The 230,686-nt window shown below is 57.0% G+C and carries 206 protein-coding genes, 4 tRNA genes and 2 pseudogenes (1 of these 212 only partly in view); 81 read left to right on the top strand and 131 right to left on the bottom strand.

Going from position 1 to position 230,686, the window contains the following annotated elements; genetic code table 11:
• From ACFPM8_RS14925 to ACFPM8_RS14910, 4 genes are all read right to left on the bottom strand, one after another.
• Positions 1–475, bottom strand: the 5' portion of a protein-coding gene (locus ACFPM8_RS14925) for a citrate synthase family protein (RefSeq protein ID WP_378998369.1). The gene continues 335 nt to the left of window position 1, outside the view; 475 of the gene's 810 nt are visible here — the first part of the coding sequence; the start codon lies at positions 473–475; its stop codon lies off the left edge, out of view.
• On the bottom strand, positions 472–1,236 hold the full coding sequence (locus ACFPM8_RS14920; RefSeq protein ID WP_378998368.1) for an SDR family oxidoreductase: 765 nt from the start codon (positions 1,234–1,236) through the stop codon (positions 472–474). The genes ACFPM8_RS14925 and ACFPM8_RS14920 overlap by 4 nt, the downstream gene beginning before the upstream one ends.
• 9 nt (positions 1,237–1,245) lie before the next feature.
• Positions 1,246–3,105: a thiamine pyrophosphate-binding protein gene (locus ACFPM8_RS14915; protein ID WP_378998367.1), complete on the bottom strand. Its 1,860-nt coding sequence runs from the start codon at positions 3,103–3,105 to the stop codon at positions 1,246–1,248.
• A 279-nt stretch (positions 3,106–3,384) separates the two neighbouring features.
• On the bottom strand, positions 3,385–4,278 hold the full coding sequence (locus ACFPM8_RS14910; RefSeq protein WP_378998365.1) for a LysR family transcriptional regulator: 894 nt from the start codon (positions 4,276–4,278) through the stop codon (positions 3,385–3,387).
• 86 nt (positions 4,279–4,364) lie between these two features.
• On the opposite strand from ACFPM8_RS14910, the gene ACFPM8_RS14905 reads away from it, so the two are divergent.
• Positions 4,365–5,141, top strand: a complete 777-nt coding sequence (locus ACFPM8_RS14905; protein ID WP_378998363.1) for an NAD(P)H-dependent oxidoreductase — start codon at positions 4,365–4,367, stop codon at positions 5,139–5,141.
• A 158-nt stretch (positions 5,142–5,299) separates the two neighbouring features.
• On the opposite strand, the gene ACFPM8_RS14900 is transcribed toward ACFPM8_RS14905, so the two are convergent.
• Positions 5,300–5,527 (bottom strand): hypothetical protein, encoded by a 228-nt coding sequence (locus ACFPM8_RS14900; RefSeq protein ID WP_378998361.1) that lies wholly within the window; start codon positions 5,525–5,527, stop codon positions 5,300–5,302.
• Between the two features lie 375 nt (positions 5,528–5,902).
• Between ACFPM8_RS14900 and ACFPM8_RS14895 the strand changes: the two genes are divergently transcribed.
• Positions 5,903–6,430, top strand: coding sequence for a sensor histidine kinase (locus ACFPM8_RS14895; protein ID WP_378998359.1), 528 nt, complete (start codon positions 5,903–5,905; stop codon positions 6,428–6,430).
• 458 nt (positions 6,431–6,888) lie between these two features.
• Positions 6,889–9,006 (top strand): hypothetical protein, encoded by a 2,118-nt coding sequence (locus ACFPM8_RS14890; RefSeq protein ID WP_378998358.1) that lies wholly within the window; start codon positions 6,889–6,891, stop codon positions 9,004–9,006.
• Between the two features lie 270 nt (positions 9,007–9,276).
• Here ACFPM8_RS14890 and guaA read toward each other — a convergent pair whose 3' ends face one another.
• Both guaA and guaB read right to left on the bottom strand, forming a co-directional pair.
• Entirely contained in the window at positions 9,277–10,857 is a 1,581-nt protein-coding gene (gene guaA, locus ACFPM8_RS14885) for a glutamine-hydrolyzing GMP synthase (RefSeq protein ID WP_378998356.1), read from the bottom strand.
• Positions 10,858–10,982: 125 nt separating this feature from the next.
• Positions 10,983–12,443, bottom strand: a complete 1,461-nt coding sequence (guaB, locus tag ACFPM8_RS14880) for an IMP dehydrogenase (RefSeq protein WP_378998354.1) — start codon at positions 12,441–12,443, stop codon at positions 10,983–10,985.
• 177 nt (positions 12,444–12,620) lie between these two features.
• On the opposite strand from guaB, the gene ACFPM8_RS14875 reads away from it, so the two are divergent.
• From ACFPM8_RS14875 to ACFPM8_RS14820, 12 genes are all read left to right on the top strand, one after another.
• Complete coding sequence (locus ACFPM8_RS14875) at positions 12,621–13,142, top strand: DUF4124 domain-containing protein (RefSeq protein WP_378998352.1); 522 nt, start codon at positions 12,621–12,623, stop codon at positions 13,140–13,142.
• 552 nt (positions 13,143–13,694) lie between these two features.
• The gene (locus tag ACFPM8_RS14870; RefSeq protein ID WP_378998351.1) at positions 13,695–14,933 is read left to right on the top strand and encodes an argininosuccinate synthase; all 1,239 of its coding nucleotides are present in this window, start codon (positions 13,695–13,697) and stop codon (positions 14,931–14,933) included.
• A gap of 60 nt (positions 14,934–14,993) precedes the next feature.
• On the top strand, positions 14,994–15,947 hold the full coding sequence (locus tag ACFPM8_RS14865) for an ornithine carbamoyltransferase (protein ID WP_378998349.1): 954 nt from the start codon (positions 14,994–14,996) through the stop codon (positions 15,945–15,947).
• Positions 15,948–15,970: 23 nt separating this feature from the next.
• Complete coding sequence (locus ACFPM8_RS14860) at positions 15,971–16,921, top strand: fatty acid desaturase family protein (RefSeq protein ID WP_378998347.1); 951 nt, start codon at positions 15,971–15,973, stop codon at positions 16,919–16,921.
• Positions 16,922–16,934: 13 nt separating this feature from the next.
• Positions 16,935–17,510, top strand: coding sequence for an ATP-grasp domain-containing protein (locus ACFPM8_RS14855; protein ID WP_378998345.1), 576 nt, complete (start codon positions 16,935–16,937; stop codon positions 17,508–17,510).
• A gap of 31 nt (positions 17,511–17,541) precedes the next feature.
• Positions 17,542–18,834 carry an MFS transporter gene (locus ACFPM8_RS14850; protein WP_378998344.1) on the top strand — a complete coding sequence of 431 codons (1,293 nt, stop codon included), beginning with the start codon at positions 17,542–17,544 and terminating at the stop codon, positions 18,832–18,834.
• Positions 18,831–20,018, top strand: coding sequence for an ATP-grasp domain-containing protein (locus ACFPM8_RS14845; RefSeq protein ID WP_378998342.1), 1,188 nt, complete (start codon positions 18,831–18,833; stop codon positions 20,016–20,018). The genes ACFPM8_RS14850 and ACFPM8_RS14845 overlap by 4 nt, the downstream gene beginning before the upstream one ends.
• A gap of 10 nt (positions 20,019–20,028) precedes the next feature.
• The gene (gene argH / locus ACFPM8_RS14840; RefSeq protein WP_378998341.1) at positions 20,029–21,423 is read left to right on the top strand and encodes an argininosuccinate lyase; all 1,395 of its coding nucleotides are present in this window, start codon (positions 20,029–20,031) and stop codon (positions 21,421–21,423) included.
• Complete coding sequence (locus ACFPM8_RS14835; protein ID WP_378998339.1) at positions 21,420–22,271, top strand: phytanoyl-CoA dioxygenase family protein; 852 nt, start codon at positions 21,420–21,422, stop codon at positions 22,269–22,271. Before argH (ACFPM8_RS14840) ends, ACFPM8_RS14835 begins: the two co-directional genes overlap by 4 nt.
• A gap of 182 nt (positions 22,272–22,453) precedes the next feature.
• Positions 22,454–23,635, top strand: a complete 1,182-nt coding sequence (locus ACFPM8_RS14830) for an ATP-grasp domain-containing protein (RefSeq protein WP_378998337.1) — start codon at positions 22,454–22,456, stop codon at positions 23,633–23,635.
• 43 nt (positions 23,636–23,678) lie between these two features.
• Positions 23,679–25,064, top strand: coding sequence for an argininosuccinate lyase (argH, locus tag ACFPM8_RS14825; RefSeq protein WP_378998335.1), 1,386 nt, complete (start codon positions 23,679–23,681; stop codon positions 25,062–25,064).
• A gap of 35 nt (positions 25,065–25,099) precedes the next feature.
• The gene (locus ACFPM8_RS14820; protein WP_378998333.1) at positions 25,100–26,029 is read left to right on the top strand and encodes a LysO family transporter; all 930 of its coding nucleotides are present in this window, start codon (positions 25,100–25,102) and stop codon (positions 26,027–26,029) included.
• Positions 26,030–26,106: 77 nt separating this feature from the next.
• On the opposite strand, the gene ACFPM8_RS14815 is transcribed toward ACFPM8_RS14820, so the two are convergent.
• Together ACFPM8_RS14815 and ACFPM8_RS14810 are read right to left on the bottom strand one after the other, a co-directional pair.
• The gene (locus ACFPM8_RS14815; protein ID WP_378998331.1) at positions 26,107–26,463 is read right to left on the bottom strand and encodes an RnfH family protein; all 357 of its coding nucleotides are present in this window, start codon (positions 26,461–26,463) and stop codon (positions 26,107–26,109) included.
• Positions 26,438–26,878, bottom strand: coding sequence for a type II toxin-antitoxin system RatA family toxin (locus ACFPM8_RS14810; RefSeq protein WP_378998330.1), 441 nt, complete (start codon positions 26,876–26,878; stop codon positions 26,438–26,440). Before ACFPM8_RS14810 ends, ACFPM8_RS14815 begins: the two co-directional genes overlap by 26 nt.
• A 67-nt stretch (positions 26,879–26,945) precedes the next feature.
• Between ACFPM8_RS14810 and smpB the strand changes: the two genes are divergently transcribed.
• A complete protein-coding gene (smpB, locus tag ACFPM8_RS14805; protein WP_378998328.1) occupies positions 26,946–27,395 on the top strand; it encodes an SsrA-binding protein SmpB in 450 nt (149 codons plus the stop codon).
• A 104-nt stretch (positions 27,396–27,499) separates the two neighbouring features.
• Here the strand turns inward: smpB and ACFPM8_RS14800 are convergent, their stop codons facing one another.
• The 3 genes from ACFPM8_RS14800 to ppsA form a co-directional block, all read right to left on the bottom strand.
• Positions 27,500–28,420, bottom strand: a complete 921-nt coding sequence (locus ACFPM8_RS14800) for an SPFH domain-containing protein (protein WP_378998326.1) — start codon at positions 28,418–28,420, stop codon at positions 27,500–27,502.
• Positions 28,421–28,468: 48 nt separating this feature from the next.
• The gene (locus ACFPM8_RS14795) at positions 28,469–28,930 is read right to left on the bottom strand and encodes an NfeD family protein (protein ID WP_378998324.1); all 462 of its coding nucleotides are present in this window, start codon (positions 28,928–28,930) and stop codon (positions 28,469–28,471) included.
• Positions 28,931–29,035: 105 nt separating this feature from the next.
• A complete protein-coding gene (ppsA, locus tag ACFPM8_RS14790; protein ID WP_378998683.1) occupies positions 29,036–31,393 on the bottom strand; it encodes a phosphoenolpyruvate synthase in 2,358 nt (785 codons plus the stop codon).
• A gap of 244 nt (positions 31,394–31,637) precedes the next feature.
• On the opposite strand from ppsA, the gene ppsR reads away from it, so the two are divergent.
• The gene (ppsR, locus tag ACFPM8_RS14785) at positions 31,638–32,486 is read left to right on the top strand and encodes a posphoenolpyruvate synthetase regulatory kinase/phosphorylase PpsR (protein ID WP_378998322.1); all 849 of its coding nucleotides are present in this window, start codon (positions 31,638–31,640) and stop codon (positions 32,484–32,486) included.
• Positions 32,487–32,500: 14 nt separating this feature from the next.
• Here ppsR and ACFPM8_RS14780 read toward each other — a convergent pair whose 3' ends face one another.
• The 17 genes from ACFPM8_RS14780 to rpsB form a co-directional block, all read right to left on the bottom strand.
• Positions 32,501–33,286, bottom strand: coding sequence for a TrmH family RNA methyltransferase (locus tag ACFPM8_RS14780; RefSeq protein ID WP_378998320.1), 786 nt, complete (start codon positions 33,284–33,286; stop codon positions 32,501–32,503).
• Positions 33,287–33,291: 5 nt separating this feature from the next.
• Positions 33,292–33,921, bottom strand: coding sequence for a ribonuclease HII (gene rnhB / locus ACFPM8_RS14775; protein ID WP_378998318.1), 630 nt, complete (start codon positions 33,919–33,921; stop codon positions 33,292–33,294).
• Between the two features lie 71 nt (positions 33,922–33,992).
• Positions 33,993–35,120, bottom strand: coding sequence for a lipid-A-disaccharide synthase (lpxB, locus tag ACFPM8_RS14770; protein WP_378998682.1), 1,128 nt, complete (start codon positions 35,118–35,120; stop codon positions 33,993–33,995).
• A 34-nt stretch (positions 35,121–35,154) separates the two neighbouring features.
• Positions 35,155–35,943, bottom strand: a complete 789-nt coding sequence (gene lpxA, locus ACFPM8_RS14765; protein WP_378998317.1) for an acyl-ACP--UDP-N-acetylglucosamine O-acyltransferase — start codon at positions 35,941–35,943, stop codon at positions 35,155–35,157.
• A 4-nt stretch (positions 35,944–35,947) separates the two neighbouring features.
• Complete coding sequence (gene fabZ, locus ACFPM8_RS14760; protein ID WP_378998316.1) at positions 35,948–36,457, bottom strand: 3-hydroxyacyl-ACP dehydratase FabZ; 510 nt, start codon at positions 36,455–36,457, stop codon at positions 35,948–35,950.
• Positions 36,450–37,505, bottom strand: a complete 1,056-nt coding sequence (lpxD, locus tag ACFPM8_RS14755) for a UDP-3-O-(3-hydroxymyristoyl)glucosamine N-acyltransferase (RefSeq protein ID WP_378998315.1) — start codon at positions 37,503–37,505, stop codon at positions 36,450–36,452. The genes fabZ and lpxD overlap by 8 nt, the downstream gene beginning before the upstream one ends.
• A 22-nt stretch (positions 37,506–37,527) precedes the next feature.
• Positions 37,528–38,052 carry an OmpH/Skp family outer membrane protein gene (locus tag ACFPM8_RS14750; protein ID WP_378998314.1) on the bottom strand — a complete coding sequence of 175 codons (525 nt, stop codon included), beginning with the start codon at positions 38,050–38,052 and terminating at the stop codon, positions 37,528–37,530.
• Positions 38,053–38,231: 179 nt separating this feature from the next.
• Positions 38,232–40,574: an outer membrane protein assembly factor BamA gene (gene bamA / locus ACFPM8_RS14745; protein ID WP_378998313.1), complete on the bottom strand. Its 2,343-nt coding sequence runs from the start codon at positions 40,572–40,574 to the stop codon at positions 38,232–38,234.
• Between the two features lie 60 nt (positions 40,575–40,634).
• Positions 40,635–42,002, bottom strand: coding sequence for an RIP metalloprotease RseP (rseP, locus tag ACFPM8_RS14740; RefSeq protein ID WP_378998312.1), 1,368 nt, complete (start codon positions 42,000–42,002; stop codon positions 40,635–40,637).
• A 7-nt stretch (positions 42,003–42,009) separates the two neighbouring features.
• A complete protein-coding gene (ispC, locus tag ACFPM8_RS14735) occupies positions 42,010–43,179 on the bottom strand; it encodes a 1-deoxy-D-xylulose-5-phosphate reductoisomerase (protein ID WP_378998311.1) in 1,170 nt (389 codons plus the stop codon).
• An 8-nt stretch (positions 43,180–43,187) separates the two neighbouring features.
• On the bottom strand, positions 43,188–44,015 hold the full coding sequence (locus tag ACFPM8_RS14730) for a phosphatidate cytidylyltransferase (RefSeq protein ID WP_378998310.1): 828 nt from the start codon (positions 44,013–44,015) through the stop codon (positions 43,188–43,190).
• On the bottom strand, positions 44,015–44,797 hold the full coding sequence (uppS, locus tag ACFPM8_RS14725) for a polyprenyl diphosphate synthase (protein ID WP_378998309.1): 783 nt from the start codon (positions 44,795–44,797) through the stop codon (positions 44,015–44,017). Before uppS ends, ACFPM8_RS14730 begins: the two co-directional genes overlap by 1 nt.
• Positions 44,798–44,996: 199 nt before the next feature.
• Positions 44,997–45,557, bottom strand: a complete 561-nt coding sequence (gene frr / locus ACFPM8_RS14720) for a ribosome recycling factor (RefSeq protein ID WP_378998308.1) — start codon at positions 45,555–45,557, stop codon at positions 44,997–44,999.
• Between the two features lie 72 nt (positions 45,558–45,629).
• The gene (gene pyrH, locus ACFPM8_RS14715) at positions 45,630–46,346 is read right to left on the bottom strand and encodes a UMP kinase (RefSeq protein ID WP_378998307.1); all 717 of its coding nucleotides are present in this window, start codon (positions 46,344–46,346) and stop codon (positions 45,630–45,632) included.
• Between the two features lie 218 nt (positions 46,347–46,564).
• A complete protein-coding gene (gene tsf / locus ACFPM8_RS14710) occupies positions 46,565–47,446 on the bottom strand; it encodes a translation elongation factor Ts (RefSeq protein ID WP_378998306.1) in 882 nt (293 codons plus the stop codon).
• A gap of 1 nt (position 47,447) precedes the next feature.
• A complete protein-coding gene (locus ACFPM8_RS14705) occupies positions 47,448–47,606 on the bottom strand; it encodes a hypothetical protein (protein ID WP_378998305.1) in 159 nt (52 codons plus the stop codon).
• Positions 47,607–47,625: 19 nt separating this feature from the next.
• Positions 47,626–48,381 carry a 30S ribosomal protein S2 gene (rpsB, locus tag ACFPM8_RS14700; RefSeq protein ID WP_378998304.1) on the bottom strand — a complete coding sequence of 252 codons (756 nt, stop codon included), beginning with the start codon at positions 48,379–48,381 and terminating at the stop codon, positions 47,626–47,628.
• A 303-nt stretch (positions 48,382–48,684) separates the two neighbouring features.
• Between rpsB and map the strand changes: the two genes are divergently transcribed.
• The 3 genes from map to ACFPM8_RS14685 are packed head-to-tail and all read left to right on the top strand — an operon-like array spanning position 48,685 to position 52,863.
• Complete coding sequence (gene map / locus ACFPM8_RS14695; RefSeq protein ID WP_378998303.1) at positions 48,685–49,524, top strand: type I methionyl aminopeptidase; 840 nt, start codon at positions 48,685–48,687, stop codon at positions 49,522–49,524.
• Between the two features lie 2 nt (positions 49,525–49,526).
• Entirely contained in the window at positions 49,527–52,079 is a 2,553-nt protein-coding gene (locus tag ACFPM8_RS14690) for a [protein-PII] uridylyltransferase (protein WP_378998302.1), read from the top strand.
• Positions 52,080–52,116: 37 nt separating this feature from the next.
• On the top strand, positions 52,117–52,863 hold the full coding sequence (locus ACFPM8_RS14685) for a pseudouridine synthase (protein WP_378998301.1): 747 nt from the start codon (positions 52,117–52,119) through the stop codon (positions 52,861–52,863).
• A gap of 162 nt (positions 52,864–53,025) precedes the next feature.
• Here the strand turns inward: ACFPM8_RS14685 and ACFPM8_RS14680 are convergent, their stop codons facing one another.
• Together ACFPM8_RS14680 and ACFPM8_RS14675 are read right to left on the bottom strand one after the other, a co-directional pair.
• Positions 53,026–53,496 (bottom strand): cyanophycin metabolism-associated DUF1854 family protein, encoded by a 471-nt coding sequence (locus ACFPM8_RS14680; protein WP_378998300.1) that lies wholly within the window; start codon positions 53,494–53,496, stop codon positions 53,026–53,028.
• Between the two features lie 29 nt (positions 53,497–53,525).
• Entirely contained in the window at positions 53,526–55,832 is a 2,307-nt protein-coding gene (locus tag ACFPM8_RS14675; RefSeq protein ID WP_378998299.1) for a cyanophycin metabolism-associated ABC transporter, read from the bottom strand.
• A 252-nt stretch (positions 55,833–56,084) separates the two neighbouring features.
• Here ACFPM8_RS14675 and ACFPM8_RS14670 point away from each other — a divergent pair, with 252 nt between their 5' ends.
• Positions 56,085–58,241: a cyanophycin synthetase gene (locus ACFPM8_RS14670; RefSeq protein WP_378998298.1), complete on the top strand. Its 2,157-nt coding sequence runs from the start codon at positions 56,085–56,087 to the stop codon at positions 58,239–58,241.
• 109 nt (positions 58,242–58,350) lie between these two features.
• Complete coding sequence (cphA, locus tag ACFPM8_RS14665; protein WP_378998297.1) at positions 58,351–60,918, top strand: cyanophycin synthetase; 2,568 nt, start codon at positions 58,351–58,353, stop codon at positions 60,916–60,918.
• A gap of 136 nt (positions 60,919–61,054) precedes the next feature.
• Here cphA and def read toward each other — a convergent pair whose 3' ends face one another.
• From def to smc, 5 genes are all read right to left on the bottom strand, one after another.
• Positions 61,055–61,591, bottom strand: a complete 537-nt coding sequence (gene def, locus ACFPM8_RS14660) for a peptide deformylase (protein WP_378998296.1) — start codon at positions 61,589–61,591, stop codon at positions 61,055–61,057.
• Positions 61,592–61,598: 7 nt separating this feature from the next.
• Entirely contained in the window at positions 61,599–62,474 is an 876-nt protein-coding gene (gene galU / locus ACFPM8_RS14655; RefSeq protein WP_378998295.1) for a UTP--glucose-1-phosphate uridylyltransferase GalU, read from the bottom strand.
• Positions 62,467–64,542, bottom strand: a complete 2,076-nt coding sequence (ligA, locus tag ACFPM8_RS14650; protein ID WP_378998294.1) for an NAD-dependent DNA ligase LigA — start codon at positions 64,540–64,542, stop codon at positions 62,467–62,469. Before ligA ends, galU begins: the two co-directional genes overlap by 8 nt.
• Before the next feature lie 2 nt (positions 64,543–64,544).
• Positions 64,545–65,690 (bottom strand): cell division protein ZipA C-terminal FtsZ-binding domain-containing protein, encoded by a 1,146-nt coding sequence (locus ACFPM8_RS14645; protein WP_378998293.1) that lies wholly within the window; start codon positions 65,688–65,690, stop codon positions 64,545–64,547.
• 255 nt (positions 65,691–65,945) lie between these two features.
• Positions 65,946–69,476, bottom strand: a complete 3,531-nt coding sequence (gene smc, locus ACFPM8_RS14640; protein ID WP_378998292.1) for a chromosome segregation protein SMC — start codon at positions 69,474–69,476, stop codon at positions 65,946–65,948.
• Between the two features lie 265 nt (positions 69,477–69,741).
• Between smc and dapC the strand changes: the two genes are divergently transcribed.
• The 3 genes from dapC to ACFPM8_RS14625 all read left to right on the top strand — a co-directional run bounded on the left by dapC (position 69,742) and on the right by ACFPM8_RS14625 (position 73,212).
• The gene (gene dapC / locus ACFPM8_RS14635) at positions 69,742–70,944 is read left to right on the top strand and encodes a succinyldiaminopimelate transaminase (protein WP_378998680.1); all 1,203 of its coding nucleotides are present in this window, start codon (positions 69,742–69,744) and stop codon (positions 70,942–70,944) included.
• A 100-nt stretch (positions 70,945–71,044) separates the two neighbouring features.
• Positions 71,045–71,872 (top strand): 2,3,4,5-tetrahydropyridine-2,6-dicarboxylate N-succinyltransferase, encoded by an 828-nt coding sequence (dapD, locus tag ACFPM8_RS14630; protein WP_378998291.1) that lies wholly within the window; start codon positions 71,045–71,047, stop codon positions 71,870–71,872.
• Positions 71,873–72,066: 194 nt separating this feature from the next.
• Positions 72,067–73,212 (top strand): PilT/PilU family type 4a pilus ATPase, encoded by a 1,146-nt coding sequence (locus ACFPM8_RS14625; protein WP_378998290.1) that lies wholly within the window; start codon positions 72,067–72,069, stop codon positions 73,210–73,212.
• A 107-nt stretch (positions 73,213–73,319) separates the two neighbouring features.
• On the opposite strand, the gene ACFPM8_RS14620 is transcribed toward ACFPM8_RS14625, so the two are convergent.
• Genes ACFPM8_RS14620 through ACFPM8_RS14605 form a run of 4 tightly spaced genes read right to left on the bottom strand, consistent with a single transcriptional unit; the run spans position 73,320 to position 76,210 of the window.
• Positions 73,320–74,291 carry a PLP-dependent cysteine synthase family protein gene (locus ACFPM8_RS14620; protein ID WP_378998289.1) on the bottom strand — a complete coding sequence of 324 codons (972 nt, stop codon included), beginning with the start codon at positions 74,289–74,291 and terminating at the stop codon, positions 73,320–73,322.
• On the bottom strand, positions 74,288–75,460 hold the full coding sequence (moeB, locus tag ACFPM8_RS14615) for a molybdopterin-synthase adenylyltransferase MoeB (protein ID WP_378998288.1): 1,173 nt from the start codon (positions 75,458–75,460) through the stop codon (positions 74,288–74,290). The genes ACFPM8_RS14620 and moeB overlap by 4 nt, the downstream gene beginning before the upstream one ends.
• Positions 75,432–75,743, bottom strand: a complete 312-nt coding sequence (locus tag ACFPM8_RS14610) for a MoaD/ThiS family protein (RefSeq protein WP_378998287.1) — start codon at positions 75,741–75,743, stop codon at positions 75,432–75,434. The genes moeB and ACFPM8_RS14610 overlap by 29 nt, the downstream gene beginning before the upstream one ends.
• Complete coding sequence (locus ACFPM8_RS14605; protein WP_378998286.1) at positions 75,740–76,210, bottom strand: M67 family metallopeptidase; 471 nt, start codon at positions 76,208–76,210, stop codon at positions 75,740–75,742. Before ACFPM8_RS14605 ends, ACFPM8_RS14610 begins: the two co-directional genes overlap by 4 nt.
• A 180-nt stretch (positions 76,211–76,390) precedes the next feature.
• On the opposite strand from ACFPM8_RS14605, the gene ACFPM8_RS14600 reads away from it, so the two are divergent.
• The 7 genes from ACFPM8_RS14600 (at position 76,391) to ACFPM8_RS14570 (ending at position 83,734) form a co-directional block, all read left to right on the top strand.
• On the top strand, positions 76,391–76,744 hold the full coding sequence (locus ACFPM8_RS14600) for an ArsC family reductase (RefSeq protein ID WP_378998285.1): 354 nt from the start codon (positions 76,391–76,393) through the stop codon (positions 76,742–76,744).
• A 17-nt stretch (positions 76,745–76,761) separates the two neighbouring features.
• Complete coding sequence (gene dapE / locus ACFPM8_RS14595) at positions 76,762–77,889, top strand: succinyl-diaminopimelate desuccinylase (protein WP_378998284.1); 1,128 nt, start codon at positions 76,762–76,764, stop codon at positions 77,887–77,889.
• 160 nt (positions 77,890–78,049) lie between these two features.
• Positions 78,050–78,934: a 50S ribosomal protein L3 N(5)-glutamine methyltransferase gene (gene prmB / locus ACFPM8_RS14590; protein ID WP_378998283.1), complete on the top strand. Its 885-nt coding sequence runs from the start codon at positions 78,050–78,052 to the stop codon at positions 78,932–78,934.
• A 211-nt stretch (positions 78,935–79,145) separates the two neighbouring features.
• Positions 79,146–81,152, top strand: coding sequence for an ATP-binding cassette domain-containing protein (locus ACFPM8_RS14585; RefSeq protein ID WP_378998282.1), 2,007 nt, complete (start codon positions 79,146–79,148; stop codon positions 81,150–81,152).
• Positions 81,110–82,036 (top strand): Rossmann-like and DUF2520 domain-containing protein, encoded by a 927-nt coding sequence (locus tag ACFPM8_RS14580; protein ID WP_378998281.1) that lies wholly within the window; start codon positions 81,110–81,112, stop codon positions 82,034–82,036. The genes ACFPM8_RS14585 and ACFPM8_RS14580 overlap by 43 nt, the downstream gene beginning before the upstream one ends.
• A 150-nt stretch (positions 82,037–82,186) precedes the next feature.
• Positions 82,187–82,993: a transporter substrate-binding domain-containing protein gene (locus ACFPM8_RS14575; protein ID WP_378998280.1), complete on the top strand. Its 807-nt coding sequence runs from the start codon at positions 82,187–82,189 to the stop codon at positions 82,991–82,993.
• Positions 82,994–83,077: 84 nt separating this feature from the next.
• Positions 83,078–83,734, top strand: a complete 657-nt coding sequence (locus ACFPM8_RS14570; protein WP_378998279.1) for an amino acid ABC transporter permease — start codon at positions 83,078–83,080, stop codon at positions 83,732–83,734.
• A 226-nt stretch (positions 83,735–83,960) separates the two neighbouring features.
• Here ACFPM8_RS14570 and ACFPM8_RS14565 read toward each other — a convergent pair whose 3' ends face one another.
• Entirely contained in the window at positions 83,961–84,200 is a 240-nt protein-coding gene (locus ACFPM8_RS14565) for a hypothetical protein (protein WP_378998278.1), read from the bottom strand.
• 172 nt (positions 84,201–84,372) lie between these two features.
• Here ACFPM8_RS14565 and ACFPM8_RS14560 point away from each other — a divergent pair, with 172 nt between their 5' ends.
• The 3 genes from ACFPM8_RS14560 (at position 84,373) to ACFPM8_RS14550 (ending at position 87,797) form a co-directional block, all read left to right on the top strand.
• Positions 84,373–85,203 (top strand): ferritin-like domain-containing protein, encoded by an 831-nt coding sequence (locus ACFPM8_RS14560; RefSeq protein WP_378998277.1) that lies wholly within the window; start codon positions 84,373–84,375, stop codon positions 85,201–85,203.
• A 172-nt stretch (positions 85,204–85,375) separates the two neighbouring features.
• Positions 85,376–86,248 (top strand): pirin family protein, encoded by an 873-nt coding sequence (locus ACFPM8_RS14555; RefSeq protein WP_378998276.1) that lies wholly within the window; start codon positions 85,376–85,378, stop codon positions 86,246–86,248.
• Positions 86,249–86,369: 121 nt separating this feature from the next.
• Complete coding sequence (locus tag ACFPM8_RS14550; protein WP_378998275.1) at positions 86,370–87,797, top strand: catalase; 1,428 nt, start codon at positions 86,370–86,372, stop codon at positions 87,795–87,797.
• Positions 87,798–88,032: 235 nt separating this feature from the next.
• Here the strand turns inward: ACFPM8_RS14550 and ACFPM8_RS14545 are convergent.
• From ACFPM8_RS14545 to lepA, 14 genes are all read right to left on the bottom strand, one after another.
• Positions 88,033–88,108: transfer RNA gene (locus tag ACFPM8_RS14545), tRNA-Gly, on the bottom strand.
• 11 nt (positions 88,109–88,119) lie between these two features.
• Positions 88,120–88,193 (bottom strand) — tRNA-Cys (locus ACFPM8_RS14540).
• A 122-nt stretch (positions 88,194–88,315) separates the two neighbouring features.
• Positions 88,316–88,391, bottom strand: a tRNA-Gly gene (locus tag ACFPM8_RS14535).
• Positions 88,392–88,502: 111 nt separating this feature from the next.
• A complete protein-coding gene (pgsA, locus tag ACFPM8_RS14530) occupies positions 88,503–89,096 on the bottom strand; it encodes a CDP-diacylglycerol--glycerol-3-phosphate 3-phosphatidyltransferase (protein ID WP_378998274.1) in 594 nt (197 codons plus the stop codon).
• Between the two features lie 100 nt (positions 89,097–89,196).
• Positions 89,197–91,068, bottom strand: a complete 1,872-nt coding sequence (gene uvrC / locus ACFPM8_RS14525) for an excinuclease ABC subunit UvrC (protein ID WP_378998273.1) — start codon at positions 91,066–91,068, stop codon at positions 89,197–89,199.
• Positions 91,069–91,105: 37 nt separating this feature from the next.
• On the bottom strand, positions 91,106–92,179 hold the full coding sequence (gene nagZ / locus ACFPM8_RS14520; protein ID WP_378998272.1) for a beta-N-acetylhexosaminidase: 1,074 nt from the start codon (positions 92,177–92,179) through the stop codon (positions 91,106–91,108).
• Entirely contained in the window at positions 92,176–92,568 is a 393-nt protein-coding gene (gene acpS / locus ACFPM8_RS14515; RefSeq protein WP_378998271.1) for a holo-ACP synthase, read from the bottom strand. Before acpS ends, nagZ begins: the two co-directional genes overlap by 4 nt.
• A gap of 25 nt (positions 92,569–92,593) precedes the next feature.
• Positions 92,594–93,355 carry a pyridoxine 5'-phosphate synthase gene (pdxJ, locus tag ACFPM8_RS14510; RefSeq protein WP_378998270.1) on the bottom strand — a complete coding sequence of 254 codons (762 nt, stop codon included), beginning with the start codon at positions 93,353–93,355 and terminating at the stop codon, positions 92,594–92,596.
• A gap of 119 nt (positions 93,356–93,474) precedes the next feature.
• Complete coding sequence (gene recO / locus ACFPM8_RS14505) at positions 93,475–94,326, bottom strand: DNA repair protein RecO (protein ID WP_378998269.1); 852 nt, start codon at positions 94,324–94,326, stop codon at positions 93,475–93,477.
• A 9-nt stretch (positions 94,327–94,335) separates the two neighbouring features.
• The gene (gene era, locus ACFPM8_RS14500; RefSeq protein WP_378998268.1) at positions 94,336–95,256 is read right to left on the bottom strand and encodes a GTPase Era; all 921 of its coding nucleotides are present in this window, start codon (positions 95,254–95,256) and stop codon (positions 94,336–94,338) included.
• On the bottom strand, positions 95,253–96,263 hold the full coding sequence (gene rnc, locus ACFPM8_RS14495) for a ribonuclease III (protein WP_378998267.1): 1,011 nt from the start codon (positions 96,261–96,263) through the stop codon (positions 95,253–95,255). The genes era and rnc overlap by 4 nt, the downstream gene beginning before the upstream one ends.
• Before the next feature lie 128 nt (positions 96,264–96,391).
• Positions 96,392–96,748 (bottom strand): DUF4845 domain-containing protein, encoded by a 357-nt coding sequence (locus ACFPM8_RS14490; RefSeq protein ID WP_378998266.1) that lies wholly within the window; start codon positions 96,746–96,748, stop codon positions 96,392–96,394.
• A 29-nt stretch (positions 96,749–96,777) separates the two neighbouring features.
• Entirely contained in the window at positions 96,778–97,695 is a 918-nt protein-coding gene (lepB, locus tag ACFPM8_RS14485; protein WP_378998265.1) for a signal peptidase I, read from the bottom strand.
• Complete coding sequence (gene lepA / locus ACFPM8_RS14480) at positions 97,692–99,485, bottom strand: translation elongation factor 4 (protein ID WP_378998264.1); 1,794 nt, start codon at positions 99,483–99,485, stop codon at positions 97,692–97,694. Before lepA ends, lepB begins: the two co-directional genes overlap by 4 nt.
• Between lepA and ACFPM8_RS14475 the strand changes: the two genes are divergently transcribed.
• Positions 99,475–99,732 carry a hypothetical protein gene (locus tag ACFPM8_RS14475; protein WP_378998263.1) on the top strand — a complete coding sequence of 86 codons (258 nt, stop codon included), beginning with the start codon at positions 99,475–99,477 and terminating at the stop codon, positions 99,730–99,732. The genes lepA and ACFPM8_RS14475 overlap by 11 nt on opposite strands.
• Positions 99,733–99,767: 35 nt before the next feature.
• On the opposite strand, the gene ACFPM8_RS14470 is transcribed toward ACFPM8_RS14475, so the two are convergent.
• From ACFPM8_RS14470 to ACFPM8_RS14405, 14 genes are all read right to left on the bottom strand, one after another.
• Positions 99,768–100,040: a glutaredoxin family protein gene (locus ACFPM8_RS14470; RefSeq protein WP_378998262.1), complete on the bottom strand. Its 273-nt coding sequence runs from the start codon at positions 100,038–100,040 to the stop codon at positions 99,768–99,770.
• Between the two features lie 116 nt (positions 100,041–100,156).
• Positions 100,157–101,641, bottom strand: coding sequence for a DegQ family serine endoprotease (locus ACFPM8_RS14465; protein ID WP_378998678.1), 1,485 nt, complete (start codon positions 101,639–101,641; stop codon positions 100,157–100,159).
• A 12-nt stretch (positions 101,642–101,653) separates the two neighbouring features.
• Positions 101,654–102,619, bottom strand: coding sequence for a MucB/RseB C-terminal domain-containing protein (locus ACFPM8_RS14460; RefSeq protein WP_378998261.1), 966 nt, complete (start codon positions 102,617–102,619; stop codon positions 101,654–101,656).
• Positions 102,620–102,674: 55 nt separating this feature from the next.
• Positions 102,675–103,292: a sigma-E factor negative regulatory protein gene (locus tag ACFPM8_RS14455; RefSeq protein ID WP_378998260.1), complete on the bottom strand. Its 618-nt coding sequence runs from the start codon at positions 103,290–103,292 to the stop codon at positions 102,675–102,677.
• Between the two features lie 58 nt (positions 103,293–103,350).
• Positions 103,351–103,953, bottom strand: coding sequence for an RNA polymerase sigma factor RpoE (rpoE, locus tag ACFPM8_RS14450; RefSeq protein ID WP_378998259.1), 603 nt, complete (start codon positions 103,951–103,953; stop codon positions 103,351–103,353).
• 81 nt (positions 103,954–104,034) lie between these two features.
• Complete coding sequence (locus ACFPM8_RS14445) at positions 104,035–104,535, bottom strand: YgfX family protein (protein WP_378998258.1); 501 nt, start codon at positions 104,533–104,535, stop codon at positions 104,035–104,037.
• A gap of 66 nt (positions 104,536–104,601) precedes the next feature.
• Entirely contained in the window at positions 104,602–105,843 is a 1,242-nt protein-coding gene (gene fabF, locus ACFPM8_RS14440; protein ID WP_378998257.1) for a beta-ketoacyl-ACP synthase II, read from the bottom strand.
• A gap of 30 nt (positions 105,844–105,873) precedes the next feature.
• A complete protein-coding gene (gene acpP / locus ACFPM8_RS14435) occupies positions 105,874–106,116 on the bottom strand; it encodes an acyl carrier protein (RefSeq protein WP_011871492.1) in 243 nt (80 codons plus the stop codon).
• Positions 106,117–106,321: 205 nt separating this feature from the next.
• Positions 106,322–107,092: a 3-oxoacyl-ACP reductase FabG gene (gene fabG / locus ACFPM8_RS14430; RefSeq protein ID WP_378998256.1), complete on the bottom strand. Its 771-nt coding sequence runs from the start codon at positions 107,090–107,092 to the stop codon at positions 106,322–106,324.
• A complete protein-coding gene (gene fabD, locus ACFPM8_RS14425) occupies positions 107,089–108,021 on the bottom strand; it encodes an ACP S-malonyltransferase (protein ID WP_378998255.1) in 933 nt (310 codons plus the stop codon). The genes fabG and fabD overlap by 4 nt, the downstream gene beginning before the upstream one ends.
• 86 nt (positions 108,022–108,107) lie before the next feature.
• On the bottom strand, positions 108,108–109,094 hold the full coding sequence (locus ACFPM8_RS14420) for a beta-ketoacyl-ACP synthase III (RefSeq protein ID WP_378998254.1): 987 nt from the start codon (positions 109,092–109,094) through the stop codon (positions 108,108–108,110).
• Complete coding sequence (gene plsX, locus ACFPM8_RS14415) at positions 109,091–110,206, bottom strand: phosphate acyltransferase PlsX (protein ID WP_378998253.1); 1,116 nt, start codon at positions 110,204–110,206, stop codon at positions 109,091–109,093. Before plsX ends, ACFPM8_RS14420 begins: the two co-directional genes overlap by 4 nt.
• Positions 110,207–110,356: 150 nt before the next feature.
• On the bottom strand, positions 110,357–110,539 hold the full coding sequence (rpmF, locus tag ACFPM8_RS14410; protein ID WP_083439269.1) for a 50S ribosomal protein L32: 183 nt from the start codon (positions 110,537–110,539) through the stop codon (positions 110,357–110,359).
• A gap of 210 nt (positions 110,540–110,749) precedes the next feature.
• Positions 110,750–111,244 carry a YceD family protein gene (locus ACFPM8_RS14405; protein ID WP_378998676.1) on the bottom strand — a complete coding sequence of 165 codons (495 nt, stop codon included), beginning with the start codon at positions 111,242–111,244 and terminating at the stop codon, positions 110,750–110,752.
• A 105-nt stretch (positions 111,245–111,349) separates the two neighbouring features.
• On the opposite strand from ACFPM8_RS14405, the gene ACFPM8_RS14400 reads away from it, so the two are divergent.
• Together ACFPM8_RS14400 and ACFPM8_RS14395 are read left to right on the top strand one after the other, a co-directional pair.
• Positions 111,350–111,991, top strand: a complete 642-nt coding sequence (locus ACFPM8_RS14400) for a Maf-like protein (RefSeq protein WP_378998675.1) — start codon at positions 111,350–111,352, stop codon at positions 111,989–111,991.
• Positions 111,992–112,000: 9 nt separating this feature from the next.
• On the top strand, positions 112,001–112,750 hold the full coding sequence (locus tag ACFPM8_RS14395) for an SAM-dependent methyltransferase (RefSeq protein WP_378998252.1): 750 nt from the start codon (positions 112,001–112,003) through the stop codon (positions 112,748–112,750).
• 353 nt (positions 112,751–113,103) lie between these two features.
• Here the strand turns inward: ACFPM8_RS14395 and ACFPM8_RS14390 are convergent, their stop codons facing one another.
• The 4 genes from ACFPM8_RS14390 to ACFPM8_RS14375 all read right to left on the bottom strand — a co-directional run bounded on the left by ACFPM8_RS14390 (position 113,104) and on the right by ACFPM8_RS14375 (position 116,436).
• A complete protein-coding gene (locus ACFPM8_RS14390) occupies positions 113,104–114,087 on the bottom strand; it encodes a S49 family peptidase (protein ID WP_378998251.1) in 984 nt (327 codons plus the stop codon).
• 52 nt (positions 114,088–114,139) lie between these two features.
• Positions 114,140–114,511, bottom strand: a complete 372-nt coding sequence (locus ACFPM8_RS14385; RefSeq protein WP_378998250.1) for a Rieske (2Fe-2S) protein — start codon at positions 114,509–114,511, stop codon at positions 114,140–114,142.
• An 11-nt stretch (positions 114,512–114,522) separates the two neighbouring features.
• Positions 114,523–115,182 carry an HAD-IIIA family hydrolase gene (locus ACFPM8_RS14380; RefSeq protein WP_378998249.1) on the bottom strand — a complete coding sequence of 220 codons (660 nt, stop codon included), beginning with the start codon at positions 115,180–115,182 and terminating at the stop codon, positions 114,523–114,525.
• A gap of 177 nt (positions 115,183–115,359) precedes the next feature.
• Positions 115,360–116,436, bottom strand: coding sequence for an RluA family pseudouridine synthase (locus tag ACFPM8_RS14375; protein ID WP_378998248.1), 1,077 nt, complete (start codon positions 116,434–116,436; stop codon positions 115,360–115,362).
• Between the two features lie 602 nt (positions 116,437–117,038).
• Between ACFPM8_RS14375 and ACFPM8_RS14370 the strand changes: the two genes are divergently transcribed.
• The 9 genes from ACFPM8_RS14370 to ACFPM8_RS14330 all read left to right on the top strand — a co-directional run bounded on the left by ACFPM8_RS14370 (position 117,039) and on the right by ACFPM8_RS14330 (position 130,086).
• Complete coding sequence (locus ACFPM8_RS14370; protein WP_378998247.1) at positions 117,039–120,167, top strand: Rne/Rng family ribonuclease; 3,129 nt, start codon at positions 117,039–117,041, stop codon at positions 120,165–120,167.
• 229 nt (positions 120,168–120,396) lie between these two features.
• Positions 120,397–121,509, top strand: coding sequence for a GTP 3',8-cyclase MoaA (moaA, locus tag ACFPM8_RS14365; RefSeq protein WP_378998246.1), 1,113 nt, complete (start codon positions 120,397–120,399; stop codon positions 121,507–121,509).
• 49 nt (positions 121,510–121,558) lie between these two features.
• A complete protein-coding gene (mobA, locus tag ACFPM8_RS14360; protein ID WP_378998245.1) occupies positions 121,559–122,161 on the top strand; it encodes a molybdenum cofactor guanylyltransferase MobA in 603 nt (200 codons plus the stop codon).
• A gap of 12 nt (positions 122,162–122,173) precedes the next feature.
• A complete protein-coding gene (gene moeA / locus ACFPM8_RS14355) occupies positions 122,174–123,487 on the top strand; it encodes a molybdopterin molybdotransferase MoeA (RefSeq protein ID WP_378998244.1) in 1,314 nt (437 codons plus the stop codon).
• Between the two features lie 211 nt (positions 123,488–123,698).
• Positions 123,699–125,942 (top strand): TonB-dependent hemoglobin/transferrin/lactoferrin family receptor, encoded by a 2,244-nt coding sequence (locus ACFPM8_RS14350; RefSeq protein ID WP_378998243.1) that lies wholly within the window; start codon positions 123,699–123,701, stop codon positions 125,940–125,942.
• Positions 125,943–125,953: 11 nt separating this feature from the next.
• On the top strand, positions 125,954–127,054 hold the full coding sequence (locus ACFPM8_RS14345) for a hemin-degrading factor (protein ID WP_378998242.1): 1,101 nt from the start codon (positions 125,954–125,956) through the stop codon (positions 127,052–127,054).
• Entirely contained in the window at positions 127,051–127,983 is a 933-nt protein-coding gene (locus ACFPM8_RS14340; RefSeq protein ID WP_378998241.1) for a heme/hemin ABC transporter substrate-binding protein, read from the top strand. The genes ACFPM8_RS14345 and ACFPM8_RS14340 overlap by 4 nt, the downstream gene beginning before the upstream one ends.
• Before the next feature lie 30 nt (positions 127,984–128,013).
• Positions 128,014–129,084 (top strand): FecCD family ABC transporter permease, encoded by a 1,071-nt coding sequence (locus tag ACFPM8_RS14335; protein WP_417629165.1) that lies wholly within the window; start codon positions 128,014–128,016, stop codon positions 129,082–129,084.
• A 165-nt stretch (positions 129,085–129,249) separates the two neighbouring features.
• Positions 129,250–130,086, top strand: coding sequence for an ATP-binding cassette domain-containing protein (locus tag ACFPM8_RS14330; protein WP_378998239.1), 837 nt, complete (start codon positions 129,250–129,252; stop codon positions 130,084–130,086).
• A gap of 7 nt (positions 130,087–130,093) precedes the next feature.
• Here ACFPM8_RS14330 and ACFPM8_RS14325 read toward each other — a convergent pair whose 3' ends face one another.
• From ACFPM8_RS14325 to ACFPM8_RS14310, 4 genes are all read right to left on the bottom strand, one after another.
• Positions 130,094–131,560, bottom strand: coding sequence for a DNA recombination protein RmuC (locus tag ACFPM8_RS14325; protein WP_378998238.1), 1,467 nt, complete (start codon positions 131,558–131,560; stop codon positions 130,094–130,096).
• 15 nt (positions 131,561–131,575) lie between these two features.
• The gene (locus ACFPM8_RS14320; RefSeq protein WP_378998237.1) at positions 131,576–132,019 is read right to left on the bottom strand and encodes a group II truncated hemoglobin; all 444 of its coding nucleotides are present in this window, start codon (positions 132,017–132,019) and stop codon (positions 131,576–131,578) included.
• A gap of 417 nt (positions 132,020–132,436) precedes the next feature.
• Positions 132,437–133,078 carry a type VI secretion system amidase effector protein Tae4 gene (locus tag ACFPM8_RS14315; RefSeq protein ID WP_378998236.1) on the bottom strand — a complete coding sequence of 214 codons (642 nt, stop codon included), beginning with the start codon at positions 133,076–133,078 and terminating at the stop codon, positions 132,437–132,439.
• A gap of 2 nt (positions 133,079–133,080) precedes the next feature.
• Positions 133,081–133,662 carry a PAAR domain-containing protein gene (locus tag ACFPM8_RS14310; RefSeq protein ID WP_378998235.1) on the bottom strand — a complete coding sequence of 194 codons (582 nt, stop codon included), beginning with the start codon at positions 133,660–133,662 and terminating at the stop codon, positions 133,081–133,083.
• A 464-nt stretch (positions 133,663–134,126) separates the two neighbouring features.
• Here ACFPM8_RS14310 and ACFPM8_RS14305 point away from each other — a divergent pair, with 464 nt between their 5' ends.
• Positions 134,127–134,489 (top strand): hypothetical protein, encoded by a 363-nt coding sequence (locus ACFPM8_RS14305; protein WP_378998234.1) that lies wholly within the window; start codon positions 134,127–134,129, stop codon positions 134,487–134,489.
• A gap of 294 nt (positions 134,490–134,783) precedes the next feature.
• On the opposite strand, the pseudogene ACFPM8_RS14300 reads toward ACFPM8_RS14305, so the two are convergent.
• The 10 genes and pseudogenes from ACFPM8_RS14300 to ACFPM8_RS14255 form a co-directional block, all read right to left on the bottom strand.
• Positions 134,784–134,968: pseudogene (locus ACFPM8_RS14300) on the bottom strand (hypothetical protein); the annotation flags it as partial.
• A gap of 162 nt (positions 134,969–135,130) precedes the next feature.
• Complete coding sequence (locus ACFPM8_RS14295) at positions 135,131–138,754, bottom strand: RCC1 domain-containing protein (RefSeq protein ID WP_378998233.1); 3,624 nt, start codon at positions 138,752–138,754, stop codon at positions 135,131–135,133.
• Positions 138,755–139,070: 316 nt separating this feature from the next.
• Positions 139,071–141,551 (bottom strand): ABC transporter permease, encoded by a 2,481-nt coding sequence (locus tag ACFPM8_RS14290; protein ID WP_378998232.1) that lies wholly within the window; start codon positions 141,549–141,551, stop codon positions 139,071–139,073.
• A gap of 20 nt (positions 141,552–141,571) precedes the next feature.
• Positions 141,572–142,156 (bottom strand): DUF4126 domain-containing protein, encoded by a 585-nt coding sequence (locus ACFPM8_RS14285; RefSeq protein WP_378998231.1) that lies wholly within the window; start codon positions 142,154–142,156, stop codon positions 141,572–141,574.
• Between the two features lie 189 nt (positions 142,157–142,345).
• Positions 142,346–143,437: a chorismate synthase gene (gene aroC, locus ACFPM8_RS14280; protein WP_378998230.1), complete on the bottom strand. Its 1,092-nt coding sequence runs from the start codon at positions 143,435–143,437 to the stop codon at positions 142,346–142,348.
• A 75-nt stretch (positions 143,438–143,512) separates the two neighbouring features.
• Positions 143,513–144,034 carry a GDYXXLXY domain-containing protein gene (locus tag ACFPM8_RS14275; RefSeq protein ID WP_378998229.1) on the bottom strand — a complete coding sequence of 174 codons (522 nt, stop codon included), beginning with the start codon at positions 144,032–144,034 and terminating at the stop codon, positions 143,513–143,515.
• Positions 144,031–145,089 carry a DUF4401 domain-containing protein gene (locus ACFPM8_RS14270; protein ID WP_378998228.1) on the bottom strand — a complete coding sequence of 353 codons (1,059 nt, stop codon included), beginning with the start codon at positions 145,087–145,089 and terminating at the stop codon, positions 144,031–144,033. The genes ACFPM8_RS14275 and ACFPM8_RS14270 overlap by 4 nt, the downstream gene beginning before the upstream one ends.
• Entirely contained in the window at positions 145,086–146,093 is a 1,008-nt protein-coding gene (locus ACFPM8_RS14265) for a DUF2157 domain-containing protein (RefSeq protein ID WP_378998227.1), read from the bottom strand. The genes ACFPM8_RS14270 and ACFPM8_RS14265 overlap by 4 nt, the downstream gene beginning before the upstream one ends.
• A 14-nt stretch (positions 146,094–146,107) precedes the next feature.
• Positions 146,108–147,994 carry an MFS transporter gene (locus ACFPM8_RS14260; protein WP_378998226.1) on the bottom strand — a complete coding sequence of 629 codons (1,887 nt, stop codon included), beginning with the start codon at positions 147,992–147,994 and terminating at the stop codon, positions 146,108–146,110.
• A gap of 181 nt (positions 147,995–148,175) precedes the next feature.
• Positions 148,176–148,622: a CBS domain-containing protein gene (locus tag ACFPM8_RS14255; RefSeq protein WP_378998225.1), complete on the bottom strand. Its 447-nt coding sequence runs from the start codon at positions 148,620–148,622 to the stop codon at positions 148,176–148,178.
• Positions 148,623–148,873: 251 nt separating this feature from the next.
• Between ACFPM8_RS14255 and ACFPM8_RS14250 the strand changes: the two genes are divergently transcribed.
• From ACFPM8_RS14250 to ACFPM8_RS14240, 3 genes are all read left to right on the top strand, one after another.
• Entirely contained in the window at positions 148,874–150,196 is a 1,323-nt protein-coding gene (locus ACFPM8_RS14250; RefSeq protein WP_378998224.1) for an O-acetylhomoserine aminocarboxypropyltransferase, read from the top strand.
• A gap of 1 nt (position 150,197) precedes the next feature.
• Positions 150,198–151,034, top strand: a complete 837-nt coding sequence (locus tag ACFPM8_RS14245; protein ID WP_378998223.1) for an alpha/beta fold hydrolase — start codon at positions 150,198–150,200, stop codon at positions 151,032–151,034.
• A 73-nt stretch (positions 151,035–151,107) separates the two neighbouring features.
• Complete coding sequence (locus ACFPM8_RS14240) at positions 151,108–151,425, top strand: Mpo1-like protein (RefSeq protein ID WP_378998222.1); 318 nt, start codon at positions 151,108–151,110, stop codon at positions 151,423–151,425.
• On the opposite strand, the gene ACFPM8_RS14235 is transcribed toward ACFPM8_RS14240, so the two are convergent.
• Entirely contained in the window at positions 151,422–152,708 is a 1,287-nt protein-coding gene (locus ACFPM8_RS14235; protein ID WP_378998221.1) for a YihY family inner membrane protein, read from the bottom strand. The genes ACFPM8_RS14240 and ACFPM8_RS14235 overlap by 4 nt on opposite strands.
• A gap of 94 nt (positions 152,709–152,802) precedes the next feature.
• Between ACFPM8_RS14235 and wrbA the strand changes: the two genes are divergently transcribed.
• The 4 genes from wrbA (at position 152,803) to ACFPM8_RS14215 (ending at position 156,016) form a co-directional block, all read left to right on the top strand.
• Entirely contained in the window at positions 152,803–153,459 is a 657-nt protein-coding gene (gene wrbA, locus ACFPM8_RS14230) for an NAD(P)H:quinone oxidoreductase (RefSeq protein WP_378998220.1), read from the top strand.
• Entirely contained in the window at positions 153,456–153,899 is a 444-nt protein-coding gene (locus tag ACFPM8_RS14225) for a DUF2069 domain-containing protein (RefSeq protein WP_378998219.1), read from the top strand. The genes wrbA and ACFPM8_RS14225 overlap by 4 nt, the downstream gene beginning before the upstream one ends.
• A 21-nt stretch (positions 153,900–153,920) precedes the next feature.
• Positions 153,921–155,333: an FAD-binding oxidoreductase gene (locus ACFPM8_RS14220; RefSeq protein WP_378998218.1), complete on the top strand. Its 1,413-nt coding sequence runs from the start codon at positions 153,921–153,923 to the stop codon at positions 155,331–155,333.
• Between the two features lie 419 nt (positions 155,334–155,752).
• On the top strand, positions 155,753–156,016 hold the full coding sequence (locus ACFPM8_RS14215) for a hypothetical protein (RefSeq protein ID WP_378998217.1): 264 nt from the start codon (positions 155,753–155,755) through the stop codon (positions 156,014–156,016).
• A 487-nt stretch (positions 156,017–156,503) separates the two neighbouring features.
• Here the strand turns inward: ACFPM8_RS14215 and ACFPM8_RS14210 are convergent, their stop codons facing one another.
• The 23 genes and pseudogenes from ACFPM8_RS14210 to ACFPM8_RS14100 form a co-directional block, all read right to left on the bottom strand.
• Positions 156,504–156,989: a hypothetical protein gene (locus tag ACFPM8_RS14210; RefSeq protein WP_378998216.1), complete on the bottom strand. Its 486-nt coding sequence runs from the start codon at positions 156,987–156,989 to the stop codon at positions 156,504–156,506.
• On the bottom strand, positions 156,989–157,774 hold the full coding sequence (locus ACFPM8_RS14205) for an SMI1/KNR4 family protein (protein ID WP_378998215.1): 786 nt from the start codon (positions 157,772–157,774) through the stop codon (positions 156,989–156,991). The genes ACFPM8_RS14210 and ACFPM8_RS14205 overlap by 1 nt, the downstream gene beginning before the upstream one ends.
• A 333-nt stretch (positions 157,775–158,107) precedes the next feature.
• Positions 158,108–158,551, bottom strand: coding sequence for a hypothetical protein (locus ACFPM8_RS14200; protein WP_378998214.1), 444 nt, complete (start codon positions 158,549–158,551; stop codon positions 158,108–158,110).
• A gap of 357 nt (positions 158,552–158,908) precedes the next feature.
• Positions 158,909–160,018 (bottom strand): acyl-CoA desaturase, encoded by a 1,110-nt coding sequence (locus tag ACFPM8_RS14195; protein ID WP_378998213.1) that lies wholly within the window; start codon positions 160,016–160,018, stop codon positions 158,909–158,911.
• 14 nt (positions 160,019–160,032) lie between these two features.
• On the bottom strand, positions 160,033–161,151 hold the full coding sequence (locus ACFPM8_RS14190; protein ID WP_378998212.1) for a sterol desaturase family protein: 1,119 nt from the start codon (positions 161,149–161,151) through the stop codon (positions 160,033–160,035).
• Positions 161,148–161,777, bottom strand: a complete 630-nt coding sequence (locus ACFPM8_RS14185) for a phosphatase PAP2 family protein (protein WP_378998211.1) — start codon at positions 161,775–161,777, stop codon at positions 161,148–161,150. The genes ACFPM8_RS14190 and ACFPM8_RS14185 overlap by 4 nt, the downstream gene beginning before the upstream one ends.
• A complete protein-coding gene (locus tag ACFPM8_RS14180) occupies positions 161,770–163,077 on the bottom strand; it encodes a F390 synthetase-related protein (RefSeq protein ID WP_378998210.1) in 1,308 nt (435 codons plus the stop codon). Before ACFPM8_RS14180 ends, ACFPM8_RS14185 begins: the two co-directional genes overlap by 8 nt.
• Positions 163,074–163,901, bottom strand: a complete 828-nt coding sequence (locus ACFPM8_RS14175) for an MBL fold metallo-hydrolase (protein ID WP_378998209.1) — start codon at positions 163,899–163,901, stop codon at positions 163,074–163,076. The genes ACFPM8_RS14180 and ACFPM8_RS14175 overlap by 4 nt, the downstream gene beginning before the upstream one ends.
• A complete protein-coding gene (locus tag ACFPM8_RS14170; protein ID WP_378998208.1) occupies positions 163,894–164,910 on the bottom strand; it encodes an NAD-dependent epimerase/dehydratase family protein in 1,017 nt (338 codons plus the stop codon). The genes ACFPM8_RS14175 and ACFPM8_RS14170 overlap by 8 nt, the downstream gene beginning before the upstream one ends.
• Entirely contained in the window at positions 164,907–165,887 is a 981-nt protein-coding gene (locus tag ACFPM8_RS14165) for a 3-oxoacyl-[acyl-carrier-protein] synthase III C-terminal domain-containing protein (RefSeq protein WP_378998207.1), read from the bottom strand. Before ACFPM8_RS14165 ends, ACFPM8_RS14170 begins: the two co-directional genes overlap by 4 nt.
• 341 nt (positions 165,888–166,228) lie before the next feature.
• Positions 166,229–166,759 (bottom strand): hypothetical protein, encoded by a 531-nt coding sequence (locus ACFPM8_RS14160; protein ID WP_378998206.1) that lies wholly within the window; start codon positions 166,757–166,759, stop codon positions 166,229–166,231.
• Between the two features lie 56 nt (positions 166,760–166,815).
• On the bottom strand, positions 166,816–167,229 hold the full coding sequence (locus ACFPM8_RS14155; protein WP_378998205.1) for a DUF4279 domain-containing protein: 414 nt from the start codon (positions 167,227–167,229) through the stop codon (positions 166,816–166,818).
• Between the two features lie 16 nt (positions 167,230–167,245).
• Positions 167,246–167,602, bottom strand: coding sequence for a hypothetical protein (locus ACFPM8_RS14150; protein ID WP_378998204.1), 357 nt, complete (start codon positions 167,600–167,602; stop codon positions 167,246–167,248).
• 933 nt (positions 167,603–168,535) lie between these two features.
• A pseudogene (locus ACFPM8_RS21510) lies at positions 168,536–168,817 on the bottom strand (RHS repeat-associated core domain-containing protein); the annotation flags it as partial.
• Positions 168,818–168,843: 26 nt separating this feature from the next.
• Positions 168,844–169,239 (bottom strand): hypothetical protein, encoded by a 396-nt coding sequence (locus ACFPM8_RS14140; RefSeq protein ID WP_378998202.1) that lies wholly within the window; start codon positions 169,237–169,239, stop codon positions 168,844–168,846.
• Between the two features lie 77 nt (positions 169,240–169,316).
• Positions 169,317–169,586, bottom strand: coding sequence for a hypothetical protein (locus ACFPM8_RS14135; protein ID WP_378998201.1), 270 nt, complete (start codon positions 169,584–169,586; stop codon positions 169,317–169,319).
• A 313-nt stretch (positions 169,587–169,899) separates the two neighbouring features.
• The gene (locus ACFPM8_RS14130; protein ID WP_378998200.1) at positions 169,900–170,199 is read right to left on the bottom strand and encodes a hypothetical protein; all 300 of its coding nucleotides are present in this window, start codon (positions 170,197–170,199) and stop codon (positions 169,900–169,902) included.
• An 83-nt stretch (positions 170,200–170,282) separates the two neighbouring features.
• Positions 170,283–172,712 carry an RHS repeat-associated core domain-containing protein gene (locus ACFPM8_RS14125; protein ID WP_378998199.1) on the bottom strand — a complete coding sequence of 810 codons (2,430 nt, stop codon included), beginning with the start codon at positions 172,710–172,712 and terminating at the stop codon, positions 170,283–170,285.
• The gene (locus ACFPM8_RS14120; protein WP_378998673.1) at positions 172,709–174,934 is read right to left on the bottom strand and encodes a DUF6531 domain-containing protein; all 2,226 of its coding nucleotides are present in this window, start codon (positions 174,932–174,934) and stop codon (positions 172,709–172,711) included. The genes ACFPM8_RS14125 and ACFPM8_RS14120 overlap by 4 nt, the downstream gene beginning before the upstream one ends.
• 571 nt (positions 174,935–175,505) lie before the next feature.
• Entirely contained in the window at positions 175,506–175,760 is a 255-nt protein-coding gene (locus ACFPM8_RS14115; RefSeq protein ID WP_378998198.1) for a SymE family type I addiction module toxin, read from the bottom strand.
• 360 nt (positions 175,761–176,120) lie between these two features.
• Positions 176,121–177,581: a metalloprotease TldD gene (tldD, locus tag ACFPM8_RS14110; RefSeq protein WP_378998197.1), complete on the bottom strand. Its 1,461-nt coding sequence runs from the start codon at positions 177,579–177,581 to the stop codon at positions 176,121–176,123.
• 66 nt (positions 177,582–177,647) lie between these two features.
• Positions 177,648–178,481, bottom strand: coding sequence for a carbon-nitrogen hydrolase family protein (locus ACFPM8_RS14105; RefSeq protein ID WP_378998196.1), 834 nt, complete (start codon positions 178,479–178,481; stop codon positions 177,648–177,650).
• Positions 178,482–178,525: 44 nt separating this feature from the next.
• Entirely contained in the window at positions 178,526–182,713 is a 4,188-nt protein-coding gene (locus tag ACFPM8_RS14100) for a YhdP family protein (RefSeq protein WP_378998195.1), read from the bottom strand.
• Between the two features lie 216 nt (positions 182,714–182,929).
• Between ACFPM8_RS14100 and glnE the strand changes: the two genes are divergently transcribed.
• Together glnE and ACFPM8_RS14090 are read left to right on the top strand one after the other, a co-directional pair.
• Entirely contained in the window at positions 182,930–185,692 is a 2,763-nt protein-coding gene (gene glnE, locus ACFPM8_RS14095; protein WP_378998194.1) for a bifunctional [glutamate--ammonia ligase]-adenylyl-L-tyrosine phosphorylase/[glutamate--ammonia-ligase] adenylyltransferase, read from the top strand.
• A gap of 309 nt (positions 185,693–186,001) precedes the next feature.
• Entirely contained in the window at positions 186,002–187,162 is a 1,161-nt protein-coding gene (locus ACFPM8_RS14090; protein ID WP_378998193.1) for a Fic family protein, read from the top strand.
• Between the two features lie 54 nt (positions 187,163–187,216).
• Here ACFPM8_RS14090 and ACFPM8_RS14085 read toward each other — a convergent pair whose 3' ends face one another.
• The 5 genes from ACFPM8_RS14085 to tkt form a co-directional block, all read right to left on the bottom strand.
• Entirely contained in the window at positions 187,217–187,945 is a 729-nt protein-coding gene (locus ACFPM8_RS14085; protein ID WP_378998192.1) for a class I SAM-dependent methyltransferase, read from the bottom strand.
• 123 nt (positions 187,946–188,068) lie between these two features.
• On the bottom strand, positions 188,069–188,881 hold the full coding sequence (locus tag ACFPM8_RS14080; RefSeq protein ID WP_378998672.1) for a glycine betaine ABC transporter substrate-binding protein: 813 nt from the start codon (positions 188,879–188,881) through the stop codon (positions 188,069–188,071).
• A 212-nt stretch (positions 188,882–189,093) separates the two neighbouring features.
• Positions 189,094–190,104, bottom strand: coding sequence for a type I glyceraldehyde-3-phosphate dehydrogenase (gap, locus tag ACFPM8_RS14075; RefSeq protein ID WP_378998191.1), 1,011 nt, complete (start codon positions 190,102–190,104; stop codon positions 189,094–189,096).
• A 27-nt stretch (positions 190,105–190,131) separates the two neighbouring features.
• Entirely contained in the window at positions 190,132–190,680 is a 549-nt protein-coding gene (locus tag ACFPM8_RS14070; RefSeq protein WP_378998190.1) for a GNAT family N-acetyltransferase, read from the bottom strand.
• Complete coding sequence (gene tkt / locus ACFPM8_RS14065; RefSeq protein ID WP_378998189.1) at positions 190,677–192,671, bottom strand: transketolase; 1,995 nt, start codon at positions 192,669–192,671, stop codon at positions 190,677–190,679. The genes ACFPM8_RS14070 and tkt overlap by 4 nt, the downstream gene beginning before the upstream one ends.
• A 391-nt stretch (positions 192,672–193,062) precedes the next feature.
• Between tkt and speE the strand changes: the two genes are divergently transcribed.
• From speE to ACFPM8_RS14035, 6 genes are all read left to right on the top strand, one after another.
• Complete coding sequence (speE, locus tag ACFPM8_RS14060) at positions 193,063–194,322, top strand: polyamine aminopropyltransferase (RefSeq protein WP_378998188.1); 1,260 nt, start codon at positions 193,063–193,065, stop codon at positions 194,320–194,322.
• 13 nt (positions 194,323–194,335) lie between these two features.
• A complete protein-coding gene (locus ACFPM8_RS14055; protein ID WP_378998187.1) occupies positions 194,336–194,731 on the top strand; it encodes a hypothetical protein in 396 nt (131 codons plus the stop codon).
• Positions 194,732–194,733: 2 nt separating this feature from the next.
• Complete coding sequence (locus ACFPM8_RS14050; protein WP_378998186.1) at positions 194,734–195,879, top strand: glutathionylspermidine synthase family protein; 1,146 nt, start codon at positions 194,734–194,736, stop codon at positions 195,877–195,879.
• A 177-nt stretch (positions 195,880–196,056) separates the two neighbouring features.
• Positions 196,057–196,464 (top strand): DUF350 domain-containing protein, encoded by a 408-nt coding sequence (locus ACFPM8_RS14045; RefSeq protein WP_378998185.1) that lies wholly within the window; start codon positions 196,057–196,059, stop codon positions 196,462–196,464.
• A 20-nt stretch (positions 196,465–196,484) separates the two neighbouring features.
• Positions 196,485–197,210 (top strand): 16S rRNA (uracil(1498)-N(3))-methyltransferase, encoded by a 726-nt coding sequence (locus tag ACFPM8_RS14040; protein ID WP_378998184.1) that lies wholly within the window; start codon positions 196,485–196,487, stop codon positions 197,208–197,210.
• 309 nt (positions 197,211–197,519) lie between these two features.
• On the top strand, positions 197,520–197,975 hold the full coding sequence (locus tag ACFPM8_RS14035; protein ID WP_378998183.1) for a YidB family protein: 456 nt from the start codon (positions 197,520–197,522) through the stop codon (positions 197,973–197,975).
• Between the two features lie 84 nt (positions 197,976–198,059).
• Here ACFPM8_RS14035 and ACFPM8_RS14030 read toward each other — a convergent pair whose 3' ends face one another.
• On the bottom strand, positions 198,060–198,944 hold the full coding sequence (locus ACFPM8_RS14030; protein WP_378998182.1) for a rhodanese-like domain-containing protein: 885 nt from the start codon (positions 198,942–198,944) through the stop codon (positions 198,060–198,062).
• Between the two features lie 285 nt (positions 198,945–199,229).
• Between ACFPM8_RS14030 and ACFPM8_RS14025 the strand changes: the two genes are divergently transcribed.
• The 6 genes from ACFPM8_RS14025 to ACFPM8_RS14000 all read left to right on the top strand — a co-directional run bounded on the left by ACFPM8_RS14025 (position 199,230) and on the right by ACFPM8_RS14000 (position 206,740).
• Complete coding sequence (locus ACFPM8_RS14025) at positions 199,230–200,207, top strand: bifunctional riboflavin kinase/FAD synthetase (protein WP_378998181.1); 978 nt, start codon at positions 199,230–199,232, stop codon at positions 200,205–200,207.
• A 104-nt stretch (positions 200,208–200,311) separates the two neighbouring features.
• A complete protein-coding gene (gene ileS, locus ACFPM8_RS14020) occupies positions 200,312–203,206 on the top strand; it encodes an isoleucine--tRNA ligase (protein WP_378998180.1) in 2,895 nt (964 codons plus the stop codon).
• Positions 203,207–203,312: 106 nt separating this feature from the next.
• Positions 203,313–203,855 carry a signal peptidase II gene (gene lspA / locus ACFPM8_RS14015; protein ID WP_378998179.1) on the top strand — a complete coding sequence of 181 codons (543 nt, stop codon included), beginning with the start codon at positions 203,313–203,315 and terminating at the stop codon, positions 203,853–203,855.
• A gap of 33 nt (positions 203,856–203,888) precedes the next feature.
• Positions 203,889–205,115 carry a bifunctional phosphopantothenoylcysteine decarboxylase/phosphopantothenate--cysteine ligase CoaBC gene (coaBC, locus tag ACFPM8_RS14010; RefSeq protein ID WP_378998178.1) on the top strand — a complete coding sequence of 409 codons (1,227 nt, stop codon included), beginning with the start codon at positions 203,889–203,891 and terminating at the stop codon, positions 205,113–205,115.
• A 60-nt stretch (positions 205,116–205,175) separates the two neighbouring features.
• Positions 205,176–205,625 carry a dUTP diphosphatase gene (gene dut, locus ACFPM8_RS14005; protein ID WP_378998177.1) on the top strand — a complete coding sequence of 150 codons (450 nt, stop codon included), beginning with the start codon at positions 205,176–205,178 and terminating at the stop codon, positions 205,623–205,625.
• Positions 205,626–205,636: 11 nt separating this feature from the next.
• Positions 205,637–206,740: a M48 family metalloprotease gene (locus tag ACFPM8_RS14000; protein ID WP_378998176.1), complete on the top strand. Its 1,104-nt coding sequence runs from the start codon at positions 205,637–205,639 to the stop codon at positions 206,738–206,740.
• Positions 206,741–206,908: 168 nt separating this feature from the next.
• On the opposite strand, the gene clpA is transcribed toward ACFPM8_RS14000, so the two are convergent.
• Positions 206,909–209,209 (bottom strand): ATP-dependent Clp protease ATP-binding subunit ClpA, encoded by a 2,301-nt coding sequence (clpA, locus tag ACFPM8_RS13995; RefSeq protein ID WP_378998175.1) that lies wholly within the window; start codon positions 209,207–209,209, stop codon positions 206,909–206,911.
• The gene (gene clpS, locus ACFPM8_RS13990; protein WP_378998174.1) at positions 209,206–209,514 is read right to left on the bottom strand and encodes an ATP-dependent Clp protease adapter ClpS; all 309 of its coding nucleotides are present in this window, start codon (positions 209,512–209,514) and stop codon (positions 209,206–209,208) included. The genes clpA and clpS overlap by 4 nt, the downstream gene beginning before the upstream one ends.
• Positions 209,515–209,840: 326 nt before the next feature.
• Between clpS and cspE the strand changes: the two genes are divergently transcribed.
• Positions 209,841–210,044 carry a transcription antiterminator/RNA stability regulator CspE gene (gene cspE / locus ACFPM8_RS13985; RefSeq protein ID WP_009665919.1) on the top strand — a complete coding sequence of 68 codons (204 nt, stop codon included), beginning with the start codon at positions 209,841–209,843 and terminating at the stop codon, positions 210,042–210,044.
• 158 nt (positions 210,045–210,202) lie between these two features.
• On the opposite strand, the gene icd is transcribed toward cspE, so the two are convergent.
• Positions 210,203–211,456, bottom strand: a complete 1,254-nt coding sequence (gene icd, locus ACFPM8_RS13980; RefSeq protein ID WP_378998173.1) for an NADP-dependent isocitrate dehydrogenase — start codon at positions 211,454–211,456, stop codon at positions 210,203–210,205.
• A 142-nt stretch (positions 211,457–211,598) separates the two neighbouring features.
• On the opposite strand from icd, the gene ACFPM8_RS13975 reads away from it, so the two are divergent.
• The 3 genes from ACFPM8_RS13975 (at position 211,599) to ACFPM8_RS13965 (ending at position 213,203) form a co-directional block, all read left to right on the top strand.
• Positions 211,599–212,171: a pseudouridine synthase gene (locus tag ACFPM8_RS13975; protein WP_378998670.1), complete on the top strand. Its 573-nt coding sequence runs from the start codon at positions 211,599–211,601 to the stop codon at positions 212,169–212,171.
• 183 nt (positions 212,172–212,354) lie between these two features.
• A complete protein-coding gene (locus ACFPM8_RS13970; protein WP_378998172.1) occupies positions 212,355–212,573 on the top strand; it encodes a hypothetical protein in 219 nt (72 codons plus the stop codon).
• Between the two features lie 165 nt (positions 212,574–212,738).
• Positions 212,739–213,203, top strand: coding sequence for a DUF192 domain-containing protein (locus ACFPM8_RS13965; RefSeq protein ID WP_378998171.1), 465 nt, complete (start codon positions 212,739–212,741; stop codon positions 213,201–213,203).
• A 155-nt stretch (positions 213,204–213,358) separates the two neighbouring features.
• Here ACFPM8_RS13965 and rpsT read toward each other — a convergent pair whose 3' ends face one another.
• Positions 213,359–213,622, bottom strand: coding sequence for a 30S ribosomal protein S20 (gene rpsT / locus ACFPM8_RS13960; RefSeq protein WP_378998170.1), 264 nt, complete (start codon positions 213,620–213,622; stop codon positions 213,359–213,361).
• 306 nt (positions 213,623–213,928) lie between these two features.
• On the opposite strand from rpsT, the gene murJ reads away from it, so the two are divergent.
• Positions 213,929–215,479 carry a murein biosynthesis integral membrane protein MurJ gene (gene murJ, locus ACFPM8_RS13955; protein ID WP_378998169.1) on the top strand — a complete coding sequence of 517 codons (1,551 nt, stop codon included), beginning with the start codon at positions 213,929–213,931 and terminating at the stop codon, positions 215,477–215,479.
• Between the two features lie 34 nt (positions 215,480–215,513).
• On the top strand, positions 215,514–216,362 hold the full coding sequence (locus tag ACFPM8_RS13950; RefSeq protein WP_378998168.1) for a SirB1 family protein: 849 nt from the start codon (positions 215,514–215,516) through the stop codon (positions 216,360–216,362).
• A 48-nt stretch (positions 216,363–216,410) separates the two neighbouring features.
• On the opposite strand, the gene ACFPM8_RS13945 is transcribed toward ACFPM8_RS13950, so the two are convergent.
• The gene (locus ACFPM8_RS13945) at positions 216,411–218,318 is read right to left on the bottom strand and encodes an ATP-binding cassette domain-containing protein (protein ID WP_378998167.1); all 1,908 of its coding nucleotides are present in this window, start codon (positions 218,316–218,318) and stop codon (positions 216,411–216,413) included.
• Positions 218,319–218,549: 231 nt separating this feature from the next.
• Here ACFPM8_RS13945 and ACFPM8_RS13940 point away from each other — a divergent pair, with 231 nt between their 5' ends.
• Positions 218,550–218,834, top strand: coding sequence for a hypothetical protein (locus ACFPM8_RS13940; RefSeq protein ID WP_378998166.1), 285 nt, complete (start codon positions 218,550–218,552; stop codon positions 218,832–218,834).
• Positions 218,835–218,929: 95 nt separating this feature from the next.
• On the opposite strand, the gene ACFPM8_RS13935 is transcribed toward ACFPM8_RS13940, so the two are convergent.
• From ACFPM8_RS13935 to ACFPM8_RS13925, 3 genes are all read right to left on the bottom strand, one after another.
• Positions 218,930–219,175, bottom strand: coding sequence for a hypothetical protein (locus ACFPM8_RS13935; protein ID WP_378998165.1), 246 nt, complete (start codon positions 219,173–219,175; stop codon positions 218,930–218,932).
• An 80-nt stretch (positions 219,176–219,255) separates the two neighbouring features.
• A complete protein-coding gene (locus ACFPM8_RS13930; protein WP_378998164.1) occupies positions 219,256–220,095 on the bottom strand; it encodes a hypothetical protein in 840 nt (279 codons plus the stop codon).
• Between the two features lie 138 nt (positions 220,096–220,233).
• The gene (locus ACFPM8_RS13925) at positions 220,234–220,668 is read right to left on the bottom strand and encodes a winged helix-turn-helix transcriptional regulator (protein ID WP_378998163.1); all 435 of its coding nucleotides are present in this window, start codon (positions 220,666–220,668) and stop codon (positions 220,234–220,236) included.
• Positions 220,669–220,755: 87 nt separating this feature from the next.
• On the opposite strand from ACFPM8_RS13925, the gene ACFPM8_RS13920 reads away from it, so the two are divergent.
• Together ACFPM8_RS13920 and ACFPM8_RS13915 are read left to right on the top strand one after the other, a co-directional pair.
• On the top strand, positions 220,756–221,253 hold the full coding sequence (locus ACFPM8_RS13920) for a nuclear transport factor 2 family protein (RefSeq protein WP_378998162.1): 498 nt from the start codon (positions 220,756–220,758) through the stop codon (positions 221,251–221,253).
• A gap of 267 nt (positions 221,254–221,520) precedes the next feature.
• A tRNA-Arg gene (locus ACFPM8_RS13915) sits at positions 221,521–221,595 on the top strand.
• Positions 221,596–221,616: 21 nt separating this feature from the next.
• On the opposite strand, the gene ACFPM8_RS13910 is transcribed toward ACFPM8_RS13915, so the two are convergent.
• From ACFPM8_RS13910 to ACFPM8_RS13895, 4 genes are all read right to left on the bottom strand, one after another.
• The gene (locus tag ACFPM8_RS13910) at positions 221,617–223,062 is read right to left on the bottom strand and encodes a sensor domain-containing diguanylate cyclase (protein WP_378998161.1); all 1,446 of its coding nucleotides are present in this window, start codon (positions 223,060–223,062) and stop codon (positions 221,617–221,619) included.
• A 193-nt stretch (positions 223,063–223,255) separates the two neighbouring features.
• On the bottom strand, positions 223,256–223,636 hold the full coding sequence (locus ACFPM8_RS13905; RefSeq protein ID WP_378998160.1) for an SPW repeat protein: 381 nt from the start codon (positions 223,634–223,636) through the stop codon (positions 223,256–223,258).
• A gap of 87 nt (positions 223,637–223,723) precedes the next feature.
• The gene (locus ACFPM8_RS13900; protein WP_378998159.1) at positions 223,724–223,924 is read right to left on the bottom strand and encodes a DUF3460 family protein; all 201 of its coding nucleotides are present in this window, start codon (positions 223,922–223,924) and stop codon (positions 223,724–223,726) included.
• 100 nt (positions 223,925–224,024) lie between these two features.
• Positions 224,025–225,179 (bottom strand): D-alanyl-D-alanine carboxypeptidase family protein, encoded by a 1,155-nt coding sequence (locus ACFPM8_RS13895; protein WP_378998158.1) that lies wholly within the window; start codon positions 225,177–225,179, stop codon positions 224,025–224,027.
• 335 nt (positions 225,180–225,514) lie between these two features.
• Between ACFPM8_RS13895 and ACFPM8_RS13890 the strand changes: the two genes are divergently transcribed.
• The gene (locus tag ACFPM8_RS13890; protein ID WP_378998157.1) at positions 225,515–226,039 is read left to right on the top strand and encodes a hypothetical protein; all 525 of its coding nucleotides are present in this window, start codon (positions 225,515–225,517) and stop codon (positions 226,037–226,039) included.
• Positions 226,040–226,502: 463 nt separating this feature from the next.
• A complete protein-coding gene (locus ACFPM8_RS13885) occupies positions 226,503–226,757 on the top strand; it encodes a DUF3562 domain-containing protein (protein WP_378998156.1) in 255 nt (84 codons plus the stop codon).
• A gap of 69 nt (positions 226,758–226,826) precedes the next feature.
• Here the strand turns inward: ACFPM8_RS13885 and ACFPM8_RS13880 are convergent, their stop codons facing one another.
• On the bottom strand, positions 226,827–228,143 hold the full coding sequence (locus ACFPM8_RS13880) for a hypothetical protein (RefSeq protein ID WP_378998155.1): 1,317 nt from the start codon (positions 228,141–228,143) through the stop codon (positions 226,827–226,829).
• A gap of 269 nt (positions 228,144–228,412) precedes the next feature.
• On the opposite strand from ACFPM8_RS13880, the gene ACFPM8_RS13875 reads away from it, so the two are divergent.
• Entirely contained in the window at positions 228,413–229,786 is a 1,374-nt protein-coding gene (locus ACFPM8_RS13875) for a hypothetical protein (protein WP_378998154.1), read from the top strand.
• Between the two features lie 133 nt (positions 229,787–229,919).
• Here the strand turns inward: ACFPM8_RS13875 and ACFPM8_RS13870 are convergent, their stop codons facing one another.
• The gene (locus ACFPM8_RS13870) at positions 229,920–230,372 is read right to left on the bottom strand and encodes a DUF2846 domain-containing protein (protein WP_378998153.1); all 453 of its coding nucleotides are present in this window, start codon (positions 230,370–230,372) and stop codon (positions 229,920–229,922) included.
• Positions 230,373–230,686: the final 314 nt, after the last annotated feature.

Raw genomic sequence — 230,686 nt, 5'->3', positions numbered from 1 at the left:
CCGGCGGGTGTTCCGGCTCCGGCCACACCTGGGTGCGGGTCGGCGGGATCGGATGCGCCAGGCGGGAACACCAGAGGTCGAGGTCGCGTCCCCGCTCGGCCCAGGCTTCGAGCGCCAGGAACACTTCCCTGCCGCCGCCGTAGGAACCGGCGCCGGCGGCCAGCGCGGCCATCAGGGCCGAGGCGGCAGTTGAGCCGCCGACCCCGGCCGCCATCGCCGCATGCACAGCGGGATCGCGCGGACCAGGATTGGCCAGCGCCAGCGCCAGCATCTCCAATGCGGCGCTGGCGTTGGGCGACGGCCGCTCGCCTTTGAACAGCAGATAGAGATAGTCGATATAGCGCGCCTTGCCGAGCAAGTCGCCGTAGACATCGTAGCCGCGGCAATAGCAGGCCGCGGCGGCGTAGGGGTTGTCGGGTTCCGCCTCCTCGCGCCAGATGCTGCTATGAATCACTTGGCTGAAGTTGTCGCTCATGGCAGGCACACCAGGCTGATGCCGCCGTCGACCACGATTTCTTCGCCGACCACATAGGCCGAGTCGTCCGAGGCCAGGAACAGCGCGACTTTGGCCACCTCGTCCGCGGTGCCGAAACGCTTGATCGGCGATCTGCCGGCGATTTCTTGTTGGATCGCCTGGATCGTTTCCTTGGGCAGCCCCAGACGGTTAAAGCCGGGCGTGTCGATCGGGCCGGGGCAGATTGCGTTGACCCGGATGCCGCGCGGGATCAGTTCCAGGCTCAGCGACTGCACCAGCGAACGCAGGGCGGCCTTGGCGGCGCCGTAGACGCTGAAATGCGGCGTCCCGGTGCGATTGGTGATGGAGGTGGTGACGATGATGGAAGCACTGCGGCCGACGCTGAGCAAGGGCAATGCTTGCTGGATCGTGAAATACGCCCCTTTGACATGCACCCCGATGATCTCGTCGAACTGGGCTTCGGATACCGAATCGATCGGACTCGGCTTGGCGTCGCCGGCGTTGACGAACAGTACGTCGAGCTGGGTAAAGTGTTTTTTGACCTGTTCCAGCATGGATTCGATGTCGGCCAGGCTGCCGGCATTGCTGCGGATCGCCAGGGTCTCGGTGCCCAGCTCCCCCAATGCTCGAGCCAGGCTATCCGGGTCGCGTCCGGTGATGGCCAGATGGGCGCCTCGGTCGCGGAACAGTTTTGCGGTCGCCAGGCCGATGCCGCTGGAACCGCCGGTGATGAGTACGGTTTTGCCTTTGAGTTTATCCATAGCCATTCCTTATAGTTCTGCCGCCAACACGCGCATGCGCACGTTCATCGGCGGCACTTCGTCGCGGTCGATCAGGACGTCCAGCAGGGTCGGGCCCGGGTGCGCGCAGATGGCCCCGATATCCAGTTGGGCCAGGTCTTGCGGGGCGCGGATGGTATGGGCGGCGGCGCCCATGGCGCGCGCCATGGCGGCGAAATCGGTGGGCGGCAGGTCGCAGCCGATCTGTTCGGCGCCCGCCAGCCGCTGGCCGTGCTTGACCATGCCCAGCGCCTGGTCGTTCAGGATGACGAAGATGACGGTCAGTTTTTCGGCGACCGCGACCGAGATTTCCTGACCGTTCATCAGGAAGCTGCCATCACCGGTAATGCACACCACCGGAACCTTCGGATTGGCGGCCGCGGTACCGACCGCGCCGCCGATGGCCCATCCCATCGGCGCAAAATTCATCGTCACCCGCAGCCAGCCGCCATCGGTCTTGCGTCGTCCTGGCGCGCGTGCGCTGCCCCCTCCCCCTAGCCGCCGTTCGCCGATCCGGCGATCCAGGCTGGGCTGCAAATAATGGACCGCCCAGGCGGTGCTGTTGCCGGTGTCGGCCAGGAACCGGGTGGTCGGAGGAAACAGCCGACCCAACTCGCGCATCAGCCGTTGCGGCAGTATCGGCGTGGCGTTGCTCTCGTATTTGTCGGGAGCGCCCAGCAAGGTGTGCGGCTCCCAGCCGGCGCCATGCTGCTTGCGCACCGAGCGCAGCTGTTCGTACTCGTAATTGCCCCCTTGTTTGGCCTCATGGATATGATTGACCAGCCGGTTGAAGATCGACAGGATGCGGCCCCGCATGTGAAAACGCGCCATCGGCGTGAGCGCCAGGTGCTCCTCCGAATCGTCGATATGCACCAAGCGCGTATTGAGCAGGCTGTCGCTCCAGCCGCCGCTGTTCCATTCGCCCATGCCGGTGCCGATGGCAATGATCATGTCCACCGACTTGTCGCGCAGGGCAGCGTCGGCCGCAGCATGGCCGGCGAAGCCGAATACGCCGCGCAACAGCGGGTGGCGCGGACTCACCAGGCCCTTGCCGTCCGGCGTGGTGACTACGGTTGCGCCGACCAGTTCGGCGAACTGGAGAATCGAACCGATCGCTTCGCCGCAACCCATGCCGATCAACAAAACCAGGTTCCTGGCTCTGGCCAGCATCAGCAGCAGTGTCGCCAGCGCTTCATCGTCGACCGGGGACGCTGGCTGGATCAGGGCTTGCAAGTCATAGGAAGGGGCTGGGTGGGCGCAGGGGCTGCGGAACACATCCACCGGCAAACTCAGGTGCACCGGTCCCATCGGCGCCCGGGTGGCGCACTGCAATGCGGTGATGAGCTTGTTTTCAAATTGCTGCGGGTGCGACACCAGCGAGTTGTAGCGGGTGCAGTGCTGCAGCATGCCCAGGGTATTGATGCCGGTACAGGCGGATTCCTGCAGCGCATGCTTGCCGAAATTAGGCAGGGCCGGCTGCGCCGTGATGACCAGCAGCGGAATATTGTTGTCGTAAGCGCAGGCGACGCCGGTGACGAGGTTGGTGGCGCCGGGGCCGGAGGTGGAGCAGCAGACGCCGATCTTGCCGGTTTCCCGGGCGTAGCCGTCGGCCATGAAGGCAGCGCCCGCTTCGTGCCGCGCCAGGATGTGACGGACTCCACCCCTGCGTCCGCTTCTGGCAAGCGCATTGAACAGCGGCTCGATGGCGCCGCCGGGAATGCCGAACACATATTCGATTTCCATCTGCTCCAGATAGGCCACCAGCAGATCGGCGATTCGCATCGGCTGCTCCGGGATCAGCTCGGCATCCTTGTTCGGCACATCGTCGACCTGCGAATTATCGGCACTCATGTCGGAATCTCTCTCTTGGTGGCGGGAAGATTGCGGTGAGACGTCGGCGCGCATCAGGCGCCACCACAAGGCGCCGATTTAGAGGCCGATTATTGCTGACTTGCAATTTATTGTAGTCGCCGCTGAATCATTTACCAAGGTCAATAATTGCGTGCGCAGGTGAATGCATCCGACAGCCAATCCGGATCTGGGGCGGCGCGCTTGTGCCGCAACGCCGGAGTCGGATTTTGCTTGACGGGATGTCAAGATTTTTTGTGGTTTTTCGCCAACGCGCACGGATCACACAGAATTTGCGATGTACTCACGCAGCCATTGATGCGCGGGATCGCGATGCGAGCGCTCATGCCAGAGCATGGCCATCTCGTAGCCCGGCACCTCAACAGGCGGCTCGACCACCTGCAGCGCACCGCGGTCGCGCACCAGGCGCGAAGGCAGCATCGCCACCAGGTCGGTGCTGGCCAGGACCGACTTTACCAACAGGAAGTGCGGAACGGAAAGCACAACCCGGCGCGTCAAGCCTGCCTCAGCGAGCGCTTCATCCGTGACGCCGCGAAACCCGCCGCCGTCCGGCGACACGATCACGTGCTCAAGTTTGCAAAATTGCGCAAGCGTTGGCCGCCGTTTCAGGCGCGGATGACCCACCCGGCCTGCCAGCACATACCGTTCCGTAAAGAGCGTGCGGCGCCGCAGGCTCGGCGGCGCCCCCTCGCTGGTGTGAAAGGCAAGATCAATCTCCCCCTGCTCCGCTTGCTTGGCAATGCGTGACGGCACCGCTTCAAGGACCGCCAGCCGGGTACCCGGCGCCGCCGAGCGCAAGCCGGCCAAAGTCGGCAACAGGATCGCCGACCCGCTGTAGTCGGCAGCCGCAACCCGCCAGGTATGGCTGGCCTCGGCGGGATCAAAAGGGCTGGCAGGCGATACCGCGCGCTCAAGTGCATCAAGCGCCTGCCGCAACGGTTCGCGCAACGCATCGGCCCTCGCGGTGGGCTGCATGCCTCGCGGCCCGGGTAGCAACAGCGGGTCGCCAAAGACATCCCGCAGCTTGGCGAGATGCACGCTTACCGATGGTTGAGAGAAGTTCAGACGCTCTGCGGCGCGAGTCACATTGTGCTCGGAAAGCAAGACATCCAGTGTGACCAGCAGGTTGAGATCCAGTCGTCGAAGATTATTCATAGTAATACCTGGGATATTGGAAATTCATTTCCAATATACCTGACACAGACCTAAGCTGCCTTCTCCTTACCGTTGAAAGCGCAATCATGAATATTCTTCTCGTCTATGCCCACCCCGAACCAAAATCCCTGAACGGCTCGCTTAAGAACTTCTCGGTCAAACGTCTTGAGGATGCCGGACACGTAGTCCGGGTTTCGGACTTGTATGCAATGAAGTGGAAAGCATCACTCGACGCAGACGACAGCATGGATCGGCGGTCCGATATGCGCTTCGATCCAGCTCTGGATTCCAAGCGTGCGTTCGAGACTGGCCGGCAGAGCGAAGACATCGCACTGGAACAGGACAAGCTAAGGTGGGCGGATGCAGTCATCCTGCAGTTTCCTCTGTGGTGGTTCTCGATGCCGGCGATCCTGAAAGGCTGGGTAGAACGCGTCTATGCGTATGGCTTCGCGTACGGCGTCGGGGAACACTCCGATGCGCGTTGGGGCGACCGCTATGGGGAAGGCACGATGGCGGGGAAGAGAGCGATGCTGATCGTCACCGCGGGCGGATGGGAGTCTCATTACAGCCCGCGAGGTATCAATGGCCCAATGGATGATGTTTTGTTCCCGATCCAGCACGGGATACTGTATTACCCCGGCTTCGACGTCTTGCCGCCGTTCGTGATCTATCGGACCAGCCGAATTGACGAAGCAGGATTTTCAAGAATTCGCGACGCGCTCGGCCAGCGCCTCGACGATCTCTGGAACACTACGCCGATACCGTTTCGCCCGCAAAATGGCGGCGCGTACGACATTCCGCAACTCACGTTGCGGCCCGAGGTTGCGCCGGATCAGGTAGGGTTCGCTGCTCACACCGGATAGAGACTGCGTCGTCACGCATGCCTGCATTCGCTTGCCGGGTGCAAGCCGCCGCGCCAAAAACAAAAAAGCCCGCATTCATGCGAGCTTTTGCGCTTTTCTTAGCGTGGACTAACGATTGTCGGACTCCCGCGATTGATGTTATCGGGCCGCTATACGTATTAGTGACCGAATCCGTAACCTACGCAAAACAAAATGAAACCAAGTGCAATACCGACCCCAGAGGCAATCTTCACGACTTTTTCGAGTGCTTGGGTGGCCAGTGCGCCCCCATAGCTTTCAAACACCTCAATGCCGGCTTGATTACGCCGGTGGAACGATCGTTTGCCAACCCAATACTGTCCATACGAGCCCAACAAAAACATTATGATCCCGATTGCTTTTATCATTTTCCATTTTCCTCATCCCGGGTTCCCGCCCGGATCTGGTGTGTAAGTACATGCTCAACATAGTTAAAGTTGCAATGCAACGTCATTCCGCATCTCCTTGCATTTCAATCAACCCGTTTCGGCGGTTTATTTCCATGGAGCATTGCGGAGTCGGTATCGTAGCGGAAGGTAAATTTATCTGCAAATTTTTGGCGAAGCACAACGTCGGTGGACTGTGCTGGCAAACCGTGATGCGTCACATTTCCAAATCTGCTTTGGTCCGCTCCTGCTGTTCAAAACAAACGCGGTCAGCCACTTATTTCCAGGCATCCGTTTGCTCAACGCCACACCGATCAGCAACTGAGCGACACCTTGATCAAAGGTCGGCCTTTCCGCATGTACCAACATCAGGTCGGGAGCCGGATCTTGCGCATAGGAGCGCCTATCATCAACCACAGTTGGATACTGCAGCGCATGGGCGTCGACTTGGCTGTCAATGTGTTGATCGCGCTGCCGCTGGTGTTACTGCCGCTCTGGCTGGCGGTGCGGCGCGATATCGAATTATCGCTGGAAGCACCGGACACCCTGCTCCATGCGCTGGACCGGCACGCCTTCCTATCCATCCTGCACAATCTGCCGCACAATGCGGTGCGCTACATTCCGGAAGGCGGACAAGTGCTGGTGGAACTTCAGCGTTCAGTTGCCGCAAACGGCCTGCTGACGCTGGCCGTGACTGACAACGGCCCCGGCATCCCGGACGCGGAACAGGTGCTGGTATTCGAACGCTTCTACCGATGCGTCGGACAGGATGTACCGGGATCGGCCATTGTCCAGCAAGCAGCAGCGCGTCTGCGCGGCACCGTCAAACTGGTCACGCCGCCGCAATCGGGGGGCTGCCGCTTCGTCATCGAGATTCCGGCATGAGCGTCGCCGTTGCTTAAGAATTTTTCTTATAAAAAAGCCCTGTAAAAACAGGGCTCACGAACGTTTATATTTGAGAGAGGAAAGCTCTCAAAGCAAGCTCACTCCCACTCAATTATCAATAACACTCAGGAATACTGTGCTGCCTTGATTTTAGAGGAAATCATTTCATCCAATACCATGAAAAATACCATTTCCAATAAATCGAGTGACTGATGTTGCTAATTGGCACCACTAAATGGGAGCCGGGCATCATACAGTTCGCTGACCATCTCTCACGCCGAGATCCCGAAAATTACGGTAATCCACAAAGATACTGTAGCGCCTGGGTACAGCTCAAAATAGCTGCTGTGCATGCGATTGCCTATTTCTTATGGAACCTGACGCGAGACCAAAACACCTATGAATGCCTCCGGAAATTTTCCGATCGAATTCTAAAACAACGCCTCTCGGGAGTCTGTATGACAACAATTAGTTCTCGCCCTGTAATTCCCCCATATCTATCTGAGATTTATTCCACTGCGACGCGTTCGGCAAGTATTCCTACATTGCAGACCGAGGCGTCGCCCGCGGAACCAACACGTGCCAGCCAGCCGCCAAAACAAACACCAGCTCAAAAAACACTAAACAAAGAAGCAGAGCGCCTCGAAAAATTAAAAGGCAAGCGGAATTCTTTGCAATTTCAGAATTTTGAGAAATTCACGGATGCGTTCACTGGTTCCAAAAGGCCTATAGTTCATTTCCCTCCCAGTGCAAGGGGAGATATGAACGCCTATAAATATACCGCCTTCCTTGACAATAAAGATCGCCCTCTCGCGATATTTCAATATTTTGACAACCCAAATCCGGAAAGCGAACAAGAAGCATTCAATCGCAATCTTTTTGCTATACAAGAACATCTATCTTCGCTAGGAGATAGATTCAAAGAAGGCCATGATTATATTTTCGGCACCCAAGTAGTTGTAAATCACTTTAAAGACTTGGCAAAGTCGGAAAACTTGGCAGGCGAGCAGAGAGTAAAGCATTACCAGCAGTACGACAACATCATGCAGAATCCTGAGGTACGTACAAAAGTACACGCCATGTTTAAGAACATGATTGCATCGGACACTAATATAAGAGAATACCTTGTGAAAAAAGAAGTTCTCTCCAACGACGTTGCTTCGGAAAATCAGATACCAGAATCTAAGCTTGCGAATAAATTACCCTCCGACGGTGTTGCTTCGGAAAATCAGATACCAGAATCTAAGCTCATCCTTATCAATATAAACAAGCGAGCATCTCAGGACGCATGGAACCCTCGAGAGTATCGTCACACAACACCGGACGATGCTCACATGCAAAGCTTAATAGGCGGCATTTATGACGCACAAACGGCGATCGGGGGGAAGAAGAATGAGCTTGAGATCAGCTTTGTGGGCAGTACATTTAATGAACAGGCGCAACAACATTGGCGAGAATACGGTCAAGAAAACGGTGTTAAGGTGCACTTCTTTAACGATATGCAACAAGAAGGGCTTGACCGCAACCAGCAAAGAGCGGCCTTATTCGCGCTGACTGACCGATATAAAAGCACAACCTATTTAGGTCATCAGTCTGGGGTTAATGAGGATGCCCAGATACTTCAGAGAACGAACGTATACAGTCTAAGTGAATATTTAGATCGAGGTCAGGTAGGAATTAGTCGTGTCGAAGCAAGACCACAGTTAGATGATGTGAGAACGAGCGGGGTGGACATGGCTGCGGGTGCAAATAGTAGGGGAAATTTCTACAGCCTACGCAATTCAGAGTTTCTGACAACAGAAGGTATTCTAGCAGCCGTTCAAATTAAGCTTAACGAAAAATCGAACGCACACCGACCACTGGATGCTCTATGGACAGAGCTGACGGAAAAATACACTACCGACACTGGAAGAAATTCATCGGAAATGGCGACTGTCGAGGCCACCAATAAGTTATTCGAAATGATTCTAGAGGATGCCGGAAAAAGGAGCGTCAAAACAATTCCGACTGAAATTAGCGAAGAAGAAAAGACTCGTCTAGAGTACACCGGAAAATGGAATGACAAAACAATGTTGACTGATATTAGTCAAAAAGAATTGAATAGTCTAAATAAAACCAGAGAAAAGAAATTCGAAACAATGTCGGCTGATATTAGCGAAGAAGAATTTAATCGTCGAAAGGAAGCCGAATTAATGAAATTCAAAATAATTCCGGCTCATAATAGCGAAGACGAATTGAATCGTCTAAAGAGTGACGGAAAAAAGAAAGTCGAAATAATTGCGGCTGAAATTAGCGAAGATATGGATAATTATAAAAGCGCGATTGGTGTGATTGTACAGCGCAAGAAAACGAATGAATCGGGTCTGAGCCCGGCGGCCAAGCAGTACTTTACTGACACAATGAAGGAAGAGCTAACTCGTCATGACAGCACGGACCCTGTAACACGGCATTATGACAAGCTTAGATCGCACAATGACGGGATGCGGCCCTACACGCTCGCAAATAAAGAAAAAGAAAATAGAGAGCCTACGGGTAAGAATGACGACTACTTGAAGTCGCTTTTTCCGACGAAATGAGCCGCCCTGGGGAGGTGCTCGATGACAATACATAGCGTTATAAGTCATTAGCCGAGCCCTTCACGGTGCGCGTGTAACGGCATCAGTGGCAGCGAGTACGTTGTCAAGCCCCCAGCGAGACCGCTCCCGTGTGACTGCTCCAGTTGCAAGGGTTCAGTCCAATACATCGGCCTGCCAATCAATGCGGAGCAAAAAAGCAAAAAAGCCCGCATTTACGCGGGCTTTCAGGCATTTTCTACTTTTGAGTACTAGCGAGTGCTAGACATCGGATCATTCCCACTCAATCGTCGCCGGCGGCTTGCCCGAGATGTCGTACACCACCCGGTTGATGCCACGTACTTCGTTGATGATGCGGTTCGATACCTGGCCCAGCAATTCATGCGGTAGATGGGCCCAGTGGGCGGTCATGAAGTCCTGGGTCTGGACCGCACGCAAGGCAACCACGTATTCGTAGGTACGGCCATCGCCCATCACGCCGACCGACTTGACCGGCAAGAACACGGCAAACGCCTGGCTGGTCTTGTCGTACCAGGACTGGCCCTGCTCGTCTTTGGTGTTGCGCAATTCTTCGATGAAAATGGCATCGGCGCGACGCAGCAGGTCGGCGAATTCTTTTTTGACTTCGCCCAGAATCCGCACGCCCAAACCCGGTCCCGGGAACGGATGGCGATACACCATCGCATGCGGCAGGCCGAGTGCGACGCCAAGCTTGCGCACCTCGTCCTTGAACAATTCGCGCAGCGGTTCCAGCAGCTTCAGGTTCAGCGTTTCCGGCAGGCCGCCGACATTGTGGTGGCTCTTGATCGTGTGCGCAGCCTTCTTGCCCTTGCCGGCACTTTCGATGACATCGGGATAAATCGTCCCTTGCGCCAGCCACTTGGCGTTCTTCAGTTTGTCCGACTCGGCATGGAATACTTCGACGAATTCGCGGCCGATAATCTTGCGTTTGGCTTCCGGGTCGGTGACGCCGGCCAGATGTCCCATGAACTGTTGGGTGGCATCGACGTGGATCACTTTGACGCCGAGGTTGTTGGCGAACATCTCCATCACCATCTTGCCCTCGTCCAGCCGCAGCAAGCCGTGATCGACAAACACGCAGGTCAGCTGGTCGCCGATCGCGCGGTGAATCAGTGCCGCCGCGACGCTGCTGTCGACGCCGCCGGACAAGCCCAGAATCACTTCATCGCTGCCGACTTGCTGGCGGATAGCCTCCACCGCTTCGGCGATGTAATCGGGCATGTTCCAGTCCTGCTTGCAGCCGCAGATCTCGGTCACGAAACGGGTCAGGATGGCCTGGCCCTGCACCGTGTGCGTGACTTCCGGGTGGAATTGGAACGCGTAAAATTTGCGCTCTTCGTCGGCCATGCCGGCGATCGGACAGTTCGGCGTGGATGCCATCAGCTTGAAGCCGGGCGGCATGTCGTTGACCTTGTCGCCGTGACTCATCCAGACCTTCAGCATCCCGTGTCCTTCCGGGGTCGTGAAATCGCTGATGTCCTTCAGCAGTGCGGTATGACCGCGAGCGCGCACTTCGGCGTAGCCGAACTCGCGCACGTGGCCCATCTCGACCTTGCCGCCCAATTGCTCGGCCATGGTTTGCATGCCATAGCAGATGCCGAATACCGGCACGCCGATTTCGAACACCGCTTGCGGCGCGCGCGGCGTATCGCCTTCGGTCACGCTGTTCGGACCGCCTGACAGGATGATCCCGGCGGCGCCGTAATTGCGGATGAATTCGTCGGACACATCGTAGGGATAGACTTCAGAAAACACGCCGGCTTCGCGCACGCGCCGTGCGATCAGTTGCGTAACCTGGGAACCGAAATCGAGAATGAGAATTTTTGAGTGCATGATGAGCGCCTGGGTGGCTTACTTAATTAGAATCTTTAAACTGCACGCGCCACCGACGGCATGACCGCGGGTGGCGCGCAACAGGGATTGAACATTTGCTTGGAACCTGATCCAAATCGCCTTGATCAATCGGTCCGATAGTTCGGCGCTTCTTTGGTAATCTGCACATCATGGACGTGCGATTCGCGCATACCGGCTGAGGTAATTTCAACGAACTCGGCTTTTTCCCGCAATTCGTCGATGGTGGCGCAACCGCAGTAGCCCATCGAAGACCGCACGCCGCCGACCAGCTGATACAGGATCGTCAATACGCTGCCCTTGTAAGGCACCCGGCCTTCAATCCCTTCCGGCACGAACTTGTCAGCCTTGTTGGCCGAATCCTGGAAGTAACGATCGGCCGAACCATCCGACATCGCGCCCAGGCTGCCCATGCCGCGATACGACTTGTAGCTGCGGCCCTGGAACAGGATCACTTCGCCCGGCGCTTCTTCGGTGCCGGCAAACATGCTGCCCATCATGACAGTCGAAGCACCGGCCGCCAGCGCTTTGGCGATGTCGCCGGAAAAGCGAATGCCGCCGTCGGCGATGCACGGGATGCCAGTGCCCTTCAGCGCTTGCGCAACGTTGGAAATGGCGGAAATCTGCGGCACGCCGACACCGGCAACGATACGCGTGGTGCAGATCGAGCCAGGACCGATCCCGACCTTGACGCCATCCGCGCCATGATCGGCCAATGCCTTGGCAGCCGCTGCGGTAGCGATATTGCCGCCGATGACTTCGACTTGCGGGAAATTCTGCTTGACCCATTTGACCCGGTCCAGCACGCCCTTGGAATGGCCGTGTGCGGTATCGACCACGATGACGTCGACCCCGGCTTTGACCAGCAACTCGATACGCTCTTCGTTATCCGCGCCGACCCCGACCGCCGCACCGACGCGCAACTTGCCTTGCTCATCCTTGGAAGCCAGCGGGTGTGAAGTCGATTTCTGGATATCCTTGACGGTAATCAGGCCGCGCAGCTCGAACGCATCGTTGACCACCATCACGCGTTCCAGGCGATGCTTGTTCATCAAGCGTTTGGCTTCGGACAGATCGGCGCCGTCCTTGACGTACACCAGCTTGTCGCGCGGCGTCATCTTGGCGCTGACTTCGGCGTCCAGCTCTTCTTCAAAACGCAAATCGCGGTTGGTGATAATACCGACCAGGCGATTGCCCTCGACCACCGGGAAACCGCTGATGCCGTGCTGTTCTGCCAACGCAATCACTTCGCGGATCCGCATGGTCGGCGGAATCGTGATCGGATCGCGCAATACGCCGGATTCGAAGCGCTTGACCTTGGCCACTTCGCGCGCTTGTTCCTGGGCGGTCAGATTCTTGTGAATAATGCCAATGCCGCCCTCTTGCGCCATTGCAATGGCCAGCCTCGCCTCGGTCACGGTATCCATCGCCGCCGACAGCAGAGGTATGTTGATCGCGATATTGCGCGTCAACCGTGTTTTGAGGGAAGTGTCTTTGGGGAGAATGTCCGAGTAAGCTGGAACCAACAGCACGTCATCGAACGTGAGTGCTTTTTGAAGGAGACGCATAGTTTTTCCTATAGGCGCAAAAGCGAATTATACAGAAATCCGAGGCAGTCGCCTAACGCAGCCAAATATTTCTCGAAAGCACTACCGATTGATTGACACGCACTGCAAAACATGGCGAAATCTCCGCTCTGTGAACCTGCCCTGTTTTTACCTTCTATTTAGCACCCAAGGAGCTCAATGAACGCCATTCGTCTGAAACAAATTTTCTCCGCCAGTGCGGCATGTGTCCTGTTGAGCCTGGCGACTTCCGCCTTGGCGCAATATGTATGGCTGGATGAGAAGGGAGTCAAACAATTTTCAGACATGCCGCCGCCGTCCTCGGTACCGAACAAACGCATACTCAAAATGCCGGGCAACGCGATGCCGCCACAAAGTGCGGCCCCCGCCGACGCGGATGCCAACGCTGACGGCGACAAAAAACCGGAAGTAAAAGCACCGCCGACCATTGCCGAGCAAAATGCCGCGTTCCAGAAACGCAAGGCAGACCAAGCCGAGAAAGACAAAAAAGCAGCGGAAGAAGCCAAGCGCGCATCGGACAAGGCCACAAATTGCGCCCATGCCCGGGAAAATCAACGCACCCTGAATTCAGGCACCCGTATCGCCCAGACTGACGCCAATGGTCAGCGATCATTCATGAATGACAACCAGCGAGCTCAGCAAGCGGCAGAAAACCAACGTACTTTGAACGAGTGTCAATGAGGCTGCAGAGCTGAACGCAATCTTTGGCAACCGACTCTGAGAAGTAAAAAAGCCTCCGGCAAAACCGGAGGCTTTTTTTATTGCGGCTTCACAGACGCCGATGATCCATGAGCCACCTACAGGTGGTCATATCCCTCAATTTCAGCCACCCATAGCATTGGTATTCAAGGTCCTGATTACCAATGCAAAGCTGAGCTGCCCCTTCCTCCTGAACGACCGTCGAAACAAATTATCCTTTTGCCGACAACACGTCGCAGCCAAAGTTAGTTTGCATGCTAACGAAGTGACGTGTACTTGAAATCACTCTCAGCCATTTGATATCTCCAACCACATTCGGCTCAATGGATCGACGGGCTGATCACGGCCCTACTCGCAAAAAACAGACTTTTCTAAATTGAAAATAAGAATTGTCATATTCCTTCCATCCTTGGCAGAGCTGACAATTGCTCCCGGGCTTTCGATGAGTGCTGACCCGTATCGCTAACTCCTTTCGTCAATCGAGTCCAGCCCCATAAATTCATTGTCCAAATCACATAAAGAAAGCTAAAAAACATGTTGAAGCAAAAATCAGGAATCAAGAAAATTGTGCTTGCGTTTTCCGGCGGACTGGACACTTCCATAATTCTACGGTGGCTGCAAAATGAGTACGATTGCGAGGTCATTACGTTCACCGCTGATCTGGGTCAAGGTGATGAACTTGAGGTGGCGCGCGCCAAGGCTCTTGCATTAGGTGTAAAGCCTGAGAACATTTTCGTTGAAGATCTACGAGAGGAATTTGTGCGCGACTACGTAATGCCAGCGTTTCGTGCCAACGCGGTCTACGAGGGCTACTACCTTATGGGCACACCAATTGCACGTCCGCTCGTAGCCAAGCGACAGATCGAAATCGCCCGCCTGCTGGGTGCTGACGCAGTCGCACACGGCGCGACAGGTAAAGGCAACGACCAACTGCGTTTCGAGTTGAGCTACTACGCTCTGTCCCCGGATATCCGTGTGGTCGCGCCTTGGCGCGAATGGGATATGCAGAGCCGTACCGATCTTCTGGACTACGCCGATAGGCATGGCATTCCTGTGTTCAAGGATAACCGCGGCGAGCCTCCGTACTCGGCCGACGCCAATCTGCTGCACATCTCCGCCGAGGGTAAGGTGCTAGAAGACCCTTGGGTCACGCCAGAAGAGGATGTATTCACGCGCAGCGTCTCGCCTGAGAACGCGCCTGACCGCCCGACCATCACCGAGATCAATTTCGAGCGTGGCAACCCGGTCGCAGTAGACGGTGTGCATCTGTCGCCGTCCGCAACTCTCGCCTTACTCAACAAGCTCGGCGGTGACAACGGCATCGGTCGGCTCGACATCGTTGACACTCGCTACGTCGGCATGAAAAGTCGTGGTGTTTTCGAAACCCCAGGCGGCACGATTTGGCAAGTGGCTCACCGCGCGCTGGAATCGATAACCCTAGATCGCGGCGAATCACATCTGAAGGACGAACTAATGCCGCGTTATGCCGAGCTCATTTACAACGGCTACTGGTTCGCGCCGGAGCGCGAGATGCTGCAAGCGCTGATCGACAAGAGCCAGGAGCGTGTGACCGGGACGGTTCGACTGAAGCTCTATAAAGGCAATGTCATCGTGGAAGGTCGCAAGAGCCCGTACAGCCTGTATTCGCAGCGTCACGTCACTTTTGAGAAAGACCAAGTCTACGACCAGAGCGACGCGACAGGCTTTATCAAACTCAATGCCCTTCGTTTGCGATTGCTGGCCCAGGCACGCAGCGTGCAGCAAGCCGGCTGACTTCCTTCAAACCTTTCCCGAGCGTCGCGTCGCCGTCGCCCAGGAGTTTCTTTACGCAAAATGAAACGAATCTCTCAGATTAATGCCATCACTGACCTCGACAGCACATCTGTGATGTCGATCATCGACGATGCTGACGCCCTTGAGCAACACATCTTAACGAAGGGATCGGTTGCCCCCTTCCTGCGTGGCAAATGCCTCGCGATGGTCTTCGACGAGACTTCTCTTCGTACGCGCAGTGCGTTTGAGCGCGCTATGTTCGACCTCGGCGGGCACGCGATCCATTTCAGCGGCAAGGAAGCCAGAGTCGGTCGCAACGCAGAGAAGACTGAACACTTAGAAGACTTCGTAAACGTCATCGGCCGCTTCAACGATGCTCTGCTCACGCGCATCTACGACCACGCCCTTCAAGCGCGTATCGCCGCGATCTGTCCGGTACCGTTCATCAACGGCATGTGCGATCAGCATCACCCGACGCAGGCGCTGTGCGACTTCCTGACGATCCGCCGACGCCTCCATGAATTGAAAGGCCTAAAAGTGGCTTTCATTGGCGACGGCACTAATGTCGCCACCTCGCTTGCGCAGACCGCAGCGCTAGTTGGCGCGCGCTTCGTCATCGCTACACCGGCGAATTGGGCGCCGCCGTCGGCACTGGTCGATGACTTAGAGGGCTACACATGGACAGCCGATCCGCACGAAGCGGCGAAGGATGCCGACGTGATCATCGGAGACGTCTGGATACCAATGAACAAGGCGCATGAAGCCGAGCAACGTCGTACGACGCTGTTGCCGTACAGCATTACCTGCGAGTTGATGGCGCTAGCGCGGCCGCACGCCTTTTTCATGCACAACCTCCCGGCCAACCGTGGTGACGAAGTCACGCCCGAAGTTATCGACGGTCCGCAGTCCGCGATCTATGAGGAAGCAGTAGCGCGGCTGCACATTGCGCGCGCGCTGCTGTTGCACCTGCTGCATTCCAATCCTAGAGCATGCATCGAATCGCTGAAATCCTGACTCCACTAGATCAAGGAAAAACAATGCCAAATCAGCATCTAACTCAATCTGTGATTTCCGGCCAAGTAGGGGCAGCGCAGGCGACCAGGCCAGCGAAGCTTGAGCCAGAATGGATGGAGATCTCATCCGCTTTCTTTGCATGGCGCACGGCGCTGTGGCTCACATTGATGGTGCTCGGCGCATGGCTCTCGTTGCACACCGGCGCAACCGCCACCGTGTGCGGCATCCTCGTGCTGGGCGTCGCCATGGCGCACGGCGTGGAGCTGTCACACCAGGCTCTGCACTACACAGGCTTTCGTTCGCCGCGACTTAACGAATTCTTTGGCGTCGCGATGGGCCTACCAATGCTCGTATCCTTCTACGAATACCGCATCAACCATCTGAAGCATCACGCACTGCTGGGCACGCCTATGAACCGTGAGTTCTTCGACTACGGCTCCGAGACCTGGACACCCAAGGGATTAGCGCTACGCTTTCTGATGCTGCATCACTACAAGAGCTTCTGCACGGGACTCGTGAAGGCGCTGCTCGGCCGATCGATAGACGGTTTGCATGTCCGCTACCAGGGGCAGGTGCGGTTGTTCTACGTCATTGCCGCAGTGGCACTTGCAACGCTCACCGCCGCATGCTGGGTTACAGCTAAACTCGATCCCTTGCTGATCTGGTTGACTGCACTGTTCATCGTCGCCTCACCGTTACATGCGTTCATCGAGATGCCCGAGCACTACAGTTGTAACGCGAACTCGACCGACGCGTTTGAAAACACGCGTACGATCAAGTCGAACTGGTTCATGACTTGGCTCACCAATAGCAACAACTTCCACGTGGAACACCATCTCTGGTCTAACGTGCCAATTCAGAAAATCCACAAACTCCACGAACGGTGCCGTGACAGGTCGCAGCACCTCAATACCGGCTATTGGCAATTCTACATATCAGCACTACGCGATGCTCGACGCAACGTCAACACATAATCAAGGAACCGGGATGAACGCACTTTTTTGTGCTGGAATCAAAAGGCACGACTCCCCAGCCGAACTTTATATAGAGCAAACGCCCCTCATCACTAATTATGTTGTGAAGGCGCTCACCGAAATGGACGTGGACAACACCCCAACGCATACCGAGATCATCCTCACTGCAGCGGCCCCTCGAATCATCAAGACTCACGTGTGCGACGGCGGTGATTTGTTTCCGACGTTGGTCCAGAAGCTCACAGGCATCGACCTCTATGCGCTGAGCGCATGGATCCAGATGGACCACGCATTAACCGACGCACAAGACGTCGTTGTCCAAGCGATAACCAAGGACTGCTGCGGCATCCGGTACATCATGCCACCTATGGCCGGTAAGCTGATCGAGACGTTGCTTCGCCGGCGGCTGTCGATGGCGGACCAGGAGCCTACGCAGTCTCCAATCCCAGCGAACGCACACGGGCTGAACGACATTTTCTCGCGCACGGCTTACGTGCGCACGGCGTTTGTCTCCCGGCAGGAATTGATGTCAACACTGGATCGCGCCACAGACCACATTCAGTACTACCACGAAGAAAGTATGTCATGAGCAATCGCCATGACCTCGCTGAGGCTAGAGTATGAGTCCCCCCATCGGGCAGCAGGCGGCAGATTTCCTTAAAGCCGAGTTCGCGATGAATTGCGGCCGTGGCCTCCTATTCGTTGCATTCACCGTACAGCTATTTCGCAGTAGCGGGGACATCTGGTACAACATGATCTACGTCACAAGCGACGCTCTCTTCGCCTTTGTCGTGCCACTCGTCACGGGTTCGTGGGTGGATAGGCACGGGCCGGCGCAACTCGTATCACGAGCTACAGCGGCGACCAGCGCAATACTAGTCATGCTGGCGTTGACTCTGACCATTCATGGCCCGCATGCAGACATAATGCTGCTTGCAAGCGTGCTCATCGGCGTGCTGAACTCAGCCATCCGCATTGGCGTGTTTGTGTTGGTGCCGACACTGGTGCACGCTAGTAGCCTTATCAACATGAACGGGCGGCATCAGCTCGCCTCACAAGGGGGCCTCTTGCTCGGTGTGCTGGTCGCCGGCGCCGTGATGGATCGGGTGGGCCTCGTCCACTGCCTGTTCGCGATCGCCGCGGGCACAGCCGTAGCCGGGTGGTTCTATGCGCGCGCAAGTACAGGACTTGTCGCCACCTCTGCCAAACCAACCTATAGCGGCAATCTGTTCCGTGGCTTCGCACGCATGCTGGGCACGGTCATGCGTTCGCCGGAGATAATTTGGGTCATCGTGCTCGGCGCGGCGGATCTGGTCGTGGTGGCTCTGTTCAACCTTTCACTTCCGCTGCTGGTGGAGCGACATCTGGACGGTAGAGCCATGATCTTGTCGACGGTGGACGTGATGTTTACGCTCGGCTCAATCACTCTAGGCTGGCTGGTGGCGCGACACAACCTGGAGATACCTCAGTTGCACCGCGTGCTGTTGTTGATGCCCATCGTTGCCATCGCCACCATGTTGCAACTGATCTTCTTCGAGGCATACGCCTACTTCCTACTGGTCTACGTGCTGGGCTTCGCCACCGCCTCGCATACGGTTTACTTCACGACCACGGTGCAGGCGTTAGTGGCTCCGGAGTTGCGCGGGCGGTTTGCGGCGATCCGGCGCATGACTTCCGCAACACTGGTCGGTACGTGTACCTACACCTTCACTGCAGCCTACGCGGGCATGGGTCTGCCCAGCGCGGTGACCATGGCGACACTCATATGCGTTGCGCTAGCGCTTTGCTGTCTTGCGTGGGTGCTGTTGCGACGCGAGGCCGCGAAGAATACACATGCCGATCTGGCTCGCGAGTTCACCAAAATTTGCGACCCATCCACGTCTTTTTCTACCTCCATGGAGTCATCAAGATGAATAAGAGACTGATTATCGTCGGTGGTGGTCCCGGTCTATGTGATCGTGCCAAACTTTTCGGTGCCGAGTTGACACTTGTAGACCTACCGGGGATTTTTGATCCCGTTCTGCTGCCTTTCGCCAAGCGCACTATCGTGTCCGACTATGAAAGTGACGCCGGCCTGATCCCAATGCTGCAGGCCCTGCACGGGATTGAGCCCTTTGACGGCGTAATCTCAATGACAGAGTTGGCGCTGCTTCCAGCTGCGCGCATTTCGCGTGCACTTGACTTGGGCGGTGTGAGTGTTGAAGCCGTTGAACGCACGCGCGACAAAGTGCTGATGCGGGGATGGCTAGCCGAAAAGAACTTCCCAAGCGCGCCAGCCGCGTCGGCCACGTCGTCGATAGGCATTGCCGCCTTTGCCGAGAGGCACGGATTCCCCGTCATTGCAAAGCCGCGCTACGGGCAGGGCAGCCAACGCATCCTACGTTTCGACAACAAAGCCCAGATCATTGCAGCAAACATTGAGAACGAAGATCTTGTCGTCGAAGCATACCTCGATGGTCGCGAGTTCTCGGTGGAAAGCTTTAGCTTCGGCCGCCGCCACGTAGTCTATGCGGTGACTAGCAAGCTGACCAACAGCGACGATCTGCTCAATCCCTACGTCGAAATCGGACACGTCGTGCCTGCGGACATCTCCGAACGAGAGCACGAGACCATTGTTCAATACGTCCAGGGTTTCCTCGACGTGATGGAGATCACTGACGTCTGTACGCATACTGAGCTGCGGTTAACGAGCAATGGTCCTGTTGTCATCGAAACGCACACCCGCGTTGGCGGCGACTCGATCCCTTCGCTAGTGCGCAATGCCACCGGCGCTGACATGCTCGACTTCGCAGTGCAATGGCCGCTTGGACAAATCGACGACGAACCGCCAATGCCGCGTTCGCTTGGAGCTGCCGCGATCCGCTTCTTCACTCCGCCAGCTGGCACGGTCCAGACAATTTGTGGTGTAGAGCGCTGGCGCGGCCATGCTGGCGTTATCAAGCTGCACTTGCCGCTGAAGCCCGGTGACAAGGTGAGCGCACCCAAGGATTCGTTCAATCGTGTGGGCTATGTAGTGTGCGTCGGCACTGACCCAGTGGCCGCGATGCAGACATGCAAGGATGTCGTATCCGGAATCTTTATCGAAATCGTAGCGTAGGTACAAAGCCATGGACGCAACAACAAAACGGGTACTTGACACCGTCAATTCGTCGGTAGACTTCGACTACCGCCTCGCGCAGGCCGATGTTGCTTGCACCTCAGCCCACGTCGCCATGCTGGCGCGACAAGGTATTCTGAGCGGTGAGGACAGCGAGGTGTTGCTAGCCGGACTGAAGCAAATTGGTGTCGACATCGACGAAGGCAGCTTTATATGTAAGCCGGAGCTTGAGGACATTCACATGAACGTGGAAGCCGAACTCGAGCGTCACGTGGGTATGATGGCCGGTAAGATCGGTGCAGCCCGTGGACGCAATGACCTCGCGGTCACTGCGCTTCGCATGTGGATTCGCGATAAGTGCGATGAAGTACTCGGCAAGCTGTTCGAATTGATCGCTGCCTTCGTCGAACAGGCCGAGCAACATGCTCGAACAGTGATGCCAGGCATGACCCACCTGCAGGCTGCGCAGCCAGTAAGCTTCGGCCATTTGTGTCTTGCCTATGCGGAGATGTTCTTCCGTGATGCACGCCGCTTCGGGCAAGTGCGCGAGTGGCTCAACGAATCGCCGCTGGGCGCCTGTGCATTAGCAGGCACCAGCTTTAACATCGATCGCGAATTTACGGCTGTACAACTCGGCTTCGCGCAACCCACGGCCAATTCCATTGATAGCGTGGCCGACCGCGACTTCGTGCTCGACTTCCTCGGCGCCTGCGCAACCGCGTCTATCCATGCATCTCGCTTTGCCGAAGACGTGGTGATCTGGATCACGCCACAGTTCGGGTTTCTGTCGCTACCGGACTTCTTGGCGGGACGTTCAGCCATCATGCCGCACAAGCGCAACCCAGATGCACTGGAACTTGTGCGCGCCAAAAGTGGGCGAATCGTCGGCAACCTGAACACAGTGCAGATCGTACTCAAGGGGCTCACCATGTCGTACTGTCGGGACATGCAAGAAGACAAGGAAGCGACCTTCGATTCGGCCGATGCGATCTGCCTTTCGCTTGACGTGCTCAGGCTCGTTGTCGAGCACCTGACAGTACACGAGGACGCAATGCGCACCGCCGCGAACACGGGCTTCACCACTTCAACCGACTTCGCGGACTGGCTCACGCGCGAGAAACACATTCCCTTCCGGCAAGCACACCACATGATGTCCAGTCTGGTGGATCTAGCGCAAAAAAGCGGCTGCACGTTGGCAGAACTGCCACCGGCAACTCGAGCACAGGTTGATGAGCGCCTCGGCGCGCCGGATTGGCCACAATTCAGCGCCGATGAATCAATATCGTCGCGCACTAGCCACGGAGGTACCGCGCCGAGTCGCATCTTACAGGCGGCGCAGCACATGACCAGACGCGTCAGTGACCTCCAGCACGTTCATAACTCAGGTAAGGGGCAACATAGATGAAGAGCAGCAACATCACAACACAACAAATTCTCATAGCGGAGAACGAGTACTGGAGCAAGGGTTATACGGTGCTCAAAGGGATATTTTCGCCCGAGGACGTTGCCTCGTGGCGTAAGGAGTGTCAACGGCTGTGGACGCTGCCCGGTCTGCTGGACGACTTGAATCTGCGCAGCGAATTCCGTCGCAATACCTCTGGCACCTGCATCGTCGACCGGCTCGATCCGGTGGTCGATATCTCGCCGATGCTTCTCGACGCAGTGCTCGATGCTCGCCTTCTGGACCCGCTAGAGAAGATCCTGCGAGGTCCGCTATCGCTGCTCAAATGCAAGCTCATCCGCAAGTCACCCAATACCGGCGGATATGCACAGCACCAAGATTTTCTGTATTGGCGCTGGTTAGACATGTCGGCAGATTCTCTTTGCTCAGTGGGCATTACGCTGTACCCGAGCAATGAGGAATCAGGTGGCATTGAGTTCTTCCCTGGCTACCACAAAGCACTTCTGCCCAGCGCGGACGGCAATCCCAATGCCGACTTCAACATCGAGCAGATCGATGTGAGCACCGGCGAAACGCCCGAACTGGAGCCAGGCGACGCACTGATCTTCCACGCTCTCACTCCGCACCGCAGTGGACCGAATCTTTCATCACACCCACGTACATTGCTTCTGCCGTCGTACGCCGTTACGCAGCAAGTGGACCTATATGCCAAGTACTACATGCGCGAAGTGGCACGTCGCTGCAACGAGTTCGTAGGTTTCGAGAACTATGAGATGGCGCTCAAAGCTGTGTCAGACCGGCACGTTGCACGATTGGGGCCTCGGAAGCAATGGAACCTAAAACCCCGTTAAGGATATGCGTCGTTATGGCTACTCAATCGTCCCAGTTCACCTCACCGCAGCAGGTTTATGCGACTGACTTGACAGTGATTCGATACTCGTTCAGTTCCTAATTTCCTATTTCTTAACCTGGCTTGCTGTTCCATTGCACCCTAGCCCCCCAACTCTAATCATAGAAACTCGCCGAAAATCCCATGAAAGAAATTCTCGTGTTGCATCCCGTTGCCGAATACACGCTGCGCCGCATGCTGGACATGTGTGATCGTCGTGGGTGGAAACTTTCCATCATCACCATCGAATCGTCAACCGTCGGCGGCGATGGTAAGCGACTGCACCGCTGGCTACGCGTGCGCGAGCTCAGCGATGACCCCGCTGACCTGCTGCGTAGTGTAAAGGGCATGGACATCGACGCCGTGGTGCCAGGCAACGAATTCGCGGTCATCGCTGCCGACATACTGGCGAAGGAACTAGGCCTCCCCGGGAACGACCCGCAAGCCATCCAGGCGTCGCGCAACAAGCGACTGATGCGTAATGCCTTCGAGGCCGCATATGTGCCTCAGCCCAAGGTGATTGGAACGCTATCTTCGATCGAGGAAGCTCGGGTGTTCGATTGGAGCCGCGTACGGTTCCCGGTCATCGTCAAACCGATAAACATGGCGATGAGTCTCTTTGTGAGGCTGTGCCATACGCCCGACGAAGTCTTGGAGAATTTGGAACGGATGTTCTTGTTCAAAAAATCCAAATTAACCAACTATGCATTCACACTCCAGGCCATCGTTGAGGAATTTGCCGACGGTCAAGAATACAGCTTGGAATGTATCGTCGAAGGTGGCGAGGTTATCGCGATGTACCCTACGCGTAAGTTCGTCCCTCCGTTTCCTTCGTGTTTCGAGATAGGCCATGTGAATGCTGAGATATTCGACAGCGCACAGCGCGAGCGGCTGTTGGATGTGGCGCAGCGTGTGGCGTTGAGTTGGAAGCTCGTTGCCGGTGTGATGCATGTGGAACTCAAAATCGGTGTTTCTGGGATCAAGGTTATTGAGGCTGGTTGCCGCATCGCGGGAGACCACATTTCCGAACTGGTGGAGGGGCGCTATGGTGTTTCATTTGAAGAAGTACTGCTGTGTCAACGCGCTGGCCTAGGTGTACGCAATCTTGTAACTACGCCGGTAAGCGGCGACTATTACGGTATCAAATTTCTTTTTCCGCAGACCCGGCTGCTGCACCCAATCAGCGATCTGCGTGAGGTTCAGTACCATTTCTCTCTCGATCAGAACGTAAGTGGCGACGCATGGTCCGTCAATCAACGGCTTGGCTATTGCATGTGCGCGAGCTCTGACTATTCACGCCTCTGCGAGTTCGTGGGCTCGGCGTGAACCACAGTGATTTCTTTCATTTACACACACTACCAAGAAAATTATGGCAACTGACAAATGCATGCTCATCCGTGGTCGATTTGCAACCAAACTTACTGACGTCATGGAAGCTATCAATGCGTCCATCGATTTCGACCAGCAGATGGCGATGCAGGACATTGACGGCTCGTTGGCTCACAGCGAGATGTTGAGTGACCAAGGCATCATCACTAAGGAAGATCATCAACTCATCGCGTCCGGCCTGTCGAACATCCGGCAGGAAATCAGCGAGGGCAAGTTCAAATTTTCGAGAAGTCTTGAAGACATCCACATGAACGTCGAGTCAAGGCTGCACGACCTGATCGGCATGGTCGCCGGCCGCCTGCACACGGCGCGCAGCCGTAACGATCAGGTCGCCACCGACTTTCGCCTGTGGGTGCGCGACGCTCACGACCGCGCCGACGAATTGCTCGGCGAGTTGCTGCACACGCTGCTTGACCGGGCCGAGGAACATGCGAACACTGTGATGCCCGGCTTCACGCACATGCAAAGCGCGCAACCGATCACATTCGGCCACCACCTGATGGCCTACGTCGAGATGTTCGGTCGCGATCTGTCGCGTGTGCGTGACTCTCGTCGTCGCATGAACGAGTCGCCGTTGGGTGCCGCCGCGCTGGCGGGAACGTCCTTTATGATCGACCGCGATAAAACGGCGAGGGCTCTGCGCTTCGATCGCCCTATGCGCAATTCGCTCGACAGTGTGTCCGACCGCGACTTCGCGGTGGAATACCTCTCGTTCGCGTCGCTGTCTATGGTGCACTTGTCCCGTTTATCAGAAGAGATAGTGTTGTGGATGTCGCCATTGTTCGATTTCATCAAACTGTCCGATGAGTGGACTACCGGTTCGTCGATCATGCCGCAAAAGCGCAACCCCGACGCAGCCGAGCTGATCCGCGGCAAGGTCGGCCGCGTCAACGGCTCGCTCGCTGGCCTGCTGACAATGATGAAGGGCTTGCCTCTGGCCTTCTCCAAGGACATGCAAGAAGACAAGGAGCAGACCTTCGACGCCGCCAGCACATTGGAAATCTGCCTGCAGGCCATGATCGGCATGGTAAGTGACATGCAGCCCGTGAAGGAGCGCATGCGCACTGCTGCTGGCCTAGGCCACGCTACGGCCACCGATCTCGCCGACTGGCTCACCCGCTTCATTGGAATCCCCTTCCGTGAAGCGCACCACATCACCGGTCGGCTCGTACGCGAAGCCGACCACCGTGGCGTCAGCCTAGAAGAAATCCCGCTCGACGCGATGCAGGCCGTCGACGGTCGTATCACCGCCGATGTATACATCGTGCTCGGGGTAGACAACTCAGTAAACTCGCGGGTGAGCTTCGGTGGCACTGCACCGGCCAATGTGCTAAAGCAAGTTGCGGGCTGGAGAAATCGTCTTTGAAGCTGACTTTTCCCTCATGAAGCAAAATATTTAACATGCAAGCCATATTCCACTCCATTTTCCCAATACTAATTGCGCTAGTCATAGGCTACGGTGCTGGAAGGCTACTGCCGCAAGAAATCTCAACGCTGATCGGAAAATTAATAAACCCATTTGTGTGGCTACTGCTTTTCGCCATTGGATATGACTTTGGCAATATTCTAGGAGAACCCTCGGCTGCATGGAAAACGTTTTATATTGCTATTTCTTTCGCATTTCTAACGACAATCATTCCGTGGTACATGATTTTCTTCTTTGTTAAATCAAAGGAACATACTGACGGCAATACTGGAAAGAGGAATGAGGCGCTCAAATACATATGGAGTTCGTTAATTGCATGCAGCATCGCATTAACGATGGTTTTATGCGGAATCTTTGTCTCAAAGTTAGAGCTAGCCATTGGCATGAGCATGAGCATGGGGTGGCTGCCATCAACCGATATTCTGCTCTACACATTGATTTTCATAGTTGGTGTGGATTGTGTTGGCGTAAAACTTGATCCGACATGGATTTCCGCCAAGATTCTTGCCATACCTGTTCTTGTCATTATCGGTTCTCTGGCAGGTGGCTGTATCGCTTATTTTATTACAGGAGAAAATATTCGAACATCCTTGGCTCTATCCAGTGGTTTTGGATGGTTCACCCTCTCTGGGGTCCTAGTATCGAGCAAATTAGGCGAGTCTTATGGTGCGATTGCGCTCTTGATTGACCTATTTCGTGAGCTGATTGCAATTCTTCTGTTATATACAACAGGTGCTCATTTTTCTCAGGCCTGTATTGGCGCTAGCGGAGCCACTGCTCTGGATTCAACACTCCCCATCATCAAACAGACATGCAGCCCTTCCAGCATTCCAATAGCGCTAACAAGTGGACTCATTCTGACTTTGTTCGCGCCTTTTTTAATTTCGTTTTTCTTGTCAAAGTAATTGCCAAGCAATGAGCCGTCTGTCGGGGCGGAAATCAAATTTTTGGACAAAGCCAGGTCCTCAAAGACACATATATTTTATTTTTTCCCGCTAAGATTCTTTGCTTCCGTATCAGCTACTTTCTTTGCACGCTTGCGCCGCGACTCCATCGGATCGGCTATCAGTGGCCGGTAAATTTCGATCCGATCCTGATCGCGCAGCACGGTGTCCAGCGTTTTCAATTTGCCGAAAATTCCGACGCGCCAGCAGCTCAGGTCAATCTCGCGAATTTCTTCCAGCAAACCGCTGCGTTTGATGGCGTCATGCAGCAACGTCCCCGGCGGCACCGTCAAATCTTTGACAATCTGGATCGTCGGCGTCGCGTAGCAGACCTGTATCCGCAGGTCTTGGCTGGTGTCGGCGGTCATCTCAGTCATGGCTGCCATACACCGCATCGGCGCGCTTACAGAATGAATCGACAAAACTGTTGGCGATCATGCTGAACACCGGCCCGATCAACTTCTCCAGAATTTTGCTAGAAAATTCATAGTGCAAATCGAATTCGATCTTGCAGGCATCGGCCCGCAATGCCTTGAAATGCCAGTTGCCATCGAGATGTTTAAACGGTCCTTCGAGTAGACGCATCTGCATCGAGCTCGATGGCGTGTTGGAATTTTCGGTAGTAAACGATTGTTTTATGCCGTGATAGTGTATGTTGAGCGTCGCAATCAATTTCCCCTCAGCGCGCTCGCGGACATCGACGCCGCCGCACCACGGCAAGAATTGCGGGTAGTCTTCGACCCGATCAACCAGCGCAAACATCTGTTCAGCGCTATACCCCAAGAGAACCGTTTTATGCACTACTGCCATTGAATATCAACCGTTTGATAGAATCACAGCTTGAAATTTTAACCGACCTGCACGACTTCCCACCAACATGAGCATTATTGATAATAAAAAAGCCTTTCACGATTATTTCATCGAAGAGCGTTTCGAAGCGGGTATGGAACTTCATGGCTGGGAAGTAAAGGCGATCCGCGCCGGACGCGCTCAGCTAAAAGAAGCTTACGTCATCGTGCGCAACGGTGAAGTGTTCCTGTTCGGCGCGCATATCAGCGCCCTCCTCAGCGCCTCCAGCCACGTTCATCCGGAAGCGGTACGCACACGCAAGCTGTTGTTGCATGCCGAGGAAATCAAGAAATTGATAGGCAAGGTCGAGCGCGCCGGATATACGCTGGTGCCGATCAACCTGCATTACTTACGCGGCCGGATCAAATGCGAAATCGGTCTGGCCAAGGGTAAGAAACAGCATGACAAACGCGCCACCGAGCGGCAACGTGACGGCGAGCGCGAAGTTCAGGCAGCGATGAAACAGCACAGGCGTTAAATAGCCCTTCTTCCGAAAAAAAGCGGCGGCCTTGGCGAAATCTGATTTTCGCCAAAGCCGCCGTTTTGTATTCACTACCGCAAGCAGTATTTTTGCTAATCAGTTCATTGAGGCTTGGCTTGCGATTTGACTACTTGCATCGCAGTGGCAATCAGTCCGCTCATATCGCCCAGATTGGCAGGCACGATGATCGAGTTATTGGTTTTCGCGAGTTGACTGAAGGCGGCCACGTATTGTTCGGCCACTTTCAGATTCACCGCATCCGAACCGCCCGGCTGCTGGATGGCGGCAGCGGTTTTACGAATCGCTTCGGCACTCGCTTCGGCAATCGACAGAATCGCTGCGGCCTGACCTTGGGCGCGATTGATGGAAGCCTGCTTTTCTCCCTCGGACTTGGCAATCGACGCTTCGCGCTCACCGGTGGCGATATTGATCTGCTCCTGCTTGCGGCCTTCCGATGCGGCGATCAAAGCGCGCTTCTCGCGTTCTGCCGTGATTTGCGCCTGCATCGCATGCAGGATTTCCTTCGGCGGGGTCAGATCCTTGATTTCATAACGCAAGACTTTGACGCCCCAGTTGGCAGCCGACTCGTCGATCGCGCTGACGATGGTGGTGTTGATGTGATCGCGCTCTTCAAAAGTTTTATCGAGTTCCATCTTGCCGATTACTGAACGCAACGTGGTTTGCGCCAATTGCGTGATCGCGGCGATGTAGTTGGAGGAACCATACGAGGCGCGCATCGGATCGGTAATCTGGAAATACAAAATGCCGTCAACTTGCAACTGTGTGTTGTCGCGAGTGATACATACTTGCGGCGGTACGTCGAGCGGGATTTCTTTCAGGATGTGCTTGTAAGCGATGCGATCGATAAAGGGCACCACAATGTTCAAACCCGGACCCAACGTTGCATGATATTTCCCCAGTCGCTCGACCACCCAGGCATGCTGCTGCGGCACGACCTTGATCGTTTTGACGACGAATACGATCGCAATGATCAACAGGATTAACGAGACGCTTCCGAACATGATTTATTTCCTTTATTGGTAGTTTGAACGTCTATCTGAATCGATTTCTTACTTATTAATTTTTCCTGGGCTGTTCGCAACTATCAGCCGGCTTCCTCGTATTTCCTGAATGAAGAATACGCCGGCCTGCGCGATCGCATCTTGTACCAGTTCGACATCCCACATCGCACCGCGGTACTTCACGCGTGCCGTGTATTTAGCCCTCTCGCCGCTTTCCCGATGCCACTCATCGACTGTGATGGACTGACCGATATCCAGATTGATGTTGGGGTCGCGTTCGGCCTTGACCTTTTTCTGCCGGCCAAACTTGCTGTGCCTGAGGATGTAAATCGCGACCACGGCGACTACGGCGGCAACAATCAATTGCCACTCCAGCTGGAAGCCGATCAGCGCGGCGAGCCCTGCGGCAGCCAAGCCGACTGCCAGCATCAATAAATAAAAGGTACCGGTAAATAACTCGGCCACGATCAGTACACCTGCCGCCACCATCCACGTTACCCATTGGGCCATGTGCCCTCTCCCTGAAGTTTATTGTCGGAGTAGTCTAACGCACAAATAAAAAAAAACGCGAGCACTCGGCTCGCGTTTTTACTACGGTACAAATTTAAATATCATTTACTGCACGGCAGCCAGCTTCTGCCACGTATCAATCACCGAATCCGGATTCAAGGAAATCGATTCGATCCCTTGTTTCATCAGCCATTCGGCAAAATCAGGATGGTCGGATGGGCCTTGGCCGCAAATACCAACGTACTTGCCCTTGGCGATACAGGTCGCAATCACTTTGCTGAGTAGCGCCAGGATCGCCGGATCACGTTCGTCGAAATCAGCCGCCAGCAATTCCATGCCGGAGTCCCGATCCAGACCCAAGGTCAGCTGGGTCAGGTCGTTGGAGCCGATAGAGAAGCCGTCGAAGTGTTCCAGGAATTGCTCGGCCAGGATCGCATTCGATGGCACTTCGCACATCATGATCACGCGCAGACCGTTCTCGCCGCGCACCAGGCCATTTTTGCCCAGCAGGCCGATCACCTTCTCGGCTTGTCCCAAGGTCCGGACGAACGGCACCATGATCTCGACATTGGTCAAGCCCATGTCGTTGCGTACACGCTTCATGGCTTGGCACTCCATTTCGAATGCTTCAGCAAAGTCGGCTGCCAGGTAACGCGCGGCGCCGCGGAAACCGAGCATTGGATTTTCTTCGTCCGGCTCGTAACGCGAACCGCCGATCAGCTTCTTGTACTCGTTCGACTTGAAGTCGGACAGGCGCACGATGACTTTTTTCGGCCAGAATGCTGCCGCAATCGTGGCAATCCCTTCTGCCAGCTTGTCGACGTAAAAAGCCCTTGGCGATGCGTGTCCGCGCGCCACCGATTCAACCGCCTTCTTCAGGTCGGGATCGATGTGCGGGTATTCCAGAATCGCACGCGGGTGGACGCCGATATTGTTGTTGATGATGAATTCCAGGCGAGCCAGGCCGACACCGCCGTTTGGAATCGACTGGAAATCGAAAGCCAGTTGCGGGTTACCGACGTTCATCATGATTTTCAACGGCAATTTTGCCAATTCGCCGCGCGCCACTTCGGTCACTTCAGTTTCTAGCAGACCGTCGTAAATCTTGCCTTCGTCGCCTTCGGCGCAGGACACCGTCACCAGCGTGCCGTCTTTCAGCATTTCGGTGGCATCGCCGCAACCGACCACCGCCGGCACGCCCAATTCACGCGCGATGATCGCAGCGTGGCAGGTACGGCCGCCACGGTTGGTGACAATCGCCGAGGCGCGCTTCATCACCGGTTCCCAGTTAGGATCGGTCATGTCGGCTACCAGCACGTCGCCCGGCTGGACCCGTTCCATTTCGGATGCATCATGAATCACGCGGACTGGGCCGGCGCCGATTTTCTGGCCGATTGCGCGGCCGGAGGCCAGCACATTGCCTATGCCCTTGAGCTTGAAGCGTTGCTGCGCATCGGTCGCCTTTTCCTGCGATTTAACGGTTTCCGGACGCGCTTGCAAAATGTAGAGCTTGCCGTCGCGCCCGTCTTTGCCCCATTCGATATCCATCGGGCGCTGATAGTGGTTCTCGATGATGGCCGCGTATTTGGCGAGTTCGACGATTTCCGCATCGTCGAGCGAATAGCGATTGCGCAGTTCGATCGGGACGTCGACGGTTTTGACCGAACGGCCGGCTTTGGCTTCGCCGGTGAATTCCATCTTGATCAGCTTGGAGCCGATGTTGCGACGGATAATCGGCAGCTTGCCTTGTTCCAGCATTGGTTTGTGAACGTAGAATTCGTCCGGATTGACCGCGCCCTGCACCACCGTTTCGCCCAGGCCGTAGCTGGACGTAATGAAGACGACATCCTTGAAGCCGGACTCGGTATCCAGTGTAAACATGACGCCGGCAGCGCCGAGATCGGAGCGCACCATGCGCTGGACGCCGGCCGACAACGCCACTTCGGCGTGAGTAAAGCCCTTATGCACGCGATAGGAAATCGCGCGGTCGTTATACAAGGATGCGAACACGTGTTTCATTGCTTCCAGCACGTTGTCGATGCCGACCACGTTGAGGAAGGTCTCTTGCTGACCGGCAAACGATGCATCCGGCAAGTCTTCGGCAGTCGCCGATGAGCGCACCGCAAACGACATTTCGCTGGAAGAATCGGCCACCAGGCGTTCGTAGAAATCCTTAATTTCCTGTTCCAGACGCGGCTGGAATGGGGTTTCCACAATCCATTGACGAATTTCAGCGCCGGCTTGCGCAAGCGCCCTGACGTCTTCAACATTTAATGTTGCAAGCCGATCGGCAATCCGATCCGCCAGCGGCAATCCGCCGTTTGCACTATGCGACAGGAAATCACGGAACGCCTGCGCAGTGGTGGCAAAGCCACCCGGTACGCGAACCCCGGCGCCGGCCAATTGGCTGATCATTTCACCCAGCGATGCGTTTTTTCCGCCGACGGAATCGACATCCGTCATCCGCAGATTTTCAAAGGAGCTAACGTAAGCCGCCCCCTCGGGAGCACCCATCTGTATTGCATTGGACATAACAACCTCTAGTTTGATGATAAGAAATCTTCACAATTGCCTTCACCGCCCTTGGCTTTTTGTTATTCTTCGTCGGGTGGTTTGAAATAATCAGTTGGCGGCCATTTTACAGGCAGCGTCAGTTTTTTTCCTTACAAGCCCCTATTTTTTAACGGCTTTACTCTTTAATAACACTATGGTTCATACCGCCTCCACCCCGCTGATTGCAGCCAACCGTACCGTTTTCTTTGTCTCCGATGGCACCGGCATTACCGCTGAAACCTTCGGCCACTCGGTACTGACCCAGTTCGACCTGCGCTTCAAACAGGTGCGTCTGCCGTTCATCGATACGCTGGACAAAGCCTACGAGGCGACCCGCAAGATCAACGAGGCTTATGCAGCGGATGGGAAATTGCCGATCGTCTTTTCGACGCTGGTGAAGGCTGATCTGTCGCAAGTCATCCAGCACGCCAAAGCGATGCACATGGATTTGATCCAGACTTTTGTCGAGCCGCTGGAAAACGAACTCGGCGTCAAGTCGACGCACACCATCGGCCGCAGTCACAACACCGCCAATACTGACGAATACAAGAATCGGATCGAGGCGATCAATTTTTCGCTGGCGCATGACGACGGTCAATCGCACAAGAATCTGGCCGATGCCGAAGTGATCCTGGTCGGGGTGTCGCGCTCGGGCAAGACGCCGACCAGTCTTTATCTGGCCATGCAATTCGGGGTCAAGGCGGCCAACTATCCGCTGATTCCCGAGGATTTCGAACGGGATAAATTACCCAGCGGCCTCATGCCGTTCAAGCAAAAGATTTTCGGCCTCACGATCGCACCGGACCGGCTATCGGAAATCCGCAATGAACGTCGCCCGGGCAGCAAATATGCTGCGCTGGCAAATTGCCGCTATGAAGTCAACGAAGCAGAAAAAATAATGCGGCGCGAAGGGATACGCTGGATGTCGTCGACCACCAAGTCGATTGAAGAAATTGCGGCGACCATTTTGCAAGAGATCAAGCCGGACATCCGCGCCTTTTAAGTGAGCGAACTTGCTTACTTTTGCGTTTGCCGCACCTGCTCAAAAAAACATATTGCCGCTGCTGCGGCAACGTTCAATGATTCCATCGGCCCCAGGTGCGGGATCACCACATGCTGGCTCGCCAACTGCAACAGGTCCTCGGCAAGTCCCTGCCCTTCATGTCCGAACAGCCAGGCGACCGGTCCTGTCAGATCCGCCTGAAACACACTTTGCGTAGCGTATGAGCTGGTGGCCAGTACCGGTATCCGTGCATGAGCGACGACGGCAGCCAAATCGACGCCTTCAAAAATCTCCAGTAAAAAATGGGCGCCCATGCCGGCCCGCAAAACTTTGGGCGACCAGGCGAATGCGGTCCCGCCCGAACAATAGACCTGCTTGATTCCGGCAGCGGCGGCGCTACGGAGAATCGAACCGAGGTTGCCGGGATCCTGCAAGTTGTCCAGCAATACCGCGGATTGGGTCAGCGCCGACGGCACTACCGATTTCGGCGTGTCGATGACGAACAGCAGGCCGACGCCGTGCTCAACCTGGCTCAACACGTGGTAGTGCGGATCCGGCAATACCACGCACTTCACCGCACCGGCCTCGCATTGTGCGAGCAATGACGCCACCTCGGCATTGAGCAACGCTGTTTCGCTGACCACGCAGAGTGCCGGCAAGCCGACATGCTGCAAATACGACTGCGCCAGATGAACCCCATCCAGCAAGGTGCGCCCGGCCTTGCGCCGTGCCTGCGAGCTGGTGGCCAACAGCTTCAGCTCCTTATACATCGGATTGGCGGATGATGTGATGGATTTCATAGTGTTCAGGAGCTCGATGAGTCGAGATTGGCGGCGAGCAAAGCGCGCACCGGCGCATAGGATTTCCGATGCACCGGCGACACGCCGTGCAAACGCAGTCGCTCCATATGCAGCGCAGTCGGATATCCCTTGTGTTGATCGAACGCATACTGAGGATACTGTGCGTGCAACACCTGCAACGCCGCATCGCGTGCCGTTTTAGCCAGAATCGACGCTGCCGAAATCGCCTGCACCTTGTCATCGCCCTTGATGATGGCTTCGGCGCGAATATTGAGCACCGGACAACGATTGCCGTCAATCAGCGCCAAGGTCGGCAACTTCGACAAACCCTCTACCGCGCGCCGCATCGCCAGCATGGTTGCCTGCAGGATATTGAGCTTGTCGATTTCCGCTTCGGAACATTGGGCGATGGACCAGGCTAATGCGTTACTTTTGATCTGCTCTGCCAGGATTTCGCGGCGCTCTGCGCTGAGTTTTTTGGAATCACGCAAACCGGTGATCGGCCGTTCAGGATCGAGCATCACGGCGGCGGCAAATACCGGCCCAGCCAATGGACCGCGACCGGCCTCGTCAACGCCGCAAATAATTTCGTCGGCATAGGTGAATAGAGACAGGTCGGGATCGGAGTTTTTCACAATGGTTGAGCAGTGATAAATGTAAGAAATGTCGCAATACGCGAAGACGCATTGCCGGTATGCCAGGCAGTTTATTGGCGTCCGATGATCTGCAATACGGCCTGCGCGCTTTCATTGGCGGTATCGCGCAGCAACGCATGATGCATCTCGGTGAAACGCTGGCGCAGCATGGCTTGATGGGCGCTATCGTTCAGTTGCCTCCACAGCGCATCTGCCAGCGCTTGCGGTGTCGCTGCATGCTGCAACAATTCCGGCACGAGAAATTCGCGCGCCAGGATATTGGGTAATCCAATCCATGGCTGGTAGCTCATGTGCCGCAAAATTTCCCAGCTGGCGCGCATCATTTTGTAGGCGATCACCATCGGCTTCTTATACAAGGCGACTTCCAGCGATGCGGTTCCGGATGCCACCAGCACCGCATCGGCTGCCGCCATCGCGGTGTGCGACTGACCGTCGAGCAACTGGATAGGCAAGTCCTGCAGACCGGCCTGGCTGAGCAATTCGCTAAACAGCCGGCGCTGCCTGTCGCCCGCCATCGGAGCGACGAAACGCATGTTTGGATCGCGTTGCGCCAGCAATTTCGCAGCGCCGACAAAACTGGCCGTGTTGTACTTCAGTTCGGACATGCGGCTGCCGGGCATGATCGCTACCACCGTGCCGCTGGCAGGCAAATCTAGCGCTGTGCGTGCAGCTGCCATGTCCGGCACCATCGGAATCACTTGCGCCAGCGGATGGCCAACGTAAGTGACTGGAATCCCGGCCTTGCGATAGATCTCTTCCTCGAACGGAAAGATGACCAGCATATGCGAAGCAGCGCGCGCAATCTTCTTGATCCGCGAGCCGCGCCAGGCCCAGATCGACGGGCCGATAAAATGTACTGTCGGAATACCGGCCTGGCGCAATTGCGCTTCCAGTCCGAAATTGAAATCGGGCGCGTCGACGCCGATAAAGACGTTCGGTTTTTCGGCTAGCAAGCGGTCCCGCAACGCGACCTGGATGCCTTTGATCTCGCGATAATGCGCGAGCACTTCGAACAGGCCGTTGACCGACAATTTTTCCATCGGCCAGTCGCTGACAAAACCATATTCAGCCATTTTCGCGCCGCCGATGCCGTACATACTGGCATCGGGCAAATGCGGACGCAAGCCGGACAGCAGACGACTTGCCAGCAAATCGCCGGAAGTCTCGCCTGCCACCATCGCAATCGACACATTTGAACTTGGCGCCGCCATATCAGCGGATGATGCCACGGCTTGACGACGCGATAAATTCGCGCATCAAACGCAGGTATTCGGCGGACTCGGGTGCCTTGCTTTCTTCCGCTGCCAGCGCGGCCTTGGCTTCTTCCAGCGGCAAGCCGGAACGATAAATCATTTTGTAGGCGCGTTTGATCGCCATGATCTGCGCGCTGCTGAATCCGCGTCGCTTGAGGCCTTCGCTATTAATGCCGGCAGGCACCGCACGATTGCCGGCAGCGGTCACGAACGGCGGGACGTCCTGGCTGACGGCCGCGGTAAATGCCGTCATCGCATGCGCGCCGATGTGACAGAACTGATGCACGGTGGTGAAACCGCCGAGGAATACCCAGTCACCCAGATGAACGTGGCCGGCAAGCGTCGCATTGTTGGCAAGAATAATGTTGTTTCCGATTTGGCAGTCGTGCGCCACATGGACATAGGCCATGATCCAGTTGTCGTTGCCGAGGCGGGTAGCGCCGGCATCCTGGACGGTGCCCAGGTTGAGAGTGACAAATTCGCGAATCGTGTTGCGATCGCCAATTTCCAGCCTGGTTGGCTCGCCCGCATATTTTTTATCTTGCGGCGCGGCGCCGATCGAGCCGAACTGGAAAAAAGTATTGTCGCGGCCAATGCTGGTATGACCTTCGATCACCACATGCGGGCCAATCTTGGTACCGGCCCCGATCGACACATGCGGTCCGATAACCGAGTAAGCGCCAACCTCGACCGAACTATCAAGCGCTGCCTTGGGATCGATAACGGCAGTAGGATGAATACGCGTCATTGCTTCACGCCGACGGGCTGGCGTCGCTAGTGGCCGCCGCTTTACCGGCAGCAGGGTCGACCGCAGTACGCATGGTGCACATGAATTCGGCTTCTACCGCCATTTCGCCGTCAACGCTGGCGACTGCCTTGTATTTCCAGATGCCGCGTACCACGCGCACAATCTCGACTTCGAGTTTGATCTGATCGCCTGGTTCGACCGGACGCCGGAAACGGGCCTTGTCGATGCCGAGAAAATACACGACGGTATTTTCATCCGGCTTGCGGCCCTCGGTCAAAAACGACAGCAGAGCGGCGGTTTGCGCCAGCGCTTCAATCGTCAGGACGCCTGGCATCACCGGCTTGTTAGGGAAATGACCGTTGAAGAATTCTTCATTGATCGTGACGTTCTTGATCGCAGTGATCGACTTGCCGCTCTCCCAGTTCAGGACACGATCAACCAGCAACAGCGGGTAACGATGCGGCAGGTATTCCTTGATCTGATTGATGTTGAGGCCGTTGTTTTGACTATTCATTGTTTTTTTCGCTAAGCTGTTTGACGGATTTTTCCAGTGCCCGGATTTTCTCACGCATGGTGTTCAAATTGCGCACCAGCGCCGCAGATTTTTCCCACTCGCCATGCTTGGCAATCGGATAAAAACCGGTGTACTGACCGGGCTCCAGGATCGAGCGCAGTGCCAGCGTCCCGGCTGACACATGCACGTGATCGACGATGGTGATGTGACCATGAATCATGGCGGCGCCGCCGATCGAACAATATTTGCCAATCTTGGCGCTGCCGGCAATCCCGGCGCAAGCGGCAATCGCGGTGTGCGCGCCGATATGGCAATTGTGGGCAATCTGAATTTGATTATCCAGCTTGACGCCGTCTTCAATCACGGTATCGGCCAGTGCGCCGCGGTCGATCGTGGTGTTGGCGCCGATTTCAACGTCGTCGCCGATCAGCACCCGCCCGGTTTGCGGGATCTTGATCCAGGCGCCGCCTTCGTTTGCGAATCCGAAGCCATCGGCGCCGATCACCACACCGGAATGCACAATAGCGCGCTGGCCGATTTCACAAGCATCGTAAATACTGACGTTGGCATATAAGTGACTTGCGGCGCCGATTTTTGCAGCACGGCCAATGACGCAGCCGGCGTCAATAATCACACCCTCACCGATAACAGCCCCCGCTCCGACCACAACGTGGGGGCCGATATGCGCTGTCGGCGCTACATCCGCAGCCGGGTCGATACTGGCCGTCGGGTGAATGCCGGGAATTACCGGGATCGCATTTCTTGCAGCAAAAAACTGCGCCGCACGCGCGAAATACGCATACGGATTAGGTGTAACAATGCGCGCGCCGAGATAGTTGGCGCTGACTACGGCATCATCCGCGGCCGACAGAATAATCGCTGCCGCCCGCGTTTGCGCCGCCTGGGACCGAAACTTGGGATTGGAGAGGAAGGTAATCTGCGATGCCGCAGCATCACTCAATGGGGCGATGCCGGATACCTGAATATCCGCATCGCCGATCAATTGGCCGCCCAAGCTTTCGACCAATTCTTTCAGCCGAGTGCTCATCGTGGCCCTAATAGAATTATGTTTATTTATTAAGAATCTTCAACACTTTATCGGTGATATCAATGCGAGGGCTGACATAGACGCCGCCTTCCTGGAAAACGATATCGTATTTTTCCGCTTCTGCAATCTGTTTGATTGCCTTGGTCGAACGCTCCAGAACAATCGACAACTCTTCGTTACGACGCTGGTTCAGGTCTTCACGGAACTCACGCTGCTTGCGTTGAAAATCCTTATCCAGATCGGTCAACTCGCGCTGCCGTTTCAGGCGTTCCGATTCTGGAATTACCGCGGAATCCTTGTCCAGCTTGTCGGCCATGCCCTTCAGGCGCGCCGCCTGATCCTGGAGATCCTTGTCGCGCTTGGAAAATTCGGCTTCGATTTTAACTTGCGCAGCTTTTGCCGGCGCTGCTTCACGCAAAATGCGTTCGCTGCTAACAAAAGCAATCTTGGATGATTCCTGTGCATGCGCCGAGGTAACCGACATCAGGCAGATTGCCAGCAGACCTGTCGACTGCAGTGACGTTAATGATTTAATTAGCGATTTCAAGACCATTCTCCACAATCCAAATTATGCAACTTGTGCATTATGCCACTCTAGTTGCCGTGTGCGATTAAGACCCCGTTCAAGCTCTTGGGGCATTCACCAGCAACGCTCATGCGCGGTGGCGGTATCGGTGCGATTCTTTATCTCACCGACGCATGCCCACTGCGCTTCTTGAACAATTATTAGAAACCAGTACCCAATTGGAACTGGAAGCCCTGCACTTTATCGGTCGTCTTTGCATTCAAAGGCTTACCATAGCTCAATTTCAGCGGACCGATCGGCGAAATCCAGCTCAAGCCGAGACCGGTAGAATAACGCAACTCGCTCAACTGCATAGGCGCCTTGTCGGCGTACACCTGACCGCCGTCCAGGAAAGTAAACCAGCGCAGGCTACGATCGTTACCGGAGCCAGGGAACGGGAATTGCAATTCCAGGTTACCGAAGATACGCGAAGCACCACCCAACGAGTCGCCGTACTGGTCGACCTTGCTACCCAGTGTGGAACCTTCAAAGCCACGCACGGTACCGATACCGCCAGCATAGTAATTTTTGAATACCGGATAAGGCTTGCCGCCAATACCGCGGCCGTAATCGAGCTCACCATTCAATGCCAGCGTCACAGCATTACCGAACAGCGGCTGGAAATACTGATGTTGATAGCTGGCGCGGTAATAACGCAAGGTACCGACTGCGGAAATCTCAAGATTGGCACGCTGATAGCGTCCTTTGGTAGGGACCAATGCGCTGTCGCGACTGTCCCGCTGCCAAGCCGCCGTCAACGGGAAGCTGGTGGTGGTTGCCTTACCTGCTCCGGTACTGTCGCCGTTACCGAAATCCTTGACATATTGCTGGTACAGATTAGGGCTGAGCGCGTCGGTCGTTACGGCGGTATTTTCGACGCCGATACCAAAGAACACCGTATCCAGTTCCGAGAACGGCACACCGAACTTGATGTCGCCGCCAATGGTTCTCACCTTATAGTCGCCAGTGGTGTACGCAGATGGGCGAACCGTGCGCAGGTACAGGTCATAGGTACGGCTAACACCGTCATCGGTAAAGTAAGGATTGGTCTGAGATAGCGCGATGGTCCGATAACGACTGCTGGTATTGACATCGAGACCGATGGTGTTACCGCTGCCGAACGCATTTTGTTGTTGAATCGAACCAGTCAAGCTCAATTTATCCGTTTGAGAAAATCCGGCGCCGATCATGATATTGCCGGTCGGCTTCTCAACCACAGCCATGTTGATATCGACCTGATCGGAGGTGTTCGGGACTTCCGGCGTTTCTATCGTGACTTCCTTGAAGTAGCCGAGACGATCGACCCGATCGCGTGACAGCTTGATCTTGGAACCGTCGTACCAAGAGTCTTCAAACTGGCGGAATTCACGGCGCACCACTTCATCGCGCGTTTTTGTGTTGCCGGCCACATTGATATGCCGTACATATACACGTTTGCCGGGGTCGACCATGATCGTGAACGCCACTTCCTTCTTCTCACGATTCAATTCCGGGTTCGCATTCACATTGGCAAACGCGTAACCGAAATTACCCAGGCGCTCCGACATTTTCTTGGTGCTTTCATTCAATTTCTGGCCATTGAACACATCGCCTTTTTTGAATTGCAGCAGGGATTTCAATTCTTCTTCGCGGCCGAACATCTCGCCATCGAGCTTGATATCCGAAACAGTATATTTTTCACCTTCATTGATATTGATGGTGATGTAAATATCCTTCTTGTCCGGGGTAATCGACACTTGCGTGGACTCGACCTGCATTTCGATATAACCGCGATTCAGATAATACGAACGCAGATTTTCAATATCGCCCGACAGCTTCTCTTTCGAATACTGATCCGCCTTGGTGTACCAGGTGAACCAGCCTGGCGAACGCAAGTTCAGCTGATCGCGTATGGTGCCGTCTGAAAACGCCTTGTTGCCGACAATCCGGATTTCCTTGATGCGCGAAACTTCGCCTTCGTCCACCGCAAAGGTGACGTTGACGCGATTGCGTTCGATTGGCGTAACGGTGGTGGTCACCTTCATGCCGTACAGACCGCGCGACAGGTATTGTTTCTTCAATTCCTGCTCGGCACGATCCACCTGCGCCTTGTCGAAAATGCGCGATTCGCCAACGCCAATTTCCTTCAAAGCCTTGGTCAGTTGGTCTTTATCAAATTCCTTGATGCCTGAGAAATCGACGCTGGCGATTGACGGCCGCTCTTCAACCAGAATGACCAGCACATCGCCTTCGGACTCGACCCGGACATCCTTGAAGAAGCCGGTCGCATACAGCGCCTTGATCGCCGCAGTGCCTTTTTCATCGGTGAACGTTTCGCCTACACGCACTGGCAGATAGCTGAAAATGGTCCCAGCCTCGGTCCGTTGAATACCTTCAATGCGAATATCCTTGACCACAAACGGTTGCACCGCCAGCGCCTGACCAGAACACAGGGCAAAGGCGGCGGCAGCGATCAAACGACGGGGAAGAATCGACAAAGGGAAGTGCTCAAAATGTAATTTCATTAGCGATCGTTTTTTATCAATGTTCTTGTGCACTACGATTGTTGGACAAGAAAGCAGAACTCAAAATATGAGCCGAACGATGTCGTTGAATATGGCGACCATCATCAACGTCATCAAAATACCGATACCTGCGCGCTGAGCAATTGCTCCAATCCGTTCTGGAATAGGGCGACCGGTCAAAACTTCCAGCGAATAATACAGCAAAAGACCACCATCTAAAACCGGAATGGGGAGCAAATTCATGACGCCCAAACTGATACTGATAAACGCAATAAAGCTGAGATAACTGACGGCGCCGATGCGTGCCGTCTGACCGGCGTAGTCGGCAATGGTGATCGGGCCGGTGATATTTTTCCAGGAAACCTCGCCGATCAACATTTTCCCCAGCATCTTCAGGGTCAGTACGCTGCTATCCCAGGTCCTTTCCGCACCTTTGACAAGAGCGGTCAATGGCGGGCTGGCGGCGACAATCATTTCGGGCGCAAGCGGCACTTCAACTTTGATCAGACCGATCTGTTCGCCATTAACTTTCTGCAATTCCGGCACGACATCCAGCTTGAAGCTGTCCCCGCCTCGCACGCCGGCAATATGCAAAGTCTTGCCCGGCGATGCCCTGACTCGCTCGACCAATGCCAGACCATCGGCAATCGGCGCATCGTTAATCGCAGTAATCAAATCGCCTTCATGCAAGCCGGCTTTCATCGCCGGGCCATCGGCCATGACCTTGCCCAGCACTGCCTTCGGACGTGCCAGCGCAATTCCCAATTTATCCAGAAAATCGCCTTCCAGATCCTTGGTGGTCAAGCTGTCGACCGGCAAATTGATGGAGTCCAGCAGGTTGCCGCCGGAAGGTCCGGGATTCGGTCGTTGAACATCAAGCTTGACGGTGGCCTTTTCTATCGCCGCCTGTACCAGCTTCCAGCGCAGCTCCGACCAGATTTGTATCGGCTCGCCGTTGACGGCGGTAATCAACTCGCCGCCACGCAAGCCGGCCCGATAGGCGACCGACTGTTCCGCCACCGCGCGCAATTTTGGCAGCGGCTCCAGCACGCCGTGCATGTACAAACCGGCAAACAGCAGAATCGCAAGAATAAAGTTGGCTAAGGGACCAGCGGCAACAATCGCCATCCGGCGCCACACTGATTGCCGAGTAAATTCGCGCTTCAGATCCTGTGCAGACATGGTGCTCACATCTTGCTCGCGAGCGTCCAGCATTTTCACGTAGCCGCCCAGAGGCAGAATGGAAATGGCCCATTCGGTTTGGTCCGGACCGAAGCGGCGGGAAAAAATGATCTTGCCCATGCCGACGGAAAAGCGCAGCACTTTGACGCCGCACAAACGTGCGATCCAGTAATGACCAAGCTCGTGAATGATGACGAGAGAGCCCAGCGCGACGACAAATGCCAGTATGGTTTGGAGGAAGGCCATCGAAGATTCAGGAAATCAGGGAGTGAACCACTTGGCGGGCCAGCAAATCCTGCTCAAGCAGTGAGTTGATATCGGTTACCGCATGCAGTGGCAATTTGTCCATGGTACGCGCTATCAGTTGATCGATCATGCGAAATCCGATTTTTCCGTCAAGGAAAGCCTGGACCGCGATTTCATTGGCTGCGTTCAATATTGCTGCGGCCGAACCGCCTGCTTCCAGCGCATCATACGCGAGTTTCAAACAGGGGAAACGGACCAGATCGGGACGCGTAAAGTGCAATTGTCCTATGACGGTCAAATCAAGTGCACTGACGCCCGAAGCTATCCGTTCAGGATACGCCAGCGCATGTGCAATCGGGGTGCGCATATCCGGATTTCCCAGCTGTGCCAGGACCGAACCGTCGACATAGGACACCATCGAGTGAATCACGCTTTGCGGGTGTATCACCACCTCGATCTGGCTGGCGGAAGCGCCGAACAGCCAATGCGCTTCGATCACTTCCAGGCCCTTGTTCATCATGGTTGCCGAATCGACCGAAATCTTGCGTCCCATGACCCAGTTCGGATGCGCTACCGCTTCCGCCGGGGTAACGGCATCAAGCGTTTCCACCGCGCGGTGCAAGAATGGACCGCCGGATGCGGTCAGTAAGATTTTTTCCACCCCGACAGCCGCCGGTATGCGTTGATAAGCGTGCGGCAAGCACTGGAAAATCGCATTGTGCTCGCTATCTATCGGCAATAAAACGGCCCCGCTGGCGCGCACCGCATCCATGAACAGCTGGCCGGACATGACCAGCGCTTCTTTGTTTGCCAGCAGAATTTTTTTGCCTGCCTGCGCCGCCACCAAGGTCGGCGCCAAACCGGCAGCGCCAACGATCGCAGCCATCACAACATCGCATTCCGCGGCACCGGCAACGGCACACAATGCCGCTTCGCCATGAGCTACTTCGGTGCGCAAACCTTTGGCGCGTAATAACTTGCTTAGCTGAGCAGCCGCCTCTGCGGTGCCGACGACGGCAACCTGCGGCTGAAATTGTTGGCACTGTTCGGCCAGCTGTTCAACCCGACTATGTGCGGTCAATGCGTAAACCGAATAGCGCTCGGGATGGCGTGCCAACACATCCAGCGTAGAAGTACCAATCGAACCGGTGGAGCCGAGAATAGTGATATTTTGCATGCCCGACCCTAGAACCATAAACTCAACAATGCCGCCAACGGCAATACCGGAATCAAGGCATCAACCCGATCCAGCACACCGCCATGGCCAGGCAACAGATTGCTGCTGTCCTTGAATCCAGCCCGGCGCTTGAGTTGCGATTCAAACAAATCTCCAACCACGCTGGCAGCGACCAGCACCGTCATCACGCCCAACCACCCAGGCCAGCTCCAGGCAGCCAGCAGCCGCGCCGGAAAAGTATCCGCCAGCGTCGGCACCACGCTGAGCAGCGCGCCGAGTATCAATACAAGGCACCAGCCACCGACCGCGCCTTCCCACGATTTGCCAGGGGAAATAGACGGCGCCAGCTTGTGTCGGCCAAAGGCTTTACCGGAAAAATAAGCGCCGATATCTGCCGCCCAGACTATCGTCATGACCGAGAGCAGGTACAGCGGTGAATGCGCAAACAATACGACAATCGCCAGGAAGCAACCAAGAATGGCGGTTGCATAAGTCGCTGCGACCAGCCGATTGCGGACACTGGCGAGTGCCGGCAGCCCAAGCGCCAACGATGGCACAAAACGTACGCACCAGATCGCTACACACAGCGCAAATAACAGGCCGATGTTGGGTCCGCCGCCGTCGCGATACAAAATCGAGGCAAACAAGAAAAGTGCTGCCAGCCCCCAGATCAGCGCACTTTTATTGGCGCTACCAAACAGTCTGGCGCACTCCCAGATCGCGGCAGCAAAAAAGAGCGCCGACACAACGGCAAATGCGGGGAAGTAATTGAAATATAGAATTGGCAGCAATACTGCCAGCAGCAGCAACGCAGTGATGACACGCGTTCTCAACATCAGGAAACCTTTTTCTTGTCGTCCAACTGTGCACTGGTGCGCCCGAAACGCCGCTCTCGCTGCTGATATGAAGCGATCGCCTGGTCCAGTTCGGCCGCGCCGAAATCGGGCCAGTAGGTATCGGTAAAGTAGAGTTCGCTATACGCCAGTTGCCATAGCAGGAAATTTGAAATCCGCTGCTCGCCGCCGGTGCGAATAAACAGGTCCGGTTCCGGCGCATACGCCATTGCCAGATGCTGCGACAATTCGTCTTCGGAAAAGGCACCGGCATCGCCGACTGGATCAGCGACCGCGTCAGCACGCGCTGCCAGCATCTTCTGGACCGCCTGCATCACATCCCAGCGGCCGCCATAATTGGCGCAAATGGTGACTGTTAATGCTGTGTTGCCTGCGGTTTTACGTTCCGCATTGGCGATCAATTGCTGCAGCTTGGCGTCGAAACGACTGAGGTCGCCGACCACTTTCAGGCGAATGCCATTGGCGTGCATCTTGCCGACTTCGCGTTCCAGCGCAGTCATGAACAGCCGCATCAGCAGCGATACTTCGTCGGCCGGGCGGCGCCAGTTTTCGGAGCTGAAAGCGAATAGCGTCAGATATTCGACGCCGCGCGCGACACATGCTTCGATAACGTCGCGCACCGCCTCCACACCCTTGCCATGACCGGCGACACGCGGCAGAAAGCGGCGGGTCGCCCAGCGGCCGTTGCCATCCATGATGATGGCAACGTGCCGGGGCACAGACGAACTGTGCGGTATCGATTGCGTGGAACTTGAATGGGTCATAAATAATAGATAAGAACAGATGATGAAGACCTAGTGTACTGAGTTGTTAATTCGTTGAAGAATTAAATATATCGAAATCGTCACGAGACAAGGAACAAAGCACAGCAAGGCTGGAGCCTTGCGCGCATTTGTGACGCTGTATCGGGGCGATTCTCGACATATTTCTTCAATGAATTAGTCACTCAGAACACCAAGGTCTTTACACCGTCATGATCTCTTTTTCTTTATCAACCACTTGCTTGTCGACCTCAGCTACAGCTTTGTCGGTCAGTTTCTGAATCTCATCCTGAGCACGACGCTCGTCGTCTTCGGAGCACTCTTTATCCTTGACCAATTTTTTCAAACCTTCGTTGGCGTCGCGACGAATATTGCGAATGGCAATTTTTGCATCTTCGGCTTCGCCCTTGACCAGCTTGACCATTTCTTTGCGGCGCTCTTCCGTCAACGGCGGCGTCGGCACCCGGATCATTTCGCCTTGCGTCGATGGATTCAGACCCAGATCGGATTCGCGAATCGCCTTTTCCACTACGGCGATCATTTTCTTTTCAAACGGTTGAACACCGATGGTACGCGCATCGATCAGCGTCACATTGGCAACCTGGCTCAGGTTGGTCGGGCTACCGTAGTATTCCACCATGATGTGATCGAGAATCCCGGTATGCGCACGGCCGGTACGCACTTTTGCCAGGTCGGCGCGCAGCGTCTCAAGCGACTTCTGCATTCTTTGATCGGTATTTTTTTTGACATCAGCAACGCTCATGCTGCTCTCCTCTTCAAAACAATTTATATCTATCTAATTAAGAAACCGGGTTACTAACCTGGTTGCCTAACGTTATACGTGCACCAGGGTGCCTTCGTCCTCACCCAGGATCACCCGCTTTAGGGCGCCGGGTTTAACAATCGAGAACACCTTGATCGGCAATTTTTGATCGCGGCACAACGCAAAAGCGGTGGCATCCATCACTTGCAGGTGCTTGCTGATCGCCTCATCAAAAGTGATGGTCGAGTAACGCGTTGCCAGCGGGTCCTTGTTAGGATCGGCGCTATAGACGCCGTCGACCTTGGTCGCCTTGAGCACGATTTGGGCACCGATTTCCGAGCCGCGCAACGCCGCAGCGGTATCCGTGGTGAAAAACGGATTGCCGGTACCTGCGGCAAAAATCACGATCTTGCCCTCTTCCAGGTATTGCAGCGCCTTCGGCCGCACATAGGGCTCGACTACCTGCTCAATGCTGATAGCCGACATCACACGGGCAATAATGCCGACCTGCCGCATCGCGTCGGCCAGCGCCAGCGAATTCATCACCGTCGCCAGCATGCCCATATAGTCGGCAGTGGCGCGATCCATTCCTTGGGCGCCGGGCGCGACGCCGCGGAAAATATTGCCGCCGCCGATCACGATCGCCAATTCCACGCCTAATTTGGCGACTTCGGCAACGTCCGCAACCATCCGCTCAATCGTCGCACGGTTGATGCCATAGGCATCGTCACCCATCAAGGCCTCACCGGAGAGTTTCAGGAGAACACGCTTATATACTGGTTTTGTCATGGTCTGGGTCCCTTGTGGCTTTCCGATTGATTCACACTAATCTTGTCTTTGCTTACCTGCTGGACTGCAGCGCCATTGTCCGGCTAAACCGCATTGAAATCCACTGTCAGGTTGTATTGCTGAACTGCCGGGCGCAAATTCCCCGTTAGTCTTTGACTGCAACGAAAAATTCCGTGCAGCCAAAAAAACGGGCCTTGCGGCCCGCTTTCTAGTCTTGCTTACGCCTGCTTGGCCGCAGCAACTGTCGCTGCAACCTCTGCTGCGAAGTCATCTACCTTCTTCTCGATCCCTTCGCCGACCACAAACATGGTGAACGCTTTGACGCTAGTGTTAGTAGCCTTCAACATTTGTTCAACTGTTTGCTTGTCGTTTTTGACAAAAGTCTGATTCAGCAACGAAACTTCCTTCAGGAATTTTTGTACCGAACCTTCAATCATCTTGGCCGCGATATCGGCAGGCTTGCCCGATTCAGCCGCCTTCAATGTCGCTACCGAGCGCTCTTTTTCGATCAGGTCGGCCGGCACTTGCTCCGATGACAACGACACTGGCTTCATCGCAGCGATGTGCATTGCCACGTCTTTGCCGACTTGCTCGTCGGCGCCGTCAAATTCAACCATCACGCCGATACGTGTGCCGTGCAGGTAAGAAACCAGCTTGGCAGGTGTATCAAAGCGTTGGAAACGGCGGATCGACATGTTTTCGCCGATACGGCCGATCAAAGCGGCACGTGTTGCTTCAACGGTGCTGTCGCCGAGCGGCAGGGCCGACAAAGCAGCCACATCCGCTGGATTGTTTTCTACAACCAACTTGGCGCAGGCATTAGCCAGAGCCAGGAAGTCGTCGTTCTTGGTGACGAAGTCAGTTTCGCAATTGACTTCGACCAGTGCGCCGACGCCGCCAGCGATATACGCGGCAACCACGCCTTCCGCAGTCACGCGGGAAGCTGCCTTGGAAGCCTTGCCACCCAGCTTGACGCGCAGAATCTCTTCTGCTTTGTCCATATCGCCGCCTGCTTCGGTCAACGCTTTTTTGCACTCCATCATCGGCGCATCAGTCTTCGCGCGCAGTTCGCCTACCAATGCTGCTGTAATTGCCGCCATACTATTCTCCTAGCTTAATCGGTGCTGCCTTGCCGAAACCTCCACAATTTGTAGCAAGTTCGACAATCGACTTCTCGACACCGTCAATCAAAATATATTCGGTAAAACCATGTGATACAAAAAAAGGGGCAACCGCGGCCCCCTTTTTATTCTGAAGCATCCAACCTCAGGCTCAGGGCTTAAGCCTGTTCGTTGTTCACTTCAACGAATTCGTCGCCAGCCGCGCCCTTGATCGACTCAACCACGTCGTTCACTGCATTCGCACGGCCTTCCAGAATCGCATCGGCCACGCCGCGAGCGTACAGAGCGATCGCTTTCGACGAGTCATCGTTACCAGGGATAACGTAAGTCACGCCGTCTGGCGAGTGGTTGGTATCAACCACGCCGATGACCGGGATGCCGAGCTTGGCAGCTTCGGTGATCGCACCCTTGTGGTAGCCGACGTCGATCACGAAAATCGCGTCAGGAATACCGCCCATGTCCTTGATGCCGCCGATAGCTTTTTGCAGCTTGATCAGTTCGCGCTGGAACATCAGGGCTTCTTTTTTGCTCAGCTTCTCAACCGAACCGTCTTCGATCGAAGCTTCCATTTCCTTCAGGCGCTTGATCGAAGTCTTGATGGTCTTGAAATTGGTCAGCATGCCGCCCAACCAGCGTTGGTCAACGAATGGCGAACCGGAACGTGCCGCTTCAGCAGCAACGATTTCGCGCGCTTGACGCTTGGTGCCGACAAACAGGATTTGACCGCGATTGGACGACAATTGGCGAATGTACTTCATCGCCTCTTGATACATGCCAAGGGTCTTTTCCAGATTGACGATATGAATTTTGTTGCGGTGACCGAAGATGAACGGTGCCATCTTTGGGTTCCAGAAACGAGTTTGGTGACCGAAATGGACACCGGCTTCCAGCATTTCACGCATTGTTACGGACATAATTTTCTCCAGGGTTAGGTCTGGAACCAGCTCAGTCACCAGGCTTGCGCATGCAATAGGCACACAACAAGAACGGCACCCTTTTCGAGCGGATTCGCGCTTTATAAACAACAATTACTTCGGACTTGCCTGAATGTCGATTCAAGCAACCCGAAATTATACTCTGAAACCCGCAAATGCTTCAAGCACCTCGGAGCCCGTCTTTATGCGAAACTCGTTTGGCTCGTCTATAATCTTGCTTTGACTGCATTTCCATCGAATTCAGGCCGTTTTGCGCCTTTTACAACCGAATTTCCCCACCTTATGACATCTATTTCCATTAAAACTGCCGAAGATATCGCCGGCATGCGCATAGCCGGCAGGCTGGCCGCTGAAGTGCTCGACTTTATCACTCCTCACGTGAAAGCCGGCATTACCACAGGTGAGCTGGATCGGCTGTGCCATGAATACATGGTTAATGTGCAAGGCACGATTCCGGCCCCGCTGAATTATTGCCCGCCCGGCTACACGCCCTACCCCAAAGCCATTTGCACCTCGGTCAATGACGTCATCTGCCACGGCATTCCAGGCGACAAGGTGCTCAAGAACGGCGACGTGGTCAACCTCGACATCACCGTGATCAAGGACGGCTACCACGGCGATACCAGCCGCATGTTTTATGTCGGCGAACCGTCGATCATGGCCAAACGCCTTGGCGATATCACCTACGAATGCATGTGGCTGGGGATTTCCAAAATCAAACCCGGCGCGCACCTGGGCGACATCGGCTACGTGATTCAGCAACATGCTGAAAAAGCCGGGTACAGCGTGGTGCGCGAATTTTGCGGCCACGGCATCGGCAAAGTGTTCCACGAAGAGCCGCAGGTATTGCATTACGGCCGCCCCGGCACGCTGGAGAAACTGGAAGCCGGCATGATTTTCACGGTCGAACCGATGATCAACGCCGGCCGCCGCGACATCAAGGAGATGCCTGACGGCTGGACCATCAAGACCAAGGATCGCAGCCTGTCCGCGCAATGGGAGCACACCGTGCTGGTGACCGAAACCGGTTACGAAGTGCTGACCGTCTCCAAAGACATGCCGCCGCCGCCGGCTTTCATTGTGCAAGCTACAACACCGCCGGCCGCCAACCCCGCTGCCTAAGCATGACGACTCTTGCCGCGATCCTCAAAAAACAGCTTAGAAGCGAGCGGCAAACCTTCATCTCTGCGTTTCTCGCCGACGGCAAACCCGGGCAGCTGCTCACCGATCTGCGGCGCAGTGTCGATACCGCGCTGACGCAAGCCTGGAAAATGCTGGAGTTGCCGCCGACTGCCGCGCTGGTGGCGGTTGGCGGCTACGGACGGGGGGAGCTGTTTCCCTACTCCGACGTCGACGTCCTGATCCTGCTGGATGCTGCGCCCGATGCGAAACTGCAGGGCAAGCTGGAGCAACTGGTACAGCTGTTCTGGGATATCGGCCTTGAAATCGGTCACAGCATTCGCACCATCGACGAATGCCTGACCGAATCGGCGGCTGACATCACGGTGCAGACCAGTCTGCTGGAAGCGCGGCTGGTGACCGGCAACTCGACCTTGTTCAATCAACTGCAAGAGCGCTGCAGCGCGGCAATGGATGCCTGCGCCTTTTTCCAGGAAAAAATCCTGGAAATGCGCCAGCGCCACGTCAAGTTTGAAGACACCCCATACAGCCTCGAACCGAATTGCAAGGAAAGCCCCGGCGGCCTGCGCGATTTGCAAGTGATCCTGTGGGTAGCGAAAGCAGCCGGCCTCGGCGAATCCTGGCCCAAGCTGGCCAAGCATGGCTTGATCACCGCCGCCGAGGCGCGCCAGCTGGCGCGTCAGGAGCGCGCCTTCAAGGATATTCGGATTCGCCTGCACATCCACACCAACCGGCGTGAAGACCGGCTGGTATTCGATGTCCAGACCCCGATCGCGGAATCGCTCGGCTTTCGCACCACCGAAACCCGCCGCGCCAGCGAATACCTGATGCAGCGCTATTACTGGGCCGCCAAATCGGTCACCCAACTCAATACCATCCTGTTGCAAAACATCGAAGTGCAATTGTTTCCGCAACCCATGGTGCCGCAGCGGATCAACGATCACTTCAACCAGGTCAACCAACTGCTCGACATTGCCAGCGACGACCTGTTTGAAACGACGCCGTCGGCCATGCTGGAGTTGTTCCTGCTGCTGGCTCAACATAGCGAGCTGAAGGACATGACGGCCCGCACCCGACGGGCGTTGTGGCATGCAAGAGTCAAAATCGACAACGACTTTCGCCGCGCCCCGGTCAATCGCTCGCTATTTTTGCAAATCATTCAAGCCCCGCAAGGCATCACCCATGCGCTGCGCGGCATGAATCAAACCAGCATTCTGGGGCGCTACCTGCCGAATTTCCGCCGCATTATCGGCCAGATGCAGCACGACCTGTTTCACGTGTACACCGTCGATCAGCACATCCTGATGGTGGTGCGCAATGTGCGTCGCTTCACGATGAGCGAACACGCACACGAGTATCCGTTTTGCAGCCAGCTGATTGCCAACTTCCCCCGCTCGTGGCTGCTGTATGTCGCAGCCTTGTTCCATGATATCGCCAAAGGCCGTGGCGGCGACCACTCCAAGTTGGGCATGGCCGATGCCGAGCAGTTCTGCCGGCAACACGGCTTGTCGGCGCAAGATACCGAGCTGGTCGTATTCCTGGTCGAACATCACCTGACCATGTCGCTGGTGGCGCAAAAGCAGGATCTATCGGATCCCGACGTGATCCTGAATTTCGCCGACAAGGTCAAGGACGAGCGCCATCTGACCGCGCTCTATTTGCTGACCGTGGCCGACATCCGCGGCACCAGTCCAAAAGTCTGGAACGCCTGGAAAGGAAAACTGCTGGAAGACCTGTACCGGATGACGCTGCGGGTGCTCGGCGGCGAAACGCCGTCAGCCGATCGCGAACTGAAAAATCGCCAGGAGGAAGCGCTGAAAACGCTGCGCCTGTACGGTCTGCCGAACGACGCCCACGAATATCTATGGCGGCAGCTGGATGTCGCCTACTTCCTGCGCCATGACGCCTCCGATATCGCCTGGCAAACGCGCTCTTTCTACAATCAGGCCGACAGTCCGAATCCGATCGTCAAATGCCGTCTGGCGCCCATTGGCGAAGGCTTGCAAGTGGCGGTCTACACCCGGGACGAGACCGATTTGTTTGTACGCATCTGCAGTTATTTCGACAGCAAGAATTTCAGCATCCTGGACGCCAAAATCCACACCACCAGACACGGCTATGCGCTGGACTCGTTCCTGATCAGCGCGCCCTTGTTTGCCAAGCACTATCGCGACATCATCAACCTGATCGAGCACGAGCTGACTTATCTGCTGCAAACCCGCGGCGCTTTGCCGGCACCGTCCAAGGGCCGGCTGTCGCGGCTATCGCGCACCTTCCCGGTGACGCCGACCGTCGATCTGCGGCCCGACGAGCGCGGCCAGTATTACTTGCTGTCGATTACCGCGAACGACCGCACCGGGCTGCTCTATTCGGTCGCCAATGTATTGGCCAAGCACAAGATCAATTTGCACACGGCAAAAATCATGACGCTGGGTGAACGGGCTGAAGACGTGTTCCTGGTCGATGGTGCGGCGCTCAATCATGCGCGCAGTCAGATTCAGCTTGAGACCGACTTGCTGGACGCGCTGCATATCTAATTCTTTCATTCACCTTTAAATTCACTTTTTGTACGCCATGACCGAACCATTACGCCTTTCCAAACGCATGTCAGAACTCGGCCTCTGCTCCCGCCGCGAAGCCGATGAATGGATCGCGCGCGGCTGGGTCCGGGTCGACGGCGTTGTCGTCTCGGAACTCGGCAGCAAAGTGTTCCCGCATCAAAGAGTCAGCGTCGAGCGGCAAGCCGCCGCCGAACAATCCAAGCGCGTCACGATCCTGATCAACAAGCCGGTCGGCTACGTCAGCGGCCAGGCCGAAGATGGCTATCAGCCAGCGATCGCCTTGGTCACCGCGGCCAATCGTTGGGCCGAAGATCACGCACCCCAGCAATTTCATCCGACCCAGTTGCGCAGCCTGGTCGCCGCCGGCCGTCTCGACATCGACTCGGTCGGCCTGCTGGTGCTGACCCAGGACGGCCGCGTCGCCAAGCAATTGATCGGCGAAGACACCAGCGTCGAAAAGGAATACCTGGTGCGCGTCAGCTACAACAAACCCGGCAAACTCCCCGACAGCGATTTGCGCCGTCTCAATCATGGACTGTCGCTGGATGGCAAAGCGCTGAAACCGGCCAAGGTCAGATGGCAAAACGACGACCAGCTCAGCTTCATCCTGCGCGAAGGAAAAAAACGCCAGATTCGCCGCATGTGCGAATTGGTGGGCCTTAAAGTTTTGGGATTGAAACGGGTCCGCATCGGCGGCGTCAAGCTGGGGGATTTGCCGACCGGGCAATGGCGTTATTTGAGCGCGGACGAACAGTTCTGATGCAATACAGGCGTCAGCTGCGATAGCTGACGCTTAAGCCCGTAGGGCGGATGAGCGCAGCGTTATCCGCCGATGGATGAGCCACAGGTGTGTGATGCATCCAGAACGGCGGAAGGCGCTACGCTTTTCCGCCCTACTTGCTAAAAACCTACCGTGCGCAGACTATAAAAATCTATCCAGAATCTTGCGGCTGGCCCGGTCCAGCGCCTGCATATCACGCACCAGAAACTGGACCCCGTGACTATCCGCGATCAGCAAGGTCGACGCCGCGATGCGACGAATGTCTTCTTCGCCTTTGAGCGTGAAAGAGGCTGCACCGCGATCCGTTTCAACATACCAGGTGGTCGGCGTAACAAAGCTGGAAACGCGGCTGATGCGCCGGATTTCCGGCATGAATTCCCGGCTCGCCAACTCCTGCTCCACCATCTCCCGCGTAGCGTCGGGCAAGTCGGTCAGGCGTTTGATCCAGGCCATCTCCTGGCCTTCGCCGTTAACCAAGGCGATACCGTCGTCCGGCGCACCGATCGGAAACGCGCGCACCGGCAACACGCCATCATGCACCTCGCCATTGGCGGCGGTAAATACCAGCCGCCCGAATGGATTGCGACTCAATTGGAAATCATGGTCCGACATGGTTCATTGCCTTTCTGATGCGACCCGCTTCATGCAACATTTTCGTCATTCTCTTCGTCCTCGCCGCCCTCATCCGACAACTGCGGCTCGTTATCGACATTGCGCAATTGCGCCTGATACAGACGGTAGTACGCGCCTTCGCGCAGCATCAATTCGTCGTGATTGCCGACCTCGACTATCTGGCCGCGATCCATCACCACCAGGCGGTCCGCCTTGCGCAAGGTTGACAGCCGGTGCGCGATCGCAATCGTGGTACGGCCCTGGACCAGATTGTCGAGCGCTTTCTGGATTTCTTTTTCGGTCGTGGTATCAACCGACGACGTTGCTTCGTCCATGATCAGGATGCGCGGATCGATCAGCAGCGCCCGCGCAATTGAAATCCGCTGGCGTTCGCCGCCCGACAGCGCCTGACCGCGCTCGCCGACCAGCGAGTCGTAGCCTTGCGGCAGACGCAGAATGAATTCGTGGGCATGTGCAGCGCGCGCGGCGGCGACGATTTCCTCTCGCGTGGCGCCCGGCTTGCCGTAACAGATATTCTCGGCAATCGTGCCGAAAAACAGAAACGGTTCTTGCAACACCAGGCCGATATTGCGCCGGTATTCAGAGATCGGCAGCGAGCGGATATCGACGCCGTCAATCCGGATCGCACCTTCCGAGACATCGTAAAAACGGCAGATCAGGTTGACCAGGGTGCTCTTGCCGGAACCGCTATGCCCCACCAGGCCGATCATTTCACCCGGTGCAATCGACAAGCTGACGCCGCGCATCACGGCGCGATTGCCGTAACGGAAGCCGACATCGTTCAAGGTAATCGCCCCCTTCACCTGCTCCAGATGCACCGGATTGGCTGGCTCGGGAACGCTGGACACATGATCCAGTATCTCGAAGATACGCTTGGCGCCGACCGCGGCTTTTTGCGTCACAGAAACAATCCGGCTCATCGAATCGAGCCGGGTATAGAAGCGGCTGATGTAAGCCAGGAACGCGGCCAGCACGCCAACCGTGATCTGGTTTTTCGATACTTGCCAGATACCAAATATCCACACCACCAGCAATCCCATTTCAGTCAATAAAGTCACCGTCGGCGAAAACAGCGACCAGATTTTATTGACGCGGTCGTTCACCAGCAGATTGTGCTGATTGGCGTCCTTGAAACGGGTCGCTTCGCGCTTCTCCTGAGCGAAAGCTTTCACCACACGAATACCGGGAATCGTATCGGCCAGTACATTGGTCACTTCGGCCCAGATGCGATCGATTTTTTCAAAGCCATGCCGCAGCCTGTCCCGCACCGTGTGAATCATCCAGGCAATGAACGGCAACGGCAGCAAGGTCACCAGCGCCAGCCAGGGATTGATCGAAAACAGGATGGCCGCGGTCATGATGATCATCAGCACGTCGATCGCGAAATCGAGCAAATGCAGCGACAGGAAAACGCAGATGCGGTCGCTCTCGGAGCCGATCCGCGCCATCAGATCGCCGGTACGCTTGCCGCCGAAATATTCTTGCGACAAGCGCAGCAGGTGCTCGTAAGTCGTGGTGCGCAGATTGGCGCCGATCCGTTCGCTGACCAGCGCCAGGATATAGGTGCGGGCCCAGCCAAGGCTCCAGGCGACCAGCGCGGAAGCCAGCAGGCCGGACAGGTAGAGCTTGACCAAGCCGGTGTCGATCGGTTTGCCGTTCTGGTAAGGGATCAGCACGTTATCCATCAACGGCTTCATCAGATAGGGCGGCACCAGCGTGGCCGCCGTGGAAATCAGCATCAGCAAAAAGCCGACGATCAACATCCCCGTATATGGCTTGGCAAAGCGTGCCAGACGGAACAAAGCCCAGGTCGACGACGGCGCGTTCACTTTTTCAGGGCAAATCACGCATTCGTCCTGGCCCGGCGGCAACACTGCCTTGCACTCCGGACAAGCGGCTTGCTCCTGACGGCGCGCGGCTTGGCCCGACAGATGATCCTCCAGCTGCTGCTCGAATTGCTTGATCAGGCGCAAAGCGACGATGTTGAGGCCCAGCGTATAGCGCCAGCAGGCCAGCCGCTGCGTATCGTCATGCAACTCCAGGCTGCCGACGCCGGCGTGATCGTGGTGCCGCAGCACCAGACCCTGGCGATACGGCCAGTCCCGCCAGCTGCTATCGCCGGGCATCTTCGCCATCAGTCGACAATTGGTAACAATCACCAAACCGCGCGTAAAATGAAGCGACGCGTCGAGGTCAAGCTCTAGCGAGGCGATGATTTCTTCTGTCGGCGCAAGGCGCGGCTGTATTTCGGAACGAAGAATATCGGACAAATAATTACTGCTGGTAGAAATGGGGATTAAAGGTTCGCTTTTCATTTGAACGGCATGGTGTGTCCACTGGGGTGTACTGAAGCGGACAGGATGGAATTTTGCGTGCAATCGCTATAATGAAGCACATCGTCTGCCGCAAATATTATATCCTATCGGGCTTTTGCAAAACGTTACCATTCGACACTATATTTTTCACGTTTTGCCCATTATTTGTAAACCAATCCGCGCTTCACGCGTTACAAGTAATTCCAGGGCCCACACTTTCCGGCCTACGCTTTATAGCCTCATTGCTCATTCATGAAAAACATTGAAATTCTCCGAATCATGTCGTTGCGTGGGCCCAATATATGGACATATCGGTCCACACTTGAAGCCTGGATCGACATTGGAGAACTGGAAGATTGCCCCTCCAACACCATTCCCGGCTTTAACGAACGCCTGACCAACTGGCTGCCATCCCTGATCGAGCACCGCTGCAGCTACGGCGAGCGCGGTGGTTTTGTGCAGCGGCTACAGGACGGCACCTGGCCCGGCCACATTCTCGAACACGTCACGCTTGAATTGCAAAACCTGGCCGGAATGCCGGGCGGATTCGGCAAAGCGCGCGAAACATCGGTGCGCGGCGTCTACAAAGTAGCAGTACGGGCACGGCATGAGCAAGTCACCCGCGCCGCCCTGCACGCCGCCCGCGATCTGGTGATGGCGGCGATTGAAGATAAGCCGTTCGACGTCGCCGCCGCCATCGAAACACTGCATGAAATGGTCGATTCGCACTGCCTCGGCCCCAGCACCGCCTGCATCGTCGCCGCAGCGGACGAGCGCCGCATACCGTCGTTCCGTTTAACCGAAGGCAACCTGGTGCAATTGGGCCACGGCATCCGCCAGCGCCGCATCTGGACTGCCGAAACCGACCAAACCAGCGCCATCGCCGAAAGCATCTCGCGCGACAAGGATCTGACCAAAGGCTTGCTGCAAGCTTGCGGCGTGCCGGTGCCGGAAGGACAGCTGGTCGAAAGCGCCGAGGAAGCCTGGGAAGCCGCACAAGATATCGGCCTGCCGGTCGTCATCAAACCAACCGACGCCAACCACGGCCGCGGCGTGTTTATCGACCTGAGCACGCGCACCGAGATCGAAACCGCCTACGCCTTGGCCTTGGCCGAAGGCAGCAGCGTGATCGTCGAACGCTTCATCCCGGGCAACGAACATCGCCTGCTGATCGTCGGCGGAAAACTGGCAGCAGCAGCCCGCGGCGAACCGGTATCGGTGGTCGGCGACGGCCGCTCGACCATCCTGCAACTGGTCGACACGCAACTGAATAGCGATCCGCGCCGCGGCGAACTGGAAGAATGCCCGCTCAACCCGGTTGTCATCGAAAATGAACCGACCACCGAGCTGGAGCTGCAACGCCAGGGCTACACCGCAGCCTCCATTCCAGAGCAAGGCAAACGGGTACTGATCCAACGCAACGGCAATGTCGCCATCGACGTCACCGACCAGGTCCATCCAAGCGTTGCTGCAGCCGCCTCGCTCGCCGCGCGCGTGGTCGGACTGGATATCGCAGGGGTCGACCTGGTGGCCGAGGATATCTCGCGCCCGCTCGACGAACAACGCGGAGCGATTGTCGAAGTCAACGCCGGCCCCGGACTGTTGATGCATCTGAAGCCGGCAGAAGGCGCGCCGCGCCCGGTCGGCAAAGCGATCATCGAACACCTGTTCCCGAACGCAGAAAATGGCCGCATCCCGATTGTCGGCGTCACCGGCACCCGCGGCAAAACCACGGTCGCACGCCTGATCGGCTGGATGCTGCACCTGAGCGGCAAGCACGTTGGCCTGGCGTGCGGCGACGGTCTCTATTTCGCGCAACGCAAAGTCGAAAAGGGAGATCGCGCCAATTGGGCATCCGCCCAGCGCGTGCTGATCAACCGCGCAGTCGAAGCCGCGGTTTTTGAAAACAGCCATAGCGCCATCTTGTCCGAAGGCCTGGTCTACGATCGCTGCCAGGTCGGCGTGGTGACCAATCTCGCAGCCGACGATAGCCTGCCGCAGTATTACATCGAAGATGCCGAGCAAATGAGCAAGGTGACCCGGACCCAGGTGGACGTGGTGCTGCCGACCGGCGTCGCGGTGCTCAACGCAGCCGACCCGCTGGTCGCGCCGCTGGCATCGCTGTGCGACGGCGACGTGATTTTCTTTGGCATCGACCCTGCCCTGCCGGTGATTGCCGAGCATCTGGCGCACGGCCAGCGTGCCGTCTTCATTCGCAAGGATCAGATCGTGCTGGCTAGCGGAAAAAATGAAATTCTCCTGGCCGATAGCGCGACCGTTCCACTCATTTCACGCACTCGTCAGGCATTCCAGATTGAAAATGTATTGGCGGCAGTGGCTGCGGCTTGGGCGCTTGAGATTTCGCTTGATTTGATTCTTGCCGGGGTTGAGACCTTTGAAATGAAGTAGCTCATATTTGATCGGTTGGGGGACAGAGTAATTCGCCACGCTGCGGTGGCTCTTAAACTCTGCCCCGCAATTGGTTTTATTTTGTAAGTTATAAGAAAGAAGCCTGTTGATGGACGTATCACGTATTCGAGTATTGCGCGGCCCCAATCTGTGGAGCCGACACACCTCTATTGAAGCTATTGTGTCCTGCGCCGATACCGAGCTATCGATCGCTACCATGACCGGCTTTGAAGCCCGCTTACGTGAACGTTTTCCGCAAATCGGCTTTTTGGAATCAAACGAGAAAGACGGCGTTGTTTCGATGGCGCATGCGCTTGAAATCGCCGCGCTCGGATTGCAGTCGGAGGCTGGTTGCCCAGTTACCTTCAGCCGTACCGTGCCGACCGTCGAGTCGGGCGTCTATCAAGTCATCGTCGAATATACCGAAGAGGAAGTCGGCAAGCTTGCGTTTGAGCTGGCGCAAGCTCTGTGCCGCGCTGCGGTGACCGATACCCCTTTCGATCTGGCCGGCTCCTTGGCGCGCCTGCAAGAGCTGGATGAAGACATCCGGCTGGGGCCCAGCACCGGTTCCATCGTGCATGCCGCCGTTGTGCGCGGCATTCCGTTCCGCCGCCTGACCGGCGGCAGCATGGTGCAATTCGGCTGGGGTAGCCGGCAACGCCGGATTCAAGCGGCCGAGACCAATCACACCAGCGCGATTGCCGAGTCGATTGCGCAAGACAAGGAACTGACCAAGAAATTGCTGAATGCAGCCGGCGTCCCGGTGCCGCAAGGACGGGTGGTATCGGATGCAGAGGAAGCCTGGGCCGCAGCCCAGGAAATCGGCAGCCCGGTGGTGCTCAAGCCGCGCGACGGCAACCAGGGCAAAGGTGTGGCAGTCAACATCACCGCCCGCGAACAAGTCCTGGCGGCGTTTGAAGTCGCATCCCAAATCTGCTCGGAAGTGATTGTCGAGCGTTATCTGCCCGGTCACGACTACCGCCTGCTGGTGGTTGGCAAGCACCTGGTTGCGGCCGCCCGCCGCGATCCGCCGCAAGTCATCGGCGACGGCTTGCACACCATCCGCCAGCTGGTCGACCAGGTTAACAGCGACCCATTGCGCGGCGAAGGCCACGCGACCTCGCTGACCAAGATACGGTTCGATGCGATCGCTATGGCGACCCTGGCCAAACAGAATTACAACGCCGATTCAATTCCGCAACAAGGCGTGCGCGTGATACTGCGCAACAACGCCAACCTCAGCACCGGCGGCACCGCGACCGATGTCACCGACGATGTCCATCCCGATCTGGCGGCGTGCGCAGTCGCTGCCGCGCAAATGGTCGGGCTCGATATCTGCGGCGTCGACGTGGTTTGCAACAACGTCCATCAGGCGCTGGAAGAACAGGAAGGCGGCGTGGTCGAAGTCAATGCCGCGCCCGGCTTGCGCATGCATATCAGCCCGTCCTACGGCAAGGGCCGCGCGGTTGGCGAAGCGATCATATCGACCATGTTTACCGATGGCGACAATGGCCGCATTCCGCTGGTAGCGGTGGCCGGCACCAACGGCAAGACCACCACCGTGCGCCTGATCGCCCACCTGCTCGGCCGCAAGGGCCTGCGGGTCGGCATGACCAATTCGGATGGCGTCTACATCGAACAGCAGCGCATCGACACTGGCGATTGCAGCGGCCCGCGCAGCGCCCGCAACGTGCTGATGCATCCTGACGTCGATGCTGCCGTGTTTGAAACCGCGCGCGGCGGCATATTGCGCGAAGGACTTGGATTCGACCGCTGCGACGTCGCCGTCGTCACCAATATCGGCATGGGCGACCACCTCGGCCTGAGCTATATCAGCACGGTCGACGACCTGGCCGTGGTCAAGCGCGTCATCGTTGAAAACGTCGCTCCCAGCGGTCATGCGGTGTTGAATGCCGCCGACCCGATGGTCGCCAGCATGGCCAAGTCCAGCCCCGGCTCAGTCACGTTCTTCGCCCACGATCACCATCATCCATTGATGACCACCCACCGCGCCCAGGGTCATCGCGTGGTGTACCAGGACGGCGCAGCGATTGTCGCCGCCCAGGGCAAGCAGGAACATCGGCTGGCGTTGAAGGACATTCCGCTCACCCGCAACGGCACGATCGGCTTCCAGGTTGAGAATGCGATGGCTGCCATCGCCGCTGCCTGGGCCTTGAATCTCGATTGGGATCTGATCCGCGCCGGGCTTGCCGGCTTCGTCAATGACGCCGCCACCGCGCCCGGCCGCTTCAACGTCTTCGACTACCGTGGCGCGACGCTGATTGCCGACTACGGCCACAACCCGGATGCGATCCTGGCGCTGGTGAAGGCGATCGATACCATGCCGGCCAAACGCCGCTCGGTCGTCATCAGCGGCGCCGGCGATCGGCGCGACATCGACATTCGCCATCAGACTGAAATCCTGGGCGACGCTTTCGACGAAGTGATTCTGTATCAGGATCAATGCCAGCGCGGACGCGCCGACGGCGAAGTGCTCGGCCTGCTGCGCCAGGGCCTGAAGAATGCGCGCCGCACCACGGCGACGGAAGAAATCAACGGCGAATTCCTGGCGATCGACACTGCGTTGTCGCATCTGTCGCCGGGGGATTTATGCTTGATTCTGGTGGATCAGGTGGAAGAAGCGCTGGAGCATATTGCGAAGCGATTGGCGGAATAACAGATGTCTATGGGGCATCAGGCTTTAAACCCAGTTTTGCGATCGCTTTTAGGTGTTTGAAACTTCTTTTCTAGTCAGTTGGGGACAGAGTAATTCGTCGCGCTGCGGCGACTCTTAAACTCTGTCCCACAATTAATTAGTCTTCATGCCCCGGATCAAGCTCCGGAAACAACACCTCAGTAAACCCAAACCGCGAAAAATCCTTGATCCGCATCGGATAAAGAATCCCGTGCAGATGATCGCATTCATGCTGCACCACGCGTGCATGAAAACCGTCGACATCGCGGCTGATCCGTTGCCCGCGCGGATCGAAACCTTCGTAATGCAACTTGCTCCAGCGCGGCACCACGCCGCGCAAGCCGGGCACTGACAGGCACCCTTCCCAGCCCTCTTCGACTTCATCCGACAAAGGTTTCAGGGTCGGGTTGATCAACACCGTTTCCGGCACCGGCGGCGCCTCCGGATAACGGACGTTGTCCTTGAAACCGAAAATCACCAGTTGCAGATTGACGCCGATCTGCGGCGCCGCCAGGCCGGCGCCATTGGCCGCATACATGGTGTCGAACATGTCGGCAATCAATGCTTCCAATTCCGGCGTGCCGAAGGCGGCGACCGGCTCAGCCTGCAGCAGCAGACGCGGGTCGCCCATTTTCAGGATTTGACGAACTGTCATGGCAGTGTCATTTCAATTGTTCCAGGTAGCCGGCCAGCCCCTCGCCGGTTTCCGGGTGTTTGAGCCCCATCGCCACCGTTGCTTTCAAATAACCCAGCTTGGAGCCGCAATCGTAGCGCTGACCGGCGTAGCGATAGGCCAGGACTTTTTCAGTTTGCATCAATGCGGCAATACCGTCGGTCAATTGAATTTCGCCGCCGGCGCCTTTGCCCAAACCTTCCAGGCAGGCAAAAATCTTGTTGGTCAATACGTAGCGCCCCACTACCGCAAGGGTGGACGGTGCGACGTCCGGCTGCGGTTTTTCGACGATGCTGTTGACCGCTTCCAGATTGGTTTTATAGGGATTGATGCTGACGATCCCGTATTGCTTGGTGTCGGCGCGCGGCACATCCTGCACCGCCAGCAAACTGCTGCCTTCGGCGGCGAAGATGTCGGTCATTTGCGCCAACACCGGTTTCTGACCGGTATCGACATCCATGAAATCGTCCGCTAGCAAGACCGCGAACGGCTCGTCGCCGACCACCGGCCGCGCGCACAAAACTGCGTGCCCCAGGCCCAGCGGCGCCGATTGGCGGATGAAGATGCAATTGATGTTCTTCGGGATCACGTTCTGGACCAGATCCAGCAATCTGTCCTTGCCGGCGGCTTCCAGTTCGGCCTCCAGCTCGTAAGCTTTGTCGAAATGGTCTTCGATGGCGCGCTTGTTGCGGCCGGTGATGAACACCATGTCGGTGATGCCGGCGGCGACCGCTTCTTCCACCGCGTACTGGATCAGCGGCTTGTCGACGATAGGCAGCATTTCTTTAGGTTGCGCCTTGGTCGCCGGCAAAAAGCGGCTGCCCAGACCAGCAACGGGAAAGACGGCTTTGGTGATTTTATTCATGTTCACTTTCTAATAGATGACGCAGTCCGTTTTCATCCAGAATCGGGATGTTCAACTCTTCCGCTTTGGTCAGCTTGCTGCCGGCTTCGGCACCTGCGACCACATAACTGGTTTTTTTGGACACTGAACCTGCCACTTTACCGCCTGCGGCATCAATCATTGCGGCAGCCTCATCCCGCGTCAGGGTGGGCAGGGTCCCGGTCAGCACGAAGGTCTTTCCCGACAAAAATGTCGACTTGCCGGCTGCCGGCGAATTCTCCGGCCAGTGCACGCCGGCCGCCCGCAACTGCTCAAGCAGTTCCAGGTTGAGCGGGTCGGCAAAGAAGGCCAGCAACGAGCGCGCTACCACCGGTCCGATATCGGCGACCTCCAGCAATTGCTCCTCGCTGGCCTGCAGCAATGCATCCAGCGTACCGAAATGACTTGCCAGTTCCTTGGCGGTGGCTTCACCGACATGCCGAATGCCGAGCGCGTAAATGAAGCGGCCCAAGGTGGTCGATTTGGATTTTTCCAGCGCCGCCACGACGTTTTGCGCCGACTTATCGGCCATCCGGTCCAGTGCCGCCAGCTTCAGCACGCCCAGCTTGTATAAATCGGCTGCGGTGGCAATGATGTGGCGATCGACCAATTGCTCGATCAATTGATCGCCGAGCCCCTCGATATCCATCGCCCGGCGTGACGCAAAATGCTGCAATCCGCCCTTGCGCTGCGCCGCGCATTTGACCCAACCGCCGGAACAGCGGGCAATCGCCTCGTCTTCCAGCTTGACGATGGGCGAGCCGCAAATCGGGCACTCGGTCGGCATCGCGAACGGTTGTGCGGTGGCCGGGCGCTGCTCCGGGACATAGGCCACCACCTCGGGAATCACATCGCCGGCACGCCGCACGATGACCGTGTCGCCGATCTGGATATCCTTGCGGCGCACCTCGTCTTCATTGTGCAAGGTGGCATTGGTGACCGTGACGCCGCCGACAAATACCGGCGCCAGCCGCGCCACCGGCGTGATGGCGCCGGTGCGGCCAACCTGGACTTCGATGCCCAATACCTGGGTGGTGGCCTCTTCCGCCGGGAATTTGTGCGCCAGCGCAAAACGCGGCGCGCGCGACACAAAGCCCAGCGTCTGCTGCTGCACCAGGCGGTTCACCTTGTAGACCACGCCATCGATTTCATACGGCAGTTGCGCACGCTTGCCGCCGATCTCGCGGAAGAATTCCAGCAAGCCGGCAGCGCCTTTGACCGTAGCGCGCTCCTTGCAGACCGGCAGGCCGAGTTGGCTAAACCAGTCCAGCAAGGCCGAGTGCGAAGGCGGCATCTCGGCGCCATCCAGCGCCCCGATGCCGTAGGCGAAAAAGCGCAAGGTACGCTGCGCGGTGATCCGCGAATCCAGCTGCCGCAGACTGCCTGCCGCGGCATTGCGCGGATTGGCGAACTCCTTCAGCTCGGCATCGCGCTGACGCTCGTTGAGCTTGGCAAAATCGGCTTTATACATCAACACTTCGCCGCGCACATCGAGCACCTTGGGTGGCCGCTCGGCATGCAGCCGCAACGGGATCGCGCGCACGGTACGGATGTTGCTGGTCACGTTCTCGCCTGTAGTGCCGTCGCCGCGCGTGGCGGCTTGCACCAGCACCCCGTCCTCGTAGCGCAAGTTGATCGCCAGGCCGTCGAACTTCAACTCGGTGGCGTATTCGATCTCGGTATCGGCATGGGTATCCAGGCCCTCCCGGACGCGGCGGTCGAACTCGACGATATCGCTGTCATCAAAGCCATTGCCAAGCGACAGCATCGGTATCGAATGCCTGACCTGATCGAATTGCGGCAGCGGCGCGGCACCGACCCGCTGGGTTGGCGAGTCCGGCGTATTCAACTCGGGATGGGTTTGCTCCAGCGCCTGCAATTCGCGGAATAAACGATCGTATTCGGCATCTGGAATGGAAGGGTTATCAAGTACGTAATAAGCATGGTTATGGCGATTCAATTCCGCGCTCAACCATGCGGCGCGCACGCGCCAATCGGCAGCATCGGGACCGCTCCCGGTGCTACCGGCATCAAATAAACTGGAAGACATAATTAACTGAACAAACGCAAAGCCCGGGTTGAGCCGGCTGGAATCTCGGCGGCATCCATTTCGCGGTAAAAGGCATCAACCTGACCGGCGATGTCCGCCAATTGCTGGTCCGCCAGCGGTTGATTGCTATCGTCCACCACGATCCCGCCCAAGCGCGCCGCCAGCGAACGGGCGCAAGCCACCATTGCCGCATAGCCGTCGCGCGCCGGCGACACTCGCGGCACATCCAGCAGCAAGGTCAGGCGGCCGGTGGTTTCAGCCATCGCAGTGGCATTGGTGGAGAGCGAAAACAATACGCCGCCCTCGCCGTCCGACATCACCATGCGGCCTTCGGGACGGGCATCGAAACCCTGCCGGCTCAACGCCGCCAGCAGCGTGCTGATGGCCCACGGCGCACCGCTCGACTGAATATTGACGCCCAGTTGGGCATCGTGCTCGATCACGAATTGATGCAGCGCACGCGCGGTCTGCATGACTTCCGGCATGTCCGGCACTTCCGGTTCGGCGCCCAGGTCATCGGCAATCTGGCGCAAGCGCATGACCAGCTCGGAATACTCGATTTCGTTTAGCGGATTGCTGCGGTTGGCCAGTTGTACGCCTGCCAGCAAGGTCGTGTATACGCCGCCATGCGCTACCGGTTGCCACTCGCCATTGGCATCCTGGCCGATAAAACGAATCGGCTTGTTGCCGACGTGACGCAAGGTTTGCAATGCCACCAGCGCCTTGTCGCCGCGCACCGGCGCTTCCAGCGGCAGCGGAATCGCGCAATCGATCAAGGCATCGACCGGCAAGTCTTTCTGCGGTGCGGCGGGCGGCGTTGCGCCATGCTCCGGGGCGTGCTCCGGATTCGGTGCGGCGCTGCCCATTTGCGGCTCCAGTGCTTGCTGTTCCGCGGTTTGCTCGATGTCATCGTGCGGCAAATCGGCGGCCGACAAGGTTTCTTCGTCGGTCGCAAACAACATCGGCTCATGGCGCGCCGGCGGCTCGCCGCTGTCTTTGCCCGGCGTCATCAGCACATCGTCGTGCGAGCCTGAAAAAGCGCGTTCGACGCTTTTCTTGGCCTTGTATTCCTGCCATTTGTTATAAAAAACGACGCTGACGAGAAACGCGCCGCCAATGATAAACAGGCTTGTATAGAGGTCTTTCATGCTGCCGAGGCCTTAATAGCGAATGGTCCCGGCACCGTACGGCCGGGATTCACGCTCAAAAACGATTTAAATTGTGGATTGGTCATGCATCGAATCCAGCGTGCAAAAGTGCACATTATTTTAAAGAAGCAATCTTACTGAAATAATATTGCGGCATAAGCTTTTGCAACAAATTATGACAAAATATTGCTGTACGACCAAAAAATAAGCTTTTTCGTTCCTAAAAAGTTATCCGCCCGGTCAAACGCCGCAACACTACGCCGCCACCGGCTCCGCCGCAAAACTTCTGGCCGCTTCCATATCGACTGCAACGATCCGCGATACGCCCTGCTCCTGCATCGTCACGCCGATCAATTGCTGCGCCATTTCCATCGCGATCTTGTTATGCGAAATGAACAGGAACTGTGTGTGGGCCGACATCCGTTTGACCATATTGCAAAAGCGCTCGGTATTGGCGTCGTCCAGCGGCGCGTCCACTTCGTCCAGCAAGCAGAACGGCGCCGGATTCAACTGGAACATCGAAAACACCAGTGCGGTTGCGGTCAACGCTTTTTCGCCGCCCGACAACAGGTGAATCGTCGCGTTTTTCTTGCCCGGCGGCTGCGCCATCACTTGCACCCCGGAATCGAGAATCTCGTCGCCGGTCATGATCAGTTTGGCCTGACCGCCGCCGAACAAGATAGGGAATAGTTCGGCGAAATGCAGATTGACCTGGTCGAAAGTGTCTTGCAACAGCTCGCGGGTTTCCTTGTCGATCTTGTGAATCGCATCTTGCAGCGTATTGATCGCTTCGGTCAGGTCGGCATTTTGCGCATCCAGGAAATTCTTGCGCTCTGATGCTTGCGCCAGCTCATCGAGCGCCGCCAGATTGACCGCGCCCAGCGCCGCAATCGCGTTGTTGAGGCGGGTCACTTCGCCTTGCAAATAAGATGGCCGCAAGTCGGCAGTCAGCTTCTCGCCCAGCGCAGCCTCGTCGGCTTGCGCATCCAGCAATTGCTGCGCGAACTGTTCCTGGTTCAAGCGCGCGGCCTGTTCTTTCAGTTGCAGTTCCATGATGCGATCGCGCTGCGGCTGCAGGCTGCGCTCGGCTTGCATCCGGGTCTCTTCATGCTGCCGCAGGTTTTGCGAGACTTGATCCAGCTCGTGGCGGCTGTCCGCCAGCGCGCGTTCCTGGCCGGCGCGCTTGTCCAGCAAATCCTGCAAACCGGCTTGCGCCGCCTGATCATCCAGGCTTTCCAACTCCTGATGGCCCTGCTGCATGCTGGCAAACAATTGCAATGCCTGCTCCAGCGCGGTGGCGATGCTGCGCTTCAATTCGTCGATCTTGTTGCGATGCGACTTTTCGGCAAACCCGGCTTCCTGCGCAGCCCGCTCCATCTCGCGCAAGCGCTGACGGCCATCGTTCAGTTGCTGCTCTTTATTCAGATAGTCGGTTTGACCGTCTTCATGCTGTTCCTGCAGATCGGCCAACTCGGCGTCGAGTTGCTCGAACTTGGCTTCCGACTCCATCTTGATTTGTTGCTGCTCGCCTTCCTGCGCCGCAATTTCGGCCAGATCGGAGGAAATCTGCGAACTGCGTTGATTAAAGCGTTCCTGCAGCTCGGACAATTTCATCACGTCGATTTGCAAGCCATGCACTGCCTGGGTCAAGCCATTGTGGCGCTGGCGCAGCTCCTGCAAGCGCTGGGTCGCCTGCGACAATGCCGCTTCGGCGCGCACCGAGCGCGAGCGCGCTTCGTCGGCCAGCATTTGCTGGGCGCGCAACTGCTTGGTGATGTTTTCGATTTCCTGCTGCCGCGCCAGCATGCCGTCCTGCTCCGAATCCGAGGCATAAAAGCGCACGCTGCTGTTGCTGATCACGTGTCCCTGACGGGTGACGAAGCAGGCGCCTAGCGGCAGTTTGCTGCGCTCGGCAAACGCGCTGACAGTGTCGTCGGCAGCGTAGACGTTGTGCAGCCAGTCCTGCATCAGCGCGCGCAAGCCGGGATCATTCAGCTGCAATAAATTAAGGAATGGTTTAAGGCCGGCAGCAGCGCCATTGCCGCTGGCCGGAGCGATAGCGTTCGGGGTAAACAATGCCAGCTTGGCCGGCGGCGCATCGTTGAAGAAGGCCTTGGCCCAATCCAGATTGGACATTTCGAGCGCCGAAGTACGCTCGCGCAATACCGATTCCAGCGCCGTCTCCCAGCCCTGGGCGATATGCAGCTTTTGCCACAGACGCGGCAAGCCGGCCAGTTCATGTTTTTGCAGCCAGGGCTGTACTTTGCCTTCGGACTGCACGCTTTCCTGCAATTGCTTGAGGGCCGTCAGGCGCGCTTCCAGCTGCGCATTGCTGGCGGTTTCGCTGTTGACTTGTTGCTGCGCGCTGCGGCGTTCTTCTTCCAGTCGTGGTTGCTGCTCCTGCACCTCTTCCAGCTGCATGCAGACTTCTTCCAGTCCGGCCTGCTTTTCTTCCAGCTGCATTCTGAGATTGGTCAGATGCGCGTTATCCGGCAGGTTCAGGCCATTCTTTTCTTGCGACAGACGCTCGCGGCGGCCGGTCAATCCATTCAGTATGTTTGAAGCGTTGCGCTGGTGCGTCGATTCCAGTTCGATCTGCTGCTGGATCTGCATGATCTTGGCGCGCGACTCGGTGCTTTTCAATTGCGCTTCGCGCCAGCTTTGTTCCAATGCCGGCAGCCGATCGCTCTGCTGCTGCGACGCCTCCTGCGATTGTTCGACCCGTGCCGCCAATTCTTCCAGATGGATCTCCGCTTCCATCAAATCGTCCTGATGCTGCGTGCCCTGGCGCTGCCATTGATCGCGCTGCGCGGTCAGTGAGTTCAGTTGCGATTGCAGACGGTTGCGCGATTCGATCACAAACTTGATTTGCGCTTCCAGGCTGCCGATTTCCGAGTTAGTCTGGTAAAGATGCCCTTGCGCCTGATGCATGCGGTCGCCGGCCGCGTAATGCGCCTGGCGCATATGTTCGAGTTCGGTTTCGACATGCCGCAGCTTGGCGGTCTGTTCTTCCAGATCGGTTTGCGCTTTTTCGATTTCGCGGAAAAATTTCTCCTGCTCCGCCTGCGCTTCGTTCTTGCGCAACAGCCACAGCAGCTTTTGCTTTTCGTCCTGGTCGGCTTGCATCTCGTGAAACTTCTTGGCGACCGCCGCCTGGCTCTGCAGCTTTTCCAGGTTGCTGTTCAGTTCGCGCAGGATGTCTTCCACCCGCACCAGGTTTTCGCGCGTGTCGTTCAGGCGGTTTTCGGTTTCGCGGCGGCGCTCCTTGTATTTCGATACGCCGGCAGCCTCTTCCAGGAAAATCCGCAACTCTTCGGGACGGGCTTCAATGATCCGCGAAATCATGCCCTGGCCGATGATCGCGTAGGCGCGCGGGCCGAGCCCGGTGCCCAGGAAAATATCCTGGATGTCGCGCCGGCGCACCGCCTGGTTATTGATGTAATAAGTCGACGTACCGTCGCGCGTCAGCGTGCGCTTGACGGCGATTTCGGCGTATTGCCCCCACTGCCCGGCAGCCTTGCCCGCGGAGTTATCGAACACCAGTTCCACCGACGAGCGGCCGGCCGGCTTGCGGAAGCTGGAGCCGTTGAAAATGACGTCCTGCATCGACTCGCCGCGCAACTCGGAAGCCTTGGATTCGCCCAGGACCCAGCGCACGGCGTCGATGATGTTGGACTTGCCGCAACCATTGGGACCCACGACGCCGACCAGCTGGCCAGGCACCTGAAAATTGGTGGGATCGACGAACGACTTGAATCCCGATAATTTAATGGAAGTTAAACGCACGTTATCGTCAGTTTTTTTATCAAAGTCGGCGCCGATACAGCCGCCAAACTTAACTACATGAAAAACGAGAAAAAACCTCGCTGGAGGGCGACATCATAACATTCAGCCCCAGGCTCATACGATCTGAATAGCGACGCTCCGGCAACAGTTCCCGGCACGCATTCCAGCCGGGCCGGCCTTACTTCTGTATATAATGCAAACAGCAAAAATCTTCGCATTCGACCTCACCTCATCTGCTGTTATTCATCTGCCATTAATTACCCACGTGAATCCCTTACTAGACCGGTTGCAACCGTATCCATTTGAAAAACTGCGGGCGTTGTTTTCCGACGTCACGCCGAATCCGGCATACACGCCGATCAGTCTCGGCATCGGCGAGCCCAAACACCCTACTCCAGCCTTTATCCAGCACGCGCTGGCCGACAACCTGAACGGCCTGGCCAGCTACCCCAGCACCATCGGTACGGAGCCGCTACGGGCCGCTATTGCTGGCTGGCTGGAGCGGCGCTACAACTTGCCGCCGCTGAATCCGGCCAGCCAGATCCTGCCGGTCAACGGTTCGCGCGAAGCGCTATTTGCCTTGGCGCAAACGATAGTCGATCCAGCCCAGTCCGATGCGCTGGTGATGTGCCCCAATCCCTTCTATCAAATCTATGAAGGCGCGGCTTACCTGGCGGGCGCCAACCCGTATTTTGTCAACTCGGATCCCGAGCGCAACTTTGCCCCCGCCTACCGCAGCGTGCCGGCGGATATCTGGCCGAGAGTCAAATTGCTGTATGTCTGCTCGCCGGGAAATCCGACCGGTGCAGTGCTGTCGCTGGACGACTGGAAAGAATTGTTCGCGTTATCGGATCGTCATGGTTTCGTGATTGCCGCCGACGAATGTTATTCCGAGATCTACTTCAAGAGCGAAGCGCCGCTGGGAGGGCTGGAGGCGGCCCACAAGCTGGGACGCGATGGCTATCCACGCCTGATCGCCTTTTCCAGCCTGTCGAAGCGCTCCAACGTGCCGGGCATGCGCTCCGGCTTTGTCGCCGGCGACGCCGCCATCCTGAAAAAATTCCTGTTGTACCGCACCTATCACGGCGGCGCCATGAGCCCACCGGTGCAAGCGGCATCAATCGCCGCCTGGAACGATGAGACGCACGTGGTCGAAAACCGCGCAAAATACATCGCCAAATTCGCACAAGTGACGCCGGTGCTGCAGCAGGTGCTGGACGTTGCGTTGCCGGATGCCGGTTTCTATCTGTGGGCCAAGGTGGACAAACTGGCATCGATCTCGGATATCGACTTCGCCAAGCGCCTGTATGCCGAATATAATGTCACCGTATTGCCCGGCAGCTATTTAGCGCGCGATGCGCATGGCAGCAATCCGGGCCAGCAGCGGATACGCATGGCGCTAGTCGCCGAGGTGGATGAATGCCTGGAAGCCGCACATCGAATAGTTGAGTTTTGCCGCGGCCTATAAGAGCCTATTCATCTTTCACCATGACGATGCAGCGCCACTGCCCTGATCGTCATGAATGACGCTTTTGCTTTTTTAATCTTATTTTTTGAATCGACACATCATGACGCAATCTCTGCAAGAATTTATCGACCAGGCCTGGGAACAGCGCGCCGACTTTGCCCCCAAGACCGCACCAGCCGATGTCCGCGAAGCGGTCGCCAAAGTCATCGCCGAACTGAATCAAGGCACCTTGCGCGTAGCGCAAAAAACAGACGGCAACTGGGTCGTCAATCAATGGGTCAAGAAAGCCGTGCTGCTGTCGTTCCGGCTGGAAGACAACCTGCCGATGCCGGCCGGCGACAACATGCAGTTTTACGACAAGGTGCCGACCAAGTTCGCCAATTACACCGCCGAAGATTTCGCCAAAGGCGGCTTCCGCGTGGTGCCACCGGCAGTTGCCCGGCACGGCAGCTTCATCGGCAAGAACGTGGTGCTGATGCCGTCCTACGTCAACATCGGCGCTTACGTCGATGAAGGTTCGATGGTCGACACCTGGGCGACAGTCGGCTCTTGCGCACAAATCGGCAAGAACGTTCACCTGTCCGGCGGCGTCGGCATCGGCGGCGTACTGGAACCGATGCAAGCCAACCCGACCATCATCGAAGACAACTGCTTCATCGGCGCCCGCTCGGAAATCGTCGAAGGCGTCATCGTTGAAGAAAACTCGGTTATTTCGATGGGCGTGTACATCGGCCAGTCGACCAAGATCTATGACCGCGCCACCGGCGAAGTCACCTATGGCCGGGTGCCTGCCGGTTCGGTCGTGGTATCGGGCAGCCTGCCTTCCGCCGACGGCAAATACAGCCTGTATTGCGCCGTGATCGTGAAACGGGTCGACGCCAAAACGCGTGCCAAGACCGGAATCAACGAACTGCTGCGTGAAGCCTAACTGACTATTTGACTATTTGCGGGACAGAGTTTAAGAGTCGCCGAAGCGCGACGAATTACTCTGTCCCCAACTGATCAGATAAGACGTTTCAATCGCAATGAAAAGTATTGCGGAGCAGAGTTTAAAAGACACCGCACCGCGGCGACTTCCCCCTCCTTCAACAAAATGACTCTTCCCGTACTAAGGACTATTTGATGGCAATGGATCGTTTGTTTCACCTGATGCGGGATAAAAAAGCATCCGACATGTTCCTGGCGCCCGGCTCGCCGATTCACCTGAAGATCGGCGGCCGGATGATTCCGGTCAACCAGCAAAACATGGATACCAACACCATCCAGATGCTGCTGCAGGAAGTCGTGCCGAGCGAACGGCTGCAGGAGCTGGATCGCAATAACGAACTGAACATCGGCTTGCCGATTGCCGGCATCGGCAGCTTCCGGCTGTCGGCGTTCCGCCAGCGCGGCAATATCTCTGCCGTGATCCGTTATATCCCGATCGAAATTCCGGCTTTCGAAACGCTCAGGCTGCCGCCGGCATTGATCGAACTGATTGGACGCAAACGCGGCTTGCTGTTGGTGGTCGGCTCCACCGGTTCCGGCAAATCGACCACCATCGCGTCGATGCTGAACCATCGCAACAAGGCCCAGGCCGGCCACATCCTGACGCTGGAAGATCCGATCGAATTCCTGTTCCAGAATCACCGTTCGATCGTCAATCAGCGCGAGATCGGCACCGATACCGACGATCTCGACGGCGCGCTCAAGAACGCGTTGCGGCAAGCTCCGGATTGCATCCTGATCGGCGAAATCCGCGACAAGGCAACCATGTCCGCCGCCCTCGCCTACGCTCAATCCGGTCATCTGGTGGTATCAACGCTGCACGCCAACAATACCTACCGCGCGCTGAATCGCGTGATCAGCTTTTACCCGCTTGAAAATCGTCCGGCGCTGCTGGAAGATCTGGCCTCCACCTTGGCCGCCATCGTCTCGCAGCGGCTGGTGACCACGGTCAACGGCGAGCGCACCCCGGCGGTCGAGATCATGCTCAATACGCGCCACGTTTCCGAACTGATTGAAGAAGACAAAATCAGTCAGATCAAGGAGGCGATGGAGAAAAGCCTGGCCCCCGGATCGCAAACTTTCGAGCAGGCGCTGATGCAGTTGATCGAAGACGGCCTCATCACGCAGGAAGAAGCGCTGGCTCACGCGGATTCGCCAAGCAATTTGTACTGGCTGATCAACAATCACACTCCAGCCTCGAAAAAGGCCCCGGAACCAAAGCTGCCAGAGCCGGAACAAGCTGAAGGCGCCACCTTCACCGAATTCAATCTGGATCTGTAACCGGCACCACGTATTACTTGGGTCCGCATGACCGATGCGGACCCAGGATCTCACCAACCTGCGCACCGCCAATCCCCGCTCCGCAATTCTGCGACCGCTCCATCAATTCAAGTCAAAATTTTGTCTCGCCGCCAGTCAGAATCCGTATTCCACATATCGGTCGAACCATAGCGCTCGCCGGTATCGCTGAGCAGCGTGACGATGCTGCGATATTTTCCGCTGGCAGCAAGCTTCAACGCCACATGGACAAATGCGCCTGAAGATGGGCCGACAAACAGTCCGCACAATGCCAGCCGCCGGCACATCGCGACGGCTTCTTCCAGGCTGACCGCCACGCGCTCGTCGATCAGCGACTGATCGAGCAAGGCGGGCACGATGTCGCCAGGATGGCCGAGCGGCTTCAAGCCCTCGATCCCCGGAAAGGTTTCCGGAATCGCTGCCGCCACATGCAGGTCGGGACGAACTTCGCGCAGCCTGCGTGCGACGCCGGTCAGCGTGCCACCGGTGCCGACGCCGGCGACCAACGCATCGGGCGCTGCGCCGGTGCAGATATGCAATTGCGCCAGGATCTCGACCGCTGTCTGGTGGTAGTGGGCACTCCAGTTGTCGGCATTGCTGTATTGGTCGCAATGCCAATAGCGCGCTGGCTGCTGGACCGCCAGCCGTTGCGCGGTGCGCACGGCGCAATCGTAGCCTTCTATCGGATCGGTGATGATCAGTTCCGCACCATAGGCCTTGATGCGCTGCAGCCGTTCCTGGCTGGCGTTGCCCGGCACCACGATGGTAACCGGGACGCCGAGCGCGGCACCCAACATCGCGTAGGAAATCCCGGCATTGCCTGAAGAAGAATCGAGCAGCCTTTTGCCGCCGGCGAAACGGCCGGCGGCGATCGCCTGCAACAGCATGCGTGCGACCGGCCGGTCCTTGATCGAGCCGCCGGGATTGACGCTCTCCAGTTTTGCGAACAGGCGGGTGGCGGGCGCCACCTGGCGCACCAGTTCAATTTCCACCAGTGGGGTATGGCCGATCCCGGCCAGCAGTCCGTGCGCGTCATGTGCCGCAGGCGCTGCCGCCGTCATGCGGCGACCCCGGCGCAGAATTGTTCGTAATCGACGTATTCGATGGCTTTGGCCGCATCGCCGCAATAGCGGCAAGCCGGATCGCGTTGCAGCTCAAACTCGGTAAAGCTGGCTCTCAGTGCGTCGTATGCGAGCAGGCGTCCCACCAGCGGATCGCCGATTCCGAGCAGCAGCTTGATGGCTTCCACCGCTTCCAATATGCCGATCACGCCGGGCAGCACGCCCAGCACCCCGGCATCGGCACAGGACGGCGCCAGGTCAGGCGGCGGCGGTTCCGGATAGAGGCAGCGGTAGCATGGGCCGCGCCGTCCCGGATGCTTCGGCCAGAACACCGTGACCTGGCCTTCGAAGCGGAATACCGAGCCGTGTACGTTGGGCAATCCAAGCTTGACGCAGGCATCGTTGACCAGGTAGCGGGTAGGAAAATTGTCCGAGCCATCGACGATCAGATCGAAGCCTTTGAAAATCTCTTCGACATTGCTGCTGTCGAGCCGGGTCTCGAAAGTCTGCACTTTTACCGAGGGATTCAGCGCCTCCAGCGACTGCCGCGCGGACGCCACTTTGGGCATGCCGATGCGCGCCTCCGCATGCAGGATCTGGCGCTGCAAATTGCTGCGGTCGACCACGTCATGATCGACGATGCCGAGCGTGCCGACGCCGGCGGCGGCCAGGTAAAGCGCCGCCGGAGAACCCAGTCCGCCGGCGCCGATCAACAACACTTTGCTGTTGATCAGCTTGAGCTGCCCGGCCTCGCCCACTTCCGGCATCATCAGATGGCGCGCGTAGCGTGCGCGTGCACGCTGGTCGAGGCTGGACGGGATTTCGAACGGCAGGCCCTCGTTTTTCCAACGCGCAAAGCCGCCGCGCATCGAATACAGCTGGGTGTAGCCGAGCCGTCGCAAATCCTCGGCCGCGAACAGCGAACGCACGCCGCCGTTGCACATGGTCACCAGCGGCTGCGCGAAATCCGGCACCGCATCTTCAATCCGCAGTTCCAGGTAGCCGCGCCCCAGGCGGTAAGCGCCGGGCGGACTGCCCAGCGCGATTTCATCCGCTTCGCGCACATCGATCAATGCCGCACCTTGGGCCTGCAAGGCCAGCGCCTGGGCCGGCGTCACTTCCTCAATCCCGGCTCTCAGTTCAATCAACCTGCGTTCTTTGGCTAGCATGATTATTTCCTCCGGCGACGGCAGGAATGATGGACAGCACGTCGCCATCGCTCACCGGCGTCTGCAATCCGTTGAGCGCCCGCACGTTCTGGCTGCCCAGGTAGAAATTGACGAATTGGCGCGGCTCGCCATCGGCCGTGAGCAACCGCGGCAGCACGCCGTCGTGCCGCGTGCCCAGTGTCGCCAGCGCTTCACCCACGGTCGCCGCCTCAACCAGCACTTCGTCGGCACCCTGGGTATACGCACGCAAGGGAGTCGGGATGCGGATAGCCACCTGGCTCATGATTGAATCACCTCCTCGTCGAACTTCATGTCCCCGTTCAAACGCCATGAGCGGATGTCCTTCACGCCGTCGCGGGTCACGGCGAGAATCAGGTACGACCATTCCGGCCACGCCGCGGCCTGGTCGATTTCCGAAGGCCGTGCCGGATGGTCCGGATGGGTGTGCCAGATGCCGAGGACTTCCATGCCGTTGGCACGGGCCGCATTGTCCGCAGCCAGGAAATCCTGCGGGTCCAGCAGATAGCGATCGCGGGTCCGCTCGTGGCTCAGATTCTTGGCCTGCGTCACGCGCTTGATGGTGCTGCATGCACTGTTGCGCTCGCCGAGCAGGAGGCCGCAAGTTTCCACCGGATAACCGGCATGCGCCCAACGCTCAAGGCTGGCGCGAAGAAACTCGGATAGTTGCAGCGTGACCATATGAGAAGGGATTGGAAACCGGCTGTCACGGCATTCGGCGGTCTTGATCAATTAATTATAGATATTATTGGACCGACCGAAAGGAACGAAAATCGCGCCTGGACGGCACGGCAATTTCTGCTCCGCAAAGTTTCTTTGGGCAACGCCTGCATGCGCTCTCAAGCGGCTGCTTATACGTGGTTGGCGCCGCGGAAAACGGATAAAATGCCACATTCCATGCGGTTTTCAACTATGACAATTACTCTTTACGGCATCCCCAACTGCGATACGGTCAAGAAAGCCCGCACCTGGCTTGACGATCAGGAAATCGCCTACACTTTTCACAATTTCAAAAAAGACGGCATCACGCAACAATTGATCACCACCTGGCTGGCGGACGTCGCCTGGGATGTGCTGATCAATCGCAAAGGCACCACCTGGCGCGGCCTGTCGGAACAACGCCGCACCAGCATCACCGACGGCGTCAGCGCCACGCCGTTGATGATCGAGCTGCCGTCGATTATCAAGCGGCCGGTATTGTTCACCGGCAAACGCACTTATGTCGGCTTTTCGGATGAGCTCTACCAACAAATTTTCAACCAATGACGATCGAAAAAAACGCCGTGAGCAAAACCCTCGCGCTCACTGAAGAGCTGATTGCGCTGTCATCTGTCACGCCGCAGGACAAAGGCTGCCAGGCGCGCCTGATCGAACTGCTGGCGCCGCTCGGTTTCGACTGCGAAACCATCCAATCCGGCGAAGTCACCAATCTGTGGGCGCGCAAGGGATCGGCGCAGCCGCTGCTGGTTTTTGCCGGCCACACCGACGTGGTCCCGACCGGCCCGCGTGAACAGTGGCAATCCGATCCTTTCCTGCCGAGCCGGCGCGACGGCAAATTGTATGGCCGCGGTGCGGCCGACATGAAGACCTCGATCGCGGCGATGGTAGTTGCGGTCGAAGAATTTACCCAGGCCCATCCGCAACACAAAGGGTCGATCGGCTTCCTGATCACCAGCGACGAAGAAGGTCCGGCAACCGACGGCACGGTGGTCGTCTGCCGGCAATTGAAAGCGCGCGGCGAGCAACTCGATTACTGCATCGTCGGCGAGCCGACCTCCAGCGGCGAACTGGGCGACATGATCAAGAATGGCCGTCGCGGCACCATGTCCGGCAAGCTGACGGTGAAAGGCATTCAGGGTCATATCGCCTATCCGCATCTGGCCAAAAACCCGATTCATCTGGCGGCGCCGGCATTGGCCGACTTGGTCGCGGAAAAATGGGACGAAGGCAACGAATACTATCTGCCGACCTCCTGGCAAATGTCGAATATCCACGGCGGCACCGGCGCTTCCAATGTGATCCCGGGAGAGCTGGTGATCGACTTCAATTTCCGCTTTTCAACCGCCAGCACGGTCGAAGGCTTGCAGCAAAGAGTGCACGCGATCCTGGATAGCCACGGCTTTGAATACACGCTGGCATGGACGGTCGGCGGCCTGCCGTTCCTGACGCCGCGCGGCGATCTCAGCAATGCCCTGGCGAACGCGATCAAGGCGGAAACCGGCCTCGACACCGAGCTGTCGACCACCGGCGGCACGTCCGACGGCCGCTTCATCGCGCAGATTTGCCCGCAAGTGATCGAGTTCGGCCCGCCCAACGGCAGCATCCACAAAATCGATGAACACATCGAGCTGCGCCACATTGATCCGTTGAAAAACATTTATCGGCGCACGATGGAAAATTTACTGTTGTAAAGCGCGTCAAAATGCCGCTTCCTTGAACGGGGTCAGAGTCATTTTCGCGATCAGACAGGCGAAAAAGCTCTGGCCCCGTTTAACTCAAGTTCAGTGGCATTCCGCAAGCAAAATAGTCCAAATAAGCCCCCGATTCACCCCGTACCCTATAATTCGCGCCATGACATCACATCCCTTCTCCACCATTCGCGACCTGTTGCGCTATGCGGTCACCCGCTTCAACACCGCCGAACTGTTCTTTGGCCACGGCAGCAGCAACGCGCTGGACGAAGCCGCCTACCTGATCCTGCACACACTCAAATTGCCGCTGGACAAACTTGAGCCGTTCTTCGACGCCCGTTTGCTGCCGCAGGAAATCGAGGCCGTCATGCATGTGATTGAACAGCGCAGCACCGACCGCATACCGGCTGCCTATATTACGAATGAAGCCTGGCTCGGCGAATACCGCTTTTACGTCGATCAGCGCGTGATCGTGCCGCGCTCGTTCATCGCCGAGCTGATCCCGGATCACTTCTCGCCGTGGGTGCAGGATCCTGCTGCGGTCAGCAACATCCTCGAGTTGTGCACCGGTTCCGGCTGCCTGCCTATCATGCTGGCCGATGCCTTCCCGCAGGCGCACGTGGATACCGCCGACATCTCTGCCGATGCATTGGCGGTGGCGCGTCGCAACGTCGACGACTACGCTTTGCAGGACCGCATCACGCTGATCGAATCGGATCTGTACAGCAAGGTTCCGGAGAAAAAATACGACCTGATCGTGACCAACCCGCCTTACGTCAATAGCGGCTCGATGAGCAAGCTGCCCAAGGAATATCTGTGCGAACCGCAGATTGCCTTGGCTGGCGGCGATGACGGCATGGACCTGGTGCGCAAGATCGTGGCCGGCGCCAAACAGCGCCTGACCAAGAACGGCGTATTGATCGTCGAAATCGGCAACGAACGCGCCTTCGCCGAAGCCGCTTTCCCCGACCTGGAAATGACCTGGGTCTCGACCAGTGCCGGCGACGATATGGTGTTCCTGCTAACCGCCGATCAATTGCCATGAAGCCACCTCTAAAAACCTACTGCGCGACCCAATCTCGGGACTGCGATGCTCGCCCGCTCCGTACGGCTGCAGGTGTTGCAACTTCGTCGTCCCGACCTTGGGCCGCTCGCTACGGTTTTTAGAGGTGGCAACGGCATAGCTTCGCCTTCTCCATACGATGCGATTCAACGCAGATGTATAAATATAAATTTACCGATAGCCTCAATAATTAATGATACGTTTTCAACAGGTCTCACTGGCCCGCGGCATCAAGCCCCTGCTCGACAATGTCGACGTCACCCTCAACCCGGGCGACAAGATCGGCCTGATCGGCGCCAACGGTGCCGGTAAATCCAGCCTGTTCGGCTTGCTGCGCGGCGAACTGCACGCCGACCTGGGCGAGATCGACTTTCCTTCCAAGTGGCGCATGGCTTATGTTGCGCAAGAAACCCCGGCGCTGGATCGGCCGGCGCTGGAATATGCGATCGACGGTGACGTCACGCTGCGCCGCCTGGAAGAAGAACTGGCCTTCCTTGAAAGCGAACCTGAAAGCGCCGCCAACGGCACGCTGATCGGCGAGCTGTACAGCGCGCTGGCCGATGCCGATGCGTACACGGTGCGCTCGCGCGCGGAGCAATTGCTGACCGGCCTCGGTTTCTCGCTTGCGCAAATGCAGCAGCCGGTAGCCAGTTTTTCCGGCGGCTGGCGCATGCGCCTGAATCTGGCGCAAGCCCTGATGTGCCCATCCGACCTGTTGCTGCTCGATGAGCCGACCAACCATCTGGATCTGGACGCCATCATCTGGCTCGAGGACTGGCTGAAGCGCTATCCCGGCACCCTGATCATCATCTCGCATGACCGCGATTTCCTGGATGGCGTGGTGAACGTCATCGTGCATATCGATGAGCGCAAACTGAAGCGCTATTCGGGCAATTACTCTTCGTTCGAACGCCAGCGCGCCGCGCAAATGGAGCTGGCCGCCGGCACGCTCGAAAAGCAAATGCGCCAGCGCGCCCATCTGGAATCGTTCATCAACCGCTTCAAGGCTCAGGCCAGCAAAGCCCGTCAGGCGCAAAGCCGGATGAAGGCGCTGGCCAAGATGGAAGAGCTGGCGCCGTTGCGCGCAGCGGCCGAGTTTTCATTCGAATTCCGGGTGCCGCTGAGCGCGCCAAATCCATTGCTGGTGATGGAAGATGTGAGTGCCGGCTATCGCACCGAGAGCGCGACCAGTCACGAGGTCACCGAGAAGGTGATTGTCGCCGGCATCAATTTCTCGCTGCAAATCGGCCAGCGCATCGGTCTACTGGGCGTCAACGGCGCCGGCAAATCGACCTTCATCAAAACCATCGCCAACGAATTGAATCCGCTGTTCGGCACCACCCAGTTCGGCAAAGGTTTGTCGATCGGTTACTTCGCCCAGCATCAAGTCGAAATGCTGCGGCACGACGAATCGCCGCTGTGGCATATGGGGAAAATCGCGCCGACTGTGCGCGAGCAGGAATTGCGCAATTTCCTGGGCAGCTTCAATTTCAACGGGCCTATGGTCACCAGCTCGATCGCACCGTTTTCCGGCGGCGAAAAAGCACGCCTGGCGCTGGCCCTGATTGTCTGGCAGCGCCCCAACCTGCTGCTGCTGGATGAACCGACCAACCATCTGGACTTGGAAACCCGCGAAGCGCTGACCATGGCGCTGGCGCAGTTCGAAGGGACGCTGGTGCTGGTATCGCATGATCGTCATTTGCTGCGCGCCACCACCGACCAATTCATCATCGTCGCCGACGGCAAGGTGCAGCCGTTCGACGGCGATCTGGATGACTACAAGGATTGGCTGTTCAAGACCAAGCTGGCGGCCAAGAATAGTGCAAGCGATGCCGCATTGCCGAAGCCCAGCGCCAAAGCAAAAATCGCCAGCGCGGTAGCCCCGGCCCCGAGCACCGCTGGCGACGGCGCCGATCGCCGCGAACAGAAGCGTCTCGAAGCGGAAGCCCGGCAAAAACTGACAGCGCTGAAGAAGCCGATCGAAGCGCGCATCAAGCGCCTGGATGAGCAAATTGCCAAGCGCACGGCGCAAAAAACGGCGGTCGATAACCGTCTGGCCGAACCGGAAATCTACGACAAGGACAAGAAAAAGGAATTGGCGACGCTGTTGACCGATCAGGCGTTTTACGCGAAGGAACTGACGCAACTGGAGGCGGAATGGCTGGAACAGCAGGAAGCACTGGAACAGCTCGGCAACTAGGCACCGGCCTGGCTGATGACGGCGGGGCCGCCGGCAATGGCCCTAAAACCCTGAGCATCATCGGCTGCGGCAAGGTCGGCAAAACACTGGGAAGACTGTGGCATGCGCAGCAGACTTTTCAGTTGCTGGACGTGCTGAACCGCTCGGTCGCCAGCGCGCAGCAAGCCTGCAACTTCATCGGCGCCGGTGCCGCGGCCGCCAGTTACGACGAGCTGCGCAACGCCGACATTTACCTGATTGCGGCCGGCGACGACCAGATTGCCGCCTGCTGCGAAGCGCTCGCCGCCAGCGGCAAACTCAACAGCGATAGCATCGTGTTTCACTGCAGCGGTGCATTGTCGTCGCACGACTTGGCAGCGGCCGGATTACAAGGGGCCGCACTAGCCAGCATCCACCCGATCCGCAGCTTCGCCGACCCGCAGCAGGTGGCGCTGCACTTCGCCGGCACTTGGTGCGGCAGCGAAGGCGATGCTGCCGCGCTTGCCGTCCTGACGCCGGCCTTTAATGCCATCGGTGCACAGGCGGTCAACATCAAACGCGACAGCAAAGTTTTGTATCACGCGGCAGCGGTGTTTGCCTCCAATTACCTGGTCACGCTGATCGATGTCGCCAGCCAGGCTTACGTGGAAGCCGGCCTGCCTCCGGAGATCGCATTGAAACTGATCGAACCCCTGCTGCTTGAAAGCGCTGCCAATGCTTTCAAGCTCGGCCCGGCAGCCGCGTTGACCGGTCCCATCGCGCGCGGCGACATGGCCACCGTGAGGCGCCAATATCAAGCAGTTCAGCAATGGGATCCGCAAGCGGCCGCACTGTACCGCCAGTTTGAATTGCTGACGCTGGAACTGGCGGCGCGCAAGAACGGCGGCACGTCGCCAACTGCGTAGATTCACTGCTATGCTTGCGCTGCTGCTTGGCGTCACAAGCGCGATAAACGACTATCAATCCACAAAACCGTTACTTCACATTTGCCGGACATAACGTTTAACATAGTCGCTGCAACGCCCTTCTAAAAACTCTCACCGAAGGATAAAAAAATGGCCTCAATAACCCTGTCCAAACTGAGCAAAATCGCAGCTGCCGTGCTGATCTCCAGCCTCACCATCCACTCCTTCGCAGCGGATCTGCTGGATACCGTCAAAGCACGCGGCACCTTGAAAGTGGCGATGGAAGGCACCTATCCTCCGTTCAATTTCAAAGATCCGAAAACCAGCCAACTGACCGGATTTGAAGTCGATGTCGCCAAACTGATTGCGGCCAAACTGGGAGTTACGCCGGAATTCACCACCACTGAATGGAGCGGTATTCTGGCCGGACTCAGCGCTGGCAAGTACGATGTGATCCTGAATCAGGTCGGCATTACCGAAGACCGTAAAAAGGTCTTCGATTTTTCACAGCCGTACACGCTCTCCAGCGCACGGCTGATCGTCAGAAAGGATGAGAAGCGCAATTTCACCAGCCTGGAATCGTTGAAAGGCTTCAAACTCGGCCTTGGCCAAGGCACCAACTTCGAACAAAAGGCCAAGGCGGTTCCCGGTATCGACGTCAAGACTTATCCGGGCGCCCAGGAATATCTGGCTGACCTGGCCAGCGGCCGCATCGACGCTGCACTGAACGACAGTCTGCTGGTAGGATACCTGTTGAAAAATTCCACACTGCCGCTGAAAGCCGGAGCTGCGTTCGGCGACGTCGACAAGATCGGCATCCCGTTCCAGAAAGGCAATCCGAAATTTGAGGCAGCGCTGAATAAGGCACTCGACGAGATTTTGAAAGACGGCAGCTTCAAGCAGGTATCGTTCAAGTGGTTTGGCATGGATGTCAGTAAGGCACCGGCCGCGCGTTAAGGCCGCTTTGCATAGCGCTCACGGTACAATTGCCCACCCCGCCATCCCCGCTCACTGCGGGGATGTTTTTTTGACAGAGAGAATATGGAAATACTGGAATTGCTACAGCAGGCGGCACCGACCTTGCTCAAAGGTGTCGGCTATACCTTGCTCTTTGCGATTGCCTCGATGCTGGGCGGACTGCTGCTCGGTTTTCCGTTGGCGGTGGCGCGCATCTTGCCGCAGCGCCCGGTCCGCTGGCCGGCCAGCATCTATGTCAGCCTGATGCGCGGCACGCCGCTGCTGGTGCAGATTTTCGTCATTTATTACGGTCTCCCCAGCATCGGCATCAGCTTCTCGCCGCTGACCGCCGGCATCCTGGCATTAAGCCTGAACGCCGGCGCCTATCTATCGGAGAGCCTGCGCGGTGCGATTCTGGGGGTCGACAAGGATCAGTGGGGCGCCAGTTACAGCCTCGGCTTGAATTACTGGCAAACGCTACGCTACATCGTGATTCCGCAGGCCATCCGGATTGCGATACCTTCGATGAGCAATACCCTGATCAGCCTGATCAAAGACACTTCGCTGGTATCCGTCATCACGGTGACCGAACTGATGTTGGCCACCAAGGAAATCATCGCCGTGACTTTCCGCCCATTGCCGCTCTATCTGGCAGCCGCGCTCATCTATTGGTGCCTGAGTCTTTGTTTCGAACGGGTGCAAAGCCGGCTTGAACACAAGCTCGGGCGGGCGCACCACTAACGGGCACCCTAACGTCAACTTCCTGCCGCTTGTCCTGGTGCCGACGGATTATGATCCGGCACCGGCTCCTGCTCCGGAACCGGCGGCGGACCGGGAAACGGTATCGGCCCTTCTGCCGGACTCGGTTCCGGGACCCGATGAACCGCCATCCTGTTCCGTACTGCAGTCAATGCATGAATGTTCATGAGTGCCCCGCTGCGGTTATTCCAATGCGGATTGGAACCAATCACCCGGTCAGCGCGACCAGGTTATCGACCTCGATCTTGGCAAATTCGATACTGCTGTCGTAGGCGCTGCTGCGGCTGGCATGAGCGCTTTCGGTGTTGGTGCGGCTGGACACGCTGGCGCCCGCTTTTAGAATTTGATAGCCGTCATGCCAAAGATCGTCATGCCCTTGCACCGGCTTTGCCAGAATGACATAACCACGATATTCGACCTTATCGCCTGTTGTATCTTGATCGCTCATTTTCGCCTCGCTTGCCAGTAAGATTTTTATCCTAGCACGAGTGCGGCCTATGCACAGCGCCAAGGAATCGTGTACCGTGAACGATGTGCCAAGGTACGCGTCATATAGTAGCCAGTCCGTCGACCTAACGTTCTTTCACCACTGTCAGTCACAACGCATGGAGAGATTGATCATGAATAAAGAAGGCCGCGAAATGCATGCGCATTGGAAAATTTCGGATCTCGATTTTTCACAGATTGATATTGCGCATGTCAGGCCTGATGAAAACCTTTTCTATTTGGTGACCTGCGCATCATTTGTCGAAAGCGGCTCCGATCTGTACACGCAAAACCTGGTCGCTTATTACGGCGATGAACCGGAGATTTCCAATTGGCTACACGATCAATGGGAAGTCGAAGAATTGCAGCACGGACAAGCGCTACGGGCGTATGTCAACCATGTGTGGCCGGAATTTGAATGGGAAACTGCGTATCGCAGCTTTCTCGATGAATACTCAACGTATTGCAAGGTCGAGCTACTGGAGCCCAGCAAGGCGCTCGAGATGGCGGCGCGCTGCGTGGTAGAGGCCGGCACTGCCACGCTCTATCACGCGCTGGCACGTAGCACCGATGAGCCGGTGCTGCGCGACCTGGCATCCCGCATCGCCCGTGATGAAGTCAATCACTACAAACATTTCTTCCGCTACTTCCGTCGTTTCCGGCAACAGGAAGGACTGGGCCGCCGTCGCATCTTCGGCGCCTTGCGCCGCCGCATCATGGAAATGCGGAACGAGGACGCTGCATGCGCGCTGCGTCACGTACACAAGATGCGCTCACCGGAACTCGCCAATGATCCGGCACGCCGGCAAAAAATCAGCGCCAAGATGAATAAAACGGTGCGCACCAATTTATCGGCCGACATGGCCATCAAGATGATCATGCGGCCACTCGACTTGCCGGCAACGATACAGTCGCTGGTGACCTATCCGGCGACGCAGATCATGAATCGGGTATTTTTCCGCTAGCGATTACGGCTATTGGCACGGACTCTTATCCGATTGCGACTGCGGCTGCCTATATCTACAATCCCCCCTACCTCCTAAATTCGCGCCGGCCATAGCCTGTTGACCTATGTTGAAAGATTTATAGCCCAACAGGTCTTATGCTTTGATTCTTATTTACCCAACGGGAGATCATATGAAGGACTCGATTGCTTATCGTATTCCGGGTCGCGCCCGCGATTTGGGCGAGTTGACGGTGCGCCGCGTACTGCCGGCAGGTCGCCATCAAAGCGTTGGCCCCTTTCTTTTCTTTGATCATATGGGACCGGTCGAATTCGCCGTTGGCGAAGGCATCAACGTTCGTCCGCATCCACACATTGGCCTGGCCACCGTCACCTACCTGTTCGAAGGCGCGATTCGCCACCATGACAGTCTGGGCAACGACCAGCAGATCATTCCCGGCGACGTCAACTGGATGACCGCGGGCCGCGGCATTGTCCATGCTGAACGCACACCGGATGCCAAACGCGCCAGCGGCTGGCGTCTGCACGGCATCCAGACCTGGGTTGCGCTGCCGCTGGCCGACGAAGAATGCGCCCCGGCCTTTTCGCATCATGCGGCGGCAACGCTGCCGTTGGTCAGCGGCGACGGCTATCAGCTGCGCGTGATCGCCGGCCGCGCATTCGGCCGGGAGTCGCCTGTCACGGTCCATTCGCCGACCTTATATGTGGCTGCCGAGATGGCGGCCGATGCCCATTTCACGCTGGCGCCGGAATACCCGGAGCAAGCAGTGTATGTCCTCAGCGGCCGCATCACGATTGATGGCGATGTGCTGGAAGCGGGTGTGCTGGCAGTGCTGAAGCCTGCGACGGCGGTTGAAATTAAAGCCAACGAGGCGTCCCAGTTGATGCTGCTGGGCGGTGCGCCTATCAATGGGCCGCGCTTGATTTGGTGGAATTTCGTTGCCAGCGATCAGGCTAAGATCGACGCCGCAAAGGACAAATGGCGCGAGCAACGCTTCGATCCAGTGCCCGGCGACGATGAGCGGACGCCGCTGCCGGAGGTATGAGCGCTTTCACAATGGTAGACAATAACTATTAAAATTAAATATAAAATTAATTTTATCTATTCATTCGCATTGTGCATAATAACCAATAGAAATTCCCCTCCCGCACTTGAAAGGTCATCACATGAAAAAGCTTACAACCGCAGCCGGCGCACCGGTGGTCGACAATCAGAATATACAAACTGCCGGACCGCGCGGCCCTGCATTATTGCAAGACGTATGGTTTCTGGAGAAGCTGGCACACTTTGACCGCGAAGTGATTCCGGAACGCCGCATGCATGCCAAGGGCTCCGGCGCCTACGGCACGTTCACCGTCACCCATGACATCACCCAATATACGAAGGCCAAGATTTTTTCTGAAATCGGCAAAAAGACCGATTTGTTTTTGCGCTTTTCGACAGTCGCCGGCGAACGTGGCGCGGCCGATGCGGAACGGGACATTCGCGGCTTTGCGGTCAAGTTTTATACCGAAGAAGGCAACTGGGACCTGGTGGGCAACAACACTCCGGTATTTTTCTTGCGCGACCCACTGAATTTTCCGGATCTGAACCGCGCCGTCAAACGCGATCCGAAAACCAATTTGCGCAGCGCCGACAATAATTGGGATTTCTGGACTTTGCTGCCGGAAGCGCTGCACCAGATCACCATCGTGATGGGCGATCGCGGCCTGCCGCGCACCTACCGCCACATGCATGGCTTCGGCAGCCACACCTTCAGTTTCATCAATGCCAAGAACGAACGCCATTGGGTCAAGTTCACGTTCAAGACGATGCAAGGCATCGAAAACATGACCGATGCGGAAGCGACGGAATTAGTCGGCCGCGATCGCGAAAGCGCGCAACGCGATCTGTTCGACAGCATCGAGAACAAAGACTTCCCGCGCTGGAAATTGTTTGTGCAAATCATGCCGGAGAAAGAAGCCGGCACCTATCACATCAATCCCTTCGATCTGACCAAAGTCTGGCCGCGCAAGGATTACCCGCTGATCGAAGTCGGCATGCTGGAATTGAACCGCAATCCCGAGAACTATTTTGCCGAGGTTGAGCAAGCAGCGTTCAATCCCGCCAACGTGGTTCCAGGCATTAGCTTTTCGCCGGACAAGATGCTGCAAGGACGGTTGTTTTCTTACGGCGACGCACAGCGCTATCGCCTGGGCGTCAACCATCATCAAATCCCGGTCAATGCGCCGAAGTGCCCATTCCATGCCTCGCACCGCGATGGCGCGATGCGGATCGATAATAATCATGGCGGCACCATCGGCTACGAGCCGAACAGCAAAGGCGAATGGCAGAACCAGCCGGACTTCGCCGAACCGCCGCTAGCGATCGAAGGCATGGCGGACCACTGGAATCACCGCGTCGACGATGACTATTATTCGCAGCCGCGGGCTCTGTTCCAGTTGATGAGCGCGGATGAACAGCAGCGCCTGTTCGACAATACGGCACGGGCCATCGGCGGCGCCGCGAAAGAAATACAGCTGCGGCATATTGCCAACTGCACCAAAGCCGATCCGGCATATGGAGCGGGTGTGGCGAAAGCGCTGGGTCTATAAGCTGATCGTCGGCCAACAAAAAAGCCCGCAAAAGCGGGCTTTTTTATTACCGATACAGGAGAAGATTCCCGAAACCCAGTCCTATCTGGAAAGTGGCCCCGGCGAAAGGTGAATCTACTCTTGTATCGGCTATGTATCGCAGAACAATCCACAAAACATATCTTGAGAAGATATCGCACCACGATTCTGTGGTGGATAAGAAGGGAAATTTCAGTCATCTTCCCTTCTTGGAATTTGGAGCGGGAGAAGAGTCTCGAACTCTCGACCTCAACCTTGGCAAGGTTGCGCTCTACCAACTGAGCTACTCCCGCATATGGAGTTTTGGAGGCGGGGGTCGGGATCGAACCGGCGTAAACGGCTTTGCAGGCCGCTGCATAACCACTTTGCTACCCCGCCAAGGGTACTAACTTACGTGAGATTAAAGCTACGCTGCCTGCATTAGCACTGGCTAATACCGCGACCAAACCGACTTCACATAATAAAAAAAGGAAGCTTTTTCCAGCTTCCTCTTTTGAATCTGGAGCGGGAGAAGAGTCTCGAACTCTCGACCTCAACCTTGGCAAGGTTGCGCTCTACCAACTGAGCTACTCCCGCATTTACTTCTTCTGCTGCATCAACAACAGAGACAGCATTATAGACGATTTAAAGGTGCTGTCAATAAAATCTACAATATTTCGCGAAATTTTTTGAAACACCAACAAAACATCAAGGCTTATTTGCTGCGCTTGCTGCCGTACTCTCTTTGATCAACGGCCAGGCTTTACGCAAATAATAAAACATCGACCAGACCGTCAACACTGCAGCCACCAGCAACAGGACCTGTCCCCAGATACGCGTATCAATGCCGAACAAGACGCCATAATACAACAACATTGGGATCGCGACCATTTGTGCGGTGGTTTTAATTTTGCCGATCGAACTGACCGCAACCGATTTTGATGCGCCGATCTGGGCCATCCACTCGCGCAATGCGCTGATCGCGATCTCGCGGCCGATAATGATAAACGCAATGATCGGATGGACCCGATCCAGATGCACCAATACCAACAACGCGCCTGCAACCATCAATTTATCTGCGACAGGATCGAGAAATGCGCCGAATGCCGACGTCTGGTTCCAGCGTCGCGCCAGAAAGCCATCGAACCAGTCAGTCGCCGCCGCCACAATAAAAACAATGGTCGATGCCAGGCCCAATTGCAGTCGCGTAAAGCCGATATCAGGGAGATAGAAGACGCCGACCACTAACGGGATCAATGCAACTCGCAACCAGGTCAGCAGTATAGGAATATTAAATGGCATAAATGTAATGGTAGGCTAGGTGTCCGATTGCCAATTATCTAGGAGTATGCCGTAGTTGGGAAACAAAACCTGCAAGCAAGTATATGGCCCTCATCCGATTTCAATGCAATTGGCGATAAATTTCCTCCGCCAGCTGCCTGGAAATCCCCTCTACCGAGGCAATATCCTCGATGCTGGCATCCGCCACCCCACGCAAACCGCCAAAGCGCGCCAACAGTTTTTGCCGACGCTTGGCGCCAATTCCTTCGATCTCTTCCAGCCGTGAAGTCTGACGTGCCTTGGCGCGCTTGGCGCGCATGCCGGTGATCGCGAAGCGATGCGCCTCGTCGCGAATCTGCGCGATCAACATCAACGCCGCGGATTCTTTACCCAGCTCGCGCGCAGCGCGGCCGTCGGCAAAGATCAGCGTTTCCAGCCCAACCTTGCGGCCCTCGCCTTTGGCGACACCGACAATCAGGCTGATATCCAGCCCCAGTTCGGCCAGCACCTGACGCGCCATTTCAACCTGGCCTTTGCCGCCGTCGATCAATACGATGTCAGGCATCACGCCGTCGCCGTTGGCGACTTTTTCGTAACGCCGCATCAGTACCTGGCGCATCGCTGCATAATCGTCGCCGGGCGTGATGTCCTTGATGTTGTAACGACGGTATTCACCGTTTTGCATCGTGTGATGATGGAACACCACGCACGACGCCTGCGTCGCTTCGCCAGAGGTGTGACTGATATCGAAACACTCGGCCCGCAGATTGTCGATGTCGTCAATTTCAATTTCCAGCACCTCGACCAGCGCTCGCGTTCGGGCTTGTTGCGAACCCTGCTCGGACAGCAATCTGGCGAGTGAAATTTCGGCGCCCTTTTGCGCCATTTCCAGCCATTGACGACGCTGGCCCTGCGGTTGGAACACCAGGTTGATGCGATGTCCGCATTGTTCCATTAGCGCCAGCATCAATGCCGGTTCGTCGAATTCATTATTCAGGATCAGCGTGCCGGGAATGAAGGTATCGATGTAATGCTGCGCGAGAAACGCCTTCAGCACCGCAACCTCGATGGTTTCCGCCTCGCTCTCTCCGGTGCCGGCCAGCGCACCTTCGACCTGGCTGGGGAAATAAGCGCGATCGCCCAGATGACGGCCGCCGCGCACCATTGCCAGATTGACGCAGGCACGTCCGCCCTGCACGATGACCGCGATGATGTCGATGTCGCTATCGCCAACGGTTTCCATGCTCTGCTGATGCAGTACGCGCGACAGTGCCGTGATTTGATTGCGCACGGCTGCCGCTTGTTCGAATTTCAGTTCAGCCGCATAGGCGTGCATCTTTTTTTCCAATGCAGCCAGGACTTCCGTTTGCCGCCCGCGTAAAAATTTCGCCGCATTATCGACATCCAGCGCGTAGTCGTCGTGACTAATCAGATTGACGCAGGGAGCGCTGCAACGTTGAATCTGGTGCAGCAAGCAAGGCCGCGTGCGATTGGCAAATACCGTGTCTTCACAAGTTCGCAGCAAAAAAACCTTCTGCAGAATCTGCATCGATTCCTTGACTGCCCAAGCGTTCGGGAACGGGCCGAAGTACTGATTTTTTTTATCGACCGCGCCGCGGTAATACGCCATCCGCGGATACTCCTGCCCGCTGATCTTGAGATACGGATAGGATTTATCGTCGCGAAAAAGGATGTTGTAACGCGGCTGCAGCGTCTTGATCAGGTTACTTTCAAGAATCAACGCTTCCGCTTCGCTGCGGGTGACCGTGGTTTCCAGGCGCGCGATCCGCGCCACCATCATGGCGGTGCGCGGACTGGCGAGATTTTTCTGGAAATAACTCGATACGCGCTTCTTCAGGTCGCGTGCTTTGCCGACATACAGGAGATTGTCGGCAGCATCGAAATAGCGATACACGCCCGGCAGATTCGGCAGCTTGGCGACGGTCTCCAGCACCACCGCGCGCGGGTCGGGAACATCGACGACTTCAGTCATGATTCAAGCGCTCCAGCCTCATCTCATCTGCTCGCCGTCACAGCAAGGACTGCACCAGCGTACGCGCCGCCAGATACTGCGCATGCATTTGCAGCGCGCTCCAATCCAACGCAGGCGTCTGCGGCACCAGCGCCGTCAGGCGGGCCGAAGAGCGCGCCATCGCGTCGCGGCTGCCGGCGTTAATCTTCAAACCGGATAACAACTGATCCGCCTTGTCCGGAGAATTGCAAATCAGGACCACGTCGCAACCGGCTTTCAGCGCGGCCTTGGCGCCATCCAGCACGCCGCCGGCGGAACTCGCTCCTTCCATGCTCAGGTCGTCGCTGAAAATCACGCCGTTGAAACCGACATCCTTGCGCAGGATAGTCAGCCATTTCTTGGAGAATCCCGCTGCGTGCTTGTCCACTTTCGGATAAATCACGTGCGCCGGCATCACTGCCGCCAAGCTCATGCCGAGCCAGTCGTAGGGTTTGACGTCTTCATCCATGACCTGTTTCAAAGTGCGCTGATCGATTGGAATCGACAGATGCGAGTCGCCTTGCACAAAACCGTGGCCGGGAAAGTGCTTGCCGCAATTGGCCATGCCCGCCAGCATCAAGCCATGATTCAAACTTTTGGCAAGCAAGCTCACCACGCGCGGATCGCGATGAAAAGCGCGCTCGCCAATCACGCTGGACTCGCCAAAATCGAGATCGAGAACCGGCGTGAACGACAGGTCGACACCGCAGGCACGCAACTCGGCCGCCAACACAAAACCCACCGCCGTTGCCGCCTTGGTCGCGGCCAAGACATCACGATCCCACAATTGACCCAGCACGCGCATCGCCGGCAAGCGCGTGAAGCCGTCTGTTCTGAAACGCTGAACCCGACCGCCTTCATGATCGACCGCAATCAATACGCCAGGGCGCGCTGCATGAATTGCGGCGGTCAACGCGGTAAGCTGCGCACGGTCCTGATAATTGCGGGTAAACAAAATCACGCCGCCAGTCAACGGATGCTGAATGCGGCGGATGTCGTCAGCAGTCAGGCTGGTGCCGACCACGTCCAGCATGACCGGCCCCAAGGCTTGCTTCTCATTGCTTGCCATCTTGCTCGCACCATCTACGTTCATATTTTCTCCACTATGACAAAGGCGACTGCGTACTCCACTTCATCGGTAATCGATACCTGCGCAGTCAAGCCATTCTTTTGCATGAATTCTTCCAGCAAACCGCTGGTGACGACGATCGGTTTACCGCTTGCGGCGTTAAGCGTTTGCATGGCACGCCAGGTCATCGGCATTTTCAGGCCAAGTCCGATGGCTTTTGAAAATGCCTCTTTGGCAGCGAATCGGGTTGCCAGAAAACGAATTCCCCGCGCCTCCACTTTGGCCTTCCGATGCCGGTATTTTTCCAGCTCCTGCTGACCTAGAATTTTCTCGGCGAAGCGGTCGCCATGACGCTTTAACGCCGCCTCGATACGCGGAATCTGAATGATGTCGGTGCCGATGCCATATATCATTTGATGCCCTGTATGTGCCCTGCCCTTAACGTTGTCCCAGGCGCGCCTTGACCATCAGCGCCTTCATTTCGCTCACGGCATTTTTCCAGCCGACGAATACCGCGTGGGCAACGATCGCATGGCCGATATTCAATTCCGCGATATCGGGAATAGCCGCAATCGCCTGTGCATTGGTGTAGTGCAAACCATGTCCGGCATTCACTTTAAGACCGCGCGCGACGCCTTCCTGTACGGCGCGCTGCACGCGCTCCAGTTCACTGCGCTGCTCGGCTTCGCTATGCGCTTCGGCGTAGCGTCCGGTATGCAATTCAATCACCGGCGCACCGATTTCCGCTGCGGCTTGAATTTGATCCGCTTCAGGATCGATGAACAGGCTAACGCGGATTCCTTCTGCCTGTAGCTGGCGCACTGCCGCCTGAACCTGGTTGAAATATTTGACGACGTCGAGACCGCCTTCGGTAGTCAATTCGTGGCGGCGTTCCGGCACCAGACAAGAATCGTGCGGCTTGATTTTGCACGAAAAATCGATCATCTCTTGCGTCACGGCGGCTTCCAGATTCATCCGCGTATGCAACAGCGGCCGGATCGCTTCGACATCCGCATCTTTGATGTGACGGCGGTCTTCGCGCAGATGCAAAGTAATCGCGTCGGCGCCGGCCTCTTCGGCCTGCAACGCAGCCTGGATCGGATCCGGATAAGTCGTGCCGCGCGCATTGCGTAGTGTGGCGACATGGTCGATATTGATGCCGAGGTCGATGATCGACGACGTGGGATTGAGATAGCTCATCGGAGTATTGGCGAATGATGGAGTTAAATAATAAGAATAACCGCAGTGTATTACGTTAAGTTAATTTTGCCGCAGCGAAGCAGCTTGCGACAGGCAGTCCATGACATTCCCTGCTCCGCTCATAACTGCATCAGATCAATCAGAATTTGTCGTGTATTCAGCGGCGCGCCGCCCAAGTGATGCGCCAGCAAGAAACGCATTAACGCCTTGCTTTGCGTCTGCGTTATCACATCGCTGTAGTCTTCCCGTTCCATATCCAGCAATGTCTTGCCGCTGACGCGTGGCCAGGAATCGGTGTCGCGGGCGATGCGCGGACCGCGCTCGGGATCGACCACGTAAGTAAGGCCCGCATCGACCGGCTGGCGACTGCTGGTACAGATCGTGAAATCGCCGGCGACACCGGTTTGCTTGAGCAAGGCGCGTTCGAACTGACGCAATACTATCGGCGCCGGTTCTTGGTGCGCCAGCTGATTCAAGGTGGCGACGTAGTGATCGAATAAGGCTGGATGAGGATCGTCGCGGGCCACCAGCTTGACCAGCAGCTCATTCAGATAAAACCCGCATAGCAGCGCCGACTTTTCCAGCGGCAGCAGACCACCCACCCACTCGGCGGCAATCAATGTGCGTATTTCAGATTTGCCGCTCCAGCTAAGCGACAGTGGCTGGAAGGTTTGCAGCACGCCGCGCAACTTCGACAAGGGACGCTTGGCACCTTTGGCAACCAGCGCAATACGGCCGTAATCGCGTGTGAAGACGTCGATGATCAGACTGGTTTCACGATGCGGGTAGCTGTGCAGTACGAAGCCGGGTTGGGCCGTGACGCGGGTATCTTTTTCGGGGATGCGGGTACTGCGTTTTGGAGAAGAAGGTGCGGCGCGACGGCGGCTGGTGGTGGCGACGGCTTCATCCTGCGCTGTCGTCGACAGCGCAGCTGGCACATCGACGGCAGCGTCAGCGATGAGCGCGTTCATGCTGTGCGCTTATTCGTAGCCGTATGCGCGTAATCCGGCTTCGTTATCGGCCCAGCCGGATTTTACTTTGACCCAGATTTCCAGATAGACGGGACCACCGAACAGGCGTTCCATATCCAGACGGGCCTGGGTTGAAATATCCTTCAGGCGCGCGCCCTTTTGCCCAATCACCATAGATTTGTGGGTATCGCGTTCAACCAGAATCGCGGCAAAAACACGTCGCAGGTCGCCTTCCAGTTCGAACTTTTCGATCAGTACAGTACTGGTATAAGGCAATTCGTCGCCGACAAAACGGAATACTTTTTCACGAACGATTTCAGCTGCCAGAAATTTTTCGCTGCGATCGGTAATATCGTCTGCGCCGAACATCGGCGGATTGGCCGGCAGGTGTTTGCGGATTTCGCCTTGCAAATTATCCAGCTGAAAACGCAATTTGGCCGATACCGGGACCACCGCAGCAAAATCACGCATTGCCGCGATTTTTTGCGCGAAAGGCAGCAGCACCGCCTTGTCTTTGACGCGATCCGATTTATTGATGACCAGGATACAAGGCACGCTGGCAGGCAACAGATTCAACACCTGTTGATCCGCCGGGCCGAAGGTGCCTGCTTCAATGATGTACAGGATGACGTCAGCCGCGGTCAGGGTGGTGGTGACCGTGCGATTCAGGGTCTTGTTGAGGGCGTTCGAGTGACGCGTCTGAAAACCGGGGGTATCCACATACACGAATTGGGTATCGGCGACAGTCTGAATGCCTGTGATCCGGTGCCGCGTGGTCTGCGCCTTGCGCGAAGTAATACTTACCTTGGCCCCGATCAGCTCGTTCATCAACGTCGATTTACCGACGTTGGGACGGCCGACGATAGCGATATAGCCACAGCGGAAATCAGCTGCGGCATCGGTCGATGCCTGGGATACGGAGTCTGTCATGCGGTTTTCGATTTACTCGTGATATGAGGGGTTACGTTCGGGGTGGCTACGCTTGACTCGACTGCATCCGCGGATGACGCGACTGGAGTCGTTGCTGCTGTAGCACTGGATGTGGCGGCTTGCTCGGCGCCGTCGGCTGCCGCCGCGGTGGCAGCGTGCGCGGTCGTCGCGTGTTTTACCGACTCGTCCTTGATATTTTCTTTGGTTTCCGGCTGTTCCGCGATTACCGCGTCTACCGGCATATTCGGCGCATCGGGCTGGATCGTCGCAATGCCAGTCAGTTTCAATTGTGCTGTACGTGGCTTGCTTTTACGTGGTGCGGCCGGTGCTTTGACAAATGCTTTTTGCACGGCTTCCAGCGCCAGCTTGGCCGCGGCTTGTTCTCCGGCGCGGCGGCTGCCGCCAGTGCCAAAAACCTGAATATCCAGTTTAGGAACCAGGCATTCAATCTCGAATTCCTGGTTGTGCGCGGCGCCGTGAGTAGCCACCACGTTGTATTGCGGTAGTGCGATTTTTTTCCCTTGCAAGTATTCCTGCAACAGGGTCTTGGCATCCTTGCCGAGAGTCTTGGGATCGACGGTATCCAGGATCGGGATATACAAGGCACGGATCACGTCGCGTGCCGCATTGAAACCGGCGTCCAGAAAGATCGCGCCGAATAGCGCTTCCAGCGTATCTGCCAGAATCGACGGCCGACGAAACCCGCCGGACTTCAACTCTCCCTCACCGAGCCGCAGAAATTGCGATAATTCCAGCCTCTGGGCAATTTCATATAGCGATTGTTGCTTGACCAGATTTGCCCGTACACGCGACAGATCACCTTCATCGATCTTGGTATAACGGTCAAACAACAACGAGGCAACAACACAGTTCAGAATCGAGTCGCCCAGGAATTCCAACCGTTCGTTATGCAAGGTGCTATGGCTGCGATGCGTCAAGGCCTGCTGCAGCAACGTAGCATCCTTAAAGGTGTGGCCTAGCCGATTTTGCAATAACATGAGGTCCATTTGATCTGCGACTCTTACTCTTACCCCATCAAGCGATGGCTTACTATTTTAAGAGGCCGTTGCGAAACTATTCTGGCTAGGCGTACGGCAGTGAGGCCCAATAACACCGGGAGAAATTTCACAATAAGCTATTTGGCGGTAGTACCTGCATAGTCGATCAACAAACTGACTGGCCCGACCATAGGGATTTTTTTCTGATACGCAAAACTGATTTGGATATCGTTGCCGTCCTTGGTGATTTCCAGATCCTTGCCCTGGATTGCATCGATATAACCGACCTCAGCCTGGCGATCAAACGCGGTCTGGATTTCCTGTACCGTGCCGCCAGCCGTTCTAACACTGGCAATCGCTTTCTTGATCGAGAAAAATTCGACAGCGGTCGGGACCACTTTGGCGCCCATCACGCCTATCCCACCCAAAATCGCCAACCAAACGATCAAGCCAAATAGCGTAATCCCCTGCTGCTTCCGCTTATACCCGGACATTCTTGACATCCTCTACTCCCACCAATGGTTTATTTAAAAAAAGTACCGATGCGTTGGAAATGACCCCAATTCATCCACACCAAAAATGCTTTTCCTACAATATTTTGATCCGGCACAAAACCCCAATAACGACTGTCTTCGCTATTATCCCGATTATCCCCCATCATAAAATACTGTCCAGCAGGAACGGTGCAGCTGAAGCCTTCTACATTAAAGGTACAGGCATCCTTATGCGGGAAATCCATCACCCCCCTCAATGCAATCGGCGGTTTGTCTTCACGTATGGCAATAGTGTGTTCGACAGTCGACAACTTTTCCATATACTGCTTGGAGTAGTCCAGGCTATCTTCATTCAGATAGTCCGGTAGCGGCGTCTCAGGAAGAGTTTGACCATTAATCGTCAAGCGCTTATTTTGATACGTTACTGTATCACCAGGCACACCCACTACGCGCTTGATGTAATCGAGCGACATATTTTTCGGGTATTTGAATACCATCACGTCGCCACGCTGCGGCTGGTTCACTTCTATCACTTTTTTGTTGAGAATCGGCAAGCGAATCCCGTAAGTGAACTTGTTGACCAGAATCAAATCGCCAACCAGCAGAGTCGGGACCATTGAGCTGGATGGAATCTTGAACGGCTCATACAAAAACGAGCGCAGAAAAAACACCATCGCAATCACAGGAAAAAAACTACCCGAATATTCGACCCAGGTCGGCTGCCGCAGCAGGTTTGCTTCCAAAGCGGCCCGGCCGCTGGATTCCAACTTGATGCCGTCTGCGCTCAACCTGGCGTTACGCGCATCAAATTCCGCCAACGCGGCATTGGCTTTGGCACGACGCTGCTTACTCAAATAGAAGCGGTCGAGAAACCAGATCACGCCGGTCACAACCATCAGCACGAACAGAATTAATGCGAAATTTTCCAGAATTGATTGCAATGTCATTTTTCATCCACTTGTAAAATTGCCAGAAATGCTTCTTGCGGAATCTCGACCGAACCCACCTGTTTCATCCTCTTCTTACCGGCCTTCTGCTTTTCCAGCAATTTGCGCTTGCGGCTGATGTCGCCGCCATAACATTTTGCGAGCACGTTCTTGCGCAGCGCCTTGACGTTTTCACGCGAAATAATATTCGCGCCGATCGCCGCCTGAATCGCGACGTCGAACATCTGGCGCGGAATCAATTCGCGCATTTTTGCCGCTACTGCACGACCACGATATTGGCTGTTAGCGCGGTGCACGATGATCGCCAGCGCATCTACCTTTTCGCTGTTAATCAGCATGTCCACTTTGACCACGTCTGCCGCGCGATATTCCTTGAACTCGTAATCCATCGAAGCATAGCCGCGCGATGTCGATTTCAGGCGATCGAAGAAGTCCAGCACGATCTCCGCCATCGGTATTTCGTAGGTCAGCTTGACTTGCTTGCCGTGATAACTCATGTTGATCTGGACCCCGCGCTTTTGCGTACAGAGCGTGATCACGGAACCGACGTATTCTTGCGGCATGTATAGATTGACGGTCACGATAGGCTCGCGCACTTCTTCAATCTTGGATGGATCCGGCATCTTCGATGGGTTGTCCACCATCAGGATGCTGCCGTCGCGCTGGACCACTTCGTAGATCACGGTCGGCGCAGTGGTAATCAAGTCCATATCGAACTCGCGCTCCAGCCGTTCCTGGACGATTTCCATATGCAGCAGACCAAGGAAACCGCAACGGAAACCGAATCCCAGCGCTTGCGAAACTTCCGGCTCATACTGCAAAGCCGCATCATTCAGCTTGAGCTTTTCCAGCGAGTCGCGCAGTGCATCATATTGGTTGGCTTCGACCGGGAACAGACCGGCGAACACCTGCGGCTGCACTTCCTTAAAGCCCGGCAAAGCTGTCGCTGCCGGCTTACCCGCCAATGTCACTGTATCGCCGACTTTGGCAGCCTTCAATTCCTTGATGCCGGCAATGATGAAGCCAACCTGTCCCGCTGACAACGATTCACGCGACTGCGATTTCGGCGTAAAAACACCGACGCTCTCGGTCAAATGTTGAGAGCCTGTCGCCATCAGCAGAATTTTATCTTTCGGTCGCAAAGTACCGTTCATGATGCGGACCAGCATCACCACGCCGACATAATTGTCGAACCACGAGTCGACAATCAAGGCTTGCAACGGTGCGTCAGGATCGCCTTTAGGCGGCGGCACTTTGACGATCAGCGATTCAAGAACTTCCCGCACGCCGAGGCCGGTCTTGGCCGAACAGTGCACCGCGTCAGTGGCATCGATACCGATCACGTCTTCAATTTCGGCAATCGCATTTGCCGGATCGGCGGACGGCAAGTCGATCTTATTCAAGACCGGCACCACTTCTACGCCGAGGTCAAGCGCGGTATAGCAGTTGGCAACGGTTTGCGCTTCCACTCCTTGCGATGCATCGACCACCAGCAACGCGCCTTCGCACGCTGACAGCGACCGGCTGACTTCATAACTAAAGTCGACGTGGCCGGGCGTATCAATCAAATTCAAATTATAGATTTGACCATCCAGCGCCTTGTAAGACAGCGCAGCCGTCTGTGCCTTGATGGTGATGCCACGCTCGCGCTCGATGTCCATTGAATCGAGTACCTGCGCCTCCATCTCACGGTCGGAAAGTCCTCCACAAGATTGGATGATTCGGTCCGCCAAGGTAGATTTACCGTGGTCGATATGGGCGATGATGGAGAAATTACGGATGTTGTTCATTGACAGACGCGATTACAAAAAAGGCGCTCTGAGCCGGGCTATTGCCGCCCAGGCGAGCGCCTTTTATGACAGGTTATTCAGTGCCGCCATTTTACCGGATTTCAGAGGGGAAAACCGACAAATCACAGGTCATGGGATTTCAGCGGGCAGTATATCAAGGAAAGCAGCAAAGCAAAAAGCCAGCATACTCCCCTATGCATATCCCAATATTGCTTACAAAAGAGGCTATATAGAACACATACTTTAAGTACTGACGGGAGCATAAAAAAACTCTATTCCGCGTCACCCTCTCAAAAAAGCCTTCACTTTCTCCACATCAAGAAAATAATGACAGAGTTGCATCGCCGCTTGCCCATCCTTACTTCCCAGTAATACCGGCACCATTTCATCATACTGGGCAAGCAGTTCAGGATCCGCATCGACATCAATCAGCTCAACAGTAAACCGATGTGCACCATCGCCATCCGCCGCTCGCAGCTTATGCAATGCCTCCAACATGTCGTCGCACAGGTGACAGTAAGAACGACTATAAATAATAAAGTGATGCTTCGACATGAGAGTGCAATCCTTTTCCAAGCCGGTGCCGAACATGAAGCCGTCAACAGTCGATAAAAAAGCTGCAGACCTTTAAGATCTGCAGCCTCAGCTGGACTGCATTCAGATTTACTGCTTCAGCTATTTGGTCGCAGCGGCACGAATTGCGACGATTCGCCACGCCGTACCAACACCACAGCCATTTTCTTCAACTCCAGCTTCGCGACCAAGGCATTAAATTGTTTGGCATCCTTGACGTCAGTATTGTTCAAGCGTTGGATCACATCTCCAGCGCGCAAACCAACCCGCGCCGCACTGCCCTCCACCGACTCAACCAAGACACCGGCATCAACACCAAGCTCTTTCTTCTGCGCGTCGCTCAAGTCACTGACAACCAGACCCAATGCATTTGCGGCTTGCTCTTTCTTATGTTTTTTATCATCGTCCAGCGCGACCTTTTCCGCTACGAGTTCGGTAATAGTCACAGGAAAATCGCGGCTCGCACCCTTGCGCCAAACGCTGATCGTGCCATGCGCTCCAGGCTTGGTATTACCCACCAAGCGCGGAAGATCGCTAGCTTTTTCAATCGCGGCACCGTTAAATTTGAGGATGATGTCGCCGGCTTGCAACCCTGCCTTGGCAGCCGGGCCGTCGGACTCAACCCGTGCGACCAATGCACCTTCGGCTTTCGGCAAACCAAGCGATTCAGCCACATCCTTGGTGACTTCGCCGATTTGCACGCCGATCCGGCCACGAGTAACCTTGCCGGATGCCTTCAACTGTTCGGAAACCCGCATTGCCTCGTCAATCGGCACGGCAAATGAAATCCCCATAAAGCCGCCGGATTTGCTATAAATTTGCGAGTTAATACCAATCACTTCACCGCGCAAATTAATGAGCGGTCCGCCGGAATTACCTGGATTGACCGCCACATCGGTTTGAATCAACGGCAGATAGTCGCCAGTATCACGCGACTTCGCAGAAACAATCCCCTTCGTCACGGTATTTTCCAGGCCGAATGGCGAACCGATAGCCAATACCCACTCGCCAACCTTGATCTTGTCGGAGTCGCCGATCGTCAAGCGCGGCAGGTTATTGCCATCGATCTTCAACAGCGCCACATCGGTGCGGGCATCGGAGCCAATGACTTTGGCCTTGAATTCCCGCTTATCGGTCAGCGTCACATACACGTCACTGGCGCCATCGACCACGTGAGCATTGGTCATCACATAGCCATCAGCCGAGATGATGAAACCGGAACCGACACCGCGCGGCACTTCTTCCTGTGGCTGCTTGGGAGCTGGTCTGCGATTGCGCGGGCTTGGTGCTTGGCGCGGCGCGTTAGGGACCGGAACACCGAAGAAACGCCGGAAAAATTCCTGCATTTCTTCATCGCTTGGATCGCCGGAATCGGCTTGGGACGAGCGGTCCTTCACTTTTTCAGTGGTCCGAATATTGACAACTGCCGGGCCGTCTTTATTGATAATCTCAGTAAAGTCCGGCAACTCGGCCAGCGGTGCTGCCGCTGCCACCGGGCTCAGACCAGTTATCGCTGGAACAAAAAAAGAGGCGGCCGCACCGACCACCATAACAGACAGAACATGACGAACAGGGCTAATCATTTTCATAGAATATTATTTACTTTTAAGTTCAATAGAATTGGCCACTTGCCTAATCGCGGCGGATGGCACCTCGCCGACAATCGTCAGCCAGAAGTCGCCTTGCCGCTTACCCACAACATTTAATGCTCCCTGCTGCAGCGAGCCTTCAGTACGACTTTGAGTACCCGGTTCAATAAATATTGAAATCGCGGCGAGACCATCCGAAAATACGAGTTGCGAAACTTCGCGACGGATTACCTGGCCGCCAGCAGAATTCTGCGCCGGTGCATCGGTGACCATGCGCTTCAACTCGCGGACTTTTTTGAATCCGAGCGGCATGCCAGTGACGGTCCATTCGTTCAGGTTAGCAGGGTTCATGATGCTGCTTTCAGTATGCCAACCACTGGTATTGCCAAAACTCGACCTGACACGACTGTGATCGATATTACCGATGCCAATTTGGGTAAACGAAATTTGTTCGACGATTTCATTTTTCCCGTTAAGGGTTTGCGCCCGCAACAATAGGCCGGTATTTTTCTCGGCCCATAGCTTGTAACCGTAGCGCATATTGTCTTTTGGCTCGAGCAATACCGCCTGACAATCGTAGCCGGCAACACGCCCTGTCTCGGCCATTTTCACATTGTAGTAATCGGTTAAATCAGCAGGGAGTGCGGCCAAAATAGCCGGAAATGCGTCTTGCGTGACACGCGTTTCTACCAATTTGGTTTTGGTTTCGGGGATATAGCAGGTTACATCTTCGTTGCGCCGGATGTATTCTCGCGGCTGGCCATCCAACACTTCCAGCTTCTCGATTTCGTTTTTACCTTCCAACACATGTGTAATACGTGAAGTCCGTATTTGATTCGACTGCTGGTAAATAAACGTGCCGGAATAATTTAGCTTTTGCGCTGCCGATTGGATTTTTTTTAGCAGGGCCTGCGCCTCCTGCTTGTCAGCGACATTGTTAGCATCAACGCTTTCCGCTTGCGCGGAAAGCATGATGAATGTCGACAAAAGAAGAACAAATCGAAGCAAGACTTGAGTCTGCCGCATATTATTTATCAGCATCAGGAGCAAATGTGGCGGAGCGCGCGTATTGCGCAGTGCTGTACAAGGAAGGAGAGAAACGCTGATGCGCCAATAGGTATTCATCCATCCGCGGGTCACGCAACACTTCCCCGGAATGCGGGACATTTACGCTGGCAGCAGATGCCAATGCAAGTTGCGGCGATGTCACTCCAGCAGCAGGTGTTGAACTATTAACCATCGCGACGTGAGGCACCGTAATAAACACCACTGCCGCCGCGGCTGCCAAGGCAGCCATTCCTGGTAGCGCAAAGCGTTTGATCGCACGCTTATTGCCAATGCTACCGATGACGTTGCCACCATTGACTGCAACCTGCTCGGACAGCATCGGTGCAGCAACCAAGGGCGCAGCAACGATCGCCGGCTCGGCATCCAGTCGCGCCATCATTCGCGACATAAAATCTTGACTCATGGTTAGCGCCATATCGTCAGAACGCAAAATATCGCCTACCTTGTGATAAACATCCCATGTCTCGCGACCCTCTGTTTGACGCAATGCTGCCAACGCCGTATCCACATAGGCACTGGGCAACTCACCGTCAACCAAGGCAGAAATCTGCTCTTGGGTCATTTCTTTGGTATTCATAAGTCACCTAGTTAAAACCTGGCCAACCCCTTCGTTCCCGAAAAACCGCTATCTTGTTTTACCAACGTTTGTCGATTGCCGTACCCAACAACGGCCTCAACTTATCTGCGATAGCTTCCCGTGCTCTAAATATTCGACTACGTACTGTGCCAATCGGACATCCCATTGCCTCCGCAATTTCGTCATAGCTCAAGCCCTCGATCTCGCGCAGAGTAATTGCAGTACGCAATTCCGCCGGCAAAGCCTCCATCGCGACATTCACGGTTTGTGCAATCTGTTTGGTGGCCAGCAAAGACTCGGGAGTATTTATATCCCTTAGTTGCTCGCCATCGTCAAAAGTTTCTGCTTCTTCTGAATTTGCTTCGGTTGATGTCGGCGCTCTGCGCCCTTGCGTCACCAAATAATTTTTGGCGGTGTTAATACCGATCCGGTACAGCCAGGTATAAAACGCAGAATCGCCCCTAAACTGAGGCAGCGCCCGGTAAGCTTTGATAAAAGCTTCCTGCACAACATCCTCAGCCTCTGCCTGATCGCGAACCAGCCGCAACACAAGGCGCATAAGCTTTCGTTGGTATTTGATAACCAAGAGCTCGAACGCCTTCTTATCGCCACGCTGAACGCGTTCGACAAGCAGTTGATCAATTTCGCGTTCTGTCGTCAATCCCCATTCCCTTGTTTGTTTGCTGTGGCTGCACGAACCAGAATACAGTCGAATAGCAATGCCATAAGTTCAACGAAATCGCTACTCATCAGCAAGCCCATCCGGATCCGCCGCATGTGTGCGTAAAGCTATCCAGCGACATGCTACCGACAAAGCTCTAAAAATTTCGTCAGGAACACAATCAGGCAGTATAGCGATTGTTCTGACTTGGCCACCATCCAATCGGAAGCGCAGCAGCAGCAAATGCGCCCAGAGTGTAGACCCTCCAAGCAAATGCGCTACCAGCGGCATTTTTGGTAACGCTGTCACAGTCCTTTTAAGGGCAATATCGGCTATCCGAATTTGACCAGTGCCAGAGATATCTATTCTGACAGGCCGGCTGCTGCGGCAGTAATGAACTATGCCGAACAACGCCCCCAGCAGGCAAATCGCTGCAAGACCAAGGCGGCCAGCAAGCGTAAGGGGCCCAACAATTCCGACCCCGACCAATATGCCAATTGCCGCGACCATCAAACATTGCATTGCTATCATTGCCAGCAATATTTTGGAAGGCTTGATCGTGGCAGATATGGCAATTGACATGGCAGTCCTTAAACCACCTCTCGAACTGACATCCTTGGACGCCAGCTCGAGCATTGTCGCAGTTGGCTAAACTTTGCCAAAAATTAAGGTGCCGTTAGTGCCGCCAAAACCGAATGAATTTTTGACGGCAATATCGATTTTCATGTCCCGCGCTGTGTTAGCGCAGTAATCAAGATCGCATTCAGGATCTTGGTTGAAAATGTTAGTGGTTGGCGGGGAAACCTGATTATGCACGGCCAACACAGTAAACACCGACTCCAGCCCACCAGCACCGCCCAACAAATGACCGGTCATCGACTTGGTCGAATTCACAACCAACTTGTATGCGTGATCTCCGAAAGCTGCCTTGATTGCTTCAGTTTCGTTTTTATCACCAAGCGGCGTTGACGTACCGTGCGCATTCAGATATTGCACTTGATCACCATTGATGCCCGCATCACGCAACGCGCTAGCAACGCAACGGCGAGGACCATCCAGACTAGGCGCAGTAATGTGATAAGCATCGCCACTCATGCCAAAACCGAGTAGCTCCGCATAAATCTTGGCGCCACGCGCCTTGGCATGCTCATATTCTTCGAGCACCAGCACACCAGCACCTTCACCCAACACAAAACCATCGCGGTCCTTGTCCCATGGACGGGATGCGGTAGCCGGATCGTCATTCCGCGATGACAATGCACGTGCTGAAGCAAAACCGCCGACGCCGAGTGGGGACACGCTCGATTCAGCACCGCCTGCGATCATGACATCGGCATCGCCGTATTGAATCATGCGACCGGCAGCACCGATGCAATGCAAACCTGTGGTGCAAGCTGTCACGATCGCCAAATTCGGTCCTTTAAGACCATATTTGATCGACAGATTACCCGAGATCATATTGATAATCGAAGCTGGAATAAAAAACGGACTGATCCGACGCGGACCGCGATTGGTCAGTTCGGCGTGCGTTTCTTCAATCAGCGGCAAGCCGCCAATGCCAGAGCCAACGATGACGCCAATGCGCTCGGCATTGGCTTCGGTCACTTCGAGACCGCTGTCTTGCATCGCCTGCATTCCCGCCGCCATGCCATAGTGGATAAAAGTATCCATATGCCGGGCTTCTTTGGCAGGAATGTAATCTTCGATATTGAAGCCCTTCACTTCCCCCGCGAAATGCGTGGAAAAAGCAGAGGCGTCAAACTTGGTGATGGTTGCGATACCTGATTTACCTGAGGTAATTGCACTCCATGCGTCGGCAATGGTATTGCCGACCGGGGAAATGCAACCCAGGCCAGTTATCACAACGCGACGTTCACGTGTGCGGCTCAAGAGGTTCTCCTGGATACGTTCAAAGCTAGCTTACGCCGCTTTAACGTGGGCCTTCGCATAATCGATAGCTTGCTGCACTGTAGTGATCTTCTCAGCCTGCTCGTCCGGAATTTCCATTTCGAATTCGTCTTCCAGTGCCATCACCAACTCAACTGTGTCGAGCGAATCAGCGCCCAGATCGTCAACAAACGACGATTCGATCTTGATGTCAGCTTCTGCGACGCCCAGTTGCTCAGCGACGATTTTTTTAACGCGTTGTTCGATATCGGACATGTGATGCCTCCATTAGGTTACAGAAAGTGCGCGCATTTTAGCAGGTTTGCGCAGTGAAAATTTACTTTCAACATGAGTCTTTAATAATTAAAAAAACTCTGCCAAAAGTATCCAAATAAATGTTTCTTACGTTTAACTCATGAATTGGCTGTAAGCATCTTTGGCGCATAAAACAGCACCAACCGCCCGACAAATAGCCCCTTCATCAGCCCATGTACATGCCACCGTTCACATGCAATGTGGTGCCGGTAATATAGCCGGCTTGCGGCGATGCCAGAAAACCGACCGCAGCAGCGACATCCTCGGCCGCACCAAGTCGTCCCAGCGGAATCTGCTGCAGTAGCGCAGCGGTTTGTTGCTCACCCAGCGCTTTGGTCATATCGGTGTCAATAAAACCTGGGGCAACGCAATTGACGGTAATGTTGCGACTACCGATCTCACGCGCCAGAGCCCTGCTCATGCCGGAAACGCCAGCCTTGGCGGCGGCATAATTCATTTGCCCTGGATTACCGGCGGAACCGACCACCGACGTGATGTTAATGATACGACCATGCTTGGCTTTTATCATCCCACGCAGAACTGCACGCGACAGACGCGCGACGGCTGTCAAATTGGTCGCGATGACCGCGTCCCACTCTTCATCCTTCATCCGCATCGCCAGCTGATCCTGCGTAATTCCGGCGTTATTGACCAAAATCGACAAACCGCCAAATTCCTTTTGCGCCAGATCGACCGCTGCGGCACAGCCAGCGGCATCGTTCACATTCAATACAATACCTTTGCCACCATCAGGCTGAGCAGCGTTCAAATATTCGGTGATAGCTGCGGCGCCCGCCTCGGATGTAGCCGTGCCGACAACCTTGGCCCCCCGTGCAAGCAGCTCCAGCGCAATCGCTCGACCGATACCACGCGAAGCGCCTGTGACCAGCGCCACCTGCCCTTGTAAATCTTGTGAGTTCGAATTTTGCAAAATCACTTCAATGCCTCCAGCACTTTTTCCAGCGACGCTTGATCGACAATTGCATCGCCAATCAGATCCCCATTAATCCGCTTAGTCAAGCCAGCAAGAACTTTACCCGGACCGCATTCGATCACGTGGCTGACACCTTCCGCTGCAATTTTCTGAATCGTCTCAACCCAGCGCACCGGACTGGCGGCTTGCCGCACCAACGCATCTTTAATGCCGGCCGGATCATCAACAATCGCTACATCAACATTGTTGATAAGTGCAATTTGCGGCGCTGCGAACGTCAATCCTTGCATATATTCACGCAAGCGATCTGACGCCGGCTTCAGCAACGAAGAATGAAATGGGGCCGATACCGGCAATGACAAGGCGCGTTTTGCACCTTTTTCTTTAGCAGCTTCACAGGCGCGTTCGACTGCCGCCTTATGGCCGGCGATCACAACCTGTGCCGGCGCATTAAAGTTTACCGCTTCAACGATTTCACCTTGCGCCGCTGCCATACACGCTGCACGCACATCGTCGTCTGATAAACCCAGAATTGCTGCCATACCGCCTTGACCGACCGGCACCGCTTGTTGCATGGCTTGCGCACGGAAGCGTACCAGCGGCACCGCATCCGCGAAGGCAATCACACCAGCCGCCACCAATGCTGAATACTCACCCAGGCTATGACCTGCCACCAACGCGGGCACTGTGCCGCCGGCTGCCAGCCAAGCCCGATAGAAAGCCACTGCTGCAGTCAGCATTACCGGCTGCGTATTAGTGGTCAGATCCAGCTCTTCCTTAGGCCCTTCAGCGATCAGTTTGCCGAGGTCGAACTGTAGCGCCTCAGATGCCTCAGCGACAGTCTCTTTCACCACCGGATTATCGGCAAACCCGTTCAGCATGCCAATGGCTTGCGAACCCTGACCCGGAAAAACAAATGCGAATTTGCTCATGCGTGTTTAATCGCTTATCAAATGAATTTTTTAAAATAAATAGCTTGGATTCTTAGCTGATCGACGCTCCGGGATCAGCATCCTGATTACATGCGCGCCAGAATTGCGCCCCAGGTAAAACCACCGCCAACACCTTCCATCATGATGTTCTGACCTGGCTTGACTCGACCATCACGCACGGCCTTATCCAGCGCTAGCGGGATAGAAGCGGCCGATGTGTTGCCATGCTGATCCACTGTGACAACCATCCGATCCGGCTCCAGACCGAGCTTGCGGGCGGTACTCTGCATGATGCGGATATTGGCCTGATGAGGAATCAACCAGTCGATTTCCGAAGCCTTCATGCCGGCCATTTCCAGCGCCTCGTTGGCGACCTTTTCCAATACCGACACCGCCAGCTTGAATACAGCCTGACCGTCCATGTAAAGGAAAGCACTGCCCTCTACGATGCCGCTATTGACTTTGCCAGGGACGCAAAGGAGGTCTTTGTGACGTCCATCGGCATGCAATTTGGTCGCTAAAATGCCTGGCGTCTCGGATGCGCTCATCACCACTGCGCCGGCGCCGTCGCCAAACAACACACAGGTGGTGCGATCTTCAAAATTGAGAATGCGCGAAAAAACTTCGGTGCCGATCACAAGTACATTCTTGTGCGCGCCGGATTTGATAAAACTGTCGGCAATCGACACTGCATATACAAATCCGCTGCACACCGCCTGAACGTCAAATGCCGCACCGCCGGTAATGATGCCGAGCTTTTGCTGCACCACGCAGGCGGTACTGGGAAAACCACCGAAATGATCCGGGGTCGAAGTGGCGACAATGACTAAATCAATGTCATTGGCCGCAATCCCTGCCATCTCCAGCGCTTGTTTTGCCGCCTCGACTGCGAGATCGCTGGATTGCACGTCCGGCTCGGCAAAATGGCGCGCCGCGATGCCGCTCCGGGAAAAAATCCACTCATCGGAAGTCTCAATCCCTTTCGCTGCCAGTTGCGCAGTCAGATCCTGGTTGCTTACTCGTTTTGGCGGCAAATAGCTGCCGGTACCGACAATTTTGCTATAAGTAGTCATGCTGTTTTCTGTTGGGTTGATTCATTAACAATGATTTTGCCTTCGACTCCACCCGCCGCCACCTCAGCGTGCTTGGCCGAGACTTCGGCCTGCGGCATCAAATCGGCAATCGTCGTGGCAATACGGGACAACACATCATATTTTGCGGCATCAAATGCACGTCGAATGGCCCATTCATAACCATAGGCATCGGCGCCGCCATGGCTCTTGAAAACCAGCCCCCGCAAGCCGAGCAAACTAGCGCCATTGTAACGGGATGGATTCAAACGCCGAGAGATCGCTTTAATCGCGCCACGTGCGATTAAAGCGCCCAGCATGTTCAAAATGCCGCTTTTGAACTCGGTGGTCAGCACTTTTTTCACAAACCGCCCCAAGCCTTCGGAAGCTTTAAGCGTGACATTACCGACGAAACCATCGCACACAACAATGTCGGTGGTACCTTCGAAAATATCGTTACCTTCGACATTGCCGTAAAAATTCAAAATGCCCTTTTCGTGATCAGCACGCAATAGCTCCGCCGTATGCTTGACCACCTCGTTGCCTTTTATATCCTCTTCGCCGACGTTCAACAAACCAACCGTCGGCCTCGACTTTCCTTCCATTGCCGATACCAGCGCCGACCCCATCAGCGCAAATTGATGCAGATGCTCAGGCTCGCAATCGACGTTCGCACCCAGATCGAGCATATAAGTCGGGCCGTCTTTTTGATTCGGGAGGATAGTACAGATCGCCGGGCGATCAACGCCAGGGATGGTCTTGAGCAGGTAGCGCGAAACTGCCATCAATGCGCCAGTATTGCCAGCCGACACACAAGCATGCGCTTGCCCATCTTTGACCAAATTGATGGCCAGACGCATTGAAGAGTCTTTCTTTCGACGCAATGCGGTTTCAATGGAATCATCCATTGTCACCACTTCAGACGCATGCAGCACCGAAAGACGAGGATGCGTAATAACCTTATGCTTCTTCAGTTCGGCTCGAATTTTCTCTTCGAGACCAACCAATACCAACTCGACCTCTGGTTCACGATTGGCAAATGAAATGGCAGCAGGTACGGTAACCGATGGGCCATGATCACCGCCCATGCAGTCGATAGAAATTTTGATTGTCATTGTTTTGATTCAGTGCCTACTCCAGCCATCATTATGAGGCAGATTGAGCGCGATTCAAAATGACGCGACGTATTTTTTCAGCATATGAAAACGGCGCGACTGAGAATCTCATCGCGCCGTCTTTAATCCGCATCGTCAAGAACAAGAAGATTACTCGTCGTTCTTAGTCTTCAAGACTTTGCGACCACGGTAAAAGCCGTTTGGGCTAATGTGGTGACGCAGATGTGTTTCGCCAGTAGTTGGCTCAACCGCCAGCGGAGGCGCAACCAGAAAATCGTGAGCACGGTGCATGCCGCGCTTGGATGGGGTCTTTTTATTTTGTTGAACTGCCATGATAGCTCCTGAATCTTAAGATCTTAAATTTTAACATATCCGGTCCTTACAACACTTAAAGACCAGAATTTCCTACCGCGTTTGAGTGTGCGGATCCACTACTTATTGCCACACTTTATGTCACACGTTTATGCCAAACTACTTTCGATCACACTCAATCGCCGTGACATTTAGCGCGACAAACTTACCGCAATTCATCAAAACCTACTGTTACTTCAAATTCTTCAACATCGCGAACGGCGACACTTCCTTGACATTTTTTAGGGCGTCGAGCGCCGACTGATCCGGACAGACGGGATGCTTGGGCGACAATGGCAAAGCCAGCAATGCCTCATCTTCAACCAACTCCGCAATATTCAGGGCTTTAGAGCCGACGATGACATCAATCTCATCGTTATCAAGAAGCGCATCGATTTCATCGGCGCTTTCTTCATTTTTTGCCAGTACCAGCACAGACTCCGAACTGATCTCGAAAGCAAACGACGTCAAGCAACGTTGACACATGAGCTGCATTGAACCAGCAACCGACAGCGTCAACTGGGAATGCCCTAAATGATCTGCGCCGCCAACCAGGGTCCAACGCAATGTGCCGGAGCGGTCCGCGGACTCATCCGCCAGACGACCCAAGTCAGCCGTTGCTATTTCACCCTCGCGACGCTCTTTGTTGCGCGCAAACTCAAACGCGTCGATGACAAAAGCACTCATAGTCAAGCCGAACCCGGAAAACCTGCGATAATAACAGCCTTTTCCTTTACCCGTCAAAGCGTTAGCACTCTTTTGTTGAGCAATCATTCAAATAATCATCAAACTATGCCCTCTTTGCAACAACCTGCTTCACCCATATTGCTTCAGCCCCAACCTCGCCTCATCCTCGGCTCCAGCTCCAAATATCGCAAGGAGTTACTTTCTCGCCTGCAGATCCCGTTCGATATTATGGTGCCCGACATCGACGAGGCGCCGCATCCTGGCGAGAGTCCGGAAGCCACCGCATTGCGCCTGGCGCTGGAAAAAGCACGTGCGGTAGCGCTCACTGCGCCGAATGCACTTGTAATAGGCTCGGATCAGGTTGCTACATTGGACGGCGAGCAAATCGGCAAACCGGGCAATCATCAGAATGCATTGAAGCAATTACAGAAAATGCGTGGCCGATGCGTGATTTTCCATACTGCGTTATGCCTGTGGGATGGCAGAAAAAATCAACCGGAGGAAGCCGCTCAAGTCGAAAACATCCAAACTTTCGTCACTTTCCGCGACTTGCCTGATGCCGAACTGGATGCCTACTTGCGCATCGAGCAACCTTACGACTGCGCCGGCAGCGCAAAAAACGAGGGCTTGGGCATCGCCATTCTGGAAAGAGTCGAAAGCACCGACCCAACCGCATTGACCGGCTTGCCACTAATTGCGCTGACCAGCATGCTGCGCCGCGCGGCACTACCGTTTTTCACAAAATAAAGACCAAACATGCCAGGTATCCTGTATTTGATTCCCAACACGCTCGGCCAGGAGGCAGGGCAAAGCAACCCGCTGGCAGCTATCATTCCATCAGAAGTCCAAGCAATCACTGCTCGGCTCGACTACTTCGTCGCAGAAAATGCAAAAACTACGCGAGCATTTCTAAAGCTGATCAATGCTGAACAGCCATTGGCAAAGCCATTGCAGGAAATTAGCATCGCGGAGTTGAATGTCAACACCGCTGCCACCGCACTACCCGCATTGCTGGCCCCGATATTAGCGGGCAAGGATGCCGGCCTGGTATCAGAAGCCGGCGTGCCAGCAGTAGCCGATCCAGGCGCCAATTTAGTGCGACTGGCGCACGAGCATGGCATTCAGGTGAGACCTCTGGTTGGCCCATCGTCGCTACTTTTGGCAGTAATGAGTAGCGGTCTTAACGGCCAGAGTTTTGCCTTCAATGGCTATCTTCCCACCGATACGGAACAGCGCAGCAAACGTATCAAAGGATTGGAACTGCGTTCGAGGCAGGAACAACAAACTCAGCTGTTCATCGAAACCCCATATCGCAACAGCGCGCTGTTAGAAGCATTGACCACAGCCTGCCAGCCGACCACATTGATTTGCGTAGCGACCGACCTAACACTGCCTTCCGAGTCGATCAAGACACAGACCGCAGCCCGATGGAAAGCTGCTTTGTCCGCAGGTAACAGTCCTGATTTTCACAAGAAGCCAACAGTGTTTTTATTGCTCGGGCAATAACCCCGAAATCAGGCAATTTGCGCCATACAACGCAAAACGGCGGCGGTATTGCGCCGTCGCCGTATTTGCCTGTCTCGAAAGACATTATTTTGAGAAGTCGAAAACTTCTCGGTTCCGCATCCGCGATGCGGGAGATTGCCCGGCAGATGAACAACTCTTCCAACGCTAAAATTTTGCCGCACTGGAATCAACTTCACTACCGAAACAATAGGAACTGAATGGCCAACGATTGTGCTCTTTCGATAACCGCCTCCTACGTTCGCTACTCATCACGTAACCTAAATATACGACAGGATCGCGAAGATTCAAGGCAAATTACAATATCGGATACCAGTGTCGGAATTTGAGCAGGTTCAATGCAGAGCCGGTCGTTGACTTCCCATCAAGGACTGCACCGCACCCGCCCCCATTGCAACACCAAATTTTTTCAGAACGCGCTCAGGAAAGCCTTCACTCTTGGTGTAATCCACAATATCTTCCGCCTTCAAGACGTCGCGAGCGACGCTATCCACCGTACCAAAACCATCTGCCAACCCCATCTCGACCGCTTTGGAGCCGCTCCAGAACAGACCCGAGAAGGTTTCTGGCTTTTCTTTAAGGCGCGCACCACGGCCTTTGCGGACCACGTCAATGAATTGCTGATGGATTTCGGCAAGCATTTCTTGTGCATAGCCCTTTTGGCTCGAACTCATTGGGCTAAACGGATCGAGAAACCCCTTGTTCTCGCCAGCCGTCAACAATCGACGCTCGACCCCCAGCTTCTCCATCAGGCCGGTAAAGCCGAAGCCATCCATCAGCACCCCGATCGAGCCGACAATGCTGGCTTTATTAACGTAAATCTTGTCGGCGGCGGCGGCAATGTAGTAGCCACCCGACGCGCACATTTCATCGACCACAACGTACAAAGGTTTATTCGGATATTCCTTACGCAAACGGGTGATTTCGTCGTTGATGATGCCAGCCTGCACCGGACTGCCGCCGGGACTGTTAATACTTAATATCACGCCGACCGAATCATCTGCGGCAAATGCATTATCAAGCGCAGGAATCACTACATTGGCAGAACCATTGCCTTCCGTTTCGATAGCGCCGTTGATCTTGACCAAGGCGGTATGAGCGCCGACAGTCTGCGTATCCGAGCCCTCATAGTTCATCCCGAACCAAAACCCGAATCCGATGACAGCCAAGAACGCCAGCTTGAAGAAAATCCCCCAGCGCCGCCGCGCCCGTTGCTCTCGCAGCGAAGCGAAAGCCAGTTTTTCCAGCAATTCGCGCTCCCAGCCTTCTTTCTTGTTGGCGATTGCTGTTTCCACATTATCAAATTCATTATTGCTCATGGTGCTCACTCGTTTCAATTACACGGGATCGTTAATAAGGTTGCCGCAAAGCTCATGCCATTGCGGGTCTAATATATTCGTCAGGGATCCAGAACACCTGATTATTGCTTTCTTGCACCAAAATCTTGCGCAAGCGGCCCCCACGACATGGCCCACCTGCGCATTTGCCGCTGTCCGGCTCATATATCGCACCGTGCGTGGCACACATTAGATATAAGCGGCTGGATTCGAAAAAATCCCCCTCGTTCCAGTCCAACTCCATCGACACGTGAGCGCAACGATTCAGGTACGCATGCACAATGCCATTGTGGCGTATCACAAATGCAATGGCATCCTCGCCGTCCGCGGTTACAGGGAAACGCACACCCTTGCCACGCTCTTCCAGTTCGGCTGAGCTGCAAATCAGGATAAGAGTATCGTCCATGCGGTTCGGCTTCAGGCGTTATCGTTAAGCCAGGCGTGCAATTGCAGCGCTGAAGTGGCGCTGAACACGGGATTGAGCATCTCTAATTCATTGGCCGGATGAGCGCCATATTGAACAGCGATACCAGCCGCGCCAGCATTGATCGCCATTTGCAAATCATGGGTGGTGTCACCGACCATTACCGTACGCTTCAGATCCTGCCCCAGTTCGCGGGTCAGCTCTTGCAGCATCGCGGGGTGCGGCTTCGAAAAAGTCTCGTCGGCACAGCGCGTGGCATCGAACACCGATAATAATTTGGTCTCATGCAATGCGCGATTGAGCCCGACCCGATTCTTGCCCGTAGCGACGGCAAGGAAATAGCCCTGCTGCGACAAATCGGCCAGCATTTCAGGGACGCCTTCAAACAAGGTCAAATCCTGATCCTGCGCCAAATAGTGGTAGCGATAGCGCTCCACCACACGCGGATATAGGCCGGCATCCAATCCCGGCAATGCAGTTTGCATGGCCTCCATCAGACCGAGCCCGATGACATGCGACGCCGCTTTATCGTCGGGAATAGCCAATCCAAGATCTTTTGCAGCGGCCTGAATGCATTTCACAATGATGGCGGTACTGTCCATCAACGTACCATCCCAATCGAATACGATTAAATCAAAATTCTTTCGCGCCATGTTGCCTGGCATTTGCTTGCCAGCTCCTTATATATACTTTGTTTCAGTGTTGACCATCTCCAGCAGCTCGCTGCACAACCCTATCCCGGGCCGCTCGCTAAATTCTTTGGAATTGGCCTTCTTGATAAACGCCCCGACAATCCAATAAGTAACTATTCTAATGGCCCCGGCCTATATTTATTTATCCAAGGCAACATTTTTTGACAGGCTTTTCAGAAATGCCTTGCATTCCGGCGGCAGCGGCACGTTCAGAGTCACCTGCTTGCCAGTCTCAGGATGGGTGAACGTGATTTGATGCGCATGCAAAAACATGCGTTTAAGCGCGATCCGCTCGCCGTCCGCCTTCTGCAAGTCCCGATTCAATGCAAAATCACCGTACTTATCATCCCCGGCAATGGCAAATCCGCTAGACGACAGATGCACCCGTATCTGGTGGGTACGACCGGTTTTCAATTCGGCCTCCAGCAGAGCAAAGTCACCATAGCGACGAATCAGGGTGAAGATCGTATGCGATTCCTGACCATCCTCCTGCACCCGCACTCGTCGCTCGCCGTCCGCAGTCGTGTATTTATGCAGGGGCAGCTTGATATGCTGGCGTGCATTCTGCCAATCGCCATGCACCAGCACCAGATAACGCTTGTCGGTCGTGCCCTCACGCATTTGCTCGTGCAGATTGGTCAGCGCAGAACGTTTCTTGGCCAACAACAACAGGCCGGACGTGTCGCGATCCAGGCGATGGACCAGCTCCAGGAATTTTGCTTTTGGCCGCGACGCGCGCAGCTGTTCAATCACGCCATAACTGACACCGGAGCCGCCATGCACTGCAACGCCAGCCGGCTTGTCGATGACCAGCATGCAATTATCTTCCAGCAAGATTTCAAATTCCGCACCAGGTACCGCATGAATAACCTTATCTGCAACGCGAATCGGTGGAACGCGGACAATATCGCCCTCCTTGAGTCGATAGGTTTGATCAATTCGACCTTTATTGACGCGCACCTGGCCATTGCGAACCACGCGATAAATATGGCTCTTCGGCACTCCTTTGCAAATACGCAACAAAAAGTTATCGATTCGCTGCCCAGCATCCTCCTCCGATATAGTCAGTTGCTGGACTTGCGAGGGCGCTTGCGGCGCCTCAGTCGTAGTGTTCCGCGGAACCTTAAGTTCCGTCCTATGCTTAGGCGCAGCTTCCAGCTGCACCTTGGAACGCGCCTCTAGCCGTTCCCCAGAAAATCTCGCTAAGTCCTTCATTTTGAATATATAATTGTTTCACAGCAGTTAAAAAACAGCTGTTGGTGTAAGAATAAAAAGACCATTCTACACAGGGGTGCCTCCATCAGCCTCGCCAATTTGCAAATTTGATGGAAAATGTGTACGCATCACCTCTGCGCGAGTCAAGGTCGCACCGTTGTTGTCATCGGATTGCGCGCACAGATGCTGAACAAGATTGTTTGGATGATTAGGATAAGTCTGACGAGCCCGACGCGGTTATGATGGCCGCGATGGGCTCGTCAGTTGATGATGTAGTGTTTACAACTATTTGTTGATTTTTTTACTGAACCCAATGTTCTATTTGGATCTACCAAGCTACTCACCCACAAGCCTCATGCTCGCGTTTCGCGAACTGCACGACGCTGTTCCGGTGTGCGCTGGTGTTTATCGGTAATTGGCAACACTCTACATCCGCGCCCCGTTGTGTCCTCAGCGCCCTCATCGCGCTGCCACACCAAGGCAATTCCCTCCCCCCAGACACTCCGTTCTCGCGTACATCCCTGTATTTTGTCGCTGACAGAATTGCAAAATAGCAATCATTAAGCGACATTAAATTGACCCAAGGGTCACGGAGCGAAAAAATGAAACGCATGTTGTTTAATGCTACGCAGCAAGAAGAACTGCGCGTGGCGATTGTTGACGGGCAAAAACTCATCGACATCGATATCGAAACCACCGGACGCGAACAACGCAAGTCCAATATTTACAAAGGTGTGATTACCCGTATCGAGCCGTCGCTGGAAGCCTGTTTCGTCAATTACGGCGAAGAACGCCACGGCTTTTTGCCATTCAAGGAAGTTGCCCGCACCTATTTCAAAGAAGGTGTCGATGTCCGTACCGCATCTATCAAGGATGCGCTGCGCGAAGGCCAGGAAATCATGGTGCAGGTCGAAAAGGAAGAGCGCGGCAATAAAGGCGCCGCCCTGACTTCTTTCGTCTCGCTGGCTGGCCGTTATCTGGTATTGATGCCAAACAATCCACGCGGCGGCGGCGTATCGCGTCGCGTCGAAGGCGAAGATCGCCAGGAACTGCGCGAAACCATGGACAAGCTCGACCTGCCGTCCGGCATGTCGGTCATTGCACGCACGGCCGGCATCGGCCGCAATGTCGACGAGCTGCAATGGGATTTGAACTACCTGATGCAACTCTGGCGCGCAATCGAAGGCGCCGGCCAGTCCGGCAACGGCGCCTTCCTGATCTATCAGGAATCGTCGCTCGTGATCCGTGCGATCCGCGACTATTTCCAACCGGACATTGGTGAAATCCTGATCGATACCGACGAAATCCACGACCAGGCGCAACAATTCATGGCGCACGTGATGCCCGACATGGTGCACCGCGTCAAGCGTTATCGCGACGACGTGCCGCTGTTCTCGCGCTTCCAGATCGAACATCAGATCGAAACCGCGTATTCGCGCACAGTCCCGCTGCCGTCCGGCGGCGCCATCGTGATCGACCACACCGAAGCACTGGTCTCGGTCGACGTCAACTCGGCGCGCGCGACGCGCGGCGGCGACATCGAAACCACCGCCTTCAACACCAACCTGGAAGCCGCCGAAGAAGTGGCGCGCCAGTTGCGTTTGCGCGATCTGGGCGGTCTGATCGTGATCGACTTCATCGACATGGAGAATTCCAAGAACCAGCGCGAAGTCGAAACCCGCCTGAAAGATGCGCTGCGCTACGATCGCGCCCGTGTCCAAATGGGCAAGATTTCACGCTTCGGCCTGATGGAATTGTCGCGTCAGCGCTTGCGCCCATCGCTGTCGGAAGGCAGCCACGTCACCTGCCCGCGCTGCAACGGCACCGGTCACATCCGCGATACAGAATCGTCCGCATTGCAAGTCCTGCGCATCATCCAGGAAGAGGCAATGAAGGACAATTCGGCGGCCATCCACGTCCAGGCGCCGGTCGACGTCGCAGCTTTCCTGCTGAACGAAAAACGCGGCGAAATCCTGAAGATCGAAACCCGCCACCGGGTCGGCATCATCCTGATCCCGAACAAGCATCTGGAAACCCCGCACTACAAGCTCGAGCGTCTGAAACACGACGATCCGCGCCTGGAAGAAACCCAGGCCAGCTACACCATGGCGGAGCAAGCGGATACCGACATCGGCTACAACAAACGTCAGAAAGAAGAAGGCAAGCCGCGTCAGGAAGCGGTGGTCAAGGGCATCACCCCAGACCAGCCAGCGCCTATCGTCGAACGCAAACCGGTCGAAGCCGCCCCTTCCGTGATCAGCACGGCCACCACTGGCGCGGCTGAAGAAGGCTTCTTCAGCAAGATTTTGGGCTTCTTCCGTAAGAAACCGGCTGAACCGGTAATTGCACCAGTAGCAACTACCGAGGCCAAAGGTCCGCATCACCGTGAACGCGGCGAGCGCGGCGGCGATCGCAACAATCGCGGTCAGCGCGGACGCAATCGCAGCGGACGCAATCGTGATCGCAGCGAGGAACGGGAAGGCGCCGTGCCAAGTGAAGCACGCGAAGAGACAGCTAAAAAACCGGTGGTCGAGGTAGCGGAAGTCAAAGCGCCACGTCAACCGCGCCCGCCACGGGAGCCAAGAGAGCCGCGTGAATCGCGTGAGCCGAGCGAAGCCAAGTCCGAAACCCGCAACGAAGGTCGCCGCGAGCGTACCGAACGGCCGCCACGTCCTCCACGCGAGGAGCGCAAGGAAGTCGCCAATGAAGCGACAGCCGAAGAACTCTTGCTGAAGGGTGCGGTAGTCGTTGATATTGGCGCGCCTGCAGTAGTCGCGGCAGAAGCGACAGCAGCCGAGTCCGATCAAGTCGGTACCCGCGCTGAAGGCGAAGCCGGCGAGCAAGGTGAAGAGCCGCGTCGTCGTCGCCGTCGTGGCGGCCGCAACCGCAACCGCCGCGATCGCGACAATGCCGAAGGCGCAACGGAAAATGCAGAGCATGACGAAAGCGGCAATGCTTTGGAAACGCCTGAGGCTGTCGAAACGACCGCCCCGGCCGTCACTGCCGCACTCGCAGCGGAACCGGTCTTAACCGCTACCCCTGCAGTGGCAAGCGCCGTTCCGATGATGCAGTCAGCGACTCCTGCGGCGACCGAAGTGGCCGCCCCAGGTGCGGTCGAAGCACCGGCTGCCCCAACCGCTCTGTCGAATGCAATCGCAGCGCCATTGGAGCCGCAACATGTGGCAACGCAGCCGGAAGCTACGCCAGCACCGGCAGCGCCGCAAGTTGCCGTTATTGCAACGCCGGAGCCGACTCCTGAGCCAGCCCCGGTAGTACTTGAACCAGCTTCGGCACCAGTCGCAGCAGCAAAAGCTGAACCGGCAATAGTTGAGCCGGCAGTAGTCGAGCCTGTGGCAGCTGAACCGGTGGTAGTTTCGCCTGTAGTAGTAACGCCGGTAGAAGCCGAGCCTGTGGCAGCAGCCATCAGCGAACCAGCAATTGCTGCAGTGACCGCAACGCCAGAGCCGGTAGCAGTAGTAGCCGCACCGGCGCCAGTCGCCGCGCCGGTAGTTGCAGCTGCAAAGCCGGCAGCATCGCTGCAAGTCGAAGACTTGCAAAATGTGCTGGCTGCCGCTGGTCTGACTCTGGCAGCGACCGATCCGGCCAAGCTGCGTGCAGCGCAGGAAGCTACGGCCAAAATCGTGGCGGCGCCGCACGTACCGCGTGAACGCAAACCTGCGCCGGTGCAATCCAACGAGCCGTTGGTTCAGGTCGAAACACAACGGCCGTAAAACCAAGTTGGCATGACGTCGCTGCCCGCGCGGCGACGTAAGTGAAGCCAAACCGTTCGACAGTCGCTTGTTCACAGGCAATACCGCAAAGGGAGTCTCAGACTCCCTTTGTCACGTCTGGTGCTTGCATATAGCGCGGCTCGACAGGCCAAGCCACGACGCCCGTGGTATCTTGTCTAGATCGAATTCATCAAAGAAATGCAAGATTTGGCACCCATGAATCCACACCATGACTAAAAAAGTCATCCCGCTGATTGACCACCGCAGCACTTTTCCGACCTCCCTGCCCGCCATACTTGAAACGCCGACCGGCCTGATAGCGGATCAACTGGGGCGGCCGCTGCATGACTTGCGCATTTCGGTCACCGATCGCTGCAATTTTCGCTGTGTCTATTGCATGCCGCGCGAAGTGTTCGACAAGGACTACGCGTTCCTGCCGCAAACCGCCTTGCTGTCGTTTGAGGAAATGACGCGCCTGGCCAGCTTGTTCGTCGCTCATGGCGTGCAAAAAATCCGCCTGACCGGTGGCGAGCCGCTATTGCGCAAGCACATCGAAAATCTGATCGGCATGCTCAGCGCGCTGAAAACGCCGGATGGCAAAGACCTCGATCTGACCCTGACCACCAATGGTTCGTTATTGGCGAAAAAAGCCCAGGCGTTGAAAGACGCCGGCTTGAAAAGAGTCACCGTATCGCTCGATGCGCTCGATGAAGCCATCTTCAAACGCATGAACGACGCCGACTTTCCGGTCGCCGAAGTGTTGCACGGGATCGATGTCGCGCATCAAGTCGGACTCGGCCCGATCAAGGTCAACATGGTGGTCAAACGCGGCGTCAACGATCATCAAATCCTGCCGATGGCGCGCTACTTCAAAAACACGCCCTACATCCTGCGGTTTATCGAGTACATGGACGTCGGCGCCTCCAACGGCTGGAAGATGGACGAAGTGGTGCCTTCATCCGAAATCGTGCAACGGATCCAGGCCGAGTTGCCGCTGCAGCCGATAGCGGCAAACTACACCGGCGAAACCGCACAGCGCTGGCGTTATACCGATGGCGGCGGCGAAATCGGTGTCATCTCCAGCGTCACGCAAGCGTTCTGTCACGATTGCACGCGCGCCCGCTTATCGACCGAAGGCAAGCTTTACACCTGTCTGTTCGCCAGCGCCGGTCACGATTTGCGTGCGCTATTGCGCAGCGAATGCAGCGACGCCGAAATCGCCAGCGTTATCGGCCAGCTATGGCGCACCCGCGACGATCGCTATTCCGAAATGCGGACGCAAAATACCGCCGGATTGACCCCGGCACGGAAGAAAGTGGAAATGTCGTATATCGGCGGATAAAAACCGTCGCTACCTAAACAAAATCGCCATCACCCCGAGTCCACCGTCGATGCAACTACCCAGCAACAGCCATCACCTGCAAGTCACCGGCCTGATCCTGGCCGGCGGCCGCGGCACGCGGATGGGTGGCATCGACAAAGGCCTGGTGCAATTCCGGCAGATGCCGATGGTGGCGCACGTGATCGCCCGCCTGACGCCGCAGGTGACATCGCTGATGATCAACGCCAACCGCAATCTGAGCGCCTACGCGGAGTTCGGCGTCCCGGTCTGGCCCGACCGGGAGCCAGACTTTGCCGGCCCGCTGGCCGGACTACAGGCCGGCCTGAGCCATTGCGCAACACCCTACCTGATCACCGCACCGTGCGACTCGCCATTTCTACCGACCGATTTAGTCGCACATTTGGCGCAAGCATTGCAAAACGCGGATGCCGATCTGGCGGTCGCGATTACCGACAGCGACAACGCAATCCAGCCGCACCCGGTATTCATGCTGCTCAAAACCACGCTGCTGGCCGACCTCAGCGAATTTCTGGCAAGCGGCGGCCGCAAAATGGAAACATGGTATCGCCGCCTGAATTACACCGAAGCCCTGTTTGCCGATGATTCCGCATTCCGCAACATCAATACCGAAGAAGAATTGCAGAAGCCATAGCGCGCAAGAACGATGATGAAAAATAACGCCACCTCCACGCCATCCCTATCCGAATTGACCGGCTGCATGTCGGACTATGATCCGCAAGCGGTACCGGTGATCCAGGCCCAGAGCATCATCCGCGACTACATCACGCCGATTGATTCCATTGAAAAAGTTGCCATCAGGAGCGCGCTGGATCGCGTGCTGGCGGCCGACATCATCTCGCCGATCAACGTTCCTGCGCATGACAATTCGGCGATGGACGGCTTTGCGTTCAACGCCCGCGATCTGCGCCCCGATGCCGACACCGTGCTGGAAGTGATCGGCATCGCCCACGCCGGCCGTGGGTATCAAGGCGCCGTTGGCCCGGGTCAGGCGATTCGCATCATGACCGGCGCGCTGATGCCGGATGGACTGGATACCGTGATTCCACAGGAATTCACCAGTACCGCCAACCAGCCACCGGGCACTGCGGTCACCATTCCCGCCGGTGCAGTCAGTGCCGGCGCCAATCGCCGGCTGGCGGGCGAAGATCTGCAAGCCGGCGCCCCTGCCCTGCGCACAGGCCGCATCTTGCGGCCGGCCGACCTCGGTTTGCTGGCGTCGCTGGGGATAGCCGAAGTACCGGTGCAGCGTCGGCTGCGGGTGGCGTTTTTCTCGACCGGCGACGAATTGCGTTCGGTCGGCGAAGCGCTGGACCCCGGCTGCGTCTACGACTCCAACCGTTACACCCTGTACGGCATGCTGCATCGACTGGGCTGCGACATCATCGACATGGGCGTGGTCGGCGACGATCCGTTGGCGCTGGAAGCGGCATTTCGCAACGCCTGCGAAAACGCCGATGCCATCATCACCTCCGGCGGCGTGTCGGTCGGCGATGCCGACCACACCAAACAGATGATGGCGCAACTGGGCGATGTCGCATTCTGGAAAATCGGCATGCGTCCGGGTCGCCCATTGGCGTTCGGCAGCATCGCATCCAATGGAAAACGAGCGGTATTTTTCGGCTTGCCCGGCAATCCGGTGGCGGTCATGGTGTCGTTTTACTTTTTCGCGCGCGATGCCCTATTGCACATGATGGGTGCGCAGGCGGCGGCACTGCCGCTGATGCGCGTCAGCTCCGCAGTCAACATCCGCAAAAAGCCGGGACGCACCGAATATCAGCGCGGCATCCTGACCCAGGCCGACAATCGGCAATGGTCGGTACGGCCAACCGGGGCGCAAGGCTCGGGCATCCTGCGTTCGATGGTCGAGGCCAATTGCATGATCGTGCTGGCGCACGAGCAGGGCGATGTCGCCATTGGCGAGCAAGTCGAAATCATCCTGTTCGATGGCTTAGTTTAGGGGCTGCTCTAAAAACACGTCACCAGGCTACATGACATATTATTTATAACCCCCTTGTAAATAATAATGATTCTCATTTATAATTCAAAGCATAGTCACTCCCACTCGACTCGCTAGCCTTACCCACAAGGCATTCACCCCTCTTTTTCAGCCAGCCGCACATTCAGCGTCGCCAGCCAATAAGCACTCGTTATTGACTTTGGAGAACGCTTTGCACAAGCATTACCCGATCCGCCTCTCGCTGCCGGAATTAGGCGCAGCCGCCGGTTTGTTCGCCGTCATATCAGTTACCTCTCCAGCCCATGCAGAAAATGGCGCTCAGTTGCTGGCCGCTCACAACGTCAGCCGCACGCTCGATGAGATATCGGTCACCGCCACCCGTACCGAAGCCGAATTGTCGCGCACCCCCAGCAGCATCTCGGTCATCAATGCCGACACCATCGAGGAACAGCAAGCCAAGGACGTCAAGGATGTGCTGCGCTACGAACCCGGCGTCACGGTGCGGCGCGGTCCCTATCGGCCAGCGTCGGCCGCCACTGCCGGCGGCCGCGGCGGCAACGAAGGCATCAACATTCGCGGACTGGAAGGCAATCGCATCCTGCTGATGGAAGACGGCATCCGGCTGCCCAATGCATTCTCGTTCGGTCCGCTGGAAGCCGGACGCGGCGATTATGTCGACATGGAGTTGCTGAAGCGGGTCGAAATCCTGCGCGGTCCGGCATCGTCGATGTTCGGCAGCGACGGCCTGACCGGCGCCGTCAACTTCATCACCAAGGACCCATCCGACCTGCTCCGGATTTTTAACAAGCCGACTTATTTTTCCATCAAGCCATCCTACGATTCGACCGACGGCAGCGTCTCGACCACCGCCACCGCGGCGTTCGGCGGCGAACGCTTCGAAGCACTGCTGATTGCCGGCCACAAAAACGGCCATCAGGTTGAAACCCAGGGCCAACGCAATATCGTCGGCCCCAACCGCGACACCGCCAATCCGCAGCAAGTCAGAGCCGATGCGCTGCTCGGCAAATTGGTTTTCAAGGCCAGCGCGCAAGACACCGTTACGCTGGCCGTCACGCATCAAGAACAAACCACCAATTCCGATGTGCTGTCGGCCGTCACGTCCACCACGCCGGCATTGCGCGCCAACGACAAACTGCAACGCAATCGCTATAGCGTCGAATACGACTTCAAGAACGCTACCGGCTTGCGCGTCCAGAAGGCACATGCGCTGCTCTACTATCAGGACGCCGACAACCACCAGTTTTCCTACGAAACCCGCAAGCCGGCAGCCAATCGCAGCCGCGACAATACTTATCGAGAACAAACCGTAGGCGCCACCGTACAAGCGGAAAGCGCCTTCGCTGCCGGCGGCATGCAACACAAGCTGGTCTACGGCGCCGATGCCAGCACGGCCCGCATCACCGGCCTGCGCGACGGCACGGTACCGGGCACCGGCGAAGCGCCGTTCCCCAACAAGGCCTTCCCCGATACCGACTACGCGCTGTTCGGCGCTTTCGCCCAGGATGAAATCCGCTTCAGGCGCGACGGCGCGGTCAGCCTGATGCCGGGAGTGCGCTTCGACGGCTACCGGCTGACACCGAAACAAAACGATCCCGCTTTTACCGGTCAAGCCAGCAAATCGAGTGGCCACGCAGTGTCGCCACGGCTGGCGTTGATGGTTGAGCTTAGCCCCGCGCTGGTGCCCTATGCGCAATACGCGCGCGGCTTCCGCACGCCGACGCCGGATCAGGTCAACAACAGCTTCGGCAATCCGGTCTTCGGCTACGCCACCATCGGCAACCCCGACCTCAAACCCGAAACCAGCGATACCTTCGAGCTCGGCCTGCGCGGCAAACTGAATGCCGATGCGGCCGTCCTGCGCTACAGCATGGCCGCCTTCAGTGGGCGTTACAGCAATTTCATTTCCCAGGAAACAGTGCGCGGCAGCGGCCGGCCGTTCGTCGATCCGTTCATTTTCCAGTACGTCAACCGAGCCCGTGCCCGCATCAACGGCGCTGAAGCACGGCTCGACTGGCAGTTCGCCAACGGCCTCGGGATCAAGGCCGGCATGGCTTACACCAAGGGCCACAGCGACGACGCCAATGGCAGCAAGCCGCTCGACAGCGTCAATCCGTTCATGGCGGTGCTCGGACTGCGCTATGAACCGAACGAACGCTGGTATGGACAGACCGACCTGATCTACCAACAGGCAAAACGCCGCAGCGACATGACGAAGCAAACCGATTTTGCGCCGCCCTCAGCGCTCGTGGTCGACCTGCGCGGCGCATACAACTTCAACAAAAACGTGTCCTTGTACGCCGGCATCCACAACCTGTTCGACCGCCGCTACTGGAACTGGTCCGACGTCCGCGGCCTGGCCGACAGCTCCAGCGTCAAAGACGCCTATACCGCACCCGGCCGCAACTTCAACCTTGGCCTGAAATTTCAGTACTGACAGGAGATCCCATGCTTACGTCCACCCAGGCAATATGCAACGACGCGCAACAATTGCGCTTGGATTTTTTACGCGCAAAAAATGAACGGCAATTGCGCAACCGCGATGCCGCCGCAGCCATCGGCGTCTCCGAAGGCGAGGCCATCGCGGCTTGCGTCGGCGTGGAGGCGACCCGGCTGATTCCGAATTTCATCGAACTGTTCGAACAAGTACCGCAGCTGGGTCCGGTGCTGGCGCTGACGCGCAACGACAGCGCGGTGCATGAAAAGGATGGCAACTACCAGAACATGAGCCACAACGGTCAGGTCGGCATGGCGCTGGGCGAGGCGATCGATTTGCGGATTTTTTACCAGCAGTGGGGATTTGCTTGCGCCGTGATTGAGGAAATTTCCCGCAACGCGAAACAGGTCACGCAAAAGAGCCTGCAGTTCTATGACCGCCACGGCCGCGCCGTACACAAAGTATTCCTGCGCGAGCACAGCAACCACGACGCATTCGACAGCCTGGTATTTCGCTGGCGCGACCCCGATCAAAGCCCCGGCATGACGGTTGCGGCGTTGCCGCCCGCGGTGGCAGAAAAGGCCGATGCCGAGATCGACGTCGAGCGCTTTCGCGCCGCCTGGAACGGCATGCACGACACCCATCAATTCTTCGGCCTGCTGCGCGATTTTGGCGTGACCCGGACCCAAGGCCTGCGGCTGGCGCCGGTGCAATGCGCGCGGCGGGTCGGCAATGATGCTGCCCGCACGCTGCTGCAACAGACGGCGGCTGCGGCGTTGCCGATCATGGTGTTTGTCGGCAATCCCGGCATGATCCAGATTCATTCCGGACCGGTCGGCAACATCAAGCTGATGGGGCCCTGGCTGAATGTGCTCGATCCCGCATTCAATCTGCACCTGCGCGAAGACTTGATCGACAGCAGCTGGGCGGTGAGCAAACCGACCAGCGACGGCGTAGTCAGCTCGCTCGAACTGTTCGACCGCGACGGCCAGACCATTGCCATGTTGTTCGGCGTGCGTAAGCCGGGCCAGGCCGAACTGCCGGCATGGCGCGAAGCGGTGATGCGCCTGCCGCCGATCAGCAGCACAAGCAGCGCGGAGAAACAGTCATGAGCCAAGCCGTCAATGCGCGCCGCCGCACACTGCTGGCGGCGGGGACCGCAGGCGCCGCCGGCCTGCTGCTGACGGCGCTGCCGGGCCGCGCAACCACAGCGGAACGGCGCGCCATGCCGCAACGGGTCGCAGTGGCCGGCGGCGCCATTACCGAAGTAGTGTATGCGCTCGGCGCCGACACCATGCTGATCGGCACCGACACCACCAGCACCTATCCGGCTCCTGCCCAGGCCTTGCCCAAAATGGGCTACCAACGCGCGCTGTCGGCCGAGGGCGTGCTGTCGCTGCGGCCCGACCTGCTGCTGGCGTCGGCCGACGCCGGTCCGCCGACGACGCTGCAACAAATCGCCGCGGCCGGAGTACGGGTCGTCAAACTGGGCGAACGGCATGACGTGCAGACCGTGCGCGACAAGATCCACGGCACGGCCGCCGCACTCGGCCTGCAAACGCGCGGCAACAGCCTGCTGCAAGGTTTCGATAGCGAATGGCAAAGCGCGCTGGCGACGGTGCAGCGCGAGCGCCGCCAATTCCTGGCGGCCGTCGGCAATGCGTCGCCGCGGGTACTTTTTATCCTCAGCCATAGCGGCACGCAGGCAATGGTGGCCGGCCGCGACACCGCCGCCGACGCCATGATTCGCTACGCCGGCGCGATCAACGCCATGGACGGCGGCTTCAAAGGTTACAAGCCATTGACCGCAGAAAGCGCGGTCGCCAGTGCGCCCGACATCCTGATGATCAGCAGCGAAGGACTAGCGGCGGTCGGCGGCATCGAACACTTGCTGAGCACGCCCGGACTGGCGCTGACCCCGGCCGCAAAAAACCGTCGCGTGATCGCCAGCATGGATTCGCTACTGCTGCTCGGCTTCGGTCCGCGCTTGCCGCAGGCGCTGACCCAGCTATCCACGCAACTGTATGCCTGGCTATCCTGAATTCTGATGTCATCCACGATGTCCACCCCAATGGCCGCCGTGCCTGAGCATTCCGTGCCGTCGCGAAAAAAGCGGCAGCGCCTGGTCCTGGTCGGTCTGGCGCTATTGCTGGGCGCCACAGTCTTGCTGTGCGCGGCGCTCGGCGCCTACCGGCTGGATCCGTGGCGGCTGCCGATGCTGCTGTGGCCGGGTGCGGAGCTGGATGCGGACTATGCCCAGATGCGCTCGGTGCTGCTCGACATCCGCTTGCCGCGGATACTGCTGGCGGTGCTGGTGGGCTGCGGCTTCGGCGCCGCCGGCAGCGCCATGCAGGCGCTGTTTCGCAATCCGCTGGCCGATCCCGGCCTGATCGGCGTGTCTAGCGGCGCGGCGCTCGGCGCGGCACTGACCATCGTGCTGGGCAATGCACTGTGGCCCGATGCGTTGCGGGCGGTGGGGATTTACGCGACCATGCTGGCCGCTTTCGCCGGCGCGCTGGCAGTCGCGCTGCTGGTGTATCGGATCGCGGCGACGCGCGGCCGCCTGGCGCTGCCGTTGCTGCTGCTGGCAGGGATCGCGATCAACGCCGTGGTCGGCGCGGCGATCGGCCTGTTGATCTATGTCGCCAGCGACGATCAGTTGCGCACCCTGACCTTCTGGAATCTCGGCAGCCTGGCCGGCGCCCAATGGCCGCTGCTGGCGGTGGCAGGCCCGGTCGTGCTGCTCAGCGTAGCGGCGCTGGCGCGCCATTCCGCCGCCCTCAACGCCATGCTGCTGGGCGAGGCGGAAGCCATGCACCTGGGAGTGCCGGTGCAAGCCATCAAGCGTCAGGTATTGATCGCCAGCGCACTGTGCGTCGGCGCGCTGGTGGCCTGCACCGGCACCATCGGTTTCATCGGCCTGGTCGCGCCGCACTGCATCCGCCTGGCCTGCGGTCCCGACCAGCGGGTGGTGTTGCCCGGCGCGCTGCTGTTCGGCGCGGTACTGACCTTGGCCGCCGACCTGGCGGCGCGCACCGTCGCCGCCCCGGCCGAGATGCCGCTGGGAATCCTGACTGCGCTGCTGGGCGGTCCGTTCTTTCTTGTGCTGTTGTGGCGTCGGCGCGCACAACTGGGTCTTTAACGAGGGACACATATGGAAACCGTAGTAAGTAGGGCGGAAAAGCGTAGCGCCTTCCGCCGTTCTGGATGCGTCAAACACCTGTGGCACATCCATCGGCGGATAACGCTGCGCTCATCCGCCCTACAGGCCGTTACAGATTTTGAATAGGTTTTTAGAGGTGCCTATATGCTGATGACAAAAGAACTGACAGTCCGGCGCGGCAATGCAATCATTCTGCGCAATCTGAATCTGCATATCCCGCCGGGCCAAATCGTTGCCCTGCTGGGACGCAACGGCGCCGGTAAAAGCACGCTGCTGAAAGCCATGTCCGGCGAATTTCATGGTCTGTTGCAAACCGGCGGCGCACAACTGGCGGGTGCGGTCTCGCTCAACGGCACATCGCTCGCCGGCCTGACGCCGCAAGCGCTGGCGCGGATGCGGGCGGTATTGCCGCAAAGCGTGCAATTCGCCTTTCCGTTCAGCGCGCTGGAAATCGTGCTGCTGGGATGTTATCCGCACAACGGCGGCAACGACCTCGGCGAGCGCATGATTGCGGTCGAGGCACTGGCGTTGGCGGGCGCCGCACAACTGGCGGAACGCGACGTCACCACCTTGTCCGGCGGCGAACTGGCGCGCGTGCAATTGGCTCGCGTCCTGGCGCAATTGCGTCCTCGGCATGTAGCGGATGAATCCGGCTTGCCGCCCCGTTATCTGCTGCTGGATGAGCCGACCGCAGCATTGGATCTGGCGCATCAGCACCAGCTGCTGACGACGCTGCGGTGCTTGGCCGGAGAGTGGAATATCGGCGTACTGGCAATCATGCACGACCCCAATCTGGCCGCCCGCTACGCCGATCAAATCGCCTGGCTGGCCGATGGCGATTTGCTGGCGCAGGGTAGTCCGGCCACGACCATGACGCCTGATCTGGTGCAGGCCTGTCTTGGGATAAAGGTGGAGGTGGTTCGGCAGCCCGGCAGGCCGCCGTTTGCAATGCCCTGTCCATCGCCAAGCGATGTTTACTGAGCCGATTTCAGCTTTCGTCGTCCGCCAGCAGTTCCGGCTCTTTGCCCAGTAAAGCCTGGGCCGCGTCGCTCGGCAAGGCCTCCACCGATTTCAATTTGCGCGCCATCTGGCGGCTGCGCACTTCGGCCTGATCGATATTTTTGGCGGCCCGTTCCAGCGTCAATTTGGTCGCCGCCAGCACGTCGCCGAATTTGCCGAACTCGGTCTTGACCGCGCCCAGCACTTGCCATACTTCCGACGAACGTTTTTCCAGCGCCAAGGTGCGGAATCCCATTTGCAGGCTGTTCAACAGCGCCGACAAGGTCGATGGCCCGGCAATGCTGACCCGGTGCGCGCGCTGCAAATCGTCGGCCAACCCGGGGCGACGCATCACTTCGGCGTACAAGCCTTCGGTCGGCAGGAACAGGATCGCAAAGTCGGTAGTGAGTGGCGGCGACAGGTATTTTTCGGCGATGGTTTTGGCTTCGCCGCGCACTGCGCGCTCCAGCTCCTTGGCCGCCTGCGCCACGCCGTCGGCATCGGCACGGTCGGCCGCTTCGGCCAGACGTTCGTACTGTTCTTTCGGGAACTTGGCGTCGATCGGCATCCATACCGGCGTATTGCCGTCCTCGTTGCCGGGCAGCTTGATCGCAAACTCGACCCGCTCGCCGCTGCCGGGAACGGTTTCGACATTCTTCGCGTATTGCTCCGGCGTCAGCACCTGTTCCAGCAGCATTTCCAGTTGCACTTCACCCCAGGTGCCGCGGGTTTTGACGTTGGTCAGCACGCGCTTCAGGTCGCCGACGCCGATCGCCAGCTGCTGCATATCGCCCAAGCCCTTATGCACGTTTTCGAGCTGATCGGAAACGATCTTGAACGATTCGCCTAGCCGCTGCTCCAGCGTCGCGTGCAGCTTTTCGTCGACCGTCTTGCGCATTTCTTCCAGGCGCATGCCGTTATCGGTTTGCAGATCCTTGATCTTGGCTTCCAGCGTCGCCCGCACCTCGGCCATGCGCTGCGCATTCGATTCGGTCAACGCCGCCAGCGTCTGGTTCAGCGTGTCGCCGAAACGCTTCAGCGATTGCGCCTGCTCTTCGCGGCTGGTCTGCGCCTGCTGGTTCATCGCCAGCCGCATGCTGTCGAGCTGCTGCGCATTGGTTTCATTGAGCTTCACCAGCTGCTGCGCAAACGTATCCATCTGGTTGTTTTGCAAGGTGGCGACGCTGGTCATTTGCGCCGCCAGCGTTTGCTGGAACTGGCCGAAATTGCTGCCCAGTTCCTGGCGCGTGCTTTGGGCGCTGGTTTGCACCTCGCTGCGCAGTTCGCGCTGATGGCGTTCGCCGAGGTCTTGCTGGTGACGCTGCAGATCGTTCTGCAATTGAATCAGTTGGGGCGTCAGGTCGACGCTGCGGCTGCCGCGCACGATGGCGACGATTTGCAGCACGATGATGACGGCTGCGGCAAATAACACGATGAGCAATTCTGTTTGGGTCATGAGGGCGTTTGAAAATTATTGTGCGGGCTGCGGATCGGCTTTATTGCGCATCCAGTCGGCGGTCTGGAAGAACGAGGTCAGCAGGCGTTCCTGCAGCCACTCTTGCATGCCGACATCCTGCATCGCCAGCGCCATGCAGCGCAGCCATTGGTCGCGCTCGGGGCTGGCAATCGCATACGGCAAATGGCGGGCCCGCAGGCGCGGATGGCCGAAGCGCTCGATATACAGATCGGGGCCGCCGCTCCAGCCCGACAGGAACCAGTAAAACTTATCGCGCGAACCATCCAGCGTGGTCGGATGCAGAGCCCGGATCACGGCAAATTGCGGCTCCAGGTCCATCAGGTCGTAAAAGCGGTCAACCAGTTCGCGTAATTTGGCAGCGCCGCCGATCAGGTCGTAGATGCTGGCTTGCTGTGCGTCATCAACAGCGTTAGGGGAGAGATTGTGTTCTGTAGTCATGGGGCAGAATGATAACGCATGCCGCTTGAGGTTCGCTCTACAGAAACCGCTTTTGAAGTGCGTGACCTTCATGTCAGAAAAAACCTACTGCTGACACTATTCTTAAAGCAGCTACACAAACTCCATGGATGAGAATCATAAAAGCAGTAAACGCTAGCCACTTCACCATCGTCCTTTTTAATTTTGAAAATAGAAATGCCCCGATACCAAAAACAATTGGCGCTCCGAATATCATCGCCAATATTCCGGCTCCTCTCAAAAAAGAAATCGGGCAATGATCGATCTCATAGCATCCACCCGACGGGGATGCACATAGTTTTGGATAAAAATCACAAAAATATGAATCCGCTTTTGCCCACAAACAGAAGCTAACGAATCCGAACAGAAAAAATCCAATCGTCACTGCAATCCGCTTCACTATGGAATCTCCCAAAATAGTATTTTTTTAGACTTCCCAAGATCCGACCATCCAAAATTCGTCCCCGGAAGCATGGCTTGCATGCCGACATATCTGCCCATCGTTGAGAAGCTCCCCCAAAATCCCGAGATGGTGAGTCGCTCCCCATTCCAAAGATCAATGTGTCCGCCAGAGAGATTGTCGGAAGAGTCTCCATCCTGCTGCCAATACCCGTCAAAAAATATGATCCCGGTGCGCCCTGCCACCTTGCCTTCCCAATCCGCCCCGGTGATATCTTCCGGTTTAGCGGGCAAGCCTTCAAACGGTCTCAAACTGAGCCACTGCGCCATTTCATTGGCGCGAGTCGACGTCGCTTTGCCATTCAACAGAATGCGGCCGATGGTGGCCTTCCCTTTTGCTGGCTTGACTACTTTCTGCGAAAACGATTTCATGTCGATGCCGGCCCGGTGCAAGGTCGCGCTCATGCGAATCGCGCATTGATTCTTATGCGTTCCGGCAGGATCGTCGTAAGGATTGCCGGTGACGTAGTTGTCCCATAGCTGCTGGAATGTGATCGCCTGGATATGAAGCGTGAGCACCGAGCCTTTGATATTGTTGGTTGGGATTGAACGCCGGCCTGCCGCAGGGATGGTATTCGGCATGTTTAACCCTTCGCCAGGGCATCGTCGCCCCAATAAATGTCGTAGTTTTCAAGACCCTCGGTCGCCACGCGCGGCAATTTGCCTTCGGCATCGAGTTGTCCGCTGAACTGCCGTCCGTCTGCGGTTTCGATGAAGAAAGGCAGCCCAGCCGAACCGCCAGAGCGCAACAGATGCACTTGTTCATCGAAGCAGTCTGCCGCACTGACCCTCTCCATCCCGAACGGCACCACGCCAAGCAATGCCGCCAGTTCCGCAAAACTCATCGGCGTCTGCTGCCGCGACAGAATATACGCAGCTACGTCCGGGTGGATCGGGCTGCCGCCATCGCCGATAAACACATTCGACGAACCGCTGGTCACCGTCGCGCCGCAGGATGCCGTGTCGTTGACGCGGACGGCGGGCTTGCCATTGATGAAGACGGTGGCCGAGCCTTTGCTGATGGTTTGCTTGCCGTCGGCGCTGCACGCGGCTTCGCTGGTGACGTAAGCGGCCGGTTTGCCGTTGATGAAGACATTGGATGATCCTTTGGTGATGCTGCCGCCGTGCGACAGCGGGTCGCCGACTCTTGCCGCTTCTTTTGCCATTTAGTTTCTCCTGTGCGCTCATCATGTCTCGCGCGTGAATCGTTGATCGGTTGTCAAGATTCGGGATGCTAGTCAGGAGATACACAATTGGCAATTGGTGAAATTCTTAAATCGTCTTGCAACATATCATCTTGGTCTAGGCCAACGAACGACCGAATGCAAACGCACTACCCCGGCAAATAGTGTTTGAATTTCAAGAAAAACTGCGCTATCTTCCTTAAGCCGCGAGACAAAGCGGCCTGGTGTCAGAACCAGTGTTGTGTGTAGTACCGGGCAGACAGCCGCTCCCGAGCGGTTTTTTTTCGTCTGCCCCTATCATGCGCGTCTTCTATGGCGGGCCTGCTAGGGATGCCTTCGGGCATGCCGGTTAATGGTACTCACACGCCGGTTTCTGACCCCTACGTTGTGCCCGCCTCCTTCGTCAGCCGGCGAAGGGCGGAAAATTCACCGTAAGAGGAGCCCGCATGACCTACGCCAAAAAGCCGGACCAAACCTATATCTTCCCACCTGTAAGCGATACATCTGAACCCGAAGCCCTGCACAAGCCGTTCTCCTGGCTGGTCGAGGCGCTACGGCACGATGCGGACGCGCTACGCTCATCCAAGACCAAGAACTACTGCTTGGGCATCCAAACCTGTCTGGAACTGATCCACGCCACCGACCTGGCCAGCGGCATTTATGCCGATCCGGCGCAGCCGCCGCTGCTGAGCGTCACCGCCCGCGAGCGGTTGATGTTGTTTGCGATCGACGCTTGCAGCGATCTGGCGGAACAGGCCGCTGCGGATATCGAGCGTCGCAATGCCAAGCACTTGAAAGAGCGTCGTTAAGTCAAGTAGGTCGGAAAAGCGCAGCGCCTTCCGACGGCGTGAATCGCATCAGCCGGTCAAGCCCTTGGCTCTTTTCGGCGATGCATCCAACGTCGGAAGACGCTGCGCTTTTCCGACCTACGCATAACGGTTGGGCTTTGCAGCCCAACCAACACTGCGCTTAAGCCGTACTAAGACTGACCATCGCTTTGCCAAGAAACGCCGTCACCTCGGGCGTGACCCAGGTGCCCACCAACAAACTCGGTTCGTTTTCAAGGGCGTTTCGAAATTTCAAGTGGGTTGCCGGATCGTCGATTACGCCTCGCGCAGAGTTTGCAGCGGCGGCTGGTTCAATACATTGCGCAGCCCGACCCAGCCGCCGACCAAGGTGCAAACCGCACCAGTCGTCATCCCGGCCAGCCACACCAGCGGGCTGAAGGTCCAGCTGAAGCTGAAGACATATGCGCCAGTGCCCATCCGGTGGCGGCCGCGCCGCTGGCCAGATGGCTATGCAAAAAGCATCGGCACCGCCCCAAACAAGGGCAGTGTCGATGCTAAAAGGGTCGATATCGACCTTCTGAAGATAGGTAGTGACACCTCGAAAGATCGACCTGGCACTTCAGAAACCACCTGTTCGATCCCCCTGGAACTGCGTGATGACGCTACGCGATTTCCACCACCTCAGTGCTGACCTCGGCACCCACCTCAGCGCCAATCGCTGCGAATTGATGACGAATGCAGCGAGAAGCCGGCGTAGCTTCGTAGGAGATCTGGCCGTCGATCTGGCCGCTGACGCTGCCGCTGTTGCCACCGCTACCGTCCACTCCCCAGGTCACTATGCGCTTGTCGTCGGTCAGCGCTACAAAAGCGACACTATTAGCGTAGACGGCCCGCACATTCTTCAGCTGCTCAACAATCGCCCGGGGTATGGTGCCGCCGTAAACGGCACCGCCCCAAGCCACCACGGTGCCATTGGCCCGCAGCGCTGCGAAGGCATAGCCGTTACCCACCACCTGGACAATGTCGGTCATCGTCGGAATGGTGGAGCCTAGATCGCCGCCATATCCAGTGTTCCCCCAGGCCACCACGGTGCCATTGGCCCGTCGCGCTGCAAAGGCAAAAACGTTGCCGACCACGTCGACAATATCGGTCAGATTCGAAATGCTCGTGTCGATCTTGCCGCCATATGAATCGTGCCCCCAGACCACCACGCTGCCGTTGGCCCGTCGCGCTGCAAAGGCACCGCCGTTGCCGGCCACCTCCACAATATCGGTCAGATTCGAAATGCTCGTGCCCGGCTTGCCCCCATAAGTGGCTTCTCCCCAAGCCACCACGCTGCCATTGGCCCGTCGCGCTGCAAAGGCAAAACCGTTGCCGACCACCTCGACAATATCGGTCAGATCCGAAATGCTCGTGTCCGGTTTGCCGCCATACGTAGCGTGCCCCCAGGCCACCACGCTGCCGTTGGCTCGTCGCGCTGCAAAGGCAAAACCGTTGCCGACCACCTCGACAATATCGGTCAGATTCGAAATGCTCGTGTCCGGGTTGCCCCCATAACCGGCGGCTCCCCAAGCCACCACGCTGCCATTGGCCCGTCGCGCCGCAAAAGCTTGGGGGTTGCCGACCACCTCGACAATATCGGTCAGCTTCGAAACGCTCGTACCCGTATCCGTATTGCCGCCAGCTGTAGCCAGCCCCCAGGCCACCACGCTACCGTTGTTCCGTCGCGCTGCAAAGGCATAACCGTTGCCGACCGCCTCCACAATATCGGTCATCGTTGAAATGCTCGGATCCAATTTACCGCCATAACCGACGGTTCCCCAAGCCACAAGATCGCCCCGATCCAGCCGCGCCACGAAGGCATCGGCGCTGCCGTTGCCAGTCCCCGTCAGATTCTTTGGATTCACTGTCACCCGGCCAGCACCCAACCGCACATGCAGCGGCCGCGCCGGCTGGGTGTCGCGGAAGGTCGACCCGTGGTACTCCCCCGGCTCTCCCGGCTCTCCCGCGTATTTCCAGAAGGCCGCGACGGGTAGCCGGGTGCGCGCATCGAACGCCGTCAACTGCTGCTTGCTTCCCGGGAGGAAGGCAAATCCGGGCGCCGAAGAGCGCGCCCCCATCACCAACAACTGACCGGCGCCGAGATACGAGCCGACGTCGTACGCCGCCGGAAACGAAGTTTGAATCGGATTGTTGCCGCGCTTAACGGTGTAGTCCAGTGTGATGGTATGACCGTCGTCCGCCTGCACCACTTTAGCCGGCACGATCAGCTTCAGGGCCAGACCCGCCTCGTCCCTCGTCACCGTATGGTGCACGCTAGTAGTGCCCGGCCCTGGCGTTCCCTTCCAGTACACAACGACTTTGTCGCCGGTTTTCAGATGCGCCCCGGCCCCAATGCGCACCGTCGCGCCAAACGGCGTGTCGGCCGGATCGAGCTTGTCGCCCCGCGCTTCATCGATGCTGGGTGCAGGTAAAGGCATGGTTGCAACGTAGCCGATATACAAAGACAAGACCGGCGATGAGCATACCTTGTGCCCCAGTTCGAGCTGGTAGCGCACCGTCACTTCAGTACCGATATTGGCCGTGATGTACTTGAGCGCAACCGGGAAAGGCAGTTCCTTGCCCGCGGTTCCGGCGCTGACCGGGAAGCAATCGGTGAAACTGTCGACGCCAATATTATTGGTCCGTCCGGTCCAGAACACCCGCACCGTCTCGCCAGCCCGCGTGTGGGCCGAGGCAGGTATGCGCAGTGTAGTGCCGTTGGGCACATTGTATGGATCCAGGACGCCATCCACCGCGCCATCGACCGTCGGCAACGGCAACAGCGCCTGCGCCTCTGCCGCCTTGACCTGCAGCTTCAACTCCGGCGACGTCAGTTCCGCATTCGTGCAGGTGATCACGGTGTAGCTGACCGTCAGCGAGCCACCCGCCAACCGCTCCACCTGATCCTTGGGCACCACAAAGTACACCGGCAAACCGACAGTGGAGCCATAGATAAACTTGGACTCGTCGATGGGATACGCCACATGGTCGGCCGCGCGTCCCAGCCAATTCAGCCGCACCACGTCGCCAGCGGCCATGCCTGCGTAGGCATCGATCTCGACCGTGGCCCCGACGGCCGGCACCCGGGACGGGTCCAGTTCTCCGTCCACCGCTTCTAGCACCCGCGGCGGCGCCAGCCTGCACGTCGGGTCAACAGTGCGCACCAGCACTCGCCCCGATGTCCGTTCCGGCGCACCGTAACGCTTCACGCTGTAATGCACCGTCGCCTGTCCTTGCGCAGTGTCGGCGACATAGGCATACGCGATCGACAACGGCGCAACGCCGAATTCAACATCGTCCTGCGTGACCGTGTGCTCCACCACCGCCGGCGCCACTGCACTGCCGCCTGCCGTTTGCCCCGCCCAAGTAAGCGCGATCAGATCGCCCTTCGCCACGTCGGCATAGGCCGGGATACGTACCGTGACGTTTTTGCCATTGAGTCCATGCACATCGATGACGCCATCAATCGCATCCACCACCCGCGGTGGCGCCAGTGCGTTGCAGTCAATCTCGACCGCGCCGGTGGCATGCTGCGACCAGCCCGACCAATTATTGGCCTGATCCCGAATCTCGTAACGCACCGCCAGATCGGTCGTGTCGCCCACCGCCAGAATCACTGCCTCAGGCACCTCTATCGTCATCGCCCGACCCACTTCGTCGCGCTCTACCGTATGCGTCAAGCGCGGCAGGTGTCCATGCCAGCTCAGCTGGATGGTGTCGCCCTCGGCCATGTTCAGATACGACGCGATCTGCACCGGGATGCCCTTGGCCGCCAGTTCCGGCGTGATCAATGCCGGCAGCCCCGCGGGCACGGCCAAGTAATGATTGATGTCGCCCAGCGGGCCCGGGATAACGCCTCCCGGCAGCGAGCGTTTGACGACCAACGACAAAGAGGACGAAGTGGTGTCGGTCTGTCGAATCGAATCGTGCACCACATAACGAACTTGGGCCGGTCCGTCCGGAATCTGCATCGGCAATACCTCAAAGGCCAGAACGCCACCGTCTTCCCTGCCCGGCAAGGTCTGGACCAACTCATCGTTCCAATACAGGTAAACCACTTCGCTCGAAAGCATATTCGGATAGGACACCAGGACGATGACCGGGCACTTGGAATCGAGCAGGTGATCCCAGCCCAAGCCGACACCGTTATAGGCCGCGGGCAGCTGCGGCGCAGGCAGGGCGTGGGAGCTGGCAGTCAGCAGATTCAGGGTGGAATCGAGGATAGGGGGAGAGACGGTAGTCATGTTCACAACTCCTAAGCAAAGTACATCGGAGGATAAGAATTCGCTTTACGGGGACGCACAGCAACAGGCAGGGGTCTGGCAAAAGTCGGCAGACGCATCTGTATCAAAGGAAATGGGCACAAGGAAATGGGAACGTCTCCGCATTGCCCTCCCGAGCGGAGAAGAGATGAAATGCTGTCGATTCTATGTCGAAATTTTCACGCGGAAACCAGCCAGAATTGACAGCTGGAATTTCCTTCGCGTTCTGCTTACTCGAAGAACCCATTTGGCGGGCCACGAAGTCCATGCGTTTGTCTCGGAAGACCCTCGCGATACTTCACGCTTCCCGCAAGGTTTGCAGCGGCGGCTGGTTCAATACATTGCGCAGCCCGACCCAGCCGCCGACCAAGGTGCAAGCCGCACCGGTCGCCATCCCGGCCAGCCACACCAGCGGGCTGAAGGTCCAGCTGAAGCTGAACACGTAGTGCGCCAGTGCCCATCCGGTGGCAGCCGCGCCGCTGGCCGCCAGCAAGCCGGCCAGGCTGCCGATCAGGACAAACTCGATCCGCTGCGCCTGCGACAATTGCTTGCGGGTTGCGCCCAGCGCCCGCAGCAAGCCGGCTTCGCGGGTGCGTTCATGCTGCGAGCCGACCAGCGCCGCGTACAGCACCAGCACGCCCGAAGCCAGCGTGAACAGGAACAGGAATTCCACCGCCGCCACCACCTGATCGATCACGCCCTGGATCTGCTTGATGACGCTGCCGATATCGACCACGGTCAGATTGGGGAAATCGCGCGTCAGCTGATTGCCGAAATTGACGTGCGCATCCGGCAATTTGAAAGCGGTGATCCAGGTCTGCGGCATGTCGGTCATCAGCTTGGGATTCAGGATCACGAAGAAATTGACCCGCATCGAACCCCACTCCAGCTTGCGCAGGCTGGTGATGGGCGCGCTCACGAGCTGGCCGCCGATGTCGAATTGCAGCGTGTCGCCCAGCTTCAGGTTCAAGGTCTTGGCCAGGCCTTCTTCGACCGACGCTTCCGGCCGGCTATCGTTGAACCAGCGACCGGCGGTGATGCTGTTTTGCGCCGGAATGTCATGCATGGTGGAGAGATTGAACTCGCGGTCAACCAAGCGTTTAGCGCGATCGTCGGGATAGGTCTCGGGCGTAATCGGCTTGGCGTTAACCTGGGTCAGACGGCCGCGTATCATCGGGAACAACTGCGGCTGCGGCACGCCATTGGCAACCAGGCGCTGGGTGATGTCGGACCGCTGCTCGGTCTGGATATTGATGACGAAGCGGTTCGGCGCATCGGCCGGCGTGGCCTGACGCCAGGCACCGACCAGGTCGCCGCGTATCACGGTCAGCAACAACAGGGCCATCAGTCCCAGCGCCAAGGCCACAATCTGCACGATGGTGGCGCCCGGACGGCGCTGCAAGCCGGTCAGCGCGAAGCGCCAGCTGGGGTGTTGCGACAGCCGGCGCAAATGGCGCAGCGTTTTCAAGGCCAGCCAGCCGATCAGCGCAAACAGCCCGAAGCCGCCCAGGAAACCGAGCGCCGTCAGCAAACCCAGCTTCAGATTGCCGGCCTGCCATAGCAGCAAGCCGACAAAGGTCAGCGTGCCGAGACCGTAAGTGAGCAACACCGCGACCTGCGGCGCATCCTGTTCGCGCCGGATCACGCGGTTATGCGGCACGTTGCGCAGTTGCAGGATAGGCGGCAGGGCGAAACCGATCAGCAGCAGCATGCCGGTTGCCAGCCCCTGCAAGGCCGGCATGACGCTGGCGTTCGGCAAATCATGAGCAACGAATTGGCCGAGCAACTTCAGCAGCATGAAATGCGCGCCGAAGCCGAGCAGCACGCCGATCACGCTGCCAACCAGCCCTATCAGCACAAATTCCAGCAGGTATAACTGGGTCACCTGATTCTGCGTCATGCCCAGGCAGCGCAGCATGGCGCACGCATCCAGATGACGCAGCATGAACCGGCGCGCCGCCATCGCCACCGCGACCGCTGCCAGCATCGCCGACAGCAGGCCGACCAGCGACAGGAACTGCTCGCCGCGATCCAGGGTGGCGCGCATTTCGGGGCGGCCGCTTTCCAGGTTTTCAATCCGCACGCCTTTGATCTGATCGCGGGCGATGCCGCTCTCTATCCATTGCTGGAAATCCTGCACCGGCTGCGGTGCACCGGCGACCAGCAAACGATAGGTCACGCGCGAGCCGTCCTGGACCAGATGGGTTGAGGTCAGATCGGCCAGCACCAACATCACGCGCGGCGCAAAATTGATGAAGCCGCTGCCGCGATCGGGTTCAACCGCCAGTATCCGTGCCACCTTGAACGTGCGGTCGCCGAGTTTGAGCGGATCGCCGACGCTCAACCGCAACGCCGACAACATATTGGCATCGAGCCACACCGTGCCCGCTGCCGGGATCTCCCTGGTGACGCGCTCCACCCCGTCCGGGCGCTCCGCCAGCTTCAAGTTGCCGCGCAGCGGATACCCCGCGCTGACGGCCTTGATTGAAGCCAGTTGCGACCGGCTGCCGTCGCCCTCGCCGGCAATCGCCATGCTGGGGAACACCACCGTCTCCGCCAGCTTCAATCCGCGTCGTTGCGCCTCGCTGCGCCAGGCCGGATCGATAGGCTGGTCGGCGGCGATCAGCAAATCCGCGCCGAGCAACTGGTGGGCGTCGCGATTCAAGCCGGCCCGCATGCGGTCGACAAAAAATCCCACCGACGCCAGCGCCGCCACGGCAACGATCAAAGCCACCAACAAGAAACGTAGTTCACCCGCACGCCAGTCGCGTTGGGTCATGCGCAGAGACTGCATCCAAATCATGTAGCCAACCTATGAAAAACCCAGCGCAGCCCGCGCCACAATTTGGGTAGCAGCCAAATGGCAAAGAGGAAAAACAGCAGCAGGAATATAAACAACAGCCACGGATGAAAAAATGCCGCCCACAGGGTGCCGATCACGGCCCCATCTTCCGCAAACGATGCGGTCCAGTTGCTCAACGGTTCGGGTGTGGTGTTGATCATGGCGCGACTGCCTGCCTTGGTCGCATGTGCGCCCGCAGCAAAAGTGCCGCCCAGCAGCGCCGCCACTGTGCTCCAGGCTGGGTCCATATGACCCATCGCGGCGACTGCAAGGATGGCCCCGGCCGGAATCCGGATGAAGGTATGAATCGCATCCCAGACCGAATCCAGCCCGGGCACCTTGTCCACCAGGAATTCAATCGCGGTCAGCAAACCGGTCACGACTATGACCCAGGGCGACTGCAAGATGTCCAGCGACTGCGGCAGATCGATCCAGCCCATGCGGCCGAACCAGCCGGCGATAAACAGCGCCATATACAAGCGGATGCCGCTGGCCCAGGATAGTCCGCCTGCCAGTGCTGCGGTCGAAAGTGTCGCAATCATGATGTCGCCTCGCTTTAGGGCCTGTTGACATATAACCTGTTCAGAATATTACACCGCACTTGTGAACAATTCTGCATGTATTTTGAGAACAATCTGAATCGACGCTGCTGAAAACAAAACCGCCGCGAACGAGTCGCGGCGGCAGGCATTGCAAGATCGGAGGCAGCTCGACAAGGCCGCCGCGCAAAACTATTTGGGATCGACCAGCGCCGCTACCCGCACGTCGCCGCATTGCGCGCGATGGCGCAAGGCGTGGTCCATCAGTACCAGCGCCAGCATCGCTTCGGCAATCGGCGTGGCGCGAATGCCGACGCAAGGATCGTGACGGCCGAAGGTTTCAACCATGGTTGGATTGCCCTGCTTGTCGATCGACTGGCGTGGCGTGCGGATGCTGGAGGTCGGCTTGATCGCAATCGACACCGAGATATCCTGGCCGGTTGAAATGCCGCCCAGAATGCCGCCGGCGTTGTTCGACAGAAAACCTTGCGGCGTGATCTCATCGCCGTGCTGCGAACCCTTTTGCGCGACCGAGGCAAAGCCGGCGCCGATTTCAACCCCCTTGACGGCATTGATGCCCATCATCGCGTAGCCGATCTCGGCATCGAGTTTGTCGTACAACGGTTCGCCCAGTCCTACCGGCACATTCGACGCCACCACGTCGATCCGTGCGCCGCAGGAATCGCCGTCTTTACGCAAGGCATCCATGTAGGCTTCGAGCTGCGCAATCTGGCTGCTGTTGGCGGCAAAGAACGGGTTTTCGCGTACGTGCTCCCACGATTCGAAAGCGATGGGGATTTCGCCCAGCTGGCTCATGCAGCCCTTGAACGTGGTGCCGTATTGTTGTTGCAGCCATTTCTTGGCGATCGCCGCAGCGCCGACGATAGGCGCCGTCAGACGCGCCGACGAACGGCCGCCGCCACGCGGATCGCGGATGCCGTATTTTTGCCAGTAGGTGTAATCGGCATGCCCGGGACGGAAGGTTTCGACGATATTGCCGTAATCCTTGCTGCGTTGATCCTGGTTGCGGATCAATAAGGCAATCGGAGTGCCGGTGGTTTTTCCTTCGTACACGCCGGACAGGATTTCGACCGTATCCGGCTCTTGCCGTTGCGTGACGTGGCGCGAAGTGCCCGGTTTGCGGCGATCCAGATCGGGCTGGATATCGGCTTCCGACAGCTCCATCCCCGGAGGGCAGCCATCGACCACGCAGCCGATGGCCGGGCCGTGCGATTCGCCGAAATTGGTAACGGTAAATAAACTGCCGAAAGTATTGCCGGGCATGATGATCCAGATAAAGGGGTGGGAAGCGGCAATTTTACCAGCGCCGCGCCGCGGCTGTCTCCCCGCCCGCGGCGTCTACCTTTTCGGCTCGCCGTTGATACGGACAAAATGTTCATCCTGCAAGCCGACCAGCAGCGCCTGACCGTTCGGCGCCACGCGAAACTCGCCGTAACGCGCCTTGGCAAACGCCGCACTCCGGCCTTCCTGGAAGAAATAAGCATCGGTCACCAGTCGCACGCGGCCGGCGCGCAGCCGGTAATCGATTCTGATTTCATCGGCGGCCAAAGGCTTGCCGTCATCCAGCCGCACGAATGTTGCGCCTTGCGTCTTGTTCCACAGCGACAGCACGGCCTTGCCCGACTCCGGCAACGCGGGGCCGACGGCGCGAATATCCCGCGCCAACTGCCAATCCAGCGCCATGTAATCGCCCTGCATCAGCGAGCGCGGATCGACCGGCGCCAACGCCAGCGACACCGGCGTGCCATGCGCCAGCAATTGTTCCTTGATCCAGATCGCCTGGTTCACGGTGGCCAGGATCAGCAGCAAGCCGATCACGATCAGCGAGCCGGACGTCATTTCCCTCACGTTCTTGATCATGCGGTCCCCCACACGCGGCGCATGCCGAAGTACGCCAGCAACAGCAAGCCGCCGGTCGCCATCAGGCTGACCGCCTTGATCAACAAGGTCCATTCGAGGGAATAATAAAACCACGACAGATAAGCCAGCGATGCCGCGATCCCGAGACCGGTCAGCGCCCGCCGGCCGCGGGTGAAACCCAGCAACAGCAGCAGCATGCCGACCACCAATCCCGCCGCCCACCAGCCGACCAGCGCGAACAACGACGCTGCGGCAAGAGCGGCGATACGCCTTGGGATCGGCACGCCTTGGGTCAGGCGTGCAACGGTCCACAGGAATATCAGCGCCAACACCAGCGGATTGATCAGATCGCGCTGCCCCCAGCCAAGGGCGCGCAAGTCGCCGTTCTGCCGCAGAAAATAATGCGTCTCAAAAGCCGGCGCAACAATCACCAGCAAGGCCAGCGTGACGCCCATTGCCAGCGGCAGGAATCCGGTCCGCAGATGCAATTGCGAGGTCGACTCGTACAACCACAGTACCGCCATCAACCATGCGCTGACGGCCAGCATCGGGCTGGCTTTCAAGCTCACGTTCAAGCCGAAATGCAGGGCCAGTATCGCGAACATGGTACTGAGCAAGCGATGCAGGAAATGCGGCATCAACGACGCCAGCAGCACCTGCATCAGCGCAATCCCGAACAATGCGGTCGCGGTGTCGGTGGCATGCGAGGTAAACAGCCAGATCCCGATCGCTCCCTGCCCGGCCATGCTCAACGCCAGCGCGAACTGTTCGCCAAGATCGTGCTGCGTCAGTCGATAAATGACGAAAGCCGCGGCTATCAATAGCAGGCCGACGATCATCCAGCCGTCATCGCGCAAGGCATCGAACAACAGCGCGCCGATAAATGCCAGCAGAAACATGCCGCCCAGCCAGCCGCATACGCCCAGCATCAGCCTCACATACCAGGGGGTCGGAACGGTCTGCGGCGGCCAACTCGGTGTCTGGCCCGGTTTGACTAAACCGGCTGCCTGCAATTGCCGCCAGATCTCAGGCGCGGTGGTTTTGGATGTGTTCATCTGCTCGCGTCGGCCGCCCATTGCTGCTGGATGCGCCGCAGCCAGAGCGCCGCGCCGGCCGAACTGGCGACCAGGAACAGGCCGACGATCAGCCAGCTGTGCATCCACTCGACCGGCTCCCATTCCAGCAACCATTTGATCAGTACGCCGGTGAGCAGGACGATCAAGGAAAAACAGGCCGCCGCCAGCAAGAACAAATCGCGGCGGCGGCGGTACGCCGCAAAAAAGCCGGCCAATACCGCCAGCATCGCCAGATAGCTCAACAGCATCCACGGAGATTGATCGTGCTCGCGATAGTGGGCGAACAGCCGCGTCAGCAAGCTCGGCAGCAGCGACGCCAACAGCAGCAGGCCGGCAAAACGGGCCAGCAAGCGCGACGGCAGCGCGGCCGCAGCCTTTTCGGCGGCGCTCAAGGCCAGCAAATCAAGCCAGAACAGCAGCGCATAAGCAGTAGGATTCAAGGCCGCCAACGCCAGCCCGTCGAACAGGCCGGCACCCAGGCGTCCTATATAGAGCAGCAGCGCCAGGTTCAGCAATCCCAGCCACAGACACCATGCGGCAGCCAGCCGCGCCACCAATACCCACGGCAGGATCAGCACGCTCCAGGTCAGGAACAGCTGATACGGATCAGCGCCGGTTTGATAGGTCTGGCCGAAATACGCCAGCAAAGCGCCGCACAACAGCATCGCCGCCAACAGTGCGGCTTGGCCCTTGAGGGTGGCGACGCTGTAATGCCAGGCCAGCAGCGCAGCGCCGCTCAACAGCACTTGCAACAAGCCGAATTTGGCGATGCGCGGCAATTGCTGCCAGTTAAACGCAAAGAAAAAAATCACCCCGCACGCCAGCAGCAAAGCGCCGCCGAACAGAAACACCCGCTCCAGAAAGCGCCGCCACGCCGCGCCGTCCGGCAACTCGCCGGCCAGCCGCAATCCCTGCTCGGCGGCCGCGGGCGACAGCTGCTGCCGCTGCAACCAATAGGTAATCGCCTGGCGCGCTTCCGACATGCTTGATCTCCTGATTACTTCCAGTCGCCGCGCAATTCCTGTACTTGCTGTTGCAGGAATTCCGGCGTCGCCTGCTCCGGCGCGACCGGTATCCCGACCGCCAGCGCCAGCGCCGATAACGGGCCGCGCTTGAATGAGCGATGGAAAGGATTGCCGGCGCTGCGCGTCAACAGGCTGCCCCACAAGCCGCGCAGCGCCATCGGGATCACCGGCACCGGGGTGCGGTCGACGATTTTCCGGATGCCGCCGCGGAATTCGTTCATATCGCCGGTGCTGGTCAATTTACCTTCCGGGAAAATACACACCAGGTCGCCATCCGCCAAAGCGGCAGCGATGTCGGCAAATGCCTGCTCCATCATTTGCGGATCTTCTTTGGCCGGCGCAATCGGGATCGCCTTGGCGGTTTTGAAAATCCATGCCAATACCGGAATCTTGAAAATCCGATGATCCATCACGAAGCGGATCGGCCGCGGGCTGACGCCCATGATCACGATCGCGTCGATGTAACTGACGTGATTGCAGACCAGCACTGCTGCGCCCTCTTCCGGAATCCGATCGCGATTGACGGTGCTGACCCGATGGATGGTATGAATCAGGATCCAGGCCAGGAAGCGCACCAGATATTCCGGCACCACCGAGAAGATATACGCGGCGACAATCGCGTTCAGGATCGCCGTCGCCAGGAAAATCTGCGGAATGGTGCAGCCCAGCGTCAATAGCGTCAGCGCCACCAGCGCCGCCACCACCATGAACAAGGCGTTCATGATGTTCATCCCGGCAATCGTGCGCGACAGATGCTGGCGGTCGCAGCGGGTCTGGATCACCGCGAACAGCGGCACGATATACAGGCCGCCGAACAGCCCGATCATCACGATGTCGAACAGGATCCGCAAGCTGCCTTGCTGAGCGATAAAGCCCAGCATATCGACCGCGGCGGTATTGGTATAACCCTGGCTGGACAGGAACAGATTGAAGCCGAACGCCGACAAGCCGATCGAGCCGAACGGCACCAGGCCGATTTCCACCTTATGCCCGGACAAGCGCTCGCACAACAGCGAACCGGTGCCGACGCCGACCGAAAACACGGTCAACAACAAAATGAAAACGCTGTGATCGCCATGCAGGTAATTTTTCGCGTACAGCGGGAATTGCGCCAGCATGATGGCGCCGTAAAACCAGAACCAGGAGTTGCCCAGCATGGCCAGGAACACCGGCCGGTTCTTGCGCGAAAAGCCGAGATTGCGGATGGTCTCGGTCACCGGATTCCAGTTGATTTTCAGATCCGGATCGGAGGCCGGGGTCAGCGGAATCCTGCGGCTGAACAGCCAGCCGATGATCGCGATGGCAATCGTGCCGCCGGCCACCAGTTCGATCCCCCACGACTTTTGCACCACCAGCAGCGCGCCCAGGACTTCGCCCAGCAAAATGCCGACGAAGGTGCCCATCTCGATAATGCCGTTGCCGCCGACCAGTTCGTCCTGGTGCAACTGCTGCGGCAGATACGCGTATTTGACCGGGCCGAACAAGGTCGAATGGATGCCCATGCCGACCACTGCCGCAATCAACAGCCATAAGTTGTGCGTCAACCAACCCACGGCGGCCAATGTCATGATGGCAATTTCCAGCACTTTCACGCAACGCGCGAGCCGCGATTTTTCAAATTTGTCGGCCAGTTGTCCGGCGGTCGCAGAAAACACCACGAACGGCAAGATGAACAGACCGGGAATCAGGTTGTTCAACAAGCCGACATCCATGCTGGTCCAGCTCAGCGCCTGGTAGGTCAGGATCGTCAGCAATGCGGTCTTGAACACATTGTCGTTGAAGGCGCCAAAAAACTGGGTCCAGAAGAAAGGGCCGAAACGTCGTTGGCCAAGCAGGGAAAATTGACTGGATTTACGCATGGGGCGATGAGCTAGGGATGTTAAGTTGCGCGACTATAACTGACGAACACGGCCGACAGGGCATGTTTTTTTGAGGAAGATACCAAATTTTCGACCTGAGCCGCGGCATGACGGCACGCAAAAAAAAAACCGTTTGCAGCAAATGTTGCCGCAAACGGTTTTTTATCCAAACCCGAAAATCCTATTCCTCGCTGGCTGCCGGCCAATCGCGGATATAGGCTTTCAGCATCTTGTTTTCAAATCCTTGCGCATCCAGTACCGCCTTGGCCACGTCGTAAAACGACATCACACCGAGCAAGGTGCCGGCATCCATGATCGGCACATAACGCGCATGGCGCTGCAACATGATGCGCCGCACTTCATTGACTTCGGTGTCCGGCGTCACGGTAATCGGGCTGTCGTCCATATGCTTGCGCACTGTGCTGTCGCCGATCGCGCCGAGGTTCTTATGCAGCACCTTCAGCACTTCGCGGAAACTCAGCATGCCGACCAGCGTGCCGAATTCCATCACCACCAGCGAGCCGATGTCTTTTTCCGCCATCGTGTTGACCGCGTCGATCAACGGCGTTTCCGGCGTCACCGTGTAGAGGATATTGCCTTTGACTTTGAGGATTTCAGAAACTTTCATGGGGGCCATCCTGCCTTTGTCTGGGGGGCATTTCTAAAAACCGTAGCGAACATCGCTCCCGAGATTGGCGAGTTTGCCAAACCCTGCAGTAGGTTTTTAGAGGTGCCCTAGGTTATGCTTGGTGTCCAGAATGTAGCTTAATTCCTTTTCGACATCAACCGTGCAATTTACCAGCTTCACTTTCACGGTTGCATGCAAATAATTACGCAAATAATTTATTAAAAAATCCAACATCGAGGAGACGCCCCGCAATGAGCACGCCCAAATATCCCGGCTTCGACACCCTGTCGCTGCATGCCGGCGCCGTACCGGACCCGGCTACCGGCGCCCGCGCCACGCCGATTTACCTGACCTCGGCCTACGTCTTCAAGGATTCCGACCACGCCGCCTCGCTGTTCAATATGGAGCGCGCCGGCCACGTCTATTCGCGCATTTCCAATCCGACCAACGCGGTGCTGGAAGAGCGTATCGCCGCGCTCGAAGGCGGGGTCGCCGGGATCGCGGTCGCCAGCGGTCAGGCCGCCATGCATCTGGGCCTGGCCACCATCGCCGGCGCCGGTTCGCACGTGGTGGCTTCGCGCGCGCTGTACGGCGGCTCGCACAATTTGCTTTCTTACACGATGAAGCGCTTCGGCATCGACACCACCTTCGTCGATCCGGCCGACCTGGACGCCTGGCGCGCGGCGATCCGGCCGAATACCAAAGTGCTGTTCGGCGAGACGCTCGGCAATCCGGGCCTGGATGTGCTGGATATCCCGCGCATCGCGGCGCTGGCCCATGAGCACTATCTGCCGCTGATGGTGGACGCCACATTCACCACGCCCTACCTGCTGCGGCCGTTCGATCATGGCGCCGACCTGGTATTTCACTCCGCCACCAAATTCCTGTGCGGCCACGGCACGGCGGTCGGCGGTTTGCTGGTCGACGGCGGTACTTTCGACTGGCAGCAGGCGTATGAAAAAACCGGCCGCTTCAGCGAGCTGTGCACGCCCTACGAGGGCTTTCACGGCATGGTGTTTTCCGAAGAGTCGAGCGTCGCGCCATTTGCTTTACGAGCCCGGCGCGAAGGCTTGCGCGACTTTGGCGCCGCCATGAGCCCGCATAACGCCTTCGCCATCCTGCAAGGGATAGAAACCCTGGCGTTGCGCATGGAAAAACATGTCGCCAACACCCGCAAGGTGGTCGAATTCCTGGCCGCACATGCAGCGGTCGAATCCATCGCCTATCCCGAACTGCCCTCGCATCCCGGTCATGCGCTAGCCAAAACGCTGTTGCCGAAAGGCTGCGGCGCGGTGTTTTCGTTCAACCTCAAGGGCGACCGCGCTGCCGGCCGGCGTATGGTCGAATCGCTCAAGATTTTCTCGCACCTGGCCAACGTCGGCGATGCCAAGTCGCTGGTGATTCATCCGGCATCGACCACCCATTTCCGCGTGCCGAGCGAACAGCTGGCCGCCTCCGGCATCAGCGAAGGCACGCTGCGCCTGTCGATCGGACTGGAGGACGTCGACGACTTGATCGAGGATCTGGCGTTTGGGCTGAAGATGTCGCAGCGCGTTGAGCGCAAGGAGAAATAAGATGTTGCTTAACGTTCATGGAAACGACAGCTATTGCTACACCGGCGGCAAACCCTTCGACCCGGCCCTGCCGACCGCCGTCTTCATCCACGGCGCGCAAAACGACCATTCGGTCTGGATCCTGCAAACCCGTTACTTCGCGCACCACGGCTTCGGCGTGCTGGCGGTCGACCTGCCGGGACACGGCCGCAGCCAAGGCCCGGCGCTGACCACGGTCGAAGCCTTGTCCGACTGGCTGCTGGCGTTGCTGGATGCCGCCGGCGTCAGCAAGGCGGTATTGATCGGCCACAGCATGGGTTCGCTGATCGCGCTTGAAAGCGCCAGCCGCGCTGCCGCCCGGTCGCCCTCCCGCATCGCCGGCATCGCACTGGTCGGCACCGCTTATCCGATGAAAGTGGCCGACGCGCTGTTAGACGCCGCCAACAACGAACAGCAAAAGGCGATTGATATGGTGAATATCTGGTCGCACTCGACCTTCTCGCCCAAGCCGTCCAGCCCCGGCCCCGGGTTTTACGTGCTGGGCGGCAGCCAGCGCTTGATGCAAAAAATTGCCAAACAGTCAGCCGCCACGCCAACCGTGTTTTATACCGATTTTGCCGCTTGCAATGCCTACGCCAATGGCGAACCGGCAGCCCAGGCCGTCAGCGACGCGGCTTGCCCGACCTTGTTCCTGTTGGGAAAACGCGATGCGATGACGCCACCCAAAGCCGCCGCCACGCTTAGCAATGCGATTGCGAACGCCAAAGTGGTGCAAATCGAGGCTAGCGGTCATGCCCTGATGGCGGAACAACCGGACGCGGTGTTGGAGCAGCTGTTCCGGTTTGCCGCGGCACTGTAAATGTACGTGTGGTGGTTGCTTATGATGCGTTCGGGAACTAAGCTCAAACAGGCACAACTTCAAGGAGACGGCGATGCCCACGGTGCTTGATAAAAAGCATGAAACCTTTGCCGAGTTCTACCCGACCTACCTCAGCGAGCATAGCAACCGCCACACTCGCCAAATGCATTTTCTCGGTTCCACCTTGGCGCTGCTGTCGCTGGGCGCGCTGCTATTGACCGGCAACCTGTATTGGCTGCTGGCAGCCGTGGTGTGCGGTTACGGCTTTGCCTGGATCGGCCATTTTGCGTTCGAAAAAAACCGCCCTGCGACCTTTAAACACCCGCTGCATTCGTTCATGGGCGATTGGGTGATGTATTGGCAGATGCTGACCGGCCAAGTATCTTTTTAGTTATCGCTCTTTGTCCTGGTCGACGCAAAATACGCCGCCAACGACTGCTCCAGCCCGTGCTCGACCGCTGCTTCAACCTGCTTGGCCAGCGCCGGCGCATTGACTTTATTGGCGGCCGTGTTGAACACGAACAGGCGGTAAATATCAGCCAGTTTCAGCGCCTCCGGATTGACCAGCAGCGTCCAGCGCTCCATGCCGGTCAGCACCCTGCGGCCCCACTGGCTGCGGGTCGCGGTTTCGGTCCGCAGACAGCCGACCCAGCCGGCTTCCAGCATCTGCTGCAGCAAGCTTTCCGACTCGTCGAAACCGAGCCGGGTAGCACGCCGGATTTGCGCCGCATCGACCGCCGCCGAGCAGTCTTGCGTCCGGGACTGATGCAACACTTGCAATACCGCCATCGCATCGACAAAGGCGCTGCCCGGGGTCGGCACATGCCACCAGCGTTCATATTTGACCACCGGCAAAGCCGCCGTCAGCAAAGCGCCCACCAGCGTGATCATCCACAGCATATAAATCCACAACAGAAAAATCGGCAGCGCCGCCAGCGTGCCGTACACCATCGTATAGCTTGGAAACTTGATCACATACGCGGCAAACAGCCGCTTGGCGATTTCAAACACGATCCCGGCCAGCAAACCGCCCCAGAAGGCGTCGCGCCAGTCGACCCGCTGGTTCGGCACTCCCACGTACAGCAGGGTAAAGGCCACGGTGGTCAATCCAACCGAGATCAAGGTATAAAACCAGCCCCCGATCCAGCCCACCACCAAGCCGTTGGCAGCGGCCGACAGATAAGAAGTCACCGTAATCGAAATACCGATCAGCAACGGTCCCAAAGTGATGATGGCCCAGTACACCAGCACCCGCTGAATCAACGGCCGCTGGGTCTTGACCCGCCAGATGCGGTTAAACACATGGTCGATGGTGGCCATCGTCATGGCCGAGGTCACGACCAGCGCCACCCCGCCGACTGCCGACAAACTGGCTGACTTGCTGGCAAACTGGCTCAGGTAACCGAGGATGGTATTGGCGACGCTCTTCGGCATCAGGTTTTGCACAAAATAGGTTTCCAGCGAAGCCCTAAATGTGCCAAACAGCGGAAACGCGGTAAAAATCGCCAGCGCGATGGTCAGGATCGGCACCAGCGCCAGGATGGTGGTGAAAGTCAGGCTGCCGGCAACCTGCGGCAAGCGCTCCTCGTCCAGGCGGCGCGCGGCAAAACGGAACAGGTCGCGTAGCTCATGCCACGACAGGCCGCGTAATCTGGAAAATTCAATGGAAAACATGTAATTGTTTTATTAGGTAGCGCATCTAAAATTGGTGGTATCAGTGGCCGCTGCACAGCATGGCGTCGCGATAAAGCGCCATATAATACCAACTATGAATACTTCCAACATCCCGTCCCGCACCGTCCACAATACCCCCATCCTCGTTTTGTATTACTCGCGCCATGGCTCGACCCGCAAACTGGCCGAACTGATCTCGCAAGGCATAGATTCCGTCCCTGGCTGCGAAGCGCGTTTGCGCACGGTGCCGGCGGTATCGACCGTCACCGAAGCAAGCGAGCCCGACATCCCCGCCTCCGGCGCCCCCTATGTCGAACTGCAGGACCTGGAACAATGCGCCGGACTGGCGCTGGGTTCGCCGACCCGCTTCGGCAACATGGCGGCGGCCATGAAATATTTTTGGGACGGCACCTCGACCCACTGGCTGGCTGGCACGCTGGCAGGCAAACCGGCCTGCGTGTTCACCTCCACCGGCAGCCTGCACGGCGGCCAGGAATCGACCTTGATGTCGATGATGACACCGCTGCTGCACCATGGCATGCTATTGATGGGCTTGCCGTATACCCTGCCCGAGCTGATGACCACCAGCACCGGCGGCACGCCGTACGGTCCCAGTCACTGGTCCGGCATCAACGGCACGCAACCGATCTCGGCCGAGAGCCGCACCCTGGCCATCGCACAGGGACGACGCCTGGCCGAAACCGCACTCAAACTGAACGCTTCGCTCAACACAGCATCACGGGGGGCATGATGGCAACCAAACTCAAACCGGCAGCGCCCACGCAAGAACAACCGGAAGACCCGCGGCCGCCATTGATCTTCTATTACGGCGCGATCGTCAGCCTGCTCGGCTTGATCGCGCTGTGCGTCGCCTGGGAGCTGGTATTGGCGCCGTTGCGCCCGGGCGGCTCCTGGATGGTGCTGAAAGCGCTGCCGCTGTTGCTGCCCTTGCGCGGCGTGCTCAAGCGCGACGTCTACACGCTGCAATGGTCATCCATGCTGATCCTGATCTATCTGGCCGAAGGCATCGTGCGCGCCACCAGCGATAGCAACCACCTGTCGGCCAACTTAGGCTGGGTCGAAGTCGCCATGAGCGGCATCTTCTTCATGTGCTGCATCCTGTACCTGCGTCCGTACAAAAAAGCCGCCAAGGAAGCCGCCCGCGAAGCCATCAGAAAAGCATCGCAGTAACCAACCTTCTGCTCAGCCGCCATGGATACCCACGCATTCCTCAATGCCTGCCGCGACGCCCTAGGCGCCGCGCATGTGCTGACCGCCGATGCCGACAAGGCCGCTTACCTGACCGACCAGCGACAGCGTTTTACCGGACAGGCGCTGGCTGTGGTCAAACCCGCCAATACCGTCCAGGTGGCGGCAATCGTCCGCATCTGCCGGCATTTCCAGGTGCCGATCGTGCCGCAAGGCGGCAACACCGGCTTGGTGCTGGGCAGCGTGCCCGATCAAAGCGGACAGGCGATCGTGCTGTCGCTCAAGCGCCTGAACCGGATCCGCGCCATCGACGCCGTCAACCACACAATCACGGTCGACGCCGGCTGCATCCTGCAAACGGCACAAGAAGCCGCCGTCGCCGCCGACCGCCTGCTGCCGCTCTCGCTGGCCGCCGAAGGCAGTTGCACCATAGGCGGCAACCTGTCGACCAACGCCGGCGGCACCGCAGTACTACGTTACGGCAATGCGCGCGAACTGTGCCTGGGGCTGGAAGTCGTCACCCCGCAAGGCGAAATCCTGAACGGCCTGCGCGGCCTGCGCAAGGACAATACCGGCTACGATTTACGCGACCTGTACATCGGCGCCGAGGGCACCTTGGGCATCATCACCGCCGCCGTGCTGAAGCTGTTCCCGCTGCCGCAAACGCAACTGACGGCGCTGGCGGCGGTATCGACCCCCGAGCATGCGCTGCGCCTGCTGACCCTGGCGCAAAGCCGCTGCGGCGCGACCTTGACCGGCTTCGAACTGATGTCGGATCTCTGCCTGCAATTGGTGGGCAAGCACTTCCCGCAACTGGCTTTTCCATTTGACCAACGTCATCCGCACTATGTGTTGCTGGAGCTATCCGACAGCGAATCGGCGGCGCACGCCAGCCGCTTGCTGGAAGCGCTGATCGGCAGCGCGCTGGAACAGGAAATCTGCCGCGACGCGGTCCTCGCCAGCTCCACCGCGCAAGCCCGCGCCTTGTGGCATCTGCGCGAAAACATCTCGCTGGCGCAGGCCCAGGAAGGCCCGAACATCAAGCACGACATCTCGCTGCCGATCTCCCGCATTGCCGACTTCATCGCCGCCACCGACACCCTGCTGCAACAGCGTTTCCCCGGCTGCCGCAACGTCACCTTCGGCCATCTGGGCGATGGCAACCTGCACTACAACGTCGCACCGCCGCCCGACCGCCCGGCCGACGAATTCCTCCAACGGCAAACCGAGATCAACCGCGTGGTGCACGACAGCGTCGACCGCTTCGGCGGCTCGATCTCGGCCGAACACGGCCTGGGCGCATTGAAACGCGAAGAAATCCTGCGCTACAAATCGGCGGTTGAAATCAACTTGATGAAGACCATCAAGCACGCGCTTGACCCCCTGAATTTGATGAATCCGGGGAAGGTGATTTAACCGGTGCTGCGGCAGGATATTGTTGCCGCATTGCCAAAGAAGCGTCGTAGATACTGTGGTTGAGCCGAAGGCGAAGCCCAACATTTTCACCGCTGTCGCGTCAAACGTTGGGCTTTGGAGCCCAACCTAGCAGCTGTTGCCGCAATGCCAAAGAAAGTTTATAGTCGCTTCCGTCCCTGAACAAAAAGGGGATCAGGTTTAGAAGCCTGGATCAGGAAACGCTCAGACCGCGCCATGCGGTCGTTCGTTCTATGTGTGCACACCCATTGTCGTCCTCCACGGGCGGCAGTGGCGGTGAGCTCCTTCGGGGGCTGCCGGGGGTGTGCGAAAGTTTCCTGACCGGTCTTCTAACTCTGCTATCTGCCGCCCTCCCGTTTTGGCACAGCGCGGCTCAATAAACCCCAGACCAAGGAGCCCGTATGACCTTCGCTATAACGCCTGACAAAACCCTGATTTTCCCCTCAACCGACCACCTCCATGAAGCCGCTGAATGCGCCCGTCTCGGCATGATCTGCCTGGAAGAAGTGCTGCGTCTGCTTCGCCCGCTGCGCGAGATCAACAAAGACAACGCGATGACACATGACTTGGTGCAGGCAATCATCGAACACGTCGATGATCGCCACAATCTGTTCGATGTGATGCGCGCGCAATTTGAAGAGGAAGAGAAAGCGCGCAACAAGTAGGGCGGATGAGCGCAGCGTTATCCGCCGTTTTGGATGCATCGAACGTAGGCGGCACATCCAACGGCGGAAGGCGCTGCGCTTTTCCGCCCTACGCACGCGAACTACGGAGCGCCGAGGGGTTGCTGTTGAAGTTGCCGTTGCCGTTGCGGTTGATCTTGAATTCCGCATTGGGACGCTGCCAAATGTGGCGGCTGTCAGTCGGGAATTGTGGGAAGGCGTGTTTGAGCGTAGCGAGTTTGCCTTCACACCCGACTGATAGACGACACATTTGGGGACCCGACCAACGGGAGGGCAGTGGCTTGCGGTCGCCTTTTCTTTGCTTCCTTTCTTTTGGCGAAGCAAAAGAAAGGAAGTCGCCGTCAGGGCGAAAAGCCGAGTCCGCCAAGACCAATACAAACAAAAGCAACCCTCGGCGCTCCGTCGCCCGTCACTCAGGGACACAGAAATTTTCGTAGCGTTGTTGGAGTTTGCAACTTAAGCCACGACCTCAATCAGGGTGAAGTATCCAAGTATCTGCCTGGAAATCGTAGTAGTACTTATCAAACGGATCAATTGTGGAAGCGTAAAGGAGAGTTGGCTTGCCATCGTAAAACCAATAATGGAGCATCAACTCCCTCTTTAACTGTTGGCTGTCTCGGCCTATCACTTCGAGATTGGCTGGATAAATATGATGCTCAACTTTATATTGCTTCACCGCTAGGACAATATCGTCTGCACTATGACGTGCAGTTTCACTGCGATGCCAGTGAATAGCTGACATTAGTGATAATGCAATAACCCAGATTGCAACTTTAACTAACTGCTGCGCGCGTCTCTCCGGCTTAGCGCACACTACGAAAATACTGTAGATGAACCAGATAAATAAAGGCAAAGCAAAAATAATTGCAAACATCGCCGTATCTCGCTGTGCACTCAAGACGAGCAATAAGGCGCAAGCAATCAATGTTCGATGGTGTTTTTCTAGAAACCTCATTAATTACCTAGCTTCCACCAAGATTTCCCAGGCAGTTTTTGCGCTCTCTTATATTTTTGGAATTCGCTCTCGTACCAAGGAAGCTGTGTCGCGCCGTGATAAATCCTGTGATTGCCTGAGCCGAATAAAGCTTTTGGTTTTTTTGAGTCAATTATGCTGACGACTATATCTCGCGTATCGTGCCGACCAAAGCGTTCTCTTACTGCATCGGCTATTTCCGTCAGGGTCATTTCAGACCCAAGCAATTCTTTTACGAATTGAAATACCTCAATCTCTGAATCAAGCCAATGCTGGTAGACATCAATCAGCGTGATTTCACTTTCATATAGAAGGTCATCGCAGGAGATGGTTACTATATTTCCTGCTTTTGGGCCGCTAGCGATCAAGCAAATCTCATGGCCACAGCCCTCTTGAATTACCGCAATCAAACCCGTCAGTTCATCATGATCTACTTCTATGCAATTACCGTTTAAATTCTCGGGATCTGTCTTGACGTCTGTCTTAAAAGCATCGATTCCGGGATAGTCTATTGCAGCGCGATAGTTAGTTACGTTTTCGGCAGGACTCAGTCCATAATGCGGGCCAACACCACCATTTCCAATTTCAAGATAAAACGACCTCAACTGCGTCGGTAACGTTACACCGAGTCTGTTCTCAATGATTTGAAGGTCGACAGGTGACAACCGTGGATTACATTTGTATTTATGTAGCGCGGCACCGAAAACTTGATTTTGTTTATCAAGAGAATGAAGCTCGTCAATTTTCGTTAATATTTTTTCCCACATCTTGCTATATCTTTATCGTGAATATAATGCTATCAGCGCAGTTTTCCGGCGCCCACGGGAACACCCTGTTCGCCAAAGCATCCCCGCTGAAATAATTGCCTATGACTTTGGCCGCTCAATCGGCCATTTAACAAATGCAAACACCCACAAGAAAATGATATTCACAAAAGGTAGCAACACCACCAACGACCAAGCGCCCATATATCCAGCTTTGCGCACGATGCGCCAAAGCGGGATTATGTAAATGCATACCAGAAGCAGAATGATGATCCAGTGCCAGATACTAAAAGAACCCATAGCTCGCTCCTAATTTGGAAATTTTTGTGCTTGAAATTAATACTTAACGAATCTACCAATGATACGGCGCACCAAGATAAAGCCGGACGTTGCGAGATAGCTCCCGTAGCCCGCAAATGCAATGACGCCACCATATCTGACCTCACCCCAGAACCGCACTATCAATACCAAATAAGCCAATGACGCCGCGCTGCAAATTACTTCGGCGGTATTGAGCAGCACTTCGGTTGGCACGGTATGAGCGCGCCGACGAAATGCCCAAGCCGCCAAGGGCCAGGCAAACAGCGCTACGATAAGCGCCTCGCCGATTTCTTTAAAATGGATTGTGGCCGCAGGGATGAACACCTCGGTAGCGCGGCTTTTTCCTGATCTTGCAGGATCTCCAACGTCTGCCTTGGGGGTGCACTGGCAAAGAGGAAGAAAGAAGCACACCAAAATCACGATGGCCAGGAAGCGCTTGAATCTCTCGGCTGTCAGCATCGGTAGTGTCGGGTGGAGTTATGGTGTGTTGGGCTGCAAAGCCCAGCATTTTTCTTATTCACTACTGCGTTCATTGAGTTTGGCAGTCAACTTGCGTGCTGACAGCTGTCACCTTTGGCAGCGTCCCAATGCGGAATGCACGTCAAAAACAACTTCAAATCAACAGCAACCCCTCGGTGCTCCGTGGTCCGTTAATCGGGGACACAGTAATTCGGCACACTACGGTGCCTCTTAAACTATGTCCCCGATTAACTACAACAAGGCCGTAGGGCGGATGAGCGCAGCGTTATCCGCCGCTGGATGTGCCACATACATTTGACGCATCCAACACGGCGGAAGACGCTGCGCTTTTCCACCCTACTCCACTTTGCTTGGTTTGCCACCCATCGCCTTCAAGAATTTCTGCTGCGAGGTGATCAGCTGAACATAATTAAGTTCGCGATAAGCCAGTCGATGTTTGACGGCCAGCCTGGCGATGATGCCGGCCAGCTGGCGATAATGGCGGTGGCTGTAGGTTGGGAACAGATGGTGCGTCAGGTGGTAGTTCAAGCCGCCCAGCCAGTAACCCAGCCAGCGTGGACGGGGCGCCCAGTCGCACGAAGTATGGAAGGTATGTTCCAGCCAGGTGTGCGGCATTTTGCCGTCAGCGGGAGCCTGGAAGAAATCGACTTCGGCCCAATGGGTGCCGAGGATCATCGCCACCAGGAAGCAGGACGCCAGCATCAGGCCGAGGAAATAACAGGCCAGCACCTGACCCCAGCCGATATTCGGCAGCAACCAGATCGGCAGCACCAGCACCACGCACAGATGCACCAGCTTGGCCGACAAGAATAGCGGCCAGCTGGGCCAGCCGGAGCGGCTGCCTTGGGCGACGATCTTGGTCTGACCCAGGCGATCGATCCAGTCCGAATACCAGCACAGGTAAGGCAGCGACAAGGCGGCGATCAGCGGCCAATACATATGCTGGTAACGGAACTGCGGCAGCCAGCGCTGGAACGGCGTTTGCCGCAGGAAGGGATTGGGTTCGATGTCAAGATCGTAGCCGTCGATGTTGGCATAGGTGTGATGAAAGTGGACATGGCGGATGACCCAGAAATCGGGGTCGATGCCGACCGGGATGCTGACGATGCGTATCAACAAGCGGTTTAACGCGGCGGAGCGAAACACCGCTTGATGAGCTGCGTCATGCAGCAGGTTCATCGCCAGCACCATGGCGACAAAAATAAAACCGAAGTAGGCCGGGATGAATTGCAACGGGCGGTCGGCATGCAGCGCGCACCAATACAAAGCGCCGGCCAGCGCCGCCAGAAACGCGCCCTTGACCAGCTGCCAGCCGTTGCCGAAGCGATGCTCGCCGCGCTGGTCCAAATACGATTGCGCTTCTTGTCTCAGCTCTTGGCGGAACGCGGATTCCGCGGCTTGCTTGAAGCGCAGCGGCGCTAAGATGGGCGTGTTGTTATTGGTCATGGATCGCTTTCAGCTCAGGCGAGATTTTCTGATGTGTGGATAGTCGTGCTCAGCAAGCGCCGCAGGCCGTCGATACCGTGCAACAGCAACAGCGCCATCAGCACCAGCGGCGCCGGATCGCGCACCGCGTAATACGCGACATAAAAGATCGGCAGGGCCAACGCGATCAATACCCAGCACACAGCGCCCCAGCGCCTGCCGTCCGACAGTCCGCCGATGGCAATCGTGGCCAGGAAGATGGCGCAAAACAGGATGCCTTGCTGGACCGCGGCAGCACTGCCCTGGCGGTTGACGTAATAGATCACGAGGCCGAACAAAATGACGCCGCCGCTCCCTATGAAAAAATCCGGCACCGTGAATTTTTTGCTGTTGTGCAGAGATGGCAGCGGCCATTTGAAATAGCGGAAGTACGGCAGGTTGCTGGCCCAGAAAGGGTTGTCGCTGCGGACGCTGCCGGGCACGCCGTACACCATCTCGATGTCGTCGCGTTCCGGCTGGAAGGTGCCGAACAGTTTGTCCCACAACAGCAAGGTGCCGCCGAAATTCTTGTTGATATAGAGCGGGTCGATGCCGTGATGCACCCGGTGGCTGGAAGGGGTCACCATGAATTTATCGAGAAAACCGGATTTGCCGACGATGGCGTTGTGGTTGTAGAACTGCACTGAATAATGGAACGACGACACCATCACAAAAATCTCAAGCGGCACGCCGAGCACGGCCAGGATGGCGACGAACGGAAAGTTGGATAAGGACGAATACCAGGAATTCCTGATCCCCAGCGACAGGTTGAAATGTTCGCCCTGGTGATGCACCACATGCACCGCCCACAGGAAGCTCAGCTTGTGATGCATCCGGTGCATCCAGTAAAAACACAGGTCCCAGGCGACGAAGGCGAACGCCCACTGCAATAGCGGATGCCATTGATCGACCCAATGCAAATTCAAATGCGCCAGCACGAAGCCGAAGGCGGCGGTCTCGACGCCCCGGAAAATCCACATCAGGATGTGGCCGGAATCGAGATTGAACACCACGTCTTTCCACGGGATGGTCTGCTGCCTGGCGAACTTCAGGTACAGCAGTTCGCCGAGCACGCAGGCCAGCATCAGGAGGAATGACAGCGCGAACATATTCATAGTGGGAGCACCTTGTTGTCAGGACGGGTCGCAGCTTGCAGCTGGCACAGCCAGCCGCTCATCAGCCCGGTCAGCAGGCCGGCGCCCAGGTCGATACTGATGTGGCGCCGCAGCTGGATGATCGAAAAGCAAATGCACAGGCCGCAAACCACGGCGAAGATGGAACGCAGCCAGCACCGCGCATCCACCAGTGCCCAGACGCACAGCAGGGTCAATGCGCCGTGCAGCGACGGCAGGCAGTTGTGGCTGGAATCCGCCGCCGACAGCAGGCGCAGCAGCGCGACGCTGAGACCGTCGCCGCTAATCGACGGATAGTGCAAGGTGGTCGGCCAGGCGATAAAGAATATGCCGCTGACGACGGCGCAGACTTGCATGGCGGCAGTCAGCCAGCGCAGGCGATCGAACTCGGCGACCAAATAGGTGACCGGTATCAGCACGAAAAACGACAGGTAAAACCAGACGCCGACCGGGTTGAACGGAATCATCCGGTCCAGCGCCGTTTCGGGCAACACCATCGCGTGGCCTTGCCACAGGCTGCCGAGCGTGTAGGCGACGCCGACGCAGCCCCAGCCCAGCAACATCTGCCGCAGCCGCGGCCACAATTGGAGCTTGATCGGTTTAAACATGGTTTTCTTCCATCGGCATGGCGCGAATGATTCTGCGGCGCTTGATTGTCGGATTGAACGCCGGCACCTGGTCCAGCAGGGTCCAGCTCAGGCGTTGGACATCGACGCTGATCTGGCGCAAGGCCTGCTCGATATGGGTGCGCACGGCTGCCAGCTGGTCGGCGGCAATTTCTGCATGTAAGGTCAGCGCCAGCGGCGCCTGTTGGATCAGGCGGTAATCCGCATCCATCGGCAACACCTGCGCCAGTGCGCGCGACAGCATGTCGGGGAACACCGGGACCGGCTTGCCGTCGACGCCGGGCAAGGTCAGCAGGTCGTCGCAGCGGCCTTCGATCCGATCCAGCGCGCGGGTCGCCCGGCCGCACGGGCAAGGCGTCTGCCTGGCGGCCAGCACATCGTTCAGACGGTAGCGCACGATAGGCTGGGTCCAGCGGCTGAAGTCGGTGATGATGGGGACGAAGCGGTGCTGCTGCTCATCCAGCCATTGCGGCTCGACGTGGATGTATTCCTCGTTCAGGTGCAACACGCCGTGCTCGCAGGTGCTGGCGAGGAAGCCTTCGGTGGCCTGGTAGATTTCGTGCAGCTGGCCGAATGCCTGCTCGATCACTTGCCGGTCTTGCGGCTCCAGCACTTCGGCCACCGAAATCACGCGCTTGGGCGCCAGTTGCAGCTGGCCGGCGTTGACTGCCAGCGCCAGCGCCCGCAGCACCTGGGCCGGAGCCACGATGATCGACGGCCGGTAGGCGGCCAGGCGACTGACATTGTGCTCGAAGGGCTGGAACAAATCGAAAAATTCAAAAGTCAGCCAGCGGTTTTGCACGGTGGTGTACAGATTGCTGTTGGCGCGCAAGAACAACGCGACGCGCTCGCCGCTGAACAAGCCGTCGGGCAGCGCTTTGGCCAGCATGATGCCGGCCCATTCCGCCCGCTCCCGCGCGCTGACCGCAAACACGCCGCGCTGGGCCGAGGTGCCGGAAGAAAGACCGACCGTGGTGTCGGCGATGGCCGGCGTGAAGTCGCGGCTGCTCTCGGCGCCGAGCGCCACGTTCAGCACTTGTTTCAAGCTCAGCCCGCGGGTGTTCATGCTGTCGAAATTGGCCATCATGACGGCCTTGTCCATGCCCGGCCATTGAGTCAGAGGCTGGTCCTTGAACGGCGCAAAGTAACTGCTTTTTGCGCTGAGGCGGCGCATGAATCCGGCCAGCTTGCGGGCCTGGAAAGCCTCCAGCTCGGCACGGCTGGAGAAGGTCAATCGCCGGGTGCGCCAATACGCCAGCAAGATCCAGAGCACGCGCATCATGCGTTGACTCCCGGCAGATAATCGACCGCGCCTTCGTGCGTGATGCGGATCGCGGCCTGTCCCGACTGGTGCAAGGCGTGCAATTTGCGCAGCGTGTCGTAGTAATCCTTGCGGTTGTGCTGGATCAGGAACGACAGCTCGGACGGTCCGCGCAATTGCTGATAACTGTCGGCGACCCAGGCCGCATCGGATGCCAGCAAAGTCCAGCCGTGGTCCTCGCGCACGAAAGCGCCGAGATGGCCGATGGCGTGCCCGGGCAGGTTGACGATGATGATTTCGCCGGTGCCGGTGATGTCCCACCCATGCTCGAACGGCGCCAGCTCGGACGCCAGCGCCGATTCCGGATAGCGCTCGACGAACTCCAGCCGCGCCTCGATATCGGCCGGCAGCAGCGCCGGCACAAAGGCCTGCCGCACCGCCTTGACTCCCGACAGATGGCGTACCGCTTCCCAGCCCGGCGCCGAACACAGCAGGCGCGCCGCCGGAAAGTCGCGCATGCCGGCGATGTGGTCGGCATGAAAATGCGACAGTACCAGCGTATGAATATCCTTGGGGCTGACGCCATATGCGCGCAACTGCCCTTGCAACGATTCGTGGGCATCAAACACCACCGGCGTGATCCAGGCATAAAGCTTGAAGACGCCTTGTGCGGTCGCTTCGCGGAAGCGGTCGGCGTAGCCGGTGTCCCACAAATACAAGCCGCGGCTGGTTTCAATCAGGTAGGCGCGCGACGGAAAACAACGGCTTTTGATGCCGCTGCCTTTGAGCACCATGCAAGATGGATGAGTGCAGTGTCCGACCCGGAAGGCGGTGATTTTAGCCATGGCGTTTGATCCATTGCGCGGTTCTTTGGATGCCGTCGGCCAGACTGACCAGCGGCGTGTAGCCGAGCAGCTGCCTGGCTTTGCTGCTGTCCAGCGTCATGTCGTAGCTGAGCGCGCCGACGCTATAGGGCGTCAGCGCCGGTTCCCTGCCGCTCAAGCGGGATGCCAGCAGCATGCCGCGCGCTACCGTGGCCAGCAGCGGATATGGCACCGACACGATGTTGAATGGGCGGCCGAGGGCGTCGCGATACAGCGCCTGCAGCATGTCGCGCAATAGCGCCGGTTCTTGATTGGTGATGTTGAACGCGGTGCAGGATGGAATATCCGGCCTGGTGGTCGCCAGCCACATCGCATGCACGACGTTTTCGACATAGGTGAAATCGAGCGTGACATGGCCGCCTCTCGGCAGCGGCAGACGCCCGCTGCGTTCGGTCAACACCCGCGACAGGCGCGGGATCAGCACTTGATCGTAGGGACCGAAGATCGCGCGCGGACGCAGGATCACAACCTGCATCTGCGGAAATTGCGCGGCGGCGCTGCGGATTGCCTGTTCGGCCTGGGCCTTGGTCGCGGCGTAGTCGTTGACATACGAAGCTGGCCGAAAATCTTCCTTGACCTCGAAACGGCTGGTGTAGTCGAAGTACAGCGCCGGGGTCGAGATATGCACAAAGCGCTGGACCTGCTGTTCGCCTGCGGCCTGGAACAGGCGTTGCGTGGCGCTCAGATTGGCCGCGACAAAATCGGCCAGCGCGCCCCACGGCGACGACAGTGCGGCACAGTGCCACACCGCATCGACGTCGCGCAGCAGCGGCGCCAATTGCGCCGGCGTGGCCGAGGCCAGATCAAGCTGAAAAAATTCTGCGCCGAGGATGGCCAGTTCCTGCCCAACTGCGGCATTGCGCCCGGTGGCGCGCACCTGCAGGCCTTTTTCAAGCAGGGCGTTGACGGCATTGCGGCCCAGTCCGCCGGTGGCGCCGGTGACCAGGATGCGCTTGATGGATCGCGTCATAAGTCGAGCACCAGGCCGCCTATCGTCAGCCCCGCCGCGGTCCCCATCAACAGGGCGCGAGTGCCCGGCTTGGCGCGGCCGCTGATCACCGCCTCGTGCAGCGCGGTAGGGATCGACGCCGCCACCTGGTTGCCGTGCGTGGCATAGATATCGACCACCTTCTCTGCCGGTATCCCCAGTCTTTTGGCGGCGTGCGCCATGCCCAGATGACTGGCTTGATGCGGCACCACGACGTCGATCGAGGACAGATCGTCGCCGGTCTCCGCCATCAATCCGGACAGGAACGACGGCATCAGCTTGGACGCCAGTTTGAATACCGCCTTGCCATCCATCCGGAACAGGAAGTCGCCCGGTTCGACGCCGATGCGCGGGTTGCGCCTGGTGCCGCCGGCGCGGATTTCGCAGTAGCTGCGTCCTTCCGGATAGGTCTCCAGTTTGAAGGCGCGTATGCCCTGCCCTGCGCCGCCTTTTTCCAGAATCACCGCGGCCGCGCCGTCGCCAAAGATCAGCGAAGCTTCCGGCTCGCTCCAATCGACCCCGCGCGAAGCCAGGTCCGACGACACCAGCGCGATGCGCGTATAACCGCCAGTCGCCAACAATCCCGCCGCGACCCGCAAGCCAGCCATAAAACTGAGGCAGCTGGCGTTGACGTCAAAGGCCGGCGTGCCCGGCTTCAAACCGGCCTGCTCGGCGATAAAACAGGCGGTGCTGGGCAAAGCCTGTTCCTGCACGCCGCAAGCGGAAATCAGCAGGTCGATCGAGGATGCGGGCAAGGATGCATTTTTCAGCGCGTCATGCAGCGCGGCGGCCGCCAGCTGGCTTTGCGTTTCGGCGGCGGCGGCCACATGCCGCAGGCGCACGCCGCTGGCTTTGAAAGTATGGCCGGCGGCGTGGCCGAGCCGCTGATCCAGTTGTTCGGAGCTAAGTTGTTCTGAGGGGAGTGCCTTGCCGGTGGAAACGAGTCGAACTGGGATCATGTTGAAATTTCTGGCGTTGCGGTTTGACGCATTGTTCTGATGCTGCTGTTTGATCCGAATGCGACTCGGAAAAGTTTTGCACTTTAACTATAAACAGCTTGATTGACCAGTATTGAATGTTGACTGATGTCAACACACAACAGCTGCTGCGGGGTGGTTGATGGATGGGGGAAAGCGTGGGTGGGTTTGAGGGCGGCAAACTGGTTTGCTGCGAAATCTTATGAGGAAAACTTGGGAATCTTATTCGCTCGACATCATCGCGATGCTGGACTCAGCTAACAAAAATTGAGATGTGGGATGTTGGGCTTCATTGCATCCAGCTCAACATCCCATGCTCAGAGTTAAATAGATACGCGCTTGTACTTTGTCATCGCAAATTCCGGCTGGAATTCACCTGTAGAAAAAGGAGCTTGCACGGATACCGAACCCGGTGCCGGTCCGGCGGCGACAAGTATTTCCCGCCCCGATGAATCGCTAAACACTATTCCACATTCTGCATAGACATCCGCATCTTCATAAATCAAGCGATCTATGGACTTCACATAGAATTTCTCTACGCCAGTTTTCACACATAAAGTCGCGTCTTGTGCTTGATCTAAGGTTAGCTCTTGATCAAAGCGGAGATTCAAGCTCCCCACTTCCTGCCACCCGCCGACTTCTGTGCAGGACGATGAGAACTCGACTACACACCCATTGCTAAAGAAAAGCTGAAACAGCCAGGCACTCTGAAAAGAATGCGTATCCGGCATGGCATAGGCAGTGACCTGCGTACCTTGTAGCGTTTCCTGAATTTGCTCGTAGCTTTTCCCTTCACATTGGAATTTCAAAACGAATTTCCCGTCTTTGAATGCATCAGTAATGTAGGGTTTCATGAGGTTTCTTTCCATTTCCGGCTTGGGTAGGCTGAATGTAATGAAACCCAACCGTCCTACTCCCCGTCCCCATACACATCGAGTGCCAAATCAATTTTCAGCTCACCAAGTTTGGACAACAAAGAATTACTGAAAGTATCTCCAGTATTTCCAGTCGAATACCAACCAATAAAAAACTCCGTACGTCCGCTATCCTCTCGAATGCGATCGAAAAAGATTTTATGTTGGAGAAGATTCATGACAATTCTGTCAAGCATTTCATTCAGCTCCTCGCTGCCTTGTCGCTTGAATCTAAATGAACAATAGTTGGAGCCATAAATTCCGCCAAGCGGGGCTCCTTTTATACTTACTCGTGGCTCTCCAATTTCATGCTGCCACATTGGCTCTAGACCAAGCTGCACAGATATTTCAGACGGTGCGATAGTTTGACTGAAGAAGCGTAGAGACACTACAAAATGAAACGAATGCATAGTTGCGGCTCACTTATTAATTCCCACTTGGCGCCAACAACCAATAGCTAATTAGTCCGACACCGATCAACGCGCCCCACAAGAACAATGTAAAGCGCACACTATTCGAATGCCCTGTACCCCAGAAGTGACTAAAAAGAATAATGGTACGATCGGCCCCTAACGCAAAACCGACAACACCAGCAACGACCGATACCGAAGTACCCCATATGTGGAATGTGCGGTACGAGTCAATGATGCCAACCCCGTGACCACGCCCAAACACCAAAATCGCAACTGGCGCACAGCAGGCCATAACCACGATGATTAGTGCAGAGATACAAGCAGTAATCAAACGATTAAAAAATGAAATTCGCACATTATTTCGTTCCATTTATCTTTGCAATGCCATAAAAAAAATCGAGGTCCGAATTTCGCAATATATCTAGCTTAGGGTAGCACTGGTTTATTTGATTTTTCGCCCAGGAGCAATGCCTAAGTCATTGATTCATGAAACAGTAATTTCTTGAATCCTGGATAAATCAGTGCTTCCCAAGCGGATCAGAAAACGAGATCGGGTTACCAGTCACATAACTGTAAATAAACACCAATTGGAAAAACTATCGAACAGGCCCCGCATTCAGGATTCGGAATATAGCATCCAGTGACAACAAATACGTAACCGCAGAGAGCGCACAATAAATTGAAAATTTAATGCAGAAATTCCGAAGCCTCTCCCTCTTTGCCCCCAAGAAGTACACTGTTGCAATTGCCAACACACCTGTAGTAATCACCGCAAGTACCGTGGAGTAGCCCTTCAGCGGCAAGTAGATTGAAAAAGGGAAAGCAATCATTACGTAGTCATATACGTGACCCAAAGGTGAAAGTAACGATTGAAAACTTGGATTAGCCGCGTTTGCATAAATATATGATGTCCCAAGCGTGAGTAAATATCCAAGCAGGAATAGAACAGAAAATATATTTCGCGTATTCATTGGATTCCTCATTTATGCACCACAACAGATCCATTTTTTAGCGCTTGGTTATACAGGTCTTTTGCCGTTTGTGACAAGGAATCCTGATGAATGTTATTCATTAGATTCTGAACAACAGCTGCCTGCTCGGCAGTCAGCGGTAGCGGGGTTTTCCAGAATGGAACATCTCCAAGAGACATTGCATCGGAGACATTGATCTCGTCCAAGATTTCCTGGGTCAGCTTATCCAAATCGGAATCGCTGAGCTTTCCTTGACACAGGCGACTGACAGTATTACGTGTATTAGGAATTATCTGAGGATATTTCTTCTTGACAATCCTCTGCATCAATCCGGGCAAGAGACCAGTGGGATCTGTGTACATCAGCGGATTGCCATACACATATGCATAGGTATTGATGCCGCCATCCAATCCAATCGGATCAGACTGCATATACCGCCCCAACTGCGGATCATAGTCCCTGTTGATGTTGTAAAAATTATTGGTCTCCTTGTCGTACAACTGCCCCGGGAAGCGCTGGTTGTACGTGAAAGTGCCCAGCCCACTCGGGTTCTCATCCGGCGGTAGCATGCCGAACGGATCGGCATTGTCCCAGCGCCACACCATCGAATTATCAGCACCTTCGGTGTTTGCACTAACCGTTATAAGGAATGTACGACATCGATATCTACTTCAGAATAGATTGAATCAAGAACATCCAATATTTCGCGCGAAAGGAATATCGGCGGATAGTCACGGCCATCCGTCTCAATAAATACCGAGAGCTGTGGAGTCGGAAGAGTCATCGTGACTGAAACGCCTGTGATTAAAGCAGCAATTTCTTTCAAATTTTCAAGCATAACCTCTGCCCAATCCATATCGGAATATTCATGCAACAGTCGGTAGACCACACCGGCATCCTCAAACTTCTTTGTGGCTTGAGGAATTACTAAATCTCCTTCTTTCCACGCACGATGAAGGTGGGTGCTCGTCATGAGATCGGAATTAGGTTGAAAGTCCTTACCTGACACGATTAGCTTTACGTTTACCTGGTACATAGTCGCTTCAAAAGTCTGACAACTATTGCAGCAAATCTAGAAGCGTCTTTTGAGGCACATTAAGGGTGGCAATATGGTTATCCAGAAGCTCGAAAAATACGGTATTCAGGCATTTCATAGTCCTTATCTTTTGCCACCTTTTTCTGGAATGTCGCCACTCGATGAATTAACTCATTAAATCTACGCAAATCTGCGGGCCTCGCTACATCGTCGGTACCAACCTCATATGTGTCGCGTGCAAGCATTGATAGCACGTAGAGCAATTGACTAAGCCATGAAAGCTTTTCAATTTGCGTCATTGCACTAAAACGCATTTGCACGGGCCGCCAAAAATCTTTTTTCACCATTTTATGGTTTCCCTCGGAAGAGAATTAACATTAACACTACGTTCTTCAAGTATTGTGATACGTGTATTGCCATCGTATACACGACCATCAGACTTTACTTTTAACGAATCTTCCTCCCTGGGCGATCAGTCCCTCCTGTTGACCCGTTCCAGTGAATTTCAGAAGTAAAAGGAAAGCCACCCGATCCAGGAATACCGGAGAGGGTGGCTTTTTTATTCCGAATAAGAGGATGTTGTTAGCTCATGTCGAGCTTCGCAAGCCCGACTTACTACGTTGCATACCTGCAAGCAACTCGTACTACTGGCTGTATATATCAAGAAAAATCCCGATCGTGTGCTCTGATTGCGTCTTCTAACGAATCATACCAATCGCAACGTTCATGAACAGACACTTCGATAAATAATTCAGCAAATTGGCTTTGAAAATTACGGAACTGCTGCTCTTCAAGCGGAAGTCGAAAAAAGTCTGCGCTTTGCACCGCATATTGATCGGTCTTCAAGTCGTTAAGACAACAATATCGCACGGCAGAGGTATCGCCAAGACGCTTCCAAACCATTACTTCTTTAAACAAATCCATCGCGGCCTTTCCGTCCAATTGGTCTGCGTTCAACATCCAAACTGAATCCATGCTTTTGTACTTGCTCCGGTATTTTAAACTGCTCTCCAGAACATTGCCAATTTGCAATCATACCCGTATCACCAATTATTAGTTGGTGTCCAGCGCCCAGACTGAATCCGTGCATTTGTATTTGCTCGAGAATTTTTAAACTGGGTAACAATATCACCTCGTTCATCGGTAATCACAACCCTATCACCGCTGACATGGACGGTGTTGCCAGTATCGTTATCCACCAACTGTCGGCCGTCACGGATTACCTTGTTCGCATCTCCGACGCTCCGATTTGAATCCGATTTAGCCTCGTCTGCGCGCTGTTGCCCGTGCTCGGTTCGGCCATTCTTTTTGTCATCATCATCAGGTGGCGGGCTGGCACTTGCATTGCTTGATCTTAATGGATCCCAATGACGAAGTCTTTCCAACTCATCGTGACACATCTGGTTTATGGCATCGGCCATTCGATTTAGTGCTCTACTCAGTCTCCTGGCAAGATCATGTTGCGCAACTGCCGACGGATCTGGGAAACCATAACCCCGACGAGGAGAGTCTTCGTCTGCCTGTAATCCCATTGGATCAATCCTAGTAACCGGATTGCCTCCGACATAACCATAGGTGTTGATGCCGCCTTGGAGTCCGATCGGATCACTTTGGACATACCGCCCAGACTGCGGATCGTAGTCCCGATGGATGTTGTAGAAATTATTGGTTTCCTTGTCATATAACTGCCCCGGAAAGCGCTGGTTGTATGTGAAGACTCCCAAGCCGCTCGGGTTCTCATCCGGCGGCAGCATGCCGAACGGATCGGCATTGTCCCAGCGCCACACCATCTGATTGTCGGTTGCCTGCGTAATGACCCGCGGCGTATTGATATGGTCGGCATAGACGTAATACACATTAGTTGCCGTGGTCTGATTCGCACCGGTGCCGGTGACCGTTTGTTTCAGCACCGCTACCGGCAAATCGCCCAGATACACCGTCTCTTCAATCACTTGCCCATTGGCGTCGTACTCGCCGATCAGGTGACCGGCTTCGTCGTACACATAACTGTTGCTGCCGGTCGCGACAATCGTTGCCGGGCCTTGCTTTTGTACCCGCTGGTCGAGGCCGTTATGGCTGTAGCTGACGGTATTGCCGGCGTTGGTCGCGCTGACCATGCGGCCACGGTCGCTGTAGGTGTAGCTGATTGTGCCGTCGCTGAGCAGATTGCCGGCGGCGTCATAACTGTTGCTCTTGGCCGGGATTGGTCCGGTGATCGCACTGAGCCGGTTGCTGGTCGCAGCGATGGTATTGGCATAGCTGCTGCCGCCGAACGTCGCCTGGTTGCGGTTACCGTTGGCGTCGTACTGGAAGCTCTGGTTGTTGGCGCCGCTGCTGCCGGTGACGCTAGTCAGCCGATCCAGGTTGTCATAGCCGTAGCCTTGGTTGTAATTGGCCGGAGCATTGTTGCCGGTGCCGCTGCCGATATGGCTACTGGCGACAATCCGGCCGGCGGCGTCGTAGCTGACGCTGCGGTTGGTGCCATTGTTCAGCAGGTCGCCGAGCGGATAGCTGACGACGCGGCCGTCGAGGTCGATGCCGCGGGCGTAAGTGCTGCTGCTCAGTGCATTGCTATTGCCCCATGTCCAGGCGTTGACCGAACCGAACGCTTGGTAGCCGATACCCGTCAACAGTGGAATCGTGCTGCCGCTGTTGGTGCCGCTGCCGCTGGCATTGGTCGGGTTCAGGCTCAGGCTGTTAACGCGGCCGGCAGCGTCGTAGCTGTAGTTGATCCGGTTGCCGCTCGGGTAAGTCATGCTGGTGCGTTTGCCGAAGGTGTTGCCGCTGCTGCCGTAGGTATAGCTAGTAGTACGGCTGGTGGCCGTCGTGCCGCTGACTATGGTTTGCACTTTGCTCAGCAAGTCGCCTAAACCGTCATAGGCGTAAGTGGTTTGTCCGGAGCCGTCAATCATCCGCGTCAAGCGACCTTTGGCGTACAGTGCGCCGGTGCTGCCACCGTCGTATTCGAATTGGGTCGCGGCACCGCTGGCGTAGTCGATTCGAGTCACTCGATTCAACGCGTCGTAGCTGTAGCTGGTGGTCTTGCCGCGCGCATCGGTGCGGGTCTTCAGGTTGCCGGCTTCATCAAACGTCTTGCTGGTGCTGCCAGTGTCGGGACTGGTCAGCGCGATCTGGTTGCCGAGGCCGTCGACACTGTAACTGGTGACCAGATTGCGCGGATCGGTGACCGTGCTCAGTTGGTCTAAGCCGTCGTAGCTGTAACCGACTGTCGGGCTGCTGCCGCCAGCGGTCGGGGCCGGTTGCGCTTGCTGAATCAGACGTCCTATGCTGTCGTAGCTTTGCGTCGTCACATGGCCTAACGGATCGGTAATCTTGGTCCGATTACCCATCGCGTCGTATTCATAGCTGAAAGTCGTGTTTTGCTGCGCGACTGATGCGCCAGCCAGCGTGAACAACGCGGCACCGACGATGGTCTTGATTCGCTGTTGATTCAAAGTGAAACGCCCTCTCATTGTGCTGCTCCGGTAATTTGTTGTAAGCGATTCAATGCGTCATAGACGCGACTGCTTTGACGTGCCAGGTTTCCGCTCGGATCTTTGACTTGTTCACTGAGGCGGTTGCCCATGTTGTCCAAGGTATAGACGATGCTGTTGCCGAGACTGTCGGCGATCTTGGTCAAGCGGTGCGCCGGGTCGTAGCTGTAGCTGACGGTCGACGCATCCGGCAGCGTGACCTGGGTCAGTTGGCCGACGCCGTCATAGGTATAACTGGTGGTCCCAACCATGTTGCCCACTGTGACGACCCTGCTGGTCAGCCAGCCGCGTGGGCTGTAGGTGAGTGCAGTGGTCACGCCATTCGCATCGGCAATCAGCCCGACCCGGCCGTTGGCGTCGTAGTGCGACAAGGTCGTCACTTGGCCGACGGCGTTGGTGATCGTGCTCAGGTTGCCGTTGCTGTCATACGCATAGGTCGTCTTATCGGCGACATCGGTGCGCGGACCGGTGGCCGTTAATAGCTGACCGAGGTTGTTATACGTATACGTCCAGGTACGGGCGCTGCCGGTCACGGTCGGTGACAAACCTTGCGCGCCGGTCGCATCGCTGGTCGCTTGTTCGATCTTGCTCAGCAAATTGCCGGACGCATCATAGCTGTAGCTAGTCACGCGCTTCGGTTCGGCGATCTTGAGCGGCAGGCTGAAGCTCGGATGCCATTGGGTGCTGATCGTTCTAGCCTGCGGCGTACCGGACGCTTCGACCCGGCTGGTTTCCAGGTTGCGCGTCAGGTCGTAGCTGTACGTGGTGACGGCGCCGTTGAAATCGGACTCGCTAGCGATGTTGCCGTTCGCGTCATAAGTAACGTTGCTAGCCGCAGTGCCGCAGCCGGCGCCACCCGGCTGGCTCTCTCCGGTGTACCGAAGGGTATTCTGGATAGTCTGAAAGTTGTAGGTGCGCACACTGCCCAAGGGATCGGTGACCGTGCTTTGGCTGCCGAGCTGGGGGTAAGCAACGCTGTATTTTTCGACGCCGCCGGCATGCTCGGTTGAGATCGCTTGGCCGCTGCTGTCGTAATTAAAGATCGCAAAACGCACGCCGTTCTCGTCGATGATGCCGGTCAGCGCCGTCGGCAAATCGGCGCCAGCTGTGTAAGCTGGTTCGTTGTATAGATAGGTGCGCAGCTTGCCGTCCGGGTAGGTGACGCTGCTCAGCCGGTTGGTGCTGTCGTAGCCGTACGCGGTGATGCCGCCTGCCGGGTCGGTCATTTGCACCACGCGGCTGCTGCTGTCATAGACGAAATTGAGTTGATGGCCAAACGTGTCGGCCACCCGCAGCAGCAATCCGGCCTGCGGCGCGACCGTGGTCGGGGTTGTGGCATCCGAATAGCTCAGCGTTTGCAGCAAACCTTCCCGAGTAGCGATGCGGACTAATTTGCCTGCCGCATCGTAGTTTTCTACCGATTGGTCAGCGGCCACTTTGTATTGCCAACCAGTCGGATTGCCGGCGCTATCCACTTGTCGGGTCAGACTATCGGTGATGTCTCCATCCGGTTGGTAGCTGCCGTTACCCAACAAGAAATTCAGTGCTTTGCCATCGCCGCGTCGGACGCTGGCGTTGTTCGGGAAAGCAGGGTTGGTCATGACCATCCGTTCATAGGTACTGCTCCAGCGGGCGCCGTAGCGACCATTGCGGATGCTGCTGCCGTTATAGGTCCGTTGCAATGTCAATCCAACGCTGCCGATACCAAGGTAGTCCGACTCCAACTGCCGTTTGTTGCCGGTACTGTGGTTGATCGGATTGCCTTTTTCTTTGCGGGATCTCTCCTTACAAGAGCCCTGATCACCTTCCGCTTTCTCTTGAGCAGCGTCACTTGGGTTATTGGTGCAGCTGTTCGGATTGCCCGGTTCTGGCTTGCAGGAAGGGTCAGGTGGAGTAACTGGCGGAGTAACAGGTGGGATACCACAGCTTTCCCACGCGGTGTACCAAGAAGACCAGACGCTACCGGTTGATTGTGGCCCAATATAGACATACCCATTGCGCCGCTGTTCGCTCCCATTGGATACTTGTCTCTCGATGTGAAATGTTATGTCCGAGCCGCAGGGATAGCCGCCGGGATTAAGGGACAAACAATAAAGGACATTCGGGTGCTGAGCCGCATACACATTGTTGCCGAGCGCAGTCAGCGAAGCCTCAAGCTCGCTGCACGTTGCGGCAATAGCACCGAAGGATGCAAACAGCATCGTTAAAAATGCCATTGCGACAATGATGGGGAGCAGACCGCCAATGTTGCAAGAATAGCGATTCGCCATCTGGACCACGCCCCCATTCGTGATCATGCGATACAGCCTGCCTATGGCCGTGATCCCAATCCGGTTTTTTTTCATGGCATCAACATGCCCCGTTGCGACCACCGAGAGCGGCATCACATTGATATTTCCCATTTCCACTGACATTCCTTTTTATGCGCTCGTAAAAAACATCCCCATGCCAACACGGCATCGGCCTTCCTGGCTATCCGAACGATTCGTTTATGCGTCCAAACACCAACCCGTACATGGGGAGCGGAAGCATATTTCAAAAAAAGAAAGCTTGCAATGCGGAAAATACCAATATTGCGTCGACAGGCAGCGCGATAGCTTGGGCTGCATGTTATGCAGCCCTCCCTGCTGTTCTATGGTTCAACAGCCATGCATCAGAACAGGCCGTTCGGAAAGTAGGGCGGAAAAGCGCAGCGCCTTCCGCCTTGGATGCGTCAATCACACGCGGCACATCCAAAACGGCGGATAACGCTGCGCTCATCCGCCCTACTTTTTACTCCCTGGTGATGAACAAGCAGCCTCTTCTCACCTGCACCCGGACCCGGGTCTGGGGTGTGAAGCCTGCTGCTAATAACCACTTGCCACGCAGCCGGATCCAGGGGGTTCTGAGCTTACCCTCCGGGCAGACGCCGACGGTTAAATGCCGGTCTGGCAAGTTGTTGCTGGTGGATGTGGTGATGGGGGTGGAACTGTCTTGCGTGGGTGAAGCGGATTTGCCTGATGATGCTGGCGTAGTGGTGTTTGACATATAGCCTCCAAGTGAATAGCGCCACAGGCGGGGCGCGTTCGCCAGTTGGTGATCAGGCTGTCAAACCTCATCCCCCTAGTCTTTATTTTCGGAGGACGGAGCCGACTATAAACACTATTGGATGCCATGACAATCCTGGCAGTCGATTGGCATTAGCAAGAACGTAGGTCGGAAAAGCGTAGCGTCTTCCGACGGCGAGAATCGCAACAGCCGGTCAAGCCCTTGGCTTTGCTCGGCGGTTCGCAGGGACGTCGGAAGGCGCTGCGCTTTTCCGACCTACCAGTCCCAGTCCCGCCGGGTGCATGCAAAAAAAATGGCTGCCCGCTCAGGGGCAGCCATTTGGATGCTGAAGGCAGCGAATCAGGCAGTACCGCCTACAGTCACGCCGTCAATCCGCAACGTCGGTTGGCCGACGCCGACCGGTACGCTCTGGCCTTCCTTGCCGCAGACGCCGACGCCGGGGTCGAGCTTCATGTTGTTGCCTATCATCGAGACCCGCTGCAGCACATCCGGGCCGTTGCCGATCAGGGTGGCGCCTTTGACCGGGTAGGTGACTTTGCCGTTTTCGATCATGTAGGCTTCGCTCGCTGAAAACACGAATTTGCCGTTGGTGATGTCGACCTGGCCGCCGCCGAAGTTGACTGCGTACAGACCGTTCTTGACCGAGGCCAGGATTTCTTCCGGGTCTTTGTCGCCGGACAGCATGTAGGTGTTGGTCATACGCGGCATCGGCAGGTGGGCGAACGATTCGCGGCGGGCATTGCCGGTCACCGGCATCTTCATCAGGCGCGCGTTCATGGTGTCCTGGATGTAGCCTTTCAACACACCGTCTTCGATCAGGGTGGTGCATTGGCTCGGGTTGCCTTCGTCGTCGATATTGAGCGAGCCGCGGCGGTCGGCGATGGTGCCGTCGTCCACCACGGTCACGCCCTTGGCGGCGACCCGTTCGCCGATGCGGCCGGAGAAGGTGCTGGAACCCTTGCGGTTGAAGTCGCCTTCCAGTCCATGTCCGATCGCTTCATGCAGCAGGATGCCGGGCCAGCCCGGTCCGAGCACGACGGTCATCGGACCGGCCGGCGCCGGCCGCGCATCCAGGTTGACCAGGGCCGAGGCCACGGCGTCGCTGGCGTATTGGTCCATCAGGGCGTCGCTGAAATAGCCGTAGCTGTAACGGCCGCCGCCGCCGCTGCTGCCGGTTTCGCGGCGACCATTTTGTTCGACGATGACGGTGATCGACAGGCGCACCAGCGGCCGGATGTCGGCCGCAATCACGCCGTCGCTGCGAGCCACCAGCACCACGTCGTATTCTGCCGCCAGGCCGGCCATCACTTGCACCACGCGCGGGTCTTTGGCGCGCGCCATTTTTTCGATGCGTTCCAGCAGTTTGACTTTTTCGGTGGCGTCGAGCGAGGTCAGCGGGTCGTTCGGCAGGTACAGCGAACGGCCGCCGCTGACTTGCATGCTGGAGGCGATCTTGATCTTGCCGGCGCCCTGGCGGGCGATGGTGCGGGTGGCGATCGCAGCGTCCTGCAGCGCTTGTTCCGAGATTTCGTCCGAGTACGAAAAGGCGGTCTTGTCGCCGGAGATGGCGCGCACGCCGACCCCTTGGTCGATCGAGAAACTGCCGGTCTTGACGATGCCTTCTTCCAGGCTCCAGCCTTCGCTCTTGGTGAACTGGAAATACAGATCGGCGTAATCGACCTTGTGGCTGAACATGGTGCCCAGCGCTTTCAGCAAACTCGATTCATCCAGGCCGAACGGGGTCAATAAGATGTCGCGGGCGATGGCCAGCGTACCGAGGTTGGGTTCAAATGGTTTCATGATGTTTGGGCCTTGCGTGTTGGTGTGATTGGGACGAATTGTACGGGTATTGTGCGCCACATTCGCTTATAGCTTCCGATGCCGCAACGCGGGCAAGTTGCCCCGCACTTCTTTTATGTAATGGGGGTCGATGTTGCCGCTGACAAGCCCTTCGCCTTCGGCCAGCACCGATTTGATTTCGCCCCAGGGGTCGATCAGCATGCTGTGGCCCCAGGTGCGGCGGCCGTTCGGATGCTGGCCGCCTTGCGCTGCTGCCAGCACATAGCATTGGTTTTCAATCGCGCGGGCGCGCAGCAGGGTTTCCCAGTGCGCCTTGCCGGTGGTGTAGGTGAACGCGGCCGGCATCACGATCAGGCTGCAATCGCCCATCGCCCGGTACAGCTCGGGGAAGCGCAGGTCGTAGCAAACCGACAAGCCGACCTGGCCGAACGGCGCGTCGAAGGTGCTGACATCCTTGCCGTAGGCGATGGTGCGGGCCTCGTCGTAGGATTCTTCGCCCTTGGTGAAGCTGAACAGGTGGATCTTGTCGTAGCGGGCGACTCGTTGACCGTCGGGGTTGTAGACCAGCGTGGTATTGAGGATTTTGTCGGCTTCGTCGGTCGCCATCGGCAGCGTGCCGCCGATCAGCCAGATCCGCAGTTCGCGCGCCAGTTGCGCCATGAAGGTTTGGATCGGGCCGGCATCCAGGGTTTCGGCGTGGGCCAGTTTGTCGGTTTCGTGCATGCCCATGATCGGCCAGTATTCGGGCAGCAACACCAGTTGCGCGCCTTGCTGCGCGGCCTCGGTCGCCAAGCGCCGCGCGGTGCTGAAATTCTGTTCGAGCTGCGGCGTCGATACCATTTGAATCGCGGCGACTCTAAAGCTGTCGGCGTGGCCTTGCTGCGCTGTGGTCTGACTCATGAGACGGGACTCCTGCGATGGGTAATCAGTTTGAAATGTCGGTATCAGCGGCCAGATGACTGTTCCGGCGTGGTCGCCGAGGTCTCGGTTTTGCGCTCCAGCTTGGCCACCACCGGGTCGCTCCAGGAGCCGCTAATTTTATATTCAAAGGTAAACGCGCGCATCAGTGGGTCGCGCAGGAACAATTGGGCCAGGAAGGTGCTGATGCCGATCACCGGATTGATCGCCAGCGCCACCACCGAGGCGGTGCCGGCGTTGATTTCGGGCAGTACCGCGACGTGCAGGTCCTGGGTTTCGCTGGCGATGTCGGCCACTCCATCCATCAATACCGTGGCGCTGACGCTGCGCATCTTGAAGTTATCGGTGCGCACTTTGCCCTGGGCAATCGTGGCGGTGCCGACCACGCTGTCGAATGCAAATCCATCCGAAAACACATCGCGGAAATCCAATGTCAGGCGGCGCGGCAGCGCTTGCAGGCTCAACACGCCGAGCAGCTTGGCGGCGCCCGGATCGACCTTGAGGAACTGGCCGGCCGCCATGTCCAGGTTCACTTGTCCGGACAGAGTCGGGATATCCATCGAGAACGGCAAGCCCTTCCAGCTGGCCTCGCCATCCATGCGGCCCTTGGCGCCGCGCAATACGTGGGCAAAGCCGAAGCGTTCCAGCAGTTTTCCGGCATTGTTGACATCCAGTGCATAAGTCAGGCTGGTGGTGTTGTCGCCGTTGACGGTAGTCCATTTGCCATCGGCCTTCAGCTCGGCATCCGGATTGATGATGGACAATTTGCGGATGCGCCATTCGCTGCCGACATTGGCGCGCACATTATTGGCCAGCAATTCAAGCCGGCCGAGCTTCTTGCCGAGCAACTGGAAATCGTCGGCGATGATGTCCAGTCCGGGAATCTGTTTTGAGCCGCCCTTGCCTTCCAGTACATCGCCGACATCGGCGGCGCTGCCTTGCGGAATGATCAGCGACGACAGGCGCGCAGTCACTTTACCCAGGCCGTGGCCGGAATGCGATTGGTTCCAGGTCACATAGCCGGAAGCTTGGGTCGAGTCGATATTGGCCTGCCACACGTCTTTTTGATGAGAGGCGCCGACCACCACGTTTTCCAGGGTCTTGCCGAGCAACACCAGCTGGCCGGCCCGTGCCGACACCACATTGGGTTCGACATATTGGGCCATGGCGGACGGCTCGGCCTCGGCGCCGGCCTTGGGCGCAGCGCTGTCGCTGGCGCCGCCGGTCAGGTTGTTCCAGGCGTCGAGGTTCAAGGATTTGGCGTTCAAGTTGATCGCCAGGCCGCTATCCGGTTCGGGCACCGGTGCATTGATGCCGATCCCGCCGCGCAGCACTTTCCATTCGGCGTTGTTGGCCGCACCGTTGGGCGGATTCACTGGTTTCTGCCGCTGATAGCGTGCCGTGATGGCCGAGCCCAGCGTCAGCCGCAGCTCGTCGCGCGCCATTGCGGCATCGTCGGAAGCCGCACCCAGCCACTCGAATTTGAGCGGCATGGCATCGTTGGCGCTCTTGCGCAACGGTTCGGGCAGATCGAGTGCAATCCCCTGCAAGCTGGAGTCGACCACCAGTTCGGTGTGGTGCTCGTGGATCGTGATGGCGGCGTTGTAGCGGCTATTGCCGCTGGTGTGCGCCAGCAGTTTTTGCATCGCCGGGGTCGGGTAGTTGGCGCGCAGTCCTTCCATGCCGGCAGTGCCTTCGAGCTTGACCAGGGTTTTGCCGTCGGCCTGGGTGCCGCCGCTGGCTTGCACCGGGCCGCCCAGGAAGGTGCCCTTGATGCCGTTCAGGTTGAAGCCTTTTTCGTTGAATTCCAGCTTGCCGCTGGCGTTGCTGATCGGCGGAATGATCTTTTGCAGCACCACGTCGTTGTTCAGGAATTGCAGCGAGCCGGTCACTTTGGTGTCGATGCCGTGCGCCAGCGGCATTTGCAGACTCAATTGCAGCTTGGCGTTGCCCTTGGCCTCGGACTCGCTGGTGAAGTTGCCGATCCAGTGGGCCACCGGACTATTGTTGGTAAAGCGCACGAAATCCTGCAGCGCGCCGAGGCCGCTGCCGTCGATCAGCAGCATGCCGTCGTGCGACATCAGGTCGGGCAAGGTGGCGCTGACATCGCTCAAGGCGACGGCCGAGGTTTGGGCGCTGTTGGCCTTGATTTGCAAACGGCTGCGATCGAGCGCAAAACTGCCGTTGATTTTTTCCAACAAGGGCCACAATGGCTGCTTGCCGTCCTGACCGAAGCGGCCGGGATCGTATTCCAGCGTGCCGTTGTCGATGCTGCCGGTGACGCTGAATTCGCCCTTGGTCTTGTTATTGGCCGGGTCCGCACGAAATGGAAAATCCGCCAGATCGCCCTTGAGCTTGATGTTGACGTCGCGCGCGGTGCCATCCTTGAGCGCGCCCACCAGCCAGTGACGCAAGTGTTCGGGGGTATGCAGCGGCAGATAGGTGCCGATTTTTTTCAGGTCGAATTCACTCAGCGTTGCGTTCAGGTCGGTCATTCCCAACGCCTCGCCATGACGCTCTTGCAACGGCAGCAAATGGCTGCCGGACAAAGAACCCACCAAGCCATCCTGGACGAAATGCATGCTGTCGATCTGCAACAGCACATCTTTTTGCTGGAAATGCCAGCGGGCCTGCATGTCCAGCTTGTCGAACGGCAGCAGCGGAGTCTGGAAATATCCCGGCAGGTTCAACTGCATCTGTTCCGACATCAGCTTCAGGCTGCCGCCGTCCTGAGTGGCGGCTATGCTGCCGCTCAGGTTTTCAATGCCGGGGATGCCGGGCACTGCCGCCTGCGCCGGGTGGCCGGCGCTCTTGGGCACTGCCGCGCGCGGCGCCTGGGCGTTCATGCTCAAGCCGCTGAACTGGCCTTTGACGTTGTACGACACTAGCGCCGGATAGGCGCCCTGCCATTGCGCGGAGAAATCATGCAACTGCCCGCGCGGCGCAAAGTCGTTCACCATCCGGATCTGGGCCGGCGTCAGCGGCAGGCGCTGGACAAAATCGGCCACGGTTCGCAAGTCCAGTTGTTCGGCATGCAAGGCGTATTTTTCCGGCTGCGCGCCTTGCGCCGGCAAATACGATTCGCTGATGGTGGTCTGCGGCAGGCTGAGGCCGTCGGCGGTGTTGAGCGAGAAATTGGTCAGCGTGATCGTATGGCCGTTGGCGCCGTAGGTCGGCTTGCCGTCGGCGGGCTTGGAGCCGATTTCTTCATGGGCCGACACGCGCCCGCTGACCTGCGTCAATTGCAGCGGCTGCAAGTCCGGCCGCAGGCGGGTCGACAAATCCGACAGCAGCAAGTCGGCGGTAAAGTCGCGCACCTTGCCATGATCCAGATCAAGCCAGGCACGCACCCCGCCCTTGCCTTGGTTGACCTCCAGCGGATAGTCGACATAGGCTTTCCAGATGGTCAGATCGGTATTTTGCAAGTCGGTATACAGCGTGCCCTTCCAGCGCGTCACATCGGCTGTTTTGCTGGCAAACACCGGATGCACGAAATCCGCCCGCACGTCCAGCGGCGCCGCGAACGAGGCCGGCGGCGTGGCGCGCACGGTCAGTTGATGACGGCGCCAGCGATTGCGCAGGATCAGGTTGATGTCGGTCAAGGCCAGCTCCGGCGCCCGGCGCAAATCGTCGCGCCAGCGCACTTGACCGTGACGGATCACGACCTGGTGCTGGGCCAGCAGCCACTCGGCGCCGCCGCCCTTTTTTTCTTCGGGATTGATCAGGATGCCGGCGACGAATAAATTGCCCTGCGCATCGCGTTCGATTTCCAGGTCGGGCCGATTGATTTCCAGCGTATCCAGCCGCAGCCCGCCCACCAGCAGCGAGCGCCAGGAGACGGTGGCGGCCACTTGCGGCAAGGTCAGCGCGGCTTGCCCCTGCTTGTTATGGATGACGACATTGTCCAGCGCCAGATACGGCTGCAAGCCATGCCATGAGGCATGCAGTTGTCCGATCGAAATCGGGCTGTCGATGGCCTGGCTGACGATGTGTTCGATATTGCTTTTGTAATGATCGATGTTCGGCAGCACCACGTAGCGCAAGCCCAGGAACAGGCCGCAGAACAGGAAATAAGCCACCACCAGCAAACCCACCAACGCACCGACCAGAAGACGGGTCGCCCGGTTGAGGTGGTTATAGGCAGCGACGCCCGCACGCCAGCACAGCGCAAGGCGGCCGGCGGATGAAGGGGATTTTGCTTGTGGTTCCGACATCAATCAGAATGGGTAAAAATGGATAACATGCAGGAACTCAAGGTAGAATAATTTTGCTGTACTAAGTGGCGGCACCAAGCGGCTGCAATTGCCCGATTTCAGACTGACTGCCGCAAAACTCCAGGTTCGACAAACTGCAAGGCCGTATGTTCGCATGGATCGGCCTGTCGATAGCTAAAAAACCATCAGACTCCCCCTCTTTTTCCGTCAAAATCCGTGACCCAATCCCTATTAAGCAGTGCCGCCGCCTCCCGCTACTACACCCGCTGGGTCAATGCCGAAGCCGGCCGTGCCGGGCAGGTCGCCGCATTGGCCGGGCAACCGGCAAGATTAACTGTCGATCCGGCGCTCCTGAGCCAGTTGTTACAAAAGGAAACAGATGCCGGCATGCCATTGCCGCGTGCCATGCGCCGCCTGCGCAATTTGCTGGTGTGCACGCTGATCGAGCGCGATCTCGGCGGCCGTGCCGACCTGGATGAAACGGTCAGCGCCATCAGCGCCTTTGCCGACTTTGCGGTGCAGACCCACTTGGCGGCGCTGATGGCCGAGATGGTGGCGCTGCATGGCAATCCGGTCGGCGCGGAATCGGGCGAAGCACAAGAATTGATCGTGCTGGGCATGGGCAAACTGGGCGGCGGCGAACTCAATGTTTCTTCCGACATCGACTTGATTTTCGTCTACCCGGAAGATGGCGATACGCAAATCGCCAGCGCCGAGCAAAGGACTTTATCCAATCATGAATTCTTTACCCGGCTCGGCAAGAAACTGATCGGCGCCCTGTCCGAGATCACCGAAGACGGCTTCAGCTTCCGTGTCGATATGGCGTTACGGCCGAATGGCGCTTCCGGCCCGCTGGTGGCCAGCATGAATATGGTCGAAACCTACCTGATCACCCAGGGCCGCGAATGGGAGCGCTATGCCTGGTGCAAGGCGCGCGCGCTGACCGGACGCGCGGCCGACATCGCGACGCTGGAAAATATCAGCCGGCCGTTTATTTTCCGGCGCTACCTGGATTACGGTTCGATCGACGCCATGCGCTCGATGCACACGCAAATCCGGGCCGAGGTCAAACGGCAGGAAGCGCTGCATCCGGGCCGCAGCAACAATGTCAAGCTGGGACGCGGCGGCATCCGGGAAATCGAATTCCTGGCGCAAGTGTTCCAGCTGATACGCGGCGGCCGCGAGCAGGATCTGCGCGATCGCTCGACCCGCGCCACGCTGCGCACGCTGGCCGAAAAAAACCTGCTGGACGCCGAGGTCGTGGCCCAGCTGTTGGAAGCCTACGATTTCTTGCGCAACCTGGAACACCGGCTGCAATACCTGGACGACGCCCAGACCCATACCCTGCCGCCGAATCCGGACGACCAGTTGATCATCGCCCGCACCATGGGCTTGGCCGATGTGACGACCTTGCTGGCCGAACTGGATCAGCGGCGGCAGTTGGTGGCGGCCCAATTCGACGCCATCTTCAGCGACAAACAGGGCGGTGCTAGCGGCGACAGCGATGAAGACGATGGCGACGCCCCGGCGCTATGCAATCTGAGCGACACCGACAGCAGCGAAACGATCGCCGCCAGCTTGACCGTGCTCGGCTTCAGCGATCCGCCGGCGGCGGCCAGCCGCTTGCTGTCGACCTGGCAATCGTCGCGCCTGCAAAGACTGCCGGAAGCCAGCCGCAGCCGCCTGGTGGCGCTGATCAATGCCGCCTTGCCTATCGTCGCAAAAGCGCCGGACGCGCATTTGAGTACACTGAGCCGCTTGCTGGATTTCCTGGAAGCGATCGCCCGCCGCGCCGCCTACCTGGCGCTGCTGACCGAATATCCGCACACGCTGCAGCGCGTAATCCGGATGGTGGCCGCCAGCGACTGGGCCGCCAAATACCTGACCCGCCATCCGATCCTGCTGGACGAATTGCTGGACGACCGCAGCCTGAACGCGGCACCCGACTGGCCGGCGTTCGTGCAGGATTGCCAGAACCAGCTGGATATCGCCGCCGGCGACACCGAACGCCAGATGGATATCCTGCGCGAGATGCACCACGCGCAGTTGTTCCGTTTGCTGGCGCAGGATCTGGAAGGCAAGCTGAGCGTCGAAAAACTGGCCGACTACCTGTCCGCGCTGGCCGACATCCTGGTCGCCGTCACGATCACCGCGGTATGGCAGTCGATCGCCAACCGCCATCGCGAAGTGCCGCAGTTTGCCGTGATCGCCTATGGCAAGTTGGGCGGCAAGGAACTGGGCTACGCTTCCGATCTGGACGTGGTGTTTCTGTATGACGATGCAACGGACGACCAGGATGCGCCGGCGCTGTATGCCAAGCTGGCGCAACGCTTCATCACCTGGATGACCAGCCACACCCCTGCCGGCATCCTGTTCGACATTGACATTGCATTGCGCCCGGACGGCGCCAGCGGCTTGCTGGTATCGTCGTTTTCCACTTTCGAGAAATACCAGCGCGAGTCGGCCTGGCTGTGGGAGCATCAGGCGCTGACCCGAGCCCGTTTCTGCGCCGGCGACAGCGCCATCGGCGACCGTTTCGAAGTGCTGCGCGAACAAGTCCTGCGCCAGGTGCGCGACGCCGACAAGCTGCGGCAGGAAGTACTGGGCATGCGTCAGAAAATGCGAGAAGCGCATCCGAACCGCGGCGACCGCTTCGACCTCAAGCACGACGTCGGCGGCATGATAGACATCGAATTCATCGTGCAACTACTGATCCTGCGGCATGCCGCCGACTTCCCGCAACTGACCGCCGACATCGGCAATATCGCGCTATTGAAACTGTGCGGCGAACTGCAATTGATCGACGCCGCGCTGGCCGGGCAAGTGGCGGACGCCTACCGCACGTTCCGTAAATTGCAGCATCAAATGCGCTTGCAGGGAGAAGAACGCGCACGCGTGACGGCGGAGCGGATTACGCATGAAATCGCGGTGGTGAAGCAGTTGTGGGATGCGATGTTTTTGCCGGATGCGACAGCCTAATTGCTGAAAATGCGGCACCAGTCGTCTGGCAGGCAGCACGATGGCACTACTTATTAGTTTCACACCAAAGCAAGGTCACTGCTGCTAACCAAGATAACGCATCAATCTGCACGTATCTGCTTGCGAAGTCCTGAAAGACACATGGCCAGATTGCAGATGCAGACAGTCTACAGTTCCAGATAATTCCATGAATGGAATGTGAAAAAGTGCTTTAATCACTTGGGTTTACAGCATTTCTTTGCAGATAAGTCAAAGATGAATTCAAGATAATCTGCGATACTATTCCAGATGTTGAACTGGAGTCGTACCATGCCTGCCTTTCGTCACCATGACCTGACTTTGCTGAACCCAGCGTTCGACTCGCCACTAGTGGATGTGGTGACCGAACTGGAGCATCTGCGTCGCCTTCAACTGGGCGGCACTACCCCGGCCCCCGTATTTTTTCAGCTCAAGCACATCTTCCACATGCTGGAGAGCTTGGGTTCGGCGCGCATTGAAGGCAACCACACCACGCTGGCAGACTACGTTGAAAGCCGTCTGGAGAAGCAACCAGCGACACTCACCGACCAACTGCGTGAAATGGCCAATATCGAAGAGGCCATGACCTATATCGAAGAGCATTTCGAGCCGGGACAAGATATTACCGAACACTTTGTGCGTGAGCTCCATGCAATGGCAGTGAATGAGCTTCAGCGCGAAGGCGATGCTACGCCGGGTACTTACCGACAGAGGCCGGTGCAGATTTCCCAGTCTGAACATTTGCCACCCGAAGCTGTGCTGATTCACCAGTACATGAGCGAGTTGATAGCCTTTATCAACCGCCCCGACCCGCCGAAATATGACCTCATCAAGGTCGCGCTGGCTCACCATCGCTTTGCGTGGACACATCCGTTCAGCAACGGGAACGGCCGAGTGGTGCGTTTGCTCACCTATACGCTTCTCATTAAGTATGGCTTCAACGTCAAAACTGGTGGCCGGGTACTTAACCCGACGGCGGTGTTTTGTAATGACCGCGACCGTTACTACGCCATGCTGGGACAAGCTGACAGCGGCGCACCTGAAGGCCGGGAAACATGGTGCGTCTACGTGCTGGAAGGCATGCTCGATGAATTGCGCAAGGTAGACCGGCTGACCGATACGCACTACCTCATCGACCGCATCCTGACCCCGGCGCTGCACTATGCCCGCGAACGCGGACTGCTGACTCAACTAGAAGAGCGGGTACTCTTGACCACGGCCCGCGCAGGAATCGCCAAGGCCAGTGACTTGCAAGACGCCATGCCCGAAATGACCGACACCCAGCGCACCTATCAAATCCGCAAACTGGTTGAGCGTCGGATGCTCACACCTATCCGCGAGGGCGCACGTCAGTACACGGTGGGCTTTAGCAACAACTTCCTGATTCGGGGCGTGATTCGCGCCCTCTCCACAGAGGGATTCATCCCCGATGCGCTGAACACACCGAAATAAAGACCAGCAGGGTGAACCAGAGCGTGAGCAAATTCAGCTTTCTACAATCTGACCTTACCCCTGCGGCTTGGTCGCCACCAAGTTAATCAAAGTCTCTTCCCGGTCGCGCGGCGGCTTAATGCGCAAGCAGGTCTCAACCAAGCCGAGATCCTCCCTGCTCCACCACAGATACGGATAAGAAATGGCCTCGTCCGCCACCTCAAATCCCGTGTTGCGAATCAGCGCCAGATATTCGGGCGCGGTTTTTTGCACATCCATCGGATGACGAAACAGCAAACGGATGATCCAGGAATGGATATAACGCCGGGTCGATTCGGCAAACAGCAATATGCCGCCCGGCTTCAACACCCGGAAGAATTCCTGGATCGCTTGTTCCTGCTCGATCAGATGATGAAAAGTCTGGTGGCAAAACAATAGATCGACGCTGTTGTCTTCAAACGGCAGGCTGGAACTGGAACCGTGAATCAGTTCCACCTGGATCCCGGCCGCAGCCGCCTCCGCCGCCGATTTTTCCAGCATGTTGGGATCGACATCCAGACCGATCAGACGCTGCGGCGCAAACCGCCGCTGCAGTTTCGGCAGCGAACGGCCCCAGCCGCAACCGACATCGACCACCACCGGGTACGACTCCCGGCGCGCAGGAATCAAGCGCTCGACATCCTTGATGGCGCGCTCCAGCACATGCCAGGTCCAGACCTTGGTTTGCAAAAACCAGATGCCGAAGGCGGTCTCGGGAACATGCGGATGGGACGTGGCGGATGGAGCAACGGTGGGTGCGGTCATGCGGGGCCTTAAATGGTCTGATGAATATTGGTGTTGGTATGTGGACCCTGATCAAGCGGCCCACATTATAGCGTCGGATATTGCTCCCGACACACTTCAAATCAAGCCAGATCCAAGGTCAGTTCAAGCAATGACCATGCTTGAAGCGTCGCCCTGCTTGAGCGCGTCTTGCCACAGGCGAACCGCTGCATCCGGCGACTGCCGCTGGGATGAAATCAGGTAGTCCAGATAAGTGACGGTTCGATTTCCCAATGACAGATTTCTCAGGGAAGCGAGCGCGGATTCAGGCATTTTTTCCAGACTGGTTTTGCGTACCATCAGCGTCGCCTGATCTTTCCCTCTGAGCAGGCCGCTGGGCTCTTCCAGCTCGCGGATGCCATGCGTCCAGTGCAGATACTGCGGCTGCCACAGCGGCACTACACACCACCGCTGTTCTGCCGCAGCTTGCTCAAACGCCGTAACGCAATCGATCAAGCTGCCGTTTTCAAATCGGTAGCCTGCCCGGTCGAGCTGGTAATGGGTCATGATTTCCCGCGAAAACCGGCTGATCCCTGCGCCCGGGCCGATGCCCTGGATCAGCTTGGTCATGCGTTGTGCCACATCCGGTCTGGCCAGATCCGCAACGCTACGCACCTCTGCTGCCGGCACATAGTCCGGCACGCCCCACAATGCGTAGGGTTCATAAAGCACGGCGAGTTGCTCGAGTTGATCCAGCATCGGCGCGACGTACGCGCCATGACTGCCGGGCAGCCAGGCCGAGCACAGCAGATCGGCTTTTCCCTGGCGCAGGAGTTCAAAGGCTTGCTCATGCGGCGCACGGATTTCCTCTAGCGCGATTCCGTGCGGCGCGAGCACGCTCCGCACCACAGCCGAAGCGGCCACGTGGAACGATAAATCGATAGTGGCGATAACCAGTTTTTGAATCTGTTTTGACATGCTGACTCTCTTTTCGATAATGGAAACACTGCGACAAAGCGTAATGTCGGCCATTTCCGTTCGATCAAAAAGGTGCTGTCGGCACTATCAGTTTCAAACAAAAAATGAAAATCAGAGATCAAAAAAAATCCTCCAGGATTTGGTCCTGGAGGATTTCACTGAAACCCGCAACTTGTTTGAGCGGCCCCGGCCTGCGGAGCCAATTACGCAAATTACTTGGCGCCCATCAGTGCAATCGTGGTGTCCAGCATGCGGTTGGAGAAACCCCACTCGTTGTCGTACCAGCTCGACACTTTGACCAGACGGCCGGAAACCTTGGTCAGCGTGGCGTCGAAGTTGGACGATGCGGCGTTGTGGTTGAAGTCGATCGAGACCAGCGGCTCGGTGTTGTAGGTCAACACGCCGTTCAGCGCGCCTTCCGAAGCTTTCAACATGATCGCGTTGACTTCTTCGACCGTGGTGTCGCGCGCGGCGACGAACGACAGGTCGACCAGCGAGACATTGATGGTCGGCACGCGGATCGCGAAGCCGTCCAGCTTGCCGTTCAGTTCCGGCAATACCAGGCCGACTGCGGCAGCGGCGCCGGTCTTGGCCGGGATCATGTTCATCGTCGCCGAGCGAGCGCGGCGCAGGTCTTCGTGATAAACGTCGGTCAGCACCTGGTCGTTGGTGTAGGAGTGAACGGTGGTCATCAAGCCGTTCAACAGGCCGATTTCATCGTTCAGCGGCTTGACCAGCGGCGCCAGGCAGTTGGTGGTGCAAGAGGCGTTGGAGATGACGGTGTCGGTCGCCTTCAGCACGCCGTGATTGACGCCGTAGACCACGGTCGCATCGACGTCTTTGCCGCCCGGTGCGGAGATGATGACTTTCTTGGCACCGCCTTGCAGGTGGGCGCTGGCCTTCTCTTTGGTGGTGAAGAAGCCGGTGCATTCCAGCACCACGTCAACCTTCAGCTCGCCCCATGGCAGTTCGGCCGGATTGCGTTGCGCCAGGACCTTGATGCGGTCGCCGTTGACCACGATCGAATCGCCGTCGACAGTCACGGTGCCTGGAAACTTGCCGTGCGCGGTGTCGTACTGGGTCAGGTGGGCGTTGGTTTTCGGGTCGCCGAGGTCGTTGATGGCGACGATCTCGATGTCATGCTTTTTGCCGCCTTCGTAGTGAGCGCGAAGGATGTTGCGGCCGATGCGGCCGTAGCCGTTGATTGCGACGCGGATGGTCATGCTTTTTCTCCTAAGGTATAAAAAAACTCATTCAACTCGAATAGTCCGCCAACCGTAGCCGACTTCCTGCAACTCCAGCCCGTCCCAGCTGAACGATTGCTCGGTCAGCGGCTCGGCGCCAAGCTTGGTATAAAAATCCCGCGCGATGTGATTGTCTGCCAGTACCCATGCCAGCAGGTTGTTGGCGCCGGCTTTGGCCAGCGTGGCGGCGACATGCGCCACCAGACGACGGCCGACGCCGGCCCGCTGCACCGATGGGATCAGGTAGATCGCGGTCAGCTCGCTGTCGTATCCGAGCTTGGGTTCGCGCAAGGTCATGCCGGCGGCAAAACCGACGATTTCGCCGTCGATCTCCGCCACAAAAACACAGGCCGCATCGGACGCCGCGGTCAGGATGCGGGTCCATAGTGCGGCGCTGCTCTCGCTCTCCATGCCATCCAGGTAAGCATCGGGAACGATGCCGCGGTAGGTGGCGCGCCAGCTGTCGATGCGGATCGCCGCGATCACCGGCGCTTCAGCGACGGTGGCGCGGCGGATGACGACTTCGCCGACGATGTTGGTGACGTTCTGGCTCATGCCAGCGTCAGTTTGACTTTGGCCACCACGTTTTCCACGGTGAAGCCGAAATGCTTGAACAGGACGCCGGCCGGGGCCGATTCGCCGAAGCTGTCGATGCCGACCACGGCGCCTTCCAAGCCGACATATTTATGCCAGAACGCGGTCACGCCGGCTTCGATTGCGACCCGCGGCAAACCGCGTTGCAGCACGCTGGCCTTGTAAGCGGAGTCCTGACGGTCGAAGACGTCGGCGCACGGCATCGACACCACCCGCACCGGGATTCCTTCTTGCGCCAGCGCTTCGGCGGACTGCATCGCCAGCGCCACTTCGGAGCCGGTGGCGATCAGGGTGGCTTTGGCATTGGCGGCATCTTTCAGGATGTAAGCGCCGCGTTGAATGTTGGCGATCTGCGCCGCGTCACGCTCCTGGTACGGCAAATTCTGGCGCGAGAAAATCAGCGTGCTTGGGCCGTCCTTGCGCTTGACCGCATAGCCCCATGCCACCGCCGATTCAACCGTGTCGCAAGGACGCCAGTTGTCCAGCTGCGGGATCAGGCGCAGGCTGGCAACGTGCTCGATCGATTGATGGGTCGGGCCGTCTTCGCCGAGACCGATCGAGTCGTGCGTGAACACGAACAGCGCGCGGATCTTCATCAGCGCCGCCATCCGCAATGCGTTGCGGCTGTAATCGGAGAAGGTCAGGAAGGTCGCGCCGAACGGGATGTAGCCGCCGTGCAGCGTGATGCCGTTGATGATGGCGCTCATGCCGAATTCACGCACGCCGTAATTGATATGGTTGCCCGGCTGGTCGGCGCGCACCGCGACGCACTCTTTCCAGTTGGTCAGGTTGGAGCCGGTCAAGTCGGCCGAGCCGCCGAGGAACTCCGGCAGCACCGGGGCCAGCGCTTGAATCGCGTTCTGGCTGGCTTTGCGGGTGGCGATGGTTTCTTTTTTGTCGACGCAGGCGGCGATGTAGTCGTTCAGCGTTTGTTCGAAATTGCCCGGCAATTCGCCCTTCATGCGGCGCGTCAGTTCGGCTGCTTGCTGCGGATAGGCTTCGCTGTAGGCGGCGAACAGCGTATTCCAGCCGCCTTCGACTTGCTGGCCTTGCTGTTTGGCGTCCCAGGCTTCATACACCTCGGTCGGGATTTCAAACGGCGCCGAAGTCCAGCCCAGCGCTTCGCGCACTGCGGCGATTTCCTTGTCGCCCAATGCCGCGCCGTGCACCTTGTCGGTTCCGGCCAGGTTGGGCGAGCCTTTGCCGATCACGGTCTTGCAGCAGATCAGGGTCGGCTTGTCGGACAGCTTGGCTTGATGAATCGCGGCGCTGACGGCTTCGACATTGTGGCCGTCGACGCTGCGGATCACGTTCCAGCCGTAGGCTTCGAAACGCTTCGGGGTGTCGTCCTTGAACCAGCCTTCGACGTGACCGTCGATCGAGATGCCGTTGTCGTCGTACAGCACGATCAGTTTCGACAGCCGCAGCGTGCCGGCCAGCGAGCAAGCCTCGTGCGAAATCCCTTCCATCAGGCAGCCGTCGCCGACGAAGGTGTAGGTGTAATGGTCGACCACCGGGAAATTGGCACGGTTGAATTCCGCTGCCAGCAGTTTTTCCGCCAGCGCCATGCCGACCGCGTTGGTCAAGCCCTGGCCGAGCGGGCCGGTGGTGGTTTCGATGCCGGGTGTGATCTCGAATTCAGGATGGCCCGGCGTTTTGGAATGCATTTGACGGAAATTGCGAATTTCATCCATCGACAGGTCGTAGCCGGTCAGGTGCAACAATGCATATTGCAACATCGAACCATGTCCGTTCGACAATACAAAGCGATCGCGGTTGATCCATTGCGGATTGGCCGGATTGTGGCGGTAATGCTTGGCCCACAAAGCCACGGCGATTTCCGCCATGCCCATCGGCATGCCGGGATGACCGGAGTTCGCTTTCTGTACTGCGTCCATCGCCAGTGCGCGGATCGCATTGGCCATCTTGGTGGTCGGGAGTGTGGTGGTCATGTTGTTGGCAATAGCAGTAGTTGGCAATTGGGTCGACGCGGATACGGGAACAGCGGATGGGGGCTGAAACGTTCGAATCGCAAAGGGCGACATTTTACCAAAAAGGTGCTACTCCCGGTTCAAATCCCGCGGCCGGGCTGTAAAATGCTGCCGCTTCGGGCTGGCGTTCAATCCGCGCCTGATGCGCATCTAGGTTGCATTTTTCATTTAATTAAATGCCTGTTCAACATCTTCTTGTCATGGGTACGGCGGCAAGTAGGGCGGAAAAGCGTAGCGTCTTCCGCCGTTCTGGATGCATCACACACCTGTGGCTCATCCAACGGCGGATAACGCTGCGCTTTTCCGCCCTACGCCTACCGCAGATTTTGAACAGGCTCTAAGCGGACTCACCATGCAAGGCTTACACCTGACGGCCGATTGTTACGGCTGCCGCTGCGACGGCGCCTTATTGCTGGACCCCGAACAGTTGCGCCGGTTTGTCGTGCAGCAAACCACGCTGTCGGGACTGACCATCGTCGGCGAGAAATTCCACCCGTTCCAGGCTGCCGACGGCAGCGCCGCCGGAGTCACCTGCGCCTTGCTGCTGGCCGAATCACACTTGGCGATCCACACCTGGCCGGAACGCAATGCCGTGACGCTGGATGTGTATGTCTGCAATTACACGTCTGACAATAGCGCCAAGGCCAGCGGCTTGCTGGATGCATTGATCGCCGGTTTTGCGCCGTCGCAATCGCAAACCCACCGCTTGCAGCGCGGCGAAGGGGGAGCCGGCCAGACGCTGGCGTTGGAGCAATTGACGCCGCACAGCGCATATGGCACACGGCTGTCGCCGCCGCTAGCGCAAATGCAATCGCCTTTCCAGCGGATAGAAATCGCCGATTCGGCCGAATTCGGCAAAGTGATGCGGCTGGATGGTGCTTTCATGACTTCCGAGCGCGACGAGTTTTTTTATCATGAATGCCTGGTGCATCCGGCCGCCCTCGCCCATCCGCAACCGCGGCGGGCGCTGATCATCGGCGGCGGCGACGGCGGCAGTAGCGAAGAATTATTAAAACATCCATCCATAGCACACATCACGCTGTGCGAAATCGATCCCGCCGTGATTCAGTTGGCGCGTCGGCATTTGCAGCAAATTCATCGCGGCGCGCTGGACGATCCGCGCGTGCGCCATGTCGCGCAGGACGGTTTTGCTTTTGTGCTGGAGGCGGCACGCCATCCTGCGGCAGAGCACGCTTATGACCTGATTCTGTTGGACCTGACCGATCCGCAGACGCCGGACGGCAGCGCGCTGGCAGCCGATTGCTATACGCGGGAATTCCTGCAAGCCTGCCATGCACTGCTGGCCGACAACGGCGCACTGGTCATGCACCTCGGCAGTCCGTTCCACCATCCGCAACGATTCGGCTTGCTGCGGCAGCGCCTGAGCAGCGTCTTCCGCCAGGTCAGCCCGTACACCGTGTACGTGCCGCTGTACGGTGCGCTGTGGGGCATGGCGGTCGCCAGCGACACGCTGGCTCCTCGCGGGCTCGACAGCGGCGCGGTCGCCAGCCGCTTGCGGGAGCGCGGACTGCACGACCTTCAGTATTACAACGCCGAGGTGCATCCGGCACTGTTCGCGCTGCCTAACTTCGTGCAGAATCTGGGCGCTTAGAGGAGCTTAATCAATGCCAACCCGCCCCCTTCAGAATCAAGCAGCAAAACCTGCCGGCCAGTCCGGCCGCAAGAGCCGCGCCGTGCCGTTGATGCTGGCGGCGTCGGCCATGCTGGCCGGCTGCGGTCCCAAACAGGCGCGCGACGAATATCTTAGTCAGGAAGATTGCAGAAAGGATTGGGATCGCCCCGAGCTATGCCAGCCGGCATCCGGCAGCGGCTCCGGCAGCCACGGCGGCGGCCGCTATTACGGTCCGAGCTACGACGCTGGCGCCCGCGAAAGTGCGCAACGCAGTGTGCGCAGCGGCGGCGACAGTCTTGGCGTGCACGGCGTCAGCAATAACTCGATCGGCCGCAGCGTGTCGCGCGGCGGCTTTGGCGGTGGTGCGCATGTTTCCGGCGGCGGCTAACCATGATCCGCGAAAGCCTTACCCCACGCCCCGGTTGGCAAAGCCAGTTTGAAGCACTCGGCTTCAACTACCACTCGATTGACGGCCTGTACTGGGATGAACGTTACGCCTACCGCTTCACCGCGGCGCAAATCGATGCGGTCGAGGACGTCACCAGCGAGTTGCACCAGATGGCTTTGCAGGCGGTCGAACATGTGATCGCTCACGAGCGGCTGGCGCAGTTCGCCATTCCCGAACCGTTCTGGAAGCTGATTGAGGACAGCTGGCGCGAAAAGGAATTCTCGCTGTACGGCCGCTTCGACCTGTCCTGGGATGGCCAGGGTCCGCCCAAGCTGCTGGAGTACAACGCCGATACGCCGACCGGCCTGGTGGAGTCCAGCGTGGCGCAATGGTATTGGCTGCAGGACGTATTCCCCGACGCCGATCAATTCAACTCGATCCATGAAAAACTGGTGGCCCAATGGCAAACGCTGGCCACCCGGCACCAGGGCAAAGGCTTGCTGCACTTTGCCTGCATCGGCGGCCATGAAGAAGATGAAGGCAACCTCGCCTATCTGCGCGATACCGCGATCCAGGCCGGCTTCGCCACCAAGCAGCTGGCGATCGAAGATATCGGCTGGGATCAGCGGCACGGCGAATTTGTCGACGACTTCGACCTGAAGATCGACAACCTGTTCAAGCTCTATCCATGGGAATGGCTGTGCCGCGAACAGTTTGCCGCTCACTTGCCGGCGCGGCCGCTGCGCCTGATCGAACCGGCCTGGAAGATGGTGCTGTCCAACAAGGCGATCCTGCCGGTGCTGTGGGAGTTGTTTCCCGGTCATCCGAATCTGTTGCCGGCGTTTTTCGATGCCTGGCGCATCAGCGGCGATTTCGTCAAGAAGCCGCTGTATTCGCGCGAAGGCGAAAACATCACCATCTATACCGCCGGCCAGGTGATACACCAGCCCGGGCAATACGGCGCCGAAGGCTATGTTTATCAGGCGTTTGCGCCGCAACCGAAGTTCGACGACGGCATCACGCCGGCCTATACTTCGGTCGGTTCGTGGGTGGTCGGCGACGCTCCGGCCGGGATCGGCATCCGCGAGGATGTGTCGCTGATTACCAAAGATACCAGTCGTTTTATACCGCACTATTTTGTCGATTAATTCATGGGCACCTCTAAAAGCCTACTGCGCGACCCAATCTCGGGGCTGTGATGCTCACCTACTCCGTACGGCTGCAGGTGTTGCAACTTCGTCGCCCCGACATTGGGCCGCTCGCTACGGCTTTTAGAGGTGCCATATGTTATCCAATTCACCAAATGATCCAGGAGCATTAAGCCAATGAGCATGACCTTCTTACCTGCCGGCCTGCCCGCCTTCCTGTCCCATTTCGGGCTGGCGCTGGCGTTGACCGCGGCTTTTTTCGTGATTTACATCTTGATCACGCCGTACCACGAGCTGGCCTTGATCCGTGCCGGCAATCATGCCGCGTCCGCCAGCCTGTCGGGCGCCTTGCTGGGTTATATCGTGGCGCTGGCTTCCGCCATCTCCAATAGCGTCAACCTGCTGGATATGCTGGTATGGGGAGTGGTGGCGCTGGTGGCGCAGTTGCTGGCGTTTTTTATCGTGCGGCTGCTGTTGCCGACGCTGGTGGCCGATATTCCTGAAAACAAGATCGCATCCGGCATCTTCCTGGGCGCGGCCAGCGTCGGCCTGGGCTTGCTGAGTGCCGCCTGCATGACCTACTGACCAAGGAATTTACAAACCTCATGCCCCGCTTCTACGTTTCCACTCCACTCAAGATCGGCGACCTGCTGCCGCTGCCGGACCAAGTCGCCCACCATGTACAGGTCTTGCGCCTGGCGGTGGGGACGGTGATTACCCTGTTCAACGGCGAAGGCGGCGAATATATCGCGACCATCGTCAGTATCGAAAAAAAGCGAGCCAGCGCCGAAATCAAATCATTCTCGCCGCGCGAAGCCGAGCTGCCGTACGCGATCACGCTGGCGCAGGCGCTGCCGGAATCGTCAAAACTGGATTGGATCATCGAGAAATCGGTCGAGCTGGGCGTGGCCGGCATCCAGCCGCTGGCCTCCCAGCGTTGCGTGGTGCGCCTGAACAGCGAGCGCGCCGAAAAAAAACAAGCGCATTGGCAAGCCGTGGTGGTGGCCGCTGCCGAGCAAAGCGGGCGCAATCGCCTGCCGCACCTGGCGCCATTGAGCTCCTATCAAGACTGGATAGTCCAGCAGGACTTACACAAACGCATCCTGCTGTCGCCGCGCGGCGAACAGTCGCTGTCGGACTGGGCCCGCCATCAGCCGCCGCAAGCGCTGGCGCTACTGATCGGTCCGGAAGGCGGCTTTAGCGAAGCGGAGGAAAACATCGCCTGCGCTCAAGGGGCTTTGATGCTGTCGATGGGACCCCGCATTCTTCGTACGGAAACTGCGGGTCTGGCTGCTTTGGCGGCGCTTAATGCTATTTGGGGCGAAATGTAGGGCATCTCGAAAAACCTACTGCGCGGCCCAATCTCGGGCCTGTGATGCTCGCCCACTCCGTACGGCTGCAGGTGTTGCAACTTCGTCGACCCGACCTTGGGCCGCTCGCTACGGTTTTTCGAGGCGCCCTGCAAATGTATGCAGATTTACCCAGCTTTGCGCAATAATTTACCTGCCGCAGATGCCGGCAATCGCAAATTTTATTACCACAATGCAAGATTAATCTGGTAGCGTTTCACCTGTAATTCTTTACAGGCCGGATTGCATGGTCTTTGGACGGTGTTTGTTTTATTTTTTCAGGAGAACGTAATGGGACTACTTGATTCAGTACTTGGTGCACTCGGTAACGGTCAACAACAAGCCAACGACCCCAAAGCCCTTTTGATCCAGGCTGCGCTCAGCATGCTGACCAGCCAAAGCGCCGGGCAAGCAACTGGCGGCGCCGGCAGCGGCGGCCTGGGCGGATTGCTGAGCGCATTTGAAGGTGCCGGACTCGGCCAGCTGGCACAGTCATGGATAGGCAACGGCCAGAATCAAGCCGTTTCCGCCGAGCAGGTACAACAGGCCTTGGGCGGCGGTCATCTGGAACAATTGGCGCAAGCGGCAGGCATTTCGCCCGCCGAAGCGGCTAGCCATCTATCGGGCATCCTGCCGGATCTGGTCAACCAGCTGACGCCGCACGGCGAAGCGAGCGCGCCGGCCGGCGGCTTCGGCGATCTGGCTGGTTTGCTGGGCGGCTTGCTGGGTGGCGACAAGAAGGCTTGAAAACCTTCAGTCCTCCCCCCAAAAAAAAATCGCCTTTCGAGGCGATTTTTTTATTCTGGGGCTGGGTCTTTTATGAATTACGCATTACTCAGGCGACCATATGGTCGCGTGGGGAACGGCAGGTACGATGGGCAGGCCGGCCGCGACCCAGGAATCGATGCCGCCGCGAAACCAGAGAACGTTGCTGTATCCGATGGCCTGCAGCCTCAACGCTGCATTGATTGAAAACCAGCATTTTGCGGAATAGCAAAATGTCACAATCGGGGTCGACTTGTCGGGGACGACCAGTTGCAACACCTCTTCAAAGCTTTTGCGTAACTTTTCTTCGCGTCCCGGGATGCTTGTTTGCTCGGTACCGGCCCAGTCGATGACGAGAGCGTTCGGTATCGTGACGATACGTTTTTCCTCCCACTCCCTGGTGTCGATCATCACTGCCTGCTTCTTTAACAGGAGTTTTGCCAGCTCGGCGGTCTTGATGGTGGTGATGCCATCGAGATTAAGCGGGGTTGGTTCGTCGTAGCGCTGCACCGTCGCTTGCGTCGCCAGCGTCGGTGCAGGAATACCCCAGTCAAATCCTTCCAGGTGGTAATTGATGGCCGGCGGCACCAAGATGTCCTTGAGGGCGTAGTTGGAGCCGCGGGAAAATGCCTGGTATTCCCCTTGAAATTCCTTGTCGTTGATCTTGTGCAGGCGGCACGGTGTTGCCGCATATTGCTGACACCAGTACATTGCGGATCTGACCGGGATGTCAGTGCTGCTGGCCGCGAAGCTGTAACCGGAATGCCCGTCCGCCGATATGGCAATAGCTTTGTTGACGGCCAAGCCATCGTACTTTTTCAGCATCTCGGCTTGCGATCGGTCGAGTTCGATCGGGTTCGGGTACAACAGCGGATCGTTGTTGGATTTTGGAGAGCTGGCGCAACCGGATAGCAGCGCCAGAGTCAAACCAGCCAGGAGAATATGTTTCATGAATAATGTTGGTTTCATAGTCAGCGATCGGGATCCCAGTCTAAAAATCGGCTTCATTACGCATGCTGCAAATTTTCTTGCTTCAATGGTTTATCAAGAATAACTGCTTAAGTGAAATTTGTAGAGCCTATTTCACACCTTTTCTTTCTCTTGCATATCACTCAACTAATTGCTTTTTCCACCACAAGCAAGCCATTCATCCAGGAAACCCATCTGCGGACGCGGGTAATGCGCCGAAAGCATTTATAATCCAGGGTTTTTGCGATAAATTTTCCGGCCACATCAATGAAGGTATTTCGCGGACTTCCCAACGCCGAATCGCGCGCACCTTGCGCCTTAACTATCGGCAACTTCGACGGCGTGCATCGCGGCCATCAGGCACTGCTTGCGCACGTCCGCAAAGCGGCCACGGAGTTACACCTGGACGCTGCCGTGATGACGTTCGAACCGCATCCGCGCGAATTTTTTGCGCACCAGGCTAGCCAGCCGCTCAACTTGCCAACCCGCGTCGCCAATTTGCGCGACAAGCTGCAATCGCTGTCGCAGGCGGGCATCGACCGGGTGATCGTCGAGCACTTCAATGCCAGCTTTGCCGCCATGTCGCCGCAGGATTTCATTGAAAAAGTGCTGGTGCAAGGCTTGCACGTCAAATGGCTGATGGTGGGCGAAGACTTTTGCTTCGGCGCCAAGCGCGCCGGCAATATCGAGACCCTGATCGCCGCCGGCAAAAAATACGGCTTCCAGGTCGAAACCTTGCCGACCGTGATGAATGACGGCACCCGCGTATCGTCATCGGCGGTACGGACCGCGCTCGCAGCCGGCGATTTTGCGCATGCGCAAGCGCTGCTGGGCCATCCGTATTCGATCTCGGGACACGTTGTACACGGCAAAAAACTCGGCCGCACGATCGGCTTCCCTACCCTCAATCTGCGCGTCAGCCATAAGCTGCCGGCGGTGTCCGGCATCTTTGTGGTGCAAGTGCATGGACTGGCGGAACAAGCGCTGCCGGCCGTGGCCAGCATCGGCATCCGGCCTACGGTGGACGACAGCGGCCGCGTGCTGCTGGAAAGCTACCTGCTCGACTTTGCCGGCGACTGCTATGGCAAGCTGATACGGGTTGAGTTTTTGCAGAAGCTGCGCGATGAAGAGAAATTTGTCGACCTGCCAACCCTGATCGCTGCGATTGCACGCGACGTCGACAATGCACGCGCCTATTTCCGCCAGCAGCATAGCGCCGCGATATCGGCTACCGACCGAATTTGACGCTGTTCCTGTTGTGAAGAATTAATCTCGCTCTGCCAGATAGGTCAGTACTGACTTACTATCGTTTTTTAGCAGGCATCCACTGAATTCCATTGAAGAAAATTATGCCCGATCAGCCAAGCAAGCCAGAACACAATCAAGCCGCGAAATCAGCGAAGCCGCAAAGCAAATACCCGGTCAATATGACCGAGACGCCATTCCCCATGCGCGGCGATTTGGCCAAGCGCGAGCCGCAATGGGTCAAGCAATGGCAAGACAAAAAGGTGTATGAGCGGATCCGCAAGGCATCCAAGAATCGCCCGAAGTTTATCCTGCATGACGGCCCGCCGTATGCCAACGGTGAAATCCACCTGGGTCACGCCGTCAACAAGATCCTCAAGGACATGATCGTCAAGGCCCGCAATATGGCCGGTTTCGATGCGCAGTACGTGCCCGGCTGGGATTGTCACGGCATGCCGATCGAGATCCAGATCGAAAAAAAATACGGCAAGAATCTGCCGGTGGCGGAAGTGCAGTCCAAGGCGCGGGCCTATGCCAACGAACAGATCGACCTGCAAAGAAAAGATTTCATCCGTCTCGGCGTGCTGGGCGAATGGGACAATCCGTACAAAACCATGGCCTTCAGCAATGAAGCCGATGAGCTGCGCGCGCTCGGCACGATCCTGGAAAAAGGCTATGTCTATCGCGGCCTGAAACCGGTCAACTGGTGCTTCGATTGCGGCTCGGCGCTGGCCGAAGCGGAAGTCGAATACCAGGACAAGCGCGATCCGTCGATCGATATCGGCTTTCCGTTTGCCGAACCGGCAAAAATCGCTGCCGCATTCGGCCTGGCAGCACTGCCGACCGATAAAGGTTATGCGGTCATCTGGACCACCACGCCCTGGACCATCCCGTCCAATCAGGCGCTCAACGTCCATCCCGAATTCGATTACGCGCTGGTGCAAACCGAGCGCAACGGCGAACCGCTGCTGCTGATCCTGGCGCAGGATCTGGTCGAAGCCTGCCTGCAACGCTTCGGCCTCGAAGGCCGAGTCATCGCCAGCTGCAAAGGCGAGGCGCTGTCATTGATCAATTTCAAACATCCGCTGGCCAGTGCCGATCCGGGCTACGACCGCTTATCGCCGGTCTACCTGGGCGATTACGTCACCACCGACAGCGGCACCGGCATCGTTCACTCGGCCCCGGCCTACGGTATCGAAGACTTCATCTCGTGCAAAGCGCACGGCATGAAAGACGACGACATCATCAGTCCGGTCATGGGCGACGGCCGCTTCGCATCCTGGCTGCCGTTCTTTGCCGGTCTGACCATCTGGGAAGCGTCGAAGCCGATCTGCACCAAGCTGGAAGAAGTCGGCTCGCTGTTCAAGCTGGTCATGTTCGATCACAGCTATATGCACTGCTGGCGGCATAAAAGCCCGATCATCTATCGCGCTACCTCGCAGTGGTTTGCCAGCATGGACAATGCGCCGAAGGACGGCGGCCACAGCCTGCGCGCAACGGCTTTGCAAGCGATTGACGACACCGCGTTCTTCCCTAGCTGGGGCAAGGCGCGCCTGCATGGCATGATCGCCAACCGTCCTGACTGGACGCTGTCGCGCCAACGCCAATGGGGCGTGCCGATGGCCTTCTTCGTGCACAAGGAAAGCGGCCAGCTGCATCCGCGTACGCCGGAATTGCTGGAACAAGTCGCGCAGCGCATCGAGCAAGGCGGGATTGAAGCGTGGCAGGCGCTGGATCCGAAAGAGCTGCTGGGCGACGACGCCGAGCATTACGTCAAGAATAAAGACACGCTGGATGTCTGGTTCGATTCCGGCACCACTCATCAAACCGTATTGCGCGGCTCGCACGATGCACAATCGCAGTTCCCGGCCGACCTGTATCTGGAAGGCTCGGATCAGCATCGCGGCTGGTTCCACTCGTCGCTGTTGACCTCGTCGATGCTGAATGGACGGGCGCCCTACAAGGCGTTGCTGACGCACGGCTTTGTGGTGGACGGCCAGGGCCGCAAAATGTCGAAGTCGTTGAAGAACGGCATCGAACCGCAGAAAGTGTCGGACACGCTAGGCGCCGAAATCCTGCGCTTGTGGGTGGCATCGAGCGACTATTCCGGCGAACTGTCGATCTCCGACGAAATCCTCAAGCGCGTCACCGAATCGTATCGCCGCATCCGCAACACGTTGCGCTTTTTGCTGGCCAACACTTCCGATTTCAATCCGTTGACGGATGCGGTGCCGATCGCCGAGTTGCTGGAAATCGATCGTTATGCCATCGCCGGCATGGCGCAATTGCAAGCCGACATTCTGCAACACTACGAAGGCTACGAATTCCATCCGGTGGTGTCGAAATTGCAGATGTACTGTTCCGAAGATCTGGGCGGCTTCTACCTCGACATCCTGAAAGACCGGCTGTACACCGGCGGCGTCACTTCGCATGCGCGGCGCTCGGCACAGACCGCGATCTGGCATATCACGCAAGCGCTGTTGCGCGTGATGGCGCCGACTCTGTCGTTCACGGCCGAAGAAGCCTGGTCGTTCTTTGCCAGTGCGGACGCTTATGCCGCCAGCGATGAAACCATCTTCACCCAGACCTACTACGCCCTGCCGGAAATCGCCGATGCTGCGGCACTGATAGCGAAGTTCAACGCCGTGCGCACCGTGCGGGCCGAAGTCACCAAGCAATTGGAAGAAGTCCGGGTCGCCGGCGGCATCGGTTCATCATTGCAGGCCGAAGTGGAAATCAAGGCCAGCGGCGCCAAATATGCGTTGCTGAACAGCCTGGACGACGACCTGAAATTTGTCTTGATCACCTCAGCGGCAACCGTCACGGAAGTCGCGACCGAAGCTGAAGAAGCGATTGTGGTCACCCCATCGGCGCAGCAAAAATGCGAGCGCTGCTGGCACTATCGTGCCGACGTCGGCAGCCACGCCGAGCATGCGGGCCTGTGCGGACGCTGCGTGTCCAACCTGTTCGGCAGCGGCGAACAGCGGCACTTCGCCTAGTGAGAGAAAGCCTGGCATCGTCCGCCGCATGCAGTGCATCGCATGCGGCGGACGATGCCTAACTGATCTCCCGACCACCCCACTCAATCGCTAAAGCATTTCCAATATGGCTACAAAAAAACGCTCCTCGGCATCAGCCTCAACCAAGCCTTCGCCCAAGGCTTCATCCAAGTCGTCCTCCCAATACGGGCTGGCGCCATGGCTTGGGATTGCCGCACTGGTGCTGCTGCTCGACCAGCTGACCAAGATCACCATCGTTCGCCTGTTCAGTTATGGCGAATCGCATCCGGTCACTTCATTCTTCAATCTGGTGCTGATCTATAACAAAGGCGCTGCGTTCAGCTTCCTGGGGACGGAGTCCGGCTGGCAGCGCTACCTGTTCACTGCGATCGGCATCTGCGCCGCGCTATTCATTATTTTCCTGCTCGCGCGTCATGCCGGACAGCGCATGTTTTGCTCGGCGCTGGCGCTGATCCTGGGCGGCGCCGTCGGCAATGTGGTCGACCGCATCGCCTACGGTCACGTGATCGACTTTCTCGACTTCCATGTCCGCAACTGGCACTGGCCGGCGTTCAATGTTGCCGACAGCGCGATTTGCGTCGGCGCGGTATTGTTCGTGATTGATGAATTGCGCCGGGTGAATAAATAAGTATCTTGTTGACGTCAACTTCCAGGAGTAGCCATGGATCTCGCTGGTAAAAAAATCGTGCTGGGACTGACCGGCGGCATCGCCTGCTACAAAGCGGCGGAATTCACGCGCGCACTGGGCAAGGCTGGCGCCTCGGTACAGGTCGTGATGACGCAGGCGGCATGCCATTTCATTACGCCGGTCACCCTGCAGGGCTTGTCCGGCAAGCCGGTATTTACCGATCAATGGGATGCCCGCGTCGACAACAATATGGCGCACATCGATCTGACGCGCGACGCCGATGCGATCGTCATCGCGCCCTGCTCGGCCGATTTCATGGCCAAGCTGGCGCACGGCGCATGCGACGATTTGCTGTCCACCCTGTGCCTGGCGCGACCGGCGACCTTGCCGCTGTTGATCGCACCAGCCATGAATGTCGAAATGTGGCAAAACCCGGCGACCCAGCGCAACGCCGCGCAATTGCTGGCGGACGGGATCCAGTTGCTGGGGCCGGATGCCGGCGAACAGGCCTGCGGCGAAGTCGGCATGGGCCGCATGCTGGAAGCGGATCAATTGCTGGAAGAAGTGGTCGCCTCGTTTCAACCCAAACTGCTCAAGAGCAAGCGCCTGCTGCTGACCGCAGGTCCGACTTTCGAGCCGATCGACCCGGTGCGCGGCATCACCAATCTATCGTCCGGCAAAATGGGCTATGCGATCGCCCGCGCTGCGCGCGAAGCCGGAGCCGAAGTCACGCTGATCTCAGGCCCGACTGCGCTGGCCGCCCCCTACGGCGTGCGCCGCATCAACGTCCAGACGGCGCAGCAAATGCACGACATGGTGATGTCGCAGCTAGTCGGCATCCCTGCCTCCGAGCAGAATGCGCGCAACGGCGCGACTGTTTTTGTCGCGGTGGCGGCAGTGGCTGACTGGCGCGTGGTCAATGCCAGCGCGCAAAAATTGAAAAAGAATGCCGACGGTAGCGCGCCGACGCTGGTGTTCGAACAAAACCCGGATATCCTGGCAGCGGTCGCCGCACTGCCAAAGCCGCCTTACTGCGTCGGCTTTGCCGCCGAGTCGGAGCAACTGCTGCGCTATGGCGAAGCCAAACGCATCAAGAAAAATGTACCGCTGCTAGTCGGCAATATCGGTCACGATACTTTTGGCAAGGACGACAACCAATTGGTCTTGTTCGACGCCAATGGCCATACCAGTTTGCCGCGCGCCGGCAAGCAACAACTGGCACGTCAGCTGATCGCGGAAATTGCGCATCGCCTGGACTGACCTGCCCCGCTCTCCCGAACTCTTATCACTCAATAGATTAATAGACTGTTACCACATTTCATGAACACCATCGACGTTAAAATCCTCGACCCGCGCATGCAGGACCAATTGCCCGCCTATGCCACCGAAGGCAGCGCCGGCCTCGACCTGCGCGCCTGTCTCGACGCACCGCTGACCATCAAGCCGGGCGAAACGCATTTGATCCCGACCGGTCTGGGAATTTACATCGCCGATCCCGCCTATGCAGCGATGATCCTGCCGCGCAGCGGTCTCGGCCACAAGCACGGCATTGTGCTGGGGAACCTGGTGGGCTTGATCGACTCCGATTACCAGGGGCAACTAATGATCTCTACCTGGAATCGCGGCCAGACTGAATTTGTCCTCAACCCGATGGAACGGCTGGCGCAGTTGGTCATCGTGCCGGTAGTACGTGTCGGCTTTAATGTAGTAGAAGAATTCACGAGCAGCGAACGCGGCGCAGGCGGCTTCGGCAGCACCGGAAAACATTGATGGAGAAATTAATGAGATTGGCAAGTTACACTCAATGGCTCACATTCAAGCCTTATGCGGCGGCCACATTGCCGCTGCTGTTGCTGGCAGCCTGCTCGACGCCAGGCGAAGTCGCACCCGGGGCACAGAAGCCGCCGGTCGCTACCGGCACAACGCAACCCGCGCCAAAACCGGCGGCCAGCACCGCAACGCCAGAACAGGCTGAACTGCGGGCTTTGGTTGTGCAACAGGATCGACTGTACGATGTTGCCGCCCCGCTGCTGGTCAATAATGCCGAGCTGTGCAGGAACAATGCACGCAACCTGCTGGGATTCACCGCCAAGACAAAATTTTCGTACTCCGCTGAATTCATCGACGCAGCAACCGCCATGGGCTTGACCGACCAACTGCAAGTAGCGGGCGTGCTGGCCGGCAGCGGCGCCGCACGGGTTGGGCTCAAGCGCGGCGATTTGCTGGTCTCGATCCAGGATAAACCGGCGCCAACCGGCGCGGACGCGGAGCGCAAAACGGCATTGATGCTGGGCGCCTTGGTCAACGGTCGCAACAGCATCAAGGTCACTATCGCCCGCGACGGCAACAACCAGCCTCTCAACGTGGCGCTGACCCGCGCTTGCGCATTCGGCATCGAACTCGGCAACACCGACAACGTCAACAGCTATGCCGATGGCCGAAGAGTCTTGATCACCTCGGGGATGATGAAATTTGTCCAAAGCGACGATGAACTGGCGTATGTGATCGCCAGGGAAATGGCGCATAACACCTTGACCCATCCGGCCAAACAACGGATCACAGCCACCATGAGCGGCATCATCGACAACCTGATGCGCCTGCGTCCGGATACCTCGTCGCTGGGCGGCAGTGCCGGCGTTAAACCGTACACACAACAGCAAGACGCCGCAGCCGATAAACTGGCGCTATTCATGGTCGCGCGCGCCGGCTATAAGATCGAAAACGCAGCAGCATTCTGGCAGCGTCTGGCGACACAATATCCCGTCACCGTACTGAACGCCCATACCGCGATCCACCCGGCCACCGCCTACCGGCTGTCGGCAATCCAGCAAGCCGTTCAGGATATTCAGGCCAAGCAGGCGGCAGGAGCGAAGCTGGTGCAATAAACCAGCCGGGAAATGGTTGAAAAGCGATCCATCGCCACTGCGCTGGATCGCTTCTTTAAAGGCAATGTGCGCAGCACTGCACAAAATACAAAAAAGCCCGAATCACTTTCGTGAATTCGGGCTTTTTTTGAGCCTATCGGCTTGCTTGATACGCCTCGAATTTACTGCTTACTCCACTTCAACCGTCTCCTGCGGCGCTGCCGGCGGTGTCGCATCTTTGTCCGCAAAATCAAGTTTGATTTGATCCTTGTCATCCAGATCGACTGTTACACGACCGCCGCTTACCAACTTGCCAAACAGCAGCTCGTCCGCCAGCGCCTTGCGTATCATGTCCTGAATCAGGCGTGCCATAGGACGTGCGCCCATCAATGGATCGAAACCTTTTCTAGCCAGGAATTTACGCAAATTCTCGGAGAAGACCGCTTCCACTTTTTTCTCGTGCAACTGCTCTTCCAATTGCATCAGGAACTTGTCGACCACGCGCATGATGACTTCTTCGTCGAGTGCGCGGAAGCTGATGATGGAATCGATCCGGTTACGGAATTCCGGCGTAAACATGCGTTTGATGTCGGCCATCTCGTCACCGGCTTCCTTCTTCTCGGTGAACCCAATCGAGCGTTTTTGCAGACTTTCCGCGCCGGCATTGGTGGTCATGATGATGATCACATTGCGGAAATCAGCCTTGCGCCCGTTGTTGTCGGTCAACGCACCATGATCCATGACCTGCAGCAAGATATTGAAAATGTCCGGATGTGCTTTTTCGATTTCATCCAGCAACAATACCGCGTGCGGCTTCTTGGTCACAGCCTCGGTCAGCAGCCCGCCTTGGTCAAAGCCGACATAGCCCGGCGGCGCGCCGATCAGACGACTGACCGCGTGACGCTCCATGTATTCGGACATGTCGAAGCGAATCAGGTCGATGCCCATGATGAACGCCAATTGCTTCGCCACTTCGGTTTTGCCGACGCCGGTCGGACCCGAGAACAGGAACGAACCGATCGGCCTGTCGGTCTTGCCCAGACCGGCACGGGCCATCTTGATTGCCGATGCCAGCGCATCAATTGCCGGATCCTGACCGAACACGACATTTCTCAGATCGCGGTCGATGGTCTGCAATTTGCTGCGATCGTCCTGATTGACCGATTGCGGCGGAATCCGTGCAATCTTCGCAATGATGTCTTCGATCTCACCTTTGCCGATGGTTTTCTTTTGCTTCGACTTCGGCAAAATCCGTTGCGCAGCACCAGCTTCATCAATGACGTCGATGGCCTTGTCCGGCAAATGGCGATCGTTGATAAAGCGCGCCGCCAACTCCGCAGCACTGGTCAGCGCCGAGGCGGAATATTTAACGCCGTGATGTTCCTCAAAGCGCGATTTCAAGCCACGCAGGATTTGTACGGTTTGTTCTACAGTCGGCTCGTTGACGTCGATCTTCTGGAAGCGTCGCGACAGCGCGTGATCTTTCTCGAACACGCCACGGAATTCAGTGTAAGTAGTTGCTCCGATGCATTTCAGCTGACCACTCGACAGCGCCGGTTTCAGCAGATTGGATGCGTCCAGCGTACCGCCGGAAGCCGAACCGGCGCCGATGATCGTGTGGATTTCGTCGATAAACAAAATGCCGCTCGGGCTGTCTTTCAATTGTTTCAACACTGCCTTCAGGCGCTGTTCGAAATCTCCGCGATATTTGGTACCAGCCAGTAATGCACCCATGTCGAGCGAGTACACCACTGCATTTTGCAAGATCTCGGGAACCTCGCCCTGCGTGATGCGCCATGCCAATCCTTCCGCGATCGCGGTCTTGCCGACACCGGCTTCGCCGACCAGAAGGGGATTGTTTTTGCGACGACGGCATAACGTTTGAATCACGCGCTCGACCTCATATTCACGCCCAATCAGCGGATCGATTTTTCCTTCGACCGCCAATTTATTAAGATTTTGCGTGAATTGATCGAGTGGACTTTCTTTTGGCTGCCCTTCGGCTTGCACCTCTTCTGCGCCCTCCGAAGATTTCTGTGCGTCGGTTTGCTGATCCTTGCGCACCCCGTGCGAGATGAAATTCACAACGTCGAGACGTGTCACTCCCTGCTGATGCAAGTAGTACACCGCGTGCGAGTCTTTTTCGCCGAAGATCGCCACCAGCACGTTGGCGCCGGTCACTTCCTTCTTGCCGTTGGAAGCGGACTGCACATGCATGATGGCGCGCTGAATCACTCGCTGAAAACCGAGCGTCGGTTGCGTGTCGACCTCATTCGCCCCGGGCACGGTCGGCGTGTTGTCACCGACAAAGATGGTCAGCGTCTTGCGCAAATCGTCAATGTTGACAGCACACGCGCGCAACACTTCGGCCGCTGATGGATTGTCGAGCAGCGCCAACAGCAAGTGTTCAACGGTAATGAACTCATGCCGTGCTTGTCGAGCTTCGACAAATGCCATGTGCAAACTTACTTCCAATTCCTGCGCAATCATGCTTCCTCCATCACGCATTGCAGGGGATGCCCTGCTTTTCGAGCGTGGGTTAATACCAGTTCAACTTTTGTGGATGCAATATCTTTCGGATAAACACCACACATGCCTTTTCCCTCTCGATGTACCTTCAACATGATCTGCGTTGCCGCTTCTCGATCCTTGTTGAAATATTCCTGGATGATCGCGACGACAAATTCCATCGGCGTGTAGTCATCATTTAACAAAAATACTTGATACATGGGCGGCGGCTTGAGCTTTTGCTCTTGTCGCGTCGCTAATGTCCCGTCTTCGTGCTTGGTTGCCATGCGCCTATTCTAAAACCTTAAAACAAATGCGCAATGCGCAATACTGGATCAAATAATATTTACACCGATATTACGCGTTTTCCGGCTCCCATGCAGATGACGTTAGAACAGATTAAATCAATAGCAAGAAGCGTTACAAAACAACAAAATTAATTGCCCAATGGAAATTACTTGACATTTTTATTTTTAACGAGAAGAATGCATCTATTGATAAGTATTTTTATTTATCAATAGAAGTGAGCAAGTTTTAGGAGGGGGCAGCGTTACGCGAGGCTTCTTGCTTTTACGGCTCGTGTGATTAGTCATTATTTGAGAGACGCTATTTTATGGCAACAGGTACAGTCAAGTGGTTCAACGACTCTAAAGGCTTCGGCTTTATCACTCCGGACGACGGCGGTGAAGATTTGTTTGCACACTTTTCCGCAATCCAGATGAACGGCTTCAAGACCCTAAAAGAAGGTCAGAAAGTCCAGTTCGAAGTCACGCAAGGCCCTAAAGGCAAGCAAGCTTCTAACATCCAAGCCCCTTAATTCTTTTCATTAAGTACTAAGTAGCTTTTGTAAAAGGTCTCGCTGCGGTGGGGCCTTTTTTATTGGGGCGCCGTAATACAGAGATAGGCTTTTCACAAATGTAAAAGGCGTAAAAAAAGCCAGAACAAGTTCTGGCTTTCTTCAGATTTTCACAAAATTTACATATTTTCAATCATTACATCGCCAAAACCGGAGCAGGAAACCTGCGTCGCACCTTCCATCAGGCGTGCGAAGTCGTAGGTGACTTTTTTCGACGCGATCGATTTTTGCATCGAGTCGATGATCAGGTCGGCCGCTTCCAACCAGCCCATGTGGCGCAACATCATTTCAGCCGACAGGATCAGCGAACCTGGGTTCACATAGTCTTTGCCTGCGTATTTTGGCGCTGTGCCGTGCGTGGCTTCAAACATTGCCACAGAATCCGACAGATTGGCGCCAGGAGCGATACCGATACCGCCAACTTGTGCAGCCAGTGCGTCGGAAATATAGTCGCCGTTCAGGTTCAGCGTAGCAATCACGCTGTATTCGTTTGGACGCAGCAAGATTTGTTGCAGGAACGCATCAGCGATCGAATCCTTGACGATGATCTCGCGACCGGTCTTCGGATTCTTGAATTTCGCCCATGGACCGCCATCGATCAGCTCGGCGCCGAATTCCTTTTGCGCCAGTGCGTAAGCCCAATCACGGAAGCCACCTTCGGTGAACTTCATGATGTTGCCCTTGTGAACGATGGTCACAGACGGCTTGTCATTGTCGATCGCGTATTGAATTGCCTTGCGTACCAGACGCTCGGTGCCTTCACGCGAAACCGGCTTGATACCGATACCAGAGGTGTTAGGGAAACGGATTTTCTTGACGCCCATTTCCTTCACCAGGAAATCGATCAGCTTCTTGGCGCCATCGCTACCTTCTTGCCATTCGATACCGGCATAAATATCTTCCGAGTTTTCACGGAAAATCACCATGTCGGTTTTTTCCGGTTCGCGCACTGGCGATGGCACGCCCTTGAAATAACGCACGGGACGCAAGCAGACATACAGATCGAGTTCTTGACGCAGGGCCACGTTCAGCGAACGGATGCCGCCGCCGACCGGAGTCGTCAATGGGCCCTTGATCGAAACAACATAGTCCTTGACCGCAGCCAGCGTTTCTTCAGGCAACCAGACATCAGGGCCATAAACCTTAGTCGATTTTTCACCGGCAAACACTTCCATCCAGCTGATCTTGCGCTTGCCGCCATAGGCTTTGGCCACCGCAGCGTCCACCACCTTGATCATGACCGGGCTAATATCCACACCGGTACCATCGCCTTCGATATAAGGAATGATTGGAGTGTCTGGAACGTTGATTGAGAAATCTGCGTTAACGGTGATTTTTTTGCCTTCTGCAGGCACTTTGATATGTTGGGACATCAGTATCTCCGGAGTTGGGGAGGAAAGATCGGCTCGGGTTTTGATTGTAAAGCAAGCCTGAGTCTTATATAAGACATAAGACAGTCATTTCGTATTATGCACTAGTATTTTACTAGACGCCATGTTTTTGCGACACTACGGTATGCCTCTTATTCTATTCAACAAGCCATTCCAGGTGATGTGCCAGTTCTCGGCACACCCTAGCCGCGAAACGCTGGCCGACTACCTCGACATTCCGAATATTTACCCGGCAGGACGCCTGGATGCGGATAGTGAAGGTCTATTGCTTTTGACCGATGACGGTCAATTGCAGCACAACATCAGTCACCCGACATCCAAACAGCCGAAGACCTATTTAAGTCAGGTCGAGGGCATACCTGATGCGACGATGTTGGCAAGACTACGGGACGGAATCGATCTCGGCGATTTTGTCACTCAACCATGCCAGGTCCGGCAGATCGAAACGCCGGACTGGCTATGGCCACGTACGCCGCCGATCCGGGAGCGCCACGACAAACCCACCAGTTGGCTGGCGCTAACACTGACCGAAGGTAAAAATCGTCAAGTACGCCGCATGACGGCGGCTGTTGGATTGCCTACCCTACGCTTGGTCAGAGTTGCTATCGGTCACGTCTCCCTGGAAAGCCATCCACTGTGGCCAGGTGAATCGTGTGAAATAAGTCCTGCCGACTTAAACAAGCCGAGCAATCGATAAAGCTAACGAACGTCAGCTTGCCTCGCAAGAACAAATTTGCATGAAAGAAATTTTTTCTTGCGGCTCCAAAAAATTTATGGGTTTTTATAAAAAACCTGTCAACCGACTGCGCCTCACCCCGTTAATTGTCGTGATTCAAGTGAATCATGAATTGATTAACTCGCTAACTGAATGGACTACAAAATGAACAAATTGATCGCTGCTTTGGTTGCTGGCCTGTTTGCAACTTCCGTTTTCGCTGCTGACGCTGCACCTGCTGCTCCAGCAGCACCTGCTGCAACAGAAGCTGCTGCTCCAGCTCCAGCTGCTAAGAAAGCACACCACAAAGCTAAGAAAGCACACAAAGCTAAGAAAGCAAAAGCTGCTCCAGCCGCTGCTGAAGAAGCACCTGCTGCTAAGTAATTTAGGCATCAGCTTCAATAAAAAGGCAGGCGCGTCCTGCCTTTTTTGTTGTCCGCACAACATCTGTGATACAGCAATACCGCGCTTCATCCGCTTTTCCGAATTTTCCTCTCCGCCATTTTCCTCTCTGTATAATTCCTTTACTTCAAAGGAGACCTCATCAACATGAGAAAAAATCGCGCATTTCGTGCAGCACTGGCTTCAGCGGCATTGACCACTTCCCTCGCATTCGCTTCGTTACCCGCCTCGTCTCAGCAACTCCAGCACTTTCCAGTGACCTCGCTTAATGTCGGGATTCATCTGATCAAAGCAGAAGTTGCCACGACGGAAGCACAACGCGAACAAGGTCTTATGTTCCGCGAAAAAATGGGATCGAATGAAGGAATGGTATTTCAGTTTGGCGCACCGCAAGGCATCTGCATGTGGATGAAGAACACCTTGATCCCGCTGTCGGTCGCGTTCATTGATGAAACCGGCAAGATTATCAATATCGAGGAAATGAAGGCGCAAACCCTTGATTCGCATTGCGCCCAGCAGCCTGCGTTCTATGCGCTGGAAATGAACAAGGGATGGTTCAAGCAAAAGAACATCAAGCCGGGAACTGTGATCGAAGGTCTGCCAAAGCAGTAATCACACGGCGCGAAGAAGGCAGGCGGCTCTAGAGCCGCCAATCACAAAACAACATAAATACTCAGAACGCAGAAAGACCCTGCATAAAAACTTTATGCAGGGTTTTTCTTTCGTCTAGCAATAACCGTCAGCCAGGCCAACGGTCAAAATACTATTTAAGCCAGTGCTTTCAGGGCAGCGGACAGACGGCTCTTGTGACGAGCAGCTTTGTTCTTGTGGATGATCTTCTTGTCCGCGATACGGTCGATGGTCGACACGGAATTTTGAAGCACCACGGCTGCAGCAGCCTTGTCGCCACCAGCGATTGCCTTGCGTGCGGCTTTGATCGCTGTACGCAGGGTTGAACGCTGACTGGAGTTGTGCAGGTTTTGCTGAACTGCTTGACGAGCACGCTTACGCGCTTGTGCGGTATTTGCCATTTATATTTCCTAAATCGAGGTCGGGATGCTTACGCGGCAAACCAGACCGCGGCGCAGAATTCTGTAAAGCCACGGATTATAACTACTTTTCAGAAAACAGGCAAATCAGACTTATCCCTGAAACAATTCTGTTGCTAGAAAATCGTTCCAAGCTACCGCCTCGACGCACATCGCCTCGCATCGTCCCGACCGGCGTACCGTGCAGGCGCAATAGCCAGGGGAAATATTGCCCCCCTGCCGTCAGCCCCACCCATCCGACATTTTTTAAGGGCAAGCAACGCCTGCCTCCAGCTATAATCCCGCTCCATGAACTTGCACAAAACGCTTGCCACCGTCTCTGGCATGACGATGTTGTCCCGCGTGGCTGGGCTGATTCGCGAAATTTTATTCGCGCGTGCTTTCGGCGCCTCCGCCTACACCGACGCCTTCAATATCGCCTTCCGCATCCCCAATCTATTGCGCCGACTGTTCGCAGAGGGCGCGTTTTCACAGGCCTTCGTGCCGATTCTCGGCGAATACAAAAACCAGAAAGGCGATGCCGCGACCAAGGAGCTAGTCGATCATGTCGCCACCGTGCTGTCGCTGGCCATGCTGGCCACCTGCATCATCGGCATCCTGGCAACTCCCGTGCTGGTCTATTTTCTGGCGACCGGGCTGAAAGACAATCAAGACGCTTTCCACGCCTCGGTGGTGATGACGCGGATCATGTTCCCGTACATCGGTTTCATGTCATTTGTTGCATTGGCCGGGGGCATTCTCAATACCTGGCGCGAATTCAAGATTCCGGCCTTCACTTCCGTATTGCTGAACCTGGCGTTCATCGTTGCCTCGCTGTTCGTCGCGCCCTATTTGCAACAGCCGATCTATGCGATGGCATTCGCGGTGTTGGTCGGCGGCATATTGCAAGTCGCGATCCAGGTCCCGGCCCTACGCAAAATCGGCATGCTGCCGCGCATTTCGCTCAATCCCATGATCGGCTTGCGGGACGTCGGGGTGCAAAGGGTGCTGAAAAAAATGGGCCCCGCAGTATTCGCGGTATCCGCCGCCCAGATCAGTCTGATGATCAATACCAATATCGCGTCGCGCCTGGAACACGGCAGCGTCTCGTGGCTATCGTACGGCGATCGTCTGATGGAATTTCCCACGGCGCTGTTGGGAGTGGCGCTGGGCACCATTCTTTTGCCCAGTCTGAGTAAAGCCAACGCCGACAACGACCGCGCCGAATATTCATCTTTGCTGGACTGGGGCTTGCGGCTGACCTTCCTGCTGGCGTTGCCGTCCGCGGTCGGACTGGCCACGCTGTCAATCCCGCTGACATCCACGCTGTTCCAGCACGGAAAATTCGATGCTAACTCGGTCACTATGACCAGCAAAATCCTGATTGCCTATGGGGTTGGCTTGATCGGCCTGATCGTCGTCAAGATCCTGGCTCCCGGCTTTTATGCCAAGCAGGACATCAGAACGCCCGTCAAAATCGCCATCGGCGTGTTGCTCGCCACCCAGGCGATGAATTACCTGTTTGTCCCTATTTTCAAAGTTGCAGGACTGGCGCTATCGATCAGTATCGGCGCCTGCCTGAACGCCGGCTTCCTGCTGTGGAGCCTGCTTCGCCGTCAGATTTACAAACCGGAAAAGGGTTGGGGGCTGTACCTGGTACGTCTGGTCGGCGCATTATTCCTGATGGCCGCAGTCGCCTTATGGAGCGCAGGACAATTTGATTGGACCGGTCCGCATACCAGTTCATTAGCCCGCACCGGCGCCTTGCTGGTCGTCATGGCGGCTTGCGGCGCCACCTATTTCGGCGCTTTACTGATCATGGGATTTCGCTTTCGCGAGTTCATACGCGTAGCGCGTTAAGCACCGACTATTTACTAGGAAGAGGAAAGCCAGCATGACGATCACTTCCCTGGACTACTTCACTTCGCTGGTGCAACAGGCCAGCGATGTGCCGCTGTTTGAGGCAGCGCTGGCGATTGCGCAAGACGCCTATCCAGAGCTGGATCTCGGCACGCCGCAAAACGAGCTTGATCGCCTCGCCAACACGCTGCGCCAGCGCTTGCCTGCTGACGCATCTTCAATTCAAAAATTGCGCTTGCTGAATCACTTCTTCTTCCAGGAGCTGGGATTCGCCATCAACGTCAACAATTATTACGATCCGGACAATAGCTATCTGCATAGGGTCATCGTCAAGCGGCGCGGGATTCCGATTTCGCTGGCGCTGGTGTACATGGAGCTGGCGCATCAGATTGGCTTGCCGGTCAACGGCGTGTCGTTTCCAGGGCATTTCCTGATGAAATTATCCATTCCGTCCGGCGACATCATGATCGACCCGGCCAGCGGCGCCAGCCTGTCGCGCGAGGAACTGGAAGAACGGCTCGAGCCCTATCTGGCTGCACATGAAGATGCGGACCGCGCGGCAATCCCGTTGATTGCCTACTTGCAAATCGCCCATCCGCACGACATCCTGATCCGCATGCTGCGCAATTTGAAAGCGATTTTCCTGGAAGGCAAACAGTGGCAGCGCCTGCTTGAAGTACAGCAGCGAGTCTTGATTCTGCTGCCCGGCGATGCGGTGGAACGGCGCGACCGCGGACTGGCTTTTGCACAACTGGATGCTCCGCAAGCGGCACTGGAAGACCTGGAAAATTATTTGGCGCAACGGCCGCATGCGGCCGACGCACCAATCGTGCGCCAGCAGGCAATTGCATTGCGGGAGGCTCGGCGGCCGCAGCGCCGTTGAGTTGGCTCCGGCGCTGCCCCTCAAGCCAGCGCCGGCGCCGCCGCAGTATTACCCCTTGCTGCGCGCCTCGATCACTTCCCACTTCTCCAGACTTTCCAGCAGCAAGCCGTCGATCTCGGCAAAACGATCGTTCAGGCGCTTCACTTCTTCCGGTTTTTGCTTGTACAAATCAGGGTCGGCCAACTGACCTGAGATCGTCTTTTGCTCCGCTTCCAGTTTGGCAATCAACAGCGGCAACTCTTCCAGTTCGCGCTGCTCTTTGTAGCTCAATTTTTTCTGTTTCGGCGCTGCCGGTGGTGCGACCTCGGCTTTAGCTTCAACTTTCATCTCGCTCTTGGCTTTGGCGATCGACGCTGCCTGACTCGGACGCACCCGCTCCCAGTCGGTGTAACCGCCGACATATTCGCGCCACATGCCGTCGCCTTCGGCGGCGATCACCTGCGTCACCACATTGTCGAGGAAGGTGCGGTCATGGCTGACCAGGAACACGGTACCGGCATAGTCCTCCAACAATTCTTCCAGCAATTCCAGCGTGTCGATGTCCAGATCGTTGGTCGGTTCGTCCAGCACCAGCACGTTGGCCGGCTTGGCGAACAAGCGCGCCAGCAGCAGCCGATTGCGTTCGCCGCCGGACAGCGATTTGACCGGTGAACGCGCACGTTCCGGCGCAAACAGGAAGTCGTTCAAATAGGTCATCACATGCTTGCGCTGACCGTTGATCTCGACCCAGTCGCTACCCGGCGCGATGGTGTCGGCCAGGCTGGCGTCTTCATTCAGCTGCGCCCGCATCTGGTCGAAATACGCGACCTGCAATTTGGTGCCTTGTTTGACGGTGCCGCTATCGGGCTGATTTTCGCCGAGGATCAGCTTCAGCAAGGTGGTCTTGCCGGCGCCGTTCTGACCGATCAGGCCGACCTTGTCGCCGCGCAAAATGGTGGCGCTGAAATCGCGCACGATCACTTTGCTGCCGAACGCTTGATTGACTTCCGTCAGCTCCGCCACGATCTTGCCGGAACGCTCGCCGGAAGAAACATCCAGCTTGACCTGCCCCTGTTGCTCGCGGCGCGCGCTGCGCGCCAGCCGCAATGCTTCCAGCCGCCGTACCCGGCCCTCATCGCGAGTGCGACGCGCTTGCACGCCTTTGCGGATCCAGATTTCTTCCTGCGCCAGAAATTTGTCGAATTTGGCGTTTTCAATTTCCTCGATTTCCAGCTGTTCAGCCTTGCGCACCTGGTAGGTAGTGAAATTGCCGGGGAAAGACAGCAAGCGGCCGCGATCCAGTTCGATGATGCGGGTGGCGACGTTATCCAGGAAGCTGCGATCGTGGGTGATGAACAGCACACTACCCTTGTAGTCGCGCAGCAAGCCTTCCAGCCACATGATCGAGCTGAAATCCAGATGGTTGGTCGGCTCGTCCAGCAGCAGCACGTCGGGCGCACTGACCAAAGCGCAAGCCAGCGCGACGCGTTTTTGCATCCCACCCGACAGCGTGCCCATCAATGCTTCTTTGTTCAGATTCAGGCGATCCAGCGTGGTCTCGACCTTGTTGGTCAAGCTCCAGGCATCGGCGGCATCCAGCTTGCTCTGGATATCGTGCATGCGCTCCATGATGGCGTCATCGTCGTCGCCGCCGAACTGGCCGGTCAGCGCATCGTATTCGCTCAGCAGCGCCTGCATCTCGCCCATGCCCGACGCCACCGCGTCGAATACCGACATCTCGGGCTCGAAATGCGGCTCTTGATCGACATAAGCGATCTTGATGCCTTGCTGCATCACCATCAAGCCGTCATCCAGCTTGGACACGCCGGCGATGGTCTTCAGCAGCGACGACTTGCCGGTGCCGTTACGGCCGATCAGGCCGACCCGTTCGCCGGTTTCCAGGGAAAATTCCGCGCGATCGAGCAACGCGACGTGGCCAAACGCAAGCTGCGCATTGGTAATAGAGATGACTGCCATAAATAGGATGGGACCAGAAAGATCTGCGGCAAACGACACGCAGTGAATTAAATGAATGAAGTGCGCATTGTACCTATAGCGCGGACCAAATCGCTGTTAGTTGCGCAGTTGATGCGCTGATGCCAATTATTCTCGGCTGTTGGGCACTACGCGACATCGACCTGTCAACCGGTTCCAGCCTCGCAACCGTTAATACGCGGTAGTCCAACATTAATAGTGACTGGGGAAAAAATGAAATCAAAGCTTATTATCGTACTGTCATGTGCAATTGCTCTCACAGCTGCATCAGGGATTGCCAGTGCTAAAGGATGCCTGAAAGGCGCAGCGGTAGGCGCCGTTGCCGGACATTACGCGGGTCATCATGCGGTAGTCGGCGCCATTGGCGGCTGCGTCGTTGGCCGCCACATGGCTAACAAGAAAGCTGCGGAGCAGAAAGCACAAGCTGCTGCCGCTCCTGCCTCGACGCCTGCCCCAGCCCCGGTCGAAGCCCCTGCTGCCGCTCCAGCTAATCAATAAGCAGTTCTGCGTATTTTGCGAAGATGATCAAACCTGCGGCCTGATGGTCGCAGGCCTGTGAAGTTCGAGGTGCCCGTCGGATTCGCAGCAAAATCTCACTCTTCAAGCGCAGTAATCACGCCGTCAAGAAAACCGTTCAAGCTCGGATTCCGGGTATTGCCGCGCAGCTCCAGCGCCAATGCGTTCAGGTCGGCCAAGGCCGAGAAAAGTTGCGCCTTGCGCTGCGGCTTGAGCGAGGTGCCTACCTCAAAGCCGATATCGCGGCAAATCAGCGCAAAGTCGGGATGCAGGCTGTCGTTAGGGATCTCGGGCGTAATGACGATGTTCTTGGGGTCGGCCATGCTATCTCCGTAAATAAAGCCGGGAGTGTAGCAAAGTGAAAAGAAATCTCAACACTTTCACCGCGCTTGATGATATCGCCTCAAGCAGATGCCGCGCTACGATTGGCGTCCTCCAAAGCCGCATTCAGCGTAGCGATTTGCTGCTTCAGCGCAGTATTTTCGGCCGTCAGCTCGTCAATTCTCGCGCTTAGCAAGGCAACTTCATTGGCTGCCTCGTTGACCACTTCGCTTTCCTTTGCCGGCGCTGCACTTGGCGCTTCGAGCGGATCGTCGGTGCGGGCCGGCCTGGCCGACGATTTCTTTTCGCGCACCAGTTTCGCCGCCTGCTGCAACTCTTTTTTGCCGCCGGCAACCGCCGCGACTTGTTCGGCGCTGGGCAGCGAAGCAACGGCCGCCGCGGCATTGATCGAGATGGTGCCGGCCCGGACTGCCTCGACCAATTCAGGCGCGGCGGTTTTCTGGATTTTTTCGATCTGGCTGATCGTATTGCTGCTGATGCCGGCGATCTTGGCGATCTCTTCGCGCGTGCCGATCGGAGCCGGCGCCGGCAGCTCCGCCGCAACAACCGGCAGCGCGCTGTCCTGCTGCGCTCTGGTGCGGGCCGCAACCAGGTCTTTCTTGCGCAGCGCCAGCACGCCGCGCTGGAAATCAGACACGCTGCGCCGTGCCAGATGATTATCGATCAACCACAACAGCACATCATCGATAGTCGAGAAATTAGCATTTTGCACGGTCCGGAACTCGATGCCGTGTTTCTGGCAAATTGCATAACGGTTGTGACCGTCGATCAGCACCTCGCCCCACAACACCAGCGCGTCGCGGCAGCCTTCGGCCAGGATGCTGCGCTCAAGTGCTGCATATTCATTGGCGGTCAGCGGGTCGATATAGCTGCGCAGTTCCTCGTTGATAGTGATGTTCATTTCTTCGATGGCATGGTTGACAGGTAGCGCGGACTGCGGGTTCCGGTCGGCAATCTTTGCCTGCCGAAACCACCTCCCGCCACCTTGGGGACACGAATTCTACACCACGCAAATGCGACGGAAAGACCCGTTCCGCGGCTACCAAATTCTGTGGACCACCGATCCGCTTGCGGCCTCTTGCTCGGCGCCGGCGGCATACTCGTCCCGGTTGCGCTCCACTTGTTCGCCGTGCAGCGCAGCCCAGGCGGCCAGCCCCTCCAACAGCGGATGCAAGGAGCTCCCCAAATCAGTCAACCAGTATTCCACCCGCGGCGGAATCGAAGGATAGACCTTGCGGCCGATCACGCCAGCCGCCTCCAGCAAGCGCAGCTGCTTGGCAAGCTCCTTGGGGCTGATGCCGTCAACCGAATGTTTCAAATCACTGTTACGCAAAGGCGATTTGGCATGCAGCGTCAGAACGATAGGCACCGCCCATTTATTCCCGATCAACTCAAGCGTCTCCTGCACCAGACGCCGGCATCGCTTCGATTCCGGCAGGCATGCCACTTTTATAACTTGTCCATTAGTATCCATCTGGTTACTTATTCCCCTTGCGGTGCGTTCTTGTGACAACTGGTGTTCGATTTTAATATTGCCTCCAGTTCATTTTTTGGAGGATATATGAAAAATACCGATCATCTTGCAAACACCCCTGCCGACCTGACATTTAAAGACCACACAGAAATTATTGATGCCCTGTATCGTTTCGGCGCCGGCCAGGATACCGGCGATAAAGCGCTATTCGAATCGGCATTCGCGCCAAATGCAACGCTAGACTTCACCGGCCCGGCCGCACGCTTCGGCGTGGAAATGCCTGTGCTGAAGGGCCGCGACAACATCGTCAACACCATCATGCACGCGGTATCGGGCCTGGCCACCACCCATACCGTCACCAATCCGCGGGTGGCGCTAGAGGGCAGCGGAGCGACCTTGTTTGCATTGGTGGAAGCGCAGCATGTTCCAAAAAACGATCACACCTCTAACCTGCTGCTGAAGAACATTTACACGGTCTCGCTGGTGCGCGAACAAGATAGTGAGCAAGGCAAGTGGCTGGTCCAGGATATGAAAATCGAGAATGTATGGTTCCAGGGCAATCCCGCGGTGCTGTTTCCTGCATAGCGGCTTGATCGCTTCAATTCTCTTTCATAAACATCCAGCTTCCGCCTTTGATCGGAAAGTCTTTGTTATACTCTTGCCGGTTCGCCGGATTTGCGCCCTCCAGCGCCTGCCGATTTGTAGCAAATCGGTAGTAAGGAGGTCGTGATATCGGGCGATCCGGATTGATGCGGGACGATATGAAGGCGCACAAAAGTTTTCTTAAGCGCTTGAATTCATTAGGAATATCGTTGAAAGCAATGACTTATTCTATCCCGTCAAAATCATTCCCTCGCCATAGTTCAATGGATAGAACAAGTGCCTCCTAAGCGCTAGATACAGGTCCGATTCCTGTTGGCGGGACCACCTCCCCTATTTCACACGGTTTCAACCGCTCGCCAGATTCACCAGCTTCGGCTTGTCGTGGAACAGGTTGAATCTGTTCTTGCCAAGCTTCTTGGCGTCGTACATCGCTTCATCGGCTTCCTGTAAAGCGCGGGTCATATCCGTATTGCAAATACTGACCCCGACGCTGGCGCCTAGGCCATCGCCGATCTTGCCGATTTTGTCGACGATGCGTTCGGAAATCTTATTGGCAATCTCCAATACGGCGCCGGCGGGCGTGCTCAGGCATGCGACAAATTCATCGCCGCCGAGACGCCCTACTACATCGGTATCGCGCAACACGGATCGCAGCGCATCAGCCGCGCGAATCAGGACGATATCGCCATGTTCATGGCCGAAACGATCGTTGATCGACTTGAAACCGTCCAAATCGATAAACAAGGTGGCAAAGCCCAAGCCGCCCGCCACACTTGAGGCGCGCAGCAATTCGGCTCTCTCGCCGAACAGATCGCGGCCGGGAAGTTTGGTCAGCGTGTCGAGCCGCGCTTTATCGACCTGCATTTCCAACTGCGCATTGGAACTGGCCAAACGGTCGGCAATCGCCATGCTGGTCACATAGGATTGCTTGATGTCTTGCAGGTAGACCAACATCATGACCGATGAGGAAATCAGCGCATTGATGCGCCCGATATACCAGCCGAGCGACAGCCGGGATGCTCCCATCATCGTAATGGCGTTATCGCACAACAGCGCCACCAGCGTGATGCCGAGCCACACATGCAAAACATTACGGAAGCGACTGGCGCGCCATAGTATGACCAGCGACAGCGTCAACAGCACTTGAAGCGCAGGTGCGATGCCGGTGCTGGTGATCCTGCTGAAATTGCCTTTGACGTCCAGCACCGGAAGCCAGGCATGGAACACGGTGACCAGGACCACCGTCGCCGCAAACGCGATTGCCAGCACGATCCCTGTCTGGCGAATGGCTTGCTGATGATTCACGGCCAGATAGCCGGGCCGTCTAAATTCGCTCCACGCAAAAAGCAGGATGCCGACCGCCGGGCCTGCGTGCCAGAAGAACCACAGCCAGATTGTGGTTTGCCCTCCTCCCAGTAGAGAACCATGTTCGACAAATGCGCCGGGGAAGGACATGAATTGCACGATCAAGATGCCGGCAGTGTACAAACAACCCGCGCTCAGATGCAGCAACGCTTCCGAACGGGTGGCTTTGTAGTGGCCGTACATCAGGTAGGCAGTCACCAGATAGGTGCCGATCACCGCCGTCTGATAGGAGGGAAGAAACGCCGGCACCTTGCCCCATTGCGCTTGCGCAAACGGCAGCAGGAAAACGGTAATCACGCACAGCGTGACGCACATCCAGAGCGCGAACTTGCGCTGGCTGGCGGTGGCCATCCGCGTCGCCGGCGACACCTCGTTCTTGGCGACATCGTTTGGCAGTTTATCGGTCGCGCGGCGGGAGAATTTCATGGCCCATCTCCACATAAAAGAACGCTTGCCAGGCAAGCGTCATATCTTCTACAGCTTATTCTCCGATTTCCGAATAGCAATGGTTTTATCAAGCTCGCCGCGCTCGCTGTATGTCAAATGCGCATAAAAAAACCCGCCGGATTACTCAGCGGGCGAATTATTTGATGCTTTATCTGTTGGCAGCTACGAAATGCTAGTGCGTCACATGATGCTCATGCATCCATTTATCGAAATTCTTGTCGTGCACCATGGCCCAGCCAGCAAAAGCTGCAACCAAAATACCGACGACCACGGCATTCGCGGCCACACTTTTTTCAGAAGCAAAGCCCAGCACCCAAGGCGACACAATCATCCAGATGCCCAATGCCGTATTCAGCGCTTCCTCCCATACCCTGGGGATATAAACGGCAAATGCCGCGAACACCACAATCGCCGCCCCAAGCAGGTGGGCGTTCCAAATCGCGTTGGGCAGGTCGGACGAATACTGCATGACCCAAGGAGAAACAAATAGCCAAGCCCCAAGTAATAAATTGCCCCAATCCTGCCATCGCTTGACGCTCAATTTCATGTCCATATGCATTACCTCCTACTCGATCAATACTCCTTAGATTTTTTTGAAAATGGAATTGTTCCGCTGCCACCAGCACTAACCACGCATTGCTCAGGCGTACACGTAAGCCTTGGGCTTTACCTCGGACGCATTCGCGCGCTCCTGTTCCTCCAGGTCAAGCGGCGGCCGGTCCCACAGCAAGGCGAAACCCTCGCGCTGATGTTCCTCAATCTCGGGATGTTGTTGCTTTAATTCTTCGAGGAATTTGGAAAACTCCGACGCGTAGTGTAGATAGCGTATGTGGTGTTTCATCACAGATCGAGACCGGTTCTCTCAAATTTCATTCTAGTGCGTTTTTTTGACGTCGCCACTAGGTTTCCAGGCCAAATCCCCGAGCATGCCGCGCTAGGAATTACTTCTTAATCCAAAGCCACACCGCATCCACCATCCGCGCAAAAATGTTGGCTTGCTCGACATCCTCCAGCGCCACAATCGGCCTGGTCAGCAGGACCGCACCGTCAACCGCCACCTTCAAGTGCCCCAGCTGGTTGCCGGCAAAAATAGGCGCCAGCAGCGGATCATTCATTTCAAGCACCGGCTTGAGTTTCTTGACATCCCCTTTGGGGAGCGTGACAAAGACATCCTCGGCGAACCCGACTTTGACTTGCTTGCGCAACCCTTTCCACACCGCTGGCGTCGCAATCGCTTGTCCCCGCCCATACAACTTGACGGTGTCGAAATTCTGAAAACCCCAATGCAATAATTTCTGGCTTTCCTGCGTCCGCACGTTGCCGGACGGCGCCCCCAACACCACCGCGATAAGCCGCCGAGTGCTCGTACCGGTGCCGCTGGGCCGGTTGGCCGAAGCAATCAGACTGTAGCCCGATGCCTCCGTGTACCCGGTCTTGATGCCGTCGATATTGGCATCCAGCGATAACAAGCGATTCCGATTCGGTTGCGTGATTTTGTTATAGGTGAAGCTCTTGACCGCATAGATTTTGTAGCACTCCGGATAATCCTCGACCACATGCGTCGCCAAAATAGCCAGATCGCCCGCGGTCGAATAATTGTCCGCGCTTGGCAGCCCATGCGAATTGGCAAAGCGGGTGTTTTTCAAGCCCATGATGTCCGCCATGCCGTTCATCTCGGCCACAAAGGCTTCTTCGGTGCCTGACACCGCCTCGGCGATAGCCACCGCGGCGTCGTTGCCGGACTGCACGATCAAGCCGTATAACAAGTCCTGCACGCTGACCGGTTTGCCAGGTTCGATAAACATCTTCGAACCGTCGCGATCGACTTTCCAGGCCCGGGTCGAAACGTTGACCATTTGCGCCATATCAATTTTTTTGGCATCGATGGCGGCGCATGCAAGATAGCCTGTCATCAACTTCACCAGCGACGCAGGCTCGACCCGCAGCTCAGGTTCATGCGAAGCAATCACATGCTCACTGGTTACGTCCAATAAAAGCCAGGATTTGGCGGCGACAGCGGGCGCTGCCGGACTCTCCGCCCAAGCCATCGAGAACACAAAATAATTCAGGGCCAGGACCGCTGGAATTCTTTTCATTAGTGCCTCCGGATCTGCCGATTCAGGGTGCCTCAAGTCGGATGTTGCGCTCAAGGCAAGGAAGGTTCATTTCTTTCGGTGCTGAAATAGTGCCCGAAAACTGCAGTCCATGAAACTTTCGCTGCTCTTTTTCAATTCCCCCAAAGCCCAGGCGTTAACGACCAAAAGAAACAAAAAACATGACCGTCTGCGGAAAATATTTTTCAACCAGTCATTCGGAACAAATCGTGTCGGGGGATAATGTGCAAAAAACCTGATTTGTAAGCAGGGGAATCACGACACGGGGGACGCGTAGCGTGATCGGAATCAACCATCATTACTGGAAATAGCATATTTTGAACACGACACGAAACAAACGTTGGAACGGCAAGATCGAGACCCTCAAACCAGACTACCTGAACGACGTCATGGGAAAAATGGTGGCCTACGGCGATCGCGTGCAATTCGGCCTGACCGGCCCCGGACAGCGCCCGAATTACCAAGTAATCAACACTGCCGGCAAAAAAATGGCGTTCGACAGCAACAGTCATCTGCTGCAGCCTAAAGAAGATGAATTCGTCGGCAGCAACGCCACCGGCATATTCACGCTCGATCAAGTCAAGCTCGCCATCGCAGGCGGCGGCAAGACCAGCACCACCACCCGCACCAGCCGCGTCGGCAGCGGCAGCACCCGCAGCAGCACCGCAACGATCAAAGCCAAGGACCTGGTCGACACCGCCAAGTACGAATACTTCAAAAACAACCGTCAGACACTGCCGGCCAGCATCGGCGAATATTCGGACGAAATCACCGATCTGATGAAAAAGGGCATGTCGGCCGAAGACGCTTTTGGCGACGTGATCAAGCGGTATTTTGAATAAGTAGGCGCGCCCTGCCGGACGCACTCCTCAAAAGAAAAAAGCGGCTCATGCAGAGCCGCTTTTTTTTTTCATGCTGCAACCATCAAGCAGATGACTTGACAACTACAACCCGCACTTCTCAAAACAATCTCAATTCCATATCTTTACGCGATGCCATTGACACGAATTCATCGATGTCTAAACTGATCACGAAGCTCTGACATCAAGCTGAGCTTCGTGATCGCTTCGCGGCTTATTCCCAGTACCTCACAATTGCGCTCAAGGAGACTTGCTATCTAGTGGTGTGTGCGTAAGAACCACGGATTTACGCGTCTCGTTTCCCTCGCACAAAACAAAAACCCAATCTGGCATTCGTTCAACGATGCGTTCAAGCGCTGGCACTACTTTTTGCACGGAAACGTTATGGTCGGTACGCGAACGCTGCGATCAACGTGCAGAGGCAAATTTCCGCAGGGGATATTGAATGCTGAACAAGGCGTTGTATACCGACAGCCAAGATCATTTGAGGCATCTCCACTACATTAAATTACTTGCCGAGGAGCTCAAACGGCCGGTACAAGAAATTACGCCTGTGTATGAAGAGATTCTGATGCTGCTAAAAGAGCAGGCCCAGATTCACGATTATCTGGCGATCTTTGTATCAAGGAGGGTGAGGTTAACTTTCCACAAAATATCTCAGGCTCGATCCGCCGGTCAGGATTGGCGTCAGTTGATCTAGTGTCCCGAGTGATGCGCACGCGCAGACCAACATCAAATTTCGGAGTTGGCCTGCCAAGTCAGATTGACCTTATCGCGCTTTTTTTACATAGCGTTGGTTTTTCGCCCACAAGAAGCGTGAAAACTGGTCGATCTTGCCAGTGGCCTTACCGACGGTGAGATCCGCTCCCACCATGTTTTGATACTGGTCCGGCAAAAATTCCGCCAGGAAGAAATAGCCGCCTCTGACGTAGTTGGTTGGCGCGCTGTTGCCGGTGCCGTCGCCGCCGTTCATACGGCCTGCATAGTCATGCGGGCCACGCGTCACCACGTCGACATAGGTGTTGGCGAACTTGGTCATTTCTGCGCTGGACACACCATAGCCGCCAGCCATATAGGCGCGATAGAAGCCGACCATATCGAGACTGCCGTGGTTATTGTCTTCGCCCGTCCGGTTGGGCAATGCGTAGCCCCAATCGTAGACTTCGTGGCCTTTTTTACTGACGTAAGGCGTCACGCCGGAAGCAAAGAAAGAGGAGAAATTGGCGCTAATGATGGCGTTGTACTTTGCCGCGCGGGCCGGATCATCGCCGAGAATTTCGTGAGACGCCGCGAGATTTTGCAACGCGTAGTTGAACATCATCTGCTGGTTCCATGGCACCGGCTCGCCGGATTTATACGGCGATGCGACGGAAAAATAATAGAGATTATTTTTCGACAAATTCAGCAAGGATTTGAAAATGTGATGATCGATGCTGTAATCCGCTTGCTCCACATATTTCTTGGCGCGACTAAAATAATCCGCGCCAAAGTTATTGGGATCGCCGCCGCCGACTTTCAGATGCCAGATCGAGGGCGTGCTCAGAATCAGCCGGGCGCAATAACCAAGATGTCCGACCGGATCGCCCTGCTCGCCGCCGGTCCCGATCGGCGTGACCGAAAGATCGTTGGGCCAGACCGGATCGACGTTACCGGTCCATATTTGATGTTGGCCGACCGGTGCTGCGGCCAGGTCGTTGCGCTCGGACAGCACGCTGTCGCAAAAGACGATCATCTTGTCCAGGATAGCCCGGTCGCCGGTGATTTCGTAGACCAGGCCCATTGCCTTGGTCTGTTCGCCGCTTGCCCCCTGCGCCCACTGATTGCCGATATTGTCGGTCGCCGGCACCAGGGTCTGGATATACGACTTGAATGAATTTATTTCGTTGGCCGTGACCGGGCCGCTAAAGCTATCGACCACCATGCCGGCACTGGCAACCGGACTTGCCTTGACTTGATTGGCGGCGACCATCGTGGCCGGCACCGCAGCAAGATGGTCGGCAGCGTCCTGGCCTGCGTTGCTTGCGTATCCGGTGATGGGGGAAATGACAGCTAAGGCGATAAGTGCGGGCAGTATGTTTTTGCGCATGAATAGACTCTTCCGAGAAAGACGTGGATCGGGGGTTGGGTAGTACAGAGCTTCAACGCGACCACATGAAAATCGTTGACTATCGGCAAAATACTTACAAATGCTTACCGCCAGACATTTTCAGCCGTACGACTGCCGGTGTTGCTACGTCGTCGCTCCGACCTTGACCGCAGGCTACGGTTTTTTGGAAGTGCCCAGTAGATATCGAGGGAACTAACTTCCCATATTTTTCCACGCATCTATGGCCATCTCGCCTTCCTGGAAAGCTCATGATGCGTATCAATCTCCCTTCCTTTTTCAAAACGTCCACTTCTCCGGTGCCCGGGAATGACGGCCCCGGTTTATCAGGAACGTCCGGCAATCGTTCATCGGCGTCCGCGCCCGTCCGATCCGAGACGGCCCCTCCCAACTCCGACATACGGCAGACGACCGGCAAGATGAACTTGGCTCAGGCAAAAGTGCTGGCCGATCTGATGCGCACTTCGCTAGGCGCGCCGATGGCGGGAGGCGTCTTGCAGAGGGAGATAGCCACCGAAAATTTTGGCGCAGTCAACGTCTCGGATGTCATGAATCAATACGCCAGGGATATCGGCAGCAAACTCAGCCCACGCGAAGTTGAAACGTACATCAACATGGGGGAGCGTCTGGTTCATGCGATTGGCAATAAGGAGCCTGGAGCAGGCAAGGAACTGACGGTAAAAGGCGGGGATGGAAGAGCGTTTAACGTCAGCTCCAATCTGGAGACGACCCGTGCAATCTCCTGGTATTTGCAGGCAAAGGCCGTCATGGACAATGCGTCGCCCGACAGAGACCCAGTGGTACTCGGCAAAGGGTCAATGCTCATGAAAGATGAAGGTAGCAAGTTGTTTGATTTTCTTAACGGGTCTTCCAATGCCTACGGCAGACTCTCAACCCACTTTAACGAACGCAGCAATTCGATGCCGGCCAATTTATCCAATACCGGACTGGCGGGCGGCGTCGCTGGCATGCTCAAGCCTGGTGCAGCCCAAAAGGGTATTGAAGATTTTTCAAATCGGATGCCATCAGGCAAAGGAACCGTGATTTTCGACAAATTGAAAGAAAAAGACGGTGTACCGCAGCTCTTTTTAAAATGGGAGTCAGTCGGTATGCCATCCGTATTTTCCAAGACGGTTCACGCGGACAAAGAAGACGGACTGAAGAAGGCCCTCCAGCGTCATATCGGGGCAGTCGGAAGGTGCGTAACGCACAGCGCCAATTTTCTCCATACGATAACGGGCACGAAGAAAGACGTTGATTGGGGAGTTCGCCGGGAGGACGTGCACAAGGGCGCATCCGAGCATTTATACAAGGATTTTAAAAACATCGTCGCCAAGGTAGGCAAAGACAAAAATTTGATCAAGACAATGCAGGCCGAGGGCAAGGAAAAAGGGCTTGATTTTATGACGGACGAGTTGGAAAAGATGCGCACAGACATGGCGAATTCCCCCGGTCACGAACAAACTAAAACGAAGATCGACGACCTGTTGGGAAAAATCAACAAATTCCACGATGAGATGGGAGAAAACTTAGGTCTAGACAGAAAAGGTTCGGAAGTGCACGTCAGCCTGAATACTGCTTATCTCACGTCACCGGCATCCCAGCCCAGCGTATCAAAGACTTGAAGTGCAAGACCAACGTCCTTAGCAGTAGGCCATCCCCACGATCAAGTAAGCACGCCCTGCCGGACGTACCACTCGAAAGAAAAAAGCGGCTCGCGCAGAGCCGCTTCACTTCATGCATCAACAATCAGTCAAATTACTTCGCAATCGCTGTCTCGCCGGTAAAACTAAGCGAAGGCAATTCTTTGCCAGCCAGCTCGGGCGTTTCCAAAGTTGGATTGACCCGACCCACGAGCGCGCCAAACGATACAGAAGTCCGCACATACTTGGTTTCACCCGCCTCCAGAGAAAAGCTCAAGGTCTTTTCCGTTTCGGTCGAACTGGCTGCGCGATATTGACCGGCTGGACGATCGACAAAGAAGAATCCGCCAGGCTGGGATTTACCGACGACTTCATCGTTCAAGCGGATTTCAGGTTGAATCGCCGCGCCCATCATGGATGAAGAACGGAAGAAATAAATACGTCCCTGATCCGCTTTAAGGGTTGGAATGGCCGATGCCATTTCCGAATACTTTACGCCGCTGGCACAACCGGTCAGTAGGGCCGCCAGCACGGCAACGGCAAATAATGGACGGAATTTTTTAATCATTTAAAACATTTCCTTTAGTGAGAGCTACGCGGTTTGATAAAGCAGAATAATTTGACTCGCCCGGCATCGAGGTGCTCGCTTGCAGCAGCGGCTGACTTCAAGCGAAAGTGGTTGATAGAGGGTGATGGATGGCATGCGGCGGGTTCATATAATTGATGATTGAAAATTATATGAATGACAAGCGTTGGCGGCAATAAGGTTTTGCCCTAAAGATTCTGAACTTGGGGACAGGCGATTGATAGACCGGGATGAACGGTAAAGCCCGACCTTGGGTTGGCACTGAGACATCACCTCCTGCTTCCGAAGCTCGATGC

The organism is Paraherbaspirillum soli, from assembly GCF_042654985.1.
Lineage (GTDB): Bacteria > Pseudomonadota > Gammaproteobacteria > Burkholderiales > Burkholderiaceae_D > Paraherbaspirillum > Paraherbaspirillum soli.
Note: the sequence above shows the minus strand (reverse complement) of the source record. Positions and strands in the feature narration are given on the sequence as shown.

Coding starts and splice junctions, on each gene's coding strand:
- ACFPM8_RS13905 (WP_378998160.1), bottom strand. CDS start 223,636: ATGGACATGAAATTGAGCGTCAAGCGATGGCAGGATTGGGGCAATTTA.
- ppsA (WP_378998683.1), bottom strand. CDS start 31,393: ATGACGGATGTCGATTCCGTCGGCGGAAAAAACGCATCGCTGGGTGAA.
- ACFPM8_RS14115 (WP_378998198.1), bottom strand. CDS start 175,760: ATGTCAAACACCACTACGCCAGCATCATCAGGCAAATCCGCTTCACCC.
- ACFPM8_RS14305 (WP_378998234.1), top strand. CDS start 134,127: ATGACCTACGCCAAAAAGCCGGACCAAACCTATATCTTCCCACCTGTA.
- acpS (WP_378998271.1), bottom strand. CDS start 92,568: ATGATATATGGCATCGGCACCGACATCATTCAGATTCCGCGTATCGAG.
- ACFPM8_RS14895 (WP_378998359.1), top strand. CDS start 5,903: ATGTACCAACATCAGGTCGGGAGCCGGATCTTGCGCATAGGAGCGCCT.
- lspA (WP_378998179.1), top strand. CDS start 203,313: ATGGCTACAAAAAAACGCTCCTCGGCATCAGCCTCAACCAAGCCTTCG.
- ACFPM8_RS14845 (WP_378998342.1), top strand. CDS start 18,831: ATGAATAAGAGACTGATTATCGTCGGTGGTGGTCCCGGTCTATGTGAT.
- ACFPM8_RS14030 (WP_378998182.1), bottom strand. CDS start 198,944: ATGAAACATATTCTCCTGGCTGGTTTGACTCTGGCGCTGCTATCCGGT.
- ACFPM8_RS14090 (WP_378998193.1), top strand. CDS start 186,002: ATGCCTGCCTTTCGTCACCATGACCTGACTTTGCTGAACCCAGCGTTC.
- ACFPM8_RS14865 (WP_378998349.1), top strand. CDS start 14,994: ATGAAACGAATCTCTCAGATTAATGCCATCACTGACCTCGACAGCACA.
- ACFPM8_RS14250 (WP_378998224.1), top strand. CDS start 148,874: ATGAGCACGCCCAAATATCCCGGCTTCGACACCCTGTCGCTGCATGCC.
- ACFPM8_RS14155 (WP_378998205.1), bottom strand. CDS start 167,229: ATGCATTCGTTTCATTTTGTAGTGTCTCTACGCTTCTTCAGTCAAACT.
- ACFPM8_RS13970 (WP_378998172.1), top strand. CDS start 212,355: ATGAACAAATTGATCGCTGCTTTGGTTGCTGGCCTGTTTGCAACTTCC.
- def (WP_378998296.1), bottom strand. CDS start 61,591: ATGACAGTTCGTCAAATCCTGAAAATGGGCGACCCGCGTCTGCTGCTG.
- ACFPM8_RS14795 (WP_378998324.1), bottom strand. CDS start 28,930: ATGGCCCAATGGGTAACGTGGATGGTGGCGGCAGGTGTACTGATCGTG.
- ACFPM8_RS14180 (WP_378998210.1), bottom strand. CDS start 163,077: ATGATGCGCGTGCTCTGGATCTTGCTGGCGTATTGGCGCACCCGGCGA.
- prmB (WP_378998283.1), top strand. CDS start 78,050: ATGACATCACATCCCTTCTCCACCATTCGCGACCTGTTGCGCTATGCG.
- coaBC (WP_378998178.1), top strand. CDS start 203,889: ATGGATCTCGCTGGTAAAAAAATCGTGCTGGGACTGACCGGCGGCATC.
- rseP (WP_378998312.1), bottom strand. CDS start 42,002: ATGGCCTTCCTCCAAACCATACTGGCATTTGTCGTCGCGCTGGGCTCT.
- ACFPM8_RS14340 (WP_378998241.1), top strand. CDS start 127,051: ATGAGCCAAGCCGTCAATGCGCGCCGCCGCACACTGCTGGCGGCGGGG.
- rpsB (WP_378998304.1), bottom strand. CDS start 48,381: ATGTCCGTAACAATGCGTGAAATGCTGGAAGCCGGTGTCCATTTCGGT.
- pyrH (WP_378998307.1), bottom strand. CDS start 46,346: ATGACAAAACCAGTATATAAGCGTGTTCTCCTGAAACTCTCCGGTGAG.
- ACFPM8_RS14850 (WP_378998344.1), top strand. CDS start 17,542: ATGAGTCCCCCCATCGGGCAGCAGGCGGCAGATTTCCTTAAAGCCGAG.
- ACFPM8_RS14910 (WP_378998365.1), bottom strand. CDS start 4,278: ATGAATAATCTTCGACGACTGGATCTCAACCTGCTGGTCACACTGGAT.
- icd (WP_378998173.1), bottom strand. CDS start 211,456: ATGTCCCAACATATCAAAGTGCCTGCAGAAGGCAAAAAAATCACCGTT.
- ACFPM8_RS14265 (WP_378998227.1), bottom strand. CDS start 146,093: ATGTCGGAAGCGCGCCAGGCGATTACCTATTGGTTGCAGCGGCAGCAG.
- lpxA (WP_378998317.1), bottom strand. CDS start 35,943: ATGACGCGTATTCATCCTACTGCCGTTATCGATCCCAAGGCAGCGCTT.
- ACFPM8_RS14780 (WP_378998320.1), bottom strand. CDS start 33,286: ATGAAATCCATCACATCATCCGCCAATCCGATGTATAAGGAGCTGAAG.
- rpsT (WP_378998170.1), bottom strand. CDS start 213,622: ATGGCAAATACCGCACAAGCGCGTAAGCGTGCTCGTCAAGCAGTTCAG.
- ACFPM8_RS14170 (WP_378998208.1), bottom strand. CDS start 164,910: ATGACGCGATCCATCAAGCGCATCCTGGTCACCGGCGCCACCGGCGGA.
- ACFPM8_RS14225 (WP_378998219.1), top strand. CDS start 153,456: ATGATGGCAACCAAACTCAAACCGGCAGCGCCCACGCAAGAACAACCG.
- ACFPM8_RS14245 (WP_378998223.1), top strand. CDS start 150,198: ATGTTGCTTAACGTTCATGGAAACGACAGCTATTGCTACACCGGCGGC.
- ACFPM8_RS14325 (WP_378998238.1), bottom strand. CDS start 131,560: ATGACCCAAACAGAATTGCTCATCGTGTTATTTGCCGCAGCCGTCATC.
- guaB (WP_378998354.1), bottom strand. CDS start 12,443: ATGCGTCTCCTTCAAAAAGCACTCACGTTCGATGACGTGCTGTTGGTT.
- speE (WP_378998188.1), top strand. CDS start 193,063: ATGCAAGGCTTACACCTGACGGCCGATTGTTACGGCTGCCGCTGCGAC.
- ACFPM8_RS14125 (WP_378998199.1), bottom strand. CDS start 172,712: ATGAGAGGGCGTTTCACTTTGAATCAACAGCGAATCAAGACCATCGTC.
- clpA (WP_378998175.1), bottom strand. CDS start 209,209: ATGATTGCGCAGGAATTGGAAGTAAGTTTGCACATGGCATTTGTCGAA.
- ACFPM8_RS14705 (WP_378998305.1), bottom strand. CDS start 47,606: ATGCTTCAGAATAAAAAGGGGGCCGCGGTTGCCCCTTTTTTTGTATCA.
- ACFPM8_RS14560 (WP_378998277.1), top strand. CDS start 84,373: ATGAATAAAGAAGGCCGCGAAATGCATGCGCATTGGAAAATTTCGGAT.
- ACFPM8_RS14320 (WP_378998237.1), bottom strand. CDS start 132,019: ATGACTACAGAACACAATCTCTCCCCTAACGCTGTTGATGACGCACAG.
- clpS (WP_378998174.1), bottom strand. CDS start 209,514: ATGGCAACCAAGCACGAAGACGGGACATTAGCGACGCGACAAGAGCAA.
- ACFPM8_RS14270 (WP_378998228.1), bottom strand. CDS start 145,089: ATGAACACATCCAAAACCACCGCGCCTGAGATCTGGCGGCAATTGCAG.
- ACFPM8_RS14080 (WP_378998672.1), bottom strand. CDS start 188,881: ATGTCAAAACAGATTCAAAAACTGGTTATCGCCACTATCGATTTATCG.
- ACFPM8_RS14295 (WP_378998233.1), bottom strand. CDS start 138,754: ATGACTACCGTCTCTCCCCCTATCCTCGATTCCACCCTGAATCTGCTG.
- fabZ (WP_378998316.1), bottom strand. CDS start 36,457: ATGAATAGTCAAAACAACGGCCTCAACATCAATCAGATCAAGGAATAC.
- ACFPM8_RS14335 (WP_417629165.1), top strand. CDS start 128,014: ATGGCCGCCGTGCCTGAGCATTCCGTGCCGTCGCGAAAAAAGCGGCAG.
- rnc (WP_378998267.1), bottom strand. CDS start 96,263: ATGGACCTCATGTTATTGCAAAATCGGCTAGGCCACACCTTTAAGGAT.
- ACFPM8_RS14575 (WP_378998280.1), top strand. CDS start 82,187: ATGGCCTCAATAACCCTGTCCAAACTGAGCAAAATCGCAGCTGCCGTG.
- argH (WP_378998341.1), top strand. CDS start 20,029: ATGGACGCAACAACAAAACGGGTACTTGACACCGTCAATTCGTCGGTA.
- lepB (WP_378998265.1), bottom strand. CDS start 97,695: ATGACATTGCAATCAATTCTGGAAAATTTCGCATTAATTCTGTTCGTG.
- ppsR (WP_378998322.1), top strand. CDS start 31,638: ATGGTTCATACCGCCTCCACCCCGCTGATTGCAGCCAACCGTACCGTT.
- ACFPM8_RS13930 (WP_378998164.1), bottom strand. CDS start 220,095: ATGAACATCACTATCAACGAGGAACTGCGCAGCTATATCGACCCGCTG.
- ACFPM8_RS14055 (WP_378998187.1), top strand. CDS start 194,336: ATGCCAACCCGCCCCCTTCAGAATCAAGCAGCAAAACCTGCCGGCCAG.
- tldD (WP_378998197.1), bottom strand. CDS start 177,581: ATGAAACCATTTGAACCCAACCTCGGTACGCTGGCCATCGCCCGCGAC.
- ACFPM8_RS14565 (WP_378998278.1), bottom strand. CDS start 84,200: ATGAGCGATCAAGATACAACAGGCGATAAGGTCGAATATCGTGGTTAT.
- ACFPM8_RS13935 (WP_378998165.1), bottom strand. CDS start 219,175: ATGGCCGACCCCAAGAACATCGTCATTACGCCCGAGATCCCTAACGAC.
- pdxJ (WP_378998270.1), bottom strand. CDS start 93,355: ATGAGCTATCTCAATCCCACGTCGTCGATCATCGACCTCGGCATCAAT.
- ACFPM8_RS14860 (WP_378998347.1), top strand. CDS start 15,971: ATGCCAAATCAGCATCTAACTCAATCTGTGATTTCCGGCCAAGTAGGG.
- ACFPM8_RS14045 (WP_378998185.1), top strand. CDS start 196,057: ATGAGCATGACCTTCTTACCTGCCGGCCTGCCCGCCTTCCTGTCCCAT.
- ACFPM8_RS14130 (WP_378998200.1), bottom strand. CDS start 170,199: ATGTTGAACGCAGACCAATTGGACGGAAAGGCCGCGATGGATTTGTTT.
- ACFPM8_RS14370 (WP_378998247.1), top strand. CDS start 117,039: ATGAAACGCATGTTGTTTAATGCTACGCAGCAAGAAGAACTGCGCGTG.
- ACFPM8_RS14585 (WP_378998282.1), top strand. CDS start 79,146: ATGATACGTTTTCAACAGGTCTCACTGGCCCGCGGCATCAAGCCCCTG.
- rpmF (WP_083439269.1), bottom strand. CDS start 110,539: ATGGCAGTTCAACAAAATAAAAAGACCCCATCCAAGCGCGGCATGCAC.
- ACFPM8_RS13875 (WP_378998154.1), top strand. CDS start 228,413: ATGATGCGTATCAATCTCCCTTCCTTTTTCAAAACGTCCACTTCTCCG.
- ACFPM8_RS14690 (WP_378998302.1), top strand. CDS start 49,527: ATGACGACTCTTGCCGCGATCCTCAAAAAACAGCTTAGAAGCGAGCGG.
- ACFPM8_RS14390 (WP_378998251.1), bottom strand. CDS start 114,087: ATGAGCAATAATGAATTTGATAATGTGGAAACAGCAATCGCCAACAAG.
- ACFPM8_RS14175 (WP_378998209.1), bottom strand. CDS start 163,901: ATGGCTAAAATCACCGCCTTCCGGGTCGGACACTGCACTCATCCATCT.
- ACFPM8_RS14290 (WP_378998232.1), bottom strand. CDS start 141,551: ATGACCCAACGCGACTGGCGTGCGGGTGAACTACGTTTCTTGTTGGTG.
- ACFPM8_RS14835 (WP_378998339.1), top strand. CDS start 21,420: ATGAAGAGCAGCAACATCACAACACAACAAATTCTCATAGCGGAGAAC.
- ACFPM8_RS14685 (WP_378998301.1), top strand. CDS start 52,117: ATGACCGAACCATTACGCCTTTCCAAACGCATGTCAGAACTCGGCCTC.
- ACFPM8_RS14810 (WP_378998330.1), bottom strand. CDS start 26,878: ATGGCAGTAGTGCATAAAACGGTTCTCTTGGGGTATAGCGCTGAACAG.
- lepA (WP_378998264.1), bottom strand. CDS start 99,485: ATGAACAACATCCGTAATTTCTCCATCATCGCCCATATCGACCACGGT.
- tsf (WP_378998306.1), bottom strand. CDS start 47,446: ATGGCGGCAATTACAGCAGCATTGGTAGGCGAACTGCGCGCGAAGACT.
- ACFPM8_RS14570 (WP_378998279.1), top strand. CDS start 83,078: ATGGAAATACTGGAATTGCTACAGCAGGCGGCACCGACCTTGCTCAAA.
- ACFPM8_RS14555 (WP_378998276.1), top strand. CDS start 85,376: ATGAAGGACTCGATTGCTTATCGTATTCCGGGTCGCGCCCGCGATTTG.
- ACFPM8_RS13940 (WP_378998166.1), top strand. CDS start 218,550: ATGAAATCAAAGCTTATTATCGTACTGTCATGTGCAATTGCTCTCACA.
- ACFPM8_RS14905 (WP_378998363.1), top strand. CDS start 4,365: ATGAATATTCTTCTCGTCTATGCCCACCCCGAACCAAAATCCCTGAAC.
- ACFPM8_RS14580 (WP_378998281.1), top strand. CDS start 81,110: ATGGCTGGAACAGCAGGAAGCACTGGAACAGCTCGGCAACTAGGCACC.
- ACFPM8_RS14085 (WP_378998192.1), bottom strand. CDS start 187,945: ATGACCGCACCCACCGTTGCTCCATCCGCCACGTCCCATCCGCATGTT.
- fabD (WP_378998255.1), bottom strand. CDS start 108,021: ATGAGCAAATTCGCATTTGTTTTTCCGGGTCAGGGTTCGCAAGCCATT.
- ACFPM8_RS13880 (WP_378998155.1), bottom strand. CDS start 228,143: ATGCGCAAAAACATACTGCCCGCACTTATCGCCTTAGCTGTCATTTCC.
- ACFPM8_RS14255 (WP_378998225.1), bottom strand. CDS start 148,622: ATGAAAGTTTCTGAAATCCTCAAAGTCAAAGGCAATATCCTCTACACG.
- ACFPM8_RS14680 (WP_378998300.1), bottom strand. CDS start 53,496: ATGTCGGACCATGATTTCCAATTGAGTCGCAATCCATTCGGGCGGCTG.
- ACFPM8_RS14160 (WP_378998206.1), bottom strand. CDS start 166,759: ATGAAACCCTACATTACTGATGCATTCAAAGACGGGAAATTCGTTTTG.
- ACFPM8_RS14315 (WP_378998236.1), bottom strand. CDS start 133,078: ATGCCGAATACCATCCCTGCGGCAGGCCGGCGTTCAATCCCAACCAAC.
- ACFPM8_RS13895 (WP_378998158.1), bottom strand. CDS start 225,179: ATGAAAAGAATTCCAGCGGTCCTGGCCCTGAATTATTTTGTGTTCTCG.
- ACFPM8_RS14275 (WP_378998229.1), bottom strand. CDS start 144,034: ATGATCAAGAACGTGAGGGAAATGACGTCCGGCTCGCTGATCGTGATC.
- ACFPM8_RS14600 (WP_378998285.1), top strand. CDS start 76,391: ATGACAATTACTCTTTACGGCATCCCCAACTGCGATACGGTCAAGAAA.
- ACFPM8_RS14035 (WP_378998183.1), top strand. CDS start 197,520: ATGGGACTACTTGATTCAGTACTTGGTGCACTCGGTAACGGTCAACAA.
- ispC (WP_378998311.1), bottom strand. CDS start 43,179: ATGCAAAATATCACTATTCTCGGCTCCACCGGTTCGATTGGTACTTCT.
- ACFPM8_RS14830 (WP_378998337.1), top strand. CDS start 22,454: ATGAAAGAAATTCTCGTGTTGCATCCCGTTGCCGAATACACGCTGCGC.
- acpP (WP_011871492.1), bottom strand. CDS start 106,116: ATGTCCGATATCGAACAACGCGTTAAAAAAATCGTCGCTGAGCAACTG.
- pgsA (WP_378998274.1), bottom strand. CDS start 89,096: ATGCCATTTAATATTCCTATACTGCTGACCTGGTTGCGAGTTGCATTG.
- ACFPM8_RS14195 (WP_378998213.1), bottom strand. CDS start 160,018: ATGACCAATAACAACACGCCCATCTTAGCGCCGCTGCGCTTCAAGCAA.
- ACFPM8_RS14890 (WP_378998358.1), top strand. CDS start 6,889: ATGACAACAATTAGTTCTCGCCCTGTAATTCCCCCATATCTATCTGAG.
- ACFPM8_RS14345 (WP_378998242.1), top strand. CDS start 125,954: ATGCTTACGTCCACCCAGGCAATATGCAACGACGCGCAACAATTGCGC.
- frr (WP_378998308.1), bottom strand. CDS start 45,557: ATGAGCGTTGCTGATGTCAAAAAAAATACCGATCAAAGAATGCAGAAG.
- moeA (WP_378998244.1), top strand. CDS start 122,174: ATGATGAAAAATAACGCCACCTCCACGCCATCCCTATCCGAATTGACC.
- lpxB (WP_378998682.1), bottom strand. CDS start 35,120: ATGGTGGCAGGCGAGACTTCCGGCGATTTGCTGGCAAGTCGTCTGCTG.
- ACFPM8_RS14205 (WP_378998215.1), bottom strand. CDS start 157,774: ATGTGGGAAAAAATATTAACGAAAATTGACGAGCTTCATTCTCTTGAT.
- ACFPM8_RS14330 (WP_378998239.1), top strand. CDS start 129,250: ATGCTGATGACAAAAGAACTGACAGTCCGGCGCGGCAATGCAATCATT.
- ACFPM8_RS14405 (WP_378998676.1), bottom strand. CDS start 111,244: ATGAGTGCTTTTGTCATCGACGCGTTTGAGTTTGCGCGCAACAAAGAG.
- ACFPM8_RS14920 (WP_378998368.1), bottom strand. CDS start 1,236: ATGGATAAACTCAAAGGCAAAACCGTACTCATCACCGGCGGTTCCAGC.
- ACFPM8_RS14470 (WP_378998262.1), bottom strand. CDS start 100,040: ATGTCGAAGCATCACTTTATTATTTATAGTCGTTCTTACTGTCACCTG.
- ACFPM8_RS14610 (WP_378998287.1), bottom strand. CDS start 75,743: ATGAGCCAGGTGGCTATCCGCATCCCGACTCCCTTGCGTGCGTATACC.
- ACFPM8_RS13885 (WP_378998156.1), top strand. CDS start 226,503: ATGCTGAACAAGGCGTTGTATACCGACAGCCAAGATCATTTGAGGCAT.
- ACFPM8_RS14105 (WP_378998196.1), bottom strand. CDS start 178,481: ATGAGTCAGACCACAGCGCAGCAAGGCCACGCCGACAGCTTTAGAGTC.
- ACFPM8_RS14165 (WP_378998207.1), bottom strand. CDS start 165,887: ATGATCCCAGTTCGACTCGTTTCCACCGGCAAGGCACTCCCCTCAGAA.
- lpxD (WP_378998315.1), bottom strand. CDS start 37,505: ATGAGCACTCGGCTGAAAGAATTGGTCGAAAGCTTGGGCGGCCAATTG.
- argH (WP_378998335.1), top strand. CDS start 23,679: ATGGCAACTGACAAATGCATGCTCATCCGTGGTCGATTTGCAACCAAA.
- ACFPM8_RS14670 (WP_378998298.1), top strand. CDS start 56,085: ATGAAAAACATTGAAATTCTCCGAATCATGTCGTTGCGTGGGCCCAAT.
- ACFPM8_RS13870 (WP_378998153.1), bottom strand. CDS start 230,372: ATGATTAAAAAATTCCGTCCATTATTTGCCGTTGCCGTGCTGGCGGCC.
- ACFPM8_RS14445 (WP_378998258.1), bottom strand. CDS start 104,535: ATGTCAATTGCCATATCTGCCACGATCAAGCCTTCCAAAATATTGCTG.
- ACFPM8_RS14490 (WP_378998266.1), bottom strand. CDS start 96,748: ATGTCCGGGTATAAGCGGAAGCAGCAGGGGATTACGCTATTTGGCTTG.
- ACFPM8_RS13965 (WP_378998171.1), top strand. CDS start 212,739: ATGAGAAAAAATCGCGCATTTCGTGCAGCACTGGCTTCAGCGGCATTG.
- ACFPM8_RS14870 (WP_378998351.1), top strand. CDS start 13,695: ATGTTGAAGCAAAAATCAGGAATCAAGAAAATTGTGCTTGCGTTTTCC.
- ACFPM8_RS14550 (WP_378998275.1), top strand. CDS start 86,370: ATGAAAAAGCTTACAACCGCAGCCGGCGCACCGGTGGTCGACAATCAG.
- ileS (WP_378998180.1), top strand. CDS start 200,312: ATGCCCGATCAGCCAAGCAAGCCAGAACACAATCAAGCCGCGAAATCA.
- ACFPM8_RS14675 (WP_378998299.1), bottom strand. CDS start 55,832: ATGAAAAGCGAACCTTTAATCCCCATTTCTACCAGCAGTAATTATTTG.
- ACFPM8_RS13900 (WP_378998159.1), bottom strand. CDS start 223,924: ATGAAACACCACATACGCTATCTACACTACGCGTCGGAGTTTTCCAAA.
- plsX (WP_378998253.1), bottom strand. CDS start 110,206: ATGACAATCAAAATTTCTATCGACTGCATGGGCGGTGATCATGGCCCA.
- aroC (WP_378998230.1), bottom strand. CDS start 143,437: ATGCCCGGCAATACTTTCGGCAGTTTATTTACCGTTACCAATTTCGGC.
- nagZ (WP_378998272.1), bottom strand. CDS start 92,179: ATGAACGTAGATGGTGCGAGCAAGATGGCAAGCAATGAGAAGCAAGCC.
- ACFPM8_RS13975 (WP_378998670.1), top strand. CDS start 211,599: ATGCCTCTTATTCTATTCAACAAGCCATTCCAGGTGATGTGCCAGTTC.
- galU (WP_378998295.1), bottom strand. CDS start 62,474: ATGAATAAAATCACCAAAGCCGTCTTTCCCGTTGCTGGTCTGGGCAGC.
- ACFPM8_RS14310 (WP_378998235.1), bottom strand. CDS start 133,662: ATGGCAAAAGAAGCGGCAAGAGTCGGCGACCCGCTGTCGCACGGCGGC.
- ACFPM8_RS14800 (WP_378998326.1), bottom strand. CDS start 28,420: ATGTTCGGAAGCGTCTCGTTAATCCTGTTGATCATTGCGATCGTATTC.
- ACFPM8_RS13920 (WP_378998162.1), top strand. CDS start 220,756: ATGAAAAATACCGATCATCTTGCAAACACCCCTGCCGACCTGACATTT.
- era (WP_378998268.1), bottom strand. CDS start 95,256: ATGACAGACTCCGTATCCCAGGCATCGACCGATGCCGCAGCTGATTTC.
- ACFPM8_RS14135 (WP_378998201.1), bottom strand. CDS start 169,586: ATGGTGAAAAAAGATTTTTGGCGGCCCGTGCAAATGCGTTTTAGTGCA.
- map (WP_378998303.1), top strand. CDS start 48,685: ATGACATCTATTTCCATTAAAACTGCCGAAGATATCGCCGGCATGCGC.
- tkt (WP_378998189.1), bottom strand. CDS start 192,671: ATGACCACCACACTCCCGACCACCAAGATGGCCAATGCGATCCGCGCA.
- guaA (WP_378998356.1), bottom strand. CDS start 10,857: ATGCACTCAAAAATTCTCATTCTCGATTTCGGTTCCCAGGTTACGCAA.
- ACFPM8_RS13925 (WP_378998163.1), bottom strand. CDS start 220,668: ATGGATACTAATGGACAAGTTATAAAAGTGGCATGCCTGCCGGAATCG.
- ACFPM8_RS14025 (WP_378998181.1), top strand. CDS start 199,230: ATGAAGGTATTTCGCGGACTTCCCAACGCCGAATCGCGCGCACCTTGC.
- ACFPM8_RS14220 (WP_378998218.1), top strand. CDS start 153,921: ATGGATACCCACGCATTCCTCAATGCCTGCCGCGACGCCCTAGGCGCC.
- wrbA (WP_378998220.1), top strand. CDS start 152,803: ATGAATACTTCCAACATCCCGTCCCGCACCGTCCACAATACCCCCATC.
- ACFPM8_RS14200 (WP_378998214.1), bottom strand. CDS start 158,551: ATGCTGACAGCCGAGAGATTCAAGCGCTTCCTGGCCATCGTGATTTTG.
- ACFPM8_RS14460 (WP_378998261.1), bottom strand. CDS start 102,619: ATGCTTTCCGCGCAAGCGGAAAGCGTTGATGCTAACAATGTCGCTGAC.
- uvrC (WP_378998273.1), bottom strand. CDS start 91,068: ATGACTGAAGTCGTCGATGTTCCCGACCCGCGCGCGGTGGTGCTGGAG.
- ACFPM8_RS14645 (WP_378998293.1), bottom strand. CDS start 65,690: ATGAAAGACCTCTATACAAGCCTGTTTATCATTGGCGGCGCGTTTCTC.
- ACFPM8_RS14455 (WP_378998260.1), bottom strand. CDS start 103,292: ATGAATACCAAAGAAATGACCCAAGAGCAGATTTCTGCCTTGGTTGAC.
- ACFPM8_RS14915 (WP_378998367.1), bottom strand. CDS start 3,105: ATGAGTGCCGATAATTCGCAGGTCGACGATGTGCCGAACAAGGATGCC.
- ACFPM8_RS14380 (WP_378998249.1), bottom strand. CDS start 115,182: ATGGCGCGAAAGAATTTTGATTTAATCGTATTCGATTGGGATGGTACG.
- ACFPM8_RS14260 (WP_378998226.1), bottom strand. CDS start 147,994: ATGCGTAAATCCAGTCAATTTTCCCTGCTTGGCCAACGACGTTTCGGC.
- ACFPM8_RS14375 (WP_378998248.1), bottom strand. CDS start 116,436: ATGAAGGACTTAGCGAGATTTTCTGGGGAACGGCTAGAGGCGCGTTCC.
- dut (WP_378998177.1), top strand. CDS start 205,176: ATGAACACCATCGACGTTAAAATCCTCGACCCGCGCATGCAGGACCAA.
- uppS (WP_378998309.1), bottom strand. CDS start 44,797: ATGACCCATTCAAGTTCCACGCAATCGATACCGCACAGTTCGTCTGTG.
- ACFPM8_RS13945 (WP_378998167.1), bottom strand. CDS start 218,318: ATGGCAGTCATCTCTATTACCAATGCGCAGCTTGCGTTTGGCCACGTC.
- ACFPM8_RS14900 (WP_378998361.1), bottom strand. CDS start 5,527: ATGATAAAAGCAATCGGGATCATAATGTTTTTGTTGGGCTCGTATGGA.
- ACFPM8_RS14385 (WP_378998250.1), bottom strand. CDS start 114,511: ATGGACGATACTCTTATCCTGATTTGCAGCTCAGCCGAACTGGAAGAG.
- smpB (WP_378998328.1), top strand. CDS start 26,946: ATGAGCATTATTGATAATAAAAAAGCCTTTCACGATTATTTCATCGAA.
- ACFPM8_RS13910 (WP_378998161.1), bottom strand. CDS start 223,062: ATGAAATTCTCCCGCCGCGCGACCGATAAACTGCCAAACGATGTCGCC.
- ACFPM8_RS14815 (WP_378998331.1), bottom strand. CDS start 26,463: ATGCGGTGTATGGCAGCCATGACTGAGATGACCGCCGACACCAGCCAA.
- ACFPM8_RS14140 (WP_378998202.1), bottom strand. CDS start 169,239: ATGTACCAGGTAAACGTAAAGCTAATCGTGTCAGGTAAGGACTTTCAA.
- ACFPM8_RS14210 (WP_378998216.1), bottom strand. CDS start 156,989: ATGAGGTTTCTAGAAAAACACCATCGAACATTGATTGCTTGCGCCTTA.
- ACFPM8_RS14185 (WP_378998211.1), bottom strand. CDS start 161,777: ATGTTTAAACCGATCAAGCTCCAATTGTGGCCGCGGCTGCGGCAGATG.
- ACFPM8_RS14820 (WP_378998333.1), top strand. CDS start 25,100: ATGCAAGCCATATTCCACTCCATTTTCCCAATACTAATTGCGCTAGTC.
- ACFPM8_RS14420 (WP_378998254.1), bottom strand. CDS start 109,094: ATGACTACTTATAGCAAAATTGTCGGTACCGGCAGCTATTTGCCGCCA.
- ACFPM8_RS13950 (WP_378998168.1), top strand. CDS start 215,514: ATGACGATCACTTCCCTGGACTACTTCACTTCGCTGGTGCAACAGGCC.
- moaA (WP_378998246.1), top strand. CDS start 120,397: ATGACTAAAAAAGTCATCCCGCTGATTGACCACCGCAGCACTTTTCCG.
- ACFPM8_RS14000 (WP_378998176.1), top strand. CDS start 205,637: ATGAGATTGGCAAGTTACACTCAATGGCTCACATTCAAGCCTTATGCG.
- ACFPM8_RS14070 (WP_378998190.1), bottom strand. CDS start 190,680: ATGAGCCAGAACGTCACCAACATCGTCGGCGAAGTCGTCATCCGCCGC.
- recO (WP_378998269.1), bottom strand. CDS start 94,326: ATGAACGCGCTCATCGCTGACGCTGCCGTCGATGTGCCAGCTGCGCTG.
- ACFPM8_RS14395 (WP_378998252.1), top strand. CDS start 112,001: ATGCCAGGTATCCTGTATTTGATTCCCAACACGCTCGGCCAGGAGGCA.
- ACFPM8_RS14625 (WP_378998290.1), top strand. CDS start 72,067: ATGGCAATGGATCGTTTGTTTCACCTGATGCGGGATAAAAAAGCATCC.
- ACFPM8_RS14050 (WP_378998186.1), top strand. CDS start 194,734: ATGATCCGCGAAAGCCTTACCCCACGCCCCGGTTGGCAAAGCCAGTTT.
- mobA (WP_378998245.1), top strand. CDS start 121,559: ATGCAACTACCCAGCAACAGCCATCACCTGCAAGTCACCGGCCTGATC.
- ACFPM8_RS14040 (WP_378998184.1), top strand. CDS start 196,485: ATGCCCCGCTTCTACGTTTCCACTCCACTCAAGATCGGCGACCTGCTG.
- ACFPM8_RS14120 (WP_378998673.1), bottom strand. CDS start 174,934: ATGCTGTTTGCATCCTTCGGTGCTATTGCCGCAACGTGCAGCGAGCTT.
- cphA (WP_378998297.1), top strand. CDS start 58,351: ATGGACGTATCACGTATTCGAGTATTGCGCGGCCCCAATCTGTGGAGC.
- ACFPM8_RS14620 (WP_378998289.1), bottom strand. CDS start 74,291: ATGACGGCGGCAGCGCCTGCGGCACATGACGCGCACGGACTGCTGGCC.
- dapD (WP_378998291.1), top strand. CDS start 71,045: ATGACGCAATCTCTGCAAGAATTTATCGACCAGGCCTGGGAACAGCGC.
- ACFPM8_RS14100 (WP_378998195.1), bottom strand. CDS start 182,713: ATGTCGGAACCACAAGCAAAATCCCCTTCATCCGCCGGCCGCCTTGCG.
- ACFPM8_RS14400 (WP_378998675.1), top strand. CDS start 111,350: ATGCCCTCTTTGCAACAACCTGCTTCACCCATATTGCTTCAGCCCCAA.
- ACFPM8_RS14240 (WP_378998222.1), top strand. CDS start 151,108: ATGCCCACGGTGCTTGATAAAAAGCATGAAACCTTTGCCGAGTTCTAC.
- gap (WP_378998191.1), bottom strand. CDS start 190,104: ATGACCATCCGCGTCGCAATCAACGGCTACGGCCGCATCGGCCGCAAC.
- ACFPM8_RS14285 (WP_378998231.1), bottom strand. CDS start 142,156: ATGATTGCGACACTTTCGACCGCAGCACTGGCAGGCGGACTATCCTGG.
- ACFPM8_RS14190 (WP_378998212.1), bottom strand. CDS start 161,151: ATGAATATGTTCGCGCTGTCATTCCTCCTGATGCTGGCCTGCGTGCTC.
- moeB (WP_378998288.1), bottom strand. CDS start 75,460: ATGCTAGCCAAAGAACGCAGGTTGATTGAACTGAGAGCCGGGATTGAG.
- ACFPM8_RS14465 (WP_378998678.1), bottom strand. CDS start 101,641: ATGATTAGCCCTGTTCGTCATGTTCTGTCTGTTATGGTGGTCGGTGCG.
- ACFPM8_RS14150 (WP_378998204.1), bottom strand. CDS start 167,602: ATGGAACGAAATAATGTGCGAATTTCATTTTTTAATCGTTTGATTACT.
- ACFPM8_RS14855 (WP_378998345.1), top strand. CDS start 16,935: ATGAACGCACTTTTTTGTGCTGGAATCAAAAGGCACGACTCCCCAGCC.
- ACFPM8_RS14875 (WP_378998352.1), top strand. CDS start 12,621: ATGAACGCCATTCGTCTGAAACAAATTTTCTCCGCCAGTGCGGCATGT.
- ACFPM8_RS14730 (WP_378998310.1), bottom strand. CDS start 44,015: ATGTTGAGAACGCGTGTCATCACTGCGTTGCTGCTGCTGGCAGTATTG.
- ACFPM8_RS14475 (WP_378998263.1), top strand. CDS start 99,475: ATGTTGTTCATTGACAGACGCGATTACAAAAAAGGCGCTCTGAGCCGG.
- bamA (WP_378998313.1), bottom strand. CDS start 40,574: ATGAAATTACATTTTGAGCACTTCCCTTTGTCGATTCTTCCCCGTCGT.
- murJ (WP_378998169.1), top strand. CDS start 213,929: ATGAACTTGCACAAAACGCTTGCCACCGTCTCTGGCATGACGATGTTG.
- cspE (WP_009665919.1), top strand. CDS start 209,841: ATGGCAACAGGTACAGTCAAGTGGTTCAACGACTCTAAAGGCTTCGGC.
- ligA (WP_378998294.1), bottom strand. CDS start 64,542: ATGTCTTCCAGTTTATTTGATGCCGGTAGCACCGGGAGCGGTCCCGAT.
- ACFPM8_RS14215 (WP_378998217.1), top strand. CDS start 155,753: ATGACCTTCGCTATAACGCCTGACAAAACCCTGATTTTCCCCTCAACC.
- ACFPM8_RS14235 (WP_378998221.1), bottom strand. CDS start 152,708: ATGTTTTCCATTGAATTTTCCAGATTACGCGGCCTGTCGTGGCATGAG.